At 64.2% G+C, this 199,944-nt stretch carries 186 protein-coding genes, 5 tRNA genes, 4 pseudogenes and 1 riboswitch (1 of these 196 running past the window's edge); of the genes and pseudogenes, 114 read left to right on the top strand and 81 right to left on the bottom strand.

Annotation, left to right across the window (positions count from 1 at the left end; translation table 11 throughout):
* A pseudogene (locus AC58NV_RS18360) lies at positions 1–199 on the top strand (spermidine/putrescine ABC transporter substrate-binding protein); the annotation flags it as partial.
* A gap of 187 nt (positions 200–386) precedes the next feature.
* Here AC58NV_RS18360 and AC58NV_RS18355 read toward each other — a convergent pair.
* Both AC58NV_RS18355 and AC58NV_RS18350 read right to left on the bottom strand, forming a co-directional pair.
* Positions 387–548 (bottom strand): annotated as a pseudogene (locus AC58NV_RS18355) (IS5/IS1182 family transposase); the annotation flags it as partial.
* A gap of 79 nt (positions 549–627) precedes the next feature.
* Entirely contained in the window at positions 628–1,149 is a 522-nt protein-coding gene (locus AC58NV_RS18350; protein WP_497228399.1) for a winged helix DNA-binding protein, read from the bottom strand.
* A 206-nt stretch (positions 1,150–1,355) separates the two neighbouring features.
* Between AC58NV_RS18350 and AC58NV_RS18345 the strand changes: the two genes are divergently transcribed.
* From AC58NV_RS18345 to AC58NV_RS18320, 6 genes are read left to right on the top strand one after another with little or no spacing between them, the layout of a single operon-like run.
* Complete coding sequence (locus AC58NV_RS18345) at positions 1,356–2,327, top strand: TRAP transporter substrate-binding protein (RefSeq protein WP_497228398.1); 972 nt, start codon at positions 1,356–1,358, stop codon at positions 2,325–2,327.
* Between the two features lie 58 nt (positions 2,328–2,385).
* The gene (locus AC58NV_RS18340) at positions 2,386–2,934 is read left to right on the top strand and encodes a TRAP transporter small permease (RefSeq protein WP_497228397.1); all 549 of its coding nucleotides are present in this window, start codon (positions 2,386–2,388) and stop codon (positions 2,932–2,934) included.
* Between the two features lie 9 nt (positions 2,935–2,943).
* On the top strand, positions 2,944–4,239 hold the full coding sequence (locus tag AC58NV_RS18335) for a TRAP transporter large permease (RefSeq protein ID WP_475054382.1): 1,296 nt from the start codon (positions 2,944–2,946) through the stop codon (positions 4,237–4,239).
* Entirely contained in the window at positions 4,239–4,985 is a 747-nt protein-coding gene (locus tag AC58NV_RS18330) for a 5-oxoprolinase subunit B family protein (RefSeq protein WP_497228396.1), read from the top strand. The genes AC58NV_RS18335 and AC58NV_RS18330 overlap by 1 nt, the downstream gene beginning before the upstream one ends.
* Entirely contained in the window at positions 4,982–5,998 is a 1,017-nt protein-coding gene (locus AC58NV_RS18325; protein ID WP_497228395.1) for a 5-oxoprolinase subunit C family protein, read from the top strand. The genes AC58NV_RS18330 and AC58NV_RS18325 overlap by 4 nt, the downstream gene beginning before the upstream one ends.
* Positions 5,999–6,007: 9 nt before the next feature.
* A complete protein-coding gene (locus AC58NV_RS18320) occupies positions 6,008–6,781 on the top strand; it encodes a LamB/YcsF family protein (RefSeq protein WP_497228394.1) in 774 nt (257 codons plus the stop codon).
* Between the two features lie 771 nt (positions 6,782–7,552).
* Here the strand turns inward: AC58NV_RS18320 and AC58NV_RS18315 are convergent.
* A pseudogene (locus tag AC58NV_RS18315) lies at positions 7,553–8,128 on the bottom strand (transposase); the annotation flags it as partial.
* Positions 8,129–8,303: 175 nt separating this feature from the next.
* Between AC58NV_RS18315 and AC58NV_RS18310 the strand changes: the two are divergent.
* From AC58NV_RS18310 to AC58NV_RS18275, 8 genes are all read left to right on the top strand, one after another.
* On the top strand, positions 8,304–8,723 hold the full coding sequence (locus AC58NV_RS18310) for a group III truncated hemoglobin (RefSeq protein ID WP_497228393.1): 420 nt from the start codon (positions 8,304–8,306) through the stop codon (positions 8,721–8,723).
* Between the two features lie 73 nt (positions 8,724–8,796).
* Positions 8,797–9,537 (top strand): DUF2189 domain-containing protein, encoded by a 741-nt coding sequence (locus tag AC58NV_RS18305; RefSeq protein WP_497228392.1) that lies wholly within the window; start codon positions 8,797–8,799, stop codon positions 9,535–9,537.
* Positions 9,534–9,824 carry a TehB-like domain-containing protein gene (locus AC58NV_RS18300; RefSeq protein ID WP_497228391.1) on the top strand — a complete coding sequence of 97 codons (291 nt, stop codon included), beginning with the start codon at positions 9,534–9,536 and terminating at the stop codon, positions 9,822–9,824. Before AC58NV_RS18305 ends, AC58NV_RS18300 begins: the two co-directional genes overlap by 4 nt.
* Positions 9,814–11,436, top strand: coding sequence for a cytochrome-c oxidase, cbb3-type subunit I (gene ccoN, locus AC58NV_RS18295; protein ID WP_497228390.1), 1,623 nt, complete (start codon positions 9,814–9,816; stop codon positions 11,434–11,436). Before AC58NV_RS18300 ends, ccoN begins: the two co-directional genes overlap by 11 nt.
* Positions 11,437–11,442: 6 nt before the next feature.
* On the top strand, positions 11,443–12,174 hold the full coding sequence (ccoO, locus tag AC58NV_RS18290; protein WP_039174661.1) for a cytochrome-c oxidase, cbb3-type subunit II: 732 nt from the start codon (positions 11,443–11,445) through the stop codon (positions 12,172–12,174).
* A complete protein-coding gene (locus tag AC58NV_RS18285; protein ID WP_366661575.1) occupies positions 12,171–12,338 on the top strand; it encodes a cbb3-type cytochrome c oxidase subunit 3 in 168 nt (55 codons plus the stop codon). Before ccoO ends, AC58NV_RS18285 begins: the two co-directional genes overlap by 4 nt.
* The gene (gene ccoP, locus AC58NV_RS18280) at positions 12,329–13,201 is read left to right on the top strand and encodes a cytochrome-c oxidase, cbb3-type subunit III (RefSeq protein ID WP_497228389.1); all 873 of its coding nucleotides are present in this window, start codon (positions 12,329–12,331) and stop codon (positions 13,199–13,201) included. Before AC58NV_RS18285 ends, ccoP begins: the two co-directional genes overlap by 10 nt.
* Positions 13,188–13,367 (top strand): hypothetical protein, encoded by a 180-nt coding sequence (locus AC58NV_RS18275; protein WP_497228388.1) that lies wholly within the window; start codon positions 13,188–13,190, stop codon positions 13,365–13,367. Before ccoP ends, AC58NV_RS18275 begins: the two co-directional genes overlap by 14 nt.
* A gap of 41 nt (positions 13,368–13,408) precedes the next feature.
* Here the strand turns inward: AC58NV_RS18275 and AC58NV_RS18270 are convergent, their stop codons facing one another.
* On the bottom strand, positions 13,409–13,864 hold the full coding sequence (locus AC58NV_RS18270) for an RrF2 family transcriptional regulator (protein ID WP_497228387.1): 456 nt from the start codon (positions 13,862–13,864) through the stop codon (positions 13,409–13,411).
* A gap of 108 nt (positions 13,865–13,972) precedes the next feature.
* Here AC58NV_RS18270 and AC58NV_RS18265 point away from each other — a divergent pair, with 108 nt between their 5' ends.
* The 5 genes from AC58NV_RS18265 to AC58NV_RS18245 are packed head-to-tail and all read left to right on the top strand — an operon-like array spanning position 13,973 to position 17,921.
* Positions 13,973–14,482 carry a cupredoxin domain-containing protein gene (locus AC58NV_RS18265; RefSeq protein WP_497228386.1) on the top strand — a complete coding sequence of 170 codons (510 nt, stop codon included), beginning with the start codon at positions 13,973–13,975 and terminating at the stop codon, positions 14,480–14,482.
* A complete protein-coding gene (locus tag AC58NV_RS18260; RefSeq protein WP_497228385.1) occupies positions 14,483–15,943 on the top strand; it encodes a cbb3-type cytochrome c oxidase subunit I in 1,461 nt (486 codons plus the stop codon).
* Positions 15,943–16,542 carry an SCO family protein gene (locus AC58NV_RS18255; RefSeq protein WP_497228384.1) on the top strand — a complete coding sequence of 200 codons (600 nt, stop codon included), beginning with the start codon at positions 15,943–15,945 and terminating at the stop codon, positions 16,540–16,542. The genes AC58NV_RS18260 and AC58NV_RS18255 overlap by 1 nt, the downstream gene beginning before the upstream one ends.
* Positions 16,539–17,099, top strand: coding sequence for a hypothetical protein (locus AC58NV_RS18250; RefSeq protein WP_497228383.1), 561 nt, complete (start codon positions 16,539–16,541; stop codon positions 17,097–17,099). Before AC58NV_RS18255 ends, AC58NV_RS18250 begins: the two co-directional genes overlap by 4 nt.
* Before the next feature lie 6 nt (positions 17,100–17,105).
* Positions 17,106–17,921, top strand: a complete 816-nt coding sequence (locus AC58NV_RS18245) for a formate/nitrite transporter family protein (RefSeq protein WP_497228382.1) — start codon at positions 17,106–17,108, stop codon at positions 17,919–17,921.
* 47 nt (positions 17,922–17,968) lie between these two features.
* Here the strand turns inward: AC58NV_RS18245 and AC58NV_RS18240 are convergent, their stop codons facing one another.
* The 4 genes from AC58NV_RS18240 to AC58NV_RS18225 all read right to left on the bottom strand — a co-directional run bounded on the left by AC58NV_RS18240 (position 17,969) and on the right by AC58NV_RS18225 (position 25,383).
* On the bottom strand, positions 17,969–19,093 hold the full coding sequence (locus AC58NV_RS18240; protein ID WP_497228381.1) for a hypothetical protein: 1,125 nt from the start codon (positions 19,091–19,093) through the stop codon (positions 17,969–17,971).
* 134 nt (positions 19,094–19,227) lie between these two features.
* Positions 19,228–23,313: a Pls/PosA family non-ribosomal peptide synthetase gene (locus AC58NV_RS18235; protein WP_497228380.1), complete on the bottom strand. Its 4,086-nt coding sequence runs from the start codon at positions 23,311–23,313 to the stop codon at positions 19,228–19,230.
* 296 nt (positions 23,314–23,609) lie between these two features.
* Positions 23,610–24,950 (bottom strand): diaminobutyrate--2-oxoglutarate transaminase, encoded by a 1,341-nt coding sequence (ectB, locus tag AC58NV_RS18230; protein WP_497228379.1) that lies wholly within the window; start codon positions 24,948–24,950, stop codon positions 23,610–23,612.
* 112 nt (positions 24,951–25,062) lie between these two features.
* Positions 25,063–25,383, bottom strand: a complete 321-nt coding sequence (locus AC58NV_RS18225) for a hypothetical protein (RefSeq protein WP_497228378.1) — start codon at positions 25,381–25,383, stop codon at positions 25,063–25,065.
* Positions 25,384–27,340: 1,957 nt separating this feature from the next.
* On the opposite strand from AC58NV_RS18225, the pseudogene AC58NV_RS18220 reads away from it, so the two are divergent.
* Positions 27,341–28,100, top strand: a pseudogene (locus AC58NV_RS18220) (IS5 family transposase).
* A 39-nt stretch (positions 28,101–28,139) separates the two neighbouring features.
* On the opposite strand, the gene AC58NV_RS18215 reads toward AC58NV_RS18220, so the two are convergent.
* The gene (locus AC58NV_RS18215; RefSeq protein ID WP_497228377.1) at positions 28,140–29,135 is read right to left on the bottom strand and encodes a LysR family transcriptional regulator; all 996 of its coding nucleotides are present in this window, start codon (positions 29,133–29,135) and stop codon (positions 28,140–28,142) included.
* 51 nt (positions 29,136–29,186) lie between these two features.
* On the opposite strand from AC58NV_RS18215, the gene AC58NV_RS18210 reads away from it, so the two are divergent.
* The 4 genes from AC58NV_RS18210 to speB are packed head-to-tail and all read left to right on the top strand — an operon-like array spanning position 29,187 to position 33,143.
* Positions 29,187–30,203, top strand: a complete 1,017-nt coding sequence (locus AC58NV_RS18210; protein WP_497228376.1) for a TRAP transporter substrate-binding protein — start codon at positions 29,187–29,189, stop codon at positions 30,201–30,203.
* 55 nt (positions 30,204–30,258) lie between these two features.
* Positions 30,259–30,882, top strand: a complete 624-nt coding sequence (locus AC58NV_RS18205) for a TRAP transporter small permease (RefSeq protein ID WP_497228375.1) — start codon at positions 30,259–30,261, stop codon at positions 30,880–30,882.
* Complete coding sequence (locus AC58NV_RS18200) at positions 30,879–32,159, top strand: TRAP transporter large permease (RefSeq protein WP_497228374.1); 1,281 nt, start codon at positions 30,879–30,881, stop codon at positions 32,157–32,159. Before AC58NV_RS18205 ends, AC58NV_RS18200 begins: the two co-directional genes overlap by 4 nt.
* Before the next feature lie 18 nt (positions 32,160–32,177).
* Positions 32,178–33,143, top strand: coding sequence for an agmatinase (gene speB / locus AC58NV_RS18195; protein ID WP_497228373.1), 966 nt, complete (start codon positions 32,178–32,180; stop codon positions 33,141–33,143).
* Positions 33,144–33,480: 337 nt separating this feature from the next.
* Here the strand turns inward: speB and AC58NV_RS18190 are convergent, their stop codons facing one another.
* The 4 genes from AC58NV_RS18190 to AC58NV_RS18175 form a co-directional block, all read right to left on the bottom strand.
* Positions 33,481–34,488, bottom strand: coding sequence for a hypothetical protein (locus tag AC58NV_RS18190; RefSeq protein WP_497228372.1), 1,008 nt, complete (start codon positions 34,486–34,488; stop codon positions 33,481–33,483).
* Positions 34,489–34,801: 313 nt separating this feature from the next.
* The gene (locus tag AC58NV_RS18185; RefSeq protein ID WP_497228371.1) at positions 34,802–35,236 is read right to left on the bottom strand and encodes a DUF6538 domain-containing protein; all 435 of its coding nucleotides are present in this window, start codon (positions 35,234–35,236) and stop codon (positions 34,802–34,804) included.
* 61 nt (positions 35,237–35,297) lie between these two features.
* A tRNA-Thr gene (locus tag AC58NV_RS18180) sits at positions 35,298–35,373 on the bottom strand.
* 607 nt (positions 35,374–35,980) lie between these two features.
* Positions 35,981–36,472 (bottom strand): hypothetical protein, encoded by a 492-nt coding sequence (locus AC58NV_RS18175; RefSeq protein WP_497228370.1) that lies wholly within the window; start codon positions 36,470–36,472, stop codon positions 35,981–35,983.
* Positions 36,473–36,639: 167 nt separating this feature from the next.
* Here AC58NV_RS18175 and AC58NV_RS18170 point away from each other — a divergent pair, with 167 nt between their 5' ends.
* A complete protein-coding gene (locus AC58NV_RS18170) occupies positions 36,640–37,629 on the top strand; it encodes a GT-B fold glycosyltransferase domain-containing protein (RefSeq protein ID WP_497228369.1) in 990 nt (329 codons plus the stop codon).
* 6 nt (positions 37,630–37,635) lie between these two features.
* Here the strand turns inward: AC58NV_RS18170 and AC58NV_RS18165 are convergent, their stop codons facing one another.
* From AC58NV_RS18165 to thiC, 8 genes are all read right to left on the bottom strand, one after another.
* A complete protein-coding gene (locus AC58NV_RS18165; protein ID WP_497228368.1) occupies positions 37,636–38,994 on the bottom strand; it encodes an amidase in 1,359 nt (452 codons plus the stop codon).
* Positions 38,995–39,109: 115 nt separating this feature from the next.
* Entirely contained in the window at positions 39,110–39,814 is a 705-nt protein-coding gene (gene thiD, locus AC58NV_RS18160; RefSeq protein ID WP_497228367.1) for a bifunctional hydroxymethylpyrimidine kinase/phosphomethylpyrimidine kinase, read from the bottom strand.
* Complete coding sequence (locus AC58NV_RS18155; RefSeq protein WP_497228366.1) at positions 39,811–40,779, bottom strand: ThiF family adenylyltransferase; 969 nt, start codon at positions 40,777–40,779, stop codon at positions 39,811–39,813. The genes thiD and AC58NV_RS18155 overlap by 4 nt, the downstream gene beginning before the upstream one ends.
* Positions 40,776–41,381: a thiamine phosphate synthase gene (locus tag AC58NV_RS18150; RefSeq protein ID WP_497228407.1), complete on the bottom strand. Its 606-nt coding sequence runs from the start codon at positions 41,379–41,381 to the stop codon at positions 40,776–40,778. Before AC58NV_RS18150 ends, AC58NV_RS18155 begins: the two co-directional genes overlap by 4 nt.
* The gene (locus AC58NV_RS18145; protein ID WP_497228365.1) at positions 41,381–42,148 is read right to left on the bottom strand and encodes a thiazole synthase; all 768 of its coding nucleotides are present in this window, start codon (positions 42,146–42,148) and stop codon (positions 41,381–41,383) included. Before AC58NV_RS18145 ends, AC58NV_RS18150 begins: the two co-directional genes overlap by 1 nt.
* 1 nt (position 42,149) lies before the next feature.
* Positions 42,150–42,347 carry a sulfur carrier protein ThiS gene (gene thiS, locus AC58NV_RS18140; RefSeq protein WP_497228364.1) on the bottom strand — a complete coding sequence of 66 codons (198 nt, stop codon included), beginning with the start codon at positions 42,345–42,347 and terminating at the stop codon, positions 42,150–42,152.
* Positions 42,316–43,284 carry an FAD-dependent oxidoreductase gene (locus AC58NV_RS18135; RefSeq protein ID WP_497228363.1) on the bottom strand — a complete coding sequence of 323 codons (969 nt, stop codon included), beginning with the start codon at positions 43,282–43,284 and terminating at the stop codon, positions 42,316–42,318. The genes thiS and AC58NV_RS18135 overlap by 32 nt, the downstream gene beginning before the upstream one ends.
* A complete protein-coding gene (thiC, locus tag AC58NV_RS18130; protein WP_497228362.1) occupies positions 43,281–45,095 on the bottom strand; it encodes a phosphomethylpyrimidine synthase ThiC in 1,815 nt (604 codons plus the stop codon). Before thiC ends, AC58NV_RS18135 begins: the two co-directional genes overlap by 4 nt.
* 137 nt (positions 45,096–45,232) lie before the next feature.
* Positions 45,233–45,361, bottom strand: a riboswitch (TPP riboswitch).
* Positions 45,362–45,574: 213 nt separating this feature from the next.
* On the opposite strand from thiC, the gene bioB reads away from it, so the two are divergent.
* From bioB to AC58NV_RS18070, 12 genes are all read left to right on the top strand, one after another.
* Positions 45,575–46,552, top strand: coding sequence for a biotin synthase BioB (gene bioB, locus AC58NV_RS18125; RefSeq protein WP_019294655.1), 978 nt, complete (start codon positions 45,575–45,577; stop codon positions 46,550–46,552).
* Positions 46,552–47,688: an 8-amino-7-oxononanoate synthase gene (locus AC58NV_RS18120; RefSeq protein ID WP_497228361.1), complete on the top strand. Its 1,137-nt coding sequence runs from the start codon at positions 46,552–46,554 to the stop codon at positions 47,686–47,688. The genes bioB and AC58NV_RS18120 overlap by 1 nt, the downstream gene beginning before the upstream one ends.
* Positions 47,688–48,314 carry a dethiobiotin synthase gene (bioD, locus tag AC58NV_RS18115; protein ID WP_497228360.1) on the top strand — a complete coding sequence of 209 codons (627 nt, stop codon included), beginning with the start codon at positions 47,688–47,690 and terminating at the stop codon, positions 48,312–48,314. The genes AC58NV_RS18120 and bioD overlap by 1 nt, the downstream gene beginning before the upstream one ends.
* Positions 48,311–49,609, top strand: a complete 1,299-nt coding sequence (gene bioA, locus AC58NV_RS18110; RefSeq protein WP_497228359.1) for an adenosylmethionine--8-amino-7-oxononanoate transaminase — start codon at positions 48,311–48,313, stop codon at positions 49,607–49,609. Before bioD ends, bioA begins: the two co-directional genes overlap by 4 nt.
* A gap of 3 nt (positions 49,610–49,612) precedes the next feature.
* A complete protein-coding gene (locus tag AC58NV_RS18105; protein ID WP_497228358.1) occupies positions 49,613–50,227 on the top strand; it encodes a pimeloyl-ACP methyl esterase BioG family protein in 615 nt (204 codons plus the stop codon).
* Positions 50,227–51,018, top strand: coding sequence for a malonyl-ACP O-methyltransferase BioC (gene bioC / locus AC58NV_RS18100; RefSeq protein ID WP_497228357.1), 792 nt, complete (start codon positions 50,227–50,229; stop codon positions 51,016–51,018). The genes AC58NV_RS18105 and bioC overlap by 1 nt, the downstream gene beginning before the upstream one ends.
* 162 nt (positions 51,019–51,180) lie before the next feature.
* The gene (locus AC58NV_RS18095; protein WP_497228356.1) at positions 51,181–52,149 is read left to right on the top strand and encodes an ABC transporter substrate-binding protein; all 969 of its coding nucleotides are present in this window, start codon (positions 51,181–51,183) and stop codon (positions 52,147–52,149) included.
* Positions 52,150–52,533: 384 nt separating this feature from the next.
* Complete coding sequence (locus AC58NV_RS18090) at positions 52,534–53,499, top strand: ABC transporter substrate-binding protein (protein ID WP_497228355.1); 966 nt, start codon at positions 52,534–52,536, stop codon at positions 53,497–53,499.
* A 10-nt stretch (positions 53,500–53,509) separates the two neighbouring features.
* The gene (locus tag AC58NV_RS18085) at positions 53,510–54,562 is read left to right on the top strand and encodes a quaternary amine ABC transporter ATP-binding protein (RefSeq protein ID WP_497228354.1); all 1,053 of its coding nucleotides are present in this window, start codon (positions 53,510–53,512) and stop codon (positions 54,560–54,562) included.
* A complete protein-coding gene (locus tag AC58NV_RS18080) occupies positions 54,562–56,598 on the top strand; it encodes an ABC transporter permease (RefSeq protein WP_497228353.1) in 2,037 nt (678 codons plus the stop codon). Before AC58NV_RS18085 ends, AC58NV_RS18080 begins: the two co-directional genes overlap by 1 nt.
* 123 nt (positions 56,599–56,721) lie before the next feature.
* Positions 56,722–57,384, top strand: coding sequence for an NnrU family protein (locus AC58NV_RS18075; protein WP_497228352.1), 663 nt, complete (start codon positions 56,722–56,724; stop codon positions 57,382–57,384).
* Positions 57,385–57,446: 62 nt separating this feature from the next.
* The gene (locus AC58NV_RS18070) at positions 57,447–57,965 is read left to right on the top strand and encodes a DUF2478 domain-containing protein (protein ID WP_497228351.1); all 519 of its coding nucleotides are present in this window, start codon (positions 57,447–57,449) and stop codon (positions 57,963–57,965) included.
* 131 nt (positions 57,966–58,096) lie between these two features.
* Here the strand turns inward: AC58NV_RS18070 and AC58NV_RS18065 are convergent.
* Positions 58,097–58,180: transfer RNA gene (locus AC58NV_RS18065), tRNA-Tyr, on the bottom strand.
* A 120-nt stretch (positions 58,181–58,300) separates the two neighbouring features.
* On the opposite strand from AC58NV_RS18065, the gene rlmB reads away from it, so the two are divergent.
* The 3 genes from rlmB (at position 58,301) to AC58NV_RS18050 (ending at position 60,308) form a co-directional block, all read left to right on the top strand.
* Positions 58,301–59,077 carry a 23S rRNA (guanosine(2251)-2'-O)-methyltransferase RlmB gene (gene rlmB, locus AC58NV_RS18060; protein WP_497228350.1) on the top strand — a complete coding sequence of 259 codons (777 nt, stop codon included), beginning with the start codon at positions 58,301–58,303 and terminating at the stop codon, positions 59,075–59,077.
* Positions 59,078–59,183: 106 nt separating this feature from the next.
* Positions 59,184–59,633: a YHS domain-containing (seleno)protein gene (locus tag AC58NV_RS18055; RefSeq protein ID WP_497228349.1), complete on the top strand. Its 450-nt coding sequence runs from the start codon at positions 59,184–59,186 to the stop codon at positions 59,631–59,633.
* 204 nt (positions 59,634–59,837) lie between these two features.
* On the top strand, positions 59,838–60,308 hold the full coding sequence (locus AC58NV_RS18050) for a CoA-binding protein (RefSeq protein ID WP_497228348.1): 471 nt from the start codon (positions 59,838–59,840) through the stop codon (positions 60,306–60,308).
* 240 nt (positions 60,309–60,548) lie between these two features.
* Here AC58NV_RS18050 and AC58NV_RS18045 read toward each other — a convergent pair whose 3' ends face one another.
* Positions 60,549–60,866 carry a phosphoribosyl-ATP diphosphatase gene (locus AC58NV_RS18045; RefSeq protein WP_497228347.1) on the bottom strand — a complete coding sequence of 106 codons (318 nt, stop codon included), beginning with the start codon at positions 60,864–60,866 and terminating at the stop codon, positions 60,549–60,551.
* Between the two features lie 11 nt (positions 60,867–60,877).
* Complete coding sequence (gene hisF, locus AC58NV_RS18040) at positions 60,878–61,639, bottom strand: imidazole glycerol phosphate synthase subunit HisF (RefSeq protein ID WP_497228346.1); 762 nt, start codon at positions 61,637–61,639, stop codon at positions 60,878–60,880.
* A 206-nt stretch (positions 61,640–61,845) separates the two neighbouring features.
* Here hisF and AC58NV_RS18035 point away from each other — a divergent pair, with 206 nt between their 5' ends.
* Positions 61,846–62,292, top strand: a complete 447-nt coding sequence (locus AC58NV_RS18035; protein WP_497228345.1) for a DUF302 domain-containing protein — start codon at positions 61,846–61,848, stop codon at positions 62,290–62,292.
* A 2-nt stretch (positions 62,293–62,294) separates the two neighbouring features.
* Here AC58NV_RS18035 and AC58NV_RS18030 read toward each other — a convergent pair whose 3' ends face one another.
* Complete coding sequence (locus AC58NV_RS18030; protein WP_497228344.1) at positions 62,295–62,582, bottom strand: hypothetical protein; 288 nt, start codon at positions 62,580–62,582, stop codon at positions 62,295–62,297.
* Positions 62,583–62,617: 35 nt separating this feature from the next.
* On the bottom strand, positions 62,618–63,340 hold the full coding sequence (gene hisA / locus AC58NV_RS18025; RefSeq protein ID WP_039189700.1) for a 1-(5-phosphoribosyl)-5-[(5-phosphoribosylamino)methylideneamino]imidazole-4-carboxamide isomerase: 723 nt from the start codon (positions 63,338–63,340) through the stop codon (positions 62,618–62,620).
* Between the two features lie 134 nt (positions 63,341–63,474).
* Between hisA and AC58NV_RS18020 the strand changes: the two genes are divergently transcribed.
* Entirely contained in the window at positions 63,475–63,861 is a 387-nt protein-coding gene (locus AC58NV_RS18020) for a DUF2147 domain-containing protein (protein WP_497228343.1), read from the top strand.
* A 16-nt stretch (positions 63,862–63,877) separates the two neighbouring features.
* On the opposite strand, the gene AC58NV_RS18015 is transcribed toward AC58NV_RS18020, so the two are convergent.
* Positions 63,878–64,129 carry a WGR domain-containing protein gene (locus AC58NV_RS18015; RefSeq protein WP_497228342.1) on the bottom strand — a complete coding sequence of 84 codons (252 nt, stop codon included), beginning with the start codon at positions 64,127–64,129 and terminating at the stop codon, positions 63,878–63,880.
* Positions 64,130–64,239: 110 nt separating this feature from the next.
* Entirely contained in the window at positions 64,240–64,776 is a 537-nt protein-coding gene (locus AC58NV_RS18010; RefSeq protein ID WP_497228341.1) for a peroxiredoxin-like family protein, read from the bottom strand.
* A gap of 113 nt (positions 64,777–64,889) precedes the next feature.
* Between AC58NV_RS18010 and AC58NV_RS18005 the strand changes: the two genes are divergently transcribed.
* Entirely contained in the window at positions 64,890–65,621 is a 732-nt protein-coding gene (locus tag AC58NV_RS18005; protein ID WP_497228406.1) for a helix-turn-helix transcriptional regulator, read from the top strand.
* 68 nt (positions 65,622–65,689) lie between these two features.
* Here AC58NV_RS18005 and hisH read toward each other — a convergent pair whose 3' ends face one another.
* Together hisH and hisB are read right to left on the bottom strand one after the other, a co-directional pair.
* Positions 65,690–66,328, bottom strand: coding sequence for an imidazole glycerol phosphate synthase subunit HisH (gene hisH / locus AC58NV_RS18000; protein WP_497228340.1), 639 nt, complete (start codon positions 66,326–66,328; stop codon positions 65,690–65,692).
* A gap of 1 nt (position 66,329) precedes the next feature.
* On the bottom strand, positions 66,330–66,917 hold the full coding sequence (hisB, locus tag AC58NV_RS17995) for an imidazoleglycerol-phosphate dehydratase HisB (protein ID WP_027236985.1): 588 nt from the start codon (positions 66,915–66,917) through the stop codon (positions 66,330–66,332).
* 192 nt (positions 66,918–67,109) lie between these two features.
* Between hisB and AC58NV_RS17990 the strand changes: the two genes are divergently transcribed.
* A complete protein-coding gene (locus tag AC58NV_RS17990) occupies positions 67,110–67,349 on the top strand; it encodes an Lrp/AsnC family transcriptional regulator (RefSeq protein WP_019294629.1) in 240 nt (79 codons plus the stop codon).
* A gap of 374 nt (positions 67,350–67,723) precedes the next feature.
* Here the strand turns inward: AC58NV_RS17990 and AC58NV_RS17985 are convergent, their stop codons facing one another.
* The 10 genes from AC58NV_RS17985 to AC58NV_RS17940 all read right to left on the bottom strand — a co-directional run bounded on the left by AC58NV_RS17985 (position 67,724) and on the right by AC58NV_RS17940 (position 79,550).
* Positions 67,724–69,076, bottom strand: a complete 1,353-nt coding sequence (locus AC58NV_RS17985) for an aminotransferase (protein WP_497228339.1) — start codon at positions 69,074–69,076, stop codon at positions 67,724–67,726.
* Positions 69,077–69,229: 153 nt separating this feature from the next.
* Positions 69,230–69,304, bottom strand: a tRNA-Gly gene (locus AC58NV_RS17980).
* Between the two features lie 144 nt (positions 69,305–69,448).
* Positions 69,449–69,523: transfer RNA gene (locus AC58NV_RS17975), tRNA-Gly, on the bottom strand.
* Positions 69,524–69,613: 90 nt separating this feature from the next.
* Positions 69,614–70,027, bottom strand: a complete 414-nt coding sequence (locus tag AC58NV_RS17970) for a very short patch repair endonuclease (RefSeq protein ID WP_497228338.1) — start codon at positions 70,025–70,027, stop codon at positions 69,614–69,616.
* Positions 70,012–70,914: a NaeI family type II restriction endonuclease gene (locus tag AC58NV_RS17965; RefSeq protein ID WP_497228337.1), complete on the bottom strand. Its 903-nt coding sequence runs from the start codon at positions 70,912–70,914 to the stop codon at positions 70,012–70,014. Before AC58NV_RS17965 ends, AC58NV_RS17970 begins: the two co-directional genes overlap by 16 nt.
* 144 nt (positions 70,915–71,058) lie before the next feature.
* On the bottom strand, positions 71,059–72,018 hold the full coding sequence (locus tag AC58NV_RS17960; RefSeq protein WP_497228336.1) for a DNA cytosine methyltransferase: 960 nt from the start codon (positions 72,016–72,018) through the stop codon (positions 71,059–71,061).
* A 144-nt stretch (positions 72,019–72,162) separates the two neighbouring features.
* A tRNA-Gly gene (locus tag AC58NV_RS17955) sits at positions 72,163–72,237 on the bottom strand.
* A 544-nt stretch (positions 72,238–72,781) separates the two neighbouring features.
* Positions 72,782–76,225, bottom strand: a complete 3,444-nt coding sequence (locus AC58NV_RS17950; protein WP_497228335.1) for a pyruvate carboxylase — start codon at positions 76,223–76,225, stop codon at positions 72,782–72,784.
* Positions 76,226–76,547: 322 nt separating this feature from the next.
* Positions 76,548–77,693 (bottom strand): alpha-hydroxy acid oxidase, encoded by a 1,146-nt coding sequence (locus tag AC58NV_RS17945; RefSeq protein ID WP_497228334.1) that lies wholly within the window; start codon positions 77,691–77,693, stop codon positions 76,548–76,550.
* A 63-nt stretch (positions 77,694–77,756) separates the two neighbouring features.
* Positions 77,757–79,550 (bottom strand): sensor domain-containing diguanylate cyclase, encoded by a 1,794-nt coding sequence (locus tag AC58NV_RS17940; RefSeq protein WP_497228333.1) that lies wholly within the window; start codon positions 79,548–79,550, stop codon positions 77,757–77,759.
* Between the two features lie 221 nt (positions 79,551–79,771).
* Between AC58NV_RS17940 and AC58NV_RS17935 the strand changes: the two genes are divergently transcribed.
* Positions 79,772–82,129 (top strand): ATP-dependent helicase, encoded by a 2,358-nt coding sequence (locus AC58NV_RS17935; RefSeq protein ID WP_497228332.1) that lies wholly within the window; start codon positions 79,772–79,774, stop codon positions 82,127–82,129.
* 139 nt (positions 82,130–82,268) lie between these two features.
* On the opposite strand, the gene AC58NV_RS17930 is transcribed toward AC58NV_RS17935, so the two are convergent.
* The 3 genes from AC58NV_RS17930 to AC58NV_RS17920 all read right to left on the bottom strand — a co-directional run bounded on the left by AC58NV_RS17930 (position 82,269) and on the right by AC58NV_RS17920 (position 84,487).
* A complete protein-coding gene (locus AC58NV_RS17930) occupies positions 82,269–83,132 on the bottom strand; it encodes an EamA family transporter (RefSeq protein WP_497228331.1) in 864 nt (287 codons plus the stop codon).
* Positions 83,133–83,921, bottom strand: a complete 789-nt coding sequence (locus AC58NV_RS17925; RefSeq protein ID WP_497228330.1) for a phosphodiesterase — start codon at positions 83,919–83,921, stop codon at positions 83,133–83,135.
* Between the two features lie 356 nt (positions 83,922–84,277).
* Complete coding sequence (locus AC58NV_RS17920) at positions 84,278–84,487, bottom strand: DUF1127 domain-containing protein (RefSeq protein ID WP_497228329.1); 210 nt, start codon at positions 84,485–84,487, stop codon at positions 84,278–84,280.
* Positions 84,488–84,829: 342 nt separating this feature from the next.
* Between AC58NV_RS17920 and AC58NV_RS17915 the strand changes: the two genes are divergently transcribed.
* The 8 genes from AC58NV_RS17915 to mraY all read left to right on the top strand — a co-directional run bounded on the left by AC58NV_RS17915 (position 84,830) and on the right by mraY (position 94,387).
* Positions 84,830–85,894, top strand: a complete 1,065-nt coding sequence (locus AC58NV_RS17915) for an Mrp/NBP35 family ATP-binding protein (protein WP_366661506.1) — start codon at positions 84,830–84,832, stop codon at positions 85,892–85,894.
* Positions 85,895–86,738: 844 nt separating this feature from the next.
* Entirely contained in the window at positions 86,739–87,242 is a 504-nt protein-coding gene (mraZ, locus tag AC58NV_RS17910) for a division/cell wall cluster transcriptional repressor MraZ (RefSeq protein WP_497228328.1), read from the top strand.
* 3 nt (positions 87,243–87,245) lie between these two features.
* The gene (gene rsmH / locus AC58NV_RS17905) at positions 87,246–88,238 is read left to right on the top strand and encodes a 16S rRNA (cytosine(1402)-N(4))-methyltransferase RsmH (RefSeq protein WP_497228327.1); all 993 of its coding nucleotides are present in this window, start codon (positions 87,246–87,248) and stop codon (positions 88,236–88,238) included.
* Entirely contained in the window at positions 88,235–88,600 is a 366-nt protein-coding gene (gene ftsL, locus AC58NV_RS17900; RefSeq protein ID WP_497228326.1) for a cell division protein FtsL, read from the top strand. Before rsmH ends, ftsL begins: the two co-directional genes overlap by 4 nt.
* Positions 88,597–90,381: a peptidoglycan D,D-transpeptidase FtsI family protein gene (locus AC58NV_RS17895; RefSeq protein WP_497228325.1), complete on the top strand. Its 1,785-nt coding sequence runs from the start codon at positions 88,597–88,599 to the stop codon at positions 90,379–90,381. The genes ftsL and AC58NV_RS17895 overlap by 4 nt, the downstream gene beginning before the upstream one ends.
* Before the next feature lie 17 nt (positions 90,382–90,398).
* Positions 90,399–91,886, top strand: a complete 1,488-nt coding sequence (locus AC58NV_RS17890; RefSeq protein ID WP_497228324.1) for a UDP-N-acetylmuramoyl-L-alanyl-D-glutamate--2,6-diaminopimelate ligase — start codon at positions 90,399–90,401, stop codon at positions 91,884–91,886.
* The gene (locus tag AC58NV_RS17885; protein ID WP_497228323.1) at positions 91,883–93,283 is read left to right on the top strand and encodes a UDP-N-acetylmuramoyl-tripeptide--D-alanyl-D-alanine ligase; all 1,401 of its coding nucleotides are present in this window, start codon (positions 91,883–91,885) and stop codon (positions 93,281–93,283) included. The genes AC58NV_RS17890 and AC58NV_RS17885 overlap by 4 nt, the downstream gene beginning before the upstream one ends.
* Before the next feature lie 21 nt (positions 93,284–93,304).
* Complete coding sequence (mraY, locus tag AC58NV_RS17880) at positions 93,305–94,387, top strand: phospho-N-acetylmuramoyl-pentapeptide-transferase (RefSeq protein WP_222505476.1); 1,083 nt, start codon at positions 93,305–93,307, stop codon at positions 94,385–94,387.
* 325 nt (positions 94,388–94,712) lie between these two features.
* Here the strand turns inward: mraY and AC58NV_RS17875 are convergent, their stop codons facing one another.
* Complete coding sequence (locus tag AC58NV_RS17875; protein WP_497228322.1) at positions 94,713–95,627, bottom strand: glutaminase; 915 nt, start codon at positions 95,625–95,627, stop codon at positions 94,713–94,715.
* A gap of 129 nt (positions 95,628–95,756) precedes the next feature.
* Between AC58NV_RS17875 and murD the strand changes: the two genes are divergently transcribed.
* On the top strand, positions 95,757–97,157 hold the full coding sequence (murD, locus tag AC58NV_RS17870; RefSeq protein WP_497228321.1) for a UDP-N-acetylmuramoyl-L-alanine--D-glutamate ligase: 1,401 nt from the start codon (positions 95,757–95,759) through the stop codon (positions 97,155–97,157).
* A gap of 7 nt (positions 97,158–97,164) precedes the next feature.
* Here murD and AC58NV_RS17865 read toward each other — a convergent pair whose 3' ends face one another.
* Positions 97,165–97,329 (bottom strand): hypothetical protein, encoded by a 165-nt coding sequence (locus AC58NV_RS17865; protein WP_497228320.1) that lies wholly within the window; start codon positions 97,327–97,329, stop codon positions 97,165–97,167.
* A 92-nt stretch (positions 97,330–97,421) separates the two neighbouring features.
* Between AC58NV_RS17865 and AC58NV_RS17860 the strand changes: the two genes are divergently transcribed.
* Positions 97,422–98,318, top strand: a complete 897-nt coding sequence (locus tag AC58NV_RS17860; protein WP_497228319.1) for a LysR substrate-binding domain-containing protein — start codon at positions 97,422–97,424, stop codon at positions 98,316–98,318.
* A 237-nt stretch (positions 98,319–98,555) separates the two neighbouring features.
* On the opposite strand, the gene AC58NV_RS17855 is transcribed toward AC58NV_RS17860, so the two are convergent.
* The 3 genes from AC58NV_RS17855 to AC58NV_RS17845 all read right to left on the bottom strand — a co-directional run bounded on the left by AC58NV_RS17855 (position 98,556) and on the right by AC58NV_RS17845 (position 100,552).
* The gene (locus AC58NV_RS17855; RefSeq protein ID WP_497228318.1) at positions 98,556–99,005 is read right to left on the bottom strand and encodes a MarR family winged helix-turn-helix transcriptional regulator; all 450 of its coding nucleotides are present in this window, start codon (positions 99,003–99,005) and stop codon (positions 98,556–98,558) included.
* A gap of 5 nt (positions 99,006–99,010) precedes the next feature.
* The gene (locus tag AC58NV_RS17850) at positions 99,011–99,304 is read right to left on the bottom strand and encodes a putative quinol monooxygenase (protein ID WP_497228317.1); all 294 of its coding nucleotides are present in this window, start codon (positions 99,302–99,304) and stop codon (positions 99,011–99,013) included.
* Positions 99,305–99,370: 66 nt separating this feature from the next.
* Positions 99,371–100,552 carry a BaiN/RdsA family NAD(P)/FAD-dependent oxidoreductase gene (locus AC58NV_RS17845; RefSeq protein ID WP_497228316.1) on the bottom strand — a complete coding sequence of 394 codons (1,182 nt, stop codon included), beginning with the start codon at positions 100,550–100,552 and terminating at the stop codon, positions 99,371–99,373.
* Between the two features lie 236 nt (positions 100,553–100,788).
* Between AC58NV_RS17845 and ftsW the strand changes: the two genes are divergently transcribed.
* The 14 genes from ftsW (at position 100,789) to AC58NV_RS17775 (ending at position 117,394) form a co-directional block, all read left to right on the top strand.
* The gene (ftsW, locus tag AC58NV_RS17840) at positions 100,789–101,955 is read left to right on the top strand and encodes a putative lipid II flippase FtsW (RefSeq protein WP_497228315.1); all 1,167 of its coding nucleotides are present in this window, start codon (positions 100,789–100,791) and stop codon (positions 101,953–101,955) included.
* A 25-nt stretch (positions 101,956–101,980) separates the two neighbouring features.
* Complete coding sequence (locus tag AC58NV_RS17835) at positions 101,981–103,072, top strand: UDP-N-acetylglucosamine--N-acetylmuramyl-(pentapeptide) pyrophosphoryl-undecaprenol N-acetylglucosamine transferase (protein ID WP_497228314.1); 1,092 nt, start codon at positions 101,981–101,983, stop codon at positions 103,070–103,072.
* Positions 103,073–103,077: 5 nt separating this feature from the next.
* Positions 103,078–104,475, top strand: coding sequence for a UDP-N-acetylmuramate--L-alanine ligase (gene murC / locus AC58NV_RS17830; protein ID WP_497228313.1), 1,398 nt, complete (start codon positions 103,078–103,080; stop codon positions 104,473–104,475).
* A gap of 4 nt (positions 104,476–104,479) precedes the next feature.
* Positions 104,480–104,734 (top strand): DUF2484 family protein, encoded by a 255-nt coding sequence (locus AC58NV_RS17825; protein ID WP_366661490.1) that lies wholly within the window; start codon positions 104,480–104,482, stop codon positions 104,732–104,734.
* Between the two features lie 126 nt (positions 104,735–104,860).
* Complete coding sequence (gene murB / locus AC58NV_RS17820) at positions 104,861–105,784, top strand: UDP-N-acetylmuramate dehydrogenase (RefSeq protein WP_497228312.1); 924 nt, start codon at positions 104,861–104,863, stop codon at positions 105,782–105,784.
* 336 nt (positions 105,785–106,120) lie between these two features.
* Positions 106,121–106,999 (top strand): D-alanine--D-alanine ligase, encoded by an 879-nt coding sequence (locus AC58NV_RS17815; protein WP_497228405.1) that lies wholly within the window; start codon positions 106,121–106,123, stop codon positions 106,997–106,999.
* Entirely contained in the window at positions 106,987–107,880 is an 894-nt protein-coding gene (locus AC58NV_RS17810; protein ID WP_497228311.1) for a cell division protein FtsQ/DivIB, read from the top strand. Before AC58NV_RS17815 ends, AC58NV_RS17810 begins: the two co-directional genes overlap by 13 nt.
* Before the next feature lies 1 nt (position 107,881).
* On the top strand, positions 107,882–109,216 hold the full coding sequence (ftsA, locus tag AC58NV_RS17805) for a cell division protein FtsA (protein ID WP_366661486.1): 1,335 nt from the start codon (positions 107,882–107,884) through the stop codon (positions 109,214–109,216).
* A gap of 383 nt (positions 109,217–109,599) precedes the next feature.
* Complete coding sequence (gene ftsZ / locus AC58NV_RS17800) at positions 109,600–111,324, top strand: cell division protein FtsZ (protein ID WP_497228310.1); 1,725 nt, start codon at positions 109,600–109,602, stop codon at positions 111,322–111,324.
* A 199-nt stretch (positions 111,325–111,523) separates the two neighbouring features.
* Positions 111,524–112,471, top strand: coding sequence for a UDP-3-O-acyl-N-acetylglucosamine deacetylase (lpxC, locus tag AC58NV_RS17795; protein WP_497228309.1), 948 nt, complete (start codon positions 111,524–111,526; stop codon positions 112,469–112,471).
* Between the two features lie 238 nt (positions 112,472–112,709).
* The gene (locus AC58NV_RS17790) at positions 112,710–113,558 is read left to right on the top strand and encodes an outer membrane protein assembly factor BamD (protein ID WP_497228308.1); all 849 of its coding nucleotides are present in this window, start codon (positions 112,710–112,712) and stop codon (positions 113,556–113,558) included.
* Positions 113,559–113,585: 27 nt separating this feature from the next.
* The gene (gene recN / locus AC58NV_RS17785; protein ID WP_497228307.1) at positions 113,586–115,235 is read left to right on the top strand and encodes a DNA repair protein RecN; all 1,650 of its coding nucleotides are present in this window, start codon (positions 113,586–113,588) and stop codon (positions 115,233–115,235) included.
* An 89-nt stretch (positions 115,236–115,324) separates the two neighbouring features.
* On the top strand, positions 115,325–117,007 hold the full coding sequence (locus AC58NV_RS17780) for a chloride channel protein (protein ID WP_497228306.1): 1,683 nt from the start codon (positions 115,325–115,327) through the stop codon (positions 117,005–117,007).
* 195 nt (positions 117,008–117,202) lie between these two features.
* Positions 117,203–117,394, top strand: a complete 192-nt coding sequence (locus AC58NV_RS17775; RefSeq protein ID WP_174147387.1) for a hypothetical protein — start codon at positions 117,203–117,205, stop codon at positions 117,392–117,394.
* A gap of 189 nt (positions 117,395–117,583) precedes the next feature.
* On the opposite strand, the gene AC58NV_RS17770 is transcribed toward AC58NV_RS17775, so the two are convergent.
* The 3 genes from AC58NV_RS17770 to cobT all read right to left on the bottom strand — a co-directional run bounded on the left by AC58NV_RS17770 (position 117,584) and on the right by cobT (position 122,034).
* On the bottom strand, positions 117,584–117,925 hold the full coding sequence (locus AC58NV_RS17770; RefSeq protein WP_497228305.1) for a DUF427 domain-containing protein: 342 nt from the start codon (positions 117,923–117,925) through the stop codon (positions 117,584–117,586).
* A gap of 74 nt (positions 117,926–117,999) precedes the next feature.
* Entirely contained in the window at positions 118,000–119,790 is a 1,791-nt protein-coding gene (locus AC58NV_RS17765; protein WP_497228304.1) for an aminopeptidase P family protein, read from the bottom strand.
* Positions 119,791–120,162: 372 nt separating this feature from the next.
* The gene (cobT, locus tag AC58NV_RS17760; RefSeq protein ID WP_497228303.1) at positions 120,163–122,034 is read right to left on the bottom strand and encodes a cobaltochelatase subunit CobT; all 1,872 of its coding nucleotides are present in this window, start codon (positions 122,032–122,034) and stop codon (positions 120,163–120,165) included.
* A 559-nt stretch (positions 122,035–122,593) separates the two neighbouring features.
* Here cobT and AC58NV_RS17755 point away from each other — a divergent pair.
* A complete protein-coding gene (locus tag AC58NV_RS17755) occupies positions 122,594–124,033 on the top strand; it encodes a hypothetical protein (RefSeq protein WP_497228302.1) in 1,440 nt (479 codons plus the stop codon).
* Positions 124,034–124,110: 77 nt separating this feature from the next.
* On the opposite strand, the gene cobS is transcribed toward AC58NV_RS17755, so the two are convergent.
* Together cobS and AC58NV_RS17745 are read right to left on the bottom strand one after the other, a co-directional pair.
* A complete protein-coding gene (cobS, locus tag AC58NV_RS17750; protein WP_366661476.1) occupies positions 124,111–125,091 on the bottom strand; it encodes a cobaltochelatase subunit CobS in 981 nt (326 codons plus the stop codon).
* 411 nt (positions 125,092–125,502) lie between these two features.
* Positions 125,503–126,126: a DnaJ domain-containing protein gene (locus AC58NV_RS17745; protein ID WP_497228301.1), complete on the bottom strand. Its 624-nt coding sequence runs from the start codon at positions 126,124–126,126 to the stop codon at positions 125,503–125,505.
* A 105-nt stretch (positions 126,127–126,231) separates the two neighbouring features.
* Here AC58NV_RS17745 and AC58NV_RS17740 point away from each other — a divergent pair, with 105 nt between their 5' ends.
* Positions 126,232–126,486, top strand: a complete 255-nt coding sequence (locus AC58NV_RS17740) for a BolA family protein (RefSeq protein ID WP_039179310.1) — start codon at positions 126,232–126,234, stop codon at positions 126,484–126,486.
* A 37-nt stretch (positions 126,487–126,523) separates the two neighbouring features.
* Here the strand turns inward: AC58NV_RS17740 and AC58NV_RS17735 are convergent, their stop codons facing one another.
* From AC58NV_RS17735 to AC58NV_RS17720, 4 genes are all read right to left on the bottom strand, one after another.
* Positions 126,524–127,021, bottom strand: coding sequence for a DUF4177 domain-containing protein (locus tag AC58NV_RS17735; protein ID WP_497228300.1), 498 nt, complete (start codon positions 127,019–127,021; stop codon positions 126,524–126,526).
* 109 nt (positions 127,022–127,130) lie between these two features.
* Entirely contained in the window at positions 127,131–128,372 is a 1,242-nt protein-coding gene (gene pepT, locus AC58NV_RS17730) for a peptidase T (RefSeq protein ID WP_497228299.1), read from the bottom strand.
* Between the two features lie 197 nt (positions 128,373–128,569).
* Positions 128,570–130,081 (bottom strand): Asp-tRNA(Asn)/Glu-tRNA(Gln) amidotransferase subunit GatB, encoded by a 1,512-nt coding sequence (gene gatB, locus AC58NV_RS17725; RefSeq protein WP_497228298.1) that lies wholly within the window; start codon positions 130,079–130,081, stop codon positions 128,570–128,572.
* A 178-nt stretch (positions 130,082–130,259) separates the two neighbouring features.
* The gene (locus AC58NV_RS17720; protein WP_497228297.1) at positions 130,260–130,994 is read right to left on the bottom strand and encodes a DUF8737 domain-containing protein; all 735 of its coding nucleotides are present in this window, start codon (positions 130,992–130,994) and stop codon (positions 130,260–130,262) included.
* Positions 130,995–131,150: 156 nt separating this feature from the next.
* Between AC58NV_RS17720 and AC58NV_RS17715 the strand changes: the two genes are divergently transcribed.
* Both AC58NV_RS17715 and AC58NV_RS17710 read left to right on the top strand, forming a co-directional pair.
* Positions 131,151–131,432, top strand: a complete 282-nt coding sequence (locus tag AC58NV_RS17715; RefSeq protein ID WP_497228296.1) for a winged helix-turn-helix transcriptional regulator — start codon at positions 131,151–131,153, stop codon at positions 131,430–131,432.
* Between the two features lie 99 nt (positions 131,433–131,531).
* A complete protein-coding gene (locus AC58NV_RS17710; protein WP_497228295.1) occupies positions 131,532–133,886 on the top strand; it encodes a Tex family protein in 2,355 nt (784 codons plus the stop codon).
* 42 nt (positions 133,887–133,928) lie between these two features.
* Here AC58NV_RS17710 and AC58NV_RS17705 read toward each other — a convergent pair whose 3' ends face one another.
* The 3 genes from AC58NV_RS17705 to pepN all read right to left on the bottom strand — a co-directional run bounded on the left by AC58NV_RS17705 (position 133,929) and on the right by pepN (position 138,376).
* The gene (locus tag AC58NV_RS17705) at positions 133,929–135,212 is read right to left on the bottom strand and encodes a hypothetical protein (RefSeq protein ID WP_497228294.1); all 1,284 of its coding nucleotides are present in this window, start codon (positions 135,210–135,212) and stop codon (positions 133,929–133,931) included.
* A 160-nt stretch (positions 135,213–135,372) separates the two neighbouring features.
* Positions 135,373–135,831 carry a hypothetical protein gene (locus AC58NV_RS17700; protein WP_497228293.1) on the bottom strand — a complete coding sequence of 153 codons (459 nt, stop codon included), beginning with the start codon at positions 135,829–135,831 and terminating at the stop codon, positions 135,373–135,375.
* Positions 135,824–138,376, bottom strand: coding sequence for an aminopeptidase N (pepN, locus tag AC58NV_RS17695; protein WP_497228292.1), 2,553 nt, complete (start codon positions 138,374–138,376; stop codon positions 135,824–135,826). Before pepN ends, AC58NV_RS17700 begins: the two co-directional genes overlap by 8 nt.
* A 221-nt stretch (positions 138,377–138,597) precedes the next feature.
* On the opposite strand from pepN, the gene AC58NV_RS17690 reads away from it, so the two are divergent.
* The gene (locus tag AC58NV_RS17690) at positions 138,598–140,745 is read left to right on the top strand and encodes a malate synthase G (RefSeq protein WP_497228291.1); all 2,148 of its coding nucleotides are present in this window, start codon (positions 138,598–138,600) and stop codon (positions 140,743–140,745) included.
* A 114-nt stretch (positions 140,746–140,859) separates the two neighbouring features.
* Positions 140,860–141,288, top strand: a complete 429-nt coding sequence (locus tag AC58NV_RS17685) for a GlcG/HbpS family heme-binding protein (protein WP_497228290.1) — start codon at positions 140,860–140,862, stop codon at positions 141,286–141,288.
* Between the two features lie 87 nt (positions 141,289–141,375).
* On the opposite strand, the gene AC58NV_RS17680 is transcribed toward AC58NV_RS17685, so the two are convergent.
* A complete protein-coding gene (locus tag AC58NV_RS17680) occupies positions 141,376–141,855 on the bottom strand; it encodes a fasciclin domain-containing protein (protein WP_497228289.1) in 480 nt (159 codons plus the stop codon).
* 157 nt (positions 141,856–142,012) lie between these two features.
* Between AC58NV_RS17680 and AC58NV_RS17675 the strand changes: the two genes are divergently transcribed.
* Together AC58NV_RS17675 and AC58NV_RS17670 are read left to right on the top strand one after the other, a co-directional pair.
* Entirely contained in the window at positions 142,013–142,633 is a 621-nt protein-coding gene (locus AC58NV_RS17675) for a helix-turn-helix domain-containing protein (protein ID WP_497228288.1), read from the top strand.
* 105 nt (positions 142,634–142,738) lie between these two features.
* A complete protein-coding gene (locus AC58NV_RS17670) occupies positions 142,739–143,518 on the top strand; it encodes a gamma-glutamyl-gamma-aminobutyrate hydrolase family protein (protein WP_497228287.1) in 780 nt (259 codons plus the stop codon).
* Positions 143,519–143,560: 42 nt separating this feature from the next.
* Here the strand turns inward: AC58NV_RS17670 and AC58NV_RS17665 are convergent, their stop codons facing one another.
* From AC58NV_RS17665 to AC58NV_RS17650, 4 genes are all read right to left on the bottom strand, one after another.
* Positions 143,561–144,031, bottom strand: a complete 471-nt coding sequence (locus AC58NV_RS17665; protein WP_497228286.1) for an SRPBCC family protein — start codon at positions 144,029–144,031, stop codon at positions 143,561–143,563.
* Positions 144,009–144,368, bottom strand: a complete 360-nt coding sequence (locus AC58NV_RS17660) for an ArsR/SmtB family transcription factor (RefSeq protein ID WP_497228285.1) — start codon at positions 144,366–144,368, stop codon at positions 144,009–144,011. The genes AC58NV_RS17665 and AC58NV_RS17660 overlap by 23 nt, the downstream gene beginning before the upstream one ends.
* Positions 144,369–144,508: 140 nt before the next feature.
* Positions 144,509–146,749: a xanthine dehydrogenase family protein molybdopterin-binding subunit gene (locus AC58NV_RS17655; RefSeq protein WP_497228284.1), complete on the bottom strand. Its 2,241-nt coding sequence runs from the start codon at positions 146,747–146,749 to the stop codon at positions 144,509–144,511.
* Between the two features lie 3 nt (positions 146,750–146,752).
* Positions 146,753–147,217: a (2Fe-2S)-binding protein gene (locus AC58NV_RS17650; RefSeq protein ID WP_497228283.1), complete on the bottom strand. Its 465-nt coding sequence runs from the start codon at positions 147,215–147,217 to the stop codon at positions 146,753–146,755.
* 93 nt (positions 147,218–147,310) lie between these two features.
* Between AC58NV_RS17650 and AC58NV_RS17645 the strand changes: the two genes are divergently transcribed.
* Positions 147,311–147,892: a TetR/AcrR family transcriptional regulator gene (locus AC58NV_RS17645; protein ID WP_497228282.1), complete on the top strand. Its 582-nt coding sequence runs from the start codon at positions 147,311–147,313 to the stop codon at positions 147,890–147,892.
* Positions 147,893–147,924: 32 nt separating this feature from the next.
* Here the strand turns inward: AC58NV_RS17645 and kynA are convergent, their stop codons facing one another.
* From kynA to AC58NV_RS17625, 4 genes are all read right to left on the bottom strand, one after another.
* A complete protein-coding gene (kynA, locus tag AC58NV_RS17640; protein WP_497228281.1) occupies positions 147,925–148,758 on the bottom strand; it encodes a tryptophan 2,3-dioxygenase in 834 nt (277 codons plus the stop codon).
* A 148-nt stretch (positions 148,759–148,906) separates the two neighbouring features.
* On the bottom strand, positions 148,907–150,100 hold the full coding sequence (gene kynU / locus AC58NV_RS17635) for a kynureninase (RefSeq protein WP_497228280.1): 1,194 nt from the start codon (positions 150,098–150,100) through the stop codon (positions 148,907–148,909).
* A gap of 81 nt (positions 150,101–150,181) precedes the next feature.
* Positions 150,182–150,559: an MmcQ/YjbR family DNA-binding protein gene (locus AC58NV_RS17630; protein WP_497228279.1), complete on the bottom strand. Its 378-nt coding sequence runs from the start codon at positions 150,557–150,559 to the stop codon at positions 150,182–150,184.
* Positions 150,559–151,311, bottom strand: coding sequence for an SDR family NAD(P)-dependent oxidoreductase (locus tag AC58NV_RS17625; RefSeq protein ID WP_497228278.1), 753 nt, complete (start codon positions 151,309–151,311; stop codon positions 150,559–150,561). The genes AC58NV_RS17630 and AC58NV_RS17625 overlap by 1 nt, the downstream gene beginning before the upstream one ends.
* Positions 151,312–151,665: 354 nt before the next feature.
* Here AC58NV_RS17625 and AC58NV_RS17620 point away from each other — a divergent pair, with 354 nt between their 5' ends.
* The 4 genes from AC58NV_RS17620 (at position 151,666) to AC58NV_RS17605 (ending at position 156,744) form a co-directional block, all read left to right on the top strand.
* Positions 151,666–152,115: a methyltransferase family protein gene (locus tag AC58NV_RS17620; RefSeq protein ID WP_497228404.1), complete on the top strand. Its 450-nt coding sequence runs from the start codon at positions 151,666–151,668 to the stop codon at positions 152,113–152,115.
* A gap of 138 nt (positions 152,116–152,253) precedes the next feature.
* Positions 152,254–153,825 carry a Re/Si-specific NAD(P)(+) transhydrogenase subunit alpha gene (locus AC58NV_RS17615; protein ID WP_497228277.1) on the top strand — a complete coding sequence of 524 codons (1,572 nt, stop codon included), beginning with the start codon at positions 152,254–152,256 and terminating at the stop codon, positions 153,823–153,825.
* A 13-nt stretch (positions 153,826–153,838) separates the two neighbouring features.
* Complete coding sequence (locus AC58NV_RS17610; RefSeq protein WP_497228276.1) at positions 153,839–155,275, top strand: NAD(P)(+) transhydrogenase (Re/Si-specific) subunit beta; 1,437 nt, start codon at positions 153,839–153,841, stop codon at positions 155,273–155,275.
* A gap of 188 nt (positions 155,276–155,463) precedes the next feature.
* Positions 155,464–156,744, top strand: a complete 1,281-nt coding sequence (locus AC58NV_RS17605) for a DUF3422 family protein (RefSeq protein WP_497228275.1) — start codon at positions 155,464–155,466, stop codon at positions 156,742–156,744.
* 73 nt (positions 156,745–156,817) lie between these two features.
* Here the strand turns inward: AC58NV_RS17605 and AC58NV_RS17600 are convergent, their stop codons facing one another.
* The 3 genes from AC58NV_RS17600 to AC58NV_RS17590 all read right to left on the bottom strand — a co-directional run bounded on the left by AC58NV_RS17600 (position 156,818) and on the right by AC58NV_RS17590 (position 160,639).
* Positions 156,818–157,789 carry an ABC transporter permease gene (locus tag AC58NV_RS17600; RefSeq protein ID WP_366659986.1) on the bottom strand — a complete coding sequence of 324 codons (972 nt, stop codon included), beginning with the start codon at positions 157,787–157,789 and terminating at the stop codon, positions 156,818–156,820.
* Complete coding sequence (locus AC58NV_RS17595) at positions 157,782–158,789, bottom strand: ABC transporter permease (protein WP_222475008.1); 1,008 nt, start codon at positions 158,787–158,789, stop codon at positions 157,782–157,784. Before AC58NV_RS17595 ends, AC58NV_RS17600 begins: the two co-directional genes overlap by 8 nt.
* Positions 158,790–158,935: 146 nt before the next feature.
* Positions 158,936–160,639, bottom strand: coding sequence for a peptide ABC transporter substrate-binding protein (locus AC58NV_RS17590; RefSeq protein WP_366659984.1), 1,704 nt, complete (start codon positions 160,637–160,639; stop codon positions 158,936–158,938).
* Positions 160,640–160,977: 338 nt separating this feature from the next.
* Here AC58NV_RS17590 and AC58NV_RS17585 point away from each other — a divergent pair, with 338 nt between their 5' ends.
* From AC58NV_RS17585 to AC58NV_RS17570, 4 genes are all read left to right on the top strand, one after another.
* Positions 160,978–162,798 carry an ABC transporter ATP-binding protein gene (locus AC58NV_RS17585; protein WP_497228274.1) on the top strand — a complete coding sequence of 607 codons (1,821 nt, stop codon included), beginning with the start codon at positions 160,978–160,980 and terminating at the stop codon, positions 162,796–162,798.
* Between the two features lie 3 nt (positions 162,799–162,801).
* On the top strand, positions 162,802–163,983 hold the full coding sequence (gene argE, locus AC58NV_RS17580) for an acetylornithine deacetylase (RefSeq protein ID WP_497228273.1): 1,182 nt from the start codon (positions 162,802–162,804) through the stop codon (positions 163,981–163,983).
* 184 nt (positions 163,984–164,167) lie between these two features.
* Positions 164,168–165,334, top strand: a complete 1,167-nt coding sequence (locus tag AC58NV_RS17575) for a M20 aminoacylase family protein (RefSeq protein WP_497228272.1) — start codon at positions 164,168–164,170, stop codon at positions 165,332–165,334.
* A gap of 33 nt (positions 165,335–165,367) precedes the next feature.
* The gene (locus AC58NV_RS17570) at positions 165,368–166,531 is read left to right on the top strand and encodes a M20 aminoacylase family protein (protein ID WP_497228271.1); all 1,164 of its coding nucleotides are present in this window, start codon (positions 165,368–165,370) and stop codon (positions 166,529–166,531) included.
* A 111-nt stretch (positions 166,532–166,642) separates the two neighbouring features.
* Here AC58NV_RS17570 and AC58NV_RS17565 read toward each other — a convergent pair whose 3' ends face one another.
* The 3 genes from AC58NV_RS17565 to moaA are packed head-to-tail and all read right to left on the bottom strand — an operon-like array spanning position 166,643 to position 170,021.
* Positions 166,643–167,701: a glycosyltransferase family 4 protein gene (locus AC58NV_RS17565; protein WP_497228270.1), complete on the bottom strand. Its 1,059-nt coding sequence runs from the start codon at positions 167,699–167,701 to the stop codon at positions 166,643–166,645.
* Positions 167,701–169,008, bottom strand: a complete 1,308-nt coding sequence (locus tag AC58NV_RS17560; protein WP_497228269.1) for a 3-deoxy-D-manno-octulosonic acid transferase — start codon at positions 169,006–169,008, stop codon at positions 167,701–167,703. The genes AC58NV_RS17565 and AC58NV_RS17560 overlap by 1 nt, the downstream gene beginning before the upstream one ends.
* 2 nt (positions 169,009–169,010) lie before the next feature.
* Positions 169,011–170,021 carry a GTP 3',8-cyclase MoaA gene (gene moaA / locus AC58NV_RS17555; RefSeq protein WP_497228268.1) on the bottom strand — a complete coding sequence of 337 codons (1,011 nt, stop codon included), beginning with the start codon at positions 170,019–170,021 and terminating at the stop codon, positions 169,011–169,013.
* A 91-nt stretch (positions 170,022–170,112) separates the two neighbouring features.
* Here moaA and AC58NV_RS17550 point away from each other — a divergent pair, with 91 nt between their 5' ends.
* On the top strand, positions 170,113–170,562 hold the full coding sequence (locus AC58NV_RS17550; protein ID WP_497228267.1) for a hypothetical protein: 450 nt from the start codon (positions 170,113–170,115) through the stop codon (positions 170,560–170,562).
* Between the two features lie 87 nt (positions 170,563–170,649).
* Here the strand turns inward: AC58NV_RS17550 and AC58NV_RS17545 are convergent, their stop codons facing one another.
* The 4 genes from AC58NV_RS17545 to glmU are packed head-to-tail and all read right to left on the bottom strand — an operon-like array spanning position 170,650 to position 175,076.
* Positions 170,650–171,330 carry a DNA alkylation repair protein gene (locus tag AC58NV_RS17545; protein ID WP_497228266.1) on the bottom strand — a complete coding sequence of 227 codons (681 nt, stop codon included), beginning with the start codon at positions 171,328–171,330 and terminating at the stop codon, positions 170,650–170,652.
* Between the two features lie 21 nt (positions 171,331–171,351).
* On the bottom strand, positions 171,352–171,894 hold the full coding sequence (locus AC58NV_RS17540; protein ID WP_497228265.1) for a pyridoxamine 5'-phosphate oxidase family protein: 543 nt from the start codon (positions 171,892–171,894) through the stop codon (positions 171,352–171,354).
* Between the two features lie 3 nt (positions 171,895–171,897).
* Complete coding sequence (gene glmS, locus AC58NV_RS17535) at positions 171,898–173,721, bottom strand: glutamine--fructose-6-phosphate transaminase (isomerizing) (RefSeq protein WP_497228264.1); 1,824 nt, start codon at positions 173,719–173,721, stop codon at positions 171,898–171,900.
* Positions 173,721–175,076, bottom strand: a complete 1,356-nt coding sequence (glmU, locus tag AC58NV_RS17530; RefSeq protein WP_497228263.1) for a bifunctional UDP-N-acetylglucosamine diphosphorylase/glucosamine-1-phosphate N-acetyltransferase GlmU — start codon at positions 175,074–175,076, stop codon at positions 173,721–173,723. Before glmU ends, glmS begins: the two co-directional genes overlap by 1 nt.
* Positions 175,077–175,207: 131 nt before the next feature.
* On the opposite strand from glmU, the gene AC58NV_RS17525 reads away from it, so the two are divergent.
* Together AC58NV_RS17525 and AC58NV_RS17520 are read left to right on the top strand one after the other, a co-directional pair.
* A complete protein-coding gene (locus AC58NV_RS17525; RefSeq protein ID WP_497228262.1) occupies positions 175,208–175,870 on the top strand; it encodes an HAD-IA family hydrolase in 663 nt (220 codons plus the stop codon).
* A 79-nt stretch (positions 175,871–175,949) separates the two neighbouring features.
* A complete protein-coding gene (locus AC58NV_RS17520; RefSeq protein ID WP_497228261.1) occupies positions 175,950–177,146 on the top strand; it encodes a DegT/DnrJ/EryC1/StrS family aminotransferase in 1,197 nt (398 codons plus the stop codon).
* A 15-nt stretch (positions 177,147–177,161) separates the two neighbouring features.
* On the opposite strand, the gene AC58NV_RS17515 is transcribed toward AC58NV_RS17520, so the two are convergent.
* Positions 177,162–177,698 carry a hypothetical protein gene (locus tag AC58NV_RS17515; protein ID WP_497228260.1) on the bottom strand — a complete coding sequence of 179 codons (537 nt, stop codon included), beginning with the start codon at positions 177,696–177,698 and terminating at the stop codon, positions 177,162–177,164.
* 184 nt (positions 177,699–177,882) lie between these two features.
* On the opposite strand from AC58NV_RS17515, the gene AC58NV_RS17510 reads away from it, so the two are divergent.
* A complete protein-coding gene (locus AC58NV_RS17510; RefSeq protein ID WP_497228259.1) occupies positions 177,883–179,043 on the top strand; it encodes an isovaleryl-CoA dehydrogenase in 1,161 nt (386 codons plus the stop codon).
* A gap of 97 nt (positions 179,044–179,140) precedes the next feature.
* On the opposite strand, the gene AC58NV_RS17505 is transcribed toward AC58NV_RS17510, so the two are convergent.
* Positions 179,141–179,743: an OmpW/AlkL family protein gene (locus tag AC58NV_RS17505; RefSeq protein ID WP_497228258.1), complete on the bottom strand. Its 603-nt coding sequence runs from the start codon at positions 179,741–179,743 to the stop codon at positions 179,141–179,143.
* A 149-nt stretch (positions 179,744–179,892) separates the two neighbouring features.
* Here AC58NV_RS17505 and AC58NV_RS17500 point away from each other — a divergent pair, with 149 nt between their 5' ends.
* The 23 genes from AC58NV_RS17500 to nuoL all read left to right on the top strand — a co-directional run.
* The gene (locus AC58NV_RS17500; RefSeq protein WP_497228257.1) at positions 179,893–181,419 is read left to right on the top strand and encodes an AMP-binding protein; all 1,527 of its coding nucleotides are present in this window, start codon (positions 179,893–179,895) and stop codon (positions 181,417–181,419) included.
* Between the two features lie 76 nt (positions 181,420–181,495).
* On the top strand, positions 181,496–183,100 hold the full coding sequence (locus AC58NV_RS17495) for a carboxyl transferase domain-containing protein (RefSeq protein WP_497228256.1): 1,605 nt from the start codon (positions 181,496–181,498) through the stop codon (positions 183,098–183,100).
* 9 nt (positions 183,101–183,109) lie between these two features.
* Entirely contained in the window at positions 183,110–185,047 is a 1,938-nt protein-coding gene (locus AC58NV_RS17490) for an ATP-binding protein (protein WP_497228255.1), read from the top strand.
* Positions 185,048–185,124: 77 nt separating this feature from the next.
* Positions 185,125–185,982 carry a hydroxymethylglutaryl-CoA lyase gene (locus tag AC58NV_RS17485; protein WP_497228254.1) on the top strand — a complete coding sequence of 286 codons (858 nt, stop codon included), beginning with the start codon at positions 185,125–185,127 and terminating at the stop codon, positions 185,980–185,982.
* A gap of 20 nt (positions 185,983–186,002) precedes the next feature.
* Positions 186,003–186,785 carry a crotonase/enoyl-CoA hydratase family protein gene (locus tag AC58NV_RS17480; RefSeq protein WP_497228253.1) on the top strand — a complete coding sequence of 261 codons (783 nt, stop codon included), beginning with the start codon at positions 186,003–186,005 and terminating at the stop codon, positions 186,783–186,785.
* A gap of 233 nt (positions 186,786–187,018) precedes the next feature.
* Positions 187,019–187,384 (top strand): NADH-quinone oxidoreductase subunit A, encoded by a 366-nt coding sequence (locus AC58NV_RS17475; protein ID WP_019295998.1) that lies wholly within the window; start codon positions 187,019–187,021, stop codon positions 187,382–187,384.
* A complete protein-coding gene (locus tag AC58NV_RS17470) occupies positions 187,375–187,908 on the top strand; it encodes a NuoB/complex I 20 kDa subunit family protein (protein WP_019295997.1) in 534 nt (177 codons plus the stop codon). Before AC58NV_RS17475 ends, AC58NV_RS17470 begins: the two co-directional genes overlap by 10 nt.
* A gap of 18 nt (positions 187,909–187,926) precedes the next feature.
* Positions 187,927–188,532, top strand: coding sequence for an NADH-quinone oxidoreductase subunit C (locus AC58NV_RS17465; protein WP_497228252.1), 606 nt, complete (start codon positions 187,927–187,929; stop codon positions 188,530–188,532).
* Between the two features lie 145 nt (positions 188,533–188,677).
* A complete protein-coding gene (locus AC58NV_RS17460; protein WP_497228251.1) occupies positions 188,678–189,901 on the top strand; it encodes an NADH-quinone oxidoreductase subunit D in 1,224 nt (407 codons plus the stop codon).
* Positions 189,901–191,082 (top strand): NADH-quinone oxidoreductase subunit E, encoded by a 1,182-nt coding sequence (locus tag AC58NV_RS17455; protein WP_497228250.1) that lies wholly within the window; start codon positions 189,901–189,903, stop codon positions 191,080–191,082. Before AC58NV_RS17460 ends, AC58NV_RS17455 begins: the two co-directional genes overlap by 1 nt.
* A gap of 45 nt (positions 191,083–191,127) precedes the next feature.
* Entirely contained in the window at positions 191,128–191,355 is a 228-nt protein-coding gene (locus AC58NV_RS17450; RefSeq protein WP_366659946.1) for a DUF5337 domain-containing protein, read from the top strand.
* A gap of 6 nt (positions 191,356–191,361) precedes the next feature.
* Entirely contained in the window at positions 191,362–192,660 is a 1,299-nt protein-coding gene (nuoF, locus tag AC58NV_RS17445; RefSeq protein WP_497228249.1) for an NADH-quinone oxidoreductase subunit NuoF, read from the top strand.
* A 3-nt stretch (positions 192,661–192,663) separates the two neighbouring features.
* Positions 192,664–193,080 carry an MAPEG family protein gene (locus AC58NV_RS17440; protein ID WP_497228248.1) on the top strand — a complete coding sequence of 139 codons (417 nt, stop codon included), beginning with the start codon at positions 192,664–192,666 and terminating at the stop codon, positions 193,078–193,080.
* A 2-nt stretch (positions 193,081–193,082) separates the two neighbouring features.
* Positions 193,083–193,442, top strand: a complete 360-nt coding sequence (locus AC58NV_RS17435) for a hypothetical protein (protein ID WP_366659943.1) — start codon at positions 193,083–193,085, stop codon at positions 193,440–193,442.
* A gap of 101 nt (positions 193,443–193,543) precedes the next feature.
* A complete protein-coding gene (locus AC58NV_RS17430) occupies positions 193,544–193,948 on the top strand; it encodes a DUF5333 domain-containing protein (RefSeq protein ID WP_497228247.1) in 405 nt (134 codons plus the stop codon).
* Positions 193,949–193,951: 3 nt separating this feature from the next.
* Positions 193,952–195,976 carry an NADH-quinone oxidoreductase subunit NuoG gene (nuoG, locus tag AC58NV_RS17425; RefSeq protein ID WP_497228246.1) on the top strand — a complete coding sequence of 675 codons (2,025 nt, stop codon included), beginning with the start codon at positions 193,952–193,954 and terminating at the stop codon, positions 195,974–195,976.
* A complete protein-coding gene (locus AC58NV_RS17420) occupies positions 195,973–196,359 on the top strand; it encodes a YNQ4 family lipoprotein (protein WP_497228245.1) in 387 nt (128 codons plus the stop codon). The genes nuoG and AC58NV_RS17420 overlap by 4 nt, the downstream gene beginning before the upstream one ends.
* A gap of 6 nt (positions 196,360–196,365) precedes the next feature.
* Complete coding sequence (gene nuoH / locus AC58NV_RS17415; RefSeq protein WP_027237100.1) at positions 196,366–197,403, top strand: NADH-quinone oxidoreductase subunit NuoH; 1,038 nt, start codon at positions 196,366–196,368, stop codon at positions 197,401–197,403.
* A 3-nt stretch (positions 197,404–197,406) separates the two neighbouring features.
* Positions 197,407–197,901, top strand: a complete 495-nt coding sequence (gene nuoI, locus AC58NV_RS17410; protein WP_027237101.1) for an NADH-quinone oxidoreductase subunit NuoI — start codon at positions 197,407–197,409, stop codon at positions 197,899–197,901.
* A complete protein-coding gene (locus AC58NV_RS17405) occupies positions 197,898–198,317 on the top strand; it encodes a carboxymuconolactone decarboxylase family protein (RefSeq protein ID WP_065267095.1) in 420 nt (139 codons plus the stop codon). Before nuoI ends, AC58NV_RS17405 begins: the two co-directional genes overlap by 4 nt.
* Positions 198,314–198,916 (top strand): NADH-quinone oxidoreductase subunit J, encoded by a 603-nt coding sequence (locus AC58NV_RS17400; protein WP_497228244.1) that lies wholly within the window; start codon positions 198,314–198,316, stop codon positions 198,914–198,916. The genes AC58NV_RS17405 and AC58NV_RS17400 overlap by 4 nt, the downstream gene beginning before the upstream one ends.
* A gap of 4 nt (positions 198,917–198,920) precedes the next feature.
* A complete protein-coding gene (nuoK, locus tag AC58NV_RS17395; protein WP_008553673.1) occupies positions 198,921–199,226 on the top strand; it encodes an NADH-quinone oxidoreductase subunit NuoK in 306 nt (101 codons plus the stop codon).
* Between the two features lie 6 nt (positions 199,227–199,232).
* A protein-coding gene (gene nuoL, locus AC58NV_RS17390; protein WP_497228243.1) for an NADH-quinone oxidoreductase subunit L crosses the window boundary here: on the top strand, positions 199,233–199,944 show its 5' portion. Its footprint extends 1,421 nt past the window's final position; the window shows 712 of its 2,133 coding nt (coding positions 1–712); the start codon lies at positions 199,233–199,235; its stop codon lies off the right edge, out of view.

The raw sequence follows: 199,944 nt of genomic DNA, 5'->3' as shown, positions 1-199,944 counted from the left end.
TAAATACATCATCGAGAACTGGGGCTATGCCCATTCCAATGCCGAGGCGTTCAAATCCGCGGACCAGAGCCTGATCGAGACCTACGGCTTTGCCGATGTCGACAAGTTCTTCAAAGGCAGCCTGTTCTTCGACGCGGTCAACCTGGAGCTGGAAGGCCGCATGCTGAAGGAATTCGAGCGCATCAAGGCCGGCTTCTGATCCCAGAAAGCGGCGGGATCAAAACCCGCCGCTTTTTCCGCTTACACCATCTGCCAGCCACATGCGCGAAATATGTGCGCACGTCTCAAAGAGACGGGCTTTTACCTGCCGCGAATGGCGGCTCGGAGCCAGTCCCGCTGGGGCCAAGCAAATTTGCTTATTTTATTCATCGGTTTCAATGATTTTAGAGAGTTTTGTACGGGCTGTATGCCTTGGGCGTATTTTGCGATCGCAACCTGTCAGGATTGAAGAAAATTGCTCCGCTCAGCACCCGCTGGACATCCACGCGAGGCTTGCCATGGGAACTCGGAAAGGAGGGCTCCAAGCGCGCCGCTTGCACATCGGTCAGCTGGAAAAGGTTGAGACAACCACTGCCGGTTTTTTTGTTGACGAACCATGCTGAAAACGTGAATTCATTGGGGCTGGACCTATAGTGACGCTGCTGCTCGGCTGGCCTGGTCGTAACGGCCCGACAGCGCGCGCAAGCTGCGGGCCAGTTCGCGCAAGTCATTACCGGGCAATTCGGCGGCGGACAGGCCGTCCAGCAGGCACTGGCGGCGGACATCGCGGTAGGCCGAGCAAAGCTCTGCCCCCTCGGCCGAGGTGCGGTAGAACACTTCCTTGCCGCGCTTTTCCGAGGCCAGCAGCCCTGCTTTCAGCAGCTTGCGCAGCCCGTAGTTCACGGTGTGGCTGTCCTCGATGTTGAGCAGGAAGCAGATGTCGGTCAGGCGCTTGTCCTTGCCGCGGTGGTTGACGTTGTGAAGGATCAGGATTTCCAGCGGGCTGAGTTCCGGCTGGCCGGCCGCCGCCATGCAGCGGGTCATCCAGCGGGAAAAGGCGTTGGAGGCAATGATCAGGCCGAATTCCAGCTCCGACAACTCCCAGCCTTCGCCCTCTGCCAGGTGGCGGGAGGAGACGATTCGGCGGGAATCCGGTTTCTTTTCGGCCATCTTTTGCCCCTTCCTTGTTGATAAAACCCCGGTGTTTTATCTGCATGTGGTCATAAAAGGACAAAGTATCAAGGAGATCAAGCAGGCTGTCAGGCCGCTGGAAGCTGCCGGGCGGGGCAGGGGTGGAGGTTGCACCTTGGCAAAACGTAGACAAAATGTCATCGTTATGCGTACATTATTGCAATGTTTCGCATTGGGAGGAAAACATGCAATTTTCGCGTATGCTGGGCGGCGCGGCTGTCCTGATCACCGGTCTGTCGGTGCCGGCCCTGGCCGCAACCTGGGACATGCCGACGCCCTATCCGGACGCCACGTTCCACACCAAGAACATCGCTGAGTTCGCCAGCGACGTTGCCGAGGCGACCGATGGCGGGCTGGAGATCAAGGTCCATTCGGCCGGATCGCTGTTCAAGCACCCCGAAATCAGCAAGGCCGTGCGCAGCGGCCAGGTGCCCGCGGGCGAGTTCTTCCTGTCGCTGCTGGCCAACGACAACCCGGCGTTCGGCGCCGACTCGCTGCCGTTCCTGGCGACCAGCTATGAAGAGGCCGAGCGGCTGTGGGCGGCGCAGAAGGATGTGATCGACGGGCTGCTGGATGAGCAGGGGCTGATGGCGCTGTATGCTGTGCCGTGGCCGCCGCAGGGTCTGTACACCACCAAGGAAATCAACAGTGTCGACGATCTGGCGGGTCTGAAGTTCCGCACCTACAACGCGACGCTGGAGCAGTTTGCCAACCTGGCGGGTGCTGCGCCGACACAGGTTGAGGTGCCGGACATTCCGCAGGCCTTCAGCACCGGCCGCGTCGAGGCGATGATCACCTCGCCCTCCACCGGCGTGAATTCGAAGGCGTGGGACTTCCTGACCCATTACACCGACATCCAGGCCTGGATCCCGAAGAACATCGTGGTGGTGAACAAGCGCGCGTTCCGCCGCTTGGATGAAGCGACCCAGACCGCCATTCTGGAAGCCGCGGCTGAGGCCGAGGCGCGCGGCTGGGAGATGAGCCGGGCCGAGACCAGCAGCCAGATCGAGGTGCTGAAGGAAAACGGCATCACCGTGTCCGAGCCGTCGGAAGAGCTGATGGAAGGCCTGCGCGCGATTGGCGCCGAGATGCTGGAAAACTGGAAAGGCGAGGCCGGGGAGGCCGGTGCCACCCTGCTGAACGCCTACCAGCAGTAACATGACCTTGACCGGACGCCGGGAGCGGCGTCCGGTTTCCTGGGGAGGAGGAGCAGCCATGCGGGTTGTGCTTGATTTCATCTACCGTGCGGCCGGCGGGCTGGCAGCACTGTTTATCGTGGCCATTGTGGCGCTGGTATTTGCGCAGGTGTGCCTGAACCTCGCTGACAAGATCGCGGTGGCGCTGACCGGAAACGGCGTAGGCCTGACGATCCCGTCCTACGCGGATTTCACCGGCTTTTTCCTGGCGGCTTCGACCTTCCTGGCGCTGGCCTATGCGCTGCGCGCAGGCGGCCATATCCGGGTGACGCTGGTGACCAACCGGCTGCCTGCTGCCGCGCACCGAGCAACGGAGCTGGGCGTGATCCTGCTGGCATTGGCGATGAGCGGCTATGCCACCTGGTACATGGGGCTGCTCTTGCTGGAATCGCTGGAGTTCGGCGACCGCAGCGCGGGCATGGTGTCGGTGCCGCTGTGGCTGCCGCAGGCGCCGGTGGCGCTTGGGCTTGCGATCCTCACCCTGGCGCTGGCGGACGAGCTGATCTGCATGCTGCGCGGCGCGCTGCCCTCCTGGGAGGGCAAGGGCGAAAACCTTCTGAGCGAATAGGGGATCATCATGTCGGTTGCCGCGCTTTCCATCATTCTTCTGGTCCTTCTGTTCCTGTTCCTGGGCGCCGGCCTGTGGGTGGCCTTTGCCCTGTTGGGTGTGGGCATCGCCGCGATGGCGCTGTTCACCGAGGCGCCGCTGGGGCTGGTGATGGCCACCACCATGTGGGGCCACAGCAACTCCTGGGCGTTGGCGGCGTTGCCGCTGTTTATCTGGATGGGCGAGATCCTGTTCCGCTCGCGCCTGTCGGAGGACATGTTCACCGGGCTGTCGCCCTGGATGAACCGGCTGCCCGGGCAGCTGCTGCATGTGAACGTCTTTGCCTGCGGCATCTTTGCCGCCGTGTCGGGGTCGTCCGCGGCCACTGCCGCCACCATCGGCAAGCTGTCGATCCCCGAGCTGGCGCGCCGCGGCTATCCTGAGAAGCTGGTGATCGGCACGCTGGCCGGGTCCGCAACCCTGGGGCTGCTGATCCCGCCGTCGATCATCCTGATCGTCTATGGCGTGGCGACCGAGCAATCCATTGCCCGGCTGTTTGTCGCGGGCGTGCTGCCCGGCGTGCTGCTGGTCGGGCTGTTCGTGGGCTATGTGGTGGTCTGGGCGCTGCTGAACCGCAGCAAGCTGCCGACTGAGGACATCGCCGCCACCTTCCGCGAGAAGCTGAAGCGCGCCCGCAGGCTGCTGCCGGTGGTGCTGCTGATCGGCGGGGTGATCGGCTCGATCTATGCGGGGATTGCCTCGCCCACCGATGCTGCAGCTGTTGGCGTGGTGCTGGCGCTGCTGCTGTCGTGGCAGTCCGGCTCGCTGACGCGGCAGAGCTTTACCGAGGGGCTGATGGGGGCGACCGTCACCTCCTGCATGATCGCCTTTATCCTGGCGGGGGCGTCGTTCCTGACCGTGGCGATGGGGTTCACCGGCATTCCGCGCATTCTGGCGGAGTGGATCGGATCGCTGAACCTCTCCACCTTCACCCTGCTGGCGGCGCTGACCATCTTCTTTGTGATCATGGGCTGCTTCCTCGACGGGATTTCGGTGGTGGTTCTGACCGCCTCGGTCATCATGCCGATGGTGCTGGAAGCGGGCATTGATCCCTTGTGGTTCGGTATCTTCCTGGTGATCGTGGTGGAGATGTCGCAGATCACGCCGCCGGTCGGGTTCAACCTGTTTGTGCTGCAATCGCTGACCGGGCGGGACATTCTGACCGTGGCCAAGGCGGCGCTGCCGTTCTTCTTCCTGATGGTCGTGGCGCTGGTGCTGATCGTGCTGTTCCCGTCTATCGTGACCTTCCTGCCGGAGCAGATGTGATGGCTGAGGTGAGCGCAGCAACACCCGTTCCCGAAATCCGCACGGTGGGGGTGGACGGGATGCTGGTAAGCTTTGGCAGCCGCCTGAGCGAGCCGGCCAACCGCGCCGCCCTGGCGTTCCGCGCGGCGCTGGCGCAGGAGAGCTGGGACGGAGTCGAGGAGGTCTCTACCTCGCTGGTGTCGGCCTATGTGCGGTTTGATTTGCGGCATCTGGACCATGCGGCGCTGCGGGCGCGGCTGGGGGCGCTGCTGGCGCAGCGCGACTGGTACGCGGCAGAGCTGCCCGGTCAGCGCCGCCTGTGGCGGATCCCGGCGGTGTTCGGCACCGAGCTTGCGCCGCAGCTGCCGCAGGCGGCAGAGGCCGCGGGCATGACGGAGGCGGAGGCGGTGGCCTCGCTGTCGGCGGCGCGGGTGCGGGTGCAGACCATCGGTTTTGCGCCCGGCCAGCCCTATCTGGGCGAATTGCCGGAGGCCTGGGACATACCGCGCCAGACCCAGCTGACCACCCGCATTCCCGAAGGCGCGCTGGCGGTGGCGATCCGGCAGCTGGTGCTGTTCTCGGTGGCCACGCCGACCGGCTGGATGCACGCAGGCCAGACCGCGGTGCGGCTGTTCCGCCCGGATGCGGAGGAGCCGTTCCTGCTGCGCCCCGGCGATGAGGTGCAATTCACCCCGGTGACGCCGGAAGAGCTGCAAGGCTTGCGGCGCGATCCGCTGGGCGGCGCCAAGGCGGAGGATCTGTCATGACCGGCACGTTGACTGTTTTGCGCGCAGGGCCGGGGGTGACGGTTCAGGACGGCGGCCGCCCGGGCTGGCTGGAATACGGGGTGTCGCGCGGCGGTGCCGCCGACCGGCTGGCGCTGGCCGAGGGCGCGGCGCTCTTGGGGCAGGGCGCGGATCTGGCAGCGGTTGAGATGGCCGGCATGGGCGGCGAGTTCCAGGCGGGCAGCGACCTGCGCATCGCGCTGACCGGCGCGCCGATGCGGGCGAGCATCGACGGCGCCGCCGTGGCGTGGAACGCCAGCCACCTGCTGCCTGCGGGCGCGCGGCTGGCCATCGGGGCGGCGCAGAGCGGCAGCTATGGCTATCTGCACGTTGGCGGCGGCATTCAGACACCGGAGCATCTGGGCGCGCGCTCGGCGCATCTGGCGGCGGGCATCGGTGCGCTGCTGGCGGAAGGCGACGTGCTGGAAACCGGCGCGGACGGTGGCCGCACCACCGGGCTGGGGCTGGCACCGGAGAACCGGTTCGAGGGCGGCACCGTGCGGGTTGTGGCGAGCCTGCAGACGGCGCTGTTCCCGCAGGCCAAGCTGGCGCGGTTCGAGCGGACGGCCTTCCGCCGCGGCGCCCGCGGCAACCGGATGGGCGTGCCGCTGGAAAGCGATGGCGAGGGCTTCCGCCCCGATGGCGCGCGCACGGTGGTGTCGGAGGTGATTACGCCCGGCGACATCCAGGTGACCGGCGACGGCACGCCCTATGTGCTGCTGGCGGAGAGCCAGACCACTGGCGGCTATCCCCGGATCGGCACGGTGCTGCCGTGCGACCTGCCCTTGCTGGCGCAGGCGGCGGCGGGGGCGGAGCTGCACTTCCGTTTCATTCCGCTGGAAGAGGCGGTAGAGCTGGAGCGGGCCGAGGCGGAGCGGCGCGAGGGGCTGCGCAGCCAGTGCTTTCCTTTGATCAGGGATCCGCGCAGCATGACGAACCTGCTGTCCTATCAGCTGATCAGCGGCGTGATTGCCGGTGAAGAAGATGTCTTGTGAGGAGATGACATGACCCGAACTGTCGATCTGAATGCCGATATGGGCGAAAGCTTTGGCGCCTGGTCGCTGGGCGATGATGCCGGGCTGCTGGATATCGTGACCTCGGCCAATATCGCCTGCGGTTATCATGCGGGCGATCCGGACGTGATGGCCGCGACGATGAAACACGCGGTGGCCAGGGATGTGGGCATCGGCGCGCATCCGGGTTTTCCCGACCAGCAGGGCTTTGGCCGCCGCCGGATGTCGGTGCCGAAAGAAACGCTGGGCAACATGGTGCGCTACCAGCTGGGCGCGGCGCAGGCGATGGCGCGCGCGGCGGGCGGCGCGGTGCGGCATCTGAAGCTGCACGGGGCGCTGGCGAATATGGCCTCGGAAGATGCGGCGATGGCGCGGGCCTGTTATCAGGCGGCGCTGTCGGTGGACCCGGAGATCATCGTGATGGTGCTGGCGGGCACCGCGCAGCAGCAGGCGGCGCACGAGCTGGGCTGCAAGACCGCGTGCGAGATCTTTGCCGACCGCGCCTATAACGACGACGCGACACTGGTGGACCGCAGCCTGCCCGGCGCGGTGATCCATGATCCGGCAGAGGCCGGGCGGCGGATGGTGGAGATGGTGCGCGAAGGCGCCATCATCACAGCCAGCGGCAAGCGCATCAAAACCCGCATCGACACCATCTGTCTTCATGGCGACACCCCGGCTGCCCTTGCGATTGCAACAGCCGTGCGCAGAACGCTGCTGGACAGTGGCGTAAGCCTTACCAAACCCAATGGTACGGAGCGTTGAGTTTTCTATTGAGACCGGTCTCTGCTGTCTGCCTGACTTGCACTCTGTGATAGGTCTTAGCTTTGCACGCCGTGCTAAGACGAGAACCGTGCAGTCACCAAGCAGCCATTCCCCTCGACGTCTGTGAAAGTGATTCCGCGCACCTGCTTGGACAATGCGCAGGGCTACTTCTGAGGCCAATGCGCAAGTGGTAGCAAGGGCTTCCACTTGCCGTCAGTGTTGCTGAACAGGCCTTCTGATCGCTTTTGCGAACAATTGGATGCTCCATCGCCGATCTTGGTATTACTTGAAGATGCTAATGATCTGCACTTCGCTGAAAGTCAGGGCGCTCTCGCGAACCGTCTTTATCTTCCTGAAATGCTGCGCAATGCGGGAACTGCAGGCTTGATGGCAGCGCCCACGCTAGCCGCAGAATGCCTCCTTGGGGTCGGACAACCGCCTAGCGGAAAAGCAGTCCTTGAGGCCACCTGAGGGCTTCGCCTCCGGTTTCAGCAGGTTACTGGTAATTGTTCAATAGTGCCGCGCAGCGGGAGCGGTTCAATTGTGCGGAAAGAAACAGTGTCCAAGTCCTGTTCCCGTAGCAAACTTATGTTAGCATCTACGCCAGCCGCATCGGCAGGTTTACAGTTTTCGAGCGTGGTAAGCATATTGCCTTGCATGTCTAAGATATTGTTTTTGGAGTCTTGGTTGAGTGAAACCTGTCCGTCATCAAATGAAGTGGGCCAGTTGATCTGAACGCGATCGGGAGGGGCTGGCTCATGGGTTATGATCCTAAGCTGCGCGCCCGAGATTGAGCAAGCGGCACTGCTTCAGTGTTCTGTTCTTGACTTTCCTCCTTTCACTGAGAATGACGTGATCTCGATCGAATTAGACATCGGTCGGCGTAAGACTGCCGTGGCTTTCGCGGTAGCGGCAGTGGTTGTAGTGCTCGGCAAGTGCTTTAACGGCTTCTTCAAGAGCACTTGGAAAACAGTAGTTTTCCAGCAAGATGCGGTTCTTGAGAGTCTGATGCCAACGTCCAATCTTGCCCTGTGTCTGGGGATGGTCGGAAACGCCACGGGCATGTTCGATGCTCTGGTTATCGAGCCATTTGCCCAGGTCGTTGGAGATGTAACTGGAGCCGTTATCGCTCAGCAGCCCGGGCTTGTGCTCGACCGTGTCCGAAGAACAGCCTGATGCCTCCAGCGCCTGTTCCAGAGTGTCGGTGACATCGCCGGCCTACATCGTCGTGCAGAGCTTCCAGGCCACAATGTAGCGGCTTTAGTCGTCCAAGATCGTCGATAGATAGAACCAGCCCCAGCCAGTCATCTTCAGGTAGGTGAGGATCGCCGGGGAACTCTGCTTAGGAAACTTGGAGGCGCATTTTTGGCAATGCTGCTGGTGACCCGAAGAAGCCGCCGAGCATTTGCAGCTGCTTGGTAAGTGGCACGGCACTTTCCACGCTTCCTTTGATTTTTAAATACGACTTTACAATGCCTATTTAATGATACATGAATGCTGCATGCATGTATGGAGTAGTGCCATGAAGGATTCGCCGCACAAGCAGACTTGGCTGTTTGAGGTAACAGCTGAAGAAATCGCTCAGCTTGTCAGTTGTTTCTATGCCCGAGTCCGTGCGGATGCGGTGCTGGGACCGGTGTTCAATCCGGCCATCGGCGACTGGCCTGCGCATGAGGCAAAGATCGCAGCCTTCTGGTGCGGGGCGATCCTGCGGGAGCCAGGCTATGACGGCAATCCGATGCAGATCCATCTGGCCAATCCAGCGATCAGGCCGGAGCACTTCCCGGTCTGGCTGGCCTTGTTCCGCGAAACCGCGGAGCGGGAGCTGAGGCCGGAGACTGCCCGGGCCTTTGCCGCTTTGGCGGACCGGATCGGCAAGGGGCTGTCGTACGGGCTGGAGAACTTCCGGCGCGAAGCGGACGCGCCGCCGGTGCTGACATGAGCCGGGCTGAAGAGGCGGAGCGCGGGTTGTGCTATGCTGGCGGCACAGGCCGCAGGCGCGGGGGATAGCTGACATGCCGGATCCACTATACTCCAAGGCCCGGATCATCTCGGAGCCGCCTGCCCGTGTTGTGCGGCGCTGGCTGGCGGCGGGCTGGGCCGACCTGCGCCGCAATCCCGGATATTCGCTGTGTTATGGCGGCGCGCTGGTGCTCTTGGGCTGGCTGGCGGTCTGGCTGCTGGCCGCCACAGGCACCGGCTGGATGCTGCTGCCGCTGCTGGCAGGCGGGGTGCTGGTAGGGCCGGTTGCCACGGTCGGCTTGTACGCGGTGGCGCGCGGGCGGCGCGAGGTCGCCTCGAAAGGCCAGATCGCGCTGGTGGGCGCCATCCTGATGGTCTTTGCCCTGGCCTGGATCCGCGCGGCGACGGTGCTGTTCGCCATCGTCTATGGCCTCAGGCCCTTTGCCGGCTTTGTTGATACGCTGGTGCTGATGATCAGCACGCCGGCGGGCTGGATACTGCTGATTTCCGGGTCTTTGACCGGCGGGCTGTTTGCGGCGCTGGGGTTTGCGGTCTCGGCCTTCTCTTTGCCGATGCTGGTGGAGCGCCGGATCGACGGTTTCTCCGCCATGGGGCTGAGCTTCAACGCTGCCACCCATAACTTCCGGCTGTCGGTCTGGTGGGGGGCGGCGATCACCCTGCTGACCGGGCTGGGGGTGCTGACCGGCCTGCTGGGGCTGGCGGTGATCTTTCCGCTGCTGGGCTACGCAACCTGGCACGCTTACGCAGATCTGTTTCATGGAGAAGCAAGATGAATGAGGCCCTTCCTGAAGGCGCGGTGCATTACGCTACCTCGCGTTTCAACGAGCAAACCCTGCCGGAAAAGCTGCGCACGCACCACAGCACCAAGGCGGGGGTCTGGGGGCAGCTGGCGGTTCAAAGCGAGCAGTTGCTGTTCCGCTGTGAAGGCAAGGCGGACCAGTTGATAAAGGCTGGCGAGGCTGCCGTTTTTGCGCCGCAGGAGGTGCATTCGGTGGATGCGCCCGGCCAGGTGGAATTCGAAGTCCGCTTCTTCCGGCAGGAGGCCCCCGATGCTTCGTAGAGTTCCCCTGGAAGATCCCGCAATCCTGTGCGCCCTGTGCCTCGTGCTGCTGGGCGGGCTGGCCATCCTGGGCTGGGGCGTGCCGGTGGCCTATGTGCTCCATGGCTGGCTGATCGCGCTGGCAGCAGGCTGGGGCATCCTGTGGATGCTGAACCGGATGGGGGAAACCCCGGCAGAGGTGCCGCAAGCCTATAACGACAGGGTGATCCGCTTTGGCGTGGTCGCAGCGCTGATCTGGGCCATCATCGGCTTCGCGGTGGGTGACATCCTGGCCTGGCAGCTGGCCTTCCCGGCGCTGAACGGCGATATGTCCTGGTCCAACTTCGGACGGCTGCGGCCGGTGCATACCTCCGGCGTGATCTTCGGTTTTGGCGGCAACGCGCTGATTGCCACCTCGTTCTATGTGGTGCAGCGGACCTCAAGGGCGCGGCTGGCGAGCGAGACGCTGCCCTGGCTGGTGTTCTGGGGCTACAACCTGTTCTTAGTGCTTGCGGCCTCGGGCTATCCATTGGGCATCACCCAGTCCAAGGAATACGCGGAACCGGAATGGTATGCGGATCTGCTGCTGCTGGTGGTCTGGGTCGGCTATCTGGCGCTGTATCTCAAGACTCTGGCGCGGCGGGCGGAGCCGCATATCTATGTCGCCAACTGGTATTACCTGGCCTTCATCGTAGTGATTGCGATGCTGCACACGGTGAACAACCTGTCGGTTCCGGTGTCGATTGCTTACCCCAAGAGCTACTCGCTGTTCTCCGGCACCCAGGATGCGATGACGCAGTGGTGGTACGGCCACAATGCGGTTGGATTCCTGCTGACCGCCGGCTTCCTCGGCATGCTCTATTACTTCTTGCCCAAAGCGGTGAACCGGCCAGTCTATTCCTACCGGATGTCGATCGTCGGTTTCTGGGGGATTACCTTCCTCTATCTCTGGGCCGGCTCGCACCACCTGCACTACACGGCTCTGCCGGACTGGGTGCAGTACCTGGGCATGACTATGTCGATCATCCTGCTGGTGCCGAGCTGGGCTTCGGTCTTCAACGGCATCCTGACCATCAACGGCGCCTGGGACAAGGTGCGCACCGACCCGGCTGTGCGGTTCATGATGGTGGCGGTGCTGTTCTACGGGCTGGCGACGTTTGAGGGATCGTTCATGGCGATCCGCCCGGTCAACTCGTTGAGCCACTACACCGACTGGACAGTGGGCCATGTCCATGCAGGCGCCTTGGGCTGGGTTGCCTTCATCACCTTCGGGGCGATGTACAAGATGGTGCCTTGGGTGTGGAAACGCGATGGTGTCTATTCTCTGAAGCTGGAGGCCTGGCACTTCTGGCTCGCCCTGTCGGGGACGCTGATCTACGTCGGCGCGATGTGGAACAGCGGCATCACCCAATCGCTGATGTGGCAGACCTATGATGCCGATGGCGCGTTCCTCTACTCCTTCCTCGACAGCGTGGTGGAAATGCATCCCTACTATGCCGCGCGCGCGGTTGGCGGGCTGCTCTACCTGATCGGCGGCTGCATCGGCGCCTACAACATCTGGATGACGGTGAGCGGGCCGCGAAAGACCCAAACCTGGCAAGCGGGGCCAATCCCCCGGCAGCCTGCGGAGTGATCAGCCATGAGCACACAGCATCAGAAGCTTGAACGAAATTCCATCGGGTTTGCCCTGGCGATCCTGCTGGTGGCCTCGATCGGCGGCATCGTCGAGATTGCGCCGCTGTTCACCATCGAGAACACGGTGGAGGAGGTCGAGGGGATGCGGCCCTATACGCCGCTGGAGCTGGCCGGGCGCGACATCTACGTGCGGGAGGGGTGTTACGCATGCCACAGCCAGATGATCCGCACTCTGCGCTCGGACGTGGAACGCTACGGCCACTACAGCCTCGCGGCCGAAAGCATGTATGACCACCCGTTCCAATGGGGCTCTAAACGCACCGGTCCGGATCTGGCGCGGATCGGCGGCAAGTATTCGGATGCCTGGCACGTGGCCCATCTGGAGGCTCCGCGGGAACTGGTGGAGGGTTCGGTGATGCCCGGCTATGCCTTTCTGTCGGATACTCGGCTGGCGACCGGCCATCTGCCCGCAGCGTTGAAGGCGCTGAGCCGCGCCGGGGTGCCCTATACCGAAGCCCAGATTGAAAACGCAGAGAAGGACGCGGTCTGGCAGGCGGATTTCGAGCAGAACTACGAAAGCGAGCTGCAAGAGAGCTATGGCGCAAAGGTGCAGGTGCGCGACTTTGACGGCCAGCCCGGGCGGCTGACGGAAATGGATGCGCTGGTCGCCTATCTGCAGATGCTGGGAACGCTTGCGGACCTGGATACGCTGGACCCGGAGGAGAGCAACCGATGACCCATGATGCCGTTCTTGTGTTCTCCAAGACCTGGGGGGCGATTTACCTGCTGGTGGTGTTCCTGGCGGCAGTGCTTTGGACCTATTGGCCGTCACGGCGGCGGATCTATGACGATGCGGCGCAATCGCCGCTGGATGGGCGCGAGGATCAGCCATGGCAGTGAGGGAAAAGGACCCGGTTTCGGGCACTGAGCTGACCGGCCACGAGTGGGATGGGATCAAGGAAATGGACACGCCCGTGCCCTGGGCCTCCCGCTGGGCGCTGTGGATCAGCATTGCGGTGTCGGTGCTGTTCTGGCTGCTGTATCCCTCATTTCCGCTGGTCACCGGCTATGCCAAGGGCTTGCTGGGCTATTCCACGCGGGCGGAGGTGGCAGCTGCGGTGGATCAGGCCGAGGCGGAGCGGGCGCAGGCCTTTGCGCCGTTCCAATCCGCGGACATTGCGGCGCTGGCAGTAGAACCGGAGCTGGAGGCGCGCTATGGCCAGGCGATTGGCAAACTATATGCCGACAACTGCGCTGCCTGCCACACGGCGGAGCTGACGGGCCAGACCGGGTTTCCCAATCTGACGGATGGGCATTGGCTGTGGTCCGGCAGCCCGGAGGAAGTCGAGTACAGCATCCGCTATGGCATCAATGCGGCCCATGACGACACCCGCAGCGCCCAGATGCTGGCTTTTGGCGCCGACGGGATGCTGGACAAGGTGCAGGTCAAGGAGGCAGTGGAATTTGTGCTGTCGCTGTCCGGACAGGAGCATAACGCGGAGCTGGCCGAAGCAGGCAGGGTGGTGTTTGAGGACAACTGCGCCGCCTGCCATGGCGACGATGGGCGTGGTGGCTATGAAAACGGCGCGCCGGATCTGGGTGATGGCCAGTGGATCTATGGCGGCAGCCGGGACGACGTCTACCGCAGCGTCTACTATGGCCGGATGGGCGTCATGCCCGCCTGGGAGGGCCGGTTGAGCGATGCCCAAATCCGGATGCTGACACTTTACGTGCTGTGGAATGGCAGTGATGCCGCGGACTGAGAAAAAACCGTCTGAGGAAAACCCGCGCTTCCGCAGAGCGATGTACCTGCTGATACTGGCGCTGCTGGCAGGCTACGCCGGGTTCAAGGCCTGGCATCTGTCGGTGGCGTTTGAAGCCTGGGACGGGCAGGTTCTGGAGGGCACGGTTTCCGGCGCCGCCAAGTGAGGAGCGGCTGAAATAGCCGGGGCCAGGCAAGCGGCCGCAGCCTATTTCAAGGCCTGCTCCGCCTCCAGCGCCCGGATCAGGTTCTTCATGCCGCGGTTTCCTTCCAGCACGTCCTTCAGCGTTCGGCTGTCCAGCGCGGCAAAGAAGGCCTCCTGCGCCTCGCTCAGGATCGGCAACAGCCCGCAGGCCGGTGTCATCACGCAGCAGCCGCCGTCCTCCTTCATGCATTCCACCAGCGGCGTGCCGTGTTCGGACTTCCGCAGCAGCGCGCCGATGGAGATCGCCTCAGGCGGTTGGGCCAGTCGCATGCCGCCGTTACGGCCGCGGACCGATTCCACATAGCCCTCGTGGGTCAGCCACTGGGAGATCTTGGCCAGATGGTTGAACGGCAGCTGCTGCATCCCGGCAATTTCGCGGGTGGTCATCAGCCCGCCCTCATGGGTGGCGAGGTGGATCAGGATGCGCAGGGCGTAATCTGAAAACTTGGTGATCTGCATAAGCGTTCATCCCACAATTAATATGCATTGAAAAGACGTATTTTGTTGACATGTATCCGCGCTCCCCAATAATAGGCATTCAGAATGCTTATTAAATGGAGGCAGCTCATGCAGCCAGTTGTTCTTTTAATCTCGCTTTCCCTGATGGCGGCGCTATCAGCGGTCTTTGTTCTGGCGGCGCGGGCTGCGCGCGGCCCGGCGCCGGGCCCGGGCGCCAACGCAAAACGCACCGGGCTGATCTGGGCGATGACGATTGCGGGTGTGATCGTCTCCGTTGCCTCGCTGCGGGAGTGGCCGCATGCGCTGGCCAGCACCGGCGACGCGCTGCAGGTGAATGTCAGCGGCGGCCAGTGGTGGTGGGACATCGACACCACGGAAATCCCGGCGGGCAAGCCGGTCAATTTCAATGTCACCACCGAGGACGTGACCCACGGGATGGGCATCTACAACAGCAACCTCACGCTGCTGACCCAGGTGCAGGTGATCCCGGGTTACACCACGCAGATCACCTACACGTTTGAGGAGCCGGGCAGCTACCAGCTCCTGTGCATGGAGTTCTGCGGCGTGGCGCATCACGACATGGTCAATGAATTCGAAGTTGTTGCGGGAGAGGAATGAATGAGCACTGCATCCGAGACATTCGCATCTGAACCGGCAGCAGTCGGCCCCCAGGCGGGGGCGGTCAAGCTGACGATGATCCTGTCCGGCGCGGTGTTTGCGCTGATGATGGTCTTCGGCTTCGTCATGCGCGCCGCTCAGGGCCAGTGGATCGAGCTGGACCCGGCGCTGTTCTATCAGCTGCTGACCGCGCATGGCGCGGGCATGGTGGGCACCGCGGCGCTGTCGGGCGCGGCGATCATGTGGTACTTTTGCGGCCGTTATCTGGAGCTGGCTGGCGGCATTTACTGGGCCTTCCTGGGACTGTTTCTGCTGGGGGTGGTGCTGATCCTTGGCGCCATCTTCATCGGCGGTTACGGCGGTGCCTGGACCTTCCTTTTCCCTCTGCCTGCACTCTCTGGCGGCGCCTGGGAGGCGGGCGCAGCCGCGGCCTTCATGCTGGGTTATACCGCTATCGGGGTGGGTTTTCTGTTCTATTACCTGGAGCTGGGCCGCCGTATCCACGCCCGTTACGGCAGCTTGGCGCGGGCGCTTGGCTGGAAGCTGATCCTGGGACGCGAGGATAATGATCCCCCGCCGCCTGCGATCGTTGCCGCTGCGGCGGTCACCATCTTCAACTCGATCGGGATTATCCTTGGCGCGGCGGTGCTGGTTGCAAGCCTGGTGCATCTGCTGGTGCCGGGGTTCGAGGTGGATGCGCTCCTGGCCAAGAACCTGATCTATTTTTTTGGCCATGTCTTTATCAACGCCTCGATCTACATGGCGGTGACGGCTGTTTACGAGATCCTGCCGGAATACACCGGCAAGCCCTGGAAATCGAACCGGCTGTTTGCGATTGCCTGGAACGCGGTGCTGATCTTTGTGATGGCGGTCTATTGGCATCATCTGCTGCAGGACGTGATCATGCCGCCCTGGATGCTGGTGGTGGGGCAGCTGGTCTCCTACTTCAGCGGCATTCCCCTGATCGCAGTCACCGCCTTTTCGACCTTCCTCTATGTGCGCGGCTCCAAGATGACTTGGGATCTGGCCTCGGCGCTCTTGGTGCTGTCGGTTGCGGGCTGGTCGGTGGGGGCCATCCCGGCCTCCATCGACGGGATGATCAGTGTAAACAAGGTGATGCACAACACCATGTGGGTGCCGGGGCATTTCCACACCTATCTGCTGCTGGGCGAGGTGGCGATGGCCTTCGGCTTCATGGCCTGGCTGGTGCGCGGCAAGACGATCGCCCGGATGAACGGCATGGACAGGGCGGGATTTGCCATCTACCTGGCGGGGGCTGCCGGTTTCGTGACGGTGTTCCTGGTCTCCGGCGCGGCTTCGATCCCGCGGCGCTGGGCAGTGCATTACGAGGAATGGCTGACCCATGACCGTATCGGCACCGCATTCAGCGTGCTGGTGGTGCTGGGCACCTTGGTCTTTGTGCTGCGCTTCTTGGCGCGGCTCGGGCGGAGCGAGAGCTGATGCTGGCCCGTGTTCTCCCCCCGGTTCTCGCCGCCATTGCCGGCGGCGGGATCCTCTGGCAGGCCACAGACGGGGCCCAGGCCTTTACCAGCGAGGCGGCGCGGCGGCTGGATGTGGTGCAGTCGCCCCGCAAAGTGCCCGAAGTGCTGCTGGAGGATATGACCAGCCGCCGGGTGCCGCTGCTGCCGCAAGCGGACGAGGTTGTGCTGGTAGAGTTCATCTACACCGTTTGCGGCGACATCTGTCAGATCGCGGCGGCGGATTTTGCCGAGATCCGCGACCGGCTGCAGACGCAGGGGGTAACGGCCCGGCTGCTGTCCGTTAGCTTTGACCCGGAGCGGGACACGCCGGAACAGATGTCGATCTACGGCGATGCTCATGAGGCAGACAGCAGGATGTGGACTGTTGCCCGGCCGGACCAGCGCGACCTGCCGGGGCTTTTGGACCTGTTCGGCGTGACCGTCATCCCGGATGAGTGGGGCGGGTTTCAGCATAATGCGGCGATCCACGTGATAAGCAGCGACGGCCGGTTTTCAGCGGTCTTCGACACGGATGCTGTGGAGGCGGTGCTTGCCCATCTCCGGGGGGTACAGCCATGAAGATGATCGCCCTGACCCTGCTGGCCACGGCTGAGGCCGTTGCCCTCCAAGGTGCGGCGGCGGGCAGTCCGATCCAGCATGTGCTGGTGCAGATGCCGCTGCTGGTTCTGGCGGGCGTGCTTCTGGGCTGGGATTTGCGCTGTCGGCGTGATTGGGCGGGTCCGCTATTGCTCACGGCGTTGACGGTTTTTCTGTTCTGGATGCTGCCGCGCAACGTGGACTGGGCGCTGACGCCTGCGGGGGAGCTGGCGAAATACCTGAGCCTGCCGCTGCTGCTTGGCGTGCCGCTGCGGCTGAGCTGGCCCTGGCTGAGTCCCATCCTGCGCGGCTTTCTCAAGGCCAACGCGCTGTCGATGCTGGCGGTGCTGGGGTTCCTTTACACCCATGCCCCTGTGCGGATCTGCAATTCCTACCTGGTGTCCGCCCAGCAGGAGCTGGGGTTCGCCTTTCTTTACCTAGCGGCGGCGCTGGCCTGCCTTTGGGCCATCCCGGTTCTGTTCGGACATCCGCGCCGCGGGCCGTTCGGCACGGCGGGCTGCAACAGATGCGGAGTGTGATGTGATATGACCTATGCCGAAACCGTGCTGAGCTTCGCGCGACTGGCGCAGCAGAAAAGCCGCCACTTGCGCACGGACCCGCTGGCTTTCCTGATCCTGGCGCTGAAGGCGGGCGCCTTTGTCGGGGCCGGGATCCTCTTGATCTTTTCAGTGGGGCAGGGTGTCGAAGGAGCCTACCGCCCGATTGTCATGGGCGCCAGTTTCGGCATTGCGCTGATGCTGGTGGTGTTCGCCGGTGCCGAACTGTTCACTGGCCACACCATGTATATGACCCACGGGCTGCTGACCGGCCGGACCGGACCGGGCGACCTGGTGCGCTGCTGGGCGGCCAGCTGGGGCGGTAACCTGGCCGGGGCGTTGCTGCTGGCGGCCCTGTTCACCGCGGGCGGCGGCGGGCTGATCCTTGGCGCGGGCGAGGACGCGCTGCTGTACAAGGTTGCGGCCAAGAAGATGCAGAGCCCTGCTCTGCAGCTCTTTGCTAAGGCGGTGCTGTGCAACTGGCTGGTGTGCCTGGCCCTGTGGTGCTCGGCACGCGCCAGGGACGACGTGGCCAAATGCATTATCATCTTCTGGTGCCTTTACGCCTTCATCGCGGCCGGTTTCGAGCACAGCATTGCCAATATGACGGTGTTCTCGGTGGCGCTGATGTCGGATCACCCGGACAGCATCACATTTGCCGGCGCAGCCCATAACCTGACCTTTGTTACCCTTGGCAATACCTTTGCCGGGGCCGTGATCATGGGCTGGGGCTACTGGCGCGCGGCCTCGGCACTGGAACTGAAGGATGAGGCTAAAAAGGAAGCTGCGAGGGAAACCGGTTGAAAGGGCAAGGGGAGCAGGCCGGTAAGGCCTGCTCAGACGCCCGGTATTTAGAATTCAACGCTGTAGGACAGCAAGATACCGGCAGAGTTTGTGTAAGTGCCGTTTGTTCGGTCGCGCTTGTAGGCGAGTTCGACATAGAAACTGTCGTAAAAGGTCTTGCCCACCGACGCGGTGGCGAAGCGATTGCTGCCATTGGCTATTTCATCTGTGTCGCTGCTGTTGCTGACGTCCTGGACACCACCACCCAGTGTGGCAACCCAATCCTCGCCAAAATAATAGGCGGCGTTTGCCATCATAGTGTCCTGATCAAAGGAAACACCGTCGTCTTGCGAGTTGTCCAGGCTGACCAGTTCGGCGTACAGCTCCAGATCGTTGCCGTTGCCAAGTTCAAACAGCTTGCTGGCACCGGCTGCAAAACCGGTTTCCGTTTCCTCTCCTGGCAGGCCGCCCTCCTGCGAACGGTAGGTGATGTTGTAGCGTGAATCTTCGATGCCGAAGGCGTCATCCCCCTCAAGCCAGACGGTGTAGGAATTCAGGCCGCCAGTGTTGCTCAGCCCGCCGTCCTCACGTGAGGCCAGCCGTTCACCGCGCAGGAAACTTTTGGCGAGGAAACTGGTATCCAGCTGAAAGGTGCTGGCGCCCAAGGTGTGTTCGCCGCCCGAGGCATCCTCGAATGCATAGGTGACGCCTGCGCCGAGCCGTTCAGTCAGTTCATAGCCGTCGTGGTAACCGGCGCCGTAGAGTTCGCCCGCAACATCGTCAAATCCAATTCCGAACACCGGATTGAACTTGCCGGCGAAGAACCCGAACCGGTCAAACTCAGCGTTCAGGTACAGTTCTTCAAAATAGAAGTCATAGTCGTTCGGGAATGTTCCCTCACCCCTAACGGATGCACCAAGCAAAGAGCCCGCCAGCGAGACATTCTCGTTGAAGTAATACACAACATCCAGCGTCGCGGTGTAGTCGTCTTCCTGTTCGTCCGGATCATCACTGTTGTTGTGAAGGTATTCCAAGGTCAGCTCGGCAAGAAAGGGCCTGTCGGGATCATACCCTTCGTCTTCCGCCTCTTCAGCCAGTTCCAGGAGGGCTCTGCTGTCTTCCTCCGCCCAGCCGGCCACCGGCACCGCATGCGCCGCGGCAAATACCGCGCATGTCACAACAATGGATTTCATTTCCTTGCGGTCCTCCTGGATTCCTGCCCGATCCGTGCGCAAGAGACTGCTCCAACCAGAGCGGTTTCTGCAGGTTGAACATGACGTACAAGACCGGCGTCCGCAATACGGCAGGCAAGCACTGCTTGGAGGAATCATTCGGCGCAAAGGGGCTGCTGGCAAGCGTTTACCCGCACCTCTGCCGCAGATTGCCCTAAGTGGCGCACGCTTTCTTCCCCGGCGTGCGGCGGCGCGCAGGCCGGATTGCCGTACCATGCATCCCCAGCGCCGACTTCCTCGCCTTTCATAAGGAAGGCATTGGCTCCCAGAACCGCCTTCTCGCCGACGCTGGCCCCGTAGTGGACAAATCCGCCAACGCTTACTGTGGCGCCGTTGCCCACTGAGATGTAATCCGACTTGAACACGCCTTCCTCCAGGGAATGGCACTGCAGGGTCGCCCGGTAGTTGAATGTCGCATTGTCACCGATGCTGATCAGGGTGCGCTCAACAAACTGGGCGCCGTCGTCAAACATCTTGCGGCCGATCCGCATGCCCAGCAGACGGCCTATGACCCCGCGCATTGGTGTTCCCGCGAACAGGTTGATGACAGGGTGGTCGGTCATTTTCCAATGCCGTTCGTGCGACCAGAAGTAATCGTCAAGCACAATCGCCTGGCGCGGTTTCAGCCTGCCGAAGGAGAGGCTGGCCCGTTCACAAAAGACAAAATAGCCGATTGTGAAGAAACTCATGCCGATTGCCAGGACTGCCAAGGCCGGAAATCCAACCGCCAGATAGCCCTGCCAGGCGATTTGAACAGCAAACAGCATAATGCAGATGAGAACCAGCAGGGCAGCCTGGTAGATCAGTGCCGTATTCAGATTGTGAATGTTTTTCTCCTTCAGCCGGCCGGCATGGGCAGCTGCTTCAAGCTTGCTTGCCATCGCGGTATCGCGCTGCACGGCGCGGGGAATCTCGAAGGGCGGGGAGCCCAAAATCCCCGTATTCTCGCGGATCGGCCCATCGACAGGTATCATCGCCTTGGTCCCGATGAGGCAGTTTTCACCTGTGCGGCCGCCAGCCGGGTAGTGGATGTTGTTGCCCAGGTAATTTTGCGCGCCGATCTTGACCGGCAGCACGCGGAAAGAGGATGCCGAATACTCAGTGTTGATCATCGACAACCCGTCGGAAACCATCGTCCCGGTGCCAATATCGCAGAGGAACGGGTTGGTGTGGCGTTGGTTGACCCCGAAGTTGGATCCGGTCTGTATCACCTTGTTCAGATTAAAGCCGACATACTGCAGGTAGTAGACGATCGCCGAGCTGTCCCCGAAAATCAGGTTGTAGAAGCGCGAATTCGACCAGCCGGCAACAAGGCCGTGCATGAAGAAGTGAAAGCCATAAAGCGTGTAGACCCGGCCGGGCTCCACGAATTTATGTGCAATGCGCGGCATGATGCCGATGAACAGCAGCCCAGCAGGGAAGGCCACGAGATAGAGGAAAAGTGTGACTTGCACGGCGAGGATTGCCATCTCCCGCAGGTCAGTGATCGCAGCGAATTCATCCGCATAGCCGCCCAGGATGCCTGCCGCCAAGGCGCTGGAAACGAGCCAAAGCATCAAGAAGCCGAAAGCCATCCAGCCGAGCGTATAGGACCACCGGCGCAGTTCGCTGCAGTGGCGGGGTTCGATCCGGCAATAGTCATCCTCTGTTTCGACAGCAGGGGTGCCGTGATAGCGCCTGCCGGAAAGTGCAACTTGATCCCTTTCCAGGCTCGACGCGTGTCCAAGCTGGGTTCCATCTTCCATTGATGAACCGATCTCAAGAATGCAGGCTTCGCCGATGAACACATTGTCGCCGATCGTGACCGGCCCGATTTCGATGAAGCCGGCCTCGGCCTGATAGCCAAGCGCAACCGCTTCACGGCGCAGGATGGTGTTTTCGCCGATCGAAATAAGGTCGGTGCAGACCGGCGTCCCGGAATGTATGACTGTGCCGCGCCCAACTTTGGCGCCAAGCGCGCGCAGATAGACATTGTAAACCGGGGTCCCGGCAAGCAGGGCGGGGGGCGCGCTGCGTATCAGGCCTTTGACCAGCCAGAAACGGAAGTACCCCGCGCTCCAAATCGGAATCCGGCCAGGCTTCCAACGGCCGATCAATGCCCATTTGGCTGCAATCGGAACCAGGCTGAACACCACAAGCAGACCGAAGCCGACAAGTGTCATGCGCGTGCCAGCGGTTACGGCGCTGGGGCTGCCTGACAGGGCAAACTCCACGGTTTTGACAAACAGCCAGAAACCAAACAGGCCATAGGCAATCATCCAGGCGAATTGCGCGGCGCCGCACAGAAGGTACGCGCGGTCGCTTGCGATGTGTTCGGGTTTGGGCGTCTGCGGCGGCATTCGGACCTGCGGCGCGGGCGCCGCGGTCTTGGCATGTTCGCGCAGCTTCCGGATCGTCGGATTGAGGTAGATATCGCGCATGGAAATGCTTGGCAGACCAGCGCATTTGCGCAGCGCCGCGCAATAGCGCGCCATCAGCAGCGAGTGAGCGCCAAGATCATCAAAGAAGTGATCATCAATCGATATCTTTCCGGCATTCAGGATCGGGCGCAGCTGGTCAGCAAGCAATTCCTCGACTTCGTCGCGGGGGGCGACGGTGTTCTCGCTGCTGATTGTGAAACGCGGTCCGGCCGGCGGAGGCAGCTTCTTCCGGTCCGCCTTGTTGTTGACGGTCATGGGAATGTTCTGCAGCTCTTCCAGATATGATGGGATCATGTAGGGTGGCAGCTGCGCCTTAAGCTTCCGGGCGACTGCCTCCTTGTCCAGTGCTTCAAACTCATTGTTGAGCGCGTAATAGGCGACCAGCTCACGCGTGCCGGGTTCCGTTTCCCAGGTGTCGACAACTGCTTGGGAAATTTCCGGAAACTCCAGCAGCACCGACTCGATTTCCGTCAGTTCGATGCGGTAGCCCCGGATCTTGACCTGGGTGTCGATCCGCCCGTGAAACTCAATTTCGCCGTCTTCGTTGATGCGCCCCAGATCACCCGTGCGGTAAAGTCGGCGGGAGGGGTTTTCGGGGCCGTTCAAGCAATCGGGAACGAACTTCCTGGCCGTCAGGTTCGGACGGTTGAGGTAACCGGCGGCCAGCCCCACGCCTGCAACGGCAATTTCCCCCAGTTCTCCATCGGCCAGCTCTATGTCTTCCTCCGGGTCGAGGATCGCGATCGAATAGCTTGGCAGCGGGCCGCCAATGGTTACCGGCTTGCCGGGAAGCAGTTCGGTGATGGTGCAGGTGACGGTCGCTTCTGTTGGGCCGTAAGCGTTCAGAATCGTGCGGCCATCCCGGTGCCATCGCGAGATCAGCCCTTCAGGACAGGCCTCACCCGAAACAAGAAGCAGCCGCAGATCTGGCAGCTCTTCCTCCACCGTGGCCAGCAAAGTCGGCACACAGCACATCGCAGTGACCTGACGCCGCCGCAGAAAATCCGCAAGTTCCTCTCCGACCAGGCTTACTCCCGGCTTGGTTGGAACAAGTGCCGCGCCGGCCAATAGCGGCACCCATAGCTCCTCGACCGAAAAGTCGAAGGCAATCGTCATGCCCTGATAGACCCGGTCGTCGGGCCGGTAGCCATAGGTCTCGGCCGCAACCCGCACAAAATTGCAGATACTTGCCTGTTCGATCACAACGCCCTTGGGCTTCCCGGTCGTGCCCGAAGTGTAGATGAGATAGGCAATCTCGTCGCCTCGGCCTCTCAGCTCATCAGGGTTCAGGCGTGCAGTGTCGCACGTTTCGATCTGCGGCGCGGCAAAGTCCAGAAAAAATGCCGGGACATCAATCCCGCTGAAGCAGCCGGCATAACGTTCTAGCGATAGCACCGCGTCGACGCCGGCGTCTTCCAGAATGAAAGCGATGCGCTCAGAGGGGAAGCCTTCATCCAGCGGCACATAGGCGGCATGGATCTTCTGCACCGCCAGAAGGGCTGTATAGGAGGCTGCGGATTTGTCGAACATCAGGCCAATCCGGTCGCCTGGCCCCAGCCCGTTCGACAGGAGGTACCGGGCCAGCTGATTGGCACGGTTGTCCAGATCCCGGAACGTCAGTGTTGCGTCCTTTGAAATGACGGCAAGGTGATCGCTGTCGCCAAGCGCGTCGAATTCATCGCAGCGTGTTTCAAACAGGTGGTGCAGCCGCTCACCGGGCTGCCAGCGGACAGAGTTGACTGCTGAATGACACGTAAGCACTTTTAAGCTCCAATTAGCGAAACGCCTTACAGCACTGGCTGTTCATGCGCCGTTGCGTTGCGTTGTGGTGCTGTGCTCTGTGCTATCCGTTGCCCTGGCCTGGTTTGCGAGGGTAATTGCGGCTGCAAGATCGCGGGCGTTTAGCGCAGTCCGGTTGGGAAGGAATATGGTGCCCCCCCTTCCCAACCTTCCCGGCCCGATGTGCGCGAATCAGACGCTTCCGGGCCGAAACTCCCCTGCACACATCCCTGTGGGCCTTGACCAGCGCTTAGGAAAGCTGATGCACAGTTGCCGGGTCAGGAACTCGCGATGCGAATTTTCCGGCCGGATCTGCCTGCCGCACCCAGAATGTCCGCTGTCGCACGCTCCAGAATGTCCAGCCCTTCGGCCAATTCACCCCTGGTGATCGTCAGAGGCGACATGCATTTGACGACCTCGTCATCCGGGCCGCAGCGCTCGCAAATCAGTCCAAGGGCGAAGCAACGGTCGCGAACCTTGCCGGCCGTGTTTGCGCTCGCAAAGCTGATCCCACGCATCAGCCCGCGCCCTTTGACCCGTTCCAGATGCTCGGGGTACCGGGCCGTTATGCCCTGAAGGCGACCCTCAAGGTATTCTGCTTTCTCCATGACCTCACGGGAGAAATCCTTGGTCCGCCAGTAGTGGCGCAGCGTTGCTGCGGCGGTCACGAAAGCATGGTTGTTGCCGCGGAAGGTTCCGTTGTGCTCGCCGGGCTGCCAATGATCCAGGTCCCGCTTGAACAGGACAAGCGCGAGCGGCAGCCCATAGCCGGAGAGTGACTTCGACAGGGTGACGATATCAGGAGCAATGCCCGCCGGTTCAAAGCTGAAGAACGTTCCGGTGCGCCCGCAGCCGGCTTGAATGTCGTCGACGATGAGCAGGATCTCCAGGCGGTTGCACAGAGCCTCAAGCCTTTGCAGCCACGTCCAGCTTGCGGGGTTGAGCCCGCCTTCGCCCTGCACGGTTTCGACGAGCACAGCTGCCGGCAGGTCGATGCCGCTGGAGCTGTCACACAGCATCTTCTCCAGAACGGCGACCGTATCCACGTCGGCTCCGAGATAGCCGTCGAACGGCATGCAAACTGCGCCGTTCAAGGGCACGCCGGCCGCTTTGCGCAGGGTTTGATTGCCGGTCATCGAAAGCGAGCCAAGCGACACGCCGTGAAAACTGTTGGTGAAGTGCACTACATTGGCCCGGCCTGTCACTTTCCTGGCAAGTTTCAACGCCGCTTCTACCGCGTTTGTGCCGGTTGGTCCTGTGAACTGCGCAACATAGTCCAGACCGCGGGGGCGCAGGATGGTGTCGGCAAGTTCAGTCAGGAACTGCGCCTTGGCCTCGGTGTGCAGATCAAGGCTGTGAGCGATGCCATCGGCATTCACATACTCGGTCAGGGCATGTTTCAGAACGGGGTTATTGTGCCCGTAATTCAACGACCCTGCGCCGGAAAGAAAATCGAGATAGCGGTCTCCTCTCTCGCTCCAGATTTCGCAGCCGACAGCTTTTGCAAAAATTGCAGGCATTGATCTGGCATAGGATTGCACGTTGGATTCATAACTCGCAAAAATTCCGGTTTCGGAAAATTGAACATTTTCCGATCCGAATTGCTGCACGTGTTCCATGGTATTCTCCATATCTTACGCAGCACGCCCCAAGCGCAGGCCCGGGCGGGGATTTTAACTGTATTTGAAGGTGCGTGGCGGACCGTTTACGGTGCCCGTGCGGATTGCCCGTTTATTCCGACGAGCCAATGAGCACGTAAACAAGGGGCGCCCTGCAGCCGGCAAGTTCCTGGCGGATAAACCGCGTGGCTGACACGCGGTCCTGAAACACCCCTCCGCAGGCGAATTTGGAATCCAGCACTTGCCACAGGCCGGTTTTGGTCTTTGCAAGCTGGAATTTCAGGTCTGCCTTCGAAGAACTGTCCAAGCGCCTGGCGGCGGCTTCCTTGCGGATGGCCGCACGCTCCCCGCGAGAGGAAAGCAGGCTTTTTGGTGCAGAACGTGTACTTGCGCTGCTTTGTGTGCCGCAGCGCAATTCTGGCCGAACAATCATTTGATACCCCCCCTAGTTAAAAACCCCCTAGTTTTGCCCCACTAGCAAATGAGAAGAATAGCGAATTGCTATTCAACAAAGTCCGTGATCCCGGATGAATGCATCAAGCCCACGGGTTTACCATGTTAGGATAAATTGACCACTCACTGTTGCATGGCAACACCAGCATATTCCCATTTTGCGAAAATTTCAAGAAATTATTTGAAAATCAAGCTCTGCACACTAACGCGGATCGGAGTTCCAATTGAATTTCGTTGCATTAATTGGAGTTTAGCCGAAGCCTCCTTCAGCGGGCGGATTTCCCCTTTGGCCTGTGCGGCAAGAATGCCACACGAGGATTGTCCGTGCAGGACGGGGGAGCTTTTTGCCTGTTCTGGGCCTGGCGATCGAAGCTGAAGTCTTTCAAGGAATATCCCTTGGGCTTGCCAGCGCGGCAAGTCCGTGCGCGCCATGCTCTGGCTTCTGAAAGGGGGCGGCACCTTGATGTTCGCAGCAGTCCGGCCCGGATGTGTAACCTGGATATGAGTGTGAGTGTTCTGTAATTCCATTTTTGCGTCTTCTTGAAAAGTGGAATTTGCACCCGTGCGGCGAGCAGGCAGAACAAGGGTTCCTTCTCATTGGGGATGCAGAACATGATCATTGCATCAGGTGGGGTTCAAGCAGGGGGTGAAGAAGGGTTCTGCTAATGATCAGAATTTCTGCGAAAATCTGGCAGAAATAAATTTCAGAAACTGCGTCGACAACAACCTATTGATGTGGATTCGTAACGTGCTGAGAATTGCGTAACTACTGAACTGTACTTGTTTCGCATGGCCTAGGGTCGGCCACTTGGCGTACCGGGCAGGATAACTTGAAACTGGTGCAGCTTTACGGTTCCGTCGCTTTGTCGCAATGTAAGTGATAAGCAGGGAAGGACTTGCACAACTGCTTTTTGAAAGCCCCTTCCAGGCAATGAATGCGACCGTCTGCCGCAGAATCAATCCCTCTGCATGTTAGTGGCTTTCGATCAACAGAGATTGCTTCCACTGAAGTTGTGGATATGTCTGGGGGCATAAAGGCGACAGGTGTTTTTTTGCCTTGTGTTCGAAGGTGGTAGTGCTGTTTGCCAAAAGAATAGGCAGCTATAAAGATCACTGTTTTTGAACCACTTTTTTCTTTCCCGCTACCGCGTAGGTAGTGTTGCAACCGCAGCATTTGTTGCGTTTGCGCAACAAGAAAGGACGGTGGGCGCTCGGTTAACAACTTTTTGAGGGCTTTAGTCTCGCACATTCCGCTGCAAGTCATGCGCAGACGACGGGCACTATTTCGCACTCTCCGCTTCGGCTCTGGTATGCGGAGCACTACTGAATGCCTGGCTGCTCCGGCATCTTCCGTTTCATCTCGTTTCGGCAATTGGCCTCACAGCTTCTATGGCTGGGGGGCTGATCATGCTTACCCTTGCCCGGTCGGAAGTTCACGCGCCTCTGGCCGTGGCGGGGCCGGCCGCCATCAGCGTCTTCGGCCTTTCCATTGTCTTGCCCAGTGCTACCGCCCGCGCTGTGCAGCCTTTCTGGACGCACGCCGGTGCCGCTTCTGCAGCAAAAGGCAGTATTCGGGTCAGCCTTCGCGTGGCAGCGGGATAAGCCACTGGATTGTTCTATGCCGGATCGGCGCTGCCCCTGAGTATCGGTTTGACCGCCTGCACAGTTCTGGTGGCCGTCTTTTTCCGGCAGGCCAGACACAATGAAACCCACAGCCCTCAGGGAGCCATCAATGCCCGCAGTTGAAAACTTGCTCGCTTTCGCCGCCATGAGCGCTGCCCTTGCTTTCGTTCCCGGGCCTGACAATATCTTTGTGCAAACGCAATCAGCGTTGGCAGGGTGCAGAACGGGATTGCTGGTAGTATTAGGCTCTGGACCCATTGATTTGGTTGCAGTCTCCGTGCCAGGCTGTTTCAATCTCCCGGACCTCAGGAGGCGTGAAGAGCAACTCGTTTTGGCTGGCCGACGAAGAATTGGCGCGGTTGAGGCCGTACTTTCTGAAGAGCCACGGTTAGCCGCGTGCGGATGATCGGCGTGTGCTGAGCGGAATTTTCTTCATCAACCGCAACGGGTTGCGTTGGTCAGATGCTCCGAGAGAGCATGGCCCGCCGAAGACGCTCTACAACCGTTGGAAGCGATGGAGCGACAAGGGCGTGTTTGCCCGGATCATGGCAAGGCTGGCTGCCGGGCACGCGGTTTACAAGGCAGTCATGATTGACGCGGCCTACCTGAAGGCCCACCGCACGGCGTCCTGCCTGGCAGTGGAAAAGGGCGGCGTGGACGTCTGATCGGGCGAACCAAAGGCGGCATGAACACCAAACTTCATGCCGTTACAGACGCCTCTGGCCGTCCGATCCGGTTCTTCATGACCGCCGGTCAGGTCAGTGACTGCACCGGATCCAGGGCGTTCTTGAGAAGCTTGCCCGCCGCCGCTTGGAGGATTGCTGGCCGGGTTGTGATGCCGACTGGTTCCGAGGTGCCTTGAACGACAAGGGGATGCGCCCTTGCATCCCAGGCAGGAACTCGCGTGACAAACCCGTCCGATACGACAAACACAGGTACCAGCGACGCAACCGCATCGAGTTCATGTTCGGCAGGCTAAAGGACTGGCGGCGTGCCGCTGCACGTTACGACAGGCGCCCGAAGGTCTTCCTCTCAGCCATCGCACTCGCTGCCGCCGTCATCTTCTGGCTCTGAAATTCAATGAATCTGGCGCCTAGTGTACGCAGCAGCGCATCACTCCAGAGGTTTGCTTTCATCAAGGCAGGCGTACCGCATATCTTGGGCAAACAGGTCCACTGCGTGCCTGAGAACATGAACACGGCGGGTTGCGAGATAGAAGGTGGAGTTCCATCGCATTTTGCTGTTCCTGATTTCCCGGAACTTGCCTTCTGCAACCCGCCTGAGGGCAAAATGTGTTGGCAATGGTCCCAGAAAATGACCCGTTTCGATGAGCATCGCCATGGCCTCCATGTTAGCCACGACCGCCGTCGGTTCCGGCGATCCGAGTTCCGGCGATACCAGCATGTCATATGAACGCTGGCACAGCTGATACCGGCCGATGGTTTCAAGACCGATTTCACTGTCCGGTTCGGCGAACAAAGGATGTCCCTGCGCGCAGTAGAGTCTGTGCTCTTCACTGCATAGTTCTGAATACTCCAGCTCTGGCACCTGGTTTCGGAATGGCGCCACGGCAACATTCAATTCACCGCTGATCAGCTGTTGTGTCAGGTCCGCGGGGGAGGCCACAACAATTTCGATCCTGACTTCATTCGGGCGCGCGAGGAACCTCTGCAAAGCATTTACGAGTTTCAGGCTGGGAAAGCTGTCGATCGCATCCACGACGCCGATCCTCAGATCTCCGGCGATGGTATTCCTCAGCTCCAGCAACTCGGCGTCGAAGTCGCGCGCACTGCGCAGAATTTCGCGGGCTTTCTGATAGGCGATCTCGCCGCGTTCCGTCAGGCGGAAGCCGCCACGGCCGCGTTCGCAGATCCGGTAGCCCAGCGAGGTTTCCAGGTCGCGGATACGGATGCTGATAGCAGATTGAGTGACGCCAAGGGCGTATTGCGCATCAGAAAAGCCGCCGCACTCAACGACGGTAACAAAGGTCTCTAGCAGCGTGTTGCGCAACAGTTTCATGGCACGGCTCTTTTGTGGCTGACGCTGAATTACATGAAAATTTCTTATGCGAAGATAATCAATGTAATATTTTTCAAACATTCGGCTCATGCTGAGGTGTCCTCCATTCCCGTCAACCATGCCAATTGGGAGGAGACCCGCATGGCCCTTAGCTTGAAACACCTGAAAACCACCGCCGCCGCCGCGCTGCTGAGCCTGGCGCCCGCCGCCGTCTTTGCCGAGGACTGGAAATTCGCCATCGAGGAGATTCCGGGCTCGATCATGGACGCCTATGCGCAGGAGTTCAAAAAGCGCATCGAGGCAGCGACCGAAGGCGATGTGACCGTTACCGTCTATCCGATGGGCACGCTCGGCACCCCGACCGAGACGGTGGAGCAGGCGGCCGATGGCGTCATCCAGCTGACCAATGTGTCGATCGGCAACCTGGGCACCATTGTGCCGGAAAGCCAGGTGTTCCTGCTGCCCTATCTGCTGCCCTCCGATCCGGCGGCGATTTCGAAGATCCTCAGCAACTCGGACACCATCTACGGCCCGCTGAACGAAGATTTTCAGAAACGCGGCCTGGAAATCATGACCATGTATTCCGAAGGCCCGCAGGTGTGGACCACCAACCGCGAGATCCGCACGCCGGAGGACTTCGAGAACTTCAAGATGCGGGTGATGGTGTCGCCGATCCTGCTGGAGACCTACAAGAACATGGGCGCCAGCCCGACCCCGCTGCCGTTTGGCGAAGTGTTCGGCGCGCTGCAGCTGGGTGCGGTGGACGGCCAGGTGAACCCGATCCCGACCATCGAGGAGATGAAGTTCTATGAGGTCACCAGCCATCTGATCTGGGCCGGCGAGCAGGAACTGGTGACCACCGTGGTCGCAGGCTCCGACTGGTTTGCCACATTGAGCCCCGACCGCCAGCAGCTGGTGCGCGACACCATGGCGGGCATGACCGGCTACATCGACGGTGTTGTCACCGACTTCAACCAGCAGCGTCTGGACGTGATCAAGGACGCCAAGCCGGACATCGGCCTGGTGGTGCTGACCGAGCAAGAGCGTGACGCCTTCCGCGCCCGCTCGGGCGATACCGCGGCGGCCTATGTCGAGACCGCTGGCACCCGCGGCCAGGAGCTGCTGGACGCGCTGCAGGCGGAACTGGCGGGCAGCTGAGCCCGCTTCCGGCCCCGCGCCGCTTTTGCGCGGGGCCAATCCAGGGGAGGATATCATGCTACCTGCCAAACCCGCTCCCTTCGGCCTTCTGGGCAAGATTGATGGCACCATCGGGCGTGCCGAAGTCTGGATCCTGGGCTGGGGGATAATCCTGATGGCCGGCAACACCATCGCCAATGTCTTTGGCCGCTACGTGTTCAACCAGTCGATCTATTTCTCCGAGGAGCTGAACGAGTTCCTGATTGTCATCGTCACCTTCATGGGGCTGGGCTATGCCACCCGCAAGGGCATCCATATCCGCATGTCGGCGGTCTATGACGCGCTGCCTGTGAAGATGCGCAAGGGGCTGATGGTGGTGATCGCTGCCACCACCGCGGTGATGATGGGACTGCTGGCCTGGTACGCGCTGGAATATGTGCAGAAGGTCGCCAGCCGCGGCCGCATCACCCCGGCGCTGCAACTGCCCCTGTACCTCACCTATGTCTGGGTGGTGATCGGGCTGGCGCTGACCGCGCTGCAATACCTGCTGACCGCGCTGCGCAACCTGAACTTTGCCGAAGCGGAAATCTATGTCTCCTACCTGGAGGTGGACAGCTACGAAGACCCGGAAACCGCCGCCGCGATCCAGCGCTATGAAGAGGCCGGCGCCGCAGACACCGGGAAAGGGGAAAAATCATGACCGAACTGATGCTTGCCGTGATGATCCTGCTGCTGCTGTCAGGGTTCCCGATGAAGATGCCGCTGATCTCGGCTGCGGTGCTGGGCTTCCTTGTCTACTTCCCGGACATGAGCCTGCAGATCCTGATCCAGCAGATGATTGGCGGTGTGAAGCCCGCGGCGCTGATTGCGGTGCCGATGTTCATCCTGGCCGCTGATATCATTACCCGCGGCCATTCCGCCAACCGGCTGATTGACGTCGTCATGAGCTTCATGGGCCATATCAAGGGCGGCCTTGCAATTTCCGTGACCTCGGCCTGTGCGCTGTTCGGCGCGGTCTGCGGCTCGACCCAGGCAACCGTGGTGGCGATTGGCGGTGCGATGCGGCCCCGGATGCTGAAATCCGGCTACAAGGACAGCTTTGCCATCGGCCTGATCGTCAATGCCGCGGACCTGGCCTATCTGATCCCGCCCTCCATCGGCATGATCATCTATGGCGTGGTCTCCGGCACCTCGATCTCGCAGCTGTTCATCGCGGGCATCGTGCCGGGGCTGCTGATCGTGGTGCTGTTCTCGGCCTATTGCATGGTCTACGCTTACCGCCACGACATCCCGGTGCTGCCGCGCGAGGGCTGGGGCCAGCGTTTCACCGCCATGCGCCGCGCGCTGTGGCCGATGGGGTTCCCGGCGATCATCGTGGGCGGCATCTACGGCGGGGTGTTCTCGCCGACCGAGGCGGCCGCGATCTGCGTGCTCTATGCGGCAGTGCTGGAGGTGCTGATCTTCCGCTCGGTCCGCTTGCGCGACCTGTGGGATATTGCGTTGTCGACCGGTGCGATCACCTCGGTGGTGTTCATCCTGATCGCGGCAGGAGCGGCCTTCAGCTGGACGCTGAGCTTTGCCCAGGTGCCGCAGCAGATCATCGCCTCGCTGGGGCTGGATGAGGCCGGGCCGCTGATGGTGCTGGTGGCGGTGAACCTCGCCTTCTTCCTCGGCTGCATGTTTGTCGACTCGATTGTGGTCATCCTGATCCTGGTGCCGATCTTTGCCCCGATGATCAAAGCGGCTGGCCTCGATCCGGTGCTGGTCGGTGTGCTGATCACCCTGCAGGTCGCTATCGGTGCCGCAACCCCGCCGTTTGGCTGCAACCTGTTCACCGCCATCGCGGTGTTCCGCCGCCCCTTTGTCGAGGTGGTGCGGGGCGTGCCGCCCTTCCTCGTCATCCTCTTGCTCGTGACCGGCCTGCTGGTCGCCTTCCCGCAAATCGCCCTGTTCCTGCCGGAACTGGCCTATCGTTAAGAAAAACGGAGAATCAACATGTCTGCACACGGTTACGAATCCGGCCGCCTGAACCTGCCCTTTGTCGGCATCGCCACCTTCGGCAAGAAGCCCTATGTCGAAGATTGGGACAACATCGACGCCGACGTTGCGATCCTGGGCGCGCCGTTTGACTTCGGCTGCCAGTTCCGCTCCGGCGCGCGGTTCGGCCCGCGGGCGGTGCGCGAGGCCTCGACGCTGTTCAGCTTCGGCCACGCCGGCGCCTATGATCACGAGGATGACGCCACCTATCTGGGCGCGGACGTGCGGATCGTCGATCTGGGCGATGCCGACATCATCCACACCAAGACCGAGGAGAGCCACGCCAATATCGAATACGGCGTGAAGAAGATCCTCGATGCGGGCGCCATTCCGGTAACCATTGGCGGCGACCATTCGATCAACATCCCCTGCATCAACGCCTATAAGGAAGACTGCGAAAAGAACGGCCCGATCCATGTGATCCAGGTCGACGCGCATCTGGACTTCGTCGACGAGCGCAAGGGCGTCACCGACGGCCACGGCAACCCGATGCGCCGCGCGATCGAGAAGGATTACGTCTCCGGCATGACCCAGCTGGGCATCCGCAACGTGTCCTCGACTGCCAAGGAAGGCTACATCGACGCCCGCGAGCGCGGCTCCGACATCCTGTCGGTGCGCCAGGTGCGCAAGCTGGGGACGGACGCCGTGCTGGGGCGCATCCCCGAAGGCGCGCGCTATTACGTGACCATCGACATCGACGCCTTCTGCCCCTCGATTGCGCCCGGCACCGGCACCCCCAGCCACGGCGGCTTCCAGTATTATGACGTGCTGGAGATCCTGCAGGGCCTGTCCAAGCGCGGCGATGTGGTGGGGATCGACCTGGTGGAGGTCGCCCCGGCCTATGATCCGGCTGAGAGCACCCAGATCCTGGCCGCGCAACTCTTGCTGAACTTCATCGGCTTCATCTTCCACAACAGGGCCTAGGTCTCCTCCCGCTGCGCCTGCTTTCGCGGGTGCAGCGTAAGCCTGGCGCGTCTACCAAAATTGGCGCGCCAGGACTGAAGCGCCTCGGCAAATGTTTTTTGGGGAGAACGCGTTTGCCAAGGCGCCGGTCATCTGGCGACACTGGCGTTGAACCTCACTCAGGGCATCGGCGGGGATCGGGTTGCAATCACTGACCCCGGCCTCTCGGTCTTAGTATACCCCTTTGAACGGGTCGGTCAGGGTCAGTCCAAGCTTGCTTGCGGCAAAGTCGGTGATAGCCCGCACGGTTCCGAAGATATGGGGGGAAACGCCGATAAGCACCCTTTAGGTAGGGCGCTCAGATTTTTGGCCCCTGAACATTTTGGGGCGGCTCGACACAAGCAGCTGCAAGCAACGGTGGTTCGGCCTGGAACGCGTTAGCCTTGCCCCGGATGCCCGGCAGCTTGACCTCGACGAAACCCCTGTCTGACAGCCATAGCTTGAACAGCTCATTGTCTCGAACGGTCCTGTTGAAGTTGCTCCTGTCTCTACAGCCGATGTGATCCATGACATCTTGGAACAGGATGGGTCCAACTGGGTTTTCTTTCAGGCGTTGCTCAATGAAGGCAGCGGCTTGGGCGGCCTTTCCAGTAAGGGCGGGGCGATTGGTAGGATACCAGCGCTTCACTGTCGCTCCTGGGAACCAGTCTCGGAGAGCTGCTTCGATACCAGACCCCGCTGCCGCGATGATGTAGACCTCACCAGGCAAGCACTTTCCGTCAGAGCATCCACGGGTGACGCCACGGCCAACGGCCTGCACAATGGCATGGCCATGTTCGCCGAGTTCGACGCGCTTCACCACATCTTTGGGGGTCGTCGTAGACATGGGTAAACCGAGGCTGGCGTGAGCAAGACCCAGGTAGTGGCTGGGGGGTAAGTTGAAAGTCCCCGCCAGAACCACGGTAGGCACATCAGCGTTTTCGTTGGTCGCCCGGTGCATACCCCAGTGCAGGAAGCTGGTGTTGTCTAAGGCATTGGGATCAAGGGTGGTGCTGATGAGGCCGGGGACGTCAAGGTGCCGGTCAGTCTTGTGGTGAACGATCAGACAGCGATCTTCCAGATTGCAACAGCGCATCTCGGCGACAATCTCAGCCAAAGCGACACCTCCCTGCTCCCAACTGCTTTTGCCTGCCCCCTTCTTGGCGACGTGGATCGTCAACGGGCTGTAGTCCTTGGTCGCCGCTGGCAGAAATACTAACCCGCCACGCTTCTCGTTCCACAGCTTGTAGGTCTCACGCACCCGCGCAGATGCGTCCAGAACCAGAACAGGGGCCAGGTCTTCTGGCAGTAGTGTCTTGGCCAGCACGGAAACACGCTGACTGCCCTAACCAGAAGCGACACGCACCTCTTGGTCCGATAGCTCCGCCAGTGCTTCCACATGTACTGTCCGTCTGTCGTCTCCGAGCATCGCCATAGCGCGTTGTAAAGCCTCAGATTCCAGAACCGGGAACCGGAACAAGGACCCAATGTCCGCCTTGCGCAGCCGCTCCATCAAACCATCCATCTTGTCTGCGAAGTCTGCCGAGACACGACGCAGGCAACCCAGTAGGCCCCCGATGTCATCACTCGAAAGCATGACCACCTGCCCAGGCTCCATCGCCTCATCCCAAACGCGGACCTCACGGGGAAGACCCAGGTAGTGGAACGTCGGACAAGTTTCGAAACGACTTCCTCGAAGCCGCGATAGAAGCATCTGCTGGGTGGTGAAGACCTTTCAGGCGCAGGTAGATGCTAACAGCTTCGGACAAAAGAACAGATGAAGAGGAAACCTCAGGAGCTGCTGCACTGACCACGACGCGCCCCTCTGACTGCATTCTCAGCATATGCTTGCCCGGCAGCTCCACATCCTTTGAGCGGAGGTGATACCAGTACTCATCCAACTGATCGGCGGCACTTCTGGCCCGCGCTTCAGCGATGCGAGCAGACCGCGTTCGTAAAGAGTAGGCGATGCGAGGTGAGGTGTAGTGCTTTTTCAGGTCTTTGGGGATGCGGCGGCTGAAGTAAAAAACGCCATCTTTCACGAAGGTGAACACAGGCGAAATGGTCTCCGACATGGTCTGCGGCTCCTTGCACATGCAAAAAGCTGAAGCGAAACCAATGTGTTAGCTGAAGTGATGGTGCCCCCACACGGACTCGAACCGCGGACCTACTGATTACAAATCAGTTGCTCTACCAGCTGAGCTATAGGGGCGCTGAGCTGTGAAACCGCGCTTAGCATCCTTCACAGGTCCGTCGCAAGAGGTCTTTTTCAGCAAACATACTGGCCTGCACAGTTGCAGAAGAGAACCTGACGAAATGGCACCGCAGAGCCGGTCTGCCCCTGGCTGCCAGTTGGACCCGGCAGCCGAGCCGAAGCAGGTCTGAACACAAGCGGTAGGCAATCGCAGGTCTGCTCATGCAGGTTGTCATTCACTGCGGAGCTCATGCGGCCGAGGAAGATCTGCTGCTGAAAGTTACCGGGACATTGGTGCTCCTGGGCAACGCGGTGCCGGGGCGCAAGCGGTACCGCAGATACCGGTCACCGTCTGGTGCTACGAGGATCTGCCGTTGATCTGGGCGGGGTTTTCGCGGCCTGGGGGTGGGAATCTCGGAGCCGCTCGGAGGCGGACTGGCCCTGCCGGCATCGCTGATGCATCTTGCAAGGCCGGAGCGCCTACGCGCATATCTGGACGCCCGCCAGGACACGACAGAGGTCCACAAGCGCCGGGTTTGTGCGACCTTTCTCGATAAATTCGCACGTGAGGATGCTTCGGAAGCTGGAGCTAGGTTCCCTCGGCAGATTGCAGGCCGGCTGCAGCCTATTGCACCGGCTGGCCGTTGCGGCCGAATGTCAGGTTTTCGGTCGTCAGGTCGTCATAGGTCACCTCGACCGCGATCTGCTGGATCGAGCCCAGCGGGTAGCTGCGGTAGGGCAGGCCGTCCTCTTCCTTGATCATGTTGGGAAAGCCTTCCTCCAGGTGGCAGTCCGGCAGCGGCCAGATTTCCGGCGCCGCACCGTTCACTCCCAGCCTGACCTGCGCCAGCCCGCAGCGCCAGGACCACAGGTGGGTCACGTAAAGCAGGTCCTGTCCGTCAAGCTCGCGCACATGGATCCAGTTGGCCTGGGTTGCGGCCAGGATCGGCTTGACCTCCAGCGCGGTGGTGAAGCGGCCGGTGGCCTCCTGCGGTTCCGCTGCCAGGGCGGTTTGCGCGGCTGCCGGAGCGGGCGCTGCAGCCGCAGTTTCCTGCGTGCGGCCCTCCGTCCCGGGCTGCGCGGAAGCGGCAATAATGGCCAGGATCACATCAAACATCGTCTCTCTCCACTCACGGGCGCCCTTTGCGTCACAAGGCGTCCCGAAATTCCATTGGCCTGTTGCACGGCACCTTGCCGGCTTATAGCTACCTTAGCAGGCAATTCTCTTTGCGGCCTTAACGCGCAGTCCTAACCGCCCGGCAGAGACGGAAAACGGGGAAAACAATGGCAAATGCCCCCTTCAACGTGATGATCGTCGGCCAGGCGGGCCGGCTGCAGTATGAGGCGCTGCTGTTTGCCGCCTCGTTGCGCCATTGTTCCCCGGGATTTGCCGGCCGCCTGTTCGTGGCGGTGCCGCAGCCTGGACCGCTGTGGGACAAGGATCCTGGCATCCGCAATCAGGATGTCCTGCAGGCGCTTGCGGATCTGGGCGCAGAGATCCTGCCTTTCGAAAGCAAGCTGTTCGGTGCGGCCTACCCCTATGGCAACAAGATCGAGGCGCTGCAGGCGCTGCCCGAGGGGGAGCCGTTTGTGTTCTTCGACACTGACACGCTGATCACCGGTGAGCTGGCAGAGGTGCCGTTTGACTTCTCCCGCCCCTGCGCCTCGCTGCGGGTCGAGGGCACCTGGCCGAAGCCGACGCTTTATGGGCCGGGCTACGCGGGCATCTGGCAGGCGCTCTATGACCGCTTCGGCCTTGATTTCCTGTCCAGCCTCGATCTCAGCCAGCCGGATGAATACTGGAAGCGTTACCTCTATTTCAACGCGGGCTTCTTCTATGGCGCCTGCCCGCGGGCCTTTGGCAAACGCTTTCTGGTCTATGCGCAATCGGTCCGCAACGACCCGCCGCCGGAACTGGCGGGCCAAAGCCTGGACCCCTGGCTGGACCAGATCGTGCTGCCCTTGGTGATCCATTCCTTCGGAGGCGGCCGGTATGCGCTGCCCGCAGGCTATCTGGACGGCGAAACCAGCTGCCACTACCGGCTGTTCCCGCTGCTTTATGCGCGCGAAAGCGACCGCGTGGTGGAGGTGCTGCACGAGGTTGCCGCGCCGAACCGGATCAAGAAGGTGCTGAAGGGTTACGAGCCGATCAAGCGCATGGTCTATCAGGGCCGCGGCAGGAAGGTGCGGGCGCTGTTTGACCGCGAAAACCTGCCTCGCCGCGAGCAGGCGATCCGCAACCGGATCAAGTCCGAAGGCTTCTGGATGCGCTGAGGCACGTCAGCCCTGGATTGCCCGCTCAATGCTGCGGGCAAATTGCAGCAGCCGTGCGTCCGACCCTCTTGGCCCGGTGATGTGCAGCCCCGCCGGCATTCCGTCCGCAGAGGTGCCGAAAGGGATCGAGATTGAGGGCAGCTCCATCGGCGGGGTCAGCGTCACCGTGCGCCAGTCCTCGGTGATCTCCCCGTCGCGCAGGTCAGCGGAAAACGGCATGCCCGTCGCGGTGGGCCAGAGGGCAAAGTCATAGTGCTCAAAGAAGGTGCAGACATCTACCCAGACCTTGGCGCGGGTAGTCTGATAGGCGATCAGCTCCGCCAGGCCGCGCCCCTCGGCCTGGGCGCAGGCGGTGCGGTAGCTTTCGCCTGCCAGTGCCATGTCCGGCGCCAGCGCCGCGCGCAGCTGCAGCGCGCATTGGCCCCGGATGATGTCGCCATGCGCCATGAGCGGCTCCAGGGGCGGCGCGTCTTCCGCCACCTGCCAGCCCATCTCGCGGCAGAGCCTTTCAACCGGGGCAACCGCCGCTTGTACCGACGGCTCAACGCTTGCACCAAACGGCGACAGTGACAGCGCCGCCCGGCCTGTGCGCCGGGCAGGGGCCTCTTCCAGGTCCGCCAGCCGCGGCAGCTCCTGCCAGTACCCCAGCGGCTGGCAGGCCGCATTGCCCTGCATCACCTCCAGCATCAGCACCAGGTCCCGCACGTTCCGTGCCATCGGGCCCGGCACCGACAGCCCGTCAAACGGGGACGGATTCGGGCCATAGGGGATCAGGCCGGAGGTCGGGCGCATCCCCACAACCCCGCACCAGGCCGCAGGCGTGCGGGTGCTGCCGCCGAGGTCCGATCCATCGGCCAGCGCCGCCATGTGTGCGGCCAGCACTGCCGCCGCGCCGCCAGAGCTGCCAGCGACGGATTTCTCCGGGTCCAGCGGGTTGCGGGTGGTCCCGGCCACCAGATTGCTTGTCTGGCCGGACAGGGTGAACTCCGGCGTGTTGCTTTTGCCGATGATCACCGCACCGGCTGCCCGCAGCCGGGCCACATGCAGCGCGTCATAATCCGGAACATGGGCTTCAAAGCTTTTTGAGCCCCAGGTTGTGCGCAGGCCCTCGGTTTCGAAGCAATCCTTGATGGCTGCTGGCAGCCCGTGCAGCGGCCCGGCAAATTCCCCGCGCGCGGCCAGTGCGTCCAGCTCCGCAGCCCGCGCCTCAGCCGCTGCCCAATCCAGTGTGATGAAAGCGTTGACCGTGCCCTGCCGCGCCTCGGTCTGCGCCTTGTGGGCCGCCAGCACCTCCCGCGTGCTCAGCTCCCGCGCACGCAGCTTGGTGGCCATCGATTCGGCGGTGAGCGCGGTGATATCGGTCATGCGGCAGGTCTCCGGATCCAGGTGGCAGCGGTGCTGCCGCGACCCTAGGGAGCCTGAAGGCTTCGCACCGTCCTGAAACCGGCCTGAAAACCGTCTGCCAGCGACCTTGCCGCGGTCACCGACGCAGCCAGCGTTGCACGGCATCCTTGGCCTTGCTGCAAGCATCCGGCAGAGCGGCGCCCTGCGCCAGGTGGCAGGCGGCGGCGGTGGCAAGGCTGCATCCAGTGCCGCGTTTTGAAACCGGCAGCCGCTGCGCCGCAAAGGGAATGACCGCGCCGTCCGGAGTGAACAGCAGGTCGGTGCTTTTGGTGCCGGTGCCGTGCCCGCCCTTGACCAGCACAGCCTGCACGCCTTGGGCCAGAAGTGCCGCAGCCTTCACTTCAACTGAGCCGCCGGCGCCTGCCAGCACTTCCAGCTCCGCCAGATTGGGCGTGACCAGCGCCGCGCGGCGCAGCAAGGTTCCAAACCCGCCTGCGTCCATCAGCGTGCCGCCGGAACTGGCCTTCAGAACCGGGTCCAGCACAATGGGCAGCCCGGCTGGCAGGGCAAGGTCCACAGCCTCTGCCGCCTCAGCAGAGCCAAGCATGCCGATCTTGACGGCTCCCGTTGCCGGGGCTGTTGCCAGGGCAGCGTGGACCTGTTCTGCCACAGCCGTGGGCGGGCAGGGGTGAACACCCAGAACCGCCGCATCTGTCTGCACGGTGACGGCTGTCACCACCGGACGGACCGTTACGCCCAGCTCTGCGGCCATCGCCGTATCCCGTGTCAGCCCCGCACCGCCGCTGCTGTCGGTGCCGCCAATGGCCAGGATCACCGTCATGCGCTGTCCCCGGCGGCGAGCAGGGACAGATCGCTGTACCCCGCTTGCCGCAGATCCTGCGCCGCGCCCCAGGCCCGCAGCCCGCTGCGGCAGCACAGCACGACCCGCCCTTCGCGCGGCAGACCCGCGGCGGGCAGATCCGCGCGGGCGATCCGCAGGGCCTGCGGCACCTGCAACTCAGGCGCCTCCGTGGTGTCACGCAGCTCGATCACCGTGTCCTGGGCCGTGATGTGGCTGGCAGCGATGAATGGCAGGGCACCCTCCGGCTCCTCGGCTTCGTCAAAGCGAAATGTACTCACCTGCAGCGCTCCGAGCCGGAAAACAAACAGCTGCCCCAGCGGCGAGGGCCGATGATCCAGCAGCGCCTTCAGCGCCAGTTGCGCCTGCAGGGCGCCGACCATGCCCACCACCGGCCCCATCACACCGGCGGTTGCGCAAGTTGCGGCCTGTGCGGGCAGGTCCGGGAACACCGCCCGCAGCGACGGCGCGCCGCCGCAGAAGCCCCCGGCATAGCCCGACTGCCCAAGCGCAGAGGCCGAAATCAGCGCCTTGCCCTGCCTCAGGCACTCGTCAGAGAGGATATAAGTTACCGCAAAACTGTCCGCCGCATCTACCACCAGATCGGCGTCCGCCACCATCTGCTCCGCGTTAGCTGCGTCAAGGCGCCGGGCCTGTGCTGTGACTTTCAGGTCCGGATTGGCCGCCAGCAGGTGCTGCCGGGCCGCCTCTGCCTTGGGCAAACCGATGTCTGCGGTGGAATAGAGCACCTGCCGGTGCAGGTTGCTCTCCTCCACCACGTCACCATCCATCACCGTGATCCGCCCGACACCCGCGCCGCCCAGGTATTGCAGCACCGGACAGCCAAGCCCCCCGGCGCCAACCACCAGCACATGGGCGCGGGCCAGCACGTCCTGCCCCTCTGCACCGACCTCCGGCAGGATCATCTGGCGCGCATAGCGGCTCATGCGTCCTCCCGGATCCGGCAAGCCTCCACCCATTCGCGGGTGCGGGCCTCAGGATCGGCTGCCAGCTGGATGTCTGTCACCACCGCCGCGCTGTCGGCGCCCGCGGCAAAGACCCCAGGCAGCCGCTCCGGCGTCAGCCCGCCGATTGCAACCAGCGGGACTTCGCCCGCCATCTGCTTCCAGCGCGTCACCCGCTCCAGCCCCTGCGGCCCCCATTTCATCTTCTTCAGAAGCGTCGGATAGACCGGACCCAGCGCCACATACTCCGGCCCCAACGACAGGGCGCGGTCCAGTTCCGCCTCGTCATGGGTCGACAGGCCAAAGCGGACCCCCTTGCGGCGCAGCGCGGTAAAGTCGGCACTGTCCATGTCCTCCTGCCCCAGGTGCACAAAGCCGCAATTCAGGTCCAGCGCCGCCTGCCAGTGGTCATTGACCACCAGCTGGCAGTTGTGCACCGCGCAGAAGTCGCGGGCGCGGGCGATCTGGCGGCGCACCTCACCCTCCGGCTCGTCCTTGATCCGCAGCTGCACCAGCTTGACCCCGTGGGGCACCAGCAGCTCCAGCCGCCCGACATGGCCGGCGATCAGATAAAAACGCTCCATCATGCAAACTCCGCCAGACCCAGAACCGGGGTCGAGGGCACCGCCATATCGCGCCGCTCCATCACGCCGGCCTCATATCCCGCCCGGCCAGCCTTAACCGCCAATGCCATGGCGCGGCCCATCCCGGCAGGGTGGCCGGCCTTGGCCACGGCAGTGTTCAGCAGCACCGCATCCATGCCCAGCTCCATCGCCTGCGCAGCGTCCGAGGGCCGCCCGATCCCTGCGTCCACGATCAGCGGCACCCCCGGGAAATGCGCCCGCATCGCACGCAGCGCATCCGGATTGCGCAATCCCTGGCCGGAGCCGATCGGCGCCCCCCAGGGCATCAGCACTTCGCAGCCCACGTCCAAGAGCTTCTCCCCCACCACCAGGTCGTCGGTGGTATAGGGAAAGACCTGGAAACCCTCGGCGCACAAAATGCGCGCGGCCTCGACCAGCCCGAACACATCCGGCTGCAGCGTGTCGGAATGGCCGATCACCTCCAGCTTGATCCAGGAGGCATCAAACAGTTCCCGTGCCATTTGGGCGGTGGTCACCGCTTCCTGAACCGAATGGCAGCCGGCGGTGTTGGGCAGGATGCGGCAGTCGGTTTCCCGCAAGCCGTCCCAAAACCCGGAGCCCGATCCATCTGCGGTTTCCCGGCGCAAGCTGACGGTGATGATTTCTGTGCCGCTGGTCTTCACCGCCTCTGCCAGCACCGCAGGCGACGGGTATTGCGCCGTGCCCAGCAGCAGCCGCGAGGTGATCTCTGTTCCGTAAAACTGCATCCTAGCCTCCCTGCATCGGGGCCAGCACTTCCAGCCGGTCACCCTCGGCCAGCTGCGCCTCAGCCCGCTGGCTGCGTGCCACAAAGGTTCCGTTCAGCGCGGTGGCAACGGCAGGGCTGGCAAACCCCAGTTCCTTCAGTGCGGCTTCCACGGTGCCGCCCGCAACCTCATGCGGTTTGGCGTTCACGATGATCTTCATCTGTTGTCTCCGGTATCAGGCGGCCGACAGCCTGCTGCGCCATCGCGGGCGCCAGCAGAAATCCGTGCCGGTACAGGCCGTTGAGGTAAAGCGTGCCGTCCAGTTCAGTGAGCCGCGGCAGGTTGTCGGGGAAGGCCGGGCGCAGCCCCGCGCCGGTCTCCACCACGCTGGCCTCAGCAAAGGCAGGGTGCAGGGTGAAGGCGGCACTCAGCAGTTCGCTGAGCGAGCGCAGGGTGACGGGACGGTCAGAACTGCTCTCGATCATGGTGCCGCCGATCATGAAAGTCCCGTCGCCGCGGGGCACCAGGTAAAGCGGCATCCGCGGGTGCAGCAGGCGCAGGGTGCGGCGGACCTCCACCTCCGGGCAATGCAGGATGGCCATCTCGCCGCGCACCGGGCGCAACCCGGGCAGCGGTGCTGCCGTGCCCGTGCAATCCAGCGTGACGCGGGCGGGGGCAGGGGCGCCGTAACGGATCTCCACTCCCATCTGCTGCACTGTGGCGCTCAGATCCCGCAGCGCGCGCCGCGGGTCCAGATGCGCCTCCTGTCCGAAGAAAAGCCCCTGCGCAAACCGCCCGGCCAGCGCTGGCTCCAGTTCGCCGATCTCTGCCTCGTCCACGCCCCGGTGGCCGCCAGTGCGGCGGGCGAAACGGGTCAACTCCGCCCGGTCGCGGGCAGGCGCAACCACCAGCGTGCCGCGCCTGTGGACGGTCGTGACCTTGGCCCACCAGTCGAAGGCGCGGCTGCCGAGGGTGATCACCTTCTCCTCGGCGCTTTCCCGTTCGCACCAGGGCGCCAGCATGCCGCCCGCAAAGCGCGCGACGCTGCTGTCCCCCGGGGTCTCGCCCCGTTCATAGACGGTGACTGCCGCCCCGCGCTGCGCCAATTCATAGGCGCAGGCGAGGCCGGCAAGGCCCGCACCGGCGATGGTGATCATTCCGCGGACTCCGCAGCCTCGGCGGCAGGCACATAGAGCGCGCCGCCCTCGCGGAACTTGGCGGCCATCGCCTCCATGCCTTCCTTCTGCGCTTCCGAGCGGATGTCGTGGCTGATCCGCATGGAGCAGAACTTCGGCCCGCACATGGAGCAGAAATGGGCGACCTTGTGGGCCTGTTTCGGCAGGGTCTGGTCGTGGAACTCGCGCGCGGTGTCGGGGTCCAGCGACAGGTTGAACTGATCTTCCCAGCGGAATTCGAACCGCGCGCGGGACAGCGCATCGTCGCGGCGCTGGGCGCCCGGCAGCCCCTTGGCGAGGTCGGCGGCATGGGCCGCAATCTTGTAGGTGATGACCCCGGTCTTGACGTCATCACGGTCGGGCAGCCCCAGGTGCTCCTTCGGCGTCACGTAGCACAGCATCGCGCAGCCGAACCAGCCGATCATCGCCGCCCCGATGCCGCTGGTGATGTGGTCATAACCCGGCGCGATGTCGGTGGTCAGCGGCCCCAGCGTATAGAACGGCGCCTCGTGGCAGCACTCCAGCTGCTTGTCCATGTTCTCCTTGATCTTGTGCATGGCGACATGGCCCGGCCCTTCGATCATCACCTGGCAGTCCTTGGCCCAGGCGATCTTGGTCAGCTCCCCAAGGGTCTCCAGTTCGGCAAACTGCGCCTCGTCATTGGCGTCCGCGATGGAGCCCGGCCGCAAACCGTCGCCCAGCGAGAAGCTCACATCATACTGGCGGCAGATGTCGCAGATTTCCTCGAAATGCTCATAGAGGAAGCTCTCTTTATGGTGATGCAGGCACCACTTCGCCATGATCGACCCGCCGCGCGAAACGATCCCTGTCACCCGGTTCACCGTCATCGGCACCATGTGCAGCCGCACGCCCGCATGGATGGTGAAATAGTCGACGCCTTGTTCCGCTTGCTCGATCAGCGTGTCGCGGAACACTTCCCAGGTAAGGTCCTCGGCGATGCCGTTCACTTTCTCAAGCGCCTGGTAGATCGGCACGGTGCCGATCGGAACCGGCGAGTTGCGCACGATCCATTCACGGGTGTTGTGGATGTTGCGGCCGGTGGACAGGTCCATCACCGTGTCGGCACCCCAGCGGATCGCCCAGACCAGCTTGTCGACCTCTTCCTCCATCGAGGAGGTAACGGCAGAGGTGCCCATATTGGCGTTGATCTTCACCTTGAAATTGCGGCCGATGATCATCGGCTCGATTTCCGGGTGGTTGATGTTGGCGGGGATGATGGCGCGGCCGGCGGCGATTTCCTGGCGCACGAATTCCGGCGTCACGTAGTCGGGGATATTGGCGCCGAAGTCATTGCCGTCGCGATTGCCGTGGCAGGGCGACAGCTCGCGCAGCTGGTTTTCGCGGATCGCCACGAACTCCATTTCGGGTGTGATGATGCCCGCACGTGCATAGGCCAGCTGGGTCGGCGCTTTGCCATCCTTGCCGCGCAGCGGGGCGGGCTTCACCGGGAACTCCGGCGTCAGACGGTCGCCCTCGACAAAGCCGTTATCCTCCGGCTTCACATCGCGGCCCTGGTAGCTCTCGACGTCGCCGCGGGCGAGGGTCCACTGGCGGCGCAGCTGCGGCAGGCCCTGGCGGATGTCGGTCAGCACCTCCGGGTCGGTGTAGGGGCCGGAGCTGTCATAGACCGGCAGCGGCGCCTCGCCCGCAGTGGGGTGGGTGGAGATTTCGCGCATCGGCACGCGGATGTCCTCATGGACCTCGCCGCTGACGTAGATCTTGCGCGAGGCGGGCAATGCGCCCGTGGTGATTTTCGGGTTGGGGACGTTCATCTGGTGTTCCTCCGGGCCTTCGGTTCAAAAACACCAATTGAGCCGGGACGGAGGAAAACGGGCAGGGGGGTGTACAGCCGGTGTACGGCCGGTGCACGCATGCTGCCTGTTCGAAACACGGGTTGCCGCCGGGGCGCCGCGCCATGCTCCTAGCTTCCTACGCCAGTATCAACTGGGTCAGGTTCAAAGGGTCGCGCCGCCGGTCCGGGATGCCCCGCACCATGACGCCTCTCAGTCCCTTGGGCGGGACTCCCCTGCGTGCCTATAGGGCTAGGGGAGGTGCGGGGTTTGCGTCAACCGGAATCTTTGTAGATTATTTTTTGGCATTAATATCAGTCTGATATTGGCCTTATGGGCGGGTATTTGAGGCAAATCGCTGCAGTGCAGCTTTGAAGCTTGATCGAGGGCTGCAAAATTATCTATAAAAACCGGAAACGCCATCCGCGCATGGCCAACAGGTATAGAGAACAGGAGACAGCATGCTGGACGCTGCACCCATCCGCACCGACTGGACCCGCGAGGAAGCGGAAGCGATTTATAACAAGCCTTTCATGGACTTGCTGTTTCAGGCGCACACCGTCCACCGGCAGTATTTCGACCCCAACCAGGTGCAGAAATCCAAGCTCCTGAGCATCAAGACCGGCGGCTGCGCCGAGGATTGCGCCTATTGCTCGCAGTCGGCCCGCAACGGCGCGCAGCTCTCGGCGTCCAAGCTGATTGAAGTGCAGCGGGTGATCGCCGAGGCCAAGAAAGCCAAGGAAGGCGGCGCGACCCGCTACTGCATGGGCGCCGCCTGGCGCTCGCCCAAGGACCGCGACATGGCGGCGCTTGAGGCGATGGTGCAGGGCGTCAAGGACCTGGGCATGGAAACCTGCATGACCCTGGGCATGCTGGACGAGGAACAGGTGTTCCGCCTGCGCGATGCAGGTCTCGATTATTACAACCACAACATCGACACCTCGGAGCGCTACTACTCCGAGATCATCACCACCCGCACCTTTGCCGACCGCATCGACACCCTGAACCGGGTGCGCGAGGCGGGCATCAAGGTCTGCTCCGGCGGTATCGTCGGCATGGGGGAAAAGCAGCTGGACCGTATCGACATGATGCTGGCGCTGGCCACGCTGGAGGTGCACCCGGATTCGGTGCCGGTCAACATGCTGATCCCGATCGCCGACACGCCACTGGCCAATGTCGAGAAGCTGGACCCGATCGAATTCGTCCGCTCTGTGGCGCTGGCCCGCATCCTGATGCCGAAATCGCATGTGCGCCTGTCGGCAGGCCGCACCGACATGTCGGACGAAATGCAGGCGATGTGCTTCTTTGCCGGTGCCAACTCGATCTTTGTGGGCGACACGCTGCTGACCGCGGACAACCCCGAAGAGGACAAGGATCAGCAGCTGTTCGACCGTCTGGGCATCACCGCCATGGCTGCGGGCTGCGACGGCAGCCGCTGATGGCGGGCGCCTTCCCCAGGCATGAGAAATCGCTGGAAGCGCTGCGCACGCGCGGGCGCTACCGGCAGCTGATGCCGCGGGACGGGCATGACTTTGCCTCCAATGACTACCTCGGCCTGGCGGGCAGCGATGTGCTGCGCGCCGCCGCCGCTGACGCATTGGCGCGCGGGGTGCCGGTGGGGGCGGGCGGCTCGCGTCTGCTGCGCGGCAATGATGTTGAACACCAGCTTCTCGAATCTGAAGCTGCAGAGTTCTTCGCCACCGAAGCCGCGCTGTTCATGGGTGGCGGTTTCAACGCCAATCAGGCGATCTTCTCCACCCTGCCGCAGCAGGGCGATCTGGTGCTCTATGATGCGCTGATCCATGCCAGCACCCATGACGGGATGCGGCTGGGCCGGGCGGAGACCCGCTGCTTTGCCCATGGCGACGCGGAAGGCGCGGCACGAGTCCTGAAAGCTTGGCGCGCCGAGGGTGGCGATGGCCAGGTCTGGATCGCGGTTGAGGCGGTCTATTCTATGGACGGCGACCTCGCCCCGCTGGAGGCGCTGATGGCTCTGGCCGATGCCGACGGCGCAGTGCTGGTGGTGGATGAGGCGCATTCAACGGGCGTGTTCGGCGATCTTGGCCGCGGGCTGGCACATGAAATCTCCCACCGCCCGAATGTGCTGAGCCTGCACACCTGCGGCAAGGCGCTGGGCGCCTCCGGCGCGCTGATCTGCGGCCAGCGGGTGCTGATCGAGACGCTGATCAACAAGGCGCGCGGGTTCATCTTTGCCACCGCCCCGTCGCCCCTGAACGCAGCGCTGGTGCGGGCGGCGTTGCAGGAATTGCAACAGAACCCGGGCCGCCGCGAACGGGCGTGGCAGGGAATTACCCATGCGCAAGATGAGGCCAAACGCCTGTGCGCGCTGAAAGGCTTCCAGAGCCAGATCCTGCCGGTGGTGATCGGCGACGACAAACGCACCATGGCACTGGCCGCAGCGATGCAAGACCGCGGTTATGACATCCGCGGCATCCGCCCGCCGACGGTGCCGCGCGGCACCTCGCGGCTGCGGCTGTCCATCACATTGAACACAGGGGCAAGGATCATCACCCAGATGTTCGAAGACCTTGCCCGGGAAATGGAGACTGCCTAATGAGCGCGCTGATCGTGACCGGAACCGATACCGGTATCGGCAAGACCATCTTCTCGGCCGGCCTGGTGCAGGCGCTGGGCGCCACCTATTGGAAGCCGGTGCAATCGGGGCTGGAGGAGGAGACCGACAGCCAGACCGTGTCCCGCCTGTCGGGCCGCCCGGCGCTGCCTGAAGGCTACCTGTTGCAACTGCCCGCCTCGCCGCATCTGTCGGCGGAAGCCGAGGGGGTGGAGATCGACCCGGATACGCTGTCTTTGCCTAAGGTGAACGGTACGCTCATCGCTGAAGGGGCAGGCGGGCTGATGGTGCCGCTGAACCGCAAGGTGCTGTACCTCGACCTTTTCGCCCGCTGGCGCGCGCCGGTGATCCTCTGCGCGCGGACGCAGCTGGGCACGATCAACCACACTCTGATGTCTCTGAAGGCGCTGCGGGATGCGGGCTGTGCGGTGGTGGGCGTGGCCTTTATCGGCGACGCGGAACCGGCGGTAGAAGAGACCATCTGCCAGTTCGGCCAGGTGTCGCATCTGGGCCGCCTGCCGGTTCTGGGCGAGCTGACCTCTGACGCTTTGGCGGTGGCCTTTCAGGCCAGCATCCGGGTGGATCTGATCAAGGAGGCCCTGGCATGAGCGCGTCCTGCCTCACCCAGCTTGAATTCGACCAGCAGCACCTCTGGCATCCTTACACCAATGTCGCCAAGCCCGGCCCGACCTTCGTGGTGAAGGAAAGCGAAGGTGTGCACATCACGCTGGATGACGGCACCCGGCTGATCGACGCCATGTCGTCCTGGTGGTGCATGATGCACGGCCACAAGAACCCGGCGATCACCAAGGCAATACACGACCAGCTCGACACCCTGCCGCATGTGATGTTCGGCGGGCTGACCCATGACCCGGCCATCGACCTGGGCCGCAAGCTGCTGGAGATCACCCCCGAAGGCCTCACCCGCATATTCTATTGCGACAGCGGTTCGGTCTCGGTCGAGGTGGCGATGAAGATGGCGGTGCAGTACCAGCACGCCATCGGCCAGCCGGACCGCAAGGAGTTCGCTACCATCCGCTCCGGCTATCACGGCGATACCTGGAAGGCGATGAGCGTCTGCGACCCGGACACCGGCATGCACCACCTGTTCCAGGGCGCGCTGAGCATGCAGCATTTCGTCTCCCGCCCGCCCATCCGCATCCACGAAGAGTGGAATGACGACCCGGCCCGGAACGGCTTGGGCGAGCTGCGCGCGGTGCTGGAAGCCAATGCGCAGAAGATTGCGGCCTTCATCCTGGAGCCCGTGGTTCAGGGCACCGGGGGGATGTATTTCTATCACCCGGAATATCTGAACCAGGCCCGTGCCCTTTGCGACGAGCTGGGCATCCTGTTGATCTTCGACGAAATTGCCACCGGCTTCGGCCGCACGGGGGAGCTGTTCGCCACCAATTTCTGCACCGTCGAGCCGGACATCATCTGCCTCGGCAAGGGGCTGACCGGCGGCCATATCTCGTTCGCCTGCACCATGACTAATGACCGGGTGGCCGAGGGCATCGGCGGCGGCAATCCCGGCTTGTTCATGCATGGGCCGACCTATATGGGCAACCCGCTGGCCTGTGCAGCGGCCAAGGCCTCGCTGGACCTTCTTACGGGGCAAGACTGGCGCGGCACTGTGGCGGCCATCGGCGAACAGATGCAGGCCGAACTGGCCCCGGCCCGCGACCTGCCCAATGTGGCGGATGTGCGGGTGCTGGGCGCCATCGGCGTCATCGAGATGACGCACCGCGTCTCGGCGGATGAGGCGCATGCGCGGGCGCATGAAATGGGCGTATTCCTGCGGCCCTTCGGCTCCAACATCTATACCATGCCGCCCTTCATTACATCGCCGGATCAGCTGAGCGAAATCACCGCAGGGATGCTGCGGCTGGCGCGGGAGCTGTAGGCCATGGAGTTCCGCTGGCTCAAACAGGATAGTGCAGCCGAGGCCATCGTGGTCTTCGGCGGCTGGGCTGTGGGGCCGGAGGTGTTCTGGCACTTGGACGGCCTGCAGGACATCCTGTTTGTAAGCGGTTACGCCGGTCTGGATGCAGACCTGCCGGACCTGTCCGGCTACGAGCAGGTCAGCCTGCTGGCCTGGTCCTTCGGTGTGGCTTCTTACGCTCATTGGCAGCAGGGGCGGCCCGATCCGTTCCATCGCAAGGCGGCGGTGAACGGCAGCCTCAAGCCGGTGAACCGCGGCGCGGGCATTCCCCCAGCCATGTTCCGCCGCACCGTGGAAACCCTGAGCCTGGACAGCTACCAGCAGTTCCTGGGCCGGGTGTTCGGCGCGCCGCAAGGGGCCGAGGCGCTGGACGTTGAAGCCCGGCGCGCAGAACTTCTGGCGGTGGAGCGCCGCGGGGATGCTCCGCAAATGCGCTTTGACCGCGTCTGGATCAGTTCCGGCGACAAGATTTTCCCGCCTGCCAATCTGGCCCGCGCCTGGGCCGGGCAGAACATTTCGCATCTGGAGGCGCCGCATGCGCCGTTTGACCGGTTTGCACAGTGGGAGGAGCTGTTCTGATGAAGGACATCCAGCCGCCGCATCTGGATCAGACCCGTGTGCGCCAGAGCTTCCGGCGCGGGCTGGAGAGCTATCACGGCGCGGCCTCGGTACAGGCGGAAATTGCCAGCCAGCTGGCGCAGATGCTGCAGGCGCAGGGCGCGCCGCGGCACTTCGGCAGCGTCCTGGAGTTCGGCTGCGGCACCGGCCACCTGACCCGTCAGCTGCTGCAGCGGTTCGGTGCGGACAGCCTGATCCTGAACGATCTGGTGCCGGAGGCCGCACAGGTGCTGCGGACGCTGGATAGCACCGCCGCGGCGCAGTCCCGGTTTGCAGCCGGCCCGATCGAATGCCTGCCGCTGCCGCATCAGCTGGACCTGATTGCCTCTGCCTCTACCGTGCAATGGATTCCCGGCCTGGCGGCGCTGTTGGCCCGGCTGGCAAACCATCTGAAGCCCGGCGGCTGGCTGGCGCTTTCGGGTTTCGGCCGCAGCCAGTTCCGTGAATTGGCGGCGCTGGGGTCCGACGCCGCGGCGCCCAGCTATCTGGATGCGGATGAATGGCCGGCCGCCCTGCCGGAGGATTTGGAGATCCTGCAGATCGAGCAGCACCCGGTGGTTCTGGAGTTCGACTCTGCATTGCATCTGCTGAGGCACCTGCGCCGGACCGGGGTGAACGGCAACGCCCAGCAGGGCTGGAGCCGCAGGCAGCTGCGGTCTTTCGAGGACGCCTACCGCGAGCGGTTCGGCCGAGGCGGCAAACTGCCGCTGACTTACGATCCGGTGCTGCTGGCGGCGCGGCGCACAGGCTGACGCGCAAGCGTTCTTGAAGCAAGTTTTAGGTTTTTTTCTATTCAATGGCGCGGCCGTTCCCGCCCCCCGTTAATCTTTGTCAACTCCCGCCTGATACGCCGGTTCCCGGAGCTGCGCTGAAGTGCAGCGCGTGGGACGACTGGCAGTACGGGAGTAACGCCAATGAAAATGAATGTGATTGCCGCGGCCTTTGCGGCGCTGGCGGTTTCGGGGGCCGCCGAAGCAGCTGATATGGGGGATGCGGGAACTCCGATCCGGCTGTCGCTGAACAACTGGACCGGCCAGCACCTGTCCACCTATATCGCCGGCGGCATTCTGGAAGAGGCCGGCTATACCGTCGAATACGTCGAGGCGGATCAGAGCGCCTTGTATGGGGAAATCGCCAATGGCGATGTCCACGCGATGGTGGAGATCTGGACCAGCAGCGACCCGGAAGAATACTTCGATCTCGTGGACGAAGGACGGCTCGAAAACCTGGGGGACATGGGGCTGGACGCGCGCAACGGGGTGGTCTTCCCGCCCTATGTGGCGCAGATGTGCCCAGGCCTGCCCAATTGGGAGGCGCTGCGCGACTGCGCGGGCATCTTCTCAAAGGATGGCAAGGGCAAGCGCGGCATCTATCTGGCCTACCCGGAATCCTGGGGATCGCCCGGGGCCGACCGGATCCGGGCGCTGGACCTGCCGTTTGACGTGGTCGCTGCCGAATCCGAGGCGGCGATGATCGAGGCCTTCCAGACCGCCTACCGCGAGAAGCGTCCGGTGATCTCCACCTTCTGGGCGCCGCATTGGGCGATGTCCTCTTACGCGCTGCAGTTCGTTCGCCTGCCCAAGCCGGAGCCCGCCTGCTACACCGATCCTTCCTGGGGGCCGAACCCCAAGGCCACTGGCGATTGCGACTTCTACCGGGGCGGGGTGGTCAAGGCGAGCTGGCCGGAGCTTAAGGACCGCTGGCCTGCCGCACACGAGATCCTGAAGAACTACGAGCTGAGCATTTGGGACCAGCAGCCGCTGATCGGACTGGTGGATGTCCGCGGCGAGACCCCGCAGGGGGCGGCACGCGGCTGGCTGGCGGTGAACCGCGCCAAGTGGATGCCTATTGTCGAGGAGGCCACCGGCAAAGCCCGGTCCTGACCCGCGCAGTTTCCTCCAAACTCCGAAACAGCGCCCCCGCGATGCAGGGGCGCTGTATTGCTGTCCGGGCATCCGTGTTGCGGCCCTGAAAGCAGCTGCGGTAAGCGCTGCAGAGCAGGGGCGGGTGATTCCGAAACTTGTGTGTTTGCACAAAAACTTGAACCGTCAATCAAAATATTTCACCTTTTGCGCCGCTATCGCTCGACAAAGCGTCGTAATATGTTCCAATACTTGCATTATCCCCGGCCACACTTGAGCCTCTGGCACCTGCAGGCAAGAAGAAGACAAGCCAAAACGCCGGACAGCTGCCATGAACCGCCGGGTTCCAAAGGCGCGCCCAGCCGGACAACCGGCGGCGCAACAACAATGACAGGGAGAATTGATATGAACTTCAAGGGATATGCGCTGGCACTGGGTGCTGCAACTATGACGGTTGCTGCGGGCATCGCCTCCGCCGCCGAACTGGGCGACACCAGCAAGCCGATCAAACTGGCAGTGAACGAATGGACCGGCCAGCATGTGACCACCCAAATCGCGGGCGAGATGCTGAAGGCCGCGGGCTATGATGTGGAATATGTCTCTGCCGGGATGATGAACCAGTTCCAGGCCATCGCCGATGGCGACATCCATGCAACGCTGGAAATCTGGTCCTCCAACGTCTCGGATGAATACGCCAAAAAGGTCGAGGAAGGCACCGTTGTCGAGCTGGGCGACCTGGAGCTGAACGCCCGCGAAGGCATCGCCTATCCGGCCCATGTGGCCGAGATCTGCCCCGGCCTGCCGGCCTGGGAAGCGCTGAAGGACTGCGCCGCGCAATTCGCCACTGCCGAAACCCTGCCCGAAGGCCGCTTGGTTGACTATCCGGCCGACTGGGGCACCCCGGGGGCCGACCGCATGACCGGTCTGGGCTTGCCGTTCAAGGCGGTGCCTGCCGGGTCCGAGGCGGCGCTGATCGTCGAGCTGCGCGCTGCCACCGAACGCAAGACGCCGCTCTTGATCACCTTCTGGCAGCCGCACTGGGCGATGTCGGCCTATGATGTGAAATTCGTCGATCTGCCGCCTGGCGAGGACGCCTGCTTCAGCGATCCGGCCTGGGGCCCGAACCCGGACGCGGTGAACGACTGCGACTTCTCGCCCTCGCGTATCTTCAAGGCTGCTTGGTCCGGCACCGCGGAAACCTGGCCTGCGGCGTTTGAGATCCTGTCGAACTACACTCTGGCCGTGGAAGACCAGCAGCCGATGATGGGCGCGGTCGACGTGGACGGCGGCAAGGTCGAAGAGGTGGTTGCCGAATGGATGGCCGCAAATGAGGACAAGTGGCGCCCGGTTGTCGACGCCGCAATCAACTGAGCCTAGCCCAGTGAGCGGCTCTGAGACGCCTGCCATCACCTGCCGGAATGTCTGGCAGGTGTTTGGCAACAACGCAGACAGCGCCCTGAAAGAGGCGCTGTCGCGGCACGAAACACCCGAAGCAGCGGCACAGGAGTTGCGCGGCAAAGGGTTGATCCCCGCAGTGCAGGACGCCTCCTTTGACGTGAAGGAGGGGGAGCTGTTTGTGATCATGGGGCTGTCCGGTTCCGGCAAGTCCACCCTGATCCGCTGCATCTCGCACCTGCTGCACGCTACTGGCGGCGAAATCCGCATCGACGGCGAGAACATCGTCGAGGCCAGCCCCAAGCGGCTGATCGAGCTGCGCCGCAAGAAGCTGGGCATGGTGTTCCAGCACTTCGGCCTGTTCCCGCATATGACCGTGGCGGAAAACGTCGCCTACCCGCTGCGGGTGCAGGGCGTGAAGAAGAAGCAGCGGCTCGCCAAGGCACAAGAGGTGATCGAACTTGTCGGCCTCGGCGGGCGCGAAAAGAACTACCCGCGCGAATTGTCCGGCGGCCAGCGCCAGCGCGTCGGCATCGCCCGCTCGCTGGTGGCTGATTGTTCTGTCTGGTTCCTGGATGAGCCGTTCTCGGCGCTGGACCCGCTGATCCGGCGGCAGCTGCAGGATGAGTTCCTGGAGATCCAGGCCAAGCTGAGGACCACCATCGTTTTCATCACCCATGACATCAACGAGGCGCTGAAGCTGGCCGACCGCATCGCCATCATGCGCGACGGCAAGGTGGTGCAGATCGGCACCCCGGCCGACATCGTGCTGCGCCCGGTCGATGACTATGTGCGCGAGTTTTCCAAAGATGTGGCCAAGGGCCGGCATGCGCGCGTGTCTTCGGTGATGCAGGAAGGCGAGCACCATGTTTACGGCGCCGACGATCCCGGCCTGCGCCAGGATATGACGCTGGATGCGGCCCTGGCGCGCTGTATGGAGCTGTACGAACCCGTGCCGGTCCGCGCGCCGGATGGCAAGCTGGTCGGCGTGGTGAACCCTGCAGACCTTGCTGCCGCGCTGCAGGTGGAGCAGGGCTGATGGCAGGTCTTTCGAAAGGCTCGATTGCGGCGCTGATCGCGGCGGCGGTGGGCGCCCTGTGCCTCCTGCTGGAAAGCAGTGTGCCGTGGCTGGTGAAATTCCCCGCCGCCTGGGTGCTGCCCGCCACCGACTGGGTTGGGGCATTCATGGAATGGTTCCTGGCGCTCATCAAACCAACCGCCCGCGCCTTCTCGGCGCTGATGTTCTACCCGATGGAAGCCGCCAACTACGTGCTGAGCAGCACCCCTTGGCCGCTGGTCATCTGCGCCACCACGGCGCTGGCCTGGATGCTGGGCGGCCTGCGGATGGCCCTCATGTCTGTTGTGGGCCTCGGCTTTGTGCTCGCCTCCGGCTACTGGCCCGAAAGCATGAACACCCTGGCGCTGGTTGCCGTCTCGGTGCCGCTGGCGCTGATCATCGGCGGCGGCATCGGCATCCTTGCCAATGAATACCCCCGTATCCGCCAGCCGGTGCAGGCAGTGCTCGACATCATGCAGACGGTGCCGACCTTTGCCTATCTTACGCCGTTGCTGGTGCTGTTCGGCTTTGGCCCCGTGGTCGGCCTCATCGCCTCCGCCATCTACGCGGCGCCGCCGATGGCGCGCAATGTGCTCCTTGGTCTCGAACGCGTGGAGCCGGAGATCAAGGAGGCCGCCATCATGGCCGGCGGCACCCGCCTGCAGCAGCTGTTCCAATGCGAGATCCCTTCTGCCGGGCAGCAGATCATGGTGGGCGTCAACCAGTGCCTGATGGCGGCGCTGTCGATGGTGATCATCGCCGCCGTGATCGGCGGCTTTGACGACATCGGCTGGGAGGTCCTCTTGACCATGCGCAAGGCCCAGTTCGGCCAAAGCCTGCTGGCGGGCCTGGTGATTGTGATCTTTGCGATCCTGATCGACCGGATGAGCGGCACCCTGACCCAGGACCGGCGCGACAGGCATGACCGCCGCGTTGCCTGGGGCATCCTGGCGCTGGGCGTCGTGGTCAGCGTAGCTTTCTGGAGCAGCGTTCAGCAGCCCGGAACCTATGGCCTGTTCAACCCGGTGGCGGACAGTGTCGACCGGGGGCTGTCTTCCTTCACCAGCGCCAATGCGGAGTTTCTGACCGCGCTCAAGAACAACGTTTTGTTCTATGTGCTGCTACCGATGCGGATCGGGCTGGATCAGGCGGTGCTGCCCTTCACCTGGGGGGTTGCCTGGACACCGGCGATGAGTGCGGCGCTGTTTGCGGCGGGCGCCGTTGCCGGCGTGGTTTTTGCACTGCGCGGCCAGCTAGCGCTGGGCGTGATGCTGCTGATTGCGGCGGGGATGCTGGAAACCGGCATTTCGCAGCTTCCCTGGCCCTTTGTTCTGGTGGGCGCGGGCGCGCTGGCCTGGGTCGCAGGCGGCCGCGGGCTGGCGATCCTCACGGTGGTGCTGCTGGGCACCATCCTGCTGTCCGGCCTGTGGGAGCGGGCGCTCTTGTCGCTCTACCTTTCTGGCGCTGCGGTGTTCGCCTGCGCGGTGATGGGCGGCGCCATCGGCTTGGCCTCGGCGGTCTCGCCAGGCGTCTGGCGGGTGGTGCGCCCGGTCTGCGACATGCTGCAGACCATTCCGCTGTTCGTGTTCCTGATCCCGGTGCTGATGGTGTTCCAGATCGGCGAGTTCTCCGCCTTCCTGGCGATCATCGCCTATGCCATCGTGCCGATGATCCGCTACACCCGGCACGGGCTGGTCTCGACGCCGGAAGAGATGATCGAGGCAGCAACCGCTTCCGGCGCCACAAAGTGGCAGATGCTCAAGGATATCCGCGCGCCTTATGCGGCACCTTCTATCCTCTTGGGGCTGAACCAGACCATCCTCTATGCCTTTGCGATGCTGGTCATTGCGGCGCTGATCGGCACCACCGGCCTCGGCCAGTCGATCTACCTGGCGCTGGGGCAGGCGGATGTGGGGCTGGGCATCTCTGCCGGCGCGGCGATGGCGATCCTCGCCCTGATCGCCGACCGCATGGTGCAGGGGTTTGCCGAGGAGCGGCGCAAGGCCTTGGGGCTGTAACGAACCTCAAGTCCAAAAAGAGAAGGGCGCCCCAGTGGCGCCCTTTTTTGATCTGGGGCAACGTTTTATACTGCCAGCCCGCCTATAGCTGCACTCAAGACTGATCAATATCCGGAGAACCCCATGGGCTGGCTTGAATTCACCGCCGCGCTGATGCTGTTCCTGGCCAGCCACGCGATCCCCGTGCGCCCGCCGGTGCGGCCCTGGCTGGTCAGCCGCCTGGGGCTGCGCGGCTATATCGTCGCCTACAGCGTGCTGTCGCTGGCGATCCTGGCCTGGCTGGTCGTGGCCGCGGCGCGGGCGCCCTATGTCGGTGTGTTGCCCTATTGGGAGGGTTTCCGCTGGGTGCCGCTGCTGGTGATGCCGCTGGCCTGCTTGCTGGCGGTTGCGGGCATGATGCGGCAGAACCCCTTCAGCTTTGGCGGGCTGGGGCTGCGCGCCTTTGATCCTGAGAAACCCGGCATCCTGGCTGTCAGCCGGCACCCGCTGCTGGCGGCGATGGCGCTCTGGGCCGGGGCGCATCTGCTGGCCAATGGCGACCTAGCGCATGTGATCCTGTTCGGCCTCTTCGCGGGCTTTGCCTGGATGGGCATGGCACTGATCGACAAGCGCAAGCAGCGCCAAATGGGGCAGGGCGAATGGCGCCGCCTCAGCCGCAACACCGCGCGGCTGAACCTTGGCCGCCTGCGGCCCGCGGCCGGCGAAGCCGGGCTGGCGGCGGCGGTGTTCCTGGCGCTGCTGATCTTGCACGCTCCCATCATCGGCTACAGCCCGCTGCCCTGGTAGGGCTTGACCCCGGCGGCCGCATGACCACCTATGAAACGACACGAGACTGGAGAGACCGACAAATGCACCTGGCCTATGTGATGACCGAAGAGCGCGGCGCCACCGACCGCCTGCTGAGCGAACTGGCCGACCGGCTGCAGGCCAAGGGCCTCCGCCTGGCCGGCATCGTGCAGACCAACGTGGAATGCTACGACAAGGAGCTCTGCGACATGGATGTGCGGGTGCTGCCGGACGGCGAGACCATCCGCATTTCGCAATCCCTGGGCGCGGGCGCCCGTGGCTGCCGCCTGAACCCCGAGGCGCTGGAGCAGGCGGTCGGACAGGTTACTGCGACGCTGCATACAGACCCTGCGCCGCAGCTGCTGATCGTCAACAAGTTCGGCAAGCACGAGGCCGACGGGCGCGGCATGCGCCCCATCATAGGCGAGGCGCTGGCGCTGGGCATCCCGGTGATATCCGGCGTCAACAAGATGAACGTGGGGCCGTTCCAGGCATTTGCCGACGGCATGGCGGTCGCTGCAGGCCCGGATCTGGATTCGCTGGTGGCCTGGGCGGAACAGGCGGTAGCCGAAACCGCCTGACTTTCGGATTGCTGTTTTAAATCAGATGGAAAGCCCGCATAGCTCACGCGGGCTTCTGCTGTGTCGCGCAGCGCGCGGCCTGTTCAGCCTGCTGCTGAACCACCATCATCTGTCATCTGAAAGAGGGAAGATGGTGGGCGACCCTGGAATCGAACCAGGCGTGCGTCTCCGCGAGGGAGTTACAGTCCCCTGCCACACCTTGCGGCCTGTCGCCCACTGTCAGTTGCGTGTTGCACCTGATGTGGAGGCGTGATTACAAGCAGGCCAAAGGGGCGTCAACCGGAAAAACGCAAGTTTTTCGCGCGCCTCGCAAATTCTTTCTGCCGGAGAGCAAAATGTCCAAGAAACCCAAGTGGGTCGTCGAAAAAGAGCAGGCCAAAAAGGCCGCCGCAGCGGAAACCGTATGGCTGTTCGGGCTGCATGCGGTGCGCGATGCGCTGCTCAATCCGAAGCGCGAAAAATTGCGCCTGATGGTGACGATGAACGCGCAGGCGAAGCTGGCGGATGCAATCGAGGAGTCCGGCATCGAGGCAGAGGTCATCGACCCGCGCAAGTTCAACCCGCCGATCGACCCGCAGTCCGTGCACCAGGGCGCGGCGCTGGAGGTGAAGCCCTTGAACTGGGGCGGGCTGGCCGAGAACTGCATCGGCCGGGAAGCCCCGCGGGTGCTGCTGCTGGACCGGGTGACCGATCCGCACAATGTCGGCGCCATCCTGCGCTCCGCCGAGGTGCTGGGCGCCAGTGCGGTGATCGGCACCCGCCACCATTCAGCCCCGGAGACCGGCGCGCTGGCCAAGACCGCCAGCGGCGCGCTGGAGCGTCAGCCCTATCTGCGGATGCGCAATCTCGCTGATACCATCACCGAGCTGCAGGGTATGGGATTCATCGTGCTGGGGCTGGATGGCGAGGCGGATGAGACCATCGAGTCGGCTCTGGAGGGCAAGCAGCACCTGCCGGTGGCTCTGGTGCTGGGCGCCGAGGGGCCAGGGCTGCGTCAGAAGACCAAAGAAACCGTTGACGGGCTGGTCAAAATCGATGCCGCAGGCGGCTTCGGCTCGCTTAATGTCTCCAACGCGGCAGCCATCGCGCTCTACGCCTCCATCGCCCGCTGACGCCCCTGGTGTCACGTCCTGATCACATCTGCGTATGCTGCCTTTGCAAAGCCGGGGCTGTGCGGCAGACTGGCAGGCCAGTTGCAAGCAGTGAATGGAGTGCAATGTGATCCTGCGCCTGGTCCTGATGGCTGCCGCGGTGCTGTTCCTGTCCTTGCCGGAGGCGGCGCGGGCTGAACCGGCGGTGTTTTCCTCCCGGTCGGGGGTGGCCATCGGCGGATATGACGCGGTTGCGTTTTTCGAGCACGGCGCCGCAGAGCATGGGCGCCGCAGCCATGCGGTGATGTGGAAAGGTGTTGTCTGGCGCTTTGCCTCCGCCCGCAACCAGGCGCGATTTGAGGCCAATCCGCGCGCCTATGCGCCCGCCTTTGGCGGCTACTGCGCCTATGCCATGTCGATGGGGCTTCTGCACGAAGGCAACCCGCAGTTGTGGGTGATAGTTGATGGTGAGCTTTTTCTGTTGAATAACAGGCGGGTGTATGTGCTGTGGCAGGCTGACGCAGCAAATCTGATCACTGCCGGCCGCAGCCATTGGCCTGCTGTGTTGCAAAAATAGCTTGTCACCTCACAAATGCGTGAGGGGCACTTTTATTTTTCAAACTGTGGCCCATATTCAATACAGACTGCGGAGTGGAACCACCGCAGATCTTTTTCACTGTCCCTCGTTCCATACCTCGCGCCCGGTTCGTCCGGGCGCATTTTTATTGGCCCGCAGCGAATCCGTCTATGCGGCTGCCGGCGCCGCGGATAGGGTGCCCGCATGACAGACTACAGCGACGAACATCTGAAAAAGGTCCTGCAGCGCGCCAAGATTGTGGCCGTGGTGGGCGTGTCGATGAATCCGGTGCGCCCCAGCTACTATGTGGCGCGCTATCTGGGCCTCAAAGGCTACCGGGTGATTCCGGTGAACCCGGGCCATGCGGGCAAGATGCTGTTCGGAGAGACGGTGCGGGCCAGCCTGTCGGAGATTGATCTGCCTGTGGACATGGTCGACATCTTCCGCCGGTCCGAAGCGGTGCCGCCGATTGTGGACGAGGCGCTGGAGGTGTTTCCAAAGCTCAAAACCATCTGGATGCAAATCGGGGTGGAACACGCCGAAGCCGCCGCCAAGGCAGAGGCGCGCGGCGTGACGGTGATCCAGAACCGCTGTCCCAAGATCGAATACCAGCGCCTGTTCGGCGAGCTGCGCATGGGCGGCTTTGCAACCGGGATCATATCCTCGAAACTTTGACGGCTGGCGCGGGGCGGGGCGCTCCCGCCCGTTCCCGCCGCCCCGAGGGGCGGCCTTCACGGTTGGGCCGGGCGCCGCTGCGCGGCGCTTTTTCCTTGCTGAGAAGCCCTGATGGGCAGGTTTGCCCGTCAGGGCCTTGTCGATTGTGTTGTTTTTGGTGCGTCAAGGGCAAGCCGCGCGTGCCGCGCGGAGGCTGCGCCTCCCTTGACCCGCCGCGAGCGGGCCGGCCGAGCGCTAGGATCAGCCCTTGGGGCGGCTGGCTTTCTCGGCAATGCCGCTGAGGCCCTGACGCTCGGCCAGCACCTGCAGCACGTCGTCCAGCGCCACGTCCCGGGCGGCCAGCATCACCAGGAAATGATAGAGCACATCGGCGCCTTCGGATGCGAGCCCTGCCTTGTCGTTCTTCACCGCTTCGATAATCGCCTCAATGGCTTCCTCGCCGAACTTCTCGGCGCATTTCTCCGGCCCTTTGGCCAGCAGTTTGGCGGTCCAGCTGGTGTCCGGATCGGAGCCTTTGCGGGACAGGATGGTGGCTTCGAGATCGTGCAGCAGGCTCATCACATGCCCCTTCAGTTCAGCCGCATCGGAATGCCGGCAGCGGCCATGTGTTCCTTGGCTTCCTGGATGGTGTATTCGCCGAAGTGGAAGATCGAGGCCGCCAGCACCGCACTGGCGCCGCCCTTGGTCACGCCTTCCACCAGGTGATCCAGATTTCCTACGCCGCCCGACGCAATCACCGGCACGTCCACCGCGTCCGAAATGGCCTTGGTCAGAGGCAGGTTGAAGCCTGATTTGGTGCCGTCGCGGTCCATCGAGGTGAGCAGGATTTCCCCCGCGCCCTTGGCCACCACGGTCCGCGCGAATTCCACCGCGTCAATGCCGGTCGGCTTGCGTCCGCCGTGGGTGAAGATCTCCCAGCGGCCCGGCTCCACCGTCTTGGCGTCGATGGCGCAGACGATGCACTGGCTGCCGAACTGGTCCGCGGCCTCGGCAATCACGTCCGGGTTGGCCACGGCGGCCGAGTTGAAGGAGACCTTGTCAGCACCCGCCAGCAGCAGTGCCCGCACGTCTTCCTTGGTCCGCACCCCGCCGCCCACTGTCAGCGGCACAAAGCACTGCTCGGCGGTGCGCTGCACCACGTCGAACATGGTGCCACGGTTTTCATGGGTCGCGTGAATGTCGAGAAAGCAGATCTCGTCGGCGCCGGCCGCATCATAGGCCTTGGCCGATTCCACCGGGTCGCCCGCATCGCGCAGGCCGACAAAGTTGACACCCTTGACCACGCGGCCGTCGGCGACGTCGAGACAGGGAATGATACGGGTCTTCAGCATGATGCCGTGCCTTTCAAGCTGCTTGGCCCCGTGGGTACGCAATGCCTGCGGCAAGCGCAACAGATATGGCGGAAGATGCGCGTTTTGGTCCGGGCAGGTCGTCCGCGCAAATCCGCCGGAACAGGCCGGTCTCGCAGATTTGAGTTGTCTGCTTGGCTTGCCTGCCCGGATCATGGACAGACGCCGTGACATTTGGAGAAACCGTTATGACAAAACCCCTTATCCTTGCAGGCGCCATCGCGCTTGCCTCTGCATTTCCCGCTGCGGCGGAGCTGGTGACGGTGGCAAGCCAGAAACCGGTGTCAGAAACCATGGACGCGCTGCAGGCAGCGGTTGAGGGCGCGGGCGCCACCGTGTTTGCCCGGGTGGACCATGGTGCAGGCGCGCAGAACGCGGCGCTGGAGCTGAGCCCGTCGCAGTTGCTGATTTTCGGCAACCCCAAGCTGGGCACCCCCGCGATGCAGGCGGACATGCGGGCCGGGCTCTACCTGCCGCTCAAGGTGCTGGCCTATGAGGATGCGGACGGTCAGGTCTGGCTGACCTACGAGGACCCGGCAGAGATGCTCTCGGGCCTCGATATCCCCGCGGACGCCGGGTTCATCGCCAAAATGCAAGGCGCTTTGGGCAAACTGACGGCGGCGGCGGCTGAATAGGCTCAGTCCCGGGACGCCAGATAGCGCGACAGGGCTATGGCCAGCCCCCACAGAAGCCCGGCCCCAAGCGAAACCGGGCCGAAGATCAGCGGCCCCCAGGCGGCAAAGACTCCAAGGGTATAGGCGGTCTCTCCCAGGTCCTGGCCCAGCACCACGCAGGGGTTGGCAAACCCCTCGTGGATTTCGCAGCCGAAGCCGAACCCCAGCAGCATCACAATACCAATGCACAGCAGCCAAAGGACGATCGGTCCAATGGTCAGGACGGCAAGGATGCGGCGGACAGGGCGCATGCGGTTTCCTCTCGCCGGGGCTCGCCGGGCTGGCGTCAGGCTTTCAGAACCGCCAGGGCCTCTTTCAGGTCAATGGCGCCATCATACAGCGCCCGTCCCGAAATCGCACCGTTCAGCGGCGCGCCGCAGGATTTCAGGGCCCTGAGATCGTCCAGCGAGGAGACGCCGCCGGAGGCAATCACCGGGATGCTGACTGCGTTGGCCAGATCGGCAGTCGCCTCGACGTTCGGGCCCTTCATCGCGCCGTCGCGCAGGATGTCGGTATAGATGATCGCGGCAACGCCTGCGTCCTCGAATGACTTGGCGAGGTCGGTGACCATCACGTCGGTCTCCTCGGCCCAGCCCTTGGTTGCGACCTTGCCGTTGCGGGCGTCGATGCCGACCGCGACCTTGCCGGGGAACTCCCGTGCCGCTTCGCGCACCAAGTCCGGGTTCTCCACCGCCACGGTGCCCAGGATCACCCGCGCCAGGCCCTTATCAATCCAGCGCTCGATGGTCGCCATGTCGCGGATGCCGCCGCCCAGCTGCGCAGGCACCTTGGTCTGCTTCAGGATCTCCTCGACCGGTGCGGCGTTCACGGGCTCGCCGGCGAAGGCGCCATTCAGGTCCACCAGATGCAGCCACTCACAGCCCGCCTCGACAAACTCCAGCGCCTGCGCGGCGGGGTTGTCGTTGAACACGGTGGTCTTGTCCATCTCGCCATGCAGCAGGCGCACGGCCTGGCCGTCTTTGAGGTCAATCGCGGGGTAGAGGATCATCCGGGCGGTCCTTCGTGAAATCAAGCTGGCGGTGTTTTGCACAAGCGTGGTCTGAAATGCAACGCGACCCGAAGTCAACCTTGCCTCGAAGCGCGCATCAGGGACAGGCTGCCCGAAAACAGGGAGGAAATGGAATGAAACATCCTTTTGCTGGCGTGGCGCTGGCTCTGGGTTTGGCAGGGGCCGCGGCGGCGGACCCGGTGCTGGGTGTCTGGAAAACCCAGCCCGACGATGGCTCCTACGCCCATATCCAGATGGCCAAATGCGGTGCTGCGGTTTGCGGCAAGATCGCCCGCACCTTCAACAGCGGCGGCGAATACCAGTCCCCGAACCTCGGCAAGACGCTGGTGATCGACATGGTGCCGAACGGTGACGGCTCGTACGAGGGCAAGGTCTGGCGGCCGTCGAATGACAAGATCTACATCGGCAAGATGGAAGTAGCGGGCAACAGCCTGGCCTTGCGCGGCTGCGTGGCAGGCGGGCTGATCTGCTCGAAACAAACCTGGTCCCGCGTCCAGTAAGCCCCAGGGGCTGTTTTCACAGTAGCCCCAGCTGCACCGGGATCGGCGCATAGCCGCGCTTCAGCTGCCGGTCCCGGAACCCTTCAAAGATCGCCAGCGCCTCGGCATGGGCGGCAAAATAGGTCCGCTTCTGCGCGCCGCCCGGTGCATTCAGCGGGCCTGAGACACGCTCAACACACCAGTCGCCGAATAGCGTCGGCGTCAGGCTCAGCTGGCAATAGCGGTGCTTGCCTTCGGCGTGGTCGTATTTCTCGAAACGGATGTGCAAGGGAGGGGCTGCCGCAGTGACAAAAGGTCCGCCCCGTATGCCTCGAAGCGGATCTCTTGTCTATTGCTCAAACCGGCGAAGTGCACCGGCCCCAGCGGCAGCTGTGACGGTTACACATCACCGGTGTATTCGCCGCGCGCCGGGTAGTTGTTGGGGATGGCGAAATCCAGCGCCGCCACCAGTTCCGCGAAATGCGGGCGCACAAACGGCATGGTCTGCACAGACCCGTAATACAGCGTCTGTTCCGGCGTCACCATGAACAGGCCGGGCTCGGAGAACAGCGCGGGCTCCTCGATCCCGATCGAGGTCTTGCCGCGGGAGGTGGAGATATAAAGTCCCCATTCCTTGGCAACAGCCAGCGGCAGGTCGTAGCCGAACCGCAGCTCTTTGGCCTCGATCTTGTCGGCCATCGCACGGGTGCGGTCCTCGCCGTCAGAGCTGATGGCAATGCAATTGACGCCGCGCTCGGCAAAGGCCGCAACCTTCTTCTCGAACTCCTTCAGATAGGTGGCGCAGATCGGGCAGTGCAGGCCCCGGTAAAAGCAGATGACAGTGCCGCGCTCGGCATTTTCCGCGGACAGTTCAAACTGGCCGTGGTCCAGCGTCGGCAGGGTCAGGTCCGGGGTCTTCTGGCGGGGGATCAGCATGGGCAGGGTCCTTGTGAATGGTGTGAGTGGTGTGAGTGGTGGTGCTTGCCTAACTGTATCGCGCAGTTTATTGTCACATAAATCCGAAAAACTTGATGGAAACACCGGAAATCATGGACCGCCTGACCACACTGATGGACCGATTCCAGCTCGCCGTGCAGGCGGCTGCACCGGGGGGGGCCAATCTGATCGCACTTGCGGATGCGGCTGGGGAGCCGGTGCGGATCCTATATCGCACCCGTGGCACGCCGCCGGATGTGTCCGCCTTGGACGTCATGTGGGCGGCGCGGGTGGAATGGTCGGGCCAAAGCAACCCCTTCCTGGCCGCCTTGCCGCCGGTGGTGGACTATGACGTTTCCGGCAACGCCGAGGCGCAGGGGCTGGTGCGGCTGATGCGGGACGAGGCGGAGGGCCGGCACTGCGGTGCGCAGTCGGTGATCAACCGGCTGGGCGAGGTGCTGATGGTGCGCCTGTTGCGCAATCAGATCAAAAAGGGCGCGACTGAGCCCGGGCTGCTGGCGGGTCTTGCCGATCCGCGCCTCAGCCGGGCCATCGTGGCGATGCATGATCATCCCGGCAGGCTCTGGACCAATGCCGATCTGGCGCAGGAGGCGGGGCTGTCGCTGTCGCGCTTTGCGGAGCTGTTTGCCGCCGAAGTCGGGGAAACCCCGATCGGCTACCTGCGCCGCTGGCGGCTGATCCTGGCGCACCAGGACCTTGCGCGCGGCGACCGGGTGGAGGCGGTGGCGCGCCGCTATGCCTACACCAGCCCCGAAGGCTTCACCCGCGCCTTCCGCAAGGCCTATGGCGTCGCGCCGGTTTCCCTGAGAACCGCTGCGGCCTAGAAACCCTCCAGGCTTCTTCTTTGTCAAATACTCAAAGCCGAAGGCAACGGCGCGCCAGCGCCGTCCCTTTACGGTTTCCAGGTCAGGAAGTTGCCGATCATCCGCAGCCCGGTGGCCTGGCTTTTCTCCGGGTGGAACTGCATGCCCACCATCGTGTCCCGGCCGATGACGGCAGTCACGTCGCCGGCATAATCCACATGCGCCAGCCGCTCCGCCGGGTTCGCCACGCGGAAATGGTAGGAGTGCACATAATACACGTGATCGCCGCTTTGGATGCCGTCAAACACCGGGTGCGCATGATCGATCACCAGATCGTTCCAGCCCATGTGCGGCACCTTCAGCGCCGGATCCGCTGGCGTTATTTTCACCACGTCGCCGCCGACCCAGCTGAGGCCCGGCGTTTCTTCATACTCATGCCCGGTGGTCGCCATCAGCTGCATGCCGACGCAGATGCCCAGGAACGGCCGGCCTTTCTGCTCCACCGCCTCGACCATGGCGTCATAGATGCCCTTATGGCCGCGCAGCTCTGCCGCGCAGGCGGGAAAGGCACCGTCGCCCGGCAGCACCAGCCGGTCGGCCCGGGCCACAACATCAGCGTCAGAGGTCACCACAACCTCACCCGCATCCATCTCCCGCGCCATGCGCTGAAAGGCCTTCTCGGCGGAGTGCAGGTTGCCGGATTCGTAATCGATAATTGCGGTCAGCATCTCAGAGCGCACCCTTTGTAGAGGGAATCGCATCCGCCTTGCGCGGGTCGGTCTCCACCGCCAGCCGCAAAGCGCGGGCCACCGCCTTGAATGCCGCCTCGGCGATGTGGTGGCTGTTGAACCCGTGCAGCTGGTCAATATGCAGGGTAATGCCGCCATGGGTGCTGAGCGCCTGGAAGAACTCCCGCACCAGCTCGGTGTCAAATGCACCGATCTTCTGGGTCGGCAGCTCAACATTCCAGATCAGGAAGGGGCGCGCCGACAGGTCCAGCGCGCAGCGCACCTGCGCGTCATCCATCGGCAGGTGGCACTCGCCATAGCGGCGGATGCCCTTCTTGTCCCCCAGCGCCTGCACCAGCGCCTGACCCAGCGCGATGCCGGTGTCCTCCACCGTGTGGTGATCGTCGATGTGGTAGTCGCCCTTGGCGCGGATGGTCATGTCGATCAGCGAATGGCGCGCCAGCTGGTCCAGCATGTGGTCGAAAAAGCCAACCCCGGTCTGGTTGTCGTAAACCCCGGTGCCGTCGAGGTTGATCTCGACGGAGATATCGGTTTCCGCGGTCTTGCGGGTCACTTTGGCGGTACGCATCAGCGGCTTATCCTTCGTCATGCTGCAAGAACTTTAATTCTGCCTGGGCGCTTATAGTGCGGGCAGGGGGCATGGCTCAAGTGCGGCATTGTGCATGGGGGCCAACCTGTTGCAGCAATCCCGGTCTCTTGCGCCCGGATGCGGCGCATGCGAGCTTGGGCGCAAATCCGTGACCATTCAAAAGGGCCGCCCATGTCCACCTGCGTCTTTGTCCAGATCCGCTGCAAACCCGGCACCACCTACAAGGTCGCCGAGGAAATTGCCCTGCGGGAAATCCATTCCGAGCTTTACTCCACCAGCGGCAACTTCGACCTGCTGATGAAGCTCTACATCCCCTCAGGCGAGGATGTCGGCAAATACATCAACGACCAGCTGCTGCAGATCGACGGGATCGAGCGCTCGCTGACCACAATGACCTACAAGGTTTTCTGAAGCACCCAGCGAAAGCCCCCCGCAGCTGCCCGGGCTGCGAGGGGCATTGAGGGTCCCCGGTCCCCAACGGAACTCGTGACCGGAACAGGCGCCCGGTCTGCGTGTCAGCAGGCTGAGATTCGGCGCTAAGCGCTCAACGGGTCACGAAGCGGACCCTGGCGGCGGTATGTCTGGCAGGAAGACCGGCAATGCCGGTATGGCGCGTCATCATAAAAATCTCGGTCTGAAACAAACTGCGCGCAGTATAACGGATTTCTTCGGGAAAATCGACCCGCTTGCCGGGGCGCGAAACCCTGTTTCGCCCTAGTTGCTTACAAGAAAACGCCCCGGACAGGCCGGGGCGTTTGCTGAAATTTCCAAGGTGAAAAGCAGGCTCAGCCTGCGATCATCCCCTGCGCCTTCAGCTCCTCATAGGCGTGATCGACCGCGGTCTTCATCCGCGCCAGCATGTCGTTGACCTCATCCTTGGTAATGATGATCGGCGGGCACAGCGCCAGCGCATTGCCAGCCACCGCCCGCAGGATCAGCCCGTTGTCCTGGCAGGCCTTCTGCGCGGCGGCACCTGCGGCCCCCTTGTCAAAGCTTGCACCGGTGGTCTTGTTCGACACCAGCTCCAGCGCCGCGATCAATCCCTTGCCGCGGACCTCGCCCACCAGTGGATGATCGGTGAAGATCTCCCGCAGCTGCGCCTGCATGTAGGCACCCACTTCGGCGGCGTGCTCAAACAGGTTGTCGCGCTCGTAGATCTCCAGCGTCTTCAGTGCCGCGGCACAGGCCGCCGGGTGGCCGGAGTAGGTATAGCCGTGGCCGAAGACACCGACCTCATTGGTTTGGTCGATCATCGCTTCATACATGTAGCCCGGGATCGCCGAGGCCGAGATCGGGAAATAGGCCGAGCTCAGCTGCTTGGCGAATGTCATCAGGTCAGGCTTTATGCCCATGGTGGTGCAGCCGAAATCGGCGCCGGTGCGCCCGAAGCCGCAGATCACCTCATCGGCCCAGACCAGGATGCCATGCTTGCGCAGCAGCACCTGCAATTTCTCGTAATACCCTTCCGGCGGCACGATCACGCCGGACGCGCCGGTGATCGGTTCGACAATCATCGCGGCGATGGTGTCGGGGTCTTCGGCCAGTATCTGCTCTTCCAGGTTATTGATGATCCGGTCGACGAACTGCTCCTCTGTCTCATTGCCCTGACGGCCGGTGTAATAATGCGGCGCGTCCGAGCGCAGGATGTGCAGCGCGTCCAGCGGCGCGTCGAAATGCGCCAGGTTCGCGGGCAGAGAGGTCAGCGAGCCCGCCGCAACAGTCACCCCGTGATAGCCGCGCTCGCGGGTGATGATCTTGCGCTTCTCCGGCTTGCCGATGGCGTTGAAGTAATAGCGCAGCATCTTGTAGTGGGTGTCGTTGGCGTCGGACCCGGAGTTGCCAAAGAAGATATAGGCATCCTCCACCGGCACCATCGCCTTCAGCTTCTCCGCCAGCTCCATGATCGGCTTGTGGGTCTTGCCGCCGAAGGTGTGGGTGAACGGCAGCTTGTGCAGCTGCTCGGTGATTGCATCCATCACCTCGGTGTTGCTGTAGCCCAGCGAGGTGCACCACAGGCCCGCCAGCCCCTCGATGTATTTGTTGCCGTCGGTGTCATAGACATAGATGCCTTCGCCGCGGTCCAGGCACAGCTGCTCTGTCGCGGTGAAATTGGTGGTGGGATAGATGACTGGGGCCATGGCCAAACTCCTGCGATGATCTGCCCGTGAGCATTGTTTGGCAGTAGCATTGGCCTGTTTTTCAGCCTGCGTCAAAGGAATTTGATCAAATTTCCCGAGGGTGTCCAAAAAAGCGAAAGGCCGCCCCGGAGGGCGGCCCTTTCGGCTTTCGAATGGAGCGGGCGATGAGATTCGAACTCACGACCCTTACCTTGGCAAGGTAATGCTCTACCCCTGAGCTACGCCCGCGCTGCCATCCGGTGACGCGGTGAATAGGAAATCCGCGCGCAACCCGCAAGCGGAAAATGACAGGAAGGTGAAGAAAGTCCGGCCGGCGCGGCGGTCTGGAAAAGCGAAAGGCCGCCCCGGAGGACGGCCCTTTCGGCTTTCGAATGGAGCGGGCGATGAGATTCGAACTCACGACCCTTACCTTGGCAAGGTAATGCTCTACCCCTGAGCTACGCCCGCGCTGCCATCCGGTGAGGCGGTGTTTAGGGTTTTCCCAAACGGGCCGCAAGAGGAAATTTTCAGAACCGCGCAAGTATCTGTGGATAAGCGTTATTCTCCGGTTCCGAGGAACTCCGCGAGGCGGCTTTCCAAGGCGCCAAGGTCCTTGGTCTCGCATTCCCAGACGGTCAGCACCTGCCAGCCCGCCGCCTGCAGGGCGGCCAGCTGTTCCGCGTCGCGCTCGGTATTGCGCTGCAGCTTAGGCTCCCAGTAGTCGCGGCGGCTGGCTGGAATGCGCCCGTCGCGGCAGTCATGCAGATGCCAGAAACAGCCATGCACAAAAATCACCTTGCGGCGGGGACCAAAGACGAGGTCGGGCTTGCCGGGCAGGTCCTTGCGGTGCAGCCGGTAGCGGTAGCCCATGCCATGCACCATCCGCCGCACCAGCATTTCCGGCTTGGTGTTCTTGGCGCGGATCTTCGCCATATTGGCGCTGCGCCGTTCCGGAGTCAGCTTGTCGGCCATTCCACCTTGTGCCTGGATTGTTCCACCATGCGGGCATGGTAGCTGGTTTCAATCCGGCAGGAAATGAAGGCGCTGGCCGGGCAGGGCGGCAGCCCCAGCGCCTTGATCAGCTGGGCATCCTTCTGGCCTTCCAGCAGCACGATCCGCTCGCGGGCCAGCATGTCCCGGGTGCCGTGGCCGCCATCGGCGCGGATGCGGCGCATGAAATCCTTCTGCTGCGCCACCGCCTCCACCACGTCGCGGGGCACCGGGCGGCCCTGGATCAGCCGGAACAATTGCGCCATCCGTTCATTACCGGTCTCGCCTGCGAAAATCCGTTCCACCGCCGCTTCATCCGCGGTGCGCCAGAAATTGGCGGGGTAGGGCTGGTCCTTCAGCAGCCACAGGATATGGCGGAACCCCTCGGCGGAAATGCTGCGCTTGGCATCCTTGTTCTGGCCGTGCGTCAGGTACTTGGGCCGGGCGATGATCAGCCCCAGATAGCAGCGCGCCCGCACTTCATCCGCGGCGACCAGCAGGCAGGCACAGTCAATCGCCTCGGTCGGGATCATCCAGTTGCCGCCCATGGTGTGCTTGATGTCGACATCCTGGCCCAGGATCTCGGTATCCAGCCGCCCCTTGCGCAGTTTCAGAAGCGCCCGCAGCTCGATCTCGACCCGGGTGCCGATATAAGTCTTCTCGGTCTTCTCCAGCTCTTCATAAGCGCGCCGCCCGGTCTTGGGTGTCATGATCACATCGTCGATGCATTGGCGCAGCATCTGCGGCACATCGTATTCCAGCGCCAGCGCGCCGCCGGCACGGGTGGTGATCTCTTCCGCCAGCGGAAAGAGGACGCCGAAATCCGGATGGCCAGGCAGGACAAGACTGTCGGGGAGTTTTTGTTTCATAGTGAGAGAAATTTCGAGAAATCCCGCCCGGCCGACAGGACGGGCAGCGCCCAACCGCCCCCACGGGCGGGCGCTACGCTTCCACCCGCGGTTGCGCGCTGCCCTCCGTGTGTCAGGGGAGGGCGTTTTGAAAGGGAGTAGGCTTTACGCCCGCACAGCATGCAGCTTCGGCTTGGCAATCGCCGCCTTCAGCTCCCGCGCCACCGCCTCGGCCACCGGTGGCGGGAAGGCGTTGCCGACCTGACGGTAGGCATTGGTCTTGGCGCCGGTGAAATGCCAGGCATCCGGGAAGCCCTGGATGCGTGCCACCATCCGCACCGTGAGGCGCGGCATGTCGTTGTGGAAGGGATCCGGCGCCTCATTGGCGATGGTGCGCCCCTCAACCCCCAGGGCCGCCCAGGCGCGCCGCGCGCGGGTCGGGCCCAGGTCGGGGCCCCCGTGTTTCTTGGAACCGCCGACGATGGTCGGCGCAATCTCATCCGCCTTCGCGGCCCAGTCGTCCGCCCCTCGCCAGCCGCGCTCCTTCATCAGATCGATGAGGGTTGCGCCCACGGTCGGCGGGTTGTGCGGCAGCGGCTCGGGCCAGTTGAACTGTCCGGCGAACTCCTTGCGCAGGGCAACGATCGCCACCCGCGGCCGCAGCTGCGGCACCCCGAAATCCGACGCATTCAGCAGCCGCCAGTCTGTCTCATACCCCAGCTTCGACAGCTGCTTCTTCAGCTTCTCCCGGTAGTCGTGGAACACCGCATCCAGAAAGCCGCGCACGTTCTCGATCATCACTGCGCGGGGGCGGGTGGCATCGACAATCTCGATCGCATCGTCGAACAGGTTGCGCTCGTCCTTCTCGCCCAACTGCTTGCCGGCCACCGAAAACGGCGGGCAGGGCAGCCCGCCGGCCAGCAGGTCGATGCCCTTATAGTCGCCCGCGACCTCCTTGAACTTGCGCACGTCCTCTTCCAGAACGTTCCACGCGGGGCGATTGTGGCGCAGCGTGGCACAGCAGTGCTTATCGATCTCAACCAGCGCGGTGTGATCAAAGCCTGCCTTCTCCAGCCCGAGAGCCTGGCCGCCCGCACCTGCGCATAGTTCTACCGATGTCAGCATTCTGCTCTGCCCGCCCGTATCAGTTCTTGCTCTGTTCCTATGCGGTAAAGCGATTCCGCACAAGGATTTCTGCACCCGGCCAGACTATGCGGATTCCTGGAAAAGCGAAAGGCCGCCCCGAAGGGCGGCCTGTCCGTTTCCCGATGGAGCGGGCGATGAGATTCGAACTCACGACCCTTACCTTGGCAAGGTAATGCTCTACCCCTGAGCTACGCCCGCGCTGCCATCCGGTGAGCGGTGAAATAGGGTCTCCGCCCGCCGCCTGCAAGTGGAAAATCGGCAGCAGAAGAAAAAAATCCGCACCGGCGGCGACGGAAGTGCAGGGGGCACGCGTTTGACTGTCTAGCAAGAGGATATTTCTGGGGAGATTGAGCGTATGCCTTGCAAGGACTACCTGCGGATCGCCAGTCTGTGTGCAGCGATTGGCCTGGGGCTTTGGGTGCACAGCGGCGCGCGCATCAGCGCACCGCAAGCGGACAGCTGGGCAGGGCAAATCGAAGGGATCAAGCCGGCTCCAGTGGAAACTGTGACCCTGCCGGCTGCCGCTGCATTTAACGCCTGACGTAAAGACAAGCCGTTTCCCGGCGCGGGAAACGGCCATAAATCCTGCGAGGATTTTCCGGTGCCATTTGTACAGGGCGGCGAAGTTTTCGCCGTCGGAATACTGGCCGGAATTCGCGCCGAATTCCGCTCCGCCGCACAACGAAAAAGGGCGCCCGCCTGCCGGCAGGGCGCCCCTTCTCCTTGAAATCAACGGTACTGCTTATTCCAGCTCAACCAGCAGGTCCTTGGCGTCGATCTGGCCGCCGGCCTGAACGTGCACGGCCTTCACCACCGCGTCGCGCTCGGCGTGGATGCCGGTTTCCATCTTCATCGCTTCGATGGTCAGCAGCATGTCGCCTTCATGCACCTGCTGGCCAACCTGCACCGCGACCGAGGCGACAACACCCGGCATCGGTGCGCCGACGTGGTTGGGGTTGCCGGCTTCGGCCTTCGGGTTGGCTTGGGTCGACGCCTTCACCAGACGGTTCGGCACCCGGATCACCCGCGGCTGGCCGTTCAGCTCGAAGAAGACCTTCACTTCGCCCTTCTCGTCGGTCTCGGAAATCGCCTGCAGGCGGATCTCCAGGGTCTTGCCCGGATCGATCTCGGCGGTGATCTCCTCGCCCGGCTCCATGCCATAGAAGAAGGTCTTGGTCGGCAGGGTGCGCACCGGGCCGTACTGGCGGTGGCGGCCCATGTAATCCAGGAACACCTTCGGATACATCAGGTAGCCGTTCAGATCCTCGTTATCGACGCTGAAGCCTTCCAGCTGCTGGGATAGATCGGCGCGGACCGCTTCCAGGTCAACCGGCGCCAGATGCGCGCCGGGGCGCTCGGTGTTCGGCACTTCGCCCTTCAGCACTTTGCTGACGATCCCTTCCGGGAAGCCGCCCGGAGGCTGGCCCAGGTTGCCGCGCATCATGTCGACAACCGAGTCGGGGAAGGCGACGTCGGTCTCCGGGTTTTCAACCTCATCGCGGGTCAGGCCCTGGGACACCATCATCAGCGCCATGTCGCCAACCACCTTGGAGGAGGGGGTCACCTTCACAATGTCGCCGAACATCTGGTTGACGTCGGCATAGGTCTGCGCCACGTCGGCCCATTTCTCTTCCAGACCCAGCGAGCGCGCCTGCGCCTTCAGATTGGTGAACTGGCCGCCCGGCATCTCGTGCAGGTAAACTTCCGAGGCCGGCGCCGCGAGGCCCGATTCAAAGGCTGCATACTGGCCGCGCACCTGCTCCCAGTAGCCGGAGATTTCACGCACCTTGGCAATGTCGATTCCGGTGTCGCGGTCGGTGTTGCGCAGGCCTTCGACGATGGAGCCGAGGCAAGGCTGCGAGGTGCCGCCCGAGAAGGCGTCCATCGCCGCATCGACCGCATCGACGCCGGCATCCGCGGCCGCCAGGATGGTGGCACCTGCAATGCCCGAGGTGTCATGGGTGTGGAAATGGACCGGCAGGCCGACTTCTTCCTTCAGCGCCTTGACCAGCTGGCGGGCAGCGGCAGGCTTCAGCAGGCCCGCCATGTCTTTCAGGCCCAGGATATGGGCGCCTGCGGCCTCCATCTCCTTGGCCATGCCGACATAGTACTTCAGGTCGTACTTAGAGCGGTCCGGATCCAGAATGTCGCCGGTATAGCAGATGGTGCCTTCGCAGACCTTGCCGCTTTCGACCACCGCGTCCATGGCAACGCGCATGTTCTCGACCCAGTTCAGCGAGTCGAAGACGCGGAACACGTCGACGCCGGTGTTTGCCGCCTGGCGCACGAACTCCTGCACCACGTTGTCCGGATAGTTGGTGTAGCCGACGCCGTTGGAGGCGCGCAGCAGCATCTGGGTCATCAGGTTCGGCATCCGCTCGCGCAGGTCGCGCAGACGCTGCCAGGGGCATTCCTGCAGGAAGCGGTAGGCCACGTCAAAGGTCGCACCGCCCCAGCACTCGACCGAGAACAGCTGGCTGAGGTTCTGCGCATAGGCCGGCGCCACCTTGATCATGTCGATCGAGCGCATGCGTGTGGCCAGCAGCGACTGATGGCCGTCGCGCATGGTGGTGTCGGTCAGCAAGAGCTGGCGCTGCGACTTCATCCAGTCGGCGACAGCCTGGGCGCCTTTCTGCTCCAGCAGGTTGCGGGTGCCATAGGGCAGGTTGCCGGGCTCCGCCTTGGGCGCGCGCGGCTCTTTCAGGTCGGCGGCGGGGGCCGCGCGGCCTTCGGTCTCCGGGTGGCCGTTGACGGTGATGTCCGCGATATAGGTCAGCACCTTGGTGCCGCGGTCGCGGCGCTTCTTGAACTGGAACAGGTCCGGGGTCTCGTCGATGAATTTGGTGGTGTATTCATTCGACAGGAAGGTCGGGTGCTTCAGCAGGTTTTCGACGAACGCGATGTTGGTCGACACACCGCGCACCCGGAACTCGCGCAGCGCGCGGTCCATGCGGGCAATCGCCTTCTCCGGGGTCGGCGCCCAGGCGGTCACTTTGGTCAGCAGCGAGTCATAATAGCGGGTGATCACGCCGCCCGCATATGCGGTGCCGCCGTCCAGGCGGATGCCCATGCCGGTGGCAGACCGGTAGGCGGTGATGCGGCCGTAGTCCGGGATGAAGTTGTTCAGCGGATCCTCGGTGGTGACCCGGGTCTGCAGCGCGTGGCCGTTCAGGCGGATGTCGTCCTGGCTGGCCTTGCCGGTGGCTTCGGCAATGGTTTTGCCCTCGGCGATCAGGATCTGCGCCTGCACGATGTCGATGCCGGTGACCTCCTCGGTCACGGTATGCTCCACCTGCACCCGCGGGTTCACCTCGATGAAGTAGAACTTGCCGTCGTTCATATCCATCAGGAATTCGACGGTGCCCGCGCATTCATAGTTCACATGCTGGCAGATTTTGCGGCCCAGGTCGCACAGCTCAGCGCGCTGCTCTTCGGTCAGATACGGGGCAGGGGCGCGCTCCACCACTTTCTGGTTGCGGCGCTGGACCGAGCAGTCACGTTCATAGAGGTGATAGATCTCGCCGTGCTTGTCGCCCAGGATCTGCACCTCGACGTGGCGGGCGCGGGTGATCATCTTCTCCAGATAGCCCTCGCCGTTGCCGAATGCGGCTTCCGCCTCGCGGCGGCCTTCCAGCACCTTTTCTTCCAGTTCCTTGTCGGCGTGGATCGGACGCATGCCGCGGCCGCCGCCGCCCCAGGAGGCCTTCAGCATCAAGGGGTAGCCGATCTCGGCCGCTTCCTTGCGGATCGCGTCCATGTCGTCGCCCAGCACTTCGGTCGCCGGAATGACCGGTACGCCGGCCGCGATCGCCACTTTCCGGGCCGAGGCCTTGTCGCCAAGGGCGCGCATGGTTTCGGCCTTGGGGCCGATGAAGGTGATGCCGTTTCGGGCGCAGGCGTCCACGAATTCCGGGTTCTCGGACAGCAGGCCGTAACCGGGGTGGATCGCATCGGCGCCGCTTTCCTTGGCGACGCGGATGATCTCGTCGATCGACAGATAGGCCGCCACCGGGCCCATGCCCTCGCCGATGCGGTAGGCTTCATCCGCCTTGAACCGGTGCAGGCCGAGCTTGTCCTCCTCGGCATAGACGGCGACGGTGCGTTTGCCCATTTCGTTGGCTGCGCGCATCACGCGGATCGCGATCTCGCCACGGTTGGCAATCAGGATTTTTTTGAAGTCGGTCATGTCACCCTCGGGGTCCGTGCAAGTTGGTGCAGTGTTAGGCGGATATTATCGAACCGCACAACAGTAGTTCTGGGTATTTCCGGCATGATTGCGCTCTCAAGCGGCTTGTCCTTTCCTTTCTGGCCTCGCTTTCGGGGGTTCCTGACTTTGCAACTTACCGCATTGCTTGGCGCTAACATTTGCAGATTCTGCAGAAATTCTGCACATGCAGCATGGTTTTGTAACTTTTTTTGTTGCAGCGCAGCGCAAAGTGACGCTGCGTGTGCGTCATTTTGGCGCAATTCGTGCGAATTCGCGCAAAAAGCGCCGGCCGAGTGCGCAATCAGCCCAGATGACGGGTTTGCAGACCGCGCGCTTCGGCCAGGCTGGGCAGGCCCAGCTGGCCCATGTTGGCCTCCAGATCCTTGGCGAGGATGCTGATCAGATGCGCCGGTCCGGCCGCGCCCAGGGCGGCCAGCGCATAGTGGAAGGCGCGCCCCAGCATGATGAAATCCGCCCCCAGCGCCAGCGCCCGCAGAATGTCCAGCCCGCCCTCGATGCCGCTGTCGAATATCACCGGCACGGTCACGGCGTCGCGCACCTCCGGCAGCAGGCTGATTGCGGGCGGGCAGCCGTCGAACTGGCGGCCGCCGTGGTTGGACAGCCAGATCGCATCGGCGCCGGCCTCCTGCAGGCGGCGGGCATCCTCCGCCCGCTGCACGCCCTTGATGATGAACGGCCCGTCCCAGTTGCGCCGCAGCCAGTCGACATAGGCCCAGTCCGGCGAGGTCCGCAGCAGGTAACCGATATGCGCGGTGGGCGGCAGGTTGGCCTGGTCGCCGCTGATGTATTTATCCAACGTCCGCATATGCGGCATCCCGGCCCGGGCCATCCCCAAGGCCCAGGCGGGCCGCAGCGCGATCTGCGCCAGTAGCCGCGGGGTCAGCCGCGGCGGCTGGGTCAGGCCGGAACGCGTCTGCCGCTCCCGGCGCGAAGCCACCGGCACATCCACTGTCAGCACAAGTGTTCGGAACCCGGCGTCCTTCGCCCGCGCCAGCAGATCGGCGCGGATGCCCTCATCCTTTGGCGGATACAGCTGGAACCAGGCGTCTGAGCCGAGATGCGGTGCCAGATCCTCCGGCATCTGGCTGGCGACGGTGGACAGGCAATAGGGGATGCCCGCGGCGGCGGCGCTGCGGGCCAGAATGCCTTCGGCGTCGGGCCAGATCAGCCCCGACATGCCAACCGGCGCCACCCCGAACGGGCGGGCGTGCCGTACTCCCAGCAGCTCAACGGAAAGATCCGTCTCCAGCGGCCCGTGCAGCACCGAGGGCAGCATCCCGATCCGGTCCAGCCCCGCGCGGTTCTGCGCCTTGGCGGCCTCAGCGCCGGTGCCGCTGTCCAGGTACTCCCAGACAAACCTGGGCAGCCGCCGCTGCGCCCGCTGTTTCAGGTCGTCATGGCCCGGGTATTTCTGATGCAGATCCATGCGGGCATTGGTACGCGGACACAGGATTTGTGCAAGGAAAAGAAGGGGCAGCGCGCCGCAGCCCTAGGCTGCCGCGCCCCTGTCCTTCTCCCCTCCGGTGCCAATCTCCGGCACGGCAGACGGATTGCGCGGTGCGGGCACGGCGCCTTCAGCCACGCAGACCTGGTTGCGGCCCTTGGCCTTGGCCTCATACAGGGCCTCGTCCGAGGCGCGCAGCAGATCCTGCGGCATGGCGCCATGGGCCGGGTAATGGGCGACCCCCAGCGAGATAGAGATCCTGGGCAGTGCTTTTTCACCATAGCGCACCACCACATCCTCGATCGCCTGGCGCAGCAGTTCCGCCTTGGTGACCGCATCCTCCGGGCGCACGCCCGGCAGCAGCAGCGCAAACTCCTCACCGCCGGGGCGGCAGGCCACCTCGTCGCCGTCGCAGGCCTGCTCCATCGCGGCGCCGACTGCCCGCAGCACCATGTCGCCGGCATCATGGCCGTGATTGTCGTTGAATTTCTTGAAGTGGTCGACGTCGATCGACACCACGCTCAGCGGCCGGCCGCTGTTCTGGCTGGCGGCCACGAACTTGCGCAGGGACTCGGTCATGTGGCGGCGGTTGAACAGGCCGGTCAGCGGGTCGCGCACCGACTGGTCATGCAGCTGGTCGCGCATTTTCACATTGGCAATCGCCATGCTGATCTGTTCCGCGCACATTTGCGCCAGCTGCTTGCAACCGGCGAAATCGCCGGCCCGGCTCGGCCGCGCCCGCAGGTGCATCAGACCGACGGTCTCGCCATGCGCCAGGATCGGAAAGCAGAAATAGGGCCGCCCGTCATGCGGCTCCGCATGGGCGCAGGTGAACTCCACCTCCGACGCGCCGAACTCATAGGTCCGCCCGCGGCGCAGGCCCCAGCACTCGCCGGGCTGGATATGATCCTTGTGGCTGCCGCCGTTCCAGCTGGAGCAGCCGTCCAGCACGTCGCGGGAATTGGAGAACACATAGATGCTGCCCTCGGAATCCGGCAGCAGATGGCTCATGAACTGCGACACCATGTCGAACAGCTCATCCAGCGAGCGGCAGGACTGCAGCCATTCGTTCAGCTCGCCCAGGAGCTTCACCTCCCGCGCCAGCTGCAGCTGGTTGGCCATGATCTCCTGATCCTTGGCCGAACGCTCCTCAACCTGGCGCAGGCTGCGGCGGTTGGTCTTGAAAACAACCACCGACACAATGGTCATCGCCGCAACCGTCACCGCAAAGATGAAGGCAAGGGAGAAGCGGACACGGGTGATAAAGGTGTTCCGGACATCGGTGATGTCCGAGTAGAACTCGATCGCCCCGATGAAAATGCCGTCATGCATGACGGGGGAGTAGACTTCGGCCACCTCGCGGTTCGGGATGGAGCCGTCCGCATTGACCGCGGTCTGCAGCCCGTCCACCTCGGTCGCGGGCTTCTCTTCATGTTTGTAGTAGACCAGGCCCCGCGAAACGGCGGTCAGGAAATACGGCTTGGTGTTGCGCTCACCGATTTCCCCGGCGCGGGTCGACCAGAAGATGGTGCCATCCGCTTCAAACAGCTTCAGCCGGAAAACATCCGAGGTTGCCGGCACCAGTCTCAGATACTCCTTGTCGTGCTCATCCAGATCGCCCAGCACGAAGGCATCCTTGCTGTTTGACAGATGCAGCAGGACAGCCCGACGCCAGGTGTCGGCCTGTTTGCGCAGATCCGCCTCCAGCATCCGGTCAACAACCGGGGCCGGCACGGTATAGACCGCCCAGGCCGACAGCGCCGCCGCCGCCAGCAGCAGCGGCAGCATCGAAATGGTTTTGAGCTTGGAGCCTAGTTTCCAGGCTGGCCGCTGTGTCATGATAGTCCTCAGGCGTTAGGCGTTAGGCGTTAGGCGTTTGCGCTAGAATTGCGCAACAGCCTTTACAGACCATGAAGACACCCCGCCTTTGCGTGTGCCGAATAGGCAAAATACAAGCAAAAGCGGGTCTTGACGCCGGGCGCGGATACTACGCCCGGACAAGTGAACAGACTGTGAACGTCCTCTTTCCGCCGGACCTGAATCAGGCTAGGATCGCGGCCATGAGCAGTTTTGACGAAATGGACGCCTTTGAGGGCGCATCGCTGTCGTCCCGCGCCATGGCAGCGCGGCCGATGCCCTATCTGGATACGCTGAACCCCGCCCAGCGCGAGGCGGTGGAATGCCTCGACGGTCCGGTCCTGATGCTGGCCGGCGCCGGCACCGGCAAGACCAAGGCGCTGACCACCCGCATCGTGCACCTCCTCAGCACCGGCAGGGCGCGCCCGAACGAGATCCTGTCGGTCACCTTCACCAACAAGGCCGCGCGCGAGATGAAGGAACGGGTGGCGGGTATGCTCGGCCAGGCGGTCGAGGGGATGCCCTGGCTCGGCACCTTCCACTCGATCTGCGTCAAGCTCTTGCGCCGCCACGCTGAACTGGCGGGGCTGAAGTCGAATTTCACCATCCTTGATACGGATGACCAGATCCGCTTGCTGAAACAGCTGATCCAGGCCGCGGGTATCGATGACAAGCGCTGGCCCGCGCGGATGCTGGCGAACATCATCGACGACTGGAAAAACCGCGCCCTGACACCCGAAAAGGTGCCCGCAGGCGACGCCAGCGCCTACAACAACCGCGGTACCGAGTTCTACGCTCAGTACCAGACCCGTCTGCGCGAGCTGAACGCGGTCGATTTCGGCGACCTGCTCCTGCACATGGTCACGATCTTCCAGAGCCACCCGGACGTGCTGGAGCAGTACCAGCGCTGGTTCCGCTACATCATGGTGGACGAATACCAGGATACCAACGTTGCCCAGTACCTCTGGCTGCGGCTGCTGGCCGGTGCGCACAAGAACGTCTGCTGCGTCGGCGACGACGACCAGTCGATCTATGGCTGGCGCGGCGCCGAGGTCGGCAACATCCTGCGGTTCGAGAAGGATTTTCCCGGCGCCATGGTGGTCCGGCTGGAGCAGAACTACCGCTCCACCGGCCATATCCTCGCCGCCGCTGCAGGTGTGATCCGCGGCAATGCCGGCCGTTTGGGCAAGGAGCTGTGGACCGATGCCGGCGAGGGCGAGAAGGTCCGGCTGATCGGCCACTGGGACGGCGAGGAAGAGGCCCGCTGGATCGGCGAGGAAATCGAGGCGATGCAGCGCGGCACCCGCGGCCAGTCGCCTGTCGGCCTCAACAGCATGGCCATCCTGGTCCGTGCCTCCCACCAGATGCGCGCGTTCGAGGATCGCTTCCTGACCATCGGCCTGCCGTACCGGGTGATCGGCGGCCCGCGCTTTTATGAGCGGATGGAGATCCGCGACGCGATGGCCTATTTCCGCGTCGTGGTCTCGCCTGACGACGACCTGGCGTTCGAGCGCATCGTCAACACCCCCAAGCGGGGCCTTGGCGACAAGGCGCAGCAGACCATTCAAAGCATCGCCCGCGAACACGGTGTCTCTCTGGTCGAGGGTGCCCGTCTGGCGGTCGAAAGCGGCCAGATCAAGGGCAAGGGCGGCGGCGCCCTGCGCCAGCTGGTCGAGGGCATCGCCCGCTGGGGCCGCATGGCCGGCGACGCGGACATCACCCATATGGAGCTGGCCGAGATCATCCTGGACGAGTCGGGCTATACGGCCATGTGGCAGAACGACAAAAACCCGGATTCGCCCGGCCGGCTGGAAAACCTCAAGGAACTGGTGAAAGCGCTGGAGAGCTTCGAGAACCTGCAGGGGTTCCTGGAGCACGTCAGTCTGGTCATGGACAATGACAAGCAGGACGCGGACGAGAAGGTCTCGATCATGACCCTGCACGCTGCCAAGGGCCTGGAGTTCCCCGCCGTTTTCCTGCCGGGGTGGGAGGACGGGCTGTTCCCCTCGCAGCGCTCGATGGACGAAAGCGGCCTCAAGGGCCTCGAGGAGGAACGCCGCCTGGCCTATGTCGGCATCACAAGAGCGGAGCAGATCTGCACCATTTCCTTTGCCGGCAACCGCCGTGTCTTCGGTCAGTGGCAGTCGCAGCTGCCCTCGCGCTTCATTGACGAGCTGCCCGAGGAGCATGTCGAGGTGCTGACCCCGCCGGGCCTCTACGGCGGCGGCTACGGCGCGGCGGCACCGGGGGCAGGGCAAGTGCGCTCCACCATTGACGAGCGGGTGGCGCAGGCCGACGGCTACAACTCCCCCGGCTGGAAACGGATGCAGGCGCGTGCCGGCCAGTACGGCATGTCGCAGCCGAAAGAGAGCAAGAACACGGTGATCGATCTCACCGCCACCTCCAGCTTCACCCTGGGCGAACGGGTGTTCCACCAGAAGTTCGGCTATGGCGCCATCACCGGCATCGAGGGCGACAAGCTCGAAGTGGACTTTGAGAAGGCAGGTCCCAAGAAAGTGGTGGCCAAGTTCGTGACTGCCACCGACGACGTTCCGTTCTGAATAACGTTTTTACACCGGCAAGGCCGGCGGATCGATCGCTCTGCGATCCGATGCAGGCGCGCGCGGCGGGCAGCTTGCTGCCCGCCCGCCTGGCCGCCCCTTCTTCTGAAATTCGTATGAAGCGGGGAGGGCGGCAGCCCTACCGCAGCGCAATCATCGCAATGCCTGCGGCAATCAGCACCGCCCATCCCAGGCGGCTGAGGCCGCGCGGCTCCCTCAGCACCAGCGCCGCCAGGATCACCGAGACCGGGATCGACACCTGCCGCACCGCGCTCACCGCTGCCGCCTCGGCGCCCAGCTGGAACACCCGCAGGATCAGCAGGTAGGACAGGTAGGACGTGAGCCCCGCAAGCAGGATGCGCCAGGGGCTCTGCGCCCAGCCCCGCACCACGCCCAGCAGGGGCGCCGATTGCCCCCGGTCCTCCCAGGCGCGCAGGGCTCCCATTGCCAGGGTCACCAGGATATAGGTCCAGAACAGGAACGGCGCGCTGGCCGCCCCCTGCATCGCCGCCGCATCGGAGATCGAATAGGCCGCCGACCCCAGCATCGCCATGACAGCCATGGCAAAGGCGCGCGGATCGTCCAGCAGCCGCCCCTTGCCCTTCTGGATCATCAGCCCGGCCCAGATGATCAGCCCCATCCCCAAAAGCGCCGCGCCGGTATAGCTGCGGTCCAGCACCAGCCAGCTGAAGGCGGCAATCGCCAAGGGCGAGGAGCGCACGATCGGGTAATAGGCCGACAGGTTTCCCCGCCGCAGCGCCGACAGCGTGCCGTAATAGTAAACCGTCAGCCCCAGCGCCGAGGCCAGCACCAGCGGCCAGATCCCTTGGGGCAGGGCAGGGCTATGCCCCGCCAGCGCCATATGCACAGCGGCAAACACCACCCAGGACAGGCACACCCCGGTGTAGCAGGATACCGGATGCGCCACGCCCTTCAGCGCCAGGTCCCGCAGCGGGTGAGTGACCGCCGACAGCAGCACCAGCAGGATCCACAGCGGTTCCACTTAGGAGGCAGCCCCCTGGCCGGGCCGGTCCAGATAGGCATCGAAATGCACCGTCAACTGGTCCTCCGAAACCTGCACCACCGCGTATGCCACCGGCTCAACGCTGTATTCCGTGCCGGCGCGTTCCGGCACCAGCGGGATCTGGTGGTTGGTGCCGGGCAATGAGGTGAAGCTGTAACCGCGCCAGTTCACATAAGTCATCCGGTGCACATGGCCGTAGAAGATGTGGCGGATGTTCCGGCCTTTCTGCAAGGCGCGGTGAAACGCCTCCGGGTCGCGCAGCTTGATGTCGTCGACATCGGGCAGGCCGATGTCAAACGGCGGATGGTGCAGGAACAGGAACACCGGCGCCTCATCCGCCGCCTCCAGTTCGGCCTCGAGCCAGGCCAGCCGGTCCGCGCACAGCTCCCCGTCATGCACGCCCGGCCCGCCGGTGAGGGTGTCGAGGAACAGGAATTTCGCGCCGCCAGCCGCATGGCCGTGCTGCACGAACCCCTGCGAATCCCGCGGGTGATCCGCAAACACGCTCAGGAATGTCTCCCGCACGTCATGATTGCCCAGCATCAGGAAGGCCGGCAGCGGGAACGCCGCCAGCTGCTCCTGCAGCCAGCCATAGGCATCCGCACCGCCCTCATCCGCCAGATCGCCGGAGATCACGCAGAATTCGGCATCCCGGTGCCACCGCGCAATATCGTCCAGCACCCGCGTCAGATTCGCCGCCGGGTCGCCGCCGTTCAGCGGCACCCCTGGCGCCATCAGGTGGATATCTGTGATGTGGATGAATTTCATGGCGCTATCCTGCAATGCCTCCTGCCTGCAAAGCCTCCTGCTCGTTCGGCACGTGTAACAGAGCGCGGCGAGATGTGACAACTAGACAACTGAGGGCCAATAATAGACAGCTGGATGTCAATAACGGAGTTGTGAAGGCGCGGCACATTTCGAACGCGCAAACAAGAAACGGCGGCGCCCAGGGAGGAGGAGGGGCACCGCCGTTCTGTCATACACCGGGCATCAGGGAGGAGGAGATCCCGGTGATCCAAACCCGGCTTTCGGCCGGTATAGGGTGCGGCGGCATCAGGGAGGAGGAGGATGCCACCGCCAAAGACAGGTCCTTCAAGGGAGGAGGAGAAAGGACCTGATCTCTATCAGTTGTTCTCGTAGGCCGCCTGATAGGCGACGCGCTTGATTTCGGACCGGTTCAGGCCCAGGTCTGCCAGGTCGCGGTTGGTCAGGGCAGACAGCTCGTTGACGGTCCGGCGGTACAGGCGGTAGCGGGTGAACTTGACCAGCATGGCATCCAGGAAGCCAACCGGGGATGCAATGCTCACCGCGGAGATCTGTTGTGCTGCTGCCATCGTTCTGTTCCTTCGTCTATCGTCTCGTCGTGTGCCGCTGTGGCGTTTCTTGAATGACAATTTAAGGATATGCCGCAGATGCACAATCCCGTGCCTCGTCAATGCTGCTATGCGGCATGTGCATGGGTGACGCCAGGTAGGCCTTTGTAATTGGACAAGATTTTCAGCGGTTCGTTATGCGGCTGTATAATTTCCGGGCACGCCGCTGCGCTCAATGCATGGCGTGTGGGTTTGCGGATTGACACATCCCTCTCCAAGTGGCTGCGGCAAACGTGCAGGCCGGGTTCCCTGCGCGCCGGGGCACACATATATATGGGCCGGATTTGACGCAGGAGAGCAGCTATGGGTGTCACACAGGAACAGATTCGCGCGGTGCTGGAGCGGCTGGCGCTGCCGGACGGCGGCACCCTTGTGTCGCGCGACATGCTGCGGGCCTTGCGCATCGAAGGCAGCAAGGTGAGCTTCGTGATCGAGGCGCCGAGCCCCGAGATTGCCAAACTGATGGAGCCTTTGCGCAAAGCGGCGGAGGCAGCGGTGCTGTCGCTGGAAGGGGTGGAAACCGTCTCCGCCGCGCTGACCGCCCATGCGCCGCAGCAGCCCGCCCCCAGCCTCAAGGTCGGCGGCCACCCGAAGCCGCAGGCCGAGCCGCTGAAACCCGCAGGCGTCAAGCGCATCCTGGCGATTGCCTCCGGCAAGGGCGGGGTGGGCAAATCCACCGTCGCCTCCAATCTCGCGGTGGCGCTGGCCAAACAGGGCCGCAAGGTGGGCCTGCTGGATGCCGATATCTACGGCCCCTCCCAGCCCCGCATGATGGGTGCCAAGGGGCGGCCTGCCAGCCCTGACGGCAAGATCATCGAGCCGCTGCACGCCCATGGCGTCACTCTGATGTCGATCGGCTTCATGCTGGAGGAGGGCAAGGCGGTGGTCTGGCGCGGCCCGATGCTGATGGGGGCGCTGCAGCAGATGCTGGGCCAGGTGAACTGGGGCGAGCTGGACGTGCTGATCGTCGACCTGCCGCCCGGCACCGGCGACGTGCAACTGACACTCTGCACCAAGGCGGAGCTGTCCGGTGCTATCGTCGTCTCCACCCCGCAGGATGTGGCGCTGCTGGACGCCCGCAAAGCAATGGACATGTTCAAGACGCTGAAGACCCCGGTGCTGGGATTGATTGAGAACATGTCCTTCTTCACCTGCCCGGACTGCGGCGGCGAGCATCACATCTTCGGCCACGGCGGCGTCGCGGCAGAGGCCGAGACGCTGGGGCTGCCGCTTTTGGGCGCGCTGCCGATTGATCTGGAAACCCGCCTGGCCGGCGACGGCGGCACGCCCATCGCGGCGGGGGAGGGTCCGATGGCCCGAGCCTACGCCCGCATCGCCGAAGGTCTGATCGGCGGCGGCATGGCCTGAGGTGCTCATCCGCCCCTATATATAGAGAGAGCACTGAAAGGCCTGCCATTCCGGCGGGCCTTTTGAGTCAGCACGGCCAGCCGCGCTGCAATTCGGGCGCGGATGGGATTGCCGCTGCAAATGGGACTGCATGGCACCTGCCGCACCGCGTGGGATCTTATGGGGCGGCCGGGAAACCATGGGACAGCCGGGAAATCACGGGATCGGCGGGATTTCATGGGCGGCATGGGAAATCATGGTCCGTTTTCCGCCCAATCCCTCTTGCAGACGCGAATCACCCGGTGTTGAAACGCTGTTGCGGGGCATTTCCGGCGCTTCCGCGGGCTGGTGTGTGCGAACGTAAGGGGAACTTTTTAGAATCCTGGCATCGGGCAGGCGGAATCGCGGGAAACTATGGGAAAAAATTTGCGGCTGCAACTCACCTCTATATCTGGTGTTTGCGCAGGGATTGCTCACAACAAGTTCCGAATCTCACCCTGAATTGACCGCGAATCTGGCTCGAATCTGCGGATTCCCTGTCAAGGCTTCGGCGGTTTCCCGCAAAAAACAGTTGCGGGGCCATCAATTCCCATAGTATCCCTAGTTCATCAGATGAGACGAGGGGCGGGGCGCCAAACGACCCCAGAGCCAAAAACAAAACAAGCAGGTTTCATACAGGCCTTCGCTTTCATCGAACAAGAGATCCGGCGCGCGGGCGAGCAGACATCCCCCCAGGTGGCGCGTGCAGTCGGACATCCCGCAAAGCGGGCCAAGGCGGCGGGTTGATCAGTGGCAGCAGATCAACCCGCCCCTTTTCATTCTGGGGGACGGATTAACGCGAGGGACGCGCGAAAAGGACGGGAAATTGGGCCGCAGGTTCAGAGGTGAAAGCCACCACAAGGTGGATACAAAGGGGCGGGTGTCAATTCCTGCCTCCTTTCGCCGTGTGCTGGAGGCCGCCGACCCCAACTGGCAGCCCGGCCAGAACCCCGAACTGGTGATCGTCTACGGCGACCAGCGCCGCAACTTCCTGGAATGCTATACTATAGAGGCGATCGAGGAGGTCGACGCCAAGATCGACCAGCTCCCGCGCGGCTCGATGCAGCGCAAGATGCTGCAGCGCATGTTCCACGGCCAGTCGTTCCCGACCAACGTGGACGAAACCGGCCGCCTGGTGCTGCCCGCCAAGCTGCGCCAGAAGATCGATCTTGAGGCAGAGGCCTTCTTCATCGCTGCGGGCGACACCTTCCAGATCTGGAAGCCGGAAACCTACGAGCAGGAAGAACTGGCCCAGGCCGAAGAATGGATGGAAGACCTGCCCGAAGGCTTCGATCCGATGGAATTCCTAGACGGCGCCGGGGGCGCTTAAGACATGACCCAGGACCAAACAGCTGCCAATGGTCCCCACATCCCGGTTCTCCTCCGCCCGCTGCTTGCGGCCGTGGCCCCGGTCTCGGGCCGCTGGCTTGACGGCACCTTTGGCGCCGGCGGCTATACCCGCGGCCTCTTGGAGGCCGGCGCGGAGCAGGTGATCGGCGTTGACCGCGACCCGCTGGCCTTCGAACTGGCAAAAACGTGGGCAGGGGACTACGGTGACCGCCTGATCCTGCAGCCCGGCGTCTTTTCCCGCATGGATGAATATGCCCAGGACCTCGACGGCGTGGTGCTGGACCTTGGCGTCTCCTCGATGCAGCTGGACCTGGCCGAACGCGGCTTCTCCTTCATGAAGGACGGCCCGCTGGATATGCGGATGTCCCAGTCCGGCCCCTCTGCCGCCGACCTGATTGCCGAACTCACCGAGGCGCAGATCGCTGACATCCTGTTCCACTACGGCGAGGAACGCGCCAGCCGCCGCATTGCCAAGGCGATTGTCCGGGAACGCGCGATCGAGCCGATCACCACAACCCTGCGCCTTGCGGGCATCATCGAGAGCTGCCTGCCGCGCCCCAAGCCCGGCCAGTCGCACCCGGCGACCCGCAGCTTCCAGGGTCTGCGCATCGCGGTGAACGCCGAATATGACGAGCTGTTCGAGGGCCTGCTGGCCGCCGAACGGGCGCTGAAGCCCGGCGGCCTGCTGGCCGTCGTGACCTTCCACTCGGTCGAGGACCGCATGGTCAAGCGTTTCTTCCAGCACCGCGCGGGCAAGACCGGCCGCGCCAACCGCTACGCGCCGGAGCAGGCTGAGACACCCTCGCAGTTCGAACTGGTCACTCGCAAGGCCGTCGGCCCGGACGATCAGGAACTGGCCGAAAACCCGCGCTCCCGCTCCGCCCGCCTGCGGGTCGGGCGCCGGACGGAGGCCGAACCCGGGCCGATCTCGGCCAAGGAACTTGGAATGCCGCAGCTGAAAAAGGCGCGTAAATGAAGACTTTGCTGTATGCCGCTACCTGCCTGGCCGTCTTCGGCCTCGCCTTCTGGGCCTACCGCGAAAACTACGCCACCCAGCAGGTGCTGAAAGACACCCGCGCGCTGCAGCGCGAAATCGGCGCCGCCCAGGTGCGCCTCAGCGTGCTGCGCGCCGAATGGGCCTACCTCAACCGCCCGCAGCGCCTGCGCGATCTGGCTGACATCAACTTTGACAGCCTCGGCCTCTTGCCGCTGCGCCCGGATCAGTTCGGCCGCGTGGATGAGGTCTCCTACCCGGCGCCGCCGGAGCTGGAGATCACCAACGAGATCGAGGTCTCCGGCCTCAACGCCGGCCAAAACTCAGACGGGAGCCAGCCATGATCCGCACGCCGCTCCGCCCGCTGGCCCGCATCCTGCACGCCCGCGCAAGCGGCGAAAACCCGGATGTGATCGAAGAGGAAAACATCAGCCTGCGCCATCAGGAGATGCAGGTGCAGGCCCGCCAGCGCGCCGAGGGGCGGCTTCTGGTGCTGGGCCTGTTTTTCGTCTGCGCCTTCGGGGCGATCATCGCCCGCATGGGCATGACCGCGGTGTCTGAACCGGCGGAACCCGTGGCCAGCGTTCCCGGTGCCGCCATCGCCGCGCAGCGCGCCGACATCGTCGACCGCAACGGCAGCCTGCTGGCCACCAATTTCGAGACCCATTCGCTCTATGCCCAGCCGCCGCAGATGATCGACCCCATTGGTGCCGCGGAAAAGCTGGTGGAGATCTTCCCCGACCTCGACCGCGAGCGCCTGATCAAGGACTTCACCGGCAAGCGCAAGTTCCTGTGGGTAAAGAAGAAAATAAGCCCGGAGCAACTTCAGGCGGTGCATGACATCGGCGATCCCGGCCTTTTGTTCGGCCCCCGCGAAATGCGGCTTTACCCGAACGGCAGCCTGGCCGCCCATGTGCTGGGCGGCGCCGGTTTCGGCAAGGAAGGTGTGAACGCGGCAGAGGTGATCGGCGTTGCCGGTGTCGAACGCCAGTTCGACGACTACCTGCGCGATCCCGCCAACGCGGGCAAGCCGCTGCAGCTGTCGCTGGACCTCACCGTGCAGGCAGCGGCGGAGCAGGTGCTCTATGGCGGCATGAAGCTGATGAACGCCAAAGGCGCAACCTCGATCCTGATGGACGTCCACACCGGCGAGGTGATCTCGGTGGTCTCCTTCCCGGACTTCGACCCCAACGACCGGCCGCGCCCGCCCACTTCCGGCTTTGACCCCTCCGACAGCCCGCTGTTCAACCGCGCGGTGCAGGGCGTGTATGAGCTCGGCTCCACCTTCAAGATCTTCACCGCCGCCCAGGCGATGGACCTCGGCCTGGTCAACGCCGACACCGTGATCGACACCCGCGGCCCGCTGCGCTGGGGCCGCTTTGCGATCCGCGATTTCCGCAACTACGGCAACGAGATGTCGGTGACCAAGATCATCGTCAAATCCTCCAACATCGGCACCGCGCGGCTGGCGCAGCAGATCGGGGTGGAGCGGCAGAAAAGCTTTCTCGAAACGATGGGCATGCTGGAGCCGACCCCGTTCGAAATTTCTGAGGCTGCCGGCGGCAAACCCCTTCTGCCCGCCAACTGGTCGGAGCTGTCGGCGATGACCATTTCCTACGGCCACGGCATTTCCACCACACCGATGCATCTGGCGGCGGGCTATGCCGCGGTGGCCAATGGCGGCCGTTACGTGGCGCCGACGATTCTGAAGCAGAACTCCCCGCGGCTCGGCGAGCGGGTGATGAGCGAGGTCTCCGCCGCCGCCGCGCGCAAGATGTTGCGCAAGGTGGTCAGCGAAGGCACCGCCTCTTTTGCCGAGGTGGAGGGCTATCAGGTGGGCGGCAAGACCGGCACCGCCGACAAGCCCAAGCCTCGCGGCGGCTATTACGATGACAAGGTGATTGCCACTTTTGCCTCGATTTTCCCGGCACATGACCCGAAATACGTGCTGATCGTGACGCTGGACGAACCCTCCATCATCGCCCACGGCGAGGAGCGCCGCACCGCAGGCTGGACCGCCACCCCTGTGGCCGCCGAAATGATCGGCCGTGTCGCGCCGCTGCTGGGCCTGCGTCCGCAAGTTGAACCCGCAGAGGTGACTGGTATAACCCTCACCTCGAACTGACACAGGTGAGGGCCGCCATGAGCAGCAGCAGACCAGACCAGCCTCTGAGCCAATTGGGGCTCACTGCCCGCGGCGGCGCCGACCCGCAGATTTCCGGACTGGCGGTGGACAGCCGCGAAGTGCGCGAAGGGTTCCTGTTTGCCGCCCTGCCGGGCAGCCAGGTGCATGGCGCCAAGTTCATCCCGGGCGCGCTGGAGAAAGGCGCGACTGCCATCCTGACAGACGCCGCCGGGGCAGAGATTGCCGCCACGGTACTGGGCGAAAGCCACGCCGCCCTGGTGGTGGTCGAGGACCCGCGCCAGACGCTGGCCTATGCCGCCGCCCTGTGGTTCGGCGGCCAGCCGCAGACCGTGGTGGCGGTGACCGGCACCAATGGCAAAACATCCGTTGCCACCTTTGTGCGCCAGATCTGGTCTGAGCTGGGCCATCAGGCCGTCAACATGGGCACCACCGGCATCGAGGGCGCCTGGAGCTATCCGCTGGCCCATACCACGCCGGAGCCGATCACCCTGCACCGCGCGCTGGCAGAGGCCGCCGCGGCAGGCGTCACCCATGCGGCGATGGAGGCCTCCTCGCACGGGCTCGACCAGCGGCGTCTGGACGGCGTGCAGCTGGCCGCTGCCGGCTTCACCAACTTCACCCAGGACCATCTGGACTATCACGAGACATTCGACGCCTATTTCGCTGCCAAGGCAGGCCTGTTCCGCCGGGTGCTGCCGGAGGAGGGCGTCTCGGTCATCAATATGAACGACCCCCGCGGCGCCGAGATGCGCGCGGTGGCCGCTGCCCGCGGGCAGGAGGTGATCAGCGTCGGCCGCGGCCTGGGCGATCTGAACCTGATGGGCATGCGCTATGACGGCACCGGGCAGGACGTGCGGTTCTCCTGGCATGACAAACCCTATCAGGTGCGGCTGAACCTCATCGGCGGTTTCCAGGCGGAAAACGTGCTCTTGGCCTGCGGGCTGGTTATTGCCGGCGGCGAGGACCCGGAGCGGGTGTTCGAAACCCTGCCGCATCTGACCACCGTGCGCGGCCGGATGCAGCTGGCGGCGGAGCGCGAGAACGGCTCGGCCGTGTTTGTCGACTACGCCCACACGCCCGATGCGGTGGCCAGCGCCATCAAGGCGCTGCGCCCGCATGTGCTGGGCCGGCTGATTGCCATCGTCGGCGCCGGCGGCGACCGCGACACCACCAAGCGGCCGCTGATGGGGCAGGCGGCGCATCAGAACGCCGATGTGGTGATCGTCACCGACGACAACCCCCGCAGCGAGGATCCGGCCATCATCCGTGCCGCAGTGAAGGGCGGCGCGCCGGATTGTATCGAGATCGGCGACCGCGCCGAGGCGATCCTGCGCGGTGCTGACATGCTGCAGGCGGGTGATGCGCTGATTGTCTGCGGCAAGGGCCATGAGACAGGTCAGACCGTGGGCGACACGGTGCTGCCGTTTGACGATGTGGAGCAGGCCAGCATTGCCGTGGCCGCGCTCGACGGGAGGATCGCATGAGCCTTTGGACCGCATCTGAGGCCGCCGCCGCCACCGGCGGCAAGGCGCAGGGGGACTGGTCGGTGACCGGCCTGTCGATCGACACCCGCACCATTGGGCCCGGCGACATGTTCGTGGCCTTGAAGGCCGCCCGCGACGGCCATGACTTCGTGGCCCAGGCGCTGGAGAAGGGCGCAGGCGCGGCGCTGATCTCCCGCATTCCTGAGGGGGTTTCTGCGGATGCGCCGCTCTTGATTGTCGAGGACGTGCAGGCGGGGCTGGAGGCCCTGGGCCGGGCGTCGCGGGCGCGGACGCAGGCTAGGGTCGTTGCGGTCACCGGCTCGGTCGGCAAGACATCGACCAAGGAAATGCTGGCGCGGATGCTGTCCGACCAGGGCCGCACCCATGCGGCGGTCGCCAGCTACAACAACCACTGGGGCGTGCCTCTGACGCTGGCGCGGATGCCGCGCGACACCGAATACGCAGTGATCGAGATCGGTATGAACCACCCCGGGGAAATCGCGCCGCTGGCAAAACAGGCCCGCCCGCATGTGGCGATGGTGACCACCGTCGCGGCGGTGCACCTGGAGGCGTTTGAAAACGTCGAGGGTATCGCGGCTGAGAAGGCCGCGATCATGGAAGGGCTGGAGCCCGGCGGCGTGGCGGTGCTGAACGCCGATATCGCAGAAGCGCATGTGCTGCGCGATGTGGCCGCGGATCTGGGCGCAAGCGCCCGCTGGTTCGGCGAGAGCGCTGCGGACTATACCCTGCACTCCGCCGGGATCGAGGGCGAGGAGACCGTTGCCCGCGCCACCGCCAATGGCCGCGCGGTGGAGCTGCATATTCAATCGCTTGGCGCTCATTTCGCGATGAATGCGCTGGGTGCGCTGGCCTGTGTCGAAGCGCTGGGGGCTGATCCGGCAAAAGCCGTCGAAAGCCTCGCCCTGTGGTCGCCGGTCAAGGGCCGCGGCGTGCGCGAGACGGTTCGGCTGCAAAGCGGTGACATCACCCTGCTGGACGACAGCTACAACGCCAACCCGACCTCGATGGCGGCGGCGCTGGCGGTGCTGGCGGCGACACCGGGGCAGGGGCGCCGGATCGCCTATGTCGGCGACATGAAAGAACTGGGGCCGCAGGAGGTGCAGCTGCACGCCGGGCTGGCGGATCTGGACGCGGTGCAGGGTATCGACCGGATCCACTGCATCGGCCCGCTGATGCAGGCGCTGCACGACGCCCTGCCGGAGGGGAAACGCGGCGGCTGGTACCAGACCAGCGCCGAGGCGGTGCCCGGTCTGGCGGGCGAAATCCACGGCAGCGACATCGTGCTGGCCAAGGGCTCGCTCAGCATGGCGCTGGCCAAGATCGTTGACGGCATCCGCGAAATGGGTCACTCCACCCCCACACAAGAAAACGCATAAGAGAACGAGGGAAGGGCTCAGATGCTCTATTGGCTGACCGCTTTGTCGGACGGGGGGGATGTTTTCAATCTCTTCCGCTACATCACATTCCGCGCAGGCGGCGCCTTCATGACTGCGCTGATCTTCGGCTTCCTGTTCGGCAAGCCGCTGATCAACGTGCTGCGCAAGCGCCAGGGCAAAGGCCAGCCGATCCGCGATGACGGGCCGGAGGGGCATTTTTCCAAGGCGGGCACCCCCACCATGGGCGGCCTGCTGGTGGTGGGCGCGCTGCTGACCGCAACCCTGATGTGGGCGCGCTGGGACAATCCGTTTGTCTGGCTGGTGCTGTTCGTGACCATGGCCTACGGGCTCATTGGCTTTGCCGATGATTACGCCAAGGTCTCCAAGCAGAACACCAAGGGCGTGCCCGGCAAGGTGCGGCTGGCGCTGGGGATCCTGATTGCGGTGATTGCAGCGCTCTGGGCCGCGGCCTATCATCCGGCGCCCCTGCAGAACCAGCTGGCGCTGCCGGTGTTCAAGGACACGCTGATCAACCTCGGGATCTTCTATGTGCCGTTCTCGATCTGCGTTCTGGTCGGCGCCGCCAATGCGGTGAACCTGACCGACGGGCTGGATGGCCTCGCGATCATGCCGGTGATGATTGCCGCGGGCACCCTGGGCGTCATTGCCTATGCAGTGGGCCGCGTCGACTTCACCGAATACCTGGACGTGCATTACGTGCCCGGCACCGGCGAGATCCTTATCTTCTGCGCGGCGCTGTTCGGCGCAGGGCTGGGCTTTCTGTGGTACAACGCGCCGCCGGCGGCGGTGTTCATGGGCGACACCGGCTCGCTCGCCCTGGGCGGCGCGCTGGGCGCCATCGCCATTGCCACCAAGCACGAGCTGGTGCTGGCCATCGTCGGCGGCCTGTTCGTGGTTGAGGCGCTGTCGGTGATCATTCAGGTGCTCTACTTCAAGCGTACCGGCCGCCGGGTGTTCCTGATGGCGCCGATCCATCACCACTATGAGAAGAAGGGCTGGGCCGAGCCGCAGATCGTGATCCGCTTCTGGATCATCTCGCTGATCCTGGCGATGATCGGGCTGGCGACGCTGAAAGTGCGGTAGAGCACGCCGTTTGGCTGCCGCGCCGTATCTTCGGCGGGGCAGTTTGAAATCTCTTTTTCATGGAACCGTCCGGGGCTGCTGCGTCGGGCGGTTTGTGTTTGGGGAAGGCGGCGCCGCCGGAGGGGCGGAGCATCGGACAGCCCTTGCCAAGGGGCTGTGCCCGTCTATCGGCCTTTCGCGGGCCCGCCCTGCACCCAATGAGGAGGTGGTCTGAGGGGGCCGGTCTCCTGGTCTTGTCGTTGCAAAGGTTCGAACGTAGCGCAGGCGAGTGAAGATCCGGTGAGGGCAGCGTACGCAGGGTACGCAACACCCGTACGCGCGGCCTTCAGAACACCGACCAGTCCATCTCGCGGGCCAGCAGCTCCATCGCTTCGGTGCCCAGTTTGGAGTTGCCGTTGTGGTCCAGCCCCGGCGACCAGACCGCAATGCTGGCCTTGCCCGGCACGATGGCCAGGATGCCGCCGCCGACCCCGCTCTTGGCGGGCAGGCCGACGCGGTAGGCGAACTCGCCCGAGCCGTCGTAATGGCCGCAAGTCAGCATCAGCGCATTCAGCCGCCGCACCCTGCCTTGCGACACCAGCGCCGGCTTGGCGCCGCCGCCGATCAGGAAGCGCCCGGCCTTGGCCAGCTGCACCGTGGTCAGTTCGGTGGCGCACTGGTGAAAATAGGTGCCCAGCGTTTTCTCCGGCGTGTTCTTCAGGTTGCCGAAGGAGGCCAGGAAATTGGCAAGGGCAAAGTTGCGGTGCCCGTGGCGCGTTTCCGAGCCGGCCACTGCCTTGTTGATGTGGATGTCCTCGTCCTCCGCCGCGGCGCGGATGAAGGCCAGGATTTCCGCCAGCGCCTCCTTCGGGGCGCGGCCGGCCAGCAGCTCATCGGTGGTGACGATGGCGCCTGCGTTGACGAAGGGGTTACGGGGGCGGCCGCGTTCATGCTCCAGCTGGACGATGGAGTTGAAGGCGGTGCCCGAGGGCTCGCGCCCGACACGGCTCCACAGCTGGTCGCCCGCGCGGCCAAGCGCGATGGCGAGGGTGAACACCTTGGTGATGCTTTGCGCAGAGAACCGGGTCAGCGCATCGCCCGCGTGGAACAGGCCGCCATCGGCAGTGGCCACCGCGATGGCGAACTGATCCGGGTCGACCTGGCCCAGTTCGGGTATGTAGCTGGCGACCGCGCCGCGGTCGGCGCGGCTCTGCATCTCAGCACTGATCCGGTCGAGCAAAACCTGCATATCCGCTGCCACGGGCGATCCTTCCTGATTGATTTGCGCGGAAACTCGGGCATGGGCCGGGGCTTGTCAATCTGACGGCTCTGGCAAAGGCCGGCGGGATCGGATAGCGGTTCTGGCAACGGACATTTGGGAGGGCAGGTGATGATCCCGGTCAAAGGTTATGAAGGCGCCAAGGTGGCTGTGCTGGGGCTGGGGCGCTCGGGTCTGGCAACCGCACGGGCCCTGCGCGCAGGCGGTGCGGAGCCGCTGTGCTGGGACGACAACCCGGCAGCACGCGAGGCGGCCGAGGCGGAGGGCTTCGCCTGCCGCGATCTGCATAAAACCGGCGCCTTTGACGATGTGGCGGCGCTGATCACCTCGCCCGGCATTCCGCATCTCTATCCCAAGCCGAACCCGGTGATCCGCGCCGCAATCGAGGCCGGGGTGCCGGTGGACAATGACATCGGCCTGTTCTTCCGCTCCTTTGCCGATGCCGAGTGGCAGATGCATGACCAGCCGCCGCGGGTGGTGGTGGTGACCGGCTCCAACGGCAAATCGACCACGGTGGCACTGCTGCATCACATCCTGCAGGAAGCCGGACGCGAGAGCCAGCTGGCGGGCAATATCGGCCGCGGTGTGCTGGACATTGATCCGCCCGGCGAGGGCGGCGTGGTGGTGCTGGAGCTGTCCAGCTACCAGACCGAACTGGCCCGCGCGCTGACGCCGGATGTGGCGGTGTTCACCAACCTCAGCCCCGACCACCTGGACCGGCACGGCGGCATGGGCGGCTATTTCGCCGCCAAGCGGCGCCTGTTTGCCGAGGGCGGGCCCGACCGGGCTGTCATCGGCATTGATGAGGACGAGGGGCTGTTCCTGGCGGGCCAGCTGTCGGAGGGCGCCAGCGACGACCGGGTGATCCGCATTTCCGCGGCGCAAAAGCTGACCGGGCCGGGCTGGCAGGTCTTTGCCCGCAAGGGGTTCCTGAGCGAATACCGCAAGGGGCGGCAGGCGGCCTCCATCGACCTGCGGGAGATGATGGGCCTGCCGGGCGCGCATAATCATCAGAACGCCTGCGCGGCTTATGCGGCGGCGCGCACCCTGGGGCTGGCGCCGCGGCTGATCGGCGAGGCGATGGCAACCTTCCCGGGCCTGCCGCACCGCAGCCAGACCATCGCCGAGGCGGGCGGGGTGCGCTATGTGAATGACAGCAAGGCGACCAACCTGGACAGCGCGGTGAAGGCGCTGAGCGCGTTCAGGAACATCCGCTGGATCTGCGGCGGGCTGGAAAAGGACGGCGGGCTGGACGCGCTGAAGGGGCAGACCGGCAATGTGGTTAAGGCCTATGTGATCGGCCGCGAGGCGGCGGGTTTTGCGCTGCAGCTGGACGTGGAAGCCGAGGTCTGCACCACCATGGCTGCCGCAGTGGAGCGTGCCGTGGCCGAGGCGCAGGAGGGCGACACCGTTCTGCTGGCGCCGGCCGCCGCGAGCTTTGACCAGTACGACAACTTCGAGCAGCGCGGCGATGATTTCGTGGCCGAAGTTACAAAGCGGCTGAATACCTAGCCCTGGCTCAAAGCCCGATGTCGCGCAGCAGGTGCTCGGGCAGGTGGCTCAGCTGCCTGCGGGCCAGCTGCTGCCCGGCGGCTTGGCTGGCCCGGTCGCCCTTGTGCCGGTGCGAGGCAAAAATTCCATTGATGACGTGCCAGAGGTTCATCTGCGAAAGCATTTCAGCCATGGGGGCGATCCTTGTTCTGTGTGAGCAAGATGTGGGCGCTTGCCGCGCCAATGACCAATTGAATCTCAGCGGCTCTGGTATAAGCTGTGTTGATGGATCGTTCTGTAAATCCCCTGCCGCCGCTGCCGGCGGTGCGCGTCTTTGAGGCAGCGGCCCGGCTGGGCAGTTTCAGCCGCGCGGCGGAGGAGCTTGCGATGACGCAGGCGGCGGTCAGCTACCAGATCAAGCTGCTGGAGGACCGGGCGGGCCAGCCCCTGTTCAACAGGCTGCCGCGCGGGGTGGCGCCGACCGCGGCCGGCAAGGCATTCCAGCGCCATGCCAGCGAGGCGCTGGATATGCTGCGCCGGGGCTGGGCGGAGGTGCGCGGCAGCAGCGGCGAGGAGCTGGTGATCAGCACCATCACCAGCTTTGCCGCCTTCATCCTGGCGCCCCGGCTGGGGCTGTTCCAGGTGGCGCATCCCGGCATCACCACCCGGGTCGATGTCAACCCGCGGGTTGCGGACCTGCTGGCGGGGGAGGCCAGCGTGGCGATCCGGGCCGGCCGGGGGAGCTGGCCGGGACTGGCGGCGGACCTGCTGATCCGCGGCAGCTACACGCCGCTGCTGACGCCGGCGCTGATGGAGGCCTATGGCCCCTTTGAGGAACCTGCCGACCTGCTGCGGGTGCCGCTGGTGGACGCCGGCGATCCGGCCTGGGCCCTGTGGTTCCGCGCGGCCGGGGTGGAGCCGCCGAAACAGGCGGAGCAGCACAGCCTTGGCACCCAGATGCTGGAGGTGCAGGCGGCGCTGGCGGGCCAGGGCGCCTGTCTGCTGACACCGGCCTATGCCCGCGGCCTGATTGCCAGCGGGGCGCTGGTGCAGCCGTTCGATCTGGTGACGGAGGATGATATCTCTGTCTGGCTGGTCTACCCGGAATCGCGCCGCGACGCGCCGGCAATTGCCGCCTTCCGCAGCTGGCTGCTGGCGGAAGTGGCGGAACTGGCGGGGTAAGGTCTGGCAGGTGAGGGTGAAGGGCTTCAGGCTCACCCAAGCGGAACTTCCGCCTCTGACCCGCCTTCACCTGGCCTTGGCCTGCCAGGGCTGCCGCGCGCGCCCAAGCGAAATAGCGGTATCCGCCTGCGGCGGAGCCTCCGCGATTTCCCTTGGCCCCGCCCGTCCTCCCCGGCCGTCTGTGCCCAAGCGAATGCGGCTCCGAAGCGGAAAATCCCCAGGCAGCAGGCTGGAGGCTCAATCCCCGGTGTCGGGCGGGCGGGCCATTTCCTCCGACAGAATCCTGAAATAGCCGGGGAGGGCATCTTGCAGCTGCTGCCGCCCTGCCGCTGTCAGCGCGGCTTCTTTGGATCTCTTGTCGGTCTGGCTGGCCGCAAGGCTGATCAGCTCGTCCTGCTGCAGGGATTGCAGGGTGCGTGTCATGACTGGTTTTGACACATCAATGCGGCTGGCTATCTCATTCGGCGTCAGCGACTGGCGGTCCGGTTCCCGGTCAATAACGATCAGTACCAGAAAGCGCAGCTGCGACAGGCCATGCGAGGCAAAATAGGCATCGAGCCTGCGGATCAGCAGGCTGGCACGGCGCATCATCAAGAGCGCGCTGGTGATATGTGCAGGATCGGTGCCGTAGGTTTCGGCGTAAGCGCCGACCATCTGCTGCGATGGCAGTTCCTTGAGGAAGAACATAAGGGTCAGGCCAGGGCGGTCATCTTGTGGATTTCCACCGGCATTGCCAGCCAGTCTTCGTATTTGGCGAATACCGGGGTGATGTAATCCGCTGCGTAATGCGCTGCCAGGGCATCGTCGCTGGCCCATTCTTCGTCCAGGTAAAAACAAGTGCCGTCGCGGCCTTCGAGCAAGCAGAACTTCAGGCAGCCGGTTTCAGCGCGGGTCGGCTCCAGAACATCCAGCAGGCTTTGGCGGACATCCTGCATGTGTTCGGGTTTCGGGGTGATCCTGGCAACAAGTTGAAAGGGGCTGGTCATAATAGGCTCCGCTTATGTTATCATGATAACTAAATGGGCGGTCTCGCGTCCAAAGTCAAGCCGGCGTCATCTGCCGGCGGCGATGGCAGTGCCCGCGGCATGGCCCGACGCCCAGGCCCATTGGAAATTGAAGCCGCCGAGCCAGCCGGTCACATCCACGGCTTCGCCGATCGCATAAAGCCCGGGGGCGGCCTTGGCCTCCATGGTCTTGGAGGACAGGCCATCGGTGCAGATGCCGCCCAGGGTGACTTCCGCCGTGCGGTAGCCCTCTGTGCCGGCGGGCAGCAGATGCCAGGTCTGCAGCGCCTCACACAGCGCGGATAGCGCGGCGTCGGACTGGTCGGCGAGACGGCCCTTGAGGCCCAGTTGCGGGGCAAGGAAATCCACCAGCTTGCCCGGCAGGTGACGGGAGAGCTCGGTGGTCAGGTCGCGGCGGCCCTCGGCCTGGCGCTGGTCGCGCAGAAGATCGAAGAGCGGCGTGTCCGGGATCAGGTTCACCGTGATCTCCTCGCCCTCGCGCCAGTATGAGGAAAGCTGCAGCACCGACGGGCCGGAGAGGCCGCGGTGGGTGAACAGCAGCGCCTCGTCAAACGAGGTGCGGGTGTTCGACAGCCGCGCGGGCAGGGAGACGCCGGCCAGCGGCTGGAAGCGCCCGTCCGGGAAGGTGAAGGGCACCAGCGCCGGGCGGGTCTCGGTCAGCTCCAGCCCGAACTGGCGGGCGAGGTCATAGGCAAGGCCGGTGGCGCCCATTTTGGGGATCGACTTGCCGCCGGTGGCCAGCACCAGGTTGCGGCAGGTGACAGTCTGCGGCTTGCCCTCGCGCAGGAGCTTGACCATGTAGCCGTCCGCGGTCTGCTCCACCGCCTCGACGGAGGTGTGCAGCCAGAGGTCCGCGCCGGCCTCGCGCATCTCCTCAACCAGCATGGCGATGATCTGCTTGGAGGAGCCGTCGCAGAACAGCTGGCCCAAGGTCTTCTCGTGCCAGGCGATGCCGTGGCGGTCCACCAGTCCGATGAAGTCCCACTGGGTGTAGCGGGCCAGCGCCGACTTGCAGAAATGCGGATTGGCGGAGAGGAAGTTCTTCGCCTCCGCATACATGTTGGTGAAATTGCAGCGGCCGCCGCCGGAGATGCGGATCTTCTCGCCCGGCGCCTTGGCGTGGTCGATCACCAGAGTGCTGCCGCCCGCGTAGCGCGCGCACATCATGCCGGCTGCGCCGGCGCCGAGAATCAGGGTGTTTATCCGCATGGCGCGCATCCACCACGGAACCGCCGGCGGCGCAAGGGGAAGCCCGGACAGGCACCGGCTGGCGGAAGGCCGCCGCCACGCGGGCAGCTTCCCGCCTGTCAAGATGGCCTGCTGCGCGGGCGGTGGATTCTTGCCGAACTGTGTTCTTTTTCTGGCGCCGCAGCTCACGTTTCGTTACAGTTTCCGTGAGACCCCGAAAAATGGGGCGGAACGAGGCATATAGTGGCGGTATTCCCATGACTGAGATGGTCTATGGCGCGGTTCCCGTGCAGGCTGGTGAGCCGATTCTTCCCAAGTGGTGGCGGACGCTGGATAAATGGACGATGTCTTGCATCCTGATGCTGTTCGTGATCGGACTGCTGCTGGGGCTGGCGGCCTCGGTGCCGCTGGCGGAAAGGAACGGGTTCGGCAATTTCCACTATGTGCAGCGGCAGGCGGTGTTCGGGCTGACGGCGCTGATGGCGATGCTGGTCACCTCGGTGATGTCGCCCACGCTGGTGCGGCGGCTGGCGGTGCTGGGCTTTGCCGTGGCCTTTGTGGCGCTGGCGTTTCTGCCGATTTTCGGCACCGACTTCGGCAAGGGCGCGGTGCGCTGGTATTCGCTTGGGTTTGCCTCGCTGCAGCCCTCGGAATTCCTGAAGCCGGGTTTCATCGTGGTGGCCGCCTGGATGATCGCCGCCAGCCAGCAGATCAACGGCCCGCCGGGCACGCTGATGTCCTTCGCGCTGTGCATGATGGTGGTGATGATGCTGGTTCTGCAGCCGGATTTCGGCCAGGCCAGCCTGATCCTGTTCGGCTGGGGGGTGATGTATTTCGTGGCCGGGGCGCCGATGCTCTTGCTGGTCTGCATGGCCGCCGTGGTCGTGATGGGCGGTGTCTTTGCCTATAACAACTCTGAACATTTCGCCCGCCGCATCGACGGCTTCCTGAACCCGGATGTCGATCCCACCACCCAGCTCGGCTACGCCACCAACGCCATCCGCGAGGGCGGGCTGTTCGGCGTCGGCGTCGGCGAGGGGCAGGTGAAATGGTCGCTGCCCGATGCCCATACCGACTTCATCGTCGCGGTTGCGGCAGAGGAATACGGCCTGGTGTTGGTGGCCGTGCTGATCGCGCTTTACGCCTCCATCGTGGTCCGCTCGCTGTTTAGGCTGATGCGCGAGAGGGACACCTTCATCCGCCTGGCAGGCACCGGTCTGGTCTGCATGTTCGGCGTGCAGGCGATGATCAACATGGGGGTTGCGGTGCGGCTTCTGCCCGCCAAAGGCATGACTTTGCCGTTTGTCAGCTATGGCGGATCCTCGCTGATTGCCACCGGGATCGCGGTGGGTATGCTCCTGGCCTTTACCCGGACGCGCCCGCAGGGCGGGATTGCCGATTACCTGAACGGCCGCGGCCGCTGACGAGATAGAAAAGAGGCCAGCTGCGATGGCACAGAAATTGCTCTTGATGGCTGCCGGGGGAACCGGCGGCCATATGTTTCCTGCACAGGCGCTGGCCGAGATGATGCTGGCGCGCGGCTGGCGGGTGAAGCTGTCGACCGACGCGCGCGGTGCGCGCTATACCGCGTCCTTCCCCAGTGCGGTGGAAATCTCGCAGGTGTCCTCCGCCACCTTTGCCCGCGGCGGGCTGCTGGCCAAGGCGCTGGTGGGGCCGAAGATTGCCGGCGGCGTCTTGTCGATGGCAATGCAGATGCGCAGCGACCGCCCGGATGCGGTGATCGGTTTCGGCGGCTACCCGTCGATCCCGGCGCTGGGGGCGGCGACGCTGTTGAAACTGCCGCGGATGATCCATGAGCAGAACGGCGTGCTGGGGCGCGTCAATCAGATCTTTGCCACCCGCGTGGCAGGCGTCGCCTGCGGCACCTGGCCGACCATCCTGCCGGACGGGGTCGCGCATGAGCATGTGGGCAACCCGGTGCGCAGCGCAGTTAAAGAGAGGGCTGGCGCCGGCTATATTCCACCGGGGGATTACCCGATGTCGCTCTTGGTGATGGGCGGCAGCCAGGGCGCGCGCATTCTGTCCGACGTGGTGCCCGCCGCGGTGGCGGCACTGCCGGAGGGGATCCGCCGGCACCTGCGGGTGTCGCATCAAGCGCGCGAGGAGGACCTGGAGCGGGTCAGTTCCTTCTACGCCGAACATGGCATCAACGCCGATGTGCAGACGTTCTTTATTGATGTGCCCGCCCGCATGTCGGAGGCGCAGCTGGTGATCTCGCGCTCGGGCGCGTCCTCGGTTGCGGATATCTCGATCATCGGGCGGCCTTCGATCCTGATCCCCTTTGCCGCCGCCGCAGGCGACCACCAGACCGCCAACGCCCGCGGGCTGGTTGACGCCAATGCTGCCGTGATGATTCCCGAAAGCGCCCTTGATATCCCGGTGCTGGCAGAGCATATGGGCGCGATTCTGAGTAACCCGCAGGCTGCCGCGCAGATGGCAACCGCTGCACTGAGCGCCGGGGTTCCCGATGCCGCCGAACGTCTGGCGGCCCTGGTGGAGCAACTGGCCGAGGAAGGATAAACGTTATGAACCCTGCAACCAAACTGCCCGGTGATGTCGGCCCGATCCATTTTGTGGGTATCGGAGGCATCGGCATGTCGGGCATCGCCGAGGTGCTGTTGAACCTCGGGTACATGGTGCAGGGCTCGGACCTGAAATCCTCCAAGATCACTCAGCGGCTGGAAAAGCTGGGCGCGCGCATCTTCGTGGGCCAGAAGGCAGAGAACCTGGAGGAGGCCGCTGTTGTGGTGATCTCCTCGGCGATCAAGCCGGGCAATCCGGAGCTGGACGAGGCCCGCCTGCGCGGCCTGCCGGTGGTGCGCCGGGCCGACATGCTGGCGGAGCTGATGCGGCTGAAATCCAACGTCGCCATTGCCGGCACCCACGGCAAGACCACCACCACCACCATGATGGCGGAGCTGATGGTGGCCGGCGGCTTTGACCCCACCATCGTCAACGGCGGAATCATTCACGCCTATGGCTCCAACGCGCGGATGGGGCAGGGCGAATGGATGGTGGTCGAGGCGGATGAGAGCGACGGCTCCTTCAACCGGCTGCCCGCAACCATCGCAGTGGTGACCAATATCGATCCGGAGCATATGGAGCACTGGGGCGATTTCGACACGCTGCGCGACGGCTTCCTGGAGTTTGTCTCCAACATCCCGTTCTACGGTGTCGCAGTCTGCTGCACCGACCATCCCGAGGTGCAGGCGCTGGTGGGCCGGATTTCCGACCGCCGCGTGGTGACCTATGGCTTCAACGCGCAGGCTGACGTGCGGGCGGTGAACCTGACCTACAAGGGTGGTGTGGCGCATTTCGACGTCGAGCTGCAAGCCGAGGACCGGGTGATCGAGGGCTGCACCCTGCCGATGCCGGGCGACCACAATGTCTCCAACGCCTTGTCTGCCGTTGCGGTGGCGCGGCACCTGGGCATGAACAGCACCGAAATCCGCGAGGCGCTGGCCAACTTCGGCGGCGTGAACCGCCGCTTCACCAAGGTGGGCGAGGTGAATGGCGTCACCATCATCGACGACTACGGCCACCACCCGGTGGAAATTGCCGCGGTGCTGAAGGCGGCGCGCCAGGCCTGCGAGGGCCGGGTGATCGCGGTGCATCAGCCGCACCGCTACTCGCGCCTGTCCAATCTGTTCGACGATTTCTGCGCCTGTTTCAACGAGGCCGACGTGGTGGCGATTGCCGAAGTGTTTGCCGCCGGCGAGGAGCCGATCGAGGGCGCCAGCCGCGATGATCTGGTCGAGGGCCTGATCCGCCACGGCCACCGCCACGCCCGCGCCATCCTGAGCGAGGAGGACCTGGAGCGCCTGGTGCGCGAGCAGGCGCGGCCCGGCGACATGGTGGTCTGCCTTGGCGCCGGCACCATCAGCACCTGGGCCAACGGCCTGCCTGAACGGCTGGAGCGCTGAGGACATGACGCTGTCGCTGACCCTGGCCGCCGTCTGGGCGCTGGCAGCCAATATCCTGGCGATGATCCCCAGCCGCGACAACCACTGGCGCCGCGCCTATGTGCTGATTGCGCTGGGCATTCCGCTCTTGGGCTATGTCACCTATGAAAACGGCCCCTGGTGGGGGCTGGCGGTGCTTTTGGCGGGGATGTCGGTGCTGCGCTGGCCGGTGCTGTATTTCGGGCGCTGGCTGCGGCGGGTTGCAAGCGCGGGGAAGTGATCGTGCCGATCCGGAAATTCCGGGCGGGATGGCAAAATACCGCCGTTAGCAATAGCGACTGACGCATTGTCTTGCTGTATGCTTCCTTGCTAGAGGCTTGCGGCAAAGCTGCGAGGGACGGGCGACATGAATTTGAATGGTATCCGGGGGAAGGTGATTCCCAACCGCGATCTTGCGGATCTGACCTGGCTGCGGGTCGGCGGGCCTGCGGAGCATCTGTTCCAGCCTGCCGACATTGATGACCTGGCGGATTTCCTGCGCCAGCTCGACCCGGCGGTGCCGGTGTTCCCGATGGGCGTGGGGTCCAACCTGATCGTGCGCGACGGCGGCATGCGGGCGGTGGTGATCCGGCTGGGCCGCGGCTTCAACAGTATCGAGGCAGACGGCGGCACTGTGACTGCGGGTGCAGCAGCGCTGGACGCGCATGTTGCGAAACGCGCGGCGGATGCAGGGATCGACCTCACTTTCCTGCGCACCATTCCCGGTTCCATCGGCGGCGCGGTGCGGATGAACGCGGGCTGCTACGGCAGCTATACCGCTGATGTGTTCGTGTCGGCCACCATCGTCACCCGCGCGGGCGAGGTCCGCGAGATCACCGCTGAGGAGCTGGACTTCCAGTACCGCCAGACGGCGTTCCCGGAGGGCGCGGTGCTGGTCTCTGCCACCCTGCGCGGGCCGAAGGGCGACCCGGCGGAGCTGCACGCGCGCATGGAAGCGCAGCTGCAGAAGCGGGACGAGACCCAGCCGACCAAGGACCGCTCGGCCGGATCCACCTTCCGCAACCCGGCGGGGTTCTCCTCGACGGGCCGTGCCGATGACGTGCATGACCTGAAGGCGTGGAAGGTGATCGACAATGCCGGCATGCGCGGCGCACGGCGCGGCGGCGCCCAGATGAGCGAGAAGCATTCCAACTTTATGATCAACACCGGTGGCGCAACTGCCGCAGATCTGGAAGGGCTGGGCGAAGATGTGCGGAAAAAGGTTTACGAAGATTCCGGCATCACGCTAGAGTGGGAAATCATGCGGATTGGTGATCCGCTTCCCGAATGACCGGAAAACCCCTGCGCTGACAAAGGTTTGTCCGGCCGCAGCCTGAGGTGGACTGTCGCCCCGGAGCGGGCTTGGGAAGCGTGATTTCTTAACCGTGGTAAAGGCATTGTTAACATCCCGGTAAGACTTCGGGCGTTAGGGTGCCGGAGAGGCGGCAATGCACTGCCGGATTCAGGGGCGCAACGCCCTGCACGCATCAGCCGGCGGCAAGCCGGCGCAAAGAGATAAAACGGGTCTGTTGCAGGCCCTAAGAAACAGGGGCGCAAAGCCCCGCATATATTGAGGCGCTTCGTGGTGAGTAAGTCGAGCAGGGCACTCCCGAAAGTCGCGGTGCTGATGGGCGGACCGTCAGCCGAACGCGAGGTATCGCTGTCCAGCGGCCGTGAATGCGCGGCGGCGCTGCGCGGTGAGGGGTTCGAGGTTGTTGAAGTGGATGCAGGCGCTGGCCTGCATGCGCGCCTTTTGGAAATCAAACCGGATGTGGCGTTCAACGCGCTGCACGGGCGCTGGGGCGAGGACGGCTGCGTTCAGGGCGTGCTGGAATGGCTGCAGATCCCCTATACCCATTCCGGGGTGCTGGCCTCGGCGCTGGCAATGGACAAGCAGCGCTCCAAGGAGGTTTACCGTTCCGCCGGATTGCCGGTGGTCGAGAGCGGGTTGTTTGCCAAGGACGACGTGAGCGCCGGCCATGTGATGGCGCCGCCCTATGTAGTGAAGCCCAACAACGAGGGCTCCAGCGTCGGCATCTATATCGTGCATGAGGCCGCCAACGGCCCGCCGCAGCTGTCGGAGGAGATGCCGCAGCAGGTAATGGTCGAGACCTATGCGCCGGGGCGCGAGCTGACCACCACCGTGGTGGGCGACCGGGCGCTGACGGTGACCGATATCCTGACCGACGGCTGGTATGATTATGACGCCAAGTACAAGCCGGGCGGCTCGCGCCATGTGCTGCCCGCCGACCTGCCGCGGGAAATCTTCGACCTCTGCCTGGAATACGCCCTGACCGCGCATGAGGTGCTGGGTTGCCGCGGTGTCAGCCGCACCGATTTCCGTTGGGATGAGGCCCGCGGCGCCAGCGGTCTGGTGCTGCTTGAAACAAACACTCAGCCCGGCATGACGCCGACCTCGCTGGCGCCGGAACAGGCGGCCCATTGCGGCATGACTTTCGGCCAGCTCTGCGCCTGGATGGTGGAGGATGCCTCATGCAACCGCTGAGAGGCTGGTTCCGCAAGCCGGAAGAGGGGCGCTGCGATCCGGCGCCCTCGCGGCTGAAGTACCGTTTGCAGCGCTGGATGCTGACGCCGGGCATCCGCTTCGGCCTGCGCTTCGGGGTGCCGTTCTGCCTGATCTTTGCCGCGGGCAGCGCCTATCTGGCCGACGAGACCCGGCGCGCGGGGCTGGTGGGGATTTACAATGACGCCCGCGCCGCGATCCAGGAGCGGCCGGAGTTCATGGTCAAGGTGATGGCGGTGGACGGCGCCGGCGCCAGCGTGGCGCGCGACATCCGCGAGGTGGTGCCGGTGGATTTCCCGGTTAGCTCCTTCGATCTGGATCTGGAGCAGATCCGCGACGTGATCACCGGGCTGGACCCGGTGAAGACCGCCAGCGTCAGGATCCGCCCAGGCGGCATCCTGCAGGTCGATGTCGAGGAGCGCGAGCCGGCGCTGATCTGGCGCAGCCGCGAGGGGCTGGCGCTCTTGGACGAAAACGGCATTCACGTGGCTGAGCTGGGCCGCCGCAGCCTGCACCCGGACCTGCCGCTGATTGCGGGCAAGGGCGCAGCCAAGCATGCGGCGCAGGCGCTGCGGCTGTTTGCGGCGGCAAAACCGCTGGGGCCGCGGCTGCGCGGGCTGGTGCGCGTCGGCGAACGCCGCTGGGACGTGGTGCTGGACCGTAAGCAGCGGATCATGCTGCCGGCAGAAAAACCGGTGCAGGCGCTGGAGCGGGTGCTGGCGGTTAGCGAAGTACAGGATTTGCTGGAACGCGATGTGGCAGCGGTGGATATGCGTCTGGCTGGGCGCCCCACCGTGCGGATGACCGAGAATTCAGTGGAAAACTGGTGGCGGATCCGGCAGTTGAACGGGGGCGGGCAGTAACATGACAGATCTCTATCAATCGCAACGGGCGATGCGGCAGATGCGGCGCCAGGCGATGCAGCGCGGCGTGGTCGCGATCCTGGACGTGGGCAGTTCCAAGATCGCCTGCCTGGTGCTGCGTTTTGACGGCACCGGGCGGCTCAGCGAGGACGGCTCCATCGGCGCCCTGGCCGGGCAGTCGGGGTTCCGGGTAATCGGCGCCGCCACGACGCGGTCGCGCGGGGTGCAGTTCGGCGAAATCAACGCCATGCAGGAGACCGAGCGCGCCATCCGCACCGCGGTACAGGCGGCGCAGAAGATGGCGGAGGTGCGGGTCGACCACGTGATCGCCTGTTTCTCCGGCGCCAATCCGCGGTCTTACGGGCTGGATTCCAAGCTGGACCTGGAAGGGCAGGTCGTGTCGGAACATGAGGTGGCGCAGGTGCTGGCCTCCTGCGAGGTGCCGGAATACGGGGCGGGCCGCGAGGTGCTGCACGCCCAGCCGGTGAACTTCGCGCTCGACAACCGATCCGGCCTGGGGGATCCGCGCGGCCAGATGGGCCAGACGCTGGCGGTCGACATGCACATGCTGACGGTGGATGCCATCGCGGTGCAGAACCTGGTGCGCTGCATCCAGCGCTGCGACCTGGAGCTGGCGGGGATTGCCTCCTCGGCCTATGCCTCCGGCTTCTCGGCGCTGGTCGAGGATGAGCAGGAGCTGGGCGCGGCTTGCATCGACATGGGCGGCGGCTCCACCTCGATCTCCATCTTCATGAAGAAGCACATGATCTATGCCGACGCGGTGCGCTTGGGCGGCGATCACATCACCAGCGACATCTCGATGGGGCTGGGCATTCCGATGGCCAATGCGGAGCGCATCAAGACCTTCAACGGCGGGGTGCATGCCACCGGCGCCGACGACCGCGAGATCATCGACATCGGCGGCGACACCGGCGACTGGGAGCACGACCGCCGCACTGTCAGCCGGGCGGAGCTGATCGGCATCATGCGGCCCCGTGTCGAGGAAATCCTGGAAGAGGTGCGGGCACGGCTGGATGCAGCCGGGTTCGAATACCTGCCCAGCCAGCAGATCGTCCTGACCGGCGGCTCCAGCCAGATCATGGGTCTGGATGGCTTGGCGAGCCGCATCCTGGGCCAGCAGGTGCGCCTGGGCCGCCCGCTGCGCGTCCACGGCCTGCCGCAGTCGGCGACCGGGCCGGGCTTTGCCTCTGCCGTCGGCCTGTGCCTGTTTGCCGCCCATCCGCAGGATGAATGGTGGGATTTCGAGATGCCGGCGGGCCGCCATCCGGCGGGCACCCTGGGCCGCGCGGTGCGCTGGTTCCGCGACAACTGGTAGGCATCAGCGCGGGCGCAAGTCAATTCAGCCGGAACGGGAAAAGAGGGCGTGACAGCGCCCCGGTCACCCGTTAAGTTGTGCTTAACGTCCGCAAAAATGCGGCGAGTCAGCAGGCCGGGCAGTGGCCAGCCAGATTTCGGAACCGACCTTCTCCGCAGAGCGATTTTGCGGCTGGAGAGGATTTGTTGTGTGTGGCTTGTGCTCAATCCGCAATATCTGCTAGGGACGGCGAAATACCGCGGTTTTTGCCTTAGAATGAGGCCTTATTTTGTGGTTCGTCGTGCTTTTTGGGATGACGAAACACCCTCTCCGCGGTAGATTATGGTGAATAGGACAGGAATAAGCCCTTTGCGGGAAGGGCAGGTAACACAGGCGGTATGAGCATGACGTTGAACCTTTCGATGCCCGGGAATGAAGAGTTGAAGCCGAAGATCACCGTGTTCGGTGTCGGCGGCGCCGGCGGCAATGCCGTCAACAACATGATCGCCAAGGAATTGGATGGCGTCGAATTCGTCGTTGCCAACACCGACGCGCAGGCGCTGCAGCAGAGCGCCGCCAAGAGCCGGGTTCAACTGGGCATCAAGGTCACCGAGGGCCTGGGCGCAGGCGCCCGCCCGCAGGTCGGCTCCGCCGCCGCCGAGGAAAGCATCGAGCAGATCGTCGACCACCTGGCCGGCGCGCATATGTGCTTCATCACCGCGGGCATGGGCGGCGGCACCGGCACCGGCGCCGCGCCGATCATCGCGCAGGCCGCGCGTGAACTCGGCGTGCTGACCGTCGGTGTTGTCACCAAGCCGTTCCAGTTCGAGGGCCTGAAGCGGATGCGCCAGGCCGAGGCCGGTGTCGAAAGCCTGCAGAAGGTGGTCGACACGCTGATCATCATCCCGAACCAGAACCTGTTCCGCCTCGCCAACGAGAAGACCACCTTCACCGAGGCGTTCTCGATGGCGGATGACGTGCTGTACCAGGGCGTCAAAGGCGTCACCGACCTGATGGTCCGTCCGGGCCTGATCAACCTCGACTTTGCCGACGTCCGCGCCGTGATGGACGAGATGGGCAAGGCGATGATGGGCACCGGCGAGGGCGAGGGCGAGGACCGCGCGGTCCAGGCCGCCGAGAAGGCGATTGCCAACCCGCTGCTGGACGAGATCAGCCTCAAGGGCGCCAAAGGCGTGCTGATCAACATTACCGGCAGCCACGACCTGACCCTGTTCGAGCTCGATGAGGCCGCCAACCGCATCCGCGAGGAAGTGGACCCGGATGCCAACATCATCGTCGGCTCCACCCTGGACACCGGCATGGAAGGCAAGATGCGGGTTTCCGTCGTGGCCACCGGCATCGATGCAACCGATGTGAACACCGACATGCCGGTGCCGCGCCGCCCGATGTCGGCGCCGCTGCGCCAGACCGTCAGCGTCGAGGAAAACCGCGCCGCGCCGCTGGAACTGGAAACCCCGGTTCAGCAGCCCGCTGCTGCCGAGGCCGCACCGGCTCCGGTGCAGGAAGCCCCGGCCGCCGCTGCCGCCCTGGAAGAGCCGTCGCTGTTCGAAGAGCTGAACGTGCAGCAGGCCGCCGCCCAGGAGCAGTCCGAGGACGTGTTCGAAGAGGTGGAGCAGATGGACGACGACGGCCTGCCGCCGCCGGCCTATCAGCCGCAGGTGCCGGAGTTCCGCCCGCAGGCGGATACCGCTGAAACCCCGCAGGCTGCCTTTGTTGCGCCCAAGGCGCCCGCGCCGGGCACCCCGTCGCCGCAAGCGCTGGAGCGCCTGCAGGCCGCGGCCCAGCGGGTGCAGCAGCCGCCGCAGCAGGCCCCGCAGCCCGTGCGTCCGGCAGCTCCCGCCGCCCAGGCGCCGCAACAGCAGCAGCCGCAACAGGCGCAGCAGCAGCCCGAGGGGCAGCGCCGCTTTGGCCTGAATTCGCTGATCCACCGGATGACCGGCAGCAATGACGCGCCTGCCGCGAAGCAGCAGCCGCAGGCGGTGCGCCAGCAGCCCGCGATGCACGCGCACGCTCCGGCGGCCCAGCCGCAGCCGGTGCAGCAGCAGCAGGCCGATCCGGATCAGGAACGCATCGAAATCCCCGCATTCCTGCGCCGCCAGGCCAATTGACGCATCACATATCACGCTGGAAAAGCCGCCTTAGGGCGGCTTTTTATTTATGAATAACAGGCGTTTACGTCGTTCTGAGCGGTGTTTTGCCGACCTGTTACATCCATGTTTCAATCCGTTACAAAGATTGAGTTGTGCGTTTTTAAGCAAAACCTTAACTCTCATCCGCAACACGGCCCCGGAGGCCGGAAACAGTGGAATGAGGCGCAACGTGCAGAATACGCTCAAGGCATCGGTGGCATTCGAAGGGGTCGGCCTGCACTCCGGCAAACCCGCACGCATGGTTCTGATCCCGGCTCCGGCGGGGCACGGCATCGTCTTCAAGCGCACCGACATTGCATTGGGCAACACCGTGGTTCCGGCGCGCTGGGACCTGGTTGAGCGCAGCCCGCTCTGCACCCGCCTGGTCAATGAGGCCGGCGTCAGCGTTTCCACTGTCGAACACATCATGGCAGCCCTGGCAGGCTGCGGCGTGCACAATGCGCTGATCGAGATCGACGGACCGGAAGTGCCGATCGCCGACGGCTCCTCGGCGCCGTTCGTGCGCGGCATCATGCAGCACGGCGTGCAGCGCCTGGGCGCGCCGATCGTGGCCTATGAAATCCTGAAGCCGGTGACGGTGGAGAAGGATGGCGCCCGTGCCACCCTGCTGCCCAGCGACCGGCTGACCATCGAATTCCACATCGACTTTGCGGAGGCCGCCATCGGCCGCCAGAGCAAGGTTCTGGATATGCGCAACGGCAGCTTTGCGCGCGAACTGTGCGACAGCCGCACCTTCTGCCGCCAGGCAGATGTCGAAACCATGCAGGCCAATGGCCTCGCCCTGGGCGGCAAGCCCGGCGAGAACGCCGTTGTGTTTGACGGAGAACGGGTCGAGAGCGGCGCAGGGCTGCGCCACTCGGACGAGCCTGTACGCCACAAGATGCTGGATGCGCTTGGCGATCTGGCACTGGCCGGGGGGCCGATCTTGGGGCGCTATGTTGGCGAGCGCGCGGGGCACGCGCTGACCAACACTTTGCTGCGGGCCCTGTTTGCGGAGCCGGGTGCAGTCCGGGCCGTCGCTTGCGATGCAGCGATGACCGCACGGCTTCCGGGGCAGGGGCTGATTTGGTCGGAGATCCCGGCCGAACAGCGCCGCGTGGCATAAGGCAAAGAACCAAGGAACGAGCGGCAGACTGGCCCGGGACGCGAATTGTCCCGGGTCTTTTCCTGTGCGGCGGACGCGGAACGGGGCGGGAACGGATTGGCAGCCTTGACCATCGCCAGCTTTCTCTGCCATGTGAGTGCGGAAATGGCGAAAGGCGTTTTGCGCGCCATTTGAATATGCTAGAGACGGCATAACCGGGGCATACACCCGTAAGGCAATGACGGTGAGGTGAGGCATAATGAACGGCATCAGGGCAGGAGCCAAAACCCTCGGCGCGGTGCTTTTGATGGCGGCTCTTGCTGGCTGCGGCGGCGATGGCGGCGCGGTGAAACGCGGCGAGTCGGTCGAGGCCTTCCCGCCCGATCAGATCTATGAGCGGGCCGAGTTCGAACTGGCCAACCGGCGCCCCAAGGATGCGGTCTATTACTTCGCCGAGATCGAGCGCCTGTACCCCTATTCCGAATGGGCAAAGCAATCGGTGATTATGCAGGCCTTTTCTTTTCATCAGATCAAGGACTACGAGAACAGCCGCGCCGCGGCGCAGCGGTTCATCGACTTCTACCCGGCGGATGAGGATGCGGCTTACGCCCAGTATCTGCTGGCGTTGAGCTATTACGATCAGATCGACGAGGTCGGCCGCGACCAGGGGCTGACCTTCCAGGCGCTGCAGGCGCTGCGCACGGTGATCGAGGTCTACCCGGACAGCGAATACGCCAATTCGGCGATCCTGAAATTCGACCTGGCCTTTGACCACCTGGCCGGCAAGGAGATGGAGATCGGCCGCTACTACCTGCGCCGCGGACACTACTCCTCTGCGATCAACCGCTTCCGGGTGGTGGTGGAGGATTTCCAGACCACCAGCCACACGCCGGAGGCGCTGCACCGGCTGGTCGAGGCCTACCTGTCGCTGGGCCTGACCGCCGAGGCGCAGACCGCGGCGGCCATTCTGGGCCATAACTTCCAGTCCACCGACTGGTATGAGGACAGCTACCGGCTGCTGACCGCAAACGGGCTCAAGCCCAAGGACCGCGGCAACAACTGGCTGAGCCAGATTTACCGCCAAACGGTGAAAGGGCAGTGGCTGTAACGGCCGCTGCGGCAATGGGGCGGGGCAATGCTGCGCGCGCTTGATATCCGGGATATCCTGATCATCGATCACCTGGAGCTGAATTTTCAGCCCGGTCTGAACGTGCTGACCGGCGAGACCGGGGCAGGAAAGTCCATTCTTCTTGACAGCCTTGGCTTTGTGCTGGGCTGGCGCGGCCGCGCTGAACTGGTGCGCCAGGGCGCCAAGCAGGGCGAGGTGCTGGCGGAGTTCGAGCTAGGCGCGGGCCATCCCGCGCATGCGATCCTGGAAGAGGCCGGGCTGCCGGGCGGTGACGAGCTGATCCTGCGCCGGGTCAATACTGCCGAGGGGCGCAAGACCGCCTGGGTCAACGACCGGCGCTGCTCCGGCGAGGTGCTGCGGGCATTGTCGGAGACTTTGGTGGAGCTGCACGGACAGCACGACGACCGCGGTTTGCTGAACCCGCGCGGGCATATGGCGCTGCTCGATCAGTATGCCGGGGTGCAATCGTTGCTGGCGGCGGTGCGCAGCGCCTGGACCGAAGCCGCCAAGGCCCGCAAGACGGTGGCGGCCACCCGCGCCGCGCTGGAGGCCGTGCGCGCCGAGGAAGAGTTCTTGCGCCACGCGGTGGGCGAGCTGGACAAGCTGGATCCGCAGCAGGGCGAGGACGAGGCGCTGGACACCCGCCGCCGCCAGATGCAGGCGGCCGAACGCATCCGCGGCGACATCGCCCGCGCCCATGCGCTCCTCAGCGAGGGCGCTGAGAGCGCCATGGGCGAGGCGCAACGCTGGCTGGAAGGCGTCGCGGGCCAGGAGGCCGAGGGCGGGCTGGATGAACCGCTGGCGGCGCTCAGCCGGGCGATGATCGAGCTGGGCGACGCCCAGGACGGGGTGGAGCGGGTGCTGGACAGCCTGGATTTCAATCCCGGCGAGCTGGAGGACTGCGAGGAGCGCCTGTTTGCGATCCGCGGGCTGGCGCGCAAGCATGATGTGCAGCCGGATGAGCTGGCAGGCTATGCCGAAACCCTGCGCGGCAAGCTGGCGGCGCTGGATGCCGGAGATCAGGACCTGGCCGATCAGGAGGCCGCGCTGAAAGCCGCGGAGGCCGCCTATACCGAGGCCGCCAAGCAACTGGGCGCGGTGCGCCGCGAAAGCGCCGCGGCGCTGGATCAGGCGGTGATGGCGGAACTGGCGCCGCTCAAAATGGAGCGCGCGGTGTTCGAGACCCGCATCACCACCGCAGAGCCGGGGCCGGAAGGCACGGACGCGGTGGCCTTTACCGTCGCCACCAACCCCGGCGCGCCCGCCGGCCCCCTGAACAAAATCGCCTCGGGCGGCGAATTGAGCCGCTTCCTGCTGGCGCTGAAGGTCTGCCTGCGCGGCGAGGATGCCAGCAAGACGCTGATCTTCGACGAGATCGACCGCGGTGTCGGCGGCGCCACCGCGGATGCCGTGGGGCGCAGGCTCCGGAACCTTGCAAGCGGCGGCCAGGTGCTGGTGGTCACCCACTCGCCGCAGGTGGCGGCGCTTGGCGGCCATCACTGGCAGGTACGTAAGCAGGTGGTCGATGGCATGACACTGTCGCAGGTGGTGCCGCTGGCGGAAGCTGAGCGGGTGGACGAGCTTGCCCGCATGGTCTCAGGCGATACCATCACCGAGGAGGCCCGCGCCGCGGCCCGCGCTTTGCTGGCGGGATGACCCGCCGGATCCATCGCCTGGGTGAGGGTTCTTTAACCGGACTGTGGCAGCTAGGGGCCGCAGAACAGAAAAAGATCCGCTGACAGGTTATGGTAGAAGAAATCCGCAGATCCCTTTCCGCAATTTTCCTGCAATGGCTGGCCGGCCTGAAGGACATCTGGCGGGTGCTGCGTCACCGCGGCCCCAGCCAGTTCCAGTTCTGGCTGATCGCGCTGCTGATCGGCATCGCGGCGGGGTTTGCGGCGCTGTTCTTCCGCAAGGGTATCGCGGCGCTGCAGGCCTGGGTCTATGGCGCGCCGGATGTCGATTACCTGCATTCCTATGCACAGGACCTGCCGTGGTATGTGCTGGTCAGCATTGCGGCTGGCGGCGGGCTGGTGGTGGGGCTGATCCTCGACCGGTTCACCCCGGATGCGCGGGTGCGCTCGGTCGCCGACGTGATCGAAGGCGCGGCGCTGCATGACGGCCGGGTCGAGCACAAGGAGGGCCTCGCCTCGGCGCTGGCGTCCTTCATCACGCTCTCGACCGGCGGCTCCACCGGGCGGGAAGGGCCGGTGGTGCATCTGGCCGGGGTGATCTCCACCTGGGTCAGCAACCGGATCAATGCCGACGGCATCACCGGGCGCGACCTGCTGGGCTGCGCGGTGGCCGCCGGGGTCTCGGCCAGCTTCAACGCGCCGATTGCGGGCGCGCTGTTTGCGATGGAGGTGGTGCTGCGGCATTTCTCGGTCAATGCCTTTGCGCCGATCGTGGTGGCCTCGGTGGCGGGCACGGTGATCAACCGGCTGGAATACGGCGACGTGACCGAATTCACCCTGAACACGCCGGGCGCGCTGCAGTTCTATGTGGAGCTGCCCGCCTTCCTGATCCTCGGCCTGATCTGCGGCCTGGTGGCGGTGGCGCAGATGCGGGCGATCTTCTTTGCAGAGAAGGTGGGGAATACGGTGCAGGAGAGGCTGCATCTGCCGCGCTGGCTGCGCCCCGCCGTGTCGGGCGTCATGCTGGGCGTGATTGCCGTCTGGTTTCCGCATATCATCGGCGTCGGCTATGAAACCACCGTGCTGGCGCTCACTGGCGGGCTGCTGCTGGGGCAGGCGGTGATCTTCACCGTGGTCAAGACCGCCGCCGTGGCGATCACCATGGGCGGGCGCATGGGCGGCGGGGTGTTTTCGCCGTCGCTGATGATCGGGGCGCTGACCGGGCTGGCCTTCGGGCTGATTGCCACCTCGGTGCTGCCGGATGTGTCGGGCACCCACACGCTTTACGCCTTTGCCGGCATGGGGGCGGTGGCTGCCGCAGTTCTGGGGGCGCCGATCTCCACCACGCTCATTGTGTTCGAGCTGACCGGCGACTGGCAGATCGGCCTGGCGGTGATGGTGTCGGTCTCCATGTCCACCGCGCTGGCGTCGCGCATGGTGGACCGCTCCTTCTTCCTGACCCAGCTGGAGCGGCGCGACATCCATTGCGCCGCCGGGCCGCAGGCCTATTTGCTGGCGCTGATCCGGGCGGGCGCGGTGATGCGCCCGATGGGCGACAGCCGCTGTGCCAGCCTGGAGGACTGCCAGGTGCTGGTGGAGGAAGGCCTGTGCGTCCGCGCCTCCGCCTCGCTGGAGGCGGCGATGCCGGTGTTCGACCGCGCCGATGCCCCCTACCTGCCGGTGGTGATGGGGGAGGGCGGCACGGCGGAAGTCATCGGCGCGCTGTATCACGTGGATGCGCTGAAGGCCTACAACCGCGCCCTGGCTGCCACCGCGGCGGAGGAGCACCGGTAGGGCGGGCGGAAAAGTTGCGATTCTGTCCGCGCAAACCCGTGCCGGTTTAGGGGAAACTTTCCCCGTTGCTCCCCGGATATGTGCGATTTCGGATACAGGTTAAGGATTAATTAATCTGTGCATTGCTCTGCATCAAAGTCTGCCTGAACATTACGTGAGAATACCGCAAAAACACTCACATCGGCAGGCAACAAAATGCGAAACTTCGAAACTGGCCCGCAAGAGGCTGGTGCGAAACACAAGGCGGAAGAGCGGGAAAACGAGCGGGCGGCACTGGAAGCGGTGATCAACTACGCGATTCAGTGCGCGCGGGAAACGGATATTCTCGGCGCGGGCGACTCTCTGGAGCAAGCCAGACAGAACCTCAGCCGGGCTGTTCTGACCTGACGCTCCCAGGCCTTTTCCAACGATAAGCGGGCGCTGTCTGCAGCGGCAGACGGCCGCTGCCGTTCTGCGCGGCGGCGCAAAAAAACACCGGCGCCAGGGCGCCGGTGCGGGATGTTTCAAACTGTCCGCCCTGTGGCGGGGCGCCCGGGGCTGCGCCGCAGGGGCGGCACCGGAGCCGGGCGGGCCGGCTCAGACCTGCTCCACCTTGACGGAGTCGCTCAGCACAAAGGCCAGGTGGCCCTTGATCTCCGCCACCTCTGCCTTGGGATCCTCATAGCTCCAGGCGGCGTTTTCCGTTACCGAGGACTTGTTGGCGATCGAGAAGTAGCTGGCGTCGCCCTTGTGCGGGCAATGGGTGGTCTTGCTGGTGCGGTCCAGGAACGCCATCGCGATGTCTTCGCGCGGGAAATAGATGACCGGATCCAGATCGCCCTCCGACAGCTCCAGTGCATTGGTGGTCTCCCCCAATACGGCGCCGCCGGAGCGGACGGTCCAGGTGCCTTCGGCCTTGCGGATACGGATAGTGGTCATGCGTGTTTTCCCATTCTCTTCGGTCTTGTCGTCTTTGCTTCAGTCTATGTAGCAGCCTATGTAACACCGCAGTGTCACAAGGGGGCGGTTGCGGCATCAAGCCACGCCTTTGCGGCGGGGCTGAGCAGCGGGCCGATTTTTGCCAGAACCTCCTGGTGATAGCTGTCGAGCCAGTCTGTCTCATCTGCTGTCAGCATGGAGGCATTCACCAGCCGCCGGTCAACCGGGGCAAAGGTGAGCGTGCGCCAGCACAGCATGTCGCGCTCCGGGTCGCTGGTGTCAAGGGCCGGGGCGGTCTCAACAACCAGAAGGTTCTCGATCCGGATGCCGAAGGCGCCCTCCCGGTAGTATCCGGGCTCATTCGACAGGATCATCCCGGGCTCCAGCGGCACATGGCTGGTGCGGGCCAGCCGCTGCGGGCCTTCATGAACGCTGAGGTAAGCGCCGACGCCGTGGCCGAGGCCGTGGTTGAAATCCTGCCCCACCAGCCACAGAGGCATCCGGCCGATGCATTCGATGTCGCGGCCCGCCAGCCCCTTGGGCCAGCGCAGGCGGGACATGGCGATCATGCCCTGCAGCACGCGGGTGAAGGCGGCGCGCTCCTCGTCTCCGGGGGTGCCGATGGCGATGGTGCGGGTGATGTCGGTGGTGCCGTCCAGATACTGGCCGCCGCTGTCCATCACCAGCAGGTGGCCGTCCTCCAGCCGGGTGTCGGTTTCCTCGGTCACGCGGTAGTGCATGACGGCGCCGTTCTCGCCGGTGCCAGCGATGGTTTCAAAGCTGATATCGCGCAGGGCCGGATCTTCGCTGCGCAGCGCTTCCAGCTTCTTCACCACGTCGATCTCGCTGATGGTGCCGGGGGCCTGCGCATCCAGCCAGGCCAACATCTCCACGATGGCGGCACCATCGCGCAGATGGGCGGCGGCGCTGCCCGCGATCTCGGCGGCGTTCTTGCGCGCCTTGGGCAGGGCGCAGGGGTCGCCTGCGGGCACTAGCCGTTCGCCAAGCGCATCGGCCACGATCTGCGGAACGGTGCCGGAGTCCGCTGCAACGGAGCCGTTGAGCGCCCCGGCCGCCTTGAGAAAGTGTTCGGGCGCGTGCACGGTGACGGAGCTGTCAAAGTGGCCCTCCAGCCCTGCCAGCTTCTCCGCCGCCATGAACAGGTCCACCCGCGCGTCATCGTGCAGGATAGCAAAGCCATGCGCCACCGGGTTGCGGGCCACGTCGCTGCCGCGGATGTTCAGCAGCCACATGATGCTGTCGGGCAGGGTGATGACCGCCGCGGCCTGGCCCGCCTCGCGCAGGCCCTTGGCCAGCTGTGCGCATTTTTCCGCCGCGCTTTCGCCCGCGTAGTCCAGCGGGTGCGCCGCAACCGGCTGCATCGGCGGGGCGGGCTGGTCATCCCAGATCCGGTCCACAAGGTTGTCGCATTGCGCCAGGGTGATGCCGCTGCCCTTCAGCTCCTTTTCCAGCGAGGTGATCTGCCCCGCGGCATGCAGCCAAGGGTCGAACCCAACCTTTCCGCCATTGGGCAGCTGTTCCTTCAGCCAGTCCGCCAGTTGCACATCGGGCCAGGGCACCGGCGTATAGTCCGCCGCCACCTGACGTTTCACCTGGGTGCGGTAGCGGCCGTCGATGAAGACGCCCGCAATGTCCTGCAGCACTGCGCAGAACCCGGCCGAGCCGGTGAAGCCGGTGAGCCAGGAAAGGCGCTCGTCATGCGGTGCCACGTATTCGCCCTGATGCGCGTCGGCGCGCGGCACCAGGAATCCATCGAGACCTTCCGCCGCCAGTTCCTTGCGCAGGGCAGCCAGACGGGGCGGCCCCTGGTCCGGGCGGGCGGTCACATCGAAGGTCTGATACATCGGCGTCTCTCCTGCGAAAAAGGCGGGGCGGCAGCAGGGGAAACCCTAAGGGCCGCGGCAAAGAAAAGGCGCGGGGCTGAGCAGCCGCGCGCCTCTTCTTGTCCCAAATCGCCCTGCTGCTGGCAAGGGCGGCGGCGGAGAGATTTGCCGGGACCTGACGGAACGAACAGGAGACGCTTAATCCGGGGCGCGCTCCCGCCCGGCCTTGGCGCATCCAAGATGCCCCGCGGCCCGTGGGGCCAAGCGCCGGATGCCTCCGGCACCCGGCGCCGCCGCGCGCGTCAGCGCGCGGCCATGCCCAAGGCAGAGGGCGGCATCTGCAGATGCAGGCCAAAGGCGCGGGAGTGCGCCCTGGCCGTTTCCGGTGCGGGATCAGCTCGCCCGCTTGATGCCCATGACGCGGGCGCGGGCGCGCGGGTCGCTGTCGAACAGGGCGGCCAGCTGTTCGGTCATGGCGCCGGCCAGCTGCTCCACATCCGTGATCGTCACCGCGCGCTCGTAATAGCGGGTCACATCATGGCCGATGCCGATCGCCAGCAATTCCACCTGCTTGCGCTTTTCCACCATCGCAATCACGTCGCGCAGGTGTTTCTCCAGGTAATTCGCCGGGTTCACCGACAGCGTCGAATCATCCACCGGCGCGCCGTCGGAGATCACCATCAGGATCTTGCGGGCCTCGCGCCGCGCCACCATGCGGCGGTGCGCCCATTCCAGCGCCTCGCCGTCAATGTTCTCCTTCAGCAGGCCCTCTTTCATCATCAGGCCCAGGTTGGCACGGGTGCGGCGCATCGGGGCGTCGGCGGCCTTGTAGATGATGTGGCGCAGATCGTTCAGGCGCCCGGGCTGCTGCTGGCGGCCCTCGTTCAGCCAGGCCTCGCGCGCCATGCCGCCTTTCCAGGCGCGGGTGGTGAAGCCGAGAACCTCGACCTTCACGTTGCAGCGCTCCAGGGTGCGGGCCAGAACATCGGCACAGATCGCCGCGATGGAGATCGGGCGGCCGCGCATCGAGCCGGAGTTGTCGAGCAGCAGCGTCACCACGGTGTCGCGGAACTCGGTGTCCTTTTCGACCTTGAACGACAAGGGCGTGGTCGGGTTGGCCACGACCCGCGCTAGGCGGCCGGCATCCAGGATACCTTCCTCGCGGTCGAACTCCCAGCTGCGGTTCTGCTGCGCCTGCAGGCGGCGCTGCAATTTGTTCGCCAGCCGCGAGACCGCGCCCTTCAGCGGCTCCAGCTGCTGGTCAAGATAGGCGCGCAGGCGCTCCAGCTCGGCCGGCTCGGCCAGCTCCTCGGCGTTGATTTCCTCGTCATGGGCATCCAGGAACACCTTGTAGTCCGGGTCGGCGTCAGAGACCGGCGGCGGGGCAGGCGGCTCCAGCGGCGCCTCGCCATCAGGCATCTCGGTGTCCTCCGCCAGATCATCATCGGCCATCTCGTCCATCGAGACCTGGGCCTGGCTTTCGTCCTGCTCCTGGCTCTGCTCGGGGGATGCGTCGGCCTGCTCCTCCTCGCTATCGTCCTGGCCGGTGCTGTCCGGGTCCTGCTGCTCCTCGGCGTTGTCCTCGGCCTCGTCGTTGGCCTCGTCGTCCAGTTCATCCGGGTCATCGCCCAGCTGGTCGCCATAACCGAGGTCGGAGATCACCTGCCGCGCCAGCTTGGCGAATGCAGCCTGGTCGGCAATGGTCTCGTCCAGGTTCTCCAGCGTGCCGCCGGCCTGGGATTCGATGAAGCCGCGCCACAGCTCCATGATGTTGCCCGCGCCCTCGGGCAGCTCGCGCCCGGTGGCCAGGTGGCGGATCAGGTAGCCCGCGGCCGCCGCCAGCGGCGCCTCGGAGGAGGATTTCATCTGGTCATAGCCGCGGCGGATCGACTCGTTGCGGATCTTGACGTCGATGTTCGAGGCGGTGCCGGGCATATGCCGCGCGCCCATCGCCTCGCAGCGGGCGGTTTCCATCGCCTCATAGAGATCGCGGGCCATTTCGCCCTGCGGCACATATTTGGCGTGGGTGGCGTCGTCGTGGAACTTGTGGCGCAGCGCCAGCGCATCCGCCGTGCCGCGGGCCAGCAGCACCTCCTCCCGCGTCATCCGGCGGGAGACCTGCGGCAGCCGCATGGAGTCTCCGGACAGGCCCGAGGGATCAACCGTGTAGCTGACCGAAAGCTCCGGATCGTCAGCCATCACCTTGGTGGCTTCGGCCAGCGCCTTCTTGAACGGGTCGGCGGGGTTGTCGTTCGGCTTTTTCATCTGCTTCTGGTCCGCATCTCAAGGTTTCAGCGCAACCTAGAATCTATTCAACAGCTTGGCCATAGGTCCAGGTGTGAATCCCGGTGCGGCCAGGGGCCGAAAACCGCCCGTCCGGGGCGGCGGCGGGACGCCGGCGGCTCATGAAGGCCCCTGTGCGGCTCCGCGGCGGAACAGGCTTGGAAGGGCGGGCGCAGCGCCGGTTCCTGCGGAATGCAGGCCAGACGAAGGCCCGGCTTAAGGCAGGGAATCAATCCAGGATTGTGCCGCTGTGCAGGGAATTCCTGAAGCTGCCGCCATTTGCGGAGATTTGATGTGGCTTGGCGGGCAAGCGTTCTGCTGAATTCTTGATTGGATTGCAGGCGGTTGAGTTGAGGCCTGAGGAGAGGTTGCCCGCATTTTAGCCAAAACCTGTTTACTCCTGCAGTTGGCGTGCGGAATATTTGTGCAACCTGAAATTGCGCTCATGGCCGGGGGATTGCCGCGGGAAACCGGCATCCCCGTTCCCGGCTGAGCGGTCATTCGAAGCAGAAGAAAATCTCTAGCAAAAAGGAAGTGCCGAATGGACGGAAGCAATTTTAACGAAGTCACACCTGCCAATCAGATCATCGACTATCTGAAGGATCAGGCCAACACGATCCTGTCCTCGGCGCTGGGATCGTCCAAGCTGCAAGGGTTTGCAGTGACCAGCCTTGGCAACATGCCCTATGTCTGGCAGGACCCTTCCACACTGAAGTTCAACAGTCAGACCTACATCTGGATCAAGAGCAACCTGCGCTCAAGCACGGTGCCGTACCAGTTCGATCCGGGCACGGACTTCACCAACCAGTATCTGAACACCGCCTCCAAGATCGGCTGGTCGCTGAGCAGCGGCGATCAGGCGAAACTGAACGCAGCGGCGGCAAATGCAACCCAGCAGCAGGCCGCGGTGCTGAACACCTGGCAATCCCAGATGGGCGCGCTGCCGCCGGGCAAGCAGCCGATCGACGGCATTGCCGAAATCGTCACAACCGAATGGGCGGATCCGCCCACCACGCTGACCGCGCTGCAGAATTCGATCAATCTTGATCAGCTGCTGAACAAGGTGCCGGCCTCGGGCGGCCCGGTGGTGCCGGTGTTCATGAACTGGATCAACGCGCTGGGGGCCGCGGTGCCGCTGCAGAACCAGATCACCATGAACAACGCCTATCTGAAGCGGGCGATCCAGGCGATTCAGCAGCCCAGCGAAACCAATGGCGGCCTCACCCTGAACGACGGGTCCATGCAGCCGGCCTATGCGGTCAATACGCCGGTCGCCGATATCGAGAACGCGCTGAAGAACGCCGGCAACAAAATCGAGCTGAGCATGGATGTGAAGCGCACCACCTCGGATGAGTTCCAGGTGTCGATTTCCGGCGGCGGCGGATTCTCGGTGCCGGTGTTTGATTTCCTGACCTTGGACGTGGGAGGCAGCAGTAGTTACTTCTCTTCTGACATTGCCACCACCAGCAATGAAACAACGGTGAACATGACCTTCACCGGGGTCAATCTGGTGAACTATGGCCCGCCCGCCTTCAGCCAGGCAGGCCAGACCAAGTACTGGTTCTGGATGGATCCGGTGAACGAGGCGATCAAGAACGGCTATCCGGCCAAGGATGTGTCCGCTTTCAAGTTCGTGTCCCAGCCGCCGGTGAGCGATTGGGGCGACAGCGGCCCGTTCGGCTACCTGGCGGGGGCGGCGATTTCCAACTACCCGTCGATCGAGATCGTGGTGAAGAGCTCGAGCTACCAGCAGATCGAGAAGACCTTCCAGCAAAGCGCTAGCGTCGGGATTTCCTTCTTCGGCATCCCGCTGGGCGGCGGCAAGGAGGGAAGCTACTCGCACAGCGTGACGACGGATTCCTCGTCCTCGACAGTGAAGATCACCCTGACCCCGCCTGCCAGCATGGTGGCAGGCACGGTGGTGGACTCGCGCGGCTGGGTGCTGGGCGTGCAGCCGGTATTCCCGGCCTCGAAAGCCTGATCCGGAGGATCCGGCACAGAGCAAACAAAGAAGGCCCGCGCATCGCGCGGGCCTTCCCGTTCAATCGGCTTGCCGCCTCAGGCGACGTTGGCGGCGCTCTCCGGCAGCTCCTCGTCAAAGCAGCGCTGGTAGAACTCGGCCACGGTCTGGCGCTCCAGCTCGTCGCATTTGTTCAGGAACGACAGGCGGAAGGCATAACCCACATTGCGGAAGATCTCGGCGTTCTGGGCCCAGTTGATCACCGTCCGGGGCGACATCACGGTCGACAGGTCGCCGTTCATGAAGGCGGTGCGGGTGAGGTCGGCAACGGTCACCATCTGGGAGATCTTCTTGCGGCCCTCGGCGGTGTTGTAATGCGGCGCCTTGGACAGGATGATGGCGCTTTCGGCGTCATGGCTCAGGTAGTTCAGGGTCGAGACCAGCGACCAGCGGTCCATCTGCGCCTGGTTGATCTGCTGGGTGCCGTGATAGAGGCCGGTGGTATCACCCAGGCCGACGGTGTTGGCGGTGGCAAACAGCCGGAAGAACGGGTTCGGGGTGATGATCTCGTTCTGGTCCAGCAGGGTCAGCTTGCCGTCATGCTCCAGCACCCGCTGGATCACGAACATCACGTCGGCGCGGCCCGCGTCGTATTCGTCGAACACGATGGCAACCGGGTTGCGCAGCGCCCAGGGCAGGATGCCCTCGTGGAATTCGGTCACCTGCTTGCCGTCGCGCAGCTTGATCGCGTCCTTGCCGATCAGGTCGATCCGGGAGATGTGGCTGTCCAGGTTCACCCGCACGGAGGGCCAGTTCAGGCGCGCCGCGACCTGTTCGATGTGGGTCGATTTGCCGGTGCCGTGGTAGCCCTGGATCATCACACGGCGGTTGTGGCTGAAGCCGGCCAGGATCGCCAGCGTGGTTTCCGGGTCGAACTTGTAGGTGTGGTCCATGGCCGGCACCCGCTCGGAGCCCTCGGCAAAGCCCTTGACCGTCATGTCGGTGTCGATCCCGAACACATCGCGCACCGAAATCGTCTCGGTCGGTTTCGCATTCATATCCACAAATCCGTCGGTCATCGCAGTCGGTCCTTATCCCTCTTCCCTGCCGTCAGGGGCCAATTCGCGGGATTGGTGCCTGATCTGGCGGCCAAGGGCAAGTGAAACCGTCGCGGCAAACCAGCTGAGACGGCGATTGGTGCGGAACTGGACAGGCCGAACGGCGCAGGCAGACCGGAAAATTGCTGCCGCATCAGCGTCAAAGCGCCCCCAGCCGGGCAGCAGGGGGCGCGTTTTGCCGGATTTTAATGAGCTTTTGGGGGGACAGCTGCGTCCGGCATGTCCTTGCGTAACCGGTCGGGACCGCACGCGTCAAAGAAATAAAATGTCTATCATAAACTTTCGGCAAAAGACCGCCCATCGCAACCTCTGATGCCGCAAAGAAAAAAGGGCGGCCGCTGCCGCCCCGGTTTCCGGAAATCTGCGCTTGGCTCACTTGAAACTGCGGCTGTCCTTGATCTGGTCCCAGGCCCAGCGGACCTCCTGCAGCTGTTCCTCCTGGCTGCGGTCGCCGCCGTTCATGTCGGGGTGCAGCACCTTGATCAGCTTCTTGTAGGCCTTGCGGATGTCGGCCTTGGACCAGTCGTCCTTGGCCTCCAGGATCTCGATGGCGCGGCGCTCGGTGGGCGGCAGGCGGCGGCCCGCCTTGGCGGCGCGGCCCGGGTTCTGGGTGGCGTTGGCGCCCAGCACCTGATGCGGGTCCTCGATGCCCAGCCGCGCCCAGGCGCGCGCCTCCGGGTCGCCCAGCGGCTTGGTCTCGCGCTCCCAGACCTTGTCCTTGGAGCGCTGCGCGTTCAGCTCCGCCTCGGTGGTGCCTTCGAAGAAGTTCCACTGGTTGTTGTACTCGCGCACGTGCTCCTGGCAGAACCAGTAGAAGTCATCCAGCACGTCCGGCGCTTTCGGCGCGCGGAACTTGCCGGCTTCCTGGCAGCCGTCCTTGTCGCAGACGCGCTGGGACGTTTCGGACGCGCCCGTGGCTGCGCGCCGCCCGCGCGGGTTCTTCTTCTTGGCGGAGCGGACGGACATATCGAAGCCAAAGGGATCGGATTTGGACATGGGCGCACCTTCTAGACGCATCTGTTCGACTCGGAGGCAGCAGTTTAGTCTAAGGGGCGCCAGATTGAAGGGGGCGCAGGCAAAAAAGATGGGGATGAGCGGAAAATGAGCGTGAAGCAGGAAATGGAAGCGGCACTGCAGGCGGCGTTTGAGCCAACCGCGCTGGAGGTGGTCAACGAAAGCCACAAACACGCGGGCCACGCGGGCGATGACGGCTCCGGCGAGAGCCATTTCGCGGTGATGATCCGGGCCGGCGCCTTTCAGGGCATGAACCGGGTGCAGCAGCACCGCGCAGTGCACAAGGCGCTGGGCGGCATCGTGCCGCGCATTCACGCGCTGGCGCTGGATATCGGCGCCTGAGGCGCAGCGGCGGGCAGTATGCCCGCCACCCGCTGGCTTACTTATCGCCGTCCTTGATCCCGGCCCGCGCTTTCAGCGCGGCGGTCATGCCGGAGACCGGGCTCAGCTCCTCGACCCCGTCATCGGCCTGCATCTTGGCCGCGCCGGGGCCGGGCACCTGTTCCGCTTCCGGCGGCGCCTCCGGGTCGCCTGCGGCCGCGGTCAGCCGCGGTGTTTCCGGTTCGCTGTGACGGAATTCCACCGACGGCGCGGCGGGCTCCTTGCGGCCTGTTTCCGGCGCCTTGGCGGGCTTTTCCTCCGCCGCAAGCGCACGGCGGAACACCATCACGTTGCGCCAGTTGGTGGCAGAGCCCATCATGCCGGAGCGCTCTTCGCTCGGCAGCAGCTCGGCGCGCTGGAACTCCCAGCCTTCGGCGGCCATCTCGTTCAGCAGGATCTCGATCGAATTGGCAAAGCGCGCCTCCGGTGTCTTCACCCCTTTGGCCTTGGTGCCCTTGGCCGGGGCGGGAACAACCTTGTATTCAAATGCGTGCATGAACGTCTCCTGTCTCAGGCCGCAGGTTTAGCGGAATAGGGGGAACGGTCAAGACGCGGCAACAAGCCCGTGTGCGGCAGGCGGCCGTTTTCCGGGGCCGCCTTCCGGTTCAGCCTTTTTCCGCCGCTTTCTGCACCAAAGTCAGGCAGACCTCCGTGGCTTTGGCCATGTCCTGCACCGAAATCCACTCCAGCGGCCCGTGCACGTTCTGCATGCCGGTGAAGATATTGGGTGTCGGCACCCCGAACTCGGTCAGCCGCGAGCCGTCGGTGCCGCCGCGGATCGGGGCGGAGATGGGCTCGATCCCATGCGCCTTGCAGGCCGCAAGCGCCAGCTCCACCGGGGTCATGTCGTTTTCCAGCCAGTAGCGCATGTTGCGGTATTGCGGGAAGATTTCGCAGGCGATCTCCGCCCGCGGTTCCGAGACCTGCACTGCCTCGCAGACTTTCCGCAGCAAATCGCCCTTGGCGGCCAGACCGTCGAGTTCAAAGTCGCGCAGGATCAGCTTGATCTCCATCTCCGAGGAGCCGCCGTTCATGTCGGTGATATGGAGGAACCCCTCGCGCCCCTCGGTTGTTTCCGGCGTCATCTTGGCCTGCGGCAGGGTCTGCACGATCTTCGCCGCCAGATGGGCGGCGTTGACCATTTTCTCCTTGGCCCAGCCGGGGTGGATCGACACACCCTTAACCGTCACCACCGCGCGGTCGGCAGAGAAGCTCTCATAGACGATCTCGCCCGCCTCGCCGCCGTCCAGCGTATAGGCGAAGTCGACGCCCAGGTCCTTGGGCAGCTCTGCGCCGACGCCGCGGCCGATTTCCTCGTCCGGGGTGAAGGCGAGGCGGACCTTCGGGTGTCTGATCTCCGGGTTTGCCAGCAGGTGCCGGGCCAGGGTCATGACGATGGCAACGCCCGCCTTGTCGTCAGCGCCCAGCAGGGTCAGGCCGGAGGCGGTGATCAGGTCATCACCCTGCTTGGAGGCCAGATAGGGCGATTTCTGCGGCGACAGCACCAGGTCCGGGTTGTCCGGATAGGTGATATCACCGCCGTCATATCCCTTGATCACCCGCGGCTTGACGCCGGCGGCGTTGAATTGCGGCGCGGTATCGATGTGAGCCAGCAGGCCGATGGCCGGCCCGGGTGCGGTGGCGGGAACGGTCGCCAGCACCACGCCGTAATCGGTGAGGGTCACGTCCTCGGCGCCGATCTCCTGCAGCTCCGCCACCAGCAGGTTCAGCATATCGAACTGGATTGCGGTGCTGGGCGTCGTCGCTGAGGTCTCGTCGCTCTGGCTGTCGATGGCAGCATAGCGGACCAGACGGTCCTCGAGTTCCTGATCGAAATTGGGCTGCATGAAACCTCCGGGATTTTGGCAGGAGCAAAGCCGCTGGCTCGGCGAAGGTCAAGGCGGGGAATTCCGCTGCAGCGGCGGGAAAAGGCACCGCCCGGTGCACAGGGGGTGTACAGGGGGTGCACGCATGTCACCCCCCGTTTCCTGCACGAAAAAGGGCGCCCCGAGGGGCGCCCTTTCGGTAACGGATGTGCGGCAGATCAGCCGCCCAGTTTCTTGGCGACCAGCTCATTCACCGCCTTGGGATTGGCCTTGCCGCCGGTAGCCTTCATCACCTGGCCGACAAACCAGCCCGCCAGCTTCGGGTTCACCTTGGCCTTCTCCACCTGCGCCGGGTTGGCGGCGATGATCTCATCCAGGGCGGTCTCGATGGCGCCGGTGTCGGTCACCTGCTTCATGCCGCGCTCCTCGACGATCTGCGCCGGGTCGCCGCCTTCGGTGTAGACGATCTCGAACAGGTCCTTGGCGATCTTGCCGGAGATCGCGTCCGAGGCGATCAGGTCGATGATGCCGCCCAGCTGGGCCGGGGAGACCGGAGATTCGGTAATCGCGTGGTCTTCTTTCTTCAGGCGCCCGAACAGCTCGTTGATCACCCAGTTGGCAGCCAGCTTGCCGCTGCGGCCCTTGGCAGTTTCCTCAAAGAAGGCCGCCGATTCCACATCCGCGGTCAGCACCGATGCGTCATAGTCGGAAAGGCCGAAGTCGTTGATGAAGCGCGACTTTTTCTCGTCCGGCAGTTCCGGCAGGTTGGCGGCGATATCATCGACCCACGCCTGTTCGATTTCCAGCGGCAGCAGATCGGGATCAGGGAAATAGCGGTAGTCATGCGCCTCTTCCTTGGAGCGCATGGAGCGGGTCTCGCCCTTGTCAGGATCATAGAGGCGGGTTTCCTGCACGATCTCGCCGCCGGCCTCGAGGATGGCGATCTGGCGGCGCGCCTCGACCTCAATCGCTTGCTGGATGAAGCGCATGGAGTTCATGTTCTTGATCTCGCAGCGGGTGCCGAGGTGGCTGAAGTCCTGGGTTTCCTGGTACTTCTCGTACTGGCCCGGCAGGCAGACCGAGACGTTGACGTCGGCACGCAGGTTGCCGTTCTGCATGTTGCCGTCGCAGGTGCCCAGGTACTGCATGATCTGGCGCAGCTTGGCGATATAGGCGGCGGCTTCCTCCGGTCCCCGGATGTCGGGGCGGGAGACGATCTCCATCAGGCAGACGCCGGTGCGGTTCAGGTCGACAAAGGACATGTGCGGGTCCATGTCGTGGATCGACTTGCCCGCGTCCTGTTCCATGTGGATGCGCTCCACACGCACGTTGCGCGCGGTGCCGTCGCCCAGTTCAACCAGCACTTCGCCTTCGCCCACAATCGGATGATAGAGCTGGGAAATCTGGTAGCCCTGCGGCAGATCGGGATAGAAATAGTTCTTGCGGTCGAAGGCCGACCACAGGTTGATGTCCGCCTTCAGGCCCAGGCCGGTGCGCACGGCCTGCTCGACGCAGAACTCGTTTACCACCGGCAGCATGCCGGGCATCGCTGCGTCCACGAAGGCCACGTTGGAGTTCGGCTCGGCGCCGAACTTGGTGGAGGCGCCGGAGAACAGCTTGGCATTGGAGCTGACCTGGGCATGCACCTCCATGCCGATGACCAGTTCCCAGTCATGCTTGGCGCCCGCGATCACCTTGGGCTTGGGGAGTTCATATGTCAGGTCGAGCATGGTTTTCCGCCGTATCCGAATGTCCTTGTTGGCAAGCGTTCTAGGCCAGTGCGGCAGGGGGAGCAAGAGCCGCGAGGACGGGAAAAAGCGGCCATCGGGCAGAAATCGGGCGGTTGTGTCCCGGTGCGGAAGCGGAAGCCGGAAGGCGGCAGCTCTCATGAGCTGCCGCGAGGTGCCTTTAGGCTGTGGCCAGCTGCCGGCTGCTGCGGCGCAGGGCGCCGAGGGAAAACAGCTGGAAGGCAATGAACACCGGCACGAAGTATTCCGGGAACAGGGCCAGCGGATAGGCATTGATGATATTGGGATTGTCAAAGGACATCAGCTGCAGGGCGCCTGCTGAAGTTGCGATGCCAAGGCTGACCGCCACGGCGAAATCCAGCAGGCCGATGTAGCTGGCACGGCGGACCAGGGACTCGGCGTTTGCATCGCCGCGGTTCAGGGCGCGCATCGCCTGGATCGCCGCGATGCCCGCCAGAATGTCGCCAATGCCTGCAGGCAGCGCGAATTGCCAGGGCAGGTCCCCCATCAGCCAGCCGATCAGAAACACGCCGCCCATCAGCCGGTGGCTTTGAATGCTGATCAGATGCGCGTGGCTGAGGCCGTCCAGGATGGCCCGGCCCGTGACCGTCAGGCGGCCCATGGCCCAGAGAAGCACGGCCCCGCCGAAAAGCGGCATCAGCGCGTAAGGCGGATCGGTGATCTCCAGGGGCGGCATGAGAATACCGGCTTTGGCCAGGATTGTGACCAGCGGATACCACAGCCCGAGCACGGCGGCGGTGACGGCGACACCTGCCGCCGCTTGCCTCAGCGGCAGACCCGACTTGAAAGCGCCGATGCTGACAAGGCCGATTGCAAAGGCTGGCAGGATGACCGCGAAGGTCTGAACGTAAACGGTGGCGAGAGATTCGAACATTTTCCTTACTCCTACTGGACTGGCTGCGTGTTAGTCCCGTTGTGATAGTAACTATCAAATAAGTAGTAACTTCACATTTGCAAGCTGGATGCCTAAATTAACCCTATGAGCCAGCAGCCACGAGAAAATTGCCCGGTTCTGCGGGCGTCGAATGTCATGGGGGACCAATGGGTCCTTCTGATCCTGCGCGAGTTTTTTCTGGAAGGGCCGCGCCGGTTCCAGAACTTGCAGGACGTTTTGAAGATCTCCCCGAACACCCTGTCAGGACGGCTGCGCAGGCTGGAGGAAAACGGTGTGCTGGAGCGGCAGGCCTATTCGCAGAACCCGCCGCGGTGGGAATACCGCCTGACCAAAAGCGGCGAGGCGCTGGCCCCGGTCATGAATGCGATCCGCGCTTGGGGGGAGGCGCATACCCCGGATCTGCCGGACGCGCCCTGACACCGCTGGCGGGCGGCCGCCGGACACGCATTGAGCCCTTGGCGCGGCGCGGGCAGGCAGCTAGAACTGGCAGCCCGAGCAGAATTTCAGGAGGCCGCCTTGGACACATCCGCCCGCATCAGCCAGACCATTGCCACGGAAATCGGCGCCGCTGCCAAGCAGGTGAGCGCCGCCGTTGCGCTGCTGGACGAAGGCGCCACCGTGCCCTTTGTCGCCCGCTACCGGAAAGAGGCGACCGGCGGGCTGGACGACACCCAGCTGCGCACCCTGGCAGAGCGGCTGGAGTATCTGCGCGAGCTGGAGAAGCGCCGGGCGGCCATCCTCGAGTCGATCAAGGGGCAGGACAAGCTGACCGATGACCTGGCGGCCTCGATCGCCAAGGCGGAGACCAAGGCGCAGCTGGAGGATATCTATCTGCCCTACAAGCCCAAGCGGCGCACCAAGGCAATGATCGCCCGCGAAAACGGGCTGGAGCCGCTGGCGGACGCTATCCTCGCGGACCGCAGCGCCGACCCTGAAAAGCTGGCGGAAGGCTATGTCACCGAGGCGGTCGCAACGGTGAAGGACGCGCTGAACGGCGCGCGCGATATCCTGACCGAGCGGCTGACGGAAAACGCCGCCCTGCTGGGCCGCCTGCGGGAGTTCCTGCAGCGGGAGGCGGTTTTGACCGCCAAGGTCGTCGAGGGCAAGGAGCAGGAGGGCGCCAAGTTCTCCGATTACTTTGCGCATTCCGAGCGCTGGGCAGATGTGCCCTCGCACCGGGCGCTGGCGATGCTGCGCGGCTCCAACGAGGGCGTGCTTACGCTGGACGTGGGGCCGGAGCCGGAAGAGGGCGTGGCCCGGGCCGAGGCCATGGTCGCGGCGGAACTGGGCGCGGGCAGCCAGGGCCCTGGCGACAAGTGGCTGCGCAAGGTGGCGGGCTGGACCTGGCGGGTGAAGCTGTCGCTGTCGATGATGCTGGAACTGATGGGTGATCTGCGCGGCCGCGCGCAGGAGGACGCCATCCAGGTTTTTGCCCGCAACCTCAAGGACCTGCTGTTTGCAGCTCCGGCCGGTGCGCGGCCGACCCTCGGGCTGGACCCGGGCATCCGCACCGGCGTCAAGGCGGCGGTGGTTGATGCAACCGGGAAACTGGTGGCCACCGAAACCTTGTACCCGTTCCAGCCGAAGAACGATCTGCGCGGGGCGCAGGTGTCGATTGTCAAGCTGATCGCCGAACACGGGGTGGAGCTGATCGCCATCGGCAACGGCACCGCCAGCCGCGAGACCGAGCGGATGGTGGCCGAAGTGCTGAAACACTTGCCCGCCAAGATCAAGGCGCCGACCAAGGTGGTGGTGTCGGAGGCAGGCGCCTCGGTCTATTCCGCCTCCGAGCTGGCAGCGCGGGAGTTCCCGGATCTGGATGTGAGCTTGCGCGGGGCGGTGTCGATTGCCCGCCGCCTGCAGGACCCGCTGGCGGAATTGGTGAAGATCGAACCCAAGAGCATCGGTGTCGGCCAGTACCAGCATGACGTGGACCAGCACAAACTGTCGAAATCGCTGGAGGCGGTGATCGAGGACGTGGTGAACGCGGTGGGCGTGGACCTCAACATGGCCTCAGCACCGCTCCTTGCTCATGTCTCCGGCCTTGGCCCCGGGCTGGCGGAGGCGATTGTGGCGCACCGCGACATGAACGGCGCGTTCGCCTCGCGCAAGGAGCTGCTGAAGGTCGCCCGGCTTGGGCCCAAGGCGTTTGAGCAATGCGCGGGCTTCCTGCGCATCCGCGACGGCAAGGAGCCGCTGGATGCGTCCTCGGTTCACCCCGAAAGCTATGATGTGGCGCGCAAGATTGTTGCTGCCTGCGGGCGGGATATCCGCCAGATCATGGGCGACGGCGCGGCGCTGAAAGGCCTGCGCGCCGAGGAGTTTGTGGGCGGAGATGTTGGCCTGCCCACCGTGCGAGATATTTTTGAGGAACTGGAGAAACCGGGCCGCGACCCGCGCCCGTCCTTCGTGACCGCCTCCTTCAAGGACGGGGTGGAAGAAATCACCGACCTGAAGCCCGGTATGGTGCTGGAAGGCACGGTGACCAACGTTGCGGCCTTTGGCGCCTTTGTGGATATCGGCGTGCATCAGGACGGGCTGGTGCATGTGAGCCAGCTGGCCGACCGGTTTGTGAAGGATCCGCATGAGGTGGTGAAGACCGGCCAGGTGGTGAAGGTGACGGTGACTGAGGTCGATGTTCCGCGCAAGCGGATCGGGCTGACCATGAAGAAGGACGGCGGCGCCTCTGCCAAGGAGGACCGCAATGCGCGCGGGCCCTCCAGGGGCGCAGGCCCGCGCCGCGGCGGCAAGCCGGGCAGTCCTCAGGGGGGCAAGGGCAAAATGTCTGCTGGACCCAAGGGCGGTCAGCCCAGGGATCAGGGCACCGGCGCGCTGGGCGCGGCCCTGATGGACGCTTTCAAGAAGAAATGAGGAAACGGGGCCTTAGCCCCGTTTTTCATGTTCGCAGCGTGGTTACGCGGGGCTGAATTCCAGCCCTTGTTCGGTAAAGGCCACCTTCTGCCCGCCTTCGATCTCCTCCCGGAACTGGGTGGCGATGGCCGTCAGCGCCCCGGCGTGGCCGCGGGCGGCAAAGCGGCTGACAGACCGGATGCGGGCGCTGTTGTCGAAGCCTTCCTCTGCATGGGCCCAGACCAGCGGGTGCAGTTCTGTCAGGTGGTCGCGGATCAGCCAGTTTGCGGCCTCGGCGATCTTCAGCCGTGGTGCGCCGGCCTGCGGGTCCTGGCTCACCCCCTTGGGCAGGGCAACGGTGCAATAGGCGGCCAGCAGGTTGATCATCTCCTGCGACGGGTTGGCCTGCACAATGTCGCGGAGCCCGTCCAGGAAGAAGCGGGTGTCGACGCGGGCGCAGGCCTGATCGTCGATGGTGATGGCGTCGAAGTAGACCCAGGTATAGCCGCCCGCGCCCCAAGCGGCTTCGGTGCGCGCGGCGGTGCGGCGGGCCTCCAGCTCCAGCGCGGCATAGGAACCGGAGCTGCGCGGCAGCATATGGGTGCCGAGCGCGCGCATGTGGCGGTGGTTCGCGGGCGCCAGATCAATCAACGCGCTGTAGGCGTCCGCCACCTGCATGGTTCCGCCGCTGCGCCCGGCAAAGAGCGCGCATTTCGCGGCCAGCAGGAACGGGCTGTTCCGGCTGACTTCTGTAATCGGGTCCAGCAGGGCAGCGGCGCGGTCGAAATGGGCGGCGCAGCGGCGCAGGTTCGGCTGCAGCGTGTCCTGTCCGTCCGTGCCGCGCCAGGCCCAGCCGATGTCGATATGGGCCAGCGCGACCAGAGCCGTCAGATAAGGATCGTGGCGGTTCTCTGCGCGCAGCGCCTCAAATGCCATCAGGCCGCGGATCAGGGCGCGGCTGCCTGCGTTTTCGTTCTCGGACAGGGCGTGTTCGGTGGCTGTCACCACATCGGCGCGGGCGCCATAGGCGATGAGATCGGCCAGCGGCATCCCGCAGCGGGCAGCGGCCCGGGTTTCGTCAGCCTCGCGGATCTGCCGGGACAGGTCCTCCCAGCGTTCCTGCCGGGCCAGGAACTGGCCGCGGTCCTGCGCCTCGATGCATTCCGGGTCGCCGTGTTCGCTGCGGACCGGGATGGACAGGCTGTCTTCCAAACTCCGGGCCAGAAGCTGTTCGGCAGGGGCCGGGGAGGGGGCTGGAGACTGGCGCGCAGCGGGCCGGGACCGGCTGGAAACCAGGCCTGAAATCCGGGACAGAAGATCCCGTGCCTGTCGAGACTGTGTAAGCATTTGTGCTTCCTGATACGTGGCAGCTTATCGTTGTTCACAGTTTCGTCAGGCAATGGGGCGCAAAGATGGCGGCACTGAGGAAGTTAACGCCTGCAGGCGGTTAATCGCGCAAGGCTGTTTAAAATCCGAATTGGAATTGGCGGGGTTTTGACGGGCGGGCTCAGAACGCAGTGAAGTGGTGGCGTTCCGTGCGGATGCCGCGCGACTGAAATTCCGCATCAGCCTCGGCATGCGGCGGGGTGGCCTCTTGCGGCAGGCGGATTCGTTTGCCGCTCTTCAGGATCAGCGTGGCGCGCACAGAAAAGTCCCAGCGGGTGTCGAACCGCACCCGGTCTATCTCGTCCAGCTGGGCCTGTCCGGTCAGCTTGCCGGTGAACCATTCGATGCGGTGCCGGGAAATCTTCAGCCCGGACAACGGGTTACGGATCAGGTCGGCGATGGCGGGCAGAACGGGCAGGGCCAGGATGACCACCAGCCACAGGGCCGCATCCAGCAGCTGCCACAGCACCAGAAGCGCCGCCAGCCAGCCGCCTGCCGCCATGATGGCGGTGGCAGAGCGGCCCCGGCGGGAGAAGCTGTAGTCCTCCGCCGGGGCTGGTGTGCCGGGGGCCTCAGGCATCCAGGATCCGGGTGACCATTTCATTGGTGTCGCGGCTGAGGCCTTCGGTGCCTGCAATCCGGCTGAGCTGGGCGCGGATCAGCGACTGGCGGCCCGCGTCATAGCGCTTCCAGGTTTGGAAAGCCGCGCACATGCGGGCGGTGGTCTGCGGGTTCAGCTTGTCCAGCGCAATCAGGTTGTCCGCCAGCAGCTGGTAGCCCTCGCCGCTGGCATGGTGGAAGCCCGCATGGTTGCCCGCCAGCGCGCCAAAGACGGCGCGGAAGCGGTTGGGATTCTTCATGTCAAACAGCGCGTGCTGAGTGAGGGCCTTTGCGGTGGTGGCGGTCTTCTCCGGCGCGGCGCAGGCGATCTGCAGGGCAAACCATTTGTCCATCACCAGCCGGTCGTCCTGCCATTGGTCAAAGAAGGCCCGGCTTTGGACCTCGCCCTTCTCAGCCTTCAACAGCGCGGCGAGGGCGGCATACTGCTGGGTCATGTTGTCCGCGGCAGCGTACTGGCGCGCGGCCTGGTCGCCGCCGTCGATCCGGGTCAGCAGCGACAGGATGCGGCCGCTGAGGGCTCGCTTGCCGGCACTCTCGGCATCCGGGGAGTAGAGGCCTTCGACCGTGGTCGCGGCGTAAAGCCGGGGCAGGCTGGTTTCCAGCTGCTGCGCCAGGGTCTGGGTGAAGGTCTCAGCCGCGTCGTAGATCTTCTGCGGATCAGGGGTATAGCCGCGCTCATGCAGGGTCTGGGCGATGTCCGACTGGCTGGGCGGCGACAGCACCAGCGCCCGGAACGCCGGGTCCTGATCATCGTCGCGCACCAGTTTTTCCAGCGCGTCCAGATAGGCGGCATCAGGCGCAGCCCCGTCCAGCACCATGGCCACGCGGGTTTCCTTGGCCAGCGCGTTGCCGGCCTCCCAGCGGTTGAACGGGTCGGTGTCGTGCGCCAGCAAAAAGGCGCGTTCGGCGTTGGAGGTCTCGCGCTCCAGGATCACCGGGGCGGAGAATTCACGCAGGATAGAAGGAACCGGCTTGGAGGCGAGGCCGTCGAAGGTGAAGCTCTGCTTGGCTTCTGTCAGTTCCAGCACTTCAGTCGCGCGGACTTCGTCGCCGTTGGGCGACAACAGGCCCACCGCCATCGGGATCACCCGCGGCGCCTTGTCGGGCTGGCCGGGCGTCGGAGGCGTCGATTGCTCGAATGTCAGGGTATAGGTGCCGCCGGCATAGTCTTCAGTAACCTTGACCCGCGGGGTGCCGGCCTGGCTGTACCACAGCTTGAACTGGCTGAGGTCGCGCCCGGTGGCATCCTCGAACACCTTCAGCCAGTCCTCGATAGTGCAGGCCTGGCCGTCGTGGCGCTCAAAATAGAGCTTCAGCGCCTTGTAGTAGTTCTCATCGCCAACCAGCCGCTTCAGCATGCCGATGACCTCGGCGCCTTTTTCATAGACGGTGGCGGTGTAGAAGTTGTTGATCTCCTGGAACTGCTCCGGGCGCGGCGGATGGGCGAGGGGGCCGTTGTCCTCCGGGAACTGGCGGGCGCGCAGGGTGATCACATCGTCAATGCGCTTCACCGGCTCGGACCGCATGTCGGCGGTGAACTGGGCATCGCGGAAGACGGTCAGGCCTTCCTTGAGGCACAGCTGGAACCAGTCGCGGCAGGTGATGCGGTTGCCGGTCCAGTTGTGGAAATACTCATGCGCGATGATCGCCTCGATACGTTCGAAATTGGCATCTGTGGAGGTCTCGGGCGATGCCAGAACGCAGGAGGAGTTAAAGATATTGAGCCCTTTGTTCTCCATCGCGCCCATGTTGAAGTCGTCGACGGCGACAATGTTGAACAGCTCCAGGTCGTACTCCAGCCCGTAGACATCCTCGTCCCATTTCATCGACTTCTTCAGCGCTTCCATGCCGAAGGCGCATTTGCCCTCGTCGCCGGGGCGGACCCAGATGTTCAGCTCCACCTCCTTGCCGGAAATTGTGGTGAAGCTGCCGGGATGGTTCACCAGATCGCCGGCCACCAGCGCAAACAGATAGGCCGGTTTTGGCCAGGGATCGTGCCATTCGGCCCAGCCTTCGCCCGCACCCATGGGGTTGCCGTTGGACAGCATCACAGGCTCGTCGCCCTCGATCCGCACGGTGAAGGTGGACATCACGTCAGGACGGTCAGGGTAATAGGTGATCTTGCGGAAGCCCTCGGCCTCGCATTGGGTGCAATACATGCGGTTTGACATGTAAAGCCCCTCCAGCGCGGTATTGCCGGCCGGATTGATCTCCACCTCGGCCTCCCAGGTGAAGGGGGCGCTGGGCACCTCGCATTTTAGGCCGCCGTCCACCAGTTCCGGCGTCACCACCTGGCCGTCGATTTTGGCCGAGATCAGCTGCAGTTCCTCGCCGTGCAGGAAAAAGGTCTTGTCTGCCGCGTCCGGTTTCGGGGCAAAGCGGATCTTGCTCAGGACGCGGGTGGTTTCCGGCGTCAGGCGGAAGGTCAGTTGAACACTTTCGACGTCGAACCCGAAGGGGGTGTAGTCTTTCAGGTAGAAGGTCTGGGGCGTGTCCTTGGCCATTCTCGTTCTCCTCTGCACTGCTTAGTTCAGGTGTAGAGGATGCGGGCGCGACTGCAAGCGGATTGGCGGCAGAATTGCGGGTTCAGAAAAATCCGCAGCACTTTCTTGAAAATCAAGAAATTGAGTTCGGTTTCATCGATGGGGTGTTTTGTTGCTGACCGGAAACTTCTGCCCTAGTTAGATGTCAGCATACAGTGGTGTACCGCCGGAAGGAGCAAGTCATGAGCCGCGTCGAAAAACAGGGAATTCAGGTTGCGCCGGAGCTGGCGGAGTTCATCGAGAAGCAGGCGCTGCCGGGCACCGGAATCGAGGCCGAGGCATTCTGGAAGGGCCTGGCGGAGCTGGTGAACGGCTTTGGCCCGGAAAACCGCGCGCTGCTGGCCAAGCGGGAAGAGATCCAGGCCAAGATCGACGCCTGGCACATCGCCAACCGCGACAAGCCGCACGACCACGAGGCCTATAAAGCGTTCCTGAGCGATATTGGTTATCTGCTGCCGGAAGGCGGCGATTTCGTGATCGAAACTCAGAATGTGGACCCCGAGATCGCATCGGTGCCCGGCCCGCAGCTGGTGGTGCCGATCACCAACGCGCGCTACGCGCTGAACGCGGCGAATGCGCGCTGGGGCAGCCTCTATGACGGGTTCTATGGCACTGACGCGATGGCCCCCCCTGCGCCCAAGGGCGGCTATGACAAGGGCCGCGGTGCGCGGGTTGTGGCGCGGGCGCGGGTGTTCCTGGACGAGGCGTTTCCGATTGACGGGGCCAGCCACGCCGACGTGCGGCGCTACCATGTGCAGGACGGTCAGTTGCTGGTCGATGACCTGCCGCTGGCGCAGCCGGAGAAATTCGCAGGCTACCGTGGCAACCCCAAGGCGCCGGAATCCGTGCTGCTGCGCAACAACGGGCTGCATGTGGAGCTTGTGTTCGACCGCGCCCATGCGATCGGCGCCCGCGACCAGGCGGGCCTGGCCGATGTGCGGCTGGAAAGCGCGATGTCGGCGATCATGGATTGCGAGGACTCGGTCGCCTGCGTCGATGCCGAAGACAAGGTACAGGCCTATTCCAACTGGCTGGGCTTGATGAAGGGCGATCTGGAAGCCGAGCTGGAGAAAGGCGGCAAGACCATCACCCGCCGCCTGAACCCCGATTTCGGCTACACCGCGCCGGACGGCTCTGCCATGTCGGTGAAGGGCCGCGCCCTGCTGTGGGTGCGTAACGTCGGCCATCTAATGACCAACCCGGCGGTGCTGGATCAGGACGCCAATGAGGCTTACGAGGGTCTGCTGGATGCGCTGATCACCGTGATGATCGCCAAACACGATCTGAAGCGCGAGGGCGGCAACTCCGCCCACGGCTCGGTCTATGTGGTGAAGCCCAAGATGCACGGGCCGGAGGAAGTCGCCTTTACCGACCGGATCTTCGATAAGGTCGAGGACATTCTGGGCCTGCCGCGCCACACCGTGAAGATCGGCATCATGGACGAGGAACGCCGCACCTCGGTGAACCTCAAGGAATGCATCCGCGCCGCCAAGCACCGGGTGGCCTTCATCAACACCGGCTTCCTCGACCGCACCGGCGACGAGATCCACACCTCGATGGAGGCGGGGCCGTTCTCCCGCAAGGACTTCATCAAGCGCAAGGCCTGGATCGGCGCCTATGAGAACCTAAACGTGGACATCGGCCTGGAATGCGGCCTGTCCGGCAGGGCGCAGATCGGCAAGGGCATGTGGGCGATGCCCGACATGATGGCGGCGATGCTGGAGCAGAAGATCGAGCACCCGAAATCGGGCGCCAATTGCGCCTGGGTGCCGAGCCCGACCGCCGCAACCCTGCACGCGCTGCATTACCACAAGGTGGATGTGCTGGCGGTGCAGGCCAAGCTGAAAGAGGTCGGCCGCCGCGCCCATGTGGACGGCATCCTGGAAATCCCGCTGGCGACCTACCGTAAGTGGACCCCGCGCCAGATTGCCCGCGAAGTGGAGAACAACGCGCAGGGCATCCTGGGCTATGTGGTGCGCTGGGTTGACCAGGGGGTGGGATGCTCCAAGGTGCCGGACATCAATGACGTCGGGCTGATGGAGGACCGCGCAACCTGCCGGATTTCCGCCCAGCACATCGCCAATTGGCTGCACCATGGCGTTGTTTCCGAGGAGGAGGTGATGGGCAGCTTGCGCAAGATGGCAAAGGTGGTGGATGAGCAGAACCGCGGCGACAATACTTACCGCCCGATGGCGCCGGGCTACGACACCATTGCCTTCAAGGCGGCCTGCGATCTGGTGTTCAAGGGCCGGGTGCAGCCGTCGGGCTATACCGAGCCGGTGCTGCACGCCCGCCGCCTGGAGCTGAAGGCCCGGGAAGCCGCAGGCTGACCGCGGCAAACTGACCGGATGAAACAGTTTCCCCGCAGAAAGGGGTAGTCAAAGGGGGCCTTTTGGCCTCCTTTTCTGTTCCGTAACGTCACGCGAACGGAAAGGGCAGGACCCATGGCTGATATTTCACTGGAACAGGCGCGCACCATTATCCGGGTGGCCTTGGAGAAAGGTCGCGAACTGAACCTGAAGCCGCTGTCGGTGGTGGTGCTGGATGCCGGCGGCCATGTGCAGGCGTTCGAGCGCGAGGACGGTGCCGCGCCGGGCCGTTTCCCGATTGCGCATGGCAAGGCCTACGGCTCGGTGATGCTGGGAATGGCGGGCAGCGCCCAGATGGCGCGGGCAGAGGCGCAGGCCTATTTCATGGCAGCGGTGAATGGCGTTTACGGCGGCCAGGTGGTCCCGGTGCCGGGCGGTGTGCTGGTACGTGGCACGGACGGCGCGGTGATCGGCGCGGTCGGCGTGACTGGCGATACCTCCGACAATGATGCAATTGCAGCCCTTTCCGGCATCGAGGCCGCTGGCCTGCAAGGCGAAATCTGAAAAGAAGCCCCTCCCGTGGGGGCGGGAGGGGCTGCTCTTTGAGCGGAAGTTCTGCCCTGATCCCAGGGCTGGAGGGAGGCTCCGCTCTTAGGGCAGGATGACGGTGTCGATCACATGGATGACGCCGTTTGCGGTTTCGATATCCGCAGTGGTGACCGTGGCATCATTGACCTTGACGCCGCCGCTCATGGAAACCGTGATCTCCTTGCCCATCACGGTTTCTGCCTTCATCCCGTCGCTGAGATCCGACGACATCACCTTGCCCGGCACCACGTGGTAGGTGAGAATTTGGGTCAGCTGCTCGCGGTTTTCCGGCTTAAGCAGGTTTTCGACCGTGCCTTCGGGCAGGGCGGCGAAGGCTTCGTCGGTGGGGGCGAACACCGTGAACGGCCCGTCACCCTTGAGCGTGCCCACCAGGTCCGCGGCGGTCAGCGCGGCGGCCAGGGTTTCAAAACTGCCGGCCTCAACCGCAGTATCGACGATGTCCTTGGAAGCGGCAGGAGCGGTTGCCGGCAGGGCCAGGCCGATGGCGATCGCGAGGGCTGTCAGGGAAGGGCGGTTAAACATCTTGGTAAATCCTCTTGTCACTGGCAGGAGCAGAATGCCCCTTGGTGAACGCAGCATTTCATGCAAGAATTTTGCATACAGTGCACATTTGTGTGATGCGCATGATTTTTGCATGACGTTAAAATCAAGAGCGCAAGTTTGCTCTGGAGGTGAAACCGTGAACCGGACAGCGCTGTCAGACACCCTGCAGGACGGGCTGGAGGCCTATCGAATCGGCCCCAAGGTGCGGGCGTTGCGCCTGGCCAAGGACATGGGGCTGGCGCAGCTGGGGGAACATACCGGCCTGTCGGCAGCCATGCTGTCGCGGATTGAGCGCGGGCAGGTGTTCCCGACCTTGGCGACACTGCTCCGGATTGCCCTGGTGTTCGGCGTCGGGCTGGATCATTTCTTCGGGCCCGGCGAGGAAGAGCCGGTGTTCGAAGTGGTGCGGGCCCGCGACCGGCTGAAACTGGGAGATAAGACGGACGGGCCGGTGTCCTATCTGTTTGAAAGCCTGGACTTCCCGGTCGCGAAAAGCCGGTTTCAGGCATATCTGGCGGAGTTTTCGGCAACAGCGGTGCAGAGCAAGCCGCACAGCCACGAGGGTGCCGAGATGCTTTATGTCATTGAGGGCAGCCTGCAACTGGCCATTCATGGGAGGACGGAAGTGCTGCAGAAGGGGGACTCGGTCTACTTCGATGCGGGATTCGAACACAGCTACCGGGCTGCAGACGGCCAAAGATGCAAGGTGATCGCCGTCGTGTCCGGCAGCAATACAGCAGGCCGGGAGGGCGGCTGAGCCGGGCCTGTGCACATGTGAACAATCTGTTGCGCCGCTGGCGCTGTTGAACCCTGGCAATGGCAGAGCTAGGTTTTCTTTAGGAAATGGACATACAGGCGGATCATGGCGCGACCCAAAGTAGGCATCATCGGCAATTCCTATCTGCTGAACGATCAGTATCCCGTGCACGCGGGCGGCACGATGAATTCTGAGGCCATTGCCGAGGTCGCAGGTTGCATGCCGCTGATGATCCCGTCAGATCCGCGCTTTGTCACCGTTGAGGAACTGCTGAACACCTTCGACGGCTTCCTGCTGACCGGCGGGCGGCCCAATGTGCACCCCAACGAATACGGCGAGGCCGAGACCGAGGCGCATGGCGCCTTTGACCGGGCCCGCGACGCCATCACCCTGCCGCTGATCCGCGCCTGCGTGGAGCGCGGCCAGCCGTTCCTGGGCATCTGCCGCGGTTTTCAGGAGGTGAATGTGGCAATGGGCGGCACCCTGCATCCGGAAATCCGCGACCTGCCGGGCCGGATGAACCACCGGATGCCGCCGGATGGCACGCTGGAGGAGAAATTCGCGCTGCGCCATACGGTCAAATTCAACTCCGGCGGCGTGTTCCACCGTCTTTTCGGCGCCGAGGAAGTGATGACCAACACGCTGCACGGCCAGGGCATCAAGCGCCCCGGCGCCCGGGTGGTGATCGACGGCCACGCGCCCGATGGCACGCCGGAGGCGGTCTACATCAAGGATGCGCCGGGCTTCACTCTGTCGGTGCAATGGCACCCGGAATGGGAAGCAGCCGCAGACCCGGTGTCTCGGCCGCTGTTCGAAGCCTTTGGCACGGCCGTCCGGACCTGGGCACAAGGCGGTCCGCAGGCCGGTTTGCAAAAGTCAGCCTGAAGACCGCAGCCGCCGTTCGGCAGAGACCAGGCCCTGGCGGCGTTACCGGATAAGTGTTCTGGCGTAGGCTTCGAGCTGCTCCGCAACTGTGCCCCAACCATCGTAGAAGCCCATCTTCTCATGTGTTTCCCGCGCCTCCGCGGACCTGTGGCGGGCAATTGCGGTATAGGTTGTGCCGCCTTTGCCGTCATCCTCAAACAGCACCATCGCGGTCATGAACGGGTCCGGCGCGGGCTTCCATCCTTCGCTGTAGGTGTCTGTAAAGACAAGTTTTCTCTGGTCGATGATCTCCAAGAAGACACCGGTGTTCTGCATCTCGTTGCCTTCGACCTCAAAGGTCGTGTTGAACCGGCCGCCAACCCGCAGGTCTATGTCGCAGGCAGTCACCTTGTGCGGCTTGGGGGTGAAAAACTGCATGATGTGCTTGGGCGTGGTCCAGCATTCCCACAGGAGCGGCACCGGCGCCGCCAGGCTGCGGGTGAAGCTGAGGTCAGTCTTCGGATCCAGGTCCATGTTCGCGTTCCTTCATGAGTTGCATTACATAGTCGTCCAGTTGCTGCAGCCGCTGTTCCCAGACAGCCTTCTGCTCATCCAGCCAGTTTCGGGCGGGGCGCAATGCGTCCGGCAGAAGTGAGCAGGTCCGGACGCGCCCGGATTTGGCAGTTTCTATCAGGCCGGCGTCCTCAAGCTTCTTCAAGTGGCCCAGAAAGGAAGGCAGCGCCATATTATGCGGGGCGGCAAGTTCGCTCACGCTGGCGGGGCCGCGCGCCAGCCGCGACAGGATTGCGCGCCGGGTCGGGTCGCCAAGCGCAGTGAACAGGAGGTCGAGGTCAGGGTCATGCTTAGCCATGTGCCTAAGTATTGCCTGTGCGCGGCCTTGGTCAAGAAAAACTTAGGCAATCAGCTATCTTTTGGCCGGACAAGGCGCCCGGAACGGTTGCGGCCCGCGCAAAGGCGGGCCGCAACTGCTGCTTGGTGAGTGGAAACGGGTCAGATGAGCAGATCGAAGTCATGCATCAGCGGCAGCCGCCGGGCGCGCTTGCCGGTGAGGTCGAACAGCGCGTTCGCCAGGGCCGGGGCGGCCGGCGGGGTGCCGGGTTCGCCCGCGCCGCTGATGTGGGTCTGCTCTTCCAGAATGCGCACCTCCACCTGCGGCATGGTGTGCATGCGGATGGCGTCGTAATCGGGGAAGTTGCCTTGCTCGGCGGCACCTTCGGCAAAGGTGATCTCGCCGAACATCGCCGCTGACAGCCCATAAGCCATGCCGCCGAACATCTGTGCTTCCAGGTTCTGCGGGTCGAGCGCAACCCCCAGGTCGGCGGCGATCCAGGCTTTCTTGAGACGGATCAGCCCGTCTTCCTCTGCCACCTCGATCACCTGGGCAACCGGGGTGCCGAAGCTGTAGGTCATGGCAACGCCCCGGCCCACGCCGTCAGGCGTCTTGCCGGTCCAGCCGGACATCTCCTTGACCGCTTCCAGCACCGCGGCTGCTGGCGTCCATTCCTGGCGGGTGAGGTCCAGCCGGAATTCCAGCGGGTCGGCGCCGGCCGCATGGGCCATCTCGTCCAGGAAGCTTTCCATGAAGAAGCCGTTGAAGGAGGCCCCGACCGACCGCCAGGCGCCAACCGGGACCTGCAGCTCCGCCGCATGGCCGCGGATGCGGAAGTTGGGGATGCCGTAGGGCTGGTTGAAGGCGCCGTCGACCAGCGTTGTGTCCGGACCGGCAGGGGACATGCCGAACCAGCGGTTCATCAGCTGCGGGGTCAGCGCCTGGCTGGCGATCTGGCCGTCCAGCAGCACCGAGCTGCCGTCCTTCACCGCGCCCCGCATCCGGGCCATGGCGCCGGGGCGGTAGAAGTCATGGGTCATGTCCTCTTCCCGGCTCCAGGTGAGCTGCACCGGGGTGCCCGGCATCTGCCGCGCCAGCCTGGCGGCGTAAACCGAGAAGTCCATCTCGCCGCGCCGCCCGAAGCCGCCGCCCATCAGCGGAGTGTTCACCTCGACCTGCTCCGCATCAATCCCCAAAGCATCGGCGCAGTGGTTGCGGGTGAGAAGCGGCCCCTGGTTGCCGCTCCAGAGCTGCAGTTTGCCGCCATCGAACAGGGCAGTGGCGTTCAGCGGCTCCATCGTCGCGTGGGCCAGGAAAGGCACCTCGTATTCGGCGGAGACTTCCTGCGCGCCCTGGGGAAGTGCCGAGACATCGCCATCATCGCGCAGGGTGGAGTTCGGCTCGGCTTCAAAGGCGGCGCGGATGGCATCCTGGATTTCGCCCTGCGTCGCCGGAATGGGCGCGGGGGCCCAGTCTGCCACTACTGCCTCGGCGGCCTGAATGGCGAGCCATGTGTTGTTTGCAACCACGGCAAAGGCATTGCCCAGGTCCACCACTTGTTCAACGCCCGGCATCTGCAGCGCATCGCTTGCGTCAAAGCCGTTCATGGCGCCGCCAAGGTGCGGGTTGGCCTTGAGGGCTGCGAATTTCATCCCCGGCAGGCGCACGTCGATACCGAACTCTGCTGTGCCGGTGGCCTTGCCGGGCATATCCACACGCGGCTGCGCCTTGCCCAGCAGTTTCCACTCGCTGCGGTGGCGCAGCTGGGCCTCGACTGGTTCCAGCCCGGCCGCTTCGGCCACCAGATCGGTATAGGCAATCTCGATGTTGCCGGGCGCAATCACCTTGCCGTCCTTGGTGGACAGCTGGCTGGCGGAAATACCCAACCTGTTGGCCGCGGCCAGCTTCAGCGTTTCCCGGGCAGAGGCGCCCGCCGCCCGCATCCGCTCATACCCGTCCTTCATCGAGGAGGAGCCGCCGGTCACCTGCATGTCCATCACCTTGCCCGCATGGCCAAGCGCCTCGCCCAGCGAATGCACAAAGCGGGACTTGTCGTATCCCTTGGAGGGGATCACCTCCCCCAGCAGGGCGGAGTTGTAATAGGCCGTGGCGGCCGGGCCGTGGATGACCTCCACCTGATCCAGCGTCACGTCCAGTTCCTCGGCGATCAGCGCGGCCCAGGTGGTGTGCACGCCCTGGCCCATTTCGGCGCGCGGGGCGATCAGGGTGATCTTTTCGCTTGAGATCATCACAAAGGGGTTGAACGCCGCTTCGCCTTCTGCCGGTTTCAGCGGGTTCGGGGCCGGGCGGCTGACGTAATAGGCGCCAAAGGCAACGCCGCCGACAATAGCGGCAGAGCCGATCAGGAAGGAGCGGCGGGCGATTTTCTTGAAGCTGGCCATGACTTACGCCTCCTGGATCTTCTTGGCGGCGGAATGGATGGCGGCACGGATGCGCGGGTAGGTGCCGCAACGGCACAGGTTGCCCTGCATCGCCTCGTCAATCTCCGCGTCCGAGGGGGCCGGGTTCTCTGCCAAGAGGCTGGCCGCCTGCATGATCTGGCCGGACTGGCAGTAGCCGCACTGGGCCACCTGGTGCTCGACCCAGGCCTGCTGGAGGACAGTCATCGCCTCAGGCGTGCCAAGGCCCTCGATCGTCGTCACCTCTCCCCAGACATCCGACAGCGCCACCTGGCAGGAGCGCACCGCCTCGCCGTCGATATGCACGGTGCAGGCGCCGCAGGCGGCAACGCCGCAGCCGAACTTGGTGCCGGTGAGGCCAACCTCATCCCGCAGAACCCAGAGGAGGGGAACATCATCAGGCAGGTCCACCTGATGGGTTTTTCCATTGATGCGCAGGTCTGTTGGCATGGCGGGGCTCCCTTGCTGTGCTGCTGACAAAAATAACGAGTTTTGTCAGGGTGTCAATTGACATTTTTTACAAACAATGTCAGAAGCGAAAACATGAACATGGCAGGCATTGATCCGAAACAGCAGGCAATCCTGGAGGCCGCCTGGGCGGCGTTCTCCACCTATGGATTCCGCAAGACCTCGATGGATGACATCGCCAAGGGCGCGGGTATGTCGCGGCCTGCGCTGTATCTGCATTTCAAGAACAAGGAAGCGATTTTCCGGGCGTTGGTGGCCGCCTATTACGGCACCGCGGCTGCCGGGGTGCGGGCGGCGCTGGCGGAGCCGGGACCGCTGCCGGAGCGGCTGCTGGCGGCGTTCCAGGGCCAGGCCGGGGAGGGCGTGCAGATGATGATGTCCTCGCCGCACGGGATGGAGCTGTTCGAGATCACCAAGAGCGTCGCGGGCGAGGTGATTGCGGAGGGCGAAGCCGCCCTGAGCGGGATCTATGCCGATTGGCTGCAGGAGGAGGCCCTGGCAGGCCGGGCGGTTCTGAGCGGCGATGCCGCAGAAGTCGCCCGCACCCTCTGCGCCTCCCTGAAAGGGATCAAGCAAACGGCCGGCGACTATGCCGAGTATCAAGCCGGGGTGCGCCAGCTGGCAACCCTGGCCGGGGCCGGGCTGACGCCGCGCTGAGGGCGGGCCGTAGGCACCGGCCCGCGTGCGCATCACAGTTCGGTGCGCAGGTGCCAGAGCTCGGGGAACAGCTCCACCTCCAGCATCCGTTTCAGATAGCTGACGCCGCCGGTGCCGCCGGTGCCGCGCTTGAAGCCGATGACGCGCTCCACCGTGGTCACGTGATTGAAGCGCCAGCGGCGGAAGTAGTCCTCGAAATCCACCAGCTTTTCTGCCAGCTCATACAGCTCCCAATGGGCCTCTGTGTCGCGGTAGACCTCGGTCCAGGCGGCCTGTACCGCCTCATGCGGCTGATAGGCCTCCGACACATCGCGGTTCAGCACCTCCTCCGGCAGCGCAAAGCTCTGCGCCAGCGCCTTCAGCGCAACATCATAAAGCGAGGGCTGCTTCAGTTCCGCCTCCAGCAGCGCCAGAATGTCAGGGCGGTGGGCATGCGGGCGCAGCATTGCCTTGTTGCGGTTCCCCAGCATGAATTCGATCTGCCGGTACTGATGCGACTGAAAGCCTGAGCTTTGGCCCAGCTCATCGCGGAAGGCGGTGTAATCCGACGGCGTCATGGTGCGCAGCACGTCCCAGGCGGAGTTCAGCTGCTCGAATATGCGCGCCACCCGCGCCAGCATCTTGAACGCCTGCCGCGCCTGGCCGCCCAGCAGCCGCTCGCGGGCGGCGCTCAGCTCATGAATGGCCAGCCGCATCCACAGCTCAGAGGTCTGGTGCTGGATGATGAACAGCATCTCGTCATGGGTGTTGGTCCATGTCTTCTGCGCGTTCAGCAGCATGTCGAGCGACAGGTAATCGCCATAGGACATGCGCCCGTCAAAGGACATCTGGGCGCCGTCGTCGGCGGGATCGTAGGGTTGGGTCATCGGATCGTTCCTTTTCCTAAGTGTAGCATAAGTCAGGGAAAGGAAGCCGTCCTCCGGTTCAGGGTGCCGCATTGGGCCAGGCGGCGCCACAGCGCAACCCAGCCCGCCGGGCGGCAGAGCGGCAGATGGTATGAGCGGCTGAGGCGCATCAGGTGACCGCGTGGCGGACCATGTATTCCGGCCGGTCCCACAGGGCATTGGTCATCACATCGGTGATGATCTCGACCGCGGCGTGCACGTCACCCTCGTCAATATACAGTGGGGTGAAGCCGAACCGCATGATATCCGGCGCCCGGAAGTCGCCGATCACGCCGCGGGCAATCAGCGCCTGCATCGCGGCATAGCCTTCGTCGAACTTGAACGACACCTGGCTGCCGCGGAACGCCGGGTCGCGGGGCGAGGCCAGCTCCAGCTGCGGGCAATTTGCTTCCACCTCAGCGATGAACAGATTGCACAGCGCGATGGACTTTGCACGCACGGCCTCCATCTCCGCCATGTCCCAGATATCCATTGCCGCCTCCAGCGCGGTCAGCTGCAGGATCGGCGGGGTGCCGACGCGCATCCGGTCGATGCCCTGGCCCGGCCGGTAATCCAGGTCAAAGGCAAAGGGCGCCTCGTGCCCCAGCCAGCCCGATAGGGCGGGGCGGGCGGTCTCTGCGTGGCGGGGGGAGACATAGATGAAGGCCGGCGCGCCGGGCCCGCCGTTCAGGTATTTGTAGGTGCAGCCCACCGCGAAATCCGCGTTGCACCCGGCCAGATCCACCGGAATGGCACCGGCCGAGTGGGCCAGGTCCCAGACCGTCAGCACGCCATGGGCGTGGGCCTTTTCGGTCAGCGCCTTCATATCGTGCTTGCGGCCGGTGCGATAATCCACCTCGGTGATCATCAGCACTGCGATCTCGTCGGTGATGGCGTCCTCGACCGCCTCCGGGTCGACGACCCGCAGCTCATAGTCCGGCCCCAGCGACTTCAGCAGCCCGTCTGCCATATACAGGTCGGTGGGGAAGTTGCCGTTGTCCGACAGCACCACCTTGCGGCCCGGGTTCAGCTCCAGCGCCGAGGCGACCGCCTGGTAGACCTTGATCGACAGCGTGTCACCCATCACCACGTGGCCGGGCTCCGCCCCGATCAGCCGCCCGATCCGGTCACCCAGCGCCTTGGGCTTGTCCATCCAGCCGGCCTTGTTCCAGCCGGTGATCAGCATCTGGCCCCATTCGTCCTGCATCATAGAACCGACCCGGTCCCTGGCGGCACGGGGCAGGGGGCCCAGCGAGTTGCCATCCAGGTAGATCACCCCTTCGGGCAGGTCGAACATCGCCTTGGTTGCGGCAAAATCGGTCATGGAGGGCCTCGCGTCTGATGGGTATTTTAAGCTTGAAGCTTTTCCGGTTTGCTACCGCATCCTGGCCGTTCTGTCTAGTGCCTAGCCGCCTGCCACCTGCGGATCCGGTATCCCGAACTCGGCGCGCTTCTTCTTTGACAGCTTCGCCGTGACCATCTGGTAGGACAGGGTGATCTGTTCTTTCAGCTCCGCATCCGTCAGGCCGTTGTCGTCAAACTGCTGCAGCCATTTCATGCCCCGCGACGCCAAATAGGGCGCCGGGCGGACCCCAGGGCGCTCCTGCAGCACTTCATAGGCGATGTCTCCGGCCTTGAAGGTGAATGCGTCTTTGCCATCGGCCCAGCCGCAGACCGCGAACAGCTTGCCGCCCGCCTTCCAGACGTCAGAATTGCCCCATTGCACAACGTGTTCCGCCGCCGGAAAGGTGGCGCAGAACGCATTGAAACCCTCCCGGTCCATCACATCTGCCCGCCGGAGATTTCGATGCACTGGCCATTCACTGACCCGGAGCCCGGCCCGCACAGCCACAGTGCGGCGGCTGCAACTTCCTCCGGCTCGATCAGCCGCTTGTGCCGGTTGGCGTTGACCATCACGTCCAGCGCCTCCACCGCGCTCAGGCCTGCGCGCTGGGCGATCGAGGTGATGTTGCGCTCGACAATCGGGGTGTCGACATAACCGGGGCACAGCGCGTTGAAGGTGAACGGCGTGCCCAGGTAATCCTCGCTCAGCGCGCGGGTCAGGCCAACCAGCCCGTGTTTGCTGGCCGTGTAGCAGGCGCCGCCCTTCAGCCCGCGCAGGCCCGCGATGGAGGACACGGTGATCACCCGCCCCCAATCGGTCTCCCGCATCGACTTGAAACACTCCCGGATGGTCAGGAAGGCCCCGTCCAGGTTGGTCGCCATCATGTTGCGCCAGAACTCCATCGAGGTCTTGTGCAGCGCTGCGCCCTCGGCAACGCCGGCATTGGCCACGCAGATCTGGATGGGGCCGCGGGCCGCCACTGCTGCGTCCGCCTTGGCCGCCACATCCTCTTCGTCGCGCACATCCATAACCAGCGGATGCAGCCCATCCGCTGCAACCTCCTCCAGCACTTCCTGCCTGCGCCCTGCAATGGTGACCTGCGCGCCCTCGGCAGCCAGAGCCCGGGCAATCGCCAGTCCGATCCCGGTGCCGCCGCCGGTGACCAGCGCGTGTTTGCCTTGCAATGCCATGAAATCCAGCCTCCCTGTTTTGCGGATCAGCCTAATCGGGCGGCGGCAGCTGGCAACCCCGCCGTGCCGTCACGCTGCCGCCAAGGGGCGGGAGTGCATGTCCCGGCGGCTCAGCCCGGTGCAACAGCGGGCCGCCAGCCGCTCAGTACACAAAGAAATACATAGGCTTCCGGAAGAAACTATGCAGGATCATGCCGCATGCGGGAACGGATTCGCCGTTTTCGTGGCATGTGGGGCAAATTGTCCTTTTCTTTCAATCCCGGCCAAAGCGGGCTGGACGAGCAGGCCGGATAAGGGAAGGTTGCCCGCGATGCGTGTTGTTTCAGACAGAATACTGCAAGAGGGCAGGGCGTGATGCGGTGGCTGGACGTGCCGCCCCTGTGGCTTGCCGGATTTGCTGCGGCGGCCTGGCTGCAGTCGGCGCATTTTGCCTTCGGGCTATCCTTCGGCGGGGCCTGGGCGCAATTCCTGGCGGGCATTCTGGTGGGCAGCGGCATCCTGCTGGCGCTGCTGGCAATCACTGAAATGCGGCGCCAGAAAACCACCGTGATTCCGCACCAGTCGCCCAGCCGCCTGGTGCAATCGGGGATCTTCAGCCGCACCCGCAACCCGATCTACCTGGGCGACGTGCTGATCCTGGCAGGCCTCATCCTGTGGTTCGATGCGGTGCTGTCTCTGCCGCTGATCCCGGTGTTCCTCTGGGTGCTGGAAAAACGCTTTGTCATTCCGGAGGAGGACAGGATGCGCCGGACGTTCCGCGCCGACTGGGCGCGCTACGAGCAGAAGGTGCGCCGCTGGATGTGACGTCAATGCGGCATTGCGGCATGACTTCGCGGCATTGCGGCAAAATCCTTGCGCAATAATCTTGCGCGATGTAGAGAAAATCATTGTGATCCGTACCCAGGCGTTGCTGGCACGGGCAAGACGAGGGGGACCAAGAAGGTGAAAATAGGTACACCAAAAGAAACTTTTCCCGGCGAGAACCGGGTTGCGATGACGCCGGAGTCTGCGGCGCAGCTGCGGAAGCTGGGCTATGACTGCGCGATCGAGGCCGGGGCCGGGGCTGCGGCGGGGTTTTCCGATGCGGCTTATGAGGCCGCGGGGGTGGAGATCATCAAGACCCCGGCGGCGCTGTGGAAGGCCTGCGACATCGTCGCCAAGGTGCGCCAGCCGGATGCCACCGAGCTGAAGCGGCTGACCAAGGGCAAGACGCTCATTTCCTTCTTCAACCCGGCAGGGAATGAAGACGGCATGGCGCTGGCCAAGTCGAAGAAGGCCAATGTCATCGCCATGGAAATGGTGCCGCGGATCTCCCGCGCCCAGAAGATGGACGCGCTGTCGTCCATGGCCAATATCGCGGGCTACCGCGCGGTTATCGAGGCGGGCAACAACTTCGGCCGCTTCTTCACCGGCCAGATCACCGCCGCGGGCAAGGTGCCCCCGGCAAAGGTGCTGGTGGTCGGCGCCGGGGTGGCGGGTCTGGCCGCCATCGGCACCTCGACCTCGCTGGGCGCCGTCACCTATGCCTTCGACGTGCGTCCCGAAGTGGCCGAGCAGGTGGAATCGATGGGTGCCGAGTTCGTCTATCTCGACTTCGAGGAGGAGCAGCAGGACGGCGCCGCCACCGGCGGCTATGCGGCAGTCTCCTCGCCCGAGTTCCGCGAGGCGCAGCTGGCCAAGTTCCGCGAGCTGGCGCCGGAGATGGATATCGTCATCACCACCGCGCTGATCCCCAACCGCGAGGCGCCCAAGCTGTGGCTCGCCGACATGGTGGCGGCGATGAAGCCGGGCTCGGTGATCGTCGACCTGGCCGCCGAGCGCGGCGGCAACGTCGAGGGCACCGTCAAGGACGAGAAAGTCGTCACCGAGAACGGCGTCACCATCATCGGCTACACCGATTTCCCCAGCCGGATGGCGGCGCAGTCCTCGAGCCTTTACGCCACCAACATCCGCCACATGATGGCTGACCTGACGCCGGAGAAAGACGGTTTGGTCAACCACGACATGGAGGACGACGTGATCCGCGGCGCCACCGTGACGTTTGAGGGCGAGATCACCTTCCCGCCGCCGCCGCCCAAGGTGCAGGCAATTGCGGCCAAGCCCAAGGAAACCGTGCCGGAGCTGACGCCGGAGGAAAAACGCGCCCAGGAAATCGAGGCCTTCAAGGCGCAGACCAAAAGCCAGGTCACCCTGCTGGCGGGGGGCGGTGCGCTCTTGCTGCTGGTCGGGCTGTTCGCGCCGGTCAGCTTCATGCAGCATTTCATCGTCTTTGCGCTGGCCTGCTTTGTCGGCTTCCAGGTGATCTGGGGCGTTGCGCACAGCCTGCACACGCCGCTGATGGCGGTCACCAACGCGATCTCCTCGATCATCATCCTGGGCGCCTTGATGCAGATCGGCTCGGGCAGCTTCCTGGTGATCCTCTTGGCGGCGCTCAGCGTCTTCATGGCCGGGATCAACATCTTCGGCGGCTTCCTCGTCACCCGGCGCATGCTCGCCATGTTCCAGAAATCTTAAGGAGGCCGGGCACATGGATTACGGTTTCACCACCGCCGCCTATGTCGTTGCGGCTGTTCTTTTCATCCTGTCGCTTGGCGGGCTTTCCAACCAGGAAAGCGCCAAGCGCGCGGTCTGGTACGGCATCGCCGGCATGGGGCTGGCGGTGTTTGCCACCCTGATCGGCCCCGGCTCGGGCCTGTGGCTGCTGTCGATCCTGCTGATCGCGGGCGGCGGCATCATCGGCACCTATGTCGCCAAGCGGGTGCAGATGACCGAGATGCCGCAGCTGGTCGCCGCGATGCACTCGCTGGTCGGCCTGGCGGCGGTCTTCGTCGGCTTCATCGCCCATTTCGAGATCGGCAATGTGGCGGCTGCCGTGGCCGCGGGCAGCACCGGTGAGCTCGGCACCTTTGCCAAGCTGATCGCCAAGAAGACCCCGGCGGAGATCTCCTTCCTGCGGGTCGAGCTGTTCCTCGGCATCTTCATCGGTGCGATCACCTTCACCGGCTCAGTGATTGCCTTCGGCAAGCTGGCGGGCAAGGTCACCTCAGCCGCCACCAAGCTGCCGGGCGGCCATATGCTGAACGCCAGCGCCGCCGGGCTCTCCTTCCTCTGCCTGATCTGGTACTTCAACTCCGGCGGCTTCCTGCCCTTGCTGCTGATGACCCTGGCGGCGCTGTTCATCGGCTACCACCTGATCATGGGCATCGGCGGCGCCGACATGCCGGTGGTGGTCTCGATGCTGAACAGCTACTCGGGCTGGGCCGCGGCGGCGATCGGCTTCTCCTTGGGCAATGACCTCCTGATCGTGGTCGGCGCGCTGGTCGGCTCCTCCGGTGCGATCCTCAGCTACATCATGTGCAAGGCGATGAACCGCAGCTTCATCAGCGTGATCCTGGGCGGCTTCGGCGGCACCGCGGGCCCCGCGATGGAGGTCGAGGGCGAGCAGATCGCGATCGACGCCGACGGCGTCGCCACCGCCCTGGACGAGGCCGACAGCGTCATCATCATCCCCGGCTACGGCATGGCGGTGGCGCAGGCGCAGCAGAACGTCGCCGAACTGACCCGCCGCCTGCGGGCGAAAGGCAAGGACGTGCGCTTCGCCATCCACCCGGTGGCCGGCCGCCTGCCGGGCCACATGAACGTGCTCTTGGCCGAAGCGAAAGTTCCTTATGACATCGTCATGGAAATGGACGAGATCAACGGGGACTTCCCGGAAACGGATGTGGCGATCGTGATCGGCTCCAACGACATCGTCAACCCGGCGGCGCAGGAGGACCCCAACTCGCCGATCGCCGGCATGCCGGTGCTGGAATGCTGGAAGGCGAAACAGGTCTTCGTCTCCAAGCGCGGCCAGGGCACGGGCTACTCCGGCATCGAGAACCCGCTGTTCTTCAAGGAAAACACCCGCATGTTCTACGGCGACGCAAAACAGAGCCTCGATACCCTGCTGGGCCTGGTCCAGTAAGCGGGGCTTCAAATCATGGAAAAGGCGCTCCATCCGGGGCGCCTTTTCTCTTTGGGGCGCCTCAGCACGCCCAGGCTTTTCAGTCGCATTGTATACCGTTGCATTCCGCTAACGCTTTGAAATAAAACATTTCTGTACATGTTTTTCCGGCTGCAGTATGGTCGCCGGCATTGCCCCGGAGACCAAGAATGCCGCCGATCCAGGATCACCCGCTGCGCTATCAGCTGACCAATGAGCTGCACGCCCGCCCGTTCCCGACCATGACCTCCCCCTGCACGGTGGCCTATCTGGCGGTGAAGCAGCCGCAGGAGGCGGTGCACCGCGACCGCATGCAGGACATGCAGCATCTGATTCAGCTGCTGGACCGCCACGGCGCGCCGCACCCCAAACCGGGGGCGACCCATCACACCGCCCAGATCGGCCGCCACATGCTGAAGTGGGAGCAGCACACCGAGTTCGTCAGCTACACCGTCTACAACGACGGGGTCAGCGCGCGCGCCTTCGATCCGGCGGATTTTGACGTATTCCCCGCCGACTGGCTGGCGGAGGCGCCGGGCCAGCGGATCACCTCGGCGCTGATCCGGGTGGTGCCGCGGGCCGCGCCTGCGGTACTGAAGGCCACCATGCACGACTGGTTCGTGCCGGAAAGCCTGACCGCCTCGCAGGTGCTGGACGACAGCGCCGTGGTGGCCGGCGATTTCCGCATCGACCCGGCGGGCCATGTGCGCTTTGCGATCTTCCCCAATGCCGATACCGGCAGCCAGCGGGTGGGCAGGATTGTGCAGCGGCTCTGCGAGATCGAGACCTACCGGGCGATGTCGATGCTGGGCTTCTCCCGCGCCCGCGGGCTGTCGCCGGTGATCGGGAAACTGGACAGCCGCCTCAGCGAGATGATGGCGGAAATGACAAGCGGCACCAAACCAGCAGAGGAGATTCTGACCCAGCTGCTGGCGGTCTCGGCTGAGCTGGAGGCAATGGCGGCGCAATCCGCCTTCCGCTTCGGGGCCACTGGCGCCTATGACGCGCTGGTCAGCCAGCGCATCAGCTTGCTGCGGGAGGAACGCCACGAGGGGTTCCAGACCTTTGCCGAATTCATGCTGCGCCGGTTCGAGCCTGCGATGCGGACGGTGAACTCCACCGAGAAGCGGCTGGATACGCTCGCCAGCCGGGCGCGAAGGGCAGGGGAGCTCTTGCGGACGCGGGTCGATGTGGAGCGCTCTGCCCAGAACCAGGCGCTGCTCGCGAGCATGGACCGGCGCGCCGATATCGCGCTGCGCCTGCAGCACACGGTCGAGGGCCTGTCGGTGGTGGCCGTCAGCTACTACGCGATTTCACTGGTTTCCGACTTTCTGTTCCCGCTGGCCGAACGCTACGGGATGACCAAGAAGGTGCTGATCGCCGCGGTCACCCTGCCGGTCATCGGGCTGGTGTGGCTGGGTATCCAGCGGATCCGGAAGAAGCTGCACTGAGGCCTGCCGCGGCAGCGCAAAAGGAAAGGGCCGCCCGATGGGGCGGCCCTCTTTCGTTATTGCGGTGGTCTGCTCAGCGGCCCCGGATCCGCGGGTCCAGCGCGTCGCGCAGGCCGTCGCCCAGGTAGTTCACGCTCAGCACCGTCAGCGAGATCGCCATGCCGGGCCAGAACACCCGCTCAGGATACTGCTGCAGGTAATCGGTGGCATCGAACAGCAGCCGCCCCCAGGTCGGGAAATCCGGCGGGAAGCCGAGGCCGAGGAAAGAGAGCGACGACTCGGTGATGATCGCGGTGGCAATCCCCAGCGTGGCCGAGACCATGATCGGCGACAGCACGTTGGGCAGGATATGCCGGGTGATCAGCTTCTGGTTGGTGGTGCCGATGGAGCGTGCCGCCATCACGAACTCGCGCTCCTTCAGCGCCAGCACGTCGCCGCGCACGATCCGGGCGGTGGGCATCCAGCTGGTCACCCCGATCGAGAACACGATCAGGATGAAGATCCCCTGTTCCGGCCCGAAGGCCGCGTTCAGCGGCTCGCGGAACAACAGCATCATCACCAAGAGCAGCGGCAACAGCGGCAGCGCCAGGAACAGGTCGGTCAGGCGCATCAGCGGCCCGTCCAGCTTCTTGAAGAAGCCGGCCATCACCCCGATGAAGGAGCCTAGGACCAGCGCCAGCAGCATCGCCGTCAGCCCAACGGAGACCGAGGTGGCGCCGCCCGCCATCATCCGGGCCAGCATGTCGCGGCCCAGCTGGTCGGTGCCGAAGGGATGCGCAAAGCTGGGGCCCTGGTTGCGGGCGCGGATGTCGATCTTGGTGGCTTCGAGGTCCCACACCAGCGGGCCGGCATAGACCGCCAGGATGATCAGCAGGAACAGCGCCCCGCCCATCAGCGCGCCGCGGTGGGACTTGAACTGGTCCCACACGTCCAGCCACTGGCTGCGCGGCGGGTTGTGCAGCTCTTCCAGCTGCCCGGCGCCCGGAACCGCGGTCGAAGCCGGTGCCATGCCTTCATCCGGCACAAAGCGTTCCTTGTCAGTCATAGCGGATCCTCGGGTCAAGAATGCCGTACAGCACGTCGGCGATCAGGTTGAACAGCACGATCAGCACCGCAAAGATGAAGGTGAGCGTCTGCACCATCGGCAGGTCGTTGGCCTGGATGGCGCCGATCAGCAGCTGGCCGATGCCGTTCACCTTGAACACCTGTTCGGTGATGATGGCGCCGCCGAAGATCGACGGGATCCCCAGCGCGATCACGGTGACCACAGGGATCATCGAGTTCCTGAGCACGTGGACCATCACCACCACATATTCGCTGAGGCCCTTGGCGCGGGCGGTGCGGACATAATCCTGGTTGAGGTTGTCCAGCATCGAGGCGCGCATGAAGCGGGAGAGCTGCGCGGTGATCTGCAGCGCCAGCACCATCACTGGCATGATCATCTGCTTCAGCTGGTAGACAAAGGCGTCCCAGCTGTCGACCACATGGGTGGTGTCATAGATCGACGGGAACCAGCCCAGCTGCACCGAGAAGATCACGATCACCAGCACGCCGGAGAAGAACGGCGGCACCGAGAAGCCGACCATCGACACGAAGGTGCCCATCTGGTCGAACCAGCTGTACTGGCGGTAGGCGGAGTAGATGCCGATCGGCAGCGCGATCAGGATGGCGACCACATAGGCGGTGCCGACCACCCACAGGGTCTGCGGGATGCGCTGCACCACGATGTCCATCACCGGCGAGCGGGTCTGCCAGGAGATCACCCGCAGCTGCCCTTCAGCGAGGCTGGTGCCGAAGATATTGTCGATCAGAACCTGCGGCTCGATCCAGAAGAACTGCACCAGCCATTTCCAGAACCGGATGTGCATCGGTTCGCCCAGGCCCAGGGCCAGGCGCATCTTTTCTTTGACTTCAGCGGGGACGGTCAGGGGAACCTGCGCCATCGGGTCGCCGGGGGCGAGCTCCAGGAGCAGGAAGATCACGAGGCTGATGAACAGCAGTGTCGGAACTGCCAGGATCAGCCGCCGGATTGTAAAGGTCAGCATCTGCTAAGCGCCTTTGCAACTTGTATTGAATTCGGAACAGGCGGGGAGGGGCCCCGCGTCCAGCCTTGCGCAGCGCTGCACGGCAGCTCTGGCAGATGGCAAGAGGCCCCGGCATGTGCCGGGGCCCCCGGGAAGCAAGCCCGAGCTTACTTGATGCGGTACCAGTCAGCTGCGTTCCACAGCTCGCTGTCCCAGACGTTCAGGTCGACACCGCCCAGGGTGTTGGAATGCGCCGACAGGCGGCCGCGGTGCACCAGCGGGATCATGCCGCCGTTTTCAACCATGATGTCGTTCAGGCGGCGGCCGATCTCGGCGCGCGCTTCCAGGCCGGCGGTCTTGGCCAGCTCGGCGTGCAGCTGGTCGAACTCCTCGTTGCAGAAGCGCGAGATGTTCTCCCCCTGCCACTGGGTTTCCGGACGCGGAGCCTTGTCGCACAGGCCGTTGCCCAAGTAGGACTGCGGGTCGGTGCCGTCGAAGTTGTTGGCGTACATCTCGACGTCAGCATAGAAGCGCTGGAAGGTGTCGGGCGAGCCCGGGTCGCCGCCGAAGAAGACGGAGGCGTTGATGTTGCGCAGCTCGGTCTCGATGCCGATCTGGCTCCACCACTCCTTGATCAGCGCCTGGAAGTCCTGGCGGACGGCGTTGGTCGAGGTCTGGTACAGGATCTTCATCGGCTTGCCGTCCGGGGTCTCCCGCACGCCGTCGCCATTGGTGTCCTTGTAGCCGGCCTCTTCCAGCATTGCCTTGGCGCCTTCGATGTCCTGGGTGGAGCAGTCAAAGGTGTCGGAGGCGAATGCCGCAGGCGCGGGCACCCAGTTGCAGCTGACAGCGCCGGCCTTGCCATAACCGATTTCCACCAGCAGCGGACGGTCGATGGCCATCGACATCGCCTTGTAGACCGCCGGGTCCTTCAGGAACGGGTGCGGGTGCTTGGCGGTGGCGCGCTCGCCTTCCGGCAGCTCCGGCGACGGGTCGGTCTGGTTCAGCATGATGCGTTCCACCAGCGAGCCGAAGCCCGCAACCGGCTTGCCCTTGCCGCCTGCTTCCATCTGCGCGATCACTTCCGGCGCCAGCTGCAGGTTCCAGGCATAGTCGAACTCGCCGGTTTCCATCACGGCGCGGCCCGCCGCGGTTGCATCCCCGCCGCCCTTGAACAGCACCTTGGCAAAGGCCGGCTTGGCCGGGTCGCGGTAGTTCTGGTTGGCCGACATGGTGATCACGTCGTTCGGCTTGAACTCATCCACCACAAACGGGCCAGTGCCGATCGGGCCAAAGTTGGCCTCGGTGCACTCCGGCGCTTTGGCGCCCATGCAGTTCTCGAACTGGGCCTTCTGCAGGATCGGGCTTTCGCCGCCGACAAACGGGCCATAGGGGAACGGGGTCGGCTTGTCGAAGGTGACCTTGACGGTCAGATCGTCCACCACCTCGACATTGGTGACGCCCTGGAACTTGGTCAGCTGGGCGCAGCCGCCTTCGGGATGCATGCAGTAGTCGGCGGTGAACTTCACGTCATGGGCGGTGAAGTCGGTGCCGTCGGACCATTTGATGCCCGGCGCGACCTTCCAGGTGATCGAGGTCAGGTCCTCGCTGACGCCGCCGTTCTCGACGGTCGGGATTTCCGACGCCAGATAGGGGATCATGTTGCCTTCGGGATCGTAGCGCGCCAGCGGCTCGATCACCAGCGAGGCCGACTGCACGTCCTTGGTGCCGCTCGACAGGAACGGGTTCAGGATCGACGGCGCCTGCCAGTAAATGATGTTGACCTGGCCGTCGGACCCGCGCTCGGCAAAGGCCGCAGGCGCCAGCGAGGCCGTGGCAACAGCACCCATCAATAGGGATTTCAGTTTCATCACACTCTCCTTGTCGGACACGTTTCGTGTCTTTTTGTTGGCCGGGCCGGTTTCGGTCCGGAGGGTTGCCGCATTTCTGCGGAAGTGTCGCTCTGGGCCTGCAAGCACTGCGAAAACGCTGAAACTATAAACCCTTAATACCTTGCCGGGCGCACCGGCGCGTGACAGCCTGCAGGCAACCACAGGTGTATCGAAACGTTTTTGCCGGGAAATTGCAAATTCCAATTTCGAAGGGCTCATGCATTATTTGCATGAGCATTTTTGAAGAAAGTAGAGTTTACTCCAGAACCTGAGACCGCCTATTCCGGCGGGCCAGGCAAGAAAGACAGGGAGCCGTCATGCTGGACAACGCCATTGCGTCCATAAAAAATCTGCGGGTGGAGTTTCAGACCAAGGACGGCCCGGTTGTCGGCGTCGAGGATGTGTCTTTTGACGTCAGCCCCGGCGAAACCGTTTGTATCGTTGGCGAATCCGGCTCCGGCAAGTCGGTGTCCTCGCTGTCGCTGATGCGGCTGGTGGAGTTCGGCGGCGGCGAGATCGCCGGTGGCGAGCTGCTATTCAACCGGCGCGAGGGCGGCGAGACGAATCTAGCCGACTCCGAGCAGGAGATGATGAAGCAGATTCGCGGCAACGAGATCGGCATGATCTTCCAGGAGCCGATGACCGCGCTCAATCCGGTGTTCACCGTCGGCCGCCAGCTGACCGAAGGCCTGCGCATTCACAAGAACATGTCCAAGTCCCAGGCCGAGGAACGGGCGCTGGAGCTTCTGCGCCAGGTCCGCATCCCGGAACCGGAACGCCGCCTGAAGCAATACCCGCACGAGCTCTCGGGCGGCATGCGCCAGCGGGTTGTGATCGCCATGGCAATGGCCTGCGAGCCGCGGCTCTTGATCGCGGATGAGCCCACAACAGCGCTCGACGTGACCATCCAGGCGGAGATCCTCGCGCTGATGGACCGGCTCAAGCGCGAGACCGGCACCGCGGTGATGTTCATCACCCACGACATGGCGGTGGTGGCCCAGATGGCCGACCGCGTCGTCGTCATGTTCCGCGGCAACAAGGTTGAAGAAGGCACCGTCGAGGAGATCTTCGAAAACCCCAAGCACGACTACACCAAGGCGCTGCTGGCCGCGGTACCGAAGCTGGGCGAGATGCGCGGCAAACACTACCCCGAACCGATGAAGTTGATGGGGGTCGAGGACCAGAAGATCGAGCCGATCAAGGGCACCGAAGAGGTGCTCTTGGACGTGCAGAACCTGACCACCCGTTTCCCGGTCAAGGGCGGCCTGTTGCGCCGCACCATCTCCAACGTGCACGCGGTGGAGGACGTGTCCTTTAAGGTGTTCAAGGGCCAGACCCTGTCGCTGGTCGGCGAATCCGGCTGCGGAAAATCCTCTGCGGGCCGCTCGATCCTGCGGCTGGTGGAGCCGCTGTCGGGCAAGGTGAACTTCGAAGGCAGTGATGTGCTGCAGTTCAGCCCGTCCCAGATGCACAAGGCCCGCCAGGACATGCAGATGATCTTCCAGGATCCCTTTGCCTCCCTGAACCCGCAGATGCAGCTGATCGACCAGGTGGCGGAACCGCTCCGGAACTACGGCCTGGCCTCCGGCTCCGAGCTGCACGACCGGGTTGCCAGCCTGTTTGACCGCGTCCACCTTCCGCGCAGCTTCATGCGCCGCTACCCGCACGAGATGTCCGGCGGCCAGCGCCAGCGCATCGCCATCGCCCGCGCGCTGGCCCTGAACCCCAAGCTGATCGTCGCGGACGAGGCCGTCTCGGCGCTCGACGTGTCGGTGCAGGCACAGGTTCTGAACCTGATGATGGAGCTGCAGGCGGAACTGGGTCTCTCCTTCCTGTTCATCAGCCACGACATGGCGGTGGTGGAGCGCGTCAGCCATCAGGTCGGCGTCATGTACCTGGGCCGGATTGTCGAAATCGGACCGCGCGATCGCGTGTTTGAGAACCCGCTGCACGCCTATACCCAGGCGCTGATGAAGGCGGTGCCGATCGCCGACCCGCGCCAGCGCAAGTCGGAGAAGGAACTGAACTTCAAGCCGATTCCGTCACCGATCCACGAAGTCGGCTATGAGCCGGCACCGTCGGAGTACATGGAGCTGGAACCCGGCCATTTCGTGCTGACCACCGACAGCGGGTACTGAGGCATGGCCGCAAAACTAACCCCGCTGGAGATCATGGCAAAGCTGATCTCTTTCCCGACGGTGAGCCGGGACACCAACCTGCCGCTGGTGGATTGGGTGCAGGAATACTTGTCCTCCCACGGCATCGAAAGCCACCGCTGGGTGGACCCGGCGCAGACCCACAAGGCCGCCGTCTTTGCCCATGTCGGGCCTTGGGAAGAGGGCGCCGTGGTGCTGTCGGGCCATACAGATGTGGTGCCGGTGGACGGCCAGCCATGGGACACCGATCCCTTCACGGTGGTGGAGAAGGACGGCAAATATTTCGGCCGCGGCACCTGCGACATGAAAGGCTTTGACGCCCTCGCCATCTGGGCGCTGGTCGAGGCGCACAGCCAAGGCGTCATTCGCCCGCTGCAATTGGCGCTGAGTTTTGACGAGGAGATCGGCTGCACCGGCGCGCCGCCGATGATCGAGGCGATGCAGCAGGTGCTGCCCAAGGGCTCCGCGGTGATCGTCGGGGAACCTTCGATGATGCAGGCTGTCACCGGCCACAAGGGCGGCACTGGCTTTGCCACGCATTTGGTCGGGTTCGAGGTGCATTCCTCGCTCATGCACACCGGCGTCAGCGCCATCATGCAGGGCGCGAAACTGATCGGCTGGGCCAACCAGCAGAACGCCGCGAACATGGCCAAGGAGCCCGGCGAGGTGCAGGCGATGTTCACCCCGCCCTGGACCACCTGTCATGTCGGCATGATCGAGGGCGGCACCGCTCATAACATCACCGCTAAGGACTGCCGGTTCATGATGGACTTCCGGGTGGTGCCGGGAGAGAGCCCCGGTGACTGGGAGGCTGCCTATCTGCATAAGGTGCGCGAGGTGGAGGCAGACATGCAGGCGATCCACCCGGACGCCCGCATTGATGTGTCCAAGCACTTCGACGTGCCGGGACTTGTGCCGGAACAGAATGGCGAGGCCGAGGCGCTGGTGCGCCGGGTGACCGGCGACAATGGCTCCCATGTGGTCAGCTACGGCACCGAAGCGGGCCAGTTCCAGCAAGCGGGATACTCCGCGGTGATTTGCGGCCCCGGCGACATCGCGCAGGCGCATCAGCCCAACGAGTACATCACGGTCGCCCAGTTCGACGCGGGTCACGACTTCATGCGCAAGCTGGTGGAGAAGCTGGGGGGATACTTCCCTCTGCCTTGAAACCGCGCGTTTCGTGCTCAGATTGGTGCCAAGGGGTGTACGGGTGGTGCACAGGGGGTGCACGCATGACACCCCCGCTCTGACGGGTTCCGCCACGTCCCGACGGCCCCGGATACTTGCGAAGCTAAGTTTTTTCGCGGACAGTTTGCCGCAACGGAACCTGAAACGGAAAGGGGAGGGGAATATGCCGGCCAAGAACCGCTTTGCCGAGATGCACCAGGAGATCACAGCCTGGCGCCATCACCTGCACGAGAACCCCGAACTGATGTACGAGGTGCACCAGACCGCCGCCTTTGTGGTGGAGCGGCTGAGGGAGTTCGGCATCACCGATATCACCACCGGCGTCGGCCAGACCGGCGTGGTGGCGGTGATCGAGGGCAAGACCAACACGTTCGGCCGCGCCATCGGCCTGCGCGCCGACATGGACGCGCTGCCGATCCCCGAAGCCTCCGGTGTGGATTATGCCTCCAAGACACCCGGCGTGATGCACGCCTGCGGCCACGACGGCCACACCTCGATCCTGCTGGGGGCGGCTAAGTACCTTGCAGAAACACGCAATTTCGACGGTAAGGCCGTTCTGATCTTCCAGCCGGCCGAGGAAGGCGGCGCCGGGGGCAAGGCGATGTGCGACGACGGGCTGATGGACCGCTGGGGCATCCAGGAGGTTTACGGCCTGCACAACATGCCTGGCCTGCCGGTGGGCGAATTTGCCATCCGCCCCGGTCCGCTGATGGCCTCGTCCGACGAATTCAACATCACCGTCACCGGCAAGGGCGGCCACGCCGCTGCCCCGCATGAGGCGATTGATACGACGCTGGCGGCGTCGCAGATCGTGGTCTCGCTGCACTCGATCGTGTCGCGCAATGTGGATCCGGTGAAACGGGTGGTGCTGACCGTCGGCACCTTCGAGACCGACAGCACGGCGTCGAACGTGATCGCCCACACCGCCAAGCTGCAGGGCACCGTGCGCACGCTGGACCCGGAATACCGTGCCCAGGCCGAGGACTGGGTGCGCCGGGTCGCCGAAAGCACCGCCGCAGCCTTCGGCGCTACGGCGGAGGTCGAATGGGTTCCGGGCTATCCCGTTACAATCAATGATGAAAACGGAACTGCCCATGCGGTGGAGGCGGCGCAGGCGGTCTCTGCCAAGGTCGATGCCGAGACCCCGCCGATCATGCCGTCCGAGGATTTCTCCTACATGCTGGAGCAGCGCCCCGGCGCCTATATCTTCCTCGGCAACGGCGACACCCAGATGTGCCACCACCCGGCCTATGTCTTTGACGACGAGGCGATCCCGCTGGGATGCAGCTGGTTTGCCGAGCTGGTGGAACGAAGAATGCCCGCGGCCTGAGGCTGCGGGGAAAGACAACCAAAGGAGTGAGAAATGCCGGTCAAGAACCGCTTTGCCGAACTGCAGGATGAAATCACCGCCTTGCGCCGTGACATCCACGAAAACCCGGAAATCCTGTTCGAAACCCACCGCACCAGCGCGCTGGTGGCAGAGAAGCTGCAGGAGTTCGGCTGCGACGAGGTGGTGACCGGCATCGGCCGCACCGGCGTCGTGGGCGTGATCAAGGGCAAGGCGGACACCTCCGGCAAGGTTATTGGCCTGCGTGCAGACATGGACGCGCTGCCGATCCATGAGCAGACCGGGCTGGAGTATGCCTCCAAGACCCCCGGCGCGATGCATGCCTGCGGCCATGACGGCCACACCGCGATGCTGCTGGGCGCGGCCAAGTACCTGTCGGAGACCCGCAATTTCGACGGCACCGTGGTGGTGATCTTCCAGCCCGCCGAAGAGGGCGGCGGCGGCGCCAAGGTGATGTGCGACGACGGCCTGATGGACCGCTGGGGCGTGCAGGAGGTCTACGGCCTGCACAACTGGCCGGGCCAGCCGCTGGGCTCCTTTGCGATCCGTCCGGGCTCCTTCTTTGCCGCCACCGACCAGTTCGACATCACCTTCGAGGGCCGCGGCGGCCACGCTGCCAAGCCGCATGAGACCATCGACACCACCGTTCTGGCCGCACAGGCGGTGCTGGCGCTACAGACCATCGCCTCGCGCAACGCCGACCCGGTGCATCAGATTGTGGTCTCCGTGACCTCCTTCGAGACGTCTTCCAAGGCGTTCAACGTGATCCCGCAGAAAGTGCAGATCAAAGGCACCGTGCGCACCATGTCCAAGGAGATGCGCGACCTGGCCGAGAAGCGGATCAACGAGGTCTGCACCGGCATCGCCGCAACCTTCGGCGGCACTGCCGATGTCACCTACCACCGCGGCTATCCGGTGATGGTGAACCACGAGGAGCAGACCGAGTTCGCTGCCAAGGTGGCGGCCAGCGTGTCCGGCTCCTGCGCGGACGCGCCGCTGGTGATGGGCGGCGAGGATTTCGCCTTCATGCTGGAGGAGCGCCCGGGCGCCTATATCCTGATGGGCAACGGCGACACCGCGATGGTGCATCACCCGGAGTACAACTTTAACGACGACGCTATTCCCGCAGGCTGCAGCTGGTGGGCGGAGATCGTCGAGCAGCGGATGCCGGCAGCTTGATTGACACAGGGGAGGGGGCTGTCTGCCCCCTCTTGAGCCTGAGGCTCAATTCACCCCCGAGGATATTTTCAGCCAGATGAAAAGGGATCGGGTGGCGCTGTGGCGCGGGGGTCAGTGCTCCAGCAGCTCGCGGTAGATGGTGACCAGCGTTTCGGCTTCTTTTTCCAGCGCGAAATTGGTCATGGCGTGTTTACGGGCGGCCTCTGACCACTCCGCCAGCCGGCCTTCGGTGGACAGAACCTCATGGATGGCCTGCACCATCTGCCCGGTCTCGCCCGGGTCGATCAGCAGGCCGGTTTCGCCCGGCGCGATCAGCTCTTCAAAGGCGCCGACGCGGGTGGCCACGGCGGGTACGCCGCAGGACATGGCTTCGAGCGGGGTCAGGCCAAAGCCCTCCCAGCGCTGCGGCGCCACATAGAGATCGAGCGCCTGATACCAGCGGGACACCTCCCAGACCGGGACCTCCGGCGGAAACAGCAGTCGCTCGGCGAGGCCTGCGGTCTCGGCCTTGGCGCGCAGGCCCTTTTCAAACGCCACATGTTTTTCAGTGGCCCGGCCCATCACGATGCCAACCGCCTTGGGGTGCGCCTTCAGCACCTCCAGCATGGCGTCGACAAAGACGTCGGTGCCTTTCTGGGCCCGGATGCGGCCGTAGCAGCCGATCAGGATGGCCTCCTGGGGCAGGCCCAGCTCGCGCCGCAGCGCCTGTTTGTCGGCGGGCGGGGCGAACTCCTCGGTATTGATCCCGTGATGCACCACCTGCACGGGTTTCTCCAGATAGGCCGCACCCTTGGCCGAGGTGGCGATCACCCGGTCCATCTGCGAGATCAGCCACTTGGTATAGTCCGAGTGATGCCGCTGCGAGGCGGAAGTGAACAACAGCTTCAGCCGCTTGCCCAGGAGGTACTTGAGCGCCAGCCCACCCAGCATTTCCACATTGCGCCGGGCGTGCCAGACGCGGGCGCCTGCGGGGCCGTTGCGGGGCATGAGGATGAGCTGTGCAGCCGACAGATGCGGCATTTCCCCGGGCAGGCCGCTGCCTGCGGTGGCGATGGCAATATGCTGGCGCTGCAGCGGCACCAGCCGCACGATGGTGGACGTGACGCCGGACAGGCGGCGTTTGAAATTCGGCGCGATGACTTCGATTTCGTTGGCGTCAACCTGTGCCATCACGGTCTCCTATCAGGCAGAAGCGCCAGCAGGGCGTCCACCGTCTTGTCCAATTGATCCGACTGGCGGGAGATGAACTGACCGGCAGCAGCGCGGGCGGCCTGAAAGGCTTCCGGCTGCTCCAGCCACTTGGCAGCCTGTTCTGCCAGCTCCGCAGCTGATCGCACCTCCGCCGCGGCGCCGAGGGCGGTCAGCTCGGCATAGGTCTCGGCGAAATTGTAGTGTCCGGTGCCGGTGATCACCGCGGAGCCTGCCTGCATCGGCTCAAACGGGTTGTGGCCGCCGATTTCGCGCAGCGAGCCGCCCAGGAAAACCAGCGGGCAGAGCGCGTACCAGGTGCCGACCTCGCCCAGCGTGTCGGCCAGATAGACCTGCGTTTGGGTGCCGGGCAGCACGCCCTTGCTGCGCCGCGCGCAGCTGAGCCCCGCATCCTTGATCAGCTTTTCAACCGCATCGCCGCGTTCCGGATGGCGGGGGGCCAGCAGCAGGCAGAGGTCCGGATGCTGTTTCAGCAGCGCGTGATGCGCGTCCAGCACGGTTTCCTCTTCGCCCTCGTGGGTGGAGGAGGCAACCCAGACCAGGCGCGCGCCGATGCTGCTGCGCACCTTGGCGAGGGAGTCCTGATCGACCGGCAGCGGCGCGGAAACGGCCTTGAGGTTGCTGCCGGGGCGGATGCGGTCCGGGGCGGCTCCCATCGCCTGCAGGTTGGCGGCGGTTTTCTGGTTCTGGGTCACCAGCAGGGTGAATTGATCGAGAATGTAGCGCGCGGTGTCCGGGCGCTTTGTCCAGCCCGCCACCGATTTGTCTGACAGCCGGGCGTTCAGCAGCACCAGCGGGCAGCCGGTCTTGCGGGCGCGCACCAGCATCTGCGGCCACAATTCGCTTTCCACGAACACCCCCAGATCGGGCTGCCAATGGGCCAGGAAGCGGTCCACCGCGGCACCGGTGTCCAGTGGCGGGAACTGGTGGCGGCAGCGCGGCGGCATCCGTTTGGCGATCAGTTCGGCGGACGTGGGCGTGCCGGAGGTGATCAGGAACTCAGCCGCGGGATCTTGTTCGCCCATGCGGGCAATCAGGGTCAGCACCGACAGGCTTTCGCCGACCGAGGCGGCGTGGAACCAGATCAGCCGCCCCGCAGGGCGGGGCAGGGAGGCATGGCCGAGGCGCTCGCGCACCCGTTCCTCCGGCAGGCCGTAATCGCGCAGCTTGCCGGCCACCTTGCGCCAGGCAAGGGGGGCAATCAGCGCGCTGACACCGCAGTAAAGGGAATAAAGCAGCGTCCTGCGCGCTGGGACGGTCTGGGCCATGATCAGCCGCCGGTGTGGCTCATGTGGCGGGACATCTGGCCGCCGGCCTCCTGCCGGGAATAGTCGAAGTCATGGCCGCGCGGCTTGTCGCCAATGGCGGCGCGGATCGCGGCCTCCAGCACGCCGGTGCCTTCCTCGTTGGCGCGCAGCGGCGCACGCAGGTCGGCTTTGCCCTCCTGGCCGAGGCAGGTGTAGATCTCGCCGGTGCAGGTGACCCGCACCCGGTTGCAGCTTTCGCAGAAATTATGGGACAAAGGTGTGATGAAGCCGATCTTCTGGCCGGTTTCCTCCAGCCGCACATAACGGGCCGGGCCGCCGGTGCGCTCCGTCAGATCGGTGACGGTGTAGTGGCTTTCGTATTCCTTGCGCACGTCCTTCAGCGACCAGTACTGGCCGATGCGCTCCATCGCACCGATATCCTCGCCCATCGGCATCACCTCGATCCAGGTGAGGTCGAGCCCGCGCCCGGCGCACCATTCGGTGATCCGGGGCATTTCTTCTTCGTTGAAGCCCTTGAGCGCCACCGCGTTGATCTTGACCTTGAGGCCCGCCTTCTGCGCCGCGTCGATGCCCTTCATCACCTGCGGCAGGCGGCCCCAGCGGGTCACATCAGCGAACTTCTGTTCGTCCAGCGTGTCGAGCGAGATATTCACCCGGCGCACCCCGGCGGCATATAGCTCATCGGCGTATTTTACCAGCTGGGAGCCATTGGTGGTCAGCGTCAGCTCTTTCAGGGCGCCGGTGTCCAGATGGCGGCTCATCGACTGGAAAAAGGTCATGATGCCGCGGCGCACCAGCGGTTCGCCGCCGGTGATCCGGAGTTTTTCGACGCCCAGCCGGATGAAGGTGGAACAGAGCCGGTCCAGCTCTTCCAGCGTCAGCAGGTCTTTCTTGGGCAGAAAGGTCATGTTTTCCGACATGCAATAAACGCAGCGGAAATCGCAGCGGTCGGTGACCGAGACACGCAGGTAAGTGATTGCGCGGGCGAAGGGATCAATAAGCGGAGCCGTCATGCCTCCTAGGTAAAGCGGGGCACCGCCCGCGGCAAGGGGCAGACAGCATTTGTGTCTGGCAAAGAGTTTCGCAGCTGGCTAGGGTCGCCTCATGCGTATGACAGTCCTTTCCCTTGCTTCGATTTCCCTGCTGGCCGCTTGTAACGGGATCCAGCTGAATTCTTCTATTCTGAACGGCACAAGCGGGCCTGCCGTGGCGGAGCCGCAGGACCCGGTGCTGCAGCCCGCACCCGGCGTCGACGTGGCAGAGGCGGAGCCGTTGGCGCCCACGTCGCCCTCAGCGCCGTCCTTCCGCGGTTCCGCGACCACGGTGGCCTCGCTGGGCGACCCGTCGCTGCCGGGCATGTGGATGGAAACACCGCTGGTGGCTGCCGAACAGCAGGCGCTGATCCGCTCCAGCCGCAACACCCAGGTCGTGGTGACGCTGAAACCGGTCCCGGGTGAGTCCTCCGGCGGCAGCCGTCTGTCGATCGGCGCCATGCGGGCGCTGGGCCTGCCGCTGACCGAGCTGGCCGAGGTGCAGGTGCTGCCCGCGGGCTGAGGCGTGAGCTGCTGAAGGGGCCAAAGCACCCGCCAGCTTGGGCGGTGCGGGCGCTGCCCGGCAGTGCCGGGCGGGCCCGTGGCGGGGTCAGGCGTCTTTCAGGTATTTCGCTGCTTCCTTGCGGGCAAACGCCTTCATGGCGCCGCCATGTTCCGCCAGGAACGCGCGGGTGCGGTCTGCGTCGTGCTTGCTGAGATCGCGCAGCCACCAGGCGACGGCCTTTTGCATGAACCAGTCGCGGTCCGGCACATAGGACGCGGCCCAGCCCAGGATACGCTCGCGGGCCTCCTGATCGGCGGGTTTCAGATTGTTCATCTTAGCCCAGGGCAGGGTGGCCACCAGGGCTGCGCGGCGGGTCCACATGTGGTCTGACCGGGACCAGCCCTCCACCGTGTCCAGCCGGGAGGGGTCAGCCAGCAGCCGCTTGGAAATGGCTGAGCAGGCGTGATCGGCAATCGCCCAGCTGTCAAACTGCGGAACCCAGGATTGCAAAAGCTCCCAGACCGCCGCGTCGTCTTTGATCCGTGCCTGGGTCAGGAGCTTGGCCGCGGCGATGCGGGCCTCGAAGATGTCGGTGTTCCACAGGGCGCGGGCCAGATCCACGCGCTCCGCCACGCTGAGGGATTGGCGCCAGGATTTGGTCAGCTCATTGGTGGCCGGGTTGGGAACCCCCAGCACTTCACGGGCTTGCTTGTGATAGGCCGCCATCTGCTCCGCCCGGCCGGGTTCGGCCTGGGCTTTCAGCGCATCAAGATAGGTTTCGAGCATGTCGTTCCTTGGACCGGGGCGTCACACCGGCACGCCGGTGGGCTTGCCGTCGATGGTGGACTGGTTCTTTTCCGCCCAATAGGCGCGGATATCCTCGTCCGATTTCCCGTCCACCCACTTCTGCATGGTGTCACGGTCGGACTGGTATTCCATGAAGGGTACCGCATAGCCGCAGGAGGTCTGAACCATATCGACCGAAACATCAAAGATCTGCCGGGCGCTGCGGTGGGCGGGGAGCAGGGCGGCCAGATCGTCCCAGCCTTCGTCGCCGGCATGCAGCACGCGGGCGCCGCCATAGGTGCGCAGGATCATCGGGCGGGTGGTGAAGGAGCACCACATCAGGGTCATCCGGTTCACCTCCATCAGGTGGCCTGCGGTTTCATTGCCGCTGCCGGTCAGGTTCATCCAGACGATCCGGTCCGGCCCCAGCACCCGCAGCGAATCCATCCCCTTGGGCGAGATGTTCACGCGGCCTTCCGGCCCGGCCGAGCCGGTGAAGAACACATGCTGTTCTTCAATGAATTTGCGGTGCGCGTCTTCGATCTGCGGGAACTGCTTGGCCATGGCTCACTCCACTGTCACTGATTTCGCCAGGTTGCGCGGCTGGTCCACATCGGTGCCTTTGGCAACCGCCGTGTGATAGGCCAAAAGCTGCGCCGGGATTGCATAGAGGATCGGTGACAGCGCCTCCTTGACCTTTGGCATCCGGATCGCGCACCAGACGTCGTCGCCGGCCTCATCAATGCCATCCTGGTCGGAGATCATCAGCACCTTGCCCTTGCGCGCCAGGACTTCCTGCATGTTGGAAACGGATTTGTCGAACAGCGAGTCCCGCGGCGTCAGCACCACCACAGGCATGTTCTTGTCGATCAGCGCGATGGGGCCGTGCTTCAGCTCGCCGGAGGCGTAAGCCTCGGCGTGGATGTAGCTGATTTCCTTGAGTTTCAGGGCGCCTTCCAGCGCCAGAGGGAACATCAGGCCGCGGCCCAGGAACAGCACGTCGCGGGCTTCGCTGACCTTCTGCGCCGCCAGCCGGATCGCCTCGTTCTGCTCCAGCGCGGAGGACAGCACATTAGGCAGCCCGCGGATGGCGGTAGCGTATTCGGCCATTTCATCTGCGCTCAGGTGGCCGCGGTCGCAGGCCGCCTTCAGCGCCAGTGCCAGCAGCACCGTCAGTTGGCAGGTGAAGGCCTTGGTGGAGGCGACGCCGATTTCCGGCCCGGCAAAGATCGGCAGCGCCAGATCGCTTTCCCGCGCGATGGAGCTTTCGGGGACGTTCACCACCGACAGGATCTTGTCCGCCTTTTCCTGGCAGTACCGCAGCGCCGCCAGGGTGTCGGCGGTTTCACCCGATTGCGACACAAACAGCGCCAGCGTCTTGCCCGGGATCGGCGGCTCGCGGTAGCGGAATTCCGAGGCGATATCGACCTCGACCGGCAAGCGGGCGATCTGTTCGAACCAGTATTTGGCGGTCAGGCAGGCATAAAATGCGGTGCCGCAGGCAACCATGGTCAGCCGCTCGACTTTGGAGAAGTCCACGCCTTCGCCGGGCAGCCGCACCGCGTTTTCCTCGACCGGCAGGTAGTGGCGGATCGCCTCGGCAATCACATGCGGCTGCTCGGCGATTTCCTTGGCCATGAAATGCTTGTGGCCGCCCTTGTCGACCTGGGAGGAGTCGATCTGAATGGTCTTGGTTTCGCGGTTCACCAGCTCGCCATGCGCATTGCGGATCTCCGCGCCCGCGCGGGTTACAACGGCGCGGTCGCCTTCCTCCAGATAGGTGATCCGGTCGGTGAGCGGCGCCAATGCGATGGCGTCGGAGCCCACGAACATCTCGCCGTCGCCATGGCCGATCGCCAGCGGAGAGCCCTTGCGGGCCGCGACGATCAGATCCTCTTCGCCATCAAACAGGAAGGCCAGTGCAAAAGCGCCCTCCAGCTGGTCGAGGGTTTTGAAGGCCGCGTCAACAGGGGCGAGGTCCTCCTTCAAATACCGCTCCGTCATCAGGGCGACGGTTTCGGTGTCGGTCTCGGTGCGGAACTCCATGCCGCAGTTCAGAAGCTCTGCGCGCAGTTCCTTGTAGTTTTCGATGATGCCGTTGTGCACCACCGCCACCGCGCCGGCGCGGTGCGGGTGGGCGTTGCTGACGGAGGGCGCGCCATGGGTGGCCCAGCGGGTGTGGCCGATGCCAGCCTTGCCGGCCAGCGGCTCATGCACCAATAGGTCGGACAGGTTCACCAGCTTGCCCACTGCACGGCGGCGGCGCAGGGCGCCGTTGTTCACGGTGGCAATGCCTGCGCTGTCATAGCCGCGGTATTCCAGCCGCTTCAGCGCTTCGACCAGGATCGGGGCGGCCTCGTGATTGCCCAGTACGCCGACAATTCCGCACATCACTTGGCTCCCTTCTGCAGGCGGGCCTTCTTGGCGCGCAGCATGTCCATCAGCTTGTGCGCGCGGCCCGGTTTGTTGCTTTGCTCGGCGCGGGCTATGGCCAGATCGCCGTCTTCGACATTCTTGGTGATCACCGCACCGGTGGCGGTCATCGCCTCGTGGCCGACCCGGACCGGGGCCACCAGCATGGTGTTGGATCCGATAAAGGCGCGGGCGCCGATCTCGGTGCGGTGCTTCATCACACCGTCATAGTTGCAGGTAATCGTGCCTGCGCCAATATTTGTGGCCTCGCCGACCGAGGCATCGCCGATGTAGCTGAGGTGGTTGACCTTGGCGCCCTCGGCAATTTCGGCGTTCTTGATCTCGACGAAATTGCCGATGTGGGTGTTCTCCGCCAGCTCCGCGCCGGGGCGCAGGCGGGCGTAAGGCCCCACTTTGGCGCCGCGGCTGACATGGCAGCCCTCCAGATGCGAGAACGCGCGGATCAGCGCGCCGCTTTCCACCGTGACGCCCGGGCCAAAGACCACGTTGGGCTCAATCACCGTGTCGCGGCCAATATGTGTGTCAAAGGCGAGGTAGACGGTTTCCGGCGCCATCAGGGTGACGCCCAGGTCCATCAGCTCTGACCGCGCGCGCGTCTGAAACAGCGCATCCGCCTGCGCCAGTTCGGCGCGGGAATTGACGCCCAGCGTTTCCGCCTCATTGCAGGACACGGCGGTCACTTTCAGATCCTGGCGCCGGGCCAGTTCCACCAGATCGGTCAGGTAGTATTCGCCGGAGGCGTTTTCATTGCCCACCTTGGCGATCAGATCGAACATCGCGCTGGCCTTGCCTGCCATCAGGCCGGAGTTGCAGAACGAAATTGCGCGTTCGGCCTCGCGGGCATCCTTGAACTCGACAATCCGCTCCAGGCTGTCGCCCTCCATCACCAGGCGGCCATAGCGGCCCGGGTCGGCGGCCTCGAACCCCAGCACCACCAGGTCAGCGCGCTGGCGGGCGTCGATCATGCGCTCCAGCGTTTCGGCGCTGACAAACGGTGTGTCGCCATAAAGCACAACCACATCGCCCGCGAACCCGTCCAGCGCAGCACGGGCCTGATCGACCGCATGGGCGGTGCCAAGCTGTTCTTCCTGCAGGACAACTTCGGCTTCTTCGTCGATTTCGGCAACCGCCGCACGAACCTCATCTGCCCCGTGGCCCGCCACGATGATGGTGCGCTCCGGCGCCAGCGTGCGGCCCGCGGCCATCGCATGCTCCAGCATCGGTGCCTGGGCAATCGGGTGCAGCACTTTGGGGAGGTCGGAGTTCATCCGCGTGCCTTTTCCGGCCGCCAGGATGACAAGGGCAATGCTCATAATCGCTTTTCTCTTTGTCTTTTTAGCGCTCCCGTTTTATCCGCTAACGGGCGGGGTGCAAGGGATGGCGCCATCAAACAAGATTGCGGGCTGCAACATGCGGCGGCGGAAAAGTGCCGAAAGGGCAGGACATGCGAACGGTTATCTTCGATCTGGACGGCACGCTGGCGGATACTTCGGGTGACTTGCTGGCGGCAGCCAATGCCTGTTTCCGCCGGATGGGGCTGGGTGATGTGCTGAGCCATCCGCGCGATGCCGCGGTGTCGCTGCGCGGCGCCCGGATGATGCTAACGCACGGGTTGAAACGTGTGGATCAGTACGATCCGGCAGTGGTGGAGGAATTCTACCCGGTGTTTTTGGACGTCTACCGCGACGCCATCGACCATCACACCGTGCTTTATCCCGGCGCAATGGAGGCCGTGGAGGTTCTGAAAACCGCAGGCTACGGCGTCGGCATCTGCACCAACAAGCCGGAAGGATTGGCGGACCAGCTAATGCGCAGCCTCGGCGTGCGGGATGCCTTTGCCTCGCTGGTTGGCGCCGACACTTTGCCGGTGCGCAAACCCAATCCTGAGCCGCTGTTCGAGGCCGCCCGCCGCGCAGGTGGCGACCCGGCCCGTACCCTGCTGGTGGGAGACAGCGATACCGACCGCAACACTTCGGCCAATGCGGGCGTGCCGTCGGTGCTGGTCACCTTCGGCCCCTCCGGCGATGACATGGCAGCGTTGAAGCCGGAGGCGCTGCTCGACCGGTTCGAGGACCTTCTGGAGGTCGCAGACCGGCTGATTGCGTGATCCCGCAACTCAGTTTCGGGAAAACCGTCTGTCCTGCTTCCCCCTTGACCGCTGGCCGCCCGCGGCTCACAAACGCCGCATGAGCGAGACATTTTCCGGGTCATTCACCCAGCAGGAACCCATCCCCGAAGCCGCCATCGAGGCCGCGCTGGCGGTGCTTCGGCACGGGCGGCTGCACCGCTACAACGTGGCAGAGGGCGAAGACGGTGAAACCGCGCTGCTGGAGCAGGAGTTTGCGGCACAGATGGGTGCCAAATACTGCCTGGCTGTGGCATCAGGTGGGTACGCGCTTGCGACGTCACTGCGCGCTGTCGGGGTGAAGCCCGGCGACAAGGTGCTGACCAACGCCTTCACCCTGGCGCCGGTGCCGGGTTCCATTGCCTCGGTCGGGGCGGAGCCGGTGTTTGTCGAAGTGACCGAAAGCCTGACGATCGACCTGGAGGATCTGGCGGCCAAGGCGGATCAGGCCAAGGTGCTGATGCTGTCGCACATGCGCGGGCATCTGTGCGACATGGACCGGCTGATGGAGATTTGCGATGCGGCCGGCGTCACCGTGATCGAGGATTGCGCCCACACCATGGGCGCCTCCTGGAACGGGGTGCTGTCGGGCCGCCACGGGGCTGTCGGCTGCTACTCCTGCCAGACCTACAAACATGTGAATTCCGGCGAGGGCGGGCTGCTCATCACCGATGACGAAGAAATTGCCGCCCGCGCCATCATGATGTCCGGCTCCTACATGCTCTATGGCCGTCATCTGGCGGCGCCGGGGCCGGAGGTGTTCGAGCGGGTGAAATACGAGACCCCAAACATCTCGGGCCGGATGGACAACCTGCGCGCCGCCATCCTGCGGCCGCAGCTGCGCGACCTGGATACCCAGGCGGAACGCTGGAACGGCCGCTACCGCGCGGTGGAGGAGGGGCTGCGCGGCACGCCCGGCCTTACGGTGGTGGAGCGCCCCGCGCAGGAGGTCTATGTCGGTTCCTCGATCCAGTTCCTGCTTCTGGACTGGTCCGAAGAGGCCGTGCTGGAGGCGGTCCGCCGTTGTGCGGCCCGAGGGGTGGAGCTGAAATGGTTCGGCACGCCGGAGCCGGTGGCCTTCACCTCCCGCTATGACAGCTGGCGCTACGCGGACACCCCGCGGCTGCCGCAAAGCGACCGGATCCTAGCGGGCATCATCGACATGCGGGTGCCGCTGACCTTCAGCCTCGAGGACTGCGCCCAGATCGCCCGCATCATCCGGGCCGAGGTCTCTGCCGTTTTTCAGGGTGATAAGTAGCGGGCGGGCCGACGTTCAAAAGTAAGAGGTCAGGTGCGTTAGCCAGATCGGCTGAGTTAGATAAGCTGCTGCAGACCAAGGTGCAAGAAGGGCGACGAGCTCCCACATGAGGTCATGACTTATCAAGCGCCAGCCACGAGTATCGATGTGGTACTGGCTTCTTACTTCATCAAGCTTTTCGGTTAACTTCGGATGGCTTTTGATGAGAATGTTACGGCCCTTCAGATATAGTTTATAGTGAAACCCATGCGCTTGGGTGAGGCGGTGGCAGATGAAAAAGCCGGCCATCCCTAACAGGATCAGAGCAAACGGAAGCGAATTTTTTAAGTCCGCGCTGACTGAATTCGAATGAGCCAGGGTTAGCGCGCCGCCAGTAACCAGCAACGCTAAGTTCACAGTTTGGAAGCGTTGCCGTTCATAGTTTCTCGCCATTTCACCTTCACTGAGCATGAGGGTCGTGCCCGAATTGAGCAGCTTTTCATCAAATAGATAGTTGGTTGCTGAAGGTTTGGCTTTCTCAAGTTCTTTGAGAGTTGAAGATGACAATCTCATTCCTCCTGTGATTAGCCGGCTCGTATGGCTTCGAGGCGCGGGTGTTCTGCCACTTTACTGCAGGTTGCCAAAATTACACCGAGCCATTGGCGGTCTATGCACCGCCATTGACCCGAATCGCGGGCTCCTCTATTGAATTGAACAACTGTTCATATAATCGGCTCTGGCCTGGAGGATCTGCGGGATGTTCAACGCAAGCATGACTTTCGATCTTGGTGAGGACGTGAACGCGCTGCGCGACGTGGTTCACCGCTGGGCGCAGGACCGCGTCAAGCCGATGGCGCAGGAGATCGACCAGAAGAATGAGTTCCCGGCAGAGCTGTGGAAAGAGATGGGAGAGCTGGGCCTCTTGGGCATCACCGTGCCGGAGGAGTTCGGCGGTGCCGGCATGTCCTACCTGGCCCATACCGTGGCGGTCGAGGAAATCGCGCGGGCATCCGCCTCGGTGTCGCTGTCCTATGGCGCGCATTCCAACCTCTGCGTCAACCAGATCAAGCTGAACGGCAATGCAGAGCAGAAGGCGAAATACCTGCCGCGGCTGATCTCAGGCGAGCATATCGGCGCCCTGGCAATGTCCGAAGCGGGCGCCGGTTCCGACGTGGTGTCGATGTCTCTGCGCGCGGAAAAGCGCAACGACCACTTCCGTCTGAACGGCAACAAGTACTGGATTACCAACGGCCCCGACGCAGACACCCTGGTGGTCTATGCCAAGACCGATCCGGAAGCGGGCTCCAAGGGTATCACCGCCTTCCTGATCGAGAAGGAATTCAAGGGTTTCTCCACCTCCAAGCATTTCGACAAGCTGGGCATGCGCGGCTCCAACACGGCTGAACTGGTGTTCGAGGATGTGGAGGTCCCGTTCGAGAACATCCTGGGCGAAGAGGGCAAGGGCGTGCGCGTGCTGATGTCCGGGCTGGACTATGAGCGCGTGGTGCTGGCCGGCATCGGCACCGGCATCATGGCCGCCTGCATGGACGAGATGATGCCCTACATGAAAGAGCGCAAGCAGTTCGGCCAGCCGATCGGGAATTTCCAGCTGATGCAGGCCAAGATTGCGGACATGTACACCGCGATGAACACCGCTCGCGCATATGTCTATGAGGTCGCCAAGGCCTGCGACAAGGGCACCGTGACCCGTCAGGACGCAGCCGCCTGCTGCCTTTACGCCTCCGAGGTCGCCATGACCCAGGCGCATCAGGCGGTGCAGGCCTTTGGCGGTGCGGGCTACCTGTCCGACAACCCGGTCGGCCGCATCTTTCGCGATGCCAAGCTGATGGAGATCGGCGCCGGCACCAGCGAAATCCGCCGGATGCTGATCGGCCGCGAGCTGATGGGCGCCATGTAACAAACAGAAACCCCGCGCTTCCTAGGGGAGGCGCGGGGTTTGAAGCGGGTCTGGCGGCACGAGTCCAGCCGCCAGACCGGAACCAGGTCACTAAGGATCAGAAGCGGTGCACGTAAGCGAGGTTCACGACAACCGGATCGATCTCCGCGGTTCCGATTTCGGCGCCGTTCAGGGAGACGTCGCTGTCGATGTCCATCCAGCGCACGTTGAACCGCAGCGCGCCGTTGTCCGAGACCTGGAAGTCTGCACCGGCGTTGACCGCGACGCCGAAGCTGTCGTCCATTTCGATGGTACCCAGCGGCGAGCTTTCCTCGAAGAACGTGGTGTAGTTCAGGCCCAGGCCCAGGAACGGCTTGATCTTGCCTTGGGTCGGGAAGTGGTAGTTGACCGACAGAGTCGGCGGCAGCTGTTTCGCCGAGGCCGCATAGGCACCGTTCAGCGCGACGTCATGCTCAAACGGCGAGGCCGCCAGCAGCTCGACACCCCAGTTGTCGCGGAAGAAGTATTCGACGGTCAGCGACAGCGCGGTGCCGTCATCGATGTCAGCAAGCGCGCCCGCCAGGGTGCCGTTGCCGGATTTCGGGTTCACGTTGGCGATACCGACACCAACGGTCCAGTCACCTTGCTCCTGGGCAAGGGCAGGGGCGGCCATTGCGGCCAGGGCGGAGGTCAGCGCAAGCGCGGAAACCATGCGTTTCATGGGGTGCGTCCCTTTTCTTGTGTTTACCCGGCAGTGATGCACCCGCAGGCGGCCGAAAACTCTGATCTGAGTCAAAGCAGTCCGGTGCTACCTGTTGAAAATACAGCAAAATACCGCATAGCTGCTATGCGTTTCAGGAATGTCTAAATATGCATGGCAAACGTAACATTCCGGGACTTCGCGCAGATGGCAGCTGGGACCTGCCAGGGCATCTCAACATGGCGGCGCAATGCCTGGCGCAGCCTGCGGAGGCGCTGGCGCTGATCGATATGACCGGCCCCGCGCGCCGGGATATCTCCTATGGCGAACTGGCGGCGATGACAGACGGGCTGGCGCGCTACCTGCTGGCCCGCATCCAGCCCGGCGACCGGGTCGGGGTGCTGCTCAGCCAGTCGCCCTGGTGCGCCGCCGCGCATCTGGCGATCTGGAAGGCGGGCGGCATCTCGGTGCCGCTGTTCAAGCTGTTCAAACGCGATGCTTTGGCCTCGCGCGCTGGCGACGCCGGGGTGCGGTTTGTCTTCACCGATGCCGAGGGTGCGGACCTGCTGGGGGATCTGGCCGAGGCGGTGATGGTTGAGGGCGCTGGAATGGACGGCGGCCCGGTGCCTTTCGCCGATACCGCCCCGGAAACCCCTGCGGTTCTGATTTATACCTCCGGCACCACCGGCAGCCCCAAGGGCGCCCTGCACGGCCACCGGGTGCTGACCGGCCACTTGCCGGGCGTTGCCATCAGCCATGACCACTTGGGCCAGCCGGGTGATGTGCTCTGGACCCCTGCCGACTGGGCCTGGATCGGCGGGCTGTTCGACGTGCTGATGCCGGGCCTGGCGCTGGGTGTGCCGGTGGTGGCCGCGCGGCTGGACAAGTTCACGCCGGAGGCCTGCGCGGAACTGATTGCCGGGGCCGGCGTGCGCAACATCTTCTTCCCGCCCACCGCGCTGCGGATGCTGAAGGCAGCAGGGCAGGGGCTCGACGGCCTGCGTTCCGTTGCCAGCGGCGGAGAGCCCCTGGGCGCGGAGATGCTCGCCTGGGGCCGGCGTCAGCTGGGGGTGACCATCAACGAATTCTACGGCCAGACCGAATGCAACATGGTGGCCTCCTCCTGCGCTGCGGATTTCGCGCCGCGCCCGGGCTGCATCGGCAAGGCGGTGCCGGGGCATGAGCTGGCAGTAGTTGACGAAGCAGGCAACCCCACGCAAGGCGAGGGCGATGTCGCCATCCGCCGCGGCTCGGCCTCGATGCTGCTGGAATACTGGAACAGGCCTGACGAATCCGCCGCCAAGTTCCGCGGGGACTGGCTGGTGACCGGCGACCGCGGCATCTGGGAGGGCGACTACCTGCGCTTTGTCGGCCGCGAGGATGACGTGATCACCTCGGGCGGCTACCGCATCGGCCCGGCGGAGATCGAAGATTGCCTGCTGACCCACCCCGCGGTGGCAACTGTGGGCGTGGTCGGGAAGCCCGATGCGCTGCGCACAGAAATCGTCAAGGCCTATGTGGTTCTGAAACCTGGCGCCGAAGCCTCTGAGAAGGAACTGCAGGACTACGTCAGAGACCGCCTCGCCCACTACTCCTACCCGCGCGAGGTGGCGTTCCTGAACGCGCTGCCGATGACCGTGACCGGCAAGGTGATCCGCAAGCAGCTTAAGGCGCGGGCGGCGGGGGAAACCTCATGACCCAAGGTGTTGCATACCCGGCGTACGCTGGCCCAACCGGATTCAAAAATCTCAACCCTATAACGGGAGAGTGGACATGAAACTCACATCCAAGGCGATGCCTTCCTCGGAAGGCTTCAAGCAGAACCGCGAGGCGCATCTGGACGCCCTCGCGCAGATCAGCGAGGCGGCAGAGGCCGCGCGCATGGGCGGCGGGGAGAAGTCCCGCGCCCGGCATGAAAGCCGCGGCAAGATGCTGCCGCGCCGCCGGGTGGCGAACCTCTTGGACCCTGGCTCTCCGTTCCTGGAGATCGGCGCCACCGCAGCGCATGCGATGTATGATGGCGCCGCACCCTCGGCTGGCGTGATTGCCGGCATCGGCCGGGTGCACGGGCAGGAGGTCATGGTGGTCTGCAATGACGCCACCGTGAAGGGTGGCACCTATTACCCGATGACGGTGAAGAAGCACCTGCGCGCGCAGGAGATTGCCGAGGAAAACCGTCTCCCCTGCATCTATCTGGTCGACTCGGGCGGCGCCAACCTGCCGAACCAGGATGAAGTCTTCCCGGACCGCGACCATTTCGGGCGGATCTTCTACAACCAGGCCCGGATGTCGGCCAAGGGCATCCCGCAGATCGCGGTCGTCATGGGCTCCTGCACCGCAGGCGGCGCCTATGTGCCGGCGATGTCCGATGTCACCATCATCGTGAAGGAGCAGGGCACCATCTTCCTGGCAGGCCCGCCGCTGGTGAAGGCCGCGACGGGCGAGGTCGTCAGCGCCGAGGACCTGGGCGGCGGCGACGTGCACACGCGCCTGTCCGGTGTGGCCGACTACCTGGCCGAGGATGACGCCCATGCGCTGGCGCTGGCCCGCCGCGCGGTGCAGTCGCTGAACATCACCAAGCCGCTGACGGTGAACTGGGCCAGCCCCGAGGAACCCGCCTATGACCCCGAGGAGATCCTCGGCGTGGTGCCCGGCGACCTGCGCACGCCTTATGACATCCGCGAGGTGATCGCGCGGCTGGTCGACGGCTCCCGCTTTGACGAGTTTAAGCCGCGCTTCGGCGAGACCCTGGTCACCGGTTTTGCCCACCTGAAGGGCTGCCCGATCGGCATCATCGCCAACAACGGCGTGCTGTTCTCCGAAGCGGCCCAGAAGGGCGCGCATTTCGTCGAGCTGTGCAGCCAGCGAAAGATCCCGCTGGTGTTCCTGCAGAACATCACCGGCTTCATGGTGGGCCGCAAATACGAAAACGAGGGCATCGCCCGCCACGGCGCCAAGATGGTGACCGCGGTTGCCACCACCAATGTGCCGAAAGTCACCATGCTGGTCGGCGGCTCTTTTGGTGCCGGCAACTACGGCATGTCAGGCCGCGCCTATTCCCCGCGCTTCCTGTGGACCTGGCCGAACTCCCGCATCTCGGTGATGGGCGGCGAGCAGGCGGCGGGTGTGCTGGCGACGGTGAAACGGGATGCCATCGAACGCCAGGGCGGCAGCTGGAGCAGCGAGGAAGAGGCGGAGTTCAAGCGCCCCACCATCGAGATGTTCGAGGAGCAGAGCCACCCGCTTTATGCCTCGGCCCGCCTCTGGGACGATGGCATCATCGACCCGCGCAAATCCCGCGATGTGCTGGCCCTGTCGCTGAGCGCTGCCCTGAATGCCCCGATCGAAGACACGCGCTTCGGCGTCTTCCGGATGTGAGGATCTCCCATGTTTGACAAAATCCTGATTGCCAACCGCGGAGAGATTGCCTGCCGCGTGATGGAAACCGCCCGTGCCATGGGGGTGCGGACCGTGGCTGTTTACTCCGACGCCGATGCGGCCTCCAAACATGTGGCGCTGGCGGATGAGGCCGTCCACATTGGCGGACCGGCACCGGCGGACAGCTACCTGAAAGGCGATGAGATCATCCGCGTCGCAAAGGAAACCGGCGCCCAGGCGATCCACCCGGGGTACGGCTTCCTGTCGGAAAACCCGAAATTCGTCGAGGCGGTGGAGGCTGCGGGCCTCACCTTTATCGGGCCGTCGGCGGATGCCATCCGTAAGATGGGCCTCAAAGACGCCGCCAAGGCGCTGATGGAAGAGGCCGGCGTGCCGGTGGTGCCGGGCTATCACGGCACCAATCAGGACCCGGAGTTCCTGGCCGGCGAGGCGGAGAAGATCGGCTATCCGGTGCTGATCAAGGCGGTTGCCGGCGGCGGCGGCAAGGGGATGCGGCTGGTCGAGAAGCCCGCCGACTTCTCTGATGCCCTGAAAAGCGCCCAGGGCGAGGCAACCACCGCCTTTGGCAACCCGGATGTGCTAATCGAAAAATACATCCTGCAGCCGCGGCACATCGAGGTGCAGGTCTTTGGCGACGGCGAAACAGCCGTGCATCTGTTCGAGCGCGACTGCTCCTTGCAGCGCCGCCATCAAAAAGTGATCGAGGAGGCGCCTGCGCCGGGCATGACTGCGGAAATGCGCGAGGCGATGGGACAGGCCGGCGTGCGCGCGGCTGAGGCCATCGGCTACAAGGGCGCGGGCACGGTGGAATTCATCGTCGACGGCTCTGACGGGCTGCGCACGGACGGGTTCTGGTTCATGGAAATGAACACCCGCCTGCAAGTGGAGCATCCGGTCACGGAGCTGATCACCGGTGTTGATCTGGTGGAATGGCAGCTGCGCGTTGCCTCGGGCGAGAGCCTGCCTGCCAAGCAGGTAGACCTCACCATCACCGGCCACGCGTTTGAGGCGCGGCTTTACGCGGAGGACGTGCCCAAGGGCTTCCTGCCTGCAACCGGCACGCTGACGCATCTGTCTTTCCCGGCAGAAGCCCGCGCCGACAGCGGCGTCAGGGCAGGGGACACCATCAGCCCCTGGTACGACCCGATGATCTCCAAGGTGATCGTGCATGGCTCCACCCGCAAAGTGGCGCTGTCGCGGCTGGCGCGCGCGCTGGAGGAAACCGAGGTCGGCGGAACCGTCACCAACCTGGCCTTCCTTGGCGCACTGGCGGCGCATGAGGGCTTTGCGGGCGGCGAGGTGGACACCGGCCTGATTGCCCGCGATCTGGACGCGCTGACCGCGGCGCCGGTGGTGGAGCTGCGCCACAAGGCGGCGGCCGGCATGGTGGCGCTGGATCTGGTGGAGGCTTCTCCGGACACCGGCTTCACCCTCTGGGCGCCTTTGCATCGGGCCGTCACCCTTTCCCATGCGGGCGAGGAGTTCACGGCGGATGTGCAGGTGGACGGGCCGGACCGGCAGCTTTGGACCATTGAGGGCGAAACCGTCGTGGCCGAACGCAGCCAGGGCCAGTGGCGCATTGATGAGCGCCGGATGCCTGCGGTTTCGCAGTCGGGAACGCTGATCACCGTGCATGATGCCTATGGTCTGGAGTTCACCGCATTGGATCCGCTGGACCGCGATGCGGCAGCAGGCGGCGACAGCAACGTCATCGAGGCGCCTATGCCTGGTCTGGTCAAGGCGGTCTTTGCCAAGGCGGGCCAGACGGTGAAGGAGGGCGATCGCCTCGCCATTCTGGAAGCGATGAAGATGGAGCATTCGCTGCTGGCCGCCCGTGACGGGGTGGTGGCCGAGGTTCTGGCCTCTGACGGCGACCAGGTAGAGGCTGGTGCAGCGCTGGTGCGGCTGGAAGAAGAAAACGGCTGATCCGGGTCGGGGCGGCGCACCTGCCGCCCCCGCTGAGGGTTGTGTATTTTTGGAAAGATGAAGCCGGAGGGCATTCCATGGGCGAATTTGCCGAAATCTTCGAGGTCGGCCCGCGCGACGGGCTGCAGAATGAAAAGCGCGAGATTCCAGTGGCGGAAAAGGTGGCGCTGACCGATTGCCTGAGCCGCGCCGGGTTCAAGCGCATCGAAGTGGCAAGCTTCGTGTCGCCCAAATGGGTGCCGCAGATGGCCGGCAGCGCGGAGGTGCTGGCCGGCATCTCCCGCGCACCCGGCGTGCGCTATGCGGCGCTGACACCCAACATGCGCGGTTATGAGGACGCGGTGGCCGCCAAGGCCGATGAGATTGCGGTCTTTGCCTCGGCCTCCGAAGGGTTTTCCAAGGCCAACATCAACGCCACCATCGAGGAAAGCATCTCCCGCTTCCTGCCGATCCTGGAGGCGGCCAAGGGGATCGGGCTGCCGGTCCGGGGCTATGTCTCCTGCGTGACCGACTGCCCCTACGATGGCGCCACCCCGCCGGAGAAGGTGGCAGAGGTGGCCGAACGGCTGTTCTCGCTCGGCTGTTACGAGATCTCGCTGGGCGACACCATCGGGCAGGGTACCCCGGAGGCGATCACTGCGATGCTCAAGGCTGTCACCGCGCGGGTGCCCGCGGCACAGCTGGCGGGCCATTATCACGACACCGCGGGCCGGGCGCTCGACAATATCGAGGCCTCACTGGCGCAGGGCGTGCGGGTGTTCGATGCGGCCGTCGGCGGCTTGGGCGGCTGCCCCTATGCGCCGGGCGCGGCGGGCAATGTGGCAACGGAAGCGGTGCACAAGCGCCTGACCGAACTGGGCTATGACACCGGCCTGGATGCGGAGGTGCTGGAAGAAGCCGCGGCGCTGGCCCGCTCAATGCGCAGCCTGCAGTAAGAATTCAGCGGAGACACAAGATGTTTGAGACAATCACCCTGGACACCGACGCCCGCGGCGTCTGCACCCTGACCCTGAACCGGGCCGAGAAGCACAACGCCATGTCAGGCCAGATGCTGCAGGAACTGACCCAGGCAGCGAAACGGCTGGCTGAGGATGAGACCGTCCGCGTGGTGGTCCTGACCGGTGCCGGCAAGAGTTTCTGCGCAGGCGGCGACCTGGGCTGGATGCGGGCGCAGATGGATGCCGATGCCGAAACACGGGCGCGCGAGGCGCGGGTGCTGGCGGAAATGCTGATGGCGCTCAACACCCTGCCGAAGCCGGTGATCGGCGCGGTGCAGGGCAACGCATTCGGCGGCGGTGTCGGAATGGCGTCGGTATGCGACGTGGCCATTGGGGCGGATCACCTGAAGATGGGACTGACCGAGACCAAGCTGGGACTGATTCCCGCCACCATCGGGCCCTATGTGATCGCCCGCATGGGCGAAGCCAAGGCGCGCCGCGTGTTCATGTCGGCCCGCCTGTTCGGCGCAGCGGAAGCGGTGGAACTCGGATTGCTGGCCAAGGCCGTGCCCGCGGATCAGCTGGCAGAGGCGGTTGAGGCGGAGGTCGCCCCTTACCTCAACTGCGCCCCCGGTGCGGTGGCGGCGGCCAAGAAACTGGCCCGCGATCTGGGGCCGCGGCTGGATAACAGCGTGATCGACCATACAATCAAGGCGCTTGTGGAGCGCTGGGAAGGGCCGGAGGCCGGCGAGGGCATCGCGGCGTTCTTTGAAAAACGCAAACCCATCTGGCAAAGCTGAAAACCGGCATAAATGACTCACGTTTTTGCGGCGGCTGCAGTTTCCCCTGTGGCCGCTTTTCTTATGAAAATGCTTGGGAATTGGCCTTGCAGGGCGGTCGTGCTTTTTCTGTCCAAACCCTTGTGGATTAACGTCGCTTTAGTTGACGCTCCCCGGGCGCGGGGGTATGCACAGTCCAAATCAACACGCCAATTGACGCCGCGCGGAAATCCGCCCGGGGAAAGGAGCTGCTCTTGGAAGAGATGTTGAGGGAATACCTGCCGATCCTGGTCTTCCTGGCCGTCGCGGCAGGTCTGGGGATTGTCCTTATCCTGGCAGCCGTGGTGCTGGCGGTCCGCAACCCGGACCCGGAAAAGGTCAGCGCCTATGAATGCGGTTTCAACGCCTTTGACGACGCCCGCATGAAATTCGATGTCCGGTTCTACTTGGTGTCGATCCTCTTCATCATTTTCGACCTGGAAATCGCCTTCCTGTTTCCCTGGGCCGTCGGTTTCAAGGATATCAGCGACCTCGGCTTCTGGTCGATGATGGTGTTCCTTGGCGTGCTGACCATCGGCTTTGCCTATGAATGGAAGAAAGGGGCCCTGGAATGGCAGTGATGACCGGACCCAACACGGCGGGCGTGGACAAGGAAGTTGTCACCCGGGCCATCAATGCCGAGCTTCAGGACAAGGGTTTCCTGCTCACCTCGGCCGAGGACATCATCAACTGGGCGCGCACCGGCTCGCTGCACTGGATGACCTTCGGTCTGGCCTGCTGTGCGGTGGAGATGATGCACACCTCGATGCCGCGCTATGACGCCGAGCGTTTCGGCATCGCGCCGCGCGCCTCCCCGCGTCAGTCGGATGTGATGATCGTCGCAGGCACCCTGACCAACAAAATGGCACCGGCTCTGCGTAAGGTCTACGACCAGATGCCCGAGCCGCGCTACGTGATCTCGATGGGCTCCTGCGCCAATGGCGGCGGCTATTACCACTACAGCTATTCCGTGGTGCGCGGCTGCGACCGGGTTGTGCCGGTCGACGTCTACGTGCCCGGCTGCCCGCCGACGGCTGAGGCGCTGCTTTACGGCCTGATGCAGCTGCAGCGCAAGATCCGCCGCACCGGCACCCTGGTGCGCTAAGGAAGGGGCGGAGACAACATGAGCGAAGCACTGAAAGAACTGGGCGCCCAGATCGAAGCCAAACGCCCCGACTGCGTGGTGGCCTGGGATGTGTCCTTTGATGAGCTGAACATTGACGTCACACCCTCGAACATCGCCGGTCTGGTGGAGTTCCTGAAGCTGGACGCCAACTGCAAGTTTTCGACCCTGGTGGACATCACCGCGGTGGACTACCCCGACCGCGCCAAGCGGTTCGATGTGGTCTACCACTTCCTGTCGATGTACCGGAATCAGCGCATCCGCCTGCGTGCCGCCGTGCGCGAGGATGAGATGGTGCCGTCGATCGTGGACGTGCACCCCTCGGCCAACTGGTTCGAGCGGGAAGTCTACGACATGTTCGGCATCCTGTTCTCCGGCCACCCGGACCTGCGCCGGATCCTGACCGACTACGGCTTCCGCGGCTACCCGCTGCGCAAGGATTTCCCGACCACCGGCTATACCGAGGTCCGCTATGACGAGGCGCAGAAGCGCGTGGTCTACGAGCCGGTGAAGCTGGTGCAGGAATACCGCCAGTTCGATTTCATGTCGCCGTGGGAAGGTGCCGAGTACATCTTGCCCGGCGACGAGAAGGAGGGCGCGAACTGATGTGGTTTGAACCTCTGGCGGAAGTGGGGGTCTTGCTGGCGGCCTGTGCGGCCATGCTGGGCGCGGCTCTGCCCCTCGTTAAGAATTCTGAAGCTGTTGCAGTCCGCAACGGCCACGGCAACCGGTCTACTGGAGGTCGCAAATGATGGACGGCTCCAAATTTGACGACGGCAGCGTCGACGCGCTGAGCGGCGAGCAGAAGATCCGCAACTTCAACATCAACTTCGGCCCGCAGCACCCTGCGGCGCATGGGGTTTTGCGGCTGGTGCTGGAGCTTGACGGCGAGATCGTCGAGCGCTGCGACCCGCATATCGGCCTGCTTCACCGCGGTACCGAAAAGCTGATGGAAAGCCGCACCTACCTGCAGAACCTGCCGTATTTCGATCGCCTCGACTATGTGGCGCCGATGAACCAGGAACATGCCTGGTGCCTGGCCATCGAAAAGCTGACCGGCACCGAGGTGCCGCGCCGCGGCCAGCTGATCCGGGTGCTCTATTCGGAAATCGGCCGGGTGCTGAACCACCTCCTGAACGTCACCACGCAGGCGATGGACGTCGGCGCGCTGACCCCGCCGCTGTGGGGCTTTGAAGAGCGCGAAAAGCTGATGATCTTCTACGAGCGGGCCTGCGGCGCGCGCCTGCACGCGGCCTACTTCCGCCCCGGCGGCGTGCATCAGGACCTGCCGGACGAACTGCTCGACGATATCGACCTCTGGGCGATGGAATTCCCCAAGGTGCTGGACGATATCGATGGCCTCCTGACCGAAAACCGCATCTTCAAACAGCGCAACTGCGACATTGGTGTGGTTACCGAGAAGGACATCCAGGAATACGGCTTCTCCGGAGTCATGGTGCGGGGCTCCGGCCTTGCATGGGACCTGCGCCGCGCGCAGCCCTATGAATGCTATGACGAGTTCGAGTTCCAGATCCCCGTCGGCAAGAACGGCGATTGCTACGACCGCTACCTCTGCCGGATGGAAGAGATGCGCCAGTCGACCTCGATCATCCGCCAGGCGATTGCCAAGCTGCGCGAAGCCACCGGCGACGTGCTGGCCCGCGGCAAGCTGACCCCGCCCAAGCGTGGCGACATGAAGACCTCGATGGAAAGCCTGATCCACCATTTCAAGCTGTACACCGAAGGTTTCCACGTCCCGGCAGGCGAGGTCTATGCCGCCGTCGAGGCGCCCAAGGGCGAGTTCGGCGTCTATCTGGTGGCGGACGGGTCCAATAAGCCCTACCGCTCCAAGATCCGCGCGCCGGGCTTCCTGCACCTGCAGGCGATGGACCACGTTGCCAAGGGCCACCAGCTGGCCGACGTCGCCGCCATCATCGGCACCATGGACGTCGTATTTGGAGAGATTGACCGCTAATGCTTCGCCGTCTGCATTCCGAACAACCCGCGAGCTTTGCCTTCACCCCGGCCAACCAGGCCTGGGCTGAGGCGCAGATCACCAAATATCCTGAGGGTCGCCAGGCCTCCGCGGTCATTCCGCTTTTGTGGCGTGCGCAGGAGCAGGAAGGCTGGGTCACCAAACCCGCGATCGAAGCCATCGCCGACATGCTCGGCATGGCCTATATCCGGGTGCTGGAGGTTGCCTCCTTCTACTTCATGTTCCAGCTGCAACCGACCGGTTCCGTTGCCAATATTCAGATCTGCGGCACCACCTCCTGCATGATCTGCGGGGCAGAGGACTTGGTTGCGGTCTGCAAGGAAAAGATTGCCGAGAAGCCGCACACCCTGTCGGCGGACGGAAAGTTCACCTGGGAAGAGGTCGAGTGCTTGGGCGCCTGCACCAATGCCCCGATGGCACAGATCGGCAAGGACTACTACGAGGACCTGACCGTCGAGAGCTTCACCAGGCTGCTGGACGATCTGGCCGCGGGCAAGGCCGTGGTGCCCGGCCCGCAGAACGGCCGTTACGCGGCGGAGCCGAAATCCGGCCTCACCTCGCTGACCGACTTCGACAGCGGCAAGACCCAGTACAACGCGTCTGTTCAGCTGGCGGTGGACATCCAGGACGGCGTCAAGCGCATCCAGGGTGATGAAGTGCCGCTGCTGACGCCGTGGATCGGCAAGGACGGCGTTGTTGCCGGCCGCGCCGCCGAGGGCCAGCCGCCGAAAGCGCCGGAAGCGCCCAAGCCTGCTGTGAAACAGGCGGAGGAAGCGGCCAAGGCCGCACCGAAGAAAGCGGACGCGGCTGAGCCGGCGTCGCCGGAGGGGGCCGCGGCAAAGCCTGATGAGGCGGCGGCTGAAGAAAGCCAGCCGATGGTTCTGAAAGAGGCCCTGGGCGGCCTGCCGGATGATCTGAAGCTGCTGAAGGGCGTTGGACCGAAGCTGGAAGAGAAGCTCAACGGGCTGGGCATCTTCCACTTCGAGCAGATCGCCGAATGGACCGAGGCCGAGGTCGCCTGGGTCGATGCACGGCTCAAGTTCAAAGGCCGGATCACTCGGGACGGCTGGATTGAGCAGGCCAAGCGCCTGCAGGTCGGTGACGTGACCGAATTTGCCAGACGCGCCAAGGCCGAAGGCATCTACGAAGACGACGAATGACGGGCGGCGGCCTGATGGGGCCGCGGCTCAGGTGACGGGAAACAGATGAGCAAGGAACAGGACCAGGCCATTGCAGCAAAGGGCCGGCACATCGCGTTGGTGATTGCCGGGACGATTTCGCTGTGGGTCGTGGTGTCGCTGTTCATCGGCCCCGTGCTGGGGCTGCCGGGGCGCTACGCGCTGCTGTTCGACTTCGCCGCGCTGGCGGGCATGATCTATGCCCTGGTCAACATATTTCAACTCTGGCGCATGCGCCGGGACAGCCAAAGGTAGGCACACATGCTGAAGGATCAGGACCGGATCTTTACCAACCTTTACGGGATGCACGAGCGCACGCTGGCGGGCGCCAAGGCGCGCGGCCATTGGGACGGCACCGCGGGCATCATCGAAAAGGGCCGCGACTGGATCATTCAGACCATGAAGGACTCAGGGCTTCGCGGCCGCGGCGGCGCGGGCTTCCCGACCGGCCTGAAATGGTCCTTCATGCCGAAGGAAAGCGACGGCCGCCCGGCGTATCTGGTCATCAACGCCGATGAATCCGAGCCCGGCACATGCAAGGACCGGGAAATCATGCGCCACGATCCGCACACGCTGATCGAGGGCGCGCTGATCGCTTCCTTCGCGATGAATGCGCATACCTGCTACATCTACCTGCGCGGCGAATACATCCGCGAGCGCGAGGCGCTGCAGGCGGCAATTGATGAATGCTATGACAAGGGCCTGCTGGGCCGGAACGCCGCTGGCTCCGGCTGGGACTTCGACGTCTTCCTGCACCACGGGGCAGGGGCCTATATCTGCGGTGAGGAAACTGCCCTGATCGAGAGCCTGGAAGGCAAGAAGGGCATGCCCCGGATGAAACCGCCGTTCCCGGCGGGCGCAGGCTTATACGGCTGCCCGACCACGGTGAACAACGTGGAGTCCATCGCTGTGGTGCCCACCATCCTGCGCCGCGGCGCCGACTGGTTCGCCGGTTTCGGCCGCCAGAACAACGCGGGCACCAAGCTGTTTGCGATCTCCGGCCACGTCAACAATCCCTGTGTGGTTGAAGAGGCGATGTCGATTGGATTCGAGGAACTGATCGAGAAGCATTGCGGCGGCATCCGCGGCGGCTGGGACAACCTGCTGGCGGTGATCCCTGGCGGTTCTTCCGTGCCCTGCGTGCGCGGCGAGAACATGCGCGACGCGATCATGGATTTTGATTACCTGCGCGGCGAGCTGGGCTCCGGCCTCGGCACCGCGGCGGTGATCGTGATGGACAAGCAGACCGACATCATCAAGGCGATCTGGCGCCTGTCCAAGTTTTACAAGCACGAAAGCTGCGGCCAGTGCACCCCCTGCCGCGAAGGCACCGGCTGGATGATGCGCGTCATGGACCGCCTGGTGAAAGGCGAGGCTGAGCTGGAAGAGATCGACATGCTGTGGGACGTGACCAAACAGGTCGAAGGCCACACCATCTGCGCCCTCGGCGACGCGGCGGCCTGGCCGATCCAGGGCCTGATCAAGAACTTCCGCGAGGAAATCGAAGACCGCATCAGGGCCCAGAAGACCGGGCGCATGGGCGCGATGGCGGCGGAATAACTGATGGACGCCTTTGCCGCATATTCCCACGCTTTGGCTGCGCTGGTGATCTTTACCCTGATCACCCTGGCGCTGTCGCCGTTCTCAGCACTGGCCAAGCAGAAGGCGGGCCTCGCTCCGGGTGCCACGCCTCAGCAGGATTATGCGGAAAAGGCCTACCGGCTCAATCGGGTCTATCTGAACGGCTGCGAAACACTGCCTGCCTTCTTGACCGTGACACTGGTGGCAATCGTGGCGGGCGCAGCGCCGTTCTGGGTGAACCTGCTGGCCTCGCTGGCGGTAGTGTCCCGGGTCATCATGATTTTCATTCACCTGCAGGGCATCGGCAAACCGTACAGCGGGCCGCGCTCTGTTTTCTACGTTCTTGGCTGGGCCTGCATGGCGGGTCTGGCGATCTTGGCATTGGCGGCAGTATTTTGAGCATGATGAAGACATACCGGATGGCCGTGCCTGCGGCGTGCCTGGCGGCTTTGGCGCTGGTTTCTGCCTGCGGCAGCTCCACCACCAACAAGAACCGCGAGCTGTATGACGGGGTGCCGTTCAAGGCGAAGGCCAAGCCGGTCGACAAGAAAACCAACCCCGCGGTGTTCCAGATCGATATCAAGGGCGCCGAACGCTCGATCAAGGGCGCGCGCGAAGCAGCAGCCCACAGCGGCACCAAATACTGCGTGACCGCCTACGGCTCTTCCGACATCGAATGGGCCAACGACCCGCGTGACGAGGAAACCCCGCTGACCATCACCGATGGCCGCGCCGTCTTCCAGGGGACCTGCACCCCGTGAGCGGATTTCCGGCATATCAGGGCCCTGCGGCCCGGCTGCTATTGCATAGCAGCAGCGCGCGCCTGCGCATGGAGGCTTCGAAACTGAAGGAGTCCCATGCCATGCGTGCCCTGATTGCCGTTGTTCTCTCCGCTGCTGTTGCCCTGCCTGCCTCCGCGCTGGCGAAACCGTCGCTGCGCGACGTCCAGGAAATCGAAGACCCGCTGTTTGCCGTCGCCGTGGCCAAGGAAGTCTCGGACTACTGCGATGAAATTTCCCCCCGCTACCTGAAAGGGCTGGGCGAGTTGCGCCGGCTCAAAGCGCGGGCAAACGCGCTGGGATACTCGGATGCGGAAATCCGCGACTACATAGAATCTGATGCCGAAAAGGACCGGATGCGCGCCAAGGGAGAGCTGCTCCTGGCGCAGAACGGCGTTGACTACGGCAAACCCGAAACATTCTGCGCCTATGGCCGCGCAGAGATTGAGAAAAACAGCGCGATCGGCGTGTTACTGAGGGCGAAATAGACCATGTCTGACCTCCGCAAGATCAACATTGACGGAACCGAGATCGAGGTGGATGGGGCAATGACCCTGATCCAGGCCTGTGAGGAGGCCGGCGTCGAGATCCCGCGCTTCTGCTACCACGAGCGGCTGTCGATTGCGGGCAACTGCCGCATGTGCCTGGTTGAGGTCGTCGGCGGCCCGCCGAAGCCCGCCGCCTCCTGCGCCATGCAGGTGCGCGACCTGCGCCCCGGCCCCGAAGGCCAGGCGCCGCAGGTGAAAACCAACTCGCCGATGGTCAAGAAAGCCCGTGAAGGCGTGATGGAATTCATGCTGATCAACCACCCGCTGGATTGCCCGATCTGCGACCAGGGCGGCGAATGCGACCTGCAGGACCAGGCGATGGCCTATGGCCTGTCGGGCAGCCGTTTCAAGGAAGCCAAGCGCGCGGTGGACGATCTGGATCTTGGCCCGCTGGTTGCCACCACCATGACCCGCTGCATTTCCTGCACCCGCTGCGTGCGCTTCACCACCGAGGTCGCCGGCATCACCCAGATGGGCCAGACCGGGCGCGGCGAGGATGCGGAGATCACCTCCTACCTGAACCAGACGCTGCAATCGAACCTGCAGGGCAACATCATCGACCTGTGCCCGGTGGGCGCGCTGACGTCGAAGCCCTATGCCTTCACCGCCCGTCCGTGGGAGCTGACCAAGACCGAAACCATCGACGTGATGGACGCGCTGGGGTCGAACATCCGGGTTGATACCAAGGGCCGCGAAGTGATGCGCATCCTGCCGCGAAACCACGACGGCGTGAACGAGGAATGGATCAGCGACAAGACCCGCTTTGTCTGGGACGGCCTGCGCCGCCAGCGCCTGGACCGCCCCTATGTGCGCGTGCATGGCAAGCTGAAGCCCGCCACCTGGGCGGAGGCGCTGTCTGCCGCTGCGACCGCCATGAAAGGCAAGAAGGTTGCGGGTTTGATTGGCGATCTGGCTCCGGTCGAGGCAGCCTATGCACTGAAGCAGCTGGTCGAGGGGCTGGGTGGCAAGGTTGAATGCCGCACCGATAATGCCCGCCTGCCGATCGGCAACCGCGCAGGCTATGCCGGCACCGCCGCCATCGAGGACCTCGATGACGCGGAAATGATCCTGCTGATCGGCACCAACCCGCGCGACGAGGCGCCGGTGCTGAATGCCCGCATCCGCAAGGCTTGGGCCAACGGCGCCGAAGTGGCGCTGATCGGCCCGGTGGCGGATCTGACCTATGAGTATTATCACGCCGGTACCGGCCGCGACGCGCTTAGCGACATGATCGCCAACGGTGTCTCTGAAGAGACACGCGACAACAAGAAAACTGTAGTCATTGTGGGGCAGGGCGCCCTGCGCGAAGCCGATGGCCTGGCGGTGATGGCCGCCGCCCAGAAGATGGCGGAGCTGTCCGGCTCCAAGCTGATGGTGCTGCACACTGCCGCCTCCCGTGTCGGGGCGATGGACATCGGCGCGGTGACCGAAGGCGGCATGGAAGCGGCCATCAGCGGGGCAGAGGTGATCTACAACCTCGGCGCCGATGAAGTGGAAATCGATGCAGGCGCCTTCGTGATCTATCAGGGCAGCCACGGCGACCGCGGCGCGCACCGCGCCGACGTGATCCTGCCGGGCGCCGCCTATACCGAGGAAAACGGCCTGTTCGTGAACACCGAAGGCCGCCCGCAGCTGGCGATGCGCGCCGCATTTGCGCCGGGTGAGGCCAAGGAAAACTGGGCCATCCTGCGCGCGCTGAGCGCTGAGGCCGACGCCCAGCTGCCCTATGACTCGCTGGCCCAGCTGCGCCAGGCCCTGGTCGCCGAAGTGCCGCATCTGGCGCAGATCGACGAAGTGGCCGAGAAAGACGGCGAACCGCTGGAACAGGACAAGCTCGGCAATGCCGATTTCCTGCCCGCGATCAAGGACTTCTACCTGACCAACCCGATCGCCCGCGCATCCCAGCTGATGGCGGAACTGTCGGCAGGTGTGAAGGCCCGCGGTAACGAGGCAATGGCCGCCGAATGATCCGCTTCGCCCTCATAATGCCCTTCCTGTTGGCCGCCTGCGCAATGGCGCCCGGCAGCGAAGGCGAGCGGCTCGCCCCGGTTTACGAAGGGGTGGAAACCAGCCTGCTTGAGGGCGATCTGGTGCAATTTCATGTCTCCATGCGCGGCGCGGCCGTGCCCGGCGACCTCGACAACTATGCGGAATGCGCCGCCGCGCAATATGCGCTGATCCGGGGCTACGGGTTTGCGCGCCATGTGCGCACGACAACGAAACAGGCAGGGGGCAGCCGGGCCGCAGACGCGGTCTATCTGATTTCGCCCTCTCTGCCGCGCGGCCTGCGCACCATCGACGCCGAAGTCGTGGTTGCGGATTGCGCGGCGAACGGAATACCCACGGTGTGAGGACCTATGGCTGATTTCTTTAACACTCCAGGCGGCATCGCTGTTCTGATCCTGGCGCAAGTGCTTGCAGTTGTTGCCTTTGTGATGATCTCGCTCCTGTTCCTCGTTTACGGGGACCGCAAGATCTGGGCCGCGGTCCAGATGCGCCGGGGCCCGAACGTGGTGGGCGTCTACGGCCTGCTGCAATCGGTGGCCGACGCGCTGAAATACGTGGTCAAGGAAGTGGTGATCCCGGCCGGCGCCGACCGCACCGTCTTTATCCTGGCGCCGATGACCTCCTTCGTGCTGGCGATGATCGCCTGGGCGGTGATCCCGTTCAACGACGGCTGGGTCCTTTCGGACATCAATGTTGCCATCCTCTATGTCTTCGCGGTCTCCTCGCTGGAAGTCTACGGCGTGATCATGGGCGGCTGGGCGTCGAACTCGAAATACCCGTTCCTGGGCTCGCTGCGGTCCGCCGCGCAGATGATCTCCTACGAGGTCTCCATCGGCCTGATCATTATCGGCGTAATCATCTCCACCGGCAGCATGAACTTCGGCGACATCGTCCGCGCGCAGGATGGCGACCTGGGCCTGCTGAACTGGTACTGGATCCCGCATTTCCCGATGGTCTTCCTGTTCTTCATCTCGGCGCTGGCAGAAACCAACCGCCCGCCGTTCGACCTGCCGGAAGCGGAATCGGAGCTGGTGGCGGGCTACCAGGTGGAATACTCGGCCACCCCGTTCCTCTTGTTCATGGCCGGTGAATACATCGCCATCTTCCTGATGTGCGCGCTGACAACCCTGCTGTTCTTCGGCGGCTGGCTGTCCCCGATCCCGGGCCTGCCCGACGGCGTCCTGTGGATGGTCGGCAAGATGGCGTTTTTCTTCTTCCTCTTCGCAATGGTGAAGGCGATCACCCCGCGCTACCGCTATGACCAGCTGATGCGCCTGGGCTGGAAAGTGTTCCTGCCGTTCTCGCTGGCCTGGGTGGTCTTCGTGTCCTTTGCTGCAAAATTTGACTGGTTCTGGGGCATCTTCGCCCGCTGGACCGTGGGAGGCTAACTGATGGCGAACATCGACTACACACGCGCCGCCAAATACTTCCTGCTGCAGGATTTCTGGGTCGGCTTCAAACTGGGGTTGAAGTATTTCTTCGCGCCCAAGGCCACCCTGAACTACCCGCACGAGAAGGGCCCGCTGTCGCCCCGCTTCCGCGGTGAGCACGCGCTGCGCCGCTATCCGAACGGCGAGGAGCGCTGCATTGCCTGCAAGCTTTGCGAAGCAATCTGCCCGGCGCAGGCGATCACCATCGACGCGGAACCGCGCGAGGACGGCAGCCGCCGCACCACGCGCTATGACATCGACATGACAAAATGCATCTACTGCGGTTTCTGCCAGGAAGCCTGCCCGGTGGATGCGATTGTCGAAGGCCCGAACTTCGAATTCGCCACCGAGACCCGCGAAGAGCTGTTCTACGACAAGGAAAAACTCCTGGCCAACGGCGAGCGCTGGGAAGCCGAGATCGCCCGCAACCTGGAAATCGACGCGCCGTACCGATGACTGATCCCAAGAACCCTTTCGAGGCCATGATGGCCCAGGCCCAGCAGATGGCCAAGGCGTTCAACCCGGCGCTGGAGAACTTCTCGCCTTCCGAGGCTTTCAAGGAGTTCGAGGCGCTGTGGCCCACCATGCCCAAAGAGGTCATGGAAATGATGTTCGGCAACACCGTCAACAAGGACGGGCTGGATGCCAAGACCCGGCTGCTGCTGACACTGGCCGGGCTGACAATGCAGGGCGCGCAGGCCGACAGTGCCGTGCGCCAGACCGTGCGCCACGCCCTCGCGGCCGGCGCCAAGAAACAAGAGATCGTGGAAACGATCGGACAGATGTCGGTGTTTGCCGGCATTCCGGCCATGAACCGGGCGCTGGATCTGGCGCAGGCGGTCATGGACGACAAAAGGGACGATGAGACATGAGCGTTTTTGCCTTCTACCTCTTCGCCATCAGCGCCATCACCGGCGGGCTGTTCACCGTGATCAGCCGTCAGCCGGTGCATTCGGTGCTGTGGCTGATCCTGGCCTTCCTCTCTTCGGCCGGGCTGTTTGTGCTGTTGGGGGCGGAGTTCGTCGCCATGCTGCTGGTCATCGTCTACGTGGGCGCGGTCGCGGTGCTGTTCCTGTTTGTGGTGATGATGATCGACGTCGACTTTGCCGAGCTGAAGGCGGAGATGGCGAAATACATGCCGCTGGCGCTGCTGATCGGCCTGGTCATCCTGATGCAGTTCGTGATGGCTTTCGGCGTCTGGGAAACCGCCCACAAGGCGCCTGAGCTGCTGGCCAATCCGGTGCCTGCCGACCGCCACAACACCGAGGCGCTCGGCCTCATCATCTATGATCAATATTTCCTTCTGTTCCAGCTGGCGGGCCTGATCCTGCTGGTGGCGATGATCGGCGCGATCGTGCTGACCCTGCGCCACCGCACCGACGTCAAGCGCCAGGACGTGGTTGCCCAGATGATGCGCGACCCGGCCGCCGCGATGGAGCTCAAGGACGTGAAACCGGGGCAGGGGCTTTGAGCACATGATCGGACTTGAACATTATCTGACCGTCGCGGCGACGCTGTTCGTCATCGGCATCTTCGGGCTCTTCCTGAACCGCAAGAACGTGATCATCCTCTTGATGAGCATCGAACTGATGCTCCTGGCGGTGAACATCAACCTCGTCGCATTCTCCAGTTTCCTGGGCGATCTGGTGGGGCAGGTCTTTACCCTGTTCGTGCTGACCGTGGCCGCCGCCGAGGCCGCCATCGGCCTGGCAATTCTGGTCTGCTTCTTCCGCAACCGCGGCACCATCGCCGTCGAAGACGTCAACGTGATGAAGGGCTAAAGAACCATGGAAACCATCCTCCTCTTTGCCCCGCTTGTGGGGGCCGTGATCTGCGGCTTCGGCCACAAGATGATCGGCGAGAAAGCCGCCACCGTGACCGCCACGGCGCTGCTGTTCCTGTCGGCGCTGCTCAGCTGGATCACTTTCCTGGCGTTTGACGGGGTGACCCAGAACATCGAGATCTTCCGCTGGATCGAAAGCGGCTCGCTGTCGACCTCCTGGGCGATCCGGCTGGACCGTCTGACCGCGATCATGCTGATCGTGATCACCACGGTGTCCTCGCTCGTGCACCTCTATTCCTTCGGCTACATGGACCACGACCCGCAGTGGAAAGAGGGCGAAAGCTACAAGCCGCGCTTCTTTGCCTACCTGTCGTTCTTCACCTTCGCGATGCTGATGCTGGTGACCTCCGACAACCTGGTGCAGATGTTCTTCGGCTGGGAAGGCGTGGGCGTGGCCTCCTACCTGCTGATCGGCTTCTACTACCGCAAGCCGTCGGCCAACGCGGCGGCGATCAAGGCCTTTATCGTCAACCGCGTCGGCGACTTCGGCTTTGCGCTGGGGATCTTCGGCCTGTTCTTCCTGACCGACAGCATCAACCTGGCGGACATCTTTGCAGCCGCCCCGACGCTGGCGGAAACCCAGGTGTCCTTCCTGTGGACCGAGTGGAACGCGGCGAACCTGCTGGCCTTCCTGCTGTTCGTCGGCGCGATGGGCA

The sequence above is a fragment of the Leisingera sp. ANG49 genome, from assembly GCF_059694505.1.
Note: the sequence above shows the minus strand (reverse complement) of the source record. Positions and strands in the feature narration are given on the sequence as shown.

Bases quoted from the DNA above. Each gene is read 5' to 3' on its own strand.
- ectB (WP_497228379.1), bottom strand. From the start codon at position 24,950: ATGGAACACGTGCAGCAATTCGGATCGGAAAATGTTCAATTTTCCGAA.
- AC58NV_RS17610 (WP_497228276.1), top strand. From the start codon at position 153,839: ATGGATTACGGTTTCACCACCGCCGCCTATGTCGTTGCGGCTGTTCTT.
- AC58NV_RS17740 (WP_039179310.1), top strand. From the start codon at position 126,232: ATGAGCGTGAAGCAGGAAATGGAAGCGGCACTGCAGGCGGCGTTTGAG.
- AC58NV_RS17435 (WP_366659943.1), top strand. From the start codon at position 193,083: ATGATGAAGACATACCGGATGGCCGTGCCTGCGGCGTGCCTGGCGGCT.
- kynU (WP_497228280.1), bottom strand. From the start codon at position 150,100: ATGACCGATTTTGCCGCAACCAAGGCGATGTTCGACCTGCCCGAAGGG.
- hisB (WP_027236985.1), bottom strand. From the start codon at position 66,917: ATGCGTACCGCCAAAGTGACCCGCAAGACCGCGGAAACCGATATCTCC.
- AC58NV_RS18320 (WP_497228394.1), top strand. From the start codon at position 6,008: ATGACCCGAACTGTCGATCTGAATGCCGATATGGGCGAAAGCTTTGGC.
- AC58NV_RS17560 (WP_497228269.1), bottom strand. From the start codon at position 169,008: ATGGCCCAGACCGTCCCAGCGCGCAGGACGCTGCTTTATTCCCTTTAC.
- AC58NV_RS17490 (WP_497228255.1), top strand. From the start codon at position 183,110: ATGTTTGACAAAATCCTGATTGCCAACCGCGGAGAGATTGCCTGCCGC.
- bioD (WP_497228360.1), top strand. From the start codon at position 47,688: ATGAGCGCGCTGATCGTGACCGGAACCGATACCGGTATCGGCAAGACC.
- pepN (WP_497228292.1), bottom strand. From the start codon at position 138,376: ATGGCCAAGGACACGCCCCAGACCTTCTACCTGAAAGACTACACCCCC.
- AC58NV_RS18285 (WP_366661575.1), top strand. From the start codon at position 12,171: ATGACCCATGATGCCGTTCTTGTGTTCTCCAAGACCTGGGGGGCGATT.
- AC58NV_RS18270 (WP_497228387.1), bottom strand. From the start codon at position 13,864: ATGCAGATCACCAAGTTTTCAGATTACGCCCTGCGCATCCTGATCCAC.
- AC58NV_RS18300 (WP_497228391.1), top strand. From the start codon at position 9,534: ATGAATGAGGCCCTTCCTGAAGGCGCGGTGCATTACGCTACCTCGCGT.
- AC58NV_RS17480 (WP_497228253.1), top strand. From the start codon at position 186,003: ATGTTTGAGACAATCACCCTGGACACCGACGCCCGCGGCGTCTGCACC.
- rsmH (WP_497228327.1), top strand. From the start codon at position 87,246: ATGACCCAGGACCAAACAGCTGCCAATGGTCCCCACATCCCGGTTCTC.
- AC58NV_RS17450 (WP_366659946.1), top strand. From the start codon at position 191,128: ATGAGCAAGGAACAGGACCAGGCCATTGCAGCAAAGGGCCGGCACATC.
- AC58NV_RS17430 (WP_497228247.1), top strand. From the start codon at position 193,544: ATGCGTGCCCTGATTGCCGTTGTTCTCTCCGCTGCTGTTGCCCTGCCT.
- ftsL (WP_497228326.1), top strand. From the start codon at position 88,235: ATGAAGACTTTGCTGTATGCCGCTACCTGCCTGGCCGTCTTCGGCCTC.
- cobT (WP_497228303.1), bottom strand. From the start codon at position 122,034: ATGAAAAAGCCGAACGACAACCCCGCCGACCCGTTCAAGAAGGCGCTG.
- AC58NV_RS18345 (WP_497228398.1), top strand. From the start codon at position 1,356: ATGCAATTTTCGCGTATGCTGGGCGGCGCGGCTGTCCTGATCACCGGT.
- AC58NV_RS17570 (WP_497228271.1), top strand. From the start codon at position 165,368: ATGCCGGTCAAGAACCGCTTTGCCGAACTGCAGGATGAAATCACCGCC.
- ftsZ (WP_497228310.1), top strand. From the start codon at position 109,600: ATGACGTTGAACCTTTCGATGCCCGGGAATGAAGAGTTGAAGCCGAAG.
- AC58NV_RS17850 (WP_497228317.1), bottom strand. From the start codon at position 99,304: ATGACCAGCCCCTTTCAACTTGTTGCCAGGATCACCCCGAAACCCGAA.
- AC58NV_RS17985 (WP_497228339.1), bottom strand. From the start codon at position 69,076: ATGGCCCCAGTCATCTATCCCACCACCAATTTCACCGCGACAGAGCAG.
- AC58NV_RS18105 (WP_497228358.1), top strand. From the start codon at position 49,613: ATGGAGTTCCGCTGGCTCAAACAGGATAGTGCAGCCGAGGCCATCGTG.
- AC58NV_RS18165 (WP_497228368.1), bottom strand. From the start codon at position 38,994: ATGACCGATATCACCGCGCTCACCGCCGAATCGATGGCCACCAAGCTG.
- ccoP (WP_497228389.1), top strand. From the start codon at position 12,329: ATGGCAGTGAGGGAAAAGGACCCGGTTTCGGGCACTGAGCTGACCGGC.
- AC58NV_RS17935 (WP_497228332.1), top strand. From the start codon at position 79,772: ATGAGCAGTTTTGACGAAATGGACGCCTTTGAGGGCGCATCGCTGTCG.
- AC58NV_RS17815 (WP_497228405.1), top strand. From the start codon at position 106,121: ATGGGCGGACCGTCAGCCGAACGCGAGGTATCGCTGTCCAGCGGCCGT.
- speB (WP_497228373.1), top strand. From the start codon at position 32,178: ATGTCTGCACACGGTTACGAATCCGGCCGCCTGAACCTGCCCTTTGTC.
- AC58NV_RS17965 (WP_497228337.1), bottom strand. From the start codon at position 70,914: ATGAAACAAAAACTCCCCGACAGTCTTGTCCTGCCTGGCCATCCGGAT.
- AC58NV_RS17625 (WP_497228278.1), bottom strand. From the start codon at position 151,311: ATGGCATTGCAAGGCAAACACGCGCTGGTCACCGGCGGCGGCACCGGG.
- AC58NV_RS18245 (WP_497228382.1), top strand. From the start codon at position 17,106: ATGACCTATGCCGAAACCGTGCTGAGCTTCGCGCGACTGGCGCAGCAG.
- nuoI (WP_027237101.1), top strand. From the start codon at position 197,407: ATGGCGAACATCGACTACACACGCGCCGCCAAATACTTCCTGCTGCAG.
- AC58NV_RS17660 (WP_497228285.1), bottom strand. From the start codon at position 144,368: ATGGCTAAGCATGACCCTGACCTCGACCTCCTGTTCACTGCGCTTGGC.
- AC58NV_RS18260 (WP_497228385.1), top strand. From the start codon at position 14,483: ATGAGCACTGCATCCGAGACATTCGCATCTGAACCGGCAGCAGTCGGC.
- nuoG (WP_497228246.1), top strand. From the start codon at position 193,952: ATGTCTGACCTCCGCAAGATCAACATTGACGGAACCGAGATCGAGGTG.
- AC58NV_RS17465 (WP_497228252.1), top strand. From the start codon at position 187,927: ATGAGCGAAGCACTGAAAGAACTGGGCGCCCAGATCGAAGCCAAACGC.
- AC58NV_RS18325 (WP_497228395.1), top strand. From the start codon at position 4,982: ATGACCGGCACGTTGACTGTTTTGCGCGCAGGGCCGGGGGTGACGGTT.
- AC58NV_RS17650 (WP_497228283.1), bottom strand. From the start codon at position 147,217: ATGCCAACAGACCTGCGCATCAATGGAAAAACCCATCAGGTGGACCTG.
- AC58NV_RS17515 (WP_497228260.1), bottom strand. From the start codon at position 177,698: ATGAGATTGTCATCTTCAACTCTCAAAGAACTTGAGAAAGCCAAACCT.
- AC58NV_RS18240 (WP_497228381.1), bottom strand. From the start codon at position 19,093: ATGAAATCCATTGTTGTGACATGCGCGGTATTTGCCGCGGCGCATGCG.
- recN (WP_497228307.1), top strand. From the start codon at position 113,586: ATGCTGCGCGCGCTTGATATCCGGGATATCCTGATCATCGATCACCTG.
- AC58NV_RS17835 (WP_497228314.1), top strand. From the start codon at position 101,981: ATGGCACAGAAATTGCTCTTGATGGCTGCCGGGGGAACCGGCGGCCAT.
- AC58NV_RS17705 (WP_497228294.1), bottom strand. From the start codon at position 135,212: ATGCTTACACAGTCTCGACAGGCACGGGATCTTCTGTCCCGGATTTCA.
- ccoO (WP_039174661.1), top strand. From the start codon at position 11,443: ATGAGCACACAGCATCAGAAGCTTGAACGAAATTCCATCGGGTTTGCC.
- AC58NV_RS17525 (WP_497228262.1), top strand. From the start codon at position 175,208: ATGCGAACGGTTATCTTCGATCTGGACGGCACGCTGGCGGATACTTCG.
- glmS (WP_497228264.1), bottom strand. From the start codon at position 173,721: ATGTGCGGAATTGTCGGCGTACTGGGCAATCACGAGGCCGCCCCGATC.
- AC58NV_RS18150 (WP_497228407.1), bottom strand. From the start codon at position 41,381: ATGGAGCGTTTTTATCTGATCGCCGGCCATGTCGGGCGGCTGGAGCTG.
- AC58NV_RS17765 (WP_497228304.1), bottom strand. From the start codon at position 119,790: ATGTATCAGACCTTCGATGTGACCGCCCGCCCGGACCAGGGGCCGCCC.
- AC58NV_RS17920 (WP_497228329.1), bottom strand. From the start codon at position 84,487: ATGGCAGCAGCACAACAGATCTCCGCGGTGAGCATTGCATCCCCGGTT.
- AC58NV_RS17970 (WP_497228338.1), bottom strand. From the start codon at position 70,027: ATGGCCGACAAGCTGACTCCGGAACGGCGCAGCGCCAATATGGCGAAG.
- gatB (WP_497228298.1), bottom strand. From the start codon at position 130,081: ATGCTCGACCTGACATATGAACTCCCCAAGCCCAAGGTGATCGCGGGC.
- AC58NV_RS17810 (WP_497228311.1), top strand. From the start codon at position 106,987: ATGCAACCGCTGAGAGGCTGGTTCCGCAAGCCGGAAGAGGGGCGCTGC.
- AC58NV_RS18010 (WP_497228341.1), bottom strand. From the start codon at position 64,776: ATGCTGATCCCCCGCCAGAAGACCCCGGACCTGACCCTGCCGACGCTG.
- mraY (WP_222505476.1), top strand. From the start codon at position 93,305: ATGCTCTATTGGCTGACCGCTTTGTCGGACGGGGGGGATGTTTTCAAT.
- AC58NV_RS17720 (WP_497228297.1), bottom strand. From the start codon at position 130,994: ATGTTCGAATCTCTCGCCACCGTTTACGTTCAGACCTTCGCGGTCATC.
- thiD (WP_497228367.1), bottom strand. From the start codon at position 39,814: ATGACGGTGATCCTGGCCATTGGCGGCACCGACAGCAGCGGCGGTGCG.
- AC58NV_RS17890 (WP_497228324.1), top strand. From the start codon at position 90,399: ATGAGCAGCAGCAGACCAGACCAGCCTCTGAGCCAATTGGGGCTCACT.
- AC58NV_RS18225 (WP_497228378.1), bottom strand. From the start codon at position 25,383: ATGATTGTTCGGCCAGAATTGCGCTGCGGCACACAAAGCAGCGCAAGT.
- hisH (WP_497228340.1), bottom strand. From the start codon at position 66,328: ATGCTGACCGCAATTATCGATTACGAATCCGGCAACCTGCACTCCGCC.
- AC58NV_RS17575 (WP_497228272.1), top strand. From the start codon at position 164,168: ATGCCGGCCAAGAACCGCTTTGCCGAGATGCACCAGGAGATCACAGCC.
- AC58NV_RS17505 (WP_497228258.1), bottom strand. From the start codon at position 179,743: ATGAAACGCATGGTTTCCGCGCTTGCGCTGACCTCCGCCCTGGCCGCA.
- AC58NV_RS18250 (WP_497228383.1), top strand. From the start codon at position 16,539: ATGAAGATGATCGCCCTGACCCTGCTGGCCACGGCTGAGGCCGTTGCC.
- AC58NV_RS17460 (WP_497228251.1), top strand. From the start codon at position 188,678: ATGGACGGCTCCAAATTTGACGACGGCAGCGTCGACGCGCTGAGCGGC.
- AC58NV_RS17735 (WP_497228300.1), bottom strand. From the start codon at position 127,021: ATGCACGCATTTGAATACAAGGTTGTTCCCGCCCCGGCCAAGGGCACC.
- moaA (WP_497228268.1), bottom strand. From the start codon at position 170,021: ATGACGGCTCCGCTTATTGATCCCTTCGCCCGCGCAATCACTTACCTG.
- AC58NV_RS17665 (WP_497228286.1), bottom strand. From the start codon at position 144,031: ATGGACCTGGATCCGAAGACTGACCTCAGCTTCACCCGCAGCCTGGCG.
- AC58NV_RS17925 (WP_497228330.1), bottom strand. From the start codon at position 83,921: ATGAAATTCATCCACATCACAGATATCCACCTGATGGCGCCAGGGGTG.
- AC58NV_RS17565 (WP_497228270.1), bottom strand. From the start codon at position 167,701: ATGGCACAGGTTGACGCCAACGAAATCGAAGTCATCGCGCCGAATTTC.
- AC58NV_RS18350 (WP_497228399.1), bottom strand. From the start codon at position 1,149: ATGGCCGAAAAGAAACCGGATTCCCGCCGAATCGTCTCCTCCCGCCAC.
- AC58NV_RS18340 (WP_497228397.1), top strand. From the start codon at position 2,386: ATGCGGGTTGTGCTTGATTTCATCTACCGTGCGGCCGGCGGGCTGGCA.
- AC58NV_RS18155 (WP_497228366.1), bottom strand. From the start codon at position 40,779: ATGAGCCGCTATGCGCGCCAGATGATCCTGCCGGAGGTCGGTGCAGAG.
- AC58NV_RS17940 (WP_497228333.1), bottom strand. From the start codon at position 79,550: ATGACACAGCGGCCAGCCTGGAAACTAGGCTCCAAGCTCAAAACCATT.
- AC58NV_RS17630 (WP_497228279.1), bottom strand. From the start codon at position 150,559: ATGGACCGGGAGGGTTTCAATGCGTTCTGCGCCACCTTTCCGGCGGCG.
- AC58NV_RS18080 (WP_497228353.1), top strand. From the start codon at position 54,562: ATGGCAGGTCTTTCGAAAGGCTCGATTGCGGCGCTGATCGCGGCGGCG.
- AC58NV_RS17655 (WP_497228284.1), bottom strand. From the start codon at position 146,749: ATGGCCAGCTTCAAGAAAATCGCCCGCCGCTCCTTCCTGATCGGCTCT.
- AC58NV_RS17845 (WP_497228316.1), bottom strand. From the start codon at position 100,552: ATGCGGATAAACACCCTGATTCTCGGCGCCGGCGCAGCCGGCATGATG.
- AC58NV_RS18265 (WP_497228386.1), top strand. From the start codon at position 13,973: ATGCAGCCAGTTGTTCTTTTAATCTCGCTTTCCCTGATGGCGGCGCTA.
- AC58NV_RS18045 (WP_497228347.1), bottom strand. From the start codon at position 60,866: ATGAGCCTGCTGCACGATCTCGAAGCCACCATCCTGTCCCGCAAAGGC.
- AC58NV_RS17595 (WP_222475008.1), bottom strand. From the start codon at position 158,789: ATGCTGACCTTTACAATCCGGCGGCTGATCCTGGCAGTTCCGACACTG.
- cobS (WP_366661476.1), bottom strand. From the start codon at position 125,091: ATGACCGACGGATTTGTGGATATGAATGCGAAACCGACCGAGACGATT.
- AC58NV_RS17990 (WP_019294629.1), top strand. From the start codon at position 67,110: ATGTCCACCTGCGTCTTTGTCCAGATCCGCTGCAAACCCGGCACCACC.
- AC58NV_RS17420 (WP_497228245.1), top strand. From the start codon at position 195,973: ATGATCCGCTTCGCCCTCATAATGCCCTTCCTGTTGGCCGCCTGCGCA.
- bioA (WP_497228359.1), top strand. From the start codon at position 48,311: ATGAGCGCGTCCTGCCTCACCCAGCTTGAATTCGACCAGCAGCACCTC.
- AC58NV_RS17770 (WP_497228305.1), bottom strand. From the start codon at position 117,925: ATGACCACTATCCGTATCCGCAAGGCCGAAGGCACCTGGACCGTCCGC.
- AC58NV_RS17550 (WP_497228267.1), top strand. From the start codon at position 170,113: ATGCGTATGACAGTCCTTTCCCTTGCTTCGATTTCCCTGCTGGCCGCT.
- murD (WP_497228321.1), top strand. From the start codon at position 95,757: ATGATCCCGGTCAAAGGTTATGAAGGCGCCAAGGTGGCTGTGCTGGGG.
- AC58NV_RS17470 (WP_019295997.1), top strand. From the start codon at position 187,375: ATGGCAGTGATGACCGGACCCAACACGGCGGGCGTGGACAAGGAAGTT.
- bioC (WP_497228357.1), top strand. From the start codon at position 50,227: ATGAAGGACATCCAGCCGCCGCATCTGGATCAGACCCGTGTGCGCCAG.
- AC58NV_RS17790 (WP_497228308.1), top strand. From the start codon at position 112,710: ATGAACGGCATCAGGGCAGGAGCCAAAACCCTCGGCGCGGTGCTTTTG.
- AC58NV_RS17945 (WP_497228334.1), bottom strand. From the start codon at position 77,693: ATGGATCTGCATCAGAAATACCCGGGCCATGACGACCTGAAACAGCGG.
- AC58NV_RS18205 (WP_497228375.1), top strand. From the start codon at position 30,259: ATGCTACCTGCCAAACCCGCTCCCTTCGGCCTTCTGGGCAAGATTGAT.
- AC58NV_RS17700 (WP_497228293.1), bottom strand. From the start codon at position 135,831: ATGCCTGAGGCCCCCGGCACACCAGCCCCGGCGGAGGACTACAGCTTC.
- ftsA (WP_366661486.1), top strand. From the start codon at position 107,882: ATGACAGATCTCTATCAATCGCAACGGGCGATGCGGCAGATGCGGCGC.
- ccoN (WP_497228390.1), top strand. From the start codon at position 9,814: ATGCTTCGTAGAGTTCCCCTGGAAGATCCCGCAATCCTGTGCGCCCTG.
- argE (WP_497228273.1), top strand. From the start codon at position 162,802: ATGGCCGCAAAACTAACCCCGCTGGAGATCATGGCAAAGCTGATCTCT.
- AC58NV_RS18255 (WP_497228384.1), top strand. From the start codon at position 15,943: ATGCTGGCCCGTGTTCTCCCCCCGGTTCTCGCCGCCATTGCCGGCGGC.
- AC58NV_RS18035 (WP_497228345.1), top strand. From the start codon at position 61,846: ATGACAAAACCCCTTATCCTTGCAGGCGCCATCGCGCTTGCCTCTGCA.
- AC58NV_RS18075 (WP_497228352.1), top strand. From the start codon at position 56,722: ATGGGCTGGCTTGAATTCACCGCCGCGCTGATGCTGTTCCTGGCCAGC.
- AC58NV_RS18070 (WP_497228351.1), top strand. From the start codon at position 57,447: ATGCACCTGGCCTATGTGATGACCGAAGAGCGCGGCGCCACCGACCGC.
- AC58NV_RS17745 (WP_497228301.1), bottom strand. From the start codon at position 126,126: ATGTCCAAATCCGATCCCTTTGGCTTCGATATGTCCGTCCGCTCCGCC.
- AC58NV_RS18210 (WP_497228376.1), top strand. From the start codon at position 29,187: ATGGCCCTTAGCTTGAAACACCTGAAAACCACCGCCGCCGCCGCGCTG.
- AC58NV_RS17585 (WP_497228274.1), top strand. From the start codon at position 160,978: ATGCTGGACAACGCCATTGCGTCCATAAAAAATCTGCGGGTGGAGTTT.
- AC58NV_RS17825 (WP_366661490.1), top strand. From the start codon at position 104,480: ATGACGCTGTCGCTGACCCTGGCCGCCGTCTGGGCGCTGGCAGCCAAT.
- AC58NV_RS17860 (WP_497228319.1), top strand. From the start codon at position 97,422: ATGGATCGTTCTGTAAATCCCCTGCCGCCGCTGCCGGCGGTGCGCGTC.
- AC58NV_RS18005 (WP_497228406.1), top strand. From the start codon at position 64,890: ATGGACCGCCTGACCACACTGATGGACCGATTCCAGCTCGCCGTGCAG.
- AC58NV_RS18275 (WP_497228388.1), top strand. From the start codon at position 13,188: ATGCCGCGGACTGAGAAAAAACCGTCTGAGGAAAACCCGCGCTTCCGC.
- ftsW (WP_497228315.1), top strand. From the start codon at position 100,789: ATGACTGAGATGGTCTATGGCGCGGTTCCCGTGCAGGCTGGTGAGCCG.
- AC58NV_RS17670 (WP_497228287.1), top strand. From the start codon at position 142,739: ATGGCGCGACCCAAAGTAGGCATCATCGGCAATTCCTATCTGCTGAAC.
- bioB (WP_019294655.1), top strand. From the start codon at position 45,575: ATGCTGGACGCTGCACCCATCCGCACCGACTGGACCCGCGAGGAAGCG.
- hisA (WP_039189700.1), bottom strand. From the start codon at position 63,340: ATGATCCTCTACCCCGCGATTGACCTCAAAGACGGCCAGGCCGTGCGC.
- AC58NV_RS18030 (WP_497228344.1), bottom strand. From the start codon at position 62,582: ATGCGCCCTGTCCGCCGCATCCTTGCCGTCCTGACCATTGGACCGATC.
- AC58NV_RS18305 (WP_497228392.1), top strand. From the start codon at position 8,797: ATGCCGGATCCACTATACTCCAAGGCCCGGATCATCTCGGAGCCGCCT.
- AC58NV_RS17960 (WP_497228336.1), bottom strand. From the start codon at position 72,018: ATGCTGACATCGGTAGAACTATGCGCAGGTGCGGGCGGCCAGGCTCTC.
- AC58NV_RS18090 (WP_497228355.1), top strand. From the start codon at position 52,534: ATGAACTTCAAGGGATATGCGCTGGCACTGGGTGCTGCAACTATGACG.
- AC58NV_RS17680 (WP_497228289.1), bottom strand. From the start codon at position 141,855: ATGTTTAACCGCCCTTCCCTGACAGCCCTCGCGATCGCCATCGGCCTG.
- AC58NV_RS17715 (WP_497228296.1), top strand. From the start codon at position 131,151: ATGGGGGACCAATGGGTCCTTCTGATCCTGCGCGAGTTTTTTCTGGAA.
- AC58NV_RS17690 (WP_497228291.1), top strand. From the start codon at position 138,598: ATGAGCCGCGTCGAAAAACAGGGAATTCAGGTTGCGCCGGAGCTGGCG.
- hisF (WP_497228346.1), bottom strand. From the start codon at position 61,639: ATGCTGAAGACCCGTATCATTCCCTGTCTCGACGTCGCCGACGGCCGC.
- nuoK (WP_008553673.1), top strand. From the start codon at position 198,921: ATGATCGGACTTGAACATTATCTGACCGTCGCGGCGACGCTGTTCGTC.
- AC58NV_RS17775 (WP_174147387.1), top strand. From the start codon at position 117,203: ATGCGAAACTTCGAAACTGGCCCGCAAGAGGCTGGTGCGAAACACAAG.
- nuoH (WP_027237100.1), top strand. From the start codon at position 196,366: ATGGCTGATTTCTTTAACACTCCAGGCGGCATCGCTGTTCTGATCCTG.
- AC58NV_RS17605 (WP_497228275.1), top strand. From the start codon at position 155,464: ATGCCGCCGATCCAGGATCACCCGCTGCGCTATCAGCTGACCAATGAG.
- AC58NV_RS18020 (WP_497228343.1), top strand. From the start codon at position 63,475: ATGAAACATCCTTTTGCTGGCGTGGCGCTGGCTCTGGGTTTGGCAGGG.
- AC58NV_RS17685 (WP_497228290.1), top strand. From the start codon at position 140,860: ATGGCTGATATTTCACTGGAACAGGCGCGCACCATTATCCGGGTGGCC.
- AC58NV_RS18200 (WP_497228374.1), top strand. From the start codon at position 30,879: ATGACCGAACTGATGCTTGCCGTGATGATCCTGCTGCTGCTGTCAGGG.
- lpxC (WP_497228309.1), top strand. From the start codon at position 111,524: ATGAGGCGCAACGTGCAGAATACGCTCAAGGCATCGGTGGCATTCGAA.
- AC58NV_RS18135 (WP_497228363.1), bottom strand. From the start codon at position 43,284: ATGATCACCATCGCCGGTGCGGGCCTTGCCGGCCTCGCCTGCGCCTAT.
- AC58NV_RS18095 (WP_497228356.1), top strand. From the start codon at position 51,181: ATGAAAATGAATGTGATTGCCGCGGCCTTTGCGGCGCTGGCGGTTTCG.
- AC58NV_RS17545 (WP_497228266.1), bottom strand. From the start codon at position 171,330: ATGCTCGAAACCTATCTTGATGCGCTGAAAGCCCAGGCCGAACCCGGC.
- AC58NV_RS18050 (WP_497228348.1), top strand. From the start codon at position 59,838: ATGACAGACTACAGCGACGAACATCTGAAAAAGGTCCTGCAGCGCGCC.
- AC58NV_RS18175 (WP_497228370.1), bottom strand. From the start codon at position 36,472: ATGTTTGATGTGATCCTGGCCATTATTGCCGCTTCCGCGCAGCCCGGG.
- AC58NV_RS17520 (WP_497228261.1), top strand. From the start codon at position 175,950: ATGAGCGAGACATTTTCCGGGTCATTCACCCAGCAGGAACCCATCCCC.
- kynA (WP_497228281.1), bottom strand. From the start codon at position 148,758: ATGACCCAACCCTACGATCCCGCCGACGACGGCGCCCAGATGTCCTTT.
- AC58NV_RS18185 (WP_497228371.1), bottom strand. From the start codon at position 35,236: ATGTCGGAGACCATTTCGCCTGTGTTCACCTTCGTGAAAGATGGCGTT.
- AC58NV_RS17855 (WP_497228318.1), bottom strand. From the start codon at position 99,005: ATGTTCTTCCTCAAGGAACTGCCATCGCAGCAGATGGTCGGCGCTTAC.
- AC58NV_RS17405 (WP_065267095.1), top strand. From the start codon at position 197,898: ATGACTGATCCCAAGAACCCTTTCGAGGCCATGATGGCCCAGGCCCAG.
- AC58NV_RS17600 (WP_366659986.1), bottom strand. From the start codon at position 157,789: ATGACTGACAAGGAACGCTTTGTGCCGGATGAAGGCATGGCACCGGCT.
- AC58NV_RS18335 (WP_475054382.1), top strand. From the start codon at position 2,944: ATGTCGGTTGCCGCGCTTTCCATCATTCTTCTGGTCCTTCTGTTCCTG.
- glmU (WP_497228263.1), bottom strand. From the start codon at position 175,076: ATGAGCATTGCCCTTGTCATCCTGGCGGCCGGAAAAGGCACGCGGATG.
- AC58NV_RS17510 (WP_497228259.1), top strand. From the start codon at position 177,883: ATGTTCAACGCAAGCATGACTTTCGATCTTGGTGAGGACGTGAACGCG.
- AC58NV_RS17485 (WP_497228254.1), top strand. From the start codon at position 185,125: ATGGGCGAATTTGCCGAAATCTTCGAGGTCGGCCCGCGCGACGGGCTG.
- AC58NV_RS17400 (WP_497228244.1), top strand. From the start codon at position 198,314: ATGAGCGTTTTTGCCTTCTACCTCTTCGCCATCAGCGCCATCACCGGC.
- AC58NV_RS17780 (WP_497228306.1), top strand. From the start codon at position 115,325: ATGGTAGAAGAAATCCGCAGATCCCTTTCCGCAATTTTCCTGCAATGG.
- thiC (WP_497228362.1), bottom strand. From the start codon at position 45,095: ATGAACGTCCCCAACCCGAAAATCACCACGGGCGCATTGCCCGCCTCG.
- AC58NV_RS18170 (WP_497228369.1), top strand. From the start codon at position 36,640: ATGGCAAATGCCCCCTTCAACGTGATGATCGTCGGCCAGGCGGGCCGG.
- AC58NV_RS17645 (WP_497228282.1), top strand. From the start codon at position 147,311: ATGAACATGGCAGGCATTGATCCGAAACAGCAGGCAATCCTGGAGGCC.
- AC58NV_RS17440 (WP_497228248.1), top strand. From the start codon at position 192,664: ATGGACGCCTTTGCCGCATATTCCCACGCTTTGGCTGCGCTGGTGATC.
- murB (WP_497228312.1), top strand. From the start codon at position 104,861: ATGAATTTGAATGGTATCCGGGGGAAGGTGATTCCCAACCGCGATCTT.
- AC58NV_RS17895 (WP_497228325.1), top strand. From the start codon at position 88,597: ATGATCCGCACGCCGCTCCGCCCGCTGGCCCGCATCCTGCACGCCCGC.
- AC58NV_RS17915 (WP_366661506.1), top strand. From the start codon at position 84,830: ATGGGTGTCACACAGGAACAGATTCGCGCGGTGCTGGAGCGGCTGGCG.
- thiS (WP_497228364.1), bottom strand. From the start codon at position 42,347: ATGAAGATCATCGTGAACGCCAAACCGCATGAGGTTGCGGGCGGCACC.
- AC58NV_RS17540 (WP_497228265.1), bottom strand. From the start codon at position 171,894: ATGGCCAAGCAGTTCCCGCAGATCGAAGACGCGCACCGCAAATTCATT.
- AC58NV_RS17950 (WP_497228335.1), bottom strand. From the start codon at position 76,225: ATGACCGACTTCAAAAAAATCCTGATTGCCAACCGTGGCGAGATCGCG.
- rlmB (WP_497228350.1), top strand. From the start codon at position 58,301: ATGTCCAAGAAACCCAAGTGGGTCGTCGAAAAAGAGCAGGCCAAAAAG.
- AC58NV_RS17620 (WP_497228404.1), top strand. From the start codon at position 151,666: ATGCGGTGGCTGGACGTGCCGCCCCTGTGGCTTGCCGGATTTGCTGCG.
- AC58NV_RS18145 (WP_497228365.1), bottom strand. From the start codon at position 42,148: ATGCAGTTTTACGGAACAGAGATCACCTCGCGGCTGCTGCTGGGCACG.
- AC58NV_RS18215 (WP_497228377.1), bottom strand. From the start codon at position 29,135: ATGAGCCGAATGTTTGAAAAATATTACATTGATTATCTTCGCATAAGA.
- AC58NV_RS18120 (WP_497228361.1), top strand. From the start codon at position 46,552: ATGGCGGGCGCCTTCCCCAGGCATGAGAAATCGCTGGAAGCGCTGCGC.
- pepT (WP_497228299.1), bottom strand. From the start codon at position 128,372: ATGCAGCCCAATTTCGATCAGGAACTCGAGGACCGTCTGGTCCGCTAT.
- AC58NV_RS17455 (WP_497228250.1), top strand. From the start codon at position 189,901: ATGCTTCGCCGTCTGCATTCCGAACAACCCGCGAGCTTTGCCTTCACC.
- nuoF (WP_497228249.1), top strand. From the start codon at position 191,362: ATGCTGAAGGATCAGGACCGGATCTTTACCAACCTTTACGGGATGCAC.
- AC58NV_RS17590 (WP_366659984.1), bottom strand. From the start codon at position 160,639: ATGAAACTGAAATCCCTATTGATGGGTGCTGTTGCCACGGCCTCGCTG.
- murC (WP_497228313.1), top strand. From the start codon at position 103,078: ATGAACCCTGCAACCAAACTGCCCGGTGATGTCGGCCCGATCCATTTT.
- AC58NV_RS17885 (WP_497228323.1), top strand. From the start codon at position 91,883: ATGAGCCTTTGGACCGCATCTGAGGCCGCCGCCGCCACCGGCGGCAAG.
- AC58NV_RS17755 (WP_497228302.1), top strand. From the start codon at position 122,594: ATGGACGGAAGCAATTTTAACGAAGTCACACCTGCCAATCAGATCATC.
- AC58NV_RS17865 (WP_497228320.1), bottom strand. From the start codon at position 97,329: ATGGCTGAAATGCTTTCGCAGATGAACCTCTGGCACGTCATCAATGGA.
- AC58NV_RS17500 (WP_497228257.1), top strand. From the start codon at position 179,893: ATGCATGGCAAACGTAACATTCCGGGACTTCGCGCAGATGGCAGCTGG.
- AC58NV_RS18330 (WP_497228396.1), top strand. From the start codon at position 4,239: ATGGCTGAGGTGAGCGCAGCAACACCCGTTCCCGAAATCCGCACGGTG.
- AC58NV_RS17495 (WP_497228256.1), top strand. From the start codon at position 181,496: ATGAAACTCACATCCAAGGCGATGCCTTCCTCGGAAGGCTTCAAGCAG.
- AC58NV_RS18310 (WP_497228393.1), top strand. From the start codon at position 8,304: ATGAAGGATTCGCCGCACAAGCAGACTTGGCTGTTTGAGGTAACAGCT.